Raw genomic sequence first — 230,686 nt, 5'->3', positions numbered from 1 at the left:
AACTGCCAACATGGGTGAGCACATCACGCATGATTGGATCAGTAAGACCTTCCATCGGGGCGAGTACAAGTTTCACGATTTTTACCTAAATAAGCGAAAACAGCGTTATACGCATTTTTTGGTAAGATGTCTATAAAATGATATTGTGTTCTACACAGGCTGATGTTGAGGGTTTACTGAGAAGTTAATCCATAAGTTTTCATCATCAAAGTTTTGCACATACAGTTTAATTTTTTGTTGAGGATAAATATTGTCTGTTCCTAAAATGGATTCGCAGTCTTTGTAGTTCACTAAACCCAAAAAAATTTCTCCATATTTAACAATAACACCTTGTGGATAGAAACAAACAATCTCTGTATCAATATTTTGATTGATGTGAAGTTTGCTTTTTAAGCTATCCCATGCATCTACATGTTGCGATATAGATTTATTCCAAAAACTTAAAAATTCTTCCTTTGTAATAAGAGATAATTCTTCTAAATGTTCTTCGAAGCTTCCTTCAGGTAGAAAAAAATTAGATTGTTCATTTATAAAAGCTGTATTCAAGATTATTGATGATGTGCTACAGATTGCTCTTAAACAGTAATGTTCCTGATCTAGTTCATACAGGATTATTGTCTTATCTATATCTGTATATTTATAGTAAGAATACATTATGATTCCATTTTAGAACGTTTCTATTAACGTCCTAATATCATTTCTAAAACAAATTTACTGCCGATAAATCCAATCGCGAGCAAGATAAAACCCGTTATGGTAAAGCGAATTGCCTTGCGCCCACGCCAACCGAATTTGTAGTGACCAATCAATAGAGCACCATATAAAAACCACGAAATAATACTGAATGCAGTTTTATGTGCGAGGTGTTGGGCGAAGAAATTATCGATGGTAAAGAAGCCAAATAGCAAGGCAACAGTTAAAAGTCCAAAACCTGTAATGATTAAGTCAAATAGCAGGGATTCCATCACTTGAAATGGAGGGAGTAAATTGACCCAAATTCTTCTTTTTTGTTTTTTCTTGAGTTCACGATCTTGAAACCATAGTAAGACAGCTTGAATCGTCGCCATTAATAAAACGGCATAAGCAGAAAGTGATAAAATAATATGAAAATCAAGACCAATGCTATGCTGCTCAATCACTTGATTGGCTTGGCTAAACGCATAACCTAAAATTAAACCAATTGCGGCTACAGGTGTACCAATTAAATTTAACGGTAGAATCGGGCGAATCAAACTTAGAATTAAACTTAAGGCAAGCATTAAGCCAGACGTGAAAGAAATTAGATTAAACACATCATAATTGACGCCAATAGGGGTCACCATATCTTGGTAAAGAACTACCCCGTGAAGAGCAAGCCCCAAGACGACGATAAGACCATAGCACCAAATATTTGGAGTACGTTTTGACATTAAATGGATAAACAGATACCAAAAAGAACTGGTATATGCGACCAGTGCCAAAATTGTGTAAACCAAGGGGAGACTGATCATGTCAAACCTTTTTTAGGAGGATGAATAATATTCACCATATAAGATATAAATTCGCTTCGAACTACAGTATCCTATAGCATTCTATGCATAAATTTTCTATTTTAAGAAAGATTTTTTTGCAACTAGCCATTTTAAGCGGATTTCGCAATGTTTGATACCTTAACAGAACGACTCACACAGAGTTTAAGAAATGTTACTGGCTCAGGGCAGCTGACCGAAGACAATATTAAAGATACCTTACGTGAAGTACGTATGGCACTTCTTGAAGCCGATGTGGCGTTACCTGTAACTCGTGAATTTATCGCGAAGGTTAAGGAAGAAGCACTCGGTCAGGAAGTTATGACTCAGCTTTCTCCTGGTCAGGCATTTGTAAAAATTGTCTATGATGAACTCACCAAGATGATGGGTGAGGCAAATGAGACCTTAGATTTAAGTGCAAAACCTCCTGTTGTTGTATTACTTGCTGGTTTACAGGGTGCTGGTAAGACGACAACTGCCGCAAAATTAGCGCGTTTCTTAAAAGAACGTCAAAAGAAAAAAGTGATGACCGTTTCTGCTGACGTGTATCGTCCAGCGGCAATTAAGCAGTTAGAAACAGTTTCAAATGATGTTGGTGTTGGTTTTATCCCATCTGAGGCTTCTGAAAAGCCGATTGATATTGTGAATCGTGCCATTGAGCAAGCGAAAATTCAGTTTGCTGATGTCTTGATTGTCGATACAGCAGGTCGTTTACATGTCGATGAAGACATGATGGACGAAATTAAAGAGTTACACGCAGCGGTTAAACCAACAGAAACATTGTTTGTTGTCGATGCGATGACAGGTCAAGATGCTGCCAATACCGCAAAAGCATTTAATGATGCTTTGGCTTTAACTGGTGTAATTCTCACTAAAACTGATGGTGATGCCCGTGGTGGTGCAGCACTTTCTGTTCGTGCAATCACAGGTAAACCAATCAAATTCTTGGGTATTGGTGAAAAACTTGATGCATTAGAGCCATTCCATCCTGATCGCGTAGCGCAACGTATCTTAGGGATGGGTGACGTACTTTCTTTGGTCGAAGAAGTTGAACGTAAAATCGACAAAGAAAAAGCCGAAAAAATGGCGAAAAAATTGCAAAAAGGCGGTACCTTCAACTTTGAAGATATGCTGATGCAATTTGAGCAAATGAGCAAAATGGGCGGCATGATGGGCTTCTTGGACAAGTTGCCTGGTATGAGTAATGCGGGTATTCAGGACGCGATTGAAAAAGCAAATCCTGAAAAGCAAGTTAAGCGTATGGAAGCGATTATTCAATCCATGACGGTTAAAGAGCGCCGTAACCCAGATTTAATGAATCCAAGTCGTAAAAAGCGTATTGCTGCGGGTTGTGGTATGGATGTTGCTGAAGTCAATAAGCTGATCAAGCAACAAGCACAAATGGCGAAAATGATGAAGAAGTTTGCGAATCCATCTGGTATGAGCAAGATGTTGAAATCATTAGGTAATATGCAAAAACAATTTGGTGGCGGAAATATGGGACCTCTATTTGGTAATAATGACCAAAAGAAATAATCTCTGTTTTGTTAAAAAAAGGTGCTTTAAAGCACCTTTTTTTATTTGGATAATAAAGTGTATTTGTATAAAAATAATACAAAATATCTACATTAAAGTTGAATAAAAAGAATGAAAATTAAATTTAAATATATGTTTTATATTAATAAATAGTGTTGAATATGTCACATAATTTAAGCGGTAAAGTATTTATTATGCATTCTGAGAATGCTGATCCTGAACAGCACTGGTATCTATGGTTGGATCATCAGTTAAAACGCTTAGATGTTGACGTAGAGCGTATTTTTTTGGCAGATGCAAATCATCCTGATGCTGAGGTTTGGCAGACTTGTCTTGAAGCACAATGCAATAATTTAAATGATCAGAGTATTGTGATTGCACATGGTCTTTCATGTCTCGCAACGGTGCGGTTTCTAGCAAAAAAGTTGCAGCAGACAAATATAAAAGCAGGCTTATTTTTAGCAGGATTTAACGAGCGAGTGCCTCAACATCCCGAATTTGATGCATTTGTTCAAGCGTCAAGTTTTGAGAGTGGAATATTAAGAGCCAACATCTTGCGACGTATTGTATTTTTTTCGAGTAATGACCCAGTTGTTCCAGTGCCATTAACTTTTAAATTTTCACATATGTTAAATGCCCAGTTGATTGAGGTTGCTCAAGCAGGGCATTTTCGTGCTGAGGATGGCTATGCTGAATTTCCTCAATTATTGGATATTCTTCAGACCTTACTCAAAGCTGAATTAAACTGAACATAGTGCTTCAGTCCTTTAAGTAATAGATCTGACTCTACTTGAGGTTGATAATGACTCAGGAATTTGGCAAATAAATGAGCATCACCACCTGTGAGAATAAGATGCTTAGGTGATTGCTGCATAATTTGATCAATCGTACTAATCAAACCCAATAAAATTCCATGATGAACGGCATCAACCGTATTATGGCCTGGATTTAAATTATCGAAGGCAGAATCTGGAATTTTAATTCCTTTAGTATTCTGAATCAGGGAGTCTCGTTGTAAGTATAAATTTGGCAGAATATAACCACCTAAATGCTGAAAGCCTTCAACTAAATCAATTGTTAAAGCCGTACCGCACCCGATAATACAAAAGTTTTGATCAACTTTCGCCATCGCGAGTACTTGTAACCAGCGATCAATCCCCAATTGGCTCGGCACATCATAGCCACATTTCAGACCTGCATATTCAGCATGTACTTTGGCAAAGATCACAGGAATATTTAGAATATCTAAGATCAATTGAATACGTTGATTATTTTCAGGATCTAAAACAGAGGAAATACCCACGCGACTGAGATTTTGATGTCGGAAGTGTTGTATGAGTCCAAGCAATAAGTCAGCTGGAGATTGTAGATGTAACTCAGCAGCATGCTCAATCACTTGATCTTGTTCAGTGATCCAGTATTTTAAGCGTGTATTTCCAATATCGAGCCATAAGCTTTTCATAATGGACTGCTTTCCTTATAGTGAAACCAAGCGTAGACGCCCTTGATAAAATTGCTGTGCCTGATCAGTGTGGATAATCACAGCGCCGTCATTGGATATTCCTTGAAAAATACCCCGAACTTTACCTTTGGCATGTTCAAATTCGACTTCTTGATTTAACCAAATTGCATGATGATTAAAACGTTCTGCCAAATTATAGCTGCCATGTTCAAACCATTGTGCTGCTTGTTGAATAGCCGTGTAAAGTTCAGCAATCAATGTTAAACGATCAATCTGATGTAAACCTAACATTGCTAGAGAGGTGATCGGTTGATCAGCATTTTCAACTGGAGGAGTGTTGAGATTTAAGCCAACTCCGATGATTGCCTGATGAGCAGAGAGTGGTTCGACGAGAATTCCGCCCCATTTCCCTTGTGGACTATATAAATCGTTTGGCCATTTAACCTGCAACGTTAAACCGTGTAAGCTAGGCATTTGTAAAATATTCAGTGCAATTTCAAGTGCAAGGCGACCGTCGAGTGCTGTTTTAGTTTGAATCAGTGTGCTGAAATAAATATTCCCTTCAGGAGATGACCATTGACGATGGTGTTGACCACGTCCTTGCGTTTGTTGTGCACTGCACACCAGTCCTGTCGTAATGCCTTTTTGTGCAATTTCACGCATATCATCATTGGTCGATGTGGTGGTGGTTTTAAGTAACACCACTTCTGGAAATTGATTTTTTGCGTTTAATAATTGCTGTAACTGGCGAGTTGCGAAATCATCCATCATTTTTTACGAGTAGCGTGGTCATGAGTTTATGGAGTTAATCATATATTTGCTGATTGGTGCAATTGCTGGATTTACAGCGGGGCTATTTGGTGTCGGTGGTGGTCTAATTATTGTTCCAATTTTGTATGTCGTTTTTTCTCAAATGAATTATGACTCGAATGTGATTATGCATATTGCTGTTGGAACATCATTAGCAACAATCATAGTAACTTCAATTAGCTCTGTGATGGCTCATCATAAAAAAGGGGCTGTGTTATGGCATGTTTTTCGTAATTTAGCGCCTGGATTAGTGATAGGTTCATTTCTGGGTGCGGGCGTGGCTGACTTAATGTCAGGTCAACACTTACAACTTTTAATCGGTGTGTTCGCTGTAGCAATGGCATTTAAAATGTTTAGAGGCGCACATGCTGTAGTTGCTCCCAATCGACATTTACCTTCTGCACCTTGGCAGTTTGCTGCTGGTGGAGGAATAGGTGTTGCTTCTGCAATTTTCGGGATTGGCGGTGGGAGCTTAACCGTACCTTATCTGAATCGTCATGGCGTGGTGATGCAGAAAGCCGTTGCAACCTCTGCGGCGTGCGGATTGCCTATTGCTGCTGCTGGTGCTATTGGTTTCATGTGGTTTGGGGCTCAAGAAAAAATCGATGTGCCAAACACGATTGGTTATGTGCATGTTTATGCCTTTTTAGGTATTAGTGCGATGAGTTTTATCACTGCAAAATTAGGTGCGAAGGTTGCACATCGTTTATCACCCGCAATGTTGAAAAAATGTTTTGCAGGTTTATTAGTTTTTGTGGGCAGTTATTTTATTTATAAAGGGCTATTTTAAGCCCTTTAATTGATCAAACCATAGTGTACTTCGATGGTTGCAATTAATGTTTCGACCAATAGTAGAACATCATCCTGTTGGCGAGCGTCAATAAAAAACAATGGATAACTCAATGCTTTTTCACGCAGCCATTCTCTATACATAGAGAGGGTACGCTCTGGCTTTCGATCTATATGGCTAATGGCAATCACGATATTATTGCCGAAAGGTTGGAATGCTTGGATAAACTGATCTAAATCAAAGAGTGGATTTTCCGCAGCATGGTCAATCATTACAATCGTTCCAATCGCACCTTTGCAAATGACTGACCAAATAAAATCAAAACGATCTTGTCCTGGTGTCCCATATAGACCAACTTTTACACCATCATCTAAAGTGATTTCTCCGTAATCAATTCCTACAGTGGTAAGTAGCTTCTCATGTGATTCAATATCTGTATTCAGTGCTTCAGTACCGAGCACTTCGATTTCTGATAGAGCTTTAATCGCCGTGGACTTACCTGAACCCATCGTTCCACCAAAGACAATTTTATATTGATGTAAAATCATAAGTTTGTCCTTAATTAAAAACCCAAACGATGACGTAAGCGACCAAATAGCTTCTTCATAAAGTGTTGCTCAGTCTCGTTATGTTGTTTTTTTGGTTGATAACTCGTTTGATGGTCTTTAATGACTTTGCCGTAGTTGGTTGCTAAACATGCGCCAATAAAAAGTCTAACGTATTGTTCTGACAGATTGAGTTGAGTAGCAACCGTTGTAATTTGTGCTCCTTGTGCGAAACAAGCAGACATTCTTAAAATATTTTGGCGATCAATTTTATTTTTTGGTTGTGGCCAAATTTCGAGATAAAAACTTGAGGTGGATGCAGGGCACAACTCAATAAAATCAGGTGATGACCAGATTAAATTCCATAGCCATTGTTTTAAATCTTGTTGTTGTGAATCCGTGATCCAAGATAAGTTATTTTGCGTCGCATAGGTGTAGTTAAGGCTTAGATCGGTCGATTTGGACTGATAATCTGGACTTTGCCATAACCACTCATTGCGAGGGTCCGCAATTGCAAGCAAACCATCATTATTAAAGATCTGTATTTTACCGTTCTTAGGATTCTGAATTTCGTCTAATACATCTTTGATGTGTTTGTGTTGAATAGGCTTAGCGTTTTCAATAGCATCGAATTGCGGTTGATCTTTAAGCATAGGTGCACCAGAGAGCTTCTCATTGAGCCAATGATGCAGTGAATGAATGTGATTAATGGGTAAATAGAGGATATCATTTTCTATCAAACTGCTTTTTTCTATATTATTGATGAGTCTCAATACTTTGATATTACTATTTTTAATCAGGTTTTGAATATTGGGTGAATCCACAAAGATATGGTTAATCATCAGAATATCGAGTTGTGGTTCAGCAATATTGCTCCAATTTACTTGGATATGATTGGGAACTGCACTGATAACGCGTTCTTTCAACTCGTTCAATACTCTGAGACTCATCCCAAAAATTGCAATATTAACAGCTTGCTGAACACCCATGATGAGACTCATATTGAAGAACTGAATAATTCAGTAAAGATAAAATGTGTTTATTTTAATAAAAATATTATTTTATGTGATTTATATCAATAAAATTTTGGTGAGTGGTTCTATCTTTCAGATATTCGGTTAATCAGACTTTACAGACTTAACTTTTTGATCTTATTCGTAGAAAAATAAAGCTTCTGTTCAACTTTTTTAGAAAAAGCATGCTTTTTCATCGCGATTGGCTTAAAAAGCAATAAAATTGTCAGACAATGATATAGAATTTATGAGGCGAGATCAGTTAAAACAAAAAAGCGCAAACAGCATTGGACAATGCGTATAACAAAGATAGCGAGGGGATCATGAATCTCGATGAGGCTGATAGTCTTTCTGAACAGATTGCAAAATATATAAGTGAACAGATCATTAGTGGAGAATTGGTCGAAGGAGAGCGTATTCAAGAATTACGCATCGCTAAAGAGTTAGATGTAAGCCGTGGCTCAGTCCGAGAAGCATTGTTGATTTTGGAACGAACTTATTTGATTGAGATTTTTCCACGTCGTGGTGCAATTGTCTCTGAAATGTCAGCGCAACAAGTCAAAGCATTATTTGATACCAATGTCATGGTGTTGGGTCATATCGTGCAGAGAATTAGTGAGACTTGGCGAGTCAACGAAGCAGAGCAATTGCAGGTTCTTCTTGATCAGTTGGTGGAGTTTGTCAGAGCTGGGGATATTGAAAAGTTCTACGATGCGATTTTTAAATATTTAGCTGAACAACATGAAATGGTGGCAAACCCATATCTCATGAAGTTCTATAAAGAACTGTTGCCATCGTTACGCCGTAGCTATTTTTTAACGTTAAATACTTCTCGTCGAGAACTTCAAGAATCATTTACCCTGTTTAAGCTTGTGATTGATGCTATTTTAATCCGAAAATCACAACAAGCTGCTTTATTTATGGAAGATTTTTGTCGACACTTGCGTAACCTTGTGTTGGAATCTCTGACACGTATGAAACAGATTGAATTGGCTTGGGCTAGACGCTCACGCCGCTAGTTAGGGCAGTATGCGTTTAAGCAGTTTAAAACTTTCAGGCTTTAAATCTTTTGCCGATAGTACAACATTACATTTTAAGGCAAACCGTACTGCGGTTGTTGGGCCAAACGGTTGCGGTAAATCGAATGTTATTGATGCGATTCGCTGGGTTATGGGCGAGTCTAATGCACGCCAGCTGCGTGGCGGCAGTATGCAGGATGTCATTTTTACGGGGACAGCCAAGCGTAAACCTGTTGGTGTAGCAAGTGTAGAGCTTCGCTTTGATAATACTTATGGCAAGTTAGGTGGTGCTTATAACGCCTATAATGAGCTTGCCGTTCGCCGGCAAGTGACTCGTGAAGGCAAGTCAGAATACTTCTTAAATGGTACGCGTTGTCGTCGTCGTGATATTACCGATATTTTCTTGGGGACGGGGTTAGGCCCACGTTCTTATGCAGTAATTGAGCAGGGCATGATTAACCGTCTTGTCGATGCTAAACCAGAAGAAATGCGAGTGTTTATTGAGGAGGCGGCTGGCGTTTCTCGTTATCAAGCACGTCGCCGTGAAACGCTACAACACTTAGAACACACTGAACAAAATCTCGCACGGCTAGACGATATTGCAGCAGAGCTAAAATCCCAACTGAGAACACTCAAGCGTCAGTCGGAAGCAGCGATTCAATACAAAACTTTAGAAGGTCAAATCAGAACGCTAAAAGTTGAGATTCTTTCTTTTCAGGCAAATCAGAGTCAGAAGCTACAACAAGAATATACTGTGGAAATGACGGAACTTGGCGAGGGTTTTAAGCTTGTTCGTTCTGAGTCCAGTACGATTGAACATGACTTAGAGGCGACCAGTGCTTTATTTCAACGTTTAATTCAGCAGTCATCACCTTTACAACTAGAATGGCAACAAGCAGAGAAAAAGTTAGCTGAATTGAAAATGACGCTGGAGCAGAAGCAAAGCTTATTTCAGCAAAATAGTAGTAGTTTGGTACAGCTAGAACAGCAAAAAGTACAAACCAAAGAACGTTTACAGTTATCTGAACTACAAGTTGAAACCTTAACCACTCAATTTGATGAGCAAAATGAGCAATTACTTGAGTTGGAACAACAGACTCAATCTGCTGAACAAAATGTAAGTGATGTTCAGGTACAGCAAAAGCAAGCTCAACAACAATTTGAACAACTGAAAGCACAAGTCGATCAGCAACAACAAAAAACGTTGCAGATGGCAGCGCAAATTGAACAGTTAGGCAAAAATGTGCTGCGGATTGAACAGCAAAAGCAAACTGTGCAGACTCAAGCGAGTCAAATTCGTGCACAAGTTCAAGATGATGAGCAGGAACAGCTTGAGCAATTACAACAACAACTTCAACAAGAAATTATTGCATTAGAAACTGCAATTGAGCAGTTACAGCAGGATGTTCAGAAAGAGCAAGATCAACAACAGATTTATAAGACCGATGTACAGAACCTAAAAACAGAGATTCAGGTTTTATTGGCAGAACAAAAGAACTTAAATCAATTGGTCGCAAAGCAAAGTCCCAAGCATGATCAAAATGTGGTTCGATTGATGCAAAGCTTGCGTTTAACTGCGCAAGGTAAAATGCATGCTGCTATTATTGAAAAGTTCTTGGCCAAATGGTTACAAGCGCAAGTGTTGCATGATGAGCAGTCATTTCAGGGAGGAGTTGCTCGCCAACTTAAATCTTCAAAGCAGCAATCTGTTCGAGTTGCCAATTTCACTTGTTTGAGTGACTACATTGAAGCACCACAGTCTTCACTTTGGGCAAATGTAACCGTTGCAGATGATTTAGCGATAGCATTAGATCATCAAGCCGAACTCCATCAGTCTCAATCGATTGTAACGCTAGATGGTTATCATGTCGGTGCAGATTGGGTGATTGGTTTACACTACGACGAAGACAGCCAAAGTGCGCAGGGGATGTTGAGTCATCAAGTCCGTTTAGAGGAGATTCAACAGCAACTCGAAGAAAAGCAGCCGCAGTTAATTGATTTAGAAAATCAATTTGCAGAATATCAGCAAGATTTACAGCGACAGCAACAAAATCTGCAACAGCAGCAGCTCACACTAAAACAAAAGCAAAAAGAGCTGCAACAGTTAGATGTACAGGTTGCTAAATTGCAAAGCACAGCTCAGGCTTTTGTATTACAACAGCAACAATTGGCAGATCAACTTAAACAGCTCGATGTACAGCTTGAGGAAGATGCCATGCAGCGTGATGATCTTGAGATTGATCTACATGCACTGGCATTGAAATTAGAAGCCGTATTGCCGAATTATAAGACCTTACAATTTCAAGTCGAAAATTTGAATGAACAATTGGATGAGCAACAGCAACAACTCACGCAACAGCAACAACAACGTGAAGCATTGCGCCGTCAGACGTCTCAAGCCAATCAGCAAATTGAGTTATTAGAGAAAGATATTTCATTTCTAAAAACTCAATATCGACAAATTATTGAACAAATTGAACAGGCGAAGAAATTTGTAGATCCAATTCAACTCGAGTTACCAAATTTAGAGTCTCAATTCCAAGAGCAGTTCCAACAAACTGAAAAGTTGCAAAAAAATTGGAATGAATGGCAGCTCGAATTGAATCAGGTACAAGAGAAGCAACAACAATTAACGGAACAGCGTCATCTAGCACAACAGAAAGATGAGCAAGTACGTGAATTGCTTGAGCAAAAACGTTTGGCGTGGCAAGCAGCAAAATCAGATCGAGAACACTATTTAGAGCAGTTGAAAGAATTAAATACTGAAGCTTTAAATGATGTTTCGATTGAAATTAAAGAACATCAGCAAAAACTCGAAAAAGCTCAACAGCAATTTGAAAAAATTGGTGCTGTAAATTTAGCTGCCTCACAAGAGTATGAGGAGGTTTTGCAGCGTTTTGATGAGCTTAGTCACCAAATGCAAGATTTGGAAAATACCGTCGAGCAGCTTAAAGGTGCGATGAAGAGTATTGACCAAGAAACGCGTAAGTTGTTTATGACCACTTTTGATCAAGTCAATCAAGAGTTACAACTGCTATTTCCAAAAGTGTTTGGTGGTGGTGAAGCGACTTTAAGCCTTGAAGATGATTGGCAATCTGGCGTGAAGTTGATGGCACGTCCACCCGGCAAGCGGAATAGTTCTTTAGCATTGCTTTCAGGTGGTGAAAAGACGTTAACGGCTTTGGCTTTGGTCTTTGCGATCTTTAGATTAAACCCAGCGCCATTCTGTGTTTTGGATGAAGTTGATGCACCACTTGATGATGCCAACGTACAGCGGTATTGTAATTTGGTAAAAGAGCTTTCTGAACAAGTGCAATTCATTTACATTACACATAATAAATTGGCAATGACAATGGCAACTGATTTACTGGGAGTGACCATGCCAGAGCCAGGCACATCAAAATTAGTGACTGTCGATTTAGAACAGGCAAAAGAATACGGGTTAGTTGCGGAGTCTTAGTATGGAAATGAATACAATAATAGGCATTGTTATCGCCGTTGTGATTATGCTCGTTGGTTTAGTGATGATTTTAAGAAAACCAAAACCAGTTGAGCCGTCACTAGAAGCTGATTTACATATTAATCCAGAAAGTCAGCAGCCAGTGATCCCGCGCCATGTTCGTGATCAACTTCAAACTGAGGCAGTCACCGCTGCAACTGCACGAGTAGAACCAAGTTTTAAAGTGGAGTCAGCAGAAGCACAAGTAGAAACTCCTGAGCCTGTCGTAATTGTTGAAGAAAAAGTAGATGTTGTTGCTGAACAAGAAGATACAAAAACAAGAACTGAAGCTGTGGCTGAACAGATTGAAGAAAAACAAATCAATGCTGAGGTCGAAATTGAGGCTGAAGCGGTTGATAAAGTTGCAACTTTAGAGACGTCAGAAAAGTCAGACGAAGAAAAATCAGAAGCTGAGCTTAGTTTAAATCCAAATATTGAAACTGTTGCTATTGAAGAGTTTGATGGTGAAAGCAATATCTTGGATGTACATTTACATGAACAACAACGTTATGATGATGAAAGTGCTTTAGCAACCGCTGAACAGATTATTGCCTTGAATGTATATCCGAATCCACGCCGTGCATTGTCAGGTGATAAAGCCTTAAAAGTACTGTTGAAATATGGCTTACGTTTCGGTGAAATGTCATGCTTCCATCGCTATGAAAATACTGATGAACCAAGTGCTTTGATGTTCTCTGTATTACGCATGACGGATAATGGCCCAGCAGGTTTCGATTTAGAAACTTTATCGGGTGAGCAGGTACAAGGCTTAGCGTTCTTCCTTGCGTTGCCAAATAGTAAAGCGGTTACAGGTTATGACATGATGACCAGTATTGCAGGCTTAATTGCGCGTGAAGTGGATGGTAAGGTCTACGACGAAAACAATTTAGAGTTTACACCGCAGTTGAAAGAACATTGGCGTCATCATGTGATTGATTATCGTCCAAATCAAGCAACAGCTTAATGAATCTTTTATAATAAATTCAGTGAAAAGTTATAGGGCGGTTTTTCCGCCCTTTTATATGGTGAAATTTAAATGGAACACAACTCAGTTATTGAGCAAATGCGTCAGTTGATTCAACTGATTGCAAAACATAATCATGCTTACTATGTGATGGATCAACCTTCCATTTCAGATAGTGAATATGACCATTTATTTCATCAGCTTAAAGCCTTAGAACAACAATATCCAGAATGTATTCAGGCTGATACACCAACCAATAAGGTGGGTGGTCAAGCACTATCAAAATTTGAAAGCGTGACCCATGCAGTCCCAATGTTGTCATTGGGTAATGTCTTTAATCAAGAAGACTTGTTTGCTTTTGCTCGTCGTATTGATGAGCGTCTACCGAATCAAAAAGTTCAATACGATGTTGAACTTAAACTCGATGGTTTAGCGATTTCACTGTGGTATGAAAATGGTGTGTTGGTTCGTGGTGTAACTCGTGGTGATGGTGAAACAGGTGAAGACATTACTCAGAATGTAAAAACCATTCGGAATCTACCTAAAGTATTATCAAGTCAGCATCAAGCCATTCCAGATTTCTTGGAAGTTCGTGGTGAAGTCTTAATGCCTAAATCGGGTTTTGAAAAGCTCAATGCTGACCAAGAGGCGAAAGGAGAAAAAACCTTTGCCAATCCGCGTAATGCTGCGGCAGGGAGTTTAAGACAGCTTGATCCAAATGTTGCTGCTTCGCGCCCATTGGCGTTCTATGCGTATGGCATCGCACAGTGTGTCCCAAATCATGGTTTGGCTACGATGCACGATAGTTTGCATTGGCTGACCAAATTTGGTTTTGAAATTGCCGAACGTCAATTCCTGTGTGCTTCGATTGAGGAAGTACAACAGCGTTATGAACAAATTCAACAGGAGCGCCCAAATCTTAAAGTCGAAATTGATGGCATGGTGATTAAGGTGGACAGCCTTAAACAGCAACAACAACTCGGCTTCCTAAGTCGCGAACCGCGTTGGGCAACGGCATATAAATTCCCAGCACAAGCCGCTTTAACCAAAGTTGAGAATATTGACTGGCAAGTGGGCAGAACAGGAACTTTAACGCCTGTTGCACGTTTAGCACCTGTTTTCGTAGGTGGTGTGACTGTATCGAATGTGACCTTACATAACATTGGTGAAATCCACCGTTTAGATGTACGTGTAGGTGATACTGTGAGCGTCTACCGTACTGGCGATGTGATTCCAAAAGTGGAAAAAGTTTGGGCTGAGTTTCGACCTGCCGATGCTGAAATTGTGCATCTTCCTAGCAATTGTCCAGTCTGTGATTCACCTGTGGTCATGCCAGAGGGGGAAGCGTTGGCACGTTGTTCGGGTGGTTTGTATTGTGCAGCGCAGCGTATTGAGGCTATTCGACACTTTGTTTCACGTAAAGCGATGGATATTGAGGGCTTAGGTGATCGTTGGGTAGAATCACTATTACATCTCGACTTACTTAAAGACGTGGCCGATATTTATCACCTACATGAACATCGCGACACACTTTTAACCATTGAAAAAATGGGTGAGAAGTCTGTTCAAAACCTGATTGATGCAATTGAAGCCAGCAAGAAAACGACCTTGGCACGTTTTATTTATGGTCTAGGTATTCGCGGGGTTGGTGAGACAACAGCGCGTATGTTGGCGAATACTTTCCAGACATTTGAAGCATTGAAAGCAGCTGATATCGAAGCACTCAAGAAAACTCCTGATGTCGGTGATATTACTGCGGAATGGATTGCAGACTTTTTCCAAGCTCCACATAACATTGAGGTGTTAGATCGATTGCTTGCAGCAGGAATTCATTGGGATGCGCCGACAGCACCAACACGCCAGCCTTTAAATGGCGAGAGTTGGGTGGTGACTGGAACCTTAGAAAGTATGGGACGTGATGAAGCAACACAGAAATTGCAGGCATTAGGTGCACGCGTGAGTGGCAGTGTTTCGAGTAAAACAAAATGTGTGGTTGCGGGTGAAAAAGCGGGAAGTAAGCTAGACAAGGCGCAGAAGTTAGAAATTCGAGTAATGAATGAACAAGAGTTTCTGGAGTTTTTAGCTCAGTATGAGTCTTAACTTTTATGACTTGAGTTGTGCTATGGAGTTTAGAATGAAAAAGGCGGCATAAATGCCGCCTTTTTCATTTATTAAATATATTTTTTCACGATCCCATCATCTAGCAATTGCTGAAAATGCTCACAAACGCTCTCACGAATATCGCGGTATTGAATTCCCAACTCATTTACACTGCGTTCAGCATTAAAGTAAATCGGATAGCCCATATTGAGTTTTACAAACTGACGAGAATGTCCGAGCATTGGTGCAATCAGTGAGAATGCTGTTTTTGGTACAGTAAAATGTGGGAAAGGATATTTATAACCAAACTTTTGCGTTAATGCTTTACCCATTTCAAGTAAGCTTAATGTTCCACCACAGATGATATAGCGGCCTTTGGCTTGTGGATCTAAAGCGGCTTTCACATGTGCATCAGCAACATCTCGTACATCAACAATGCCATTCCACATTGGCGGCACACCGAATAGAGTCGTACCATTGCCGAACTGTTGCAATACTTCAATACTACCTGATTGGCTTGCATCGGTCAGTGACGGCCCCATAACCAGTGCTGGATTAATACAAACTAAACTCCAACGACTTTGCTGATCTGCAATCTCCCATGCTTTGCGTTCAGCAGCCACTTTTGAATATGAGTAGGGTTGATGCGTTTCGTTGCTGGTGTTATTCCAGTCATTTTCATCAAACTCATTATTTGAAGTATCTAGAATTTCAATTGCATCACCATAGGTCGAAGCAATGCTTGAAGTGAGTACCACACGTTTAACGGATTCAGTACGGTTGACACTATTGAGGACGTTTTCAGTACCTTTGACTGCAGGCTCAATAATGTCTTTTACCGCATCTTTATAATTAGTCACAACGAAAGGTGATGCGGTATGAATCACCACCTCACAGCCTTGCATTGCATCATCAAAAGAATTTGGATCAAGTAAATCTGCTTTGAAAAATTGGATTTGTCCAGATGACTTCTCGGCGATGTCATAAAGATGTTGGATTTTATTGGTTTTAGATGGATCACGAACCGTCGCATTCACCTTATATCCTTGATTTAATAGCCGTTCAATAATCCAGCCAGCGATATAACCCGTTGCTCCAGTGACCAAGATTGGTGTGCTTTTATTCATTTCTTTTCCACATTGTATTTTTGTGATTGCTCTTATTTAGCGAATTTTGCTTAAAGAAACAACAGCTGGCCAGTCATTTTTTTAAGTTTATTGATTAAAACGAAGGGTTAAATAAGAAGCATTGTGAATGGTTACAAAAATGAAAATAAACGTTTTCTTCATAAATTATGGGTTTAGGATCAAGATGTTCGTTTGCAAGCGCTTATTTTACTTCAATAATTTTACTTAATTAAAACTGTAAATGCGTATGTTTCTCATTTTAATTTTATAAAAATCATAAACTTACACAAATTTAACTTTGCAATTATATTTTAACTTGCACATAATAGTGGCATTCGATAGGAGTAAGTATTATGCGTGGCAATCCAGAAGTCATCGACTATTTAAATATGCTCATTGGCGGTGAGTTGGCTGCTCGTGATCAATATTTAATTCATTCAAGAATGTACGAAGATTGGGGCTTAGGTAAGATTTACGAACGTATTGATCATGAGATGCAGGAAGAAGCTTCTCATGCTGATGCAATCATTCGTCGTGTTTTGTTTTTAGGTGCTCAACCGAATATGAATCGTGAAGACATTAATGTTGGAAACGATGTTGTAAGCTGTTTAAAAGCTGATTTAGCGCTTGAATATCATGTTCGTGAGAAACTGGCGACAGGAATTAAGCTTTGTGAAGAGAAAGGCGATTATATTAGCCGTGATATGCTTCGTCAGCAGCTTTCTGATACAGAAGAAGACCATACTTATTGGTTAGAAAAACAATTACGTTTAATTGAGTTAATTGGTTTACAGAACTATATTCAATCGCAGATCTAATATTCTAAATCAATAAAAAAACTCAGCTTAGTGCTGAGTTTTTTATTTCCGCATTTACTTTTTCGTTTGAGCGTCTTTCAAGTCTTTAAGTACCTGATCCGCATGGGTTTGTGTGTTGACACTGGTGTAGTGATACATAATCGCACCCTGAGGATTAATTAGAAAACTCTCTCTTTTAGCAATTTTTGCAATCCCAAAATTTCTTACAATCCCAAACTTTCCGGCAAGTTCACCTTTGTCATCAGCCAGAATAGGAAATGGCAAGCCAAGTTTTTCTGAAAACTTTTGGTGTGAAGCGACATCATCTAAACTTACCCCTAAAACGACAGCATTTGATTTTATAAATTGAGGGTAGAGTGACTTGAACTGATTGGCCTCTTGTGTACAGCCTGCTGTGTTGTCTTTAGGATAAAAATAGAGCACGATCCATTTACCTTTATACTGATTCAAAGTATGCCATTTACCACTTTGATCCTGTAGTTTAAAGTCAGGTGCGGATTGTCCAACCCATTCTTTCTGCGCGGTATTTTTTGAGGAAAATAAGTTACTTTGTGCTACGGTTAGACTTGGATAAGTCATTAAAAATAGTGAGCTACAAAGAATAAGAACTTTGGATTTTATCGTATTCATCATTTTGATCTCAAAGTGTAATCGCACATATTTTAGCAAATTGAAGTGGGGTGGCTAGGAAAAATAACGAATATATGCGATGTTTTATACAAAATGATTGTTCAATCAAAAGGTATGCGTTTGTCTAAGAAGATTTTACTGATCACAGGATGGGGTGGTGGAGCCGAATTATTACAACCTTTGCATGAAGCATTGCAACAGCAAGGACATTGTGTAGATCGAATTAATATTTTCAATGCCTTAGATGAGCAAGTCTTGCAACAACAAGTTGAATATGCAAGAGCGTTTGATGTAATTCTTGGATGGTCGCTGGGTGGACAACTTGCAACATTATTAGTCCATCAAATGGAAAAACAATATGAAGAAGAGAAGATTTTAATTACTTTAGCTTCAAATCCTTGTTTTGTAGTGCAAGAAAACTGGTCGACTGCAATGCCTATTGAAACATTCCAACAGTTCAAACAATCATTTGAGCAGGATGCGATTACAACTTTAAAACGCTTTGGTTTACTTGTTTGCCAAGGTGCGGATACTGCAAGAAAAGATTTTTTAGCAATGCAAAAGTTGATTCGTCCACAGCCGATTGCGTTATTGAAGCAAGGCTTACTGATGTTGGAACAAATCAATTTGGTTGAGATGTATGAAAACTATCAAGGTGATCAGCTTCATGTGATTGCGGAGCATGATGCTTTAGTTCCTTACCAAGTTGTGCAAAATATTCAGAATTTAGCTGCAAAGAATCTATATGTTGTTTCGATTTATGGTGCTTCACATGGTTTTCCATGCTTCATGGTTGAACAGACTGTGCAAATAATTAAGGATTTTATTCAATAGACGGTTTAATCTTGCTTGAATTGAAAGTTCTCGCAATTTATTTTAGGTTTTGACACGTTTAAGATAGTTGGCCTTTGTCGGTTATGGCAACGTTATTGTATTGTGCAAATATATGACCTTACTTTTGAAGGATCAAAAGTAAGCAAAAATCCTTTGTTGAGCTGACGGCACATCCTTGATGCCGCAGCTCAACGGGCGGCATCCATGCCGCCTCTGCGATTGTAGATATTTTCGTGCATTTAATTGGCTTAGGATAAAATGAGGAGTGAATAAAGGATGACCGATTTATTTGATTTAGAACATATATGGCATCCCTATACTTCGATGTTAAATCCACTACCAACCTTTAAAGTGAAACGTGCTTATGGTGCAACGATTGAACTAGAAGATGGTCGAACTTTAGTTGATGGCATGTCGTCATGGTGGTGTGCGATTCACGGTTATAACCATCCTGAGCTGAATCAAGCGGTTGCAGATCAATTACAGAACATGGCGCATATCATGTTTGGCGGTCTAACCCATGAACCTGCGATTGAATTGGGCAAATTATTATTAAAAATTACGCCGCCGAACTTAGATAAGATTTTCTATGCAGATTCAGGTTCTGTTGCTGTAGAAGTGGCTTTAAAAATGGCAGTTCAATATTGGGCTGCATTGAATCAGCCTAAGAAAACAAATTTTATTACTACACGTTCTGGCTATCATGGTGATACATGGAATGCGATGTCTGTCTGTGATCCAGTCACGGGGATGCATCAGATTTTTGGTAGTAGTTTACCGAGTCGAATTTTTGTTCCTGCGCCACAAAGCCGTTTTGATGGTGAGTGGAATCCACAAGATATTCAAGAGCTCAAACACCAGATCGAACAGCATCATCACAGCATTGCTGCACTAATTATTGAGCCAATTGTGCAAGGTGCAGGTGGGATGCGTTTTTATCATCCTGAATATTTGCGCCAAGCCAAAGCTTTGTGTGAGCAGTACAATTTATTGTTCATCTTTGATGAAATTGCCACTGGTTTTGGGCGTACAGGCAAAATGTTTGCTTGGGAGCATGCACAAGTTGAACCCGATATCATGTGTATCGGTAAAGGTTTGACTGGAGGCTATATGACATTATCTGCAACATTAACGACTAAACAAGTGGCTGAAACCATTAGTCGTGGCGAAGCGGGCGTGTTCATGCATGGTCCAACCTTTATGGCGAATCCTCTGGCTTGTGCTGTTGCTTTGAGAAGCACTCAATTATTGGTTGAGCAAGATTGGCAGAGCAATATTCAACGTATTGAAAAGATCCTTGTTGAGCAATTAAGTGATTTAGTACAGCTTGATCACGTTGCCGATGTACGGGTTCTAGGTGCGATTGGTGTAGTTGAATTAACATCTAATGTCGACATGAAAACCTTTCAGCAACAGTTTGTGGAACGTGGCATTTGGGTACGACCATTTGGAAAGTTGGTTTATGTGATGCCGCCATATGTGATTAGTGATGATGAACTGAACTATTTATTAACACATTTGACTGAAGTGGTGAAAAGTATGCAAGGAGCAGATGTCAATGTCCTTGCTTAATCATTATGCCGAGCAGCTTGATCAACTCAAGCAACAAGGTAATTTTCGACAATTTACTTCAAATCAACAGCATGGACGATTTATTACCATTCAAGATCGAACCATGTTGAATTTAGCTTCCAACGATTATTTGGGCTTAGCTGCTGATCTAAAGTTGAGAGAAGAATTTCTTGATACTTTAAAAATCGAACGGATATTATTTAGTTCATCATCATCGCGCTTACTGACAGGTAATTTTGCAGAATATGAACAATTTGAGAATAGCCTAAGCAAAACTTTTGGTCGTGCTGCATTACTTTTCAATAGTGGCTACCACATGAATATTGGTATTTTGCCTGCGCTTGCTGATAGCAAAACCATTATTTTGGCGGATAAACTTGTACATGCCAGTATGATTGATGGTATCAGATTGTCTACGGCGCAATATGTGCGTTATCGACATAATGATTTGCAGCATTTGGAACAGTTATTGCAAAAGTATCATCACGATGAGCAGATTGAACGCGTTATTGTAGTGACTGAAAGTATTTTTAGTATGGATGGCGATGAGACTGATTTAGCAGCCTTAGTTCAGTTAAAACAGCGTTTCCATAAAACCATGTTATATGTGGATGAAGCACATGGCATTGGTGTGAGAGGCAAGCAGGGTTTAGGTTGTGCTGAGCAATATGCAGTATTGGATCAGATCGATTTCTTGGTTGGGGCACTTGGTAAAGCGATGGCTTCGGTTGGGGGATATATCATTTGTGATTCAATCATTCGTGATTATCTGATCAATAAAATGCGACCTTTGATTTTTAGTACTGCATTACCGCCAATTTCGATGGCTTGGTCTGACTTTATTTTTAATAAAATGTTGAGCATGCAGCAGCAACGTCAGCATTTGGCTGAAATGAGTCAATATTTACAACACGCTGTGATTGAGAAAGGTTTTTATAGTCCATCCAGTAGTCATATTATTCCGATTATTGTCGGTGAGAGCCAAGCTGCAATCGAAAAGGCGAAGTATGTGCAGCAACAGGGCTTTTATGCCATGCCTGTCCGTCCGCCAACCGTGCCGCAAAATAGTTCACGTTTAAGAATATCTTTAACTTCTTTGGTGCAAAAAAAGGAGTTAGAACAATTGGTGGAGTGTTTGTGAGCGTCAATAAAGCACTGGTTGCCCAAAGATTTGCTAAAGCAGGGCAAAGTTATGTTGAACATGCCGTGACGCAAAAGCAGATCAGTAAAGAACTATTTGAATATCTCAAAACTTATTGTCCGAAAAACTTGGATTCAGTCCTTGAGATCGGTTGTGGTTCGGGAAATTTAACCCGCTTATTTCAATCTTATTTTCAAACGAAGAATCTTTATTTAAATGATCTATATAAAGATGTGGATCAACATTTTTCTGATCTGGAAAAGATACACTGGCTGATCGGTGATATTGAGCAACTTCAACTCCCTCATTCACTTGACGCAGTAATTTCAAGTTCTGCTTTACAATGGATGGTTGATCTACCTGCATTATTACAACGAATTCATAATGCTTTAAAACCGAAAAGCTATTTTGGTTTCTCAACATTTGGTGAAAATAATTTAATCGAAATAAAAAAGCTGACTGGGCAAGGTTTAAATTATTATTCTAGTGAAGTATTGAAACAGAAACTTGAAGAAAATGGCTTTGAGATTGTGTTTATACAAGAAGAACAGAAAAATCTATATTTTGATGATCCTAAATTAGTGCTGCATCATCTAAAAGCGACGGGGGTGACTGCAACAGCAAAGTCACATCGTTGGACCAAGCAATCTTTACAGCAGTTTTATTCTGATTATCAACAGTTCTATGATGAGCATGGTTTTCGCCTAACTTATCATCCGATTTACGTGATTGTAAGAAAAAAATAAGTATAAGAGGTATATATTAAAAGTGCTTAAAGACGAGTTAACTTCAGAAAATATGATCAAGTATGCTGGTTATTCAATTATAGTTAGCCTGTTTTTGCTTATATTTTATGAGTTTGAATTTGGAGTAATGATACTGGTAACTGGTATTTCATTAGGTATATTTGGTTTTTTTACAAAAAAGTATAGTAATAAGTTATTTATTTTTTTATTAAAAATTATATTGATGATTTTTGTTGGTTACTCTATATATTTTTCATTTGAGATTTCATCATATATGCAACTAAAAGCACCAATTCAAAAAATATGTGGTCTTGTTAAAAATATAAATATCTCAAACAGTAGACATACACCAAATACATTTGAGCTAGTAGGTGAACAAAAAGTAGTCACTTTTTTATATTATCAAGAGAATAAAGAGCTGCTTTCATCATCAAATATTTGTATTGAATATGCTTTTGATGATCGATGGGAAAGTTATCCTCGTGTTTTTAAAATTGAACCTGAATCGATCCATTAAATGTAAAGTGAAAGAAAAGAGATGAAAGGTATTTATTTTGTCAGCGGTATTGATACAGAAATTGGGAAAACTTATGCCACAGGTTATCTCGCCAAACTTTGGACTGAACAAGGGCAGCGAGTTATTACCCAAAAATTAGTTCAAACGGGTAATATAGATATCTCTGAAGATATTGAAAAACACCGTGAAATTATGGGTAGTGGCTGGTTTCAGGAAGATCATGAAAAATTGACCATGCCTGAAATTTTTACTTATCCTGCCTCGCCGCATTTAGCCACACGTTTAGATGGACGAGACTTAGATTTCGCGAAAATTGAAGTTGCGACTAAAAAATTGGCTCAGCGGTTTGAGGTGGTGTTGTTAGAAGGTGCTGGCGGTTTGATGGTGCCTTTAACCACAGAATTGTTGACTATTGATTATATCGCTCAGCATCAATTTCCTGTGATTTTAGTGACTTCTGGGCGTTTGGGAAGCATTAATCATACTTTACTCAGTTTAGAGGCTTTAAAAAATCGTGGTTTGAAATTGCATGCTTTGGTATATAACTTAAAGGATGAATCGAAAGATCCACTTATTTCTAAAGATACAGCGGATTATTTAAAAAGTTATTTAGCGAAGCATTTTCCTGATGCTCAATGGATTGAGTTAGAAAAGTTTTAAAATGGAAAACTTATTTAAAGAACTGATTAATGAAATAAAAAAAGATTGGACAATTCCAAAACATATAGATGCCATCTCTCGCGACCTACTTTTCAGGTGCCGATTTTTTCATGGTTTTATCGGGATAGATGAGCTTCTTATTGATTTACCAATAGAGTTTGTTGAGTTCTACAAATTAGCAAATGGAGCTTATCTATTTGAAGATATTGTTTATGGTCAATGGGGATTGCAATTGTTTGATGCTTTTTTAATTCAAGAGAAAACACGAGATTTCATAGAAGGGAATAGTGATTATTTAAAAGGAGATTTAATTGTTGGCGAGTTTTTGGGTGACAGTGATCTTTTATTATTAAGAACTGATCCATCAAAAAATGATTATGGTTCTATGATGATTGTAACGCCATTAGATAGTAGAAATAATTGGAATAATCTTGAATTAAATTTCTATAATTTTATTACAGAGTATGTGAGTGAATTAGGGCAAAAATTTTGGGAATAAGAGAGGGAGATTATTTGTGGATATTAAATACTATCTAGCCAGTTCAGTATTTTTATTGAGTTCATTGCTTTCAGTAGTGCATGCTGCTGTCCCGACAGATAAAACCATCATTAGTTGGATTACCAACCTTCAAGACTCAAATGCTAATCCACCACAAGCCATTCAGATTGATCATACTGAAAAAGTGAAATTAGTTTCGGGTGAAGAAGCTTATTTATCTGGTGTGAGTTTTGAAAATGCAGGTCGTAACTTTTGGGCAGGTTATGTGCTGACTCGACCCAAGCTTAAACAAGCTCAAATATTAAAAGAGTTTGGTGGGCAATCGAATACATTTAAAGTTCATTCAACTGTGTACAAGGGTAAATCGATTGAATTAGTTGAAATCGAAAGTGCTGGCTCAGGACAGGGTGCAGTCGAATCTACAAAAAGTTTAGTTTATCTCAACCAATGGAATGCAAAGTTAATAACAGAAGTTCAAGAGTCATCTTATGCTGGACGTTTTGATGAAAAACTTGAAAGCGAAGATTGTCGTACTGGTGCTGATAATACTGGCTATTTAAATGTGATGCCTTATTCTTCGTTTGTTGTTAAAACGACAGTCATGGGCGATGCATGTGATGACAAACCGAAAGGCTATAAGGTGAATAGCACCATCATCCCTATTGTGGTGAATGAAATAAAATAAAAAAAGCTAACAAGCGAGCTTGTTAGCATAGGAGCAACTTAGAGTTGTGAAGCTTAGTTGATTGTTTTTATTTTTCTAGTTATTACTGACAATTCCTATTTTAGTGACATTACTTTGCTGAGCTAAAGCCATCACCATCGCAATATTTTTATATTCTGCTTGGGCATCAGGTTTAAATTTAATTTGATCCTGATCTGCCTTTTGAGCCACATTTTCAAACAGTGCTTTTAGTGCTTGGCGATCCGCGACCACCTGATCATTCCAAAAAATTTGACCTTGAGCATCGACACGTAAATTGATCACTTCAGGCGGTTTTTGGTCAGTCGGCGGCGGAGGCGTACCGTTTGGCAAGTTGATATTAATGGCATTATTTGGAATTGGGATGGTAATGATGAACATGATTAACAATACCAACATGACATCAATTAAAGGTGTCATGTTGACATCAAGCATGACATCATCTTCACTACTTTTTGGACCGACATTCATACCCATGAGTGACTCCTTAATCTGACCTTATGGTGAACTAGGTGGTGTAGTGACAAATGCGATTTTGCCAATACCAGCTTGTTGAGTTGTACTTATAACCTGATCAATCGCCTCATAATGTGTAAGTTGGTCACCACGAATATGAACCTCAGGTTGAGGGCGTTTTTGCGCCTCAACTTGAAGACGTGCAAGCAAGGTTTCTTTATTTGCAACGTGTTGTTCATTCCAGAAAATATCGCCAGTTTTATTGACTGAGAGCTGAATATTTTGTGGCGTGGTGGCATAAGGCGTATTTTTTTCTTCAGGAAGTTTGACTGGAATGGTATGCGTGACGACTGGAACAGTAATTAAAAAGATAATTAGCAATACCAACATGATGTCCACAAGCGGAGTCGTATTTATCGTTCCGATTACATCATCGTCACTTTGATCTGAATTAATCATCATGCCCATAATCGTATTCCTTATTTAGAATTACGGTTTGGGTGATTGCTGTTTAGGTCACCACTGAGAAGTACAGCATGTAGGTCTGAGCCGAAAGAGCGAACATTGTCCATCACGGCTTTGTTACGGCGAGTGAGCCAGTTATAACCAAGTACAGCTGGTACTGCGACAGCAAGGCCAATTGCAGTCATGATAAGTGCTTCACCAACAGGTCCAGCAACTTTATCGATAGATGCTTGCCCTGAAATGCCAATTGCAGTTAATGCGTGGTAGATGCCCCAGACTGTGCCAAATAATCCAACGAAAGGCGCAGTTGAACCGACGGTAGCGAGGAAAGCTAAACCATTGCCAAGATGACTTTGGACTTTTTCAATTGCACGTTGAATTGAGATCGTCACCCAAGTGTTGAAATCGATACGTTCTAATAATGTGCCGTCATGATGCTTTGTTGAGTGAATGCCTTTTTCAGCAATATACCGATAGGTACTGCTAGGATCTAAACTTTCTTTTGCACTATTTAATGTATCTGCTTCCCAGAAATTGCGTTCAGCTTCAGTGCCGTGACGCTTGATTTTACTTTGTTGAAATACTTTAGAAAAAATGATGTACCACGTTCCAATTGACATCAGAACTAAAATAAAAAGTGTGGTTTTTGCGACGAGATCACCTTCACGCCATAATGCTTCTAAGCCATAAGGGTTATGTACTTTTTCTTCTGTAGCGGGTAACGGTGGCGGAGTTGGTGTGGCTTGGGTAACGGCTTCAGTATTCGTTGTTGTGACAGCTGTTGCTTGCGTAGTTTCATCAGCCCATACCGTGTGAAATGGTAATAATGTACTGGTAGAAATGAGACCGATTGCTGCGAAGCGTACGATATGTTTTGCTGTTTTATTCATCTTAAATTCTCCAAAAATTTGTTTCATTTATTCAATTAATTAAGAAATTGTGAAAGAGTATTCAACTTCATACCAATCTTGTTGAGGAACGCCATCTTTCATTGCAGGAGTAAATGTACATAGACTAAATGCTTTCGAAGCGGCTTTATCTAAGGCTCTAACTCCACTGGATTTCTTAACTTTTGCATCTATCACTTTTCCTGAACCATCTACTAGAAGACGCATTCGAACAGTACCTTCTTCACCTGCCATTTCTTGTTCACGTGGATAGTCTGGTTTTTTACAGCCAGCTTCACCTTCGGAAACACCACGTGAAATGCCTGCTGGTTTAGCTGGAGCGGCAGGTGCGGCTGCAACGGTTGGAGCTGCAACTGGACTTGGACTTGCTGCAACAGGTGATGGTGTAGGAGTTGCATCCGTAACCTTTGTCGTCTGAGTCGGTGCAGGCTTTTGAACAGGTTTCACAGCTTCAACTGGTTTCGGCGGTGGATCAGGCATTTTTGCCACTTTCTCTACCATTTTGGGTGGTTCTGGCGGCTTTTCCTCTGGTTTTGGTGGTGGAGGAGGAGGTGGTGGTTCAATATCTTGAATAATCTGAAGTTCTACAGGCTTCTCGACTGGTTTAGTAAAATCAGTGGTTAAACTTGTTACTAAAATATAGGCGATCACAAGATGTAAAAATAAAACTAGACCAAGCCCGACGAGACGTTTGGCAGATTGATTTTCACTTTCAGCAAAGGGTATGCCCATAATTGCTCCTGAAAATGTAATCGCTGAGTTATATAAAAGTATTTAGGCTAGATTGAAAATCTTGATAGCAATTTTTATCTTATATAGACATCAGGATTACGTTGAACCACTACAAGACAAAAAGGAACGTCTTGCAGTGGTTAGAGTTTTAGAATTTATAAGTGCCTCTGAGGAAATATGCACGTCCCGTTACGTCGCTATAGCGAGGGTCATAACCATATTGGAAGTTATCGAGCACATTCGAAGCAGAAGGTTCAGCATCAAATAGATTTTTGATACCAGCAGTCAATTCTAGATTTTTAAAGCCTTTATACGTTCCTGAAAAGTTGTACAGGGTATAGTCACTTACGCGGTGATTATCATATTTCTCATCACCAATTTGGTTTTGATCTTTATAGCCACGGTAGAACTCTTGCTCGAAGACCATTTTCCAGTTTTCGTAGCTCCAGTTAAGATTGGCAACATGTTTCCAACGTAAGATTGCTGGATCATCGTATTTACCAACATAACCTTCCCATGCACCACCTTTCTCTTCTTGACGGTCGTATTTGATAACATATGTGCCATCAATGCCGAAGCCAAAACGACCAGTAGAAGTCATCGGTGAAAGATAATTTAGGGCTAAATCAATACCTTCAGTTTTAACTCCTCCCATATTTGTTAATGCGCTGTTGATATATTCCAATCGACCATCAGCACCACGAATGAAGCGATCTGCATATTTTTCAGGATCACCGAAAATCATTGCTTCACCGATGCTGTTAATTAGCCCATCAATTTTGATGTTGTAATAATCAGCAGAGAACACTAAATTTTTGATCGGTTCTACAACAAAACCTGCTGTAATTGAGGTTGATTCTTCAGGTTGTAAGTCTTTTGTACCACCTTGGGTACGATAGAATTGGGTATTACATTCAGTTTGGTATTCAGGTGATATAGCCTTGCCATTTGGACATAGCACAGGGTCATCGTAGCGAGCACCCGTATAAGTTTTACTTTGAGGGGCATTGATGTCATATAAGCTTGGTGCTCGGAAACCAGTACTGTATGAGGTACGGAACATTAATTGTTTAATCGGCTCCCAGCGGAATGCGATTTTAGGATTAAATGTATCACCAAAATCACTATAGTCATCATAACGAGCAGCGAGTTGTGCTTCTAAGGTTTTGGTAATTGGAACATGTAACTCTGCAAAAGCTGCGGTGATATCTCTCTTACCTTTACTTTCAGGTTTACTAGGATCAATACCGCTACCAGGAACTTGGCTGACGATTTCTGAGTTCACATTGGCTTTCCAGTCCTGTTTACTAAAACTACCTCCCAAAGCAAAGCCTACGTCACCAGCAGGCAAAGTGTAAATTGGACGACTAATAGTAAAGTCAAATGTGGTGGCTGTGAGCGTACCAGTGTTGGTATCGCCTTTCACTTCAAAGGACTTCCAAAGCTCCTGATTTTCACTAGGGCCAAAAGGATTAATGGTTCCATTGTTTAATGCATCTTGGAGTTTACTTTTGTTTAAATACCCTCCAGCAAAACCGTCTGTCGCTTCGCTACGTGCATAAGATAAACCTGTATTGATATCCCAACCGTAAGCTTCACCCTCTAAAGAGATTAATGCCCGATGTGATTCATTCACTGGATTCGACATACGGTTTCCAGCTTGTGATCTTAAATAGAGTTCTAGAGGTTCACCACTTAAACCAGCGACAGCAGGAGTTATGCCATTACCAGGATAGTATGGACTAGTAGAGGGAAGGGTAACGGAGCGGCTGTAAACATCAGGTGCAATAGATGTAGTCACTTCATTTCGTGAGTAAACATATTCAGCGATAGCATTGAAATTATCATTTAATTTGAACGTACCACGCCCTAAAGCAGATATCGTTTCTGTTTTGGGTACAATTCCTATCAATGCTTGTGTGTTGAGATAGCAGAGCCCACCATCAGCGATAGTATTCGGTGCATTATTACAGTTTAGATCGCCATAAGGATTACCAAGAGCTCCTGTAACTGGATCACGAAAATTTGCTGGGAAACCATTTGCAGAGGTTCCATCAATACCAAGCTCAGGTATTAAACCACCGCGTTGGCTAATTTTACGGTCTTTCGCCATAATGTCATTTGAACGACGATAGTCAATAACTCCCATGAGGTTAAAGCCTTGTTCATCAAGATCACCATAGCCCCCAAAAATTGAAATGTCTTGTTTATCACCACCACTTTGTTCTGGTTGAATAAAGCCAGCACTAATATTTAAACCTTCAAAAGACTTCTTAGTGATAAAGTTGATTACCCCAGCAATTGCATCCGCACCATAAATTGCCGAAGCACCATCACGTAAAATCTCGATACGATCAACCATTGCCATTGGAATAATATTTAGGTTTGTGGTTGAAGTACTAAATGGACTGTATGCTAAACGTCGACCATTTAATAAGATTAATGTTTTATCAGTACCTAATGCTCGAAGATTCGCAGAAGAACCCTCAGTATTACTTGCACCAACATTTTGAGCTGTAGAAAATCCTGCTTGATTGGCACTAACCTTGGTTAAAGCTTCTTCGACTGTCGTTACACCTTGCTTTACAAGGTCATCTGCTCTAATCACCGTGATCGGTGATGCACTTTGTGCAGCAACGCCCTTGATCGATGAACCTGTAACTGCAACTTTTACGACTTTCGTCGGTTTCTCATCGGTAGATGATTCTGTTTCAGCAGCATGGGTCATAGTTAAACACAACATACTTAGGCTCAGGGTACTGAGTTTTAGTATGCATTTGCTCGCTTTTGGCATAGCACTTGATTGAACGAAATTGGTATTTTTCATTGAATTTATAACCCCTAAATAGATGGTCACTCTAAAAGAATGAACAAAAGCGTTTTAGCAAGACATGTGCCAAATACGATTTTTAAGGGGAATTTAAACTAGATTTTAAAGTGTAAAAGTGTTCTACTTTTAAAAATAAGTTTTTCATATTTTTACTAATTATTAAAAAAATATGAAATTAAAAAATTTTTTCAAATTGTCATTTTTTTACAAAAACCATAATTTTTTTATGAGCATTAAAATGAATCATGCTATTTTTATGATGCGTTAAATTGGTGCGAATTAATTTTATTTTAGTTATTTTAGGTGTTTAGATCTAGGTATTTATTTGGCTAAAAAACTATATAAGAAAATATGATTTGGCATAAAGTTACTCTTCATTAAGGTGAGAAAAAATAATATTTTAGACTATGTGTTAAAAGTTTTTTAATTGATAAAACTATTTTATTTGAAAAGTGGCATGAAAATAGCAAATGTTTTCTGGTCTTAAAGTAGATTTTTCCACTTTTATTATTTTTGCGAAAGGTAAAAAATAATTAAATTTATGATTTTGCTAAGAAAGGTCATTTAATTAAATGAAGGTGGTTAAGTCTTTGTGTGGTTGAATGCTATTCGAAAGTCTAGTATTTATTAAAAAACGATAATGTGAGCATTGAGTTGAAGTCTAAATTTTTTACGGTCACGTTGTTTTCAACCGTTGTTGCATTTGCGCCGATGGGATATACCAAAACCCCAGCACAAGCTGACAAAGTTCTTCGAATCGCTTTTGAAGCGCCAGATGATGGTTTTGATATGGTGAAAACCTTCAATTTTTATAGTGGCAATGTTGCGGATGTCATTTTTGAAAGACTTGTCCAATACGATTATTTAGCCAATCCAGTAAAACTAGTTCCATCTACGGCTGAAAGTATGCCGACCATTCAGGACAATGGGAAAGTTTATATTTTTAAAATAAAACCAGGTATTTATTTTACAGACGATCCCGCTTTCAAAGGTAAACGGCGAGAGCTAGTTGCTGAAGATTATATTTATTCAATTAAACGTATTTTAGATCCGAAAAACCACTCCTCATCTTTTGCTTTTATCGATCATAAAATTGTCGGCGCAAATGCACTTGTCGATCAAGCGAAGAAGTCAGGAAAATTTAATTATGATGCTTCTATTCAGGGTCTAAAAGCTTTAGATCGATACACGATTCAATTTACTTTGACCCAGCCTGATTATAATTTTCCATATATTTTGGCATATAGCACATTTGGTGCGACAGCTCGCGAAGTAGTTGAATACTATAAAGACCGTTTAGGTATGCATCCTGTAGGTACAGGACCTTACATGCTAAGTAAATACGTACCACGAAGCAAAATTGAATTGGTTGCAAATCCTGATTATCGCGGCTTTGTTTGGAATTTTAAGTCCACTGGAACAGCTTGGGATAATCAACTGGTTAAAGAAATGAGTGGTAAGCAAATGCCGCAAATTGGTAAGGTCAACATTAGTATTATCGAAGAAGAGCAATCTCGTTGGTTGGCATTTCAATCGAAACAACTCGATTTTGATAAAGTCACTGCGAATGCTATTCCCAAAGTCCTCGATCAAAATAATCATTTAAAACCTGAGATGAAAAACAAAGGTGTTCAGCTTTATCGCAATAAAGAGGCTGAGATTACCTATTCTATGTTGAATATGCGAGATCCGATTGTCGGTGGCTCATCTTTAGATAAAGTTGCACTGAGACGAGCAATTGCACTGTCATTTGATGTAAATGAATATATTCGTATTTTAAGAAAAGGACAGGCTGTAAAAGCTGAAATGCTTGTGCCAGCTGGGGTGAATGGTCATAACCCAAATTATCGCAGCAGTATCGGATACAACCCTGTTTTAGCCAATAAACTACTTGATCGATTTGGCTATAAAAAAGGGGATGATGGCTATCGCACATTGCCTGATGGTAAAGCACTGACTTTGAAAATAAATACTGAAAGTGGCTCGGCTTCTGTCATGTATTCAGAGTTGTGGAAGAAGAGTTTAGATGCGATTGGGATTCGGTCTGATTTTAGAGTCAGCAACTTTGCCGATAATTTAAAAGCAGCAACGCAATGTCAATACATGATGTGGAGTGGTGCTTGGCATGCGGATTACCCTGAGGGAGAGAATTTTACTCAACTTCTTTATGGGCCTAATGTTGGACGCGGTAATCAGTCATGTTATCAGTCAGATGCTTATGACAATTTATATCGACAAGCGATGCAACAACCGCCTGAAAAACGAATGCCGTTTTACGAAAAAATGAGTCGACAAATAGAAGCAGATACGACTTGGATTTTACAAGATACACGAATTAGAAACTGGCTGATTCAACCCGAAGTTCAAGGTTTTAAAGCCCATCCAATTATGAATTCCAATTGGCAATATTTAGATATTGCTTCACCACGTCAAAATAAGTGATGAGTTTATGATGAAGCAAAAGTTTAAGCTTTCTTTACCTCGCTATGCCTTAGCGCTTTTGATTGGTAGCTCTATCAGCTTAAGTGCAGCATGGACTGAGGCTAAAAGCCCAGCAGATCCGAATAAGGTTTTGCGCTATGTATTTCCTGTTGCCGAAACAGGGTTTGACCCAGCTGGTGTGCATGATCTGTATTCGGCACATGTCAATGGTTCGATTTTTGAAACGCTATTTACTTATGATTATTTGGCTTCACCTGCAAAATTAGTACCTCGAACGGCAGTGGCTTTACCTGAAGTCAGTGCAGATGGTTTGACCTATACCATTCGTGTGAAAAAGGGTATTTATTTTGCCGATGATCCCGCGTTCAAAGGTAAAAAACGAGAGCTGACAGCTGCAGATTATGCTTACACATTCAAACGTTTGCTTGATCCAACATTGCGTTCACCAAATAGTTGGTTGTTGGATGGGCGGATCGTTGGGATGGAAGCCTTACAGAAGAAAGCGCAAAAAACAGGGAAGTTTGATTACGATCAGCCTGTTGCTGGTTTGCAAATGCCTGATCGGTACACTTTGGTGATTCGCCTAACTAGCCCTGATCAAAACTTTCCGATGTTATTGGCACATCAGCCTGCTGGTGCTGTTGCACGAGTAGTGATTGAAAAATATCGAAACAAAGCTGGCTTTGCGATGGGACATCCTATAGGCACAGGGCCTTATATGCTGTCGAGCTGGACGCCGGGTTCACGGATTATTTTAAAAGCCAATCCCGACTTTAGAAGTTTTGTGTGGAACTTTAAAGCAAGCTCAGCGGATGATGAAAAGATCGTTAAAGCCATGCAAGGCAAGCAAATGCCACAAATTGGTGTGATTGATATACAAGTGATGGAAGAGGGGCAGTCTCGTTGGTTGTCGTTTAGCAAAGATGAAGTCGATCTATTTCAATTAGAGGGCGAGCTTGTTTCCCAAGCCATAAAGGAAGGAAAGCTTAAACCTGAATTAGTTAAAAAAGGCGTGCAACTGTCTCGGATTGTTGATCCTTCAATTGATTATCACTATTGGAATATGCAAAACCCTGTTGTCGGTGGAATGAGTAAAGAGAAAATTGCACTTCGCCGTGCGATGTCGATGGCTTTTTCCGCGGATAACTATATCAATATCTTGCAAAAAGGCGATGCAAAAAAACTACAAGCCCTGATCCCAGAAGGAATTGTGGGGTATGACCCAAATTATAGAAGTAGTATTCCTTATTCAGTCAAAGCCGCGAATTTATTGTTAGATCGCTATCACTATAAAGTGGGGGCAAATGGTTGGCGAACTTTGCCGAATGGTAAGCCCTTAGTCATTGAAATGACGGTGAGTGGAAATAGTTTGCGTAGTCAACAACAAGCTGAGTACTGGAAGAAAATCTTGGATAGTCTAAAGATCCAAATGACGACACAATCTTTACCTTTTTCAGAAGCATTAAAGTTAGAAAAACAGTGTAAAACCATGTTTAAAACATCTGCTTGGATCGCTGATTATCCTGATGCTGATAATTTTATGCAGCTGTTCTATAGCAAAAATATTCATGCCAGTAATAACAGTTGTACCAGTATTCCTGAGTTTGATCGTTTATATGAGCAGACACAGAAAATGGCACCTGGACCTGAGCGTGATGCTTTATATCGCAAGATGTCACGGGTACTAGAAGTGTATATGCCTGTACAGGTCATTGGCGCTCGTTATCGAAATATTCTGGCGCAACCTCGCGTAATTGGATTTAAAAAGCATCCCATTCTGCCTGCTGAATGGATGTACATCGATATTGACATGAAGAAATAGAAATTAAAAAACTGGAGTAGTGATGAAAAATCAAACATTCAAATTGACCACATTATGTCTATGTGCAATCGGAGCAAGCCAAATTGCTGTTGCTGAAACGGCTGTTCGTCAGACCTTACCTCAATTTCAAGCCAAAGACATTCCAGTGCTCTGTGATGAGAAAATTAATGAAGTCAAAAATCAGTTGAAGAACTTGGAGACATTAAAATTAAAGCAAGATGCTCCTGCTGCACCTGTGCTTGCTGAATGGGATCGTATTTTTGCATCTTTTGAAGACTTCTATGGCCCGATTGGCTTATATAGCAATGTTTCTCCCGATGAGGCCGTGCGCAAAGCATCTGATGACTGTGAAATTAAAATCAGCCAGTTCCAAACCGATATTTTGCAAAACCCAAAACTATATCAGCAATTTAAAAAGCTAAAAGCATCGGATGCAATTGATACTAAATTCCGCGATGACATTCTCTATGACTTTGAAAAAACGGGCATTCAGTTACCAGCGGCTAAGCAAAAACGCTTAAAAGCGATCTTGGATGAACTCACAAAAATTGAGCAAGAATATGCCCGTAATGTCCGTGATAATCAGGAAAAACTTGAATTCACCCCAGATGAACTCAAAGGATTACCGCAAAGTTATATTGACGGTTTAAAGAAAAATGATAAAGGTAACTATTTACTCGGTTTCGAATATCCTGAATATCGCCCATTTATGGAATTGGCGGACAATGATGATGCGCGTAAACGTTATCAAATAGCATTCACTCGTCGTGGTGGAGAAAAGAATTTAGCCTTACTCAAGCAAGCGATGGATTTGCGATATGAACTTGCGCAATTGTTTGGCAAGGCAAACTATGCTGAGTGGGTATTACAAAAACGTATGGCAAAAACACCAGAAGCTGTTAACAAGTTTCTAGCCGATGTTCACGCCACAGTTGCACCTTTAGAACAAAAAGAAGTCGATACTTTACGTGCGTTCAAAGCCAAAACTTTAAATATCCCACTTGAGCAAGCCACAATTGAACGATGGAGCGAAGCGTATTGGAGTGAAAAATTACGCAAAGCTGAGTATCAAGTTGATCAAGAACAGTTACGTGATTATTTTCCAACTCAAGCTGCACAAGATTGGTTATTTGCAATTTCATCTAATTTATATGGCATCGAATTTAAACCCGTGAAAGTGGCTGCTTGGCAAGATGAAGTTGAATATTACGACGTCACTGATGCCAAAACAGGGAAGCTTTTGGGTGGACTTTATATGGATAAATTTCCACGCGAAGGAAAGTATGGACACGCTGCGGTATGGGGCGTTTATGGCGGCAGCACACTCACACAACGTAAACCGATTTCTGCTTTAGTCACTAACTTTAACCGTAAAGGGTTAAATAGCGATGAGTTAGAAACCTTTGTACATGAGTTTGGACATGCCTTGCATGGCATTTTATCCAACACACGCTATTCCTCTCAATCAGGCACTTCAGTGGAACGCGACTTTGTTGAAGCACCTTCGCAGATGTATGAAGAGTGGGCGAGACGTAAAGAAACACTGTCTAAAGTTGCTGATTACTGTAAACCCGCTTGCCCTCGTGTAGATGATGCTTTAATTACGAAGTTAAATGCAGTGCACAATTATGGTCGTGGTTTACGTTATGCACGTCAGGCACTCTATGCACAATATGATATGGCGTTACATGGCAGCGATGCTTTAAAAGTACAGCCTTTAGATGTTTGGAAAAAAATGGAAAGTGCAACAGCACTGGGTTATGTACCAACGACAGAGTTTCCGGGGCAGTTTGGTCACATCATGGGTGGCTATCAAGTTGGCTACTATGGCTATATGTGGTCTGAAGTGATGGCTTTAGATATGTTGTCAGCTTTTGGAAATAACCTAAATAATCCAGAAGTAGGGCAACGCTACCGACAAACGATTTTATCTCAAGGTAGTCAAAAACCAGCACAAGCACTCGTTGAAGATTTTCTTGGGCGAAAACCTGATAACAAAGCTTTCTTTGATGAAATTACAGGTCAACGAGTGAAATAAGGGAGCATCTTTATGCTGGCATATATCATACGACGTATATGGCAGATGATCCCGACCATGCTTGGGGTTGTACTGCTGATTTTCTTCCTGTTTAACTGGGTTGGGGGCGATCCAGCCTATATCTTGGCAGGGAAAATGTCGAATCCAGAACAGATCGAAAATATCCGACAGCAGCTCGGTATTGATCAACCTTATTACGTTCAGCTATGGATTTTCATTAAGCAGATATTGACCTTTGATTATGGGGTGAGTTGGAGTACAGGTGAATCTGTATCTCAAATCATTATGACGCGTTTAGGACCATCACTGACCTTATTGATCCCGTTGGTGGTGCTTCAAACCGTGATCTCAATCATTCTTGCGCTGGCTGTTTCTGCGGTTCGTGGCAGCTTGACTGATCGTATGGTGATGATGATGTGCACGATAGGCATGTCGATCAGTATCTTAGTTTATATCATTGTTTTTCAATATTTCTTTGCTTATCAGTTGAGTTGGTTTCCAGTTCAAGGGTGGAGTGATCGTTTTACTGAAAATTTATTCAAATATTCACTATTACCTATTCTGATTATGTTGGTGGTGAGTATTGCTCCAACTCTACGTTTATACCGCAGTTTTGTATTAGATGAAGTCAATCAGGACTATGTTCGTACCGCGCGTGCTAAAGGGGTGAGTGAGCGCCGTGTATTTGGTGTACACGTGCTGCGTAATGCATCTATTCCAATCGTGACAGATGTGATGGCAACTTTGCCAGCATTATTGATCGGTGCATTTTTGATTGAGCGTTTCTTTGGGATTCCGGGAATTGGGCGGGAAGTGATTATTGCGGTTGAGCGTAGTGATTTCCCTGTGATTAAAGCGATTACCGTGTATGTCGCCGCAGCAACGATGATTTTTAATCTCATCGCAGATCTGGTCTATAAATTGATTGATCCACGTGTGCAGTTGAAGTAGGTGGGAATATGCTGAGTATATTATTGAAAAAAAAGGCAGCTACTTCATCTGACACAGCTTCGTCAGGATTATGGCAGTTAGCAATGCGACGTTTAAAAGCAGATCGTATTGCGATGGCTTCTTTATTCGTGGTGTTGTGCTATTTCTTGGTGTTGATTTTGTCTGTGACGGGTGTGATTGCTTCAGACTGGAATAAAGAGGTTGCGGTAAGTTACGCACCCCCGAGTTTCATCGGTGCAGATAAGAGCGATAATCAGGCTGAGCAAAAAACTGAGGTGATTGAAGCTTTACCAGAGAATCCTGTTGATCCTTTAAAAGATGTGATTCATGAATTAAATGCTGAAATTGCTAAAGAGCAAAAAACAGGTTCACCAGTTGATTATTATGGTGTGGTCGATCCACTCGCAGAAGATATGCAAGCGATTGATCAGCAACTTGATGGACATTTACTTGATCAACAAGTCGAACTTAAACAAACCTTGCCATTTGGGGCTGATAAATGGGGACAAGATGTTCTATTGAAAACCATTAAAGGTGCAGAAACTTCTATTCTTGTAGGATTGTTATCGGCTTTGCTTGCTGTTGTCATCGGTACATTTTTGGGGGCAATTGCGGGTTACTTTGGTGGTTGGGTGGATGATGTCTTGAACTGGTTCTACAACATTTTCACCTCCATTCCTTATTTACTCTTGGTTCTTGCAATTGCTGCAGTACTTCAACAAAAAGGAATTTTGTCAATTGTCCTGATCTTAGGTTTGACAGGCTGGACAGGTGTATTTCGTCTCATCAGGGCAGAATACATGAAACATAAGTCACGTGAATATGTCCTTGCTGCCAAAGCGATTGGTGTGAGTCATTTACGTCGTATGTTTGTACATATCTTTCCAAACGTTAGCCATATTGCCTTAGTGCAGATTTCAATTTTAGTTGTCGCATTTATCAAATCAGAAGTGATCTTGAGTTTCTTGGGTTTTGGTGTCCCTGTTGGCGTGGTGTCATGGGGCAGTATGTTGAATGAAGCGCAAAGTGAGTTGATCTTAGGGAAATGGTGGCAATTGGCAGCTGCATCGATTGCAATGGCAGTATTGGTGACAGCATTTTCAATGTTCACTGATGCATTACGTGATGCATTAGACCCTAAACTGAAATAGCGGAGTGAAATAAGATGAATCATCATGATCAAGAAACGCTATTAAATGTCGAAAATCTTCATGTCAGTTTTAAGGGTGAAAATAAACAGTGGATTGAAACGGTCAAAGGCATTTCATTTTCGATTCCTAAAAATAAAACAGTCGCTTTGGTCGGAGAGTCGGGAAGTGGTAAATCCGTAACCTCGCTTGCAATCATGGGCTTGTTACCCAAAGGTCAGAGTCAAATTGCGACGCAAAGCCGAATTACATTTGAAGACAAAGACTTGTTAAATCTTTCTATGAGTGAAATTCGGAATATTTGTGGTAAAGAAATTGCCATGATTTTCCAAGAGCCGATGTCTTCTTTGAATCCTGTTTTTACGGTTGGCGATCAAATTGCTGAAGTGTTACGAATTCATCTTGGCATGGGGCGTAAACAAGCACGAGCGCGCGTACTTGAGTTGTTAAAAGAGGTGGGGATTCCGTCACCTGAGACCAAGATAGATGCTTATCCAAGCCAGCTATCAGGTGGTCAACAGCAGCGGATTATGATCGCAATGGCGATTGCTTGTGAACCGAAATTGTTGATTGCCGATGAACCGACCACTGCACTCGACGTGACCATTCAAAAGCAAATTATTGATTTATTAGAGTCACTACGCCAACGCCGTCAAATGTCGATGCTGTTCATCACTCATGATTTGGCATTGGTCGGTGAAATTGCCGATCAAGTGATTGTAATGCGTCACGGTGAAATTCGTGAATGTGGCGAAGCCAAGCAGGTGCTCGAACAACCAAATGACGTTTATACACGCGCTTTATTGCATTGTCGTCCTCAGTTATCAGCTCGTCCTTATCGTTTACCTGTGACCAGTGACTTTATGAAACAGGAAAATGGTGAATTGGTTGAGGCGATTAATTTATCGACCTTCCACTTGCAAGAGCGCACACGCGGTGTGACAGGTGAAGAACCGATTGTGTTGGATGTAAAAAATTTGAAAAAGTCTTTTTATAGTCGTAAAGGGCTATGGGGACGTGATGAGTTTCAAGCAGTTAAAGGCGTGTCTTTTCAACTGGCAAAGGGTAAAACCTTAGGGCTAGTCGGGGAGTCGGGTTCAGGTAAAACCACCATAGGTCTATTGTTAATGCGTTTGCATGAAGCAACTAGTGGTCAAGTCTTAATCGATGGAAAAGATATTTTGGCAATGTCTGAGAAAGAGTTTGCTCAGTATCAACGGAAAATACAGATCATTTTTCAAAATCCTTATGCATCGCTTAATCCACGTTTTACGATTGGGCAGATTCTACTTGAGCCGATGCGTATTCATGGCATTGGTCAAGACGATACGGAACGTAAGAAAATTGCTTTAGAGTTATTAGAGCGCGTCAGTTTACCTGCTCAAGCTTTTGATCGTTATCCACATGAATTTTCGGGTGGTCAGCGTCAGCGTATTGCGATTGCACGATGCTTAACTTTAAAGCCTGAGATTCTGATTTGTGATGAATCCGTTTCAGCGTTGGATGTATCGGTACAAGCTCAGGTGTTGAACTTACTGCAAGATTTACAGGATGAATTCGGTTTGAGCTATATCTTTATTTCACATGATTTATCCGTTGTGAAATATATTTCGGATCAAGTGATGGTAATGAATCATGGCGAATTGGTTGAGATTGCCAATTCAGATGAGTTATATCTACATCCACAGCATGAATATACGAAGAAGTTACTCAATGCGATTCCTCAAGGGGTGACTTCAACGCATTAACAGCAATAAAAAACGCTCTAATAAGAGCGTTTTTTATATCAGTACAAAGGATTAAAACTTCTTAAAACCTTTATTGAAACCAATCGTTTTACGACCGTTACTATTATTGCCATTACCACTTGAACGTTGTTGTGGTTGATCTTGTTCATCATCACGACGTTGTTGGCGTAAATAACCACCACGACGAGCTGCCATTGGCTTATCTGTCATACGTTCAGTACGACGTTTTGCCATACCAAATAAACCTGTACCTTGACGCGGTTTTAACTCAACTGATTTCGCTAAGTTATCAATATCCGTTTTATCCAGCTCCATCCAACGACCAGTACGCAGTTCGCGTGGCAGAATCACTGTACCGTAACGGGTACGTAATAGACGGCTTACTTTTAAGCTTTGTGATTCAAAGATACGACGTACTTCACGGTTACGACCTTCTTTTACAACCACTTGATACCAGCGGTTGATACCGTCACCACCAATTTCAGAGAATGACTCAAATTTTGCTGGCCCATCTTCAAGTTCCACGCCTTTCAGCATGTTGTTGCGAATTTGCGGAGTGACTTCACCCATAACACGTACAGCGTATTCACGCTCAACTTCATTTGAAGGGTGCATTAAACGGTTTGCAAGTTCACCATCATTTGTGAATAGCAAAAGACCTGTACTGTTAATATCGAGACGACCAACCATCACCCAACGATCATTGGCAATTTGAGGTAAATGATCAAATACAGTTGGACGCTTTTCAGGATCGTTGCGTGAGCAAATTTCACCTTCAGGCTTATAGTAAATTAAAACGCGTCGACGAATTTCGTCTTCAACTTGGAATTGTACTTTACGACCATCGATACGAAGTTCATCTGTTGGTTCGATACGTTCGCCGACTTGCGCAATTTTACCATTGATGCTGACACGACCAGCAGCAATGACTTCCTCCATATAGCGACGCGAGCCAAGACCGACTCTCGCTAACACCTTTTGTAATTTTTCACTCATGACAGCACAACCTTAGACATAATGATCAACAGTTCACCTTTCTCAGGACTTCGGCGCATGCGCGTCAAGTGCCATGAATGCTTCCTTGGCGTTCTGTAGGGGAGGCAATTGACCTAGCGAGGCTAAACCAAAAGCATTTAAAAATTGGGGCGTTGTCACTAACAACGCAGGTCTTCCAGGCAAATCTCTAAAACCAGACTCTTTGATCCAGTTCCAGTCAAATAACGTTCTTAAATTTTGACTATTATTTGATACACCACGAATTTGTTCAATATCTGCACGAGTTACAGGCTGATGATAAGCAATCACAGCAACTGTTTCGAGTAACGATGGTGATAGTTTCGTTGGGCGTTCAGGCCACACTTGAGCAATAATATTTCGATATTTTGCTCGAACCTGAAAGCGAAAGCCTTGTGCAGTTTCAATCAGTTCAATTGAACGGCCATGTTGCAACATCGCAAGTTGCTGCAAAAATGTACGTAATTGCTGTTTATTATATTGGTTTTGAAAAGCTTCTTTTAGTCTTGCAAGAGAAACTGGTGAGTCACTGGCAAATAAAATCGCTTCAATTTGTAGCAATACATCATGATGAATATCTTCTAAAGACATTCCTTCATTGGCATCAAATTGATCTAAACTCATGCAGCAACTCCTTGAATGGTTAAAGGAGCTTCAATACCTGTATGAATAATTTGGATTCTTTGTTGACGGGTGAGTTCAAGAACCGCCATAAATGTCACAACCATTCCCATACGACCTTGCTTGGGATTTAATAGTTCAATAAAACTGAGTGCTTCGCCTGATGCCAATTGGCTTTCAATAAATGCAATTCGTTCTTCAAGTAAAACTGGCTCTTGTGCAACAACATGCGTAACAGGTTCTGGACGATTAAAAACACAAAATAATGCATCATGCAAAGCTTCGACATCATAACCTTCATAAATTGGAGCAATATGACCGATACTGACATTGGTACTAAAGGTATCCCGCTCAAAAATTGGCATTTGACCGAGTCTTTCAGCAGCTTGTTTGATGCGTAAATAGGTTTCTAGACGATCAATCAGTTCTTGTTTGGGGTCTTTTTCAAATTGATCGATTGCTGTTGGTTTCGGTAATAGCAGACGAGATTTTAGATCAGCCAATAAAGCCGCCATCACCATATAATCTGCGGTCAACTCGATATTGAGTGACTTCATACTATCCATGTATGAAAGATATTGAGTCGCAATCGGAGAAATATCTAACTGTAGTAAATCAAAGCCATTCTTTTGGATCAAATAAATCAAGAAGTCTAAAGGCCCTTCAAATTGTTCAAGTAAAATTTCGAACGCAGCAGGGGGAATGTACAAATCTTCAGGTATGACTTCTTGCCACTCGTCGAGCACGCGAATGGAAGGAGTTAACTCCGATGTAGAGGGAAGAATTTGGTTCATTACCGTTATAAGCCACGCGAATTTTCAAAAGCATGAAAGAGATTTTTTGTGTGCTTGAGATGACACAAGCCGCAAAGAGCTACGCTATTCTAATCGAAATGCCTCATTTAATAAATTACTCACTTACAAAAACCTTAAGCTTCTTAGGGTATTTTTTGTGTTTATGCACTATCGCATAGGTCATAGATATAATTTATGGTTAAATTAAATACTGAAATGATGCTAAACCATAAATTCCAATGAAAAATTACTTAAAAACGCAGCAAAATTTACTTGGTCAGGAAGTCGGCTATTCCATTGATAACCCTATTGTATGTCAGCAACTACAAACCAATTTGTTTGGGCATAGTGTAAGGTTGTTGAACACTTTAAATGATCTGACTGAGCTTGCAATAGATCAAATTTGGGAGTGTGTAGCCACTGAACCAAATGATGGGTGTTGGACTTATCTTCCATATCAACCTCCTTCTGATCGAGAGATGCTAAAACAGTCTTTAGTCAATCTTTTTGGATTTAAAGATTCAACGCATTTTTTGCTTGAAGTGAACGGAGAAGTTCATGGATGGATTGCGTTGTTAAATCCTAGGCTTGAGCATGGCGTTATTGAAATAGGTAATGTTTATTTTTCACATAAAATGAAACAATCAAAAGCTGCAACAGAAGTTATCTTTTTATTATTACAACAATGTTTTAAGCAAGGATTTCGACGTGTTGAATGGAAATGTGATGACACGAATCAACCATCTAAAGCAGCGGCCTGGCGCTTTGGTTTTCAATACGAAGGACTATTTAGACAAGATCGTATCGTCAAAGGGCGTAATAGAAACACCGCATGGTTTTCAATCATTGATGAAGAATGGTCTGATTTAGAGCAAGCTTATCAACATTGGCTAAATTCAGAAAATTTTGATGCAAATGGTATTCAGAAAAAGCGTTTATCTGATTTCATGTCAGTATTTGAAAGTTTATGATCGAAATAATAGCCTTTTTGTTGTCTGTCGGAAATATAAAATGGTTTTAAAATTTTAATATGATTTTTATTGTCTTTCGACATAATTTATTAATAATGCAGCTATAAATAATTTTTAATTTCATTACTATAAGTTAAATCATTTGGGGTCGTATGAATATCAAATTTATTACAATTGGTTTGGTAATTATTGGTGCATTATATTTTGGTACAGAAAAATATTGGCAGCATGAATTTGAGGAACAGCAGCGTAACGAACTTAAAAGCCTTGTATTTGATGAAAAAATGCAAGAAGAAATTAGAGGTTTGCCAATCAAAGGAGATATTTTGAATCAATATCCAAATATTTTCTTATATATGAGTTTTACTGCTGATTTACCGAAGAATATAGAAACTCAAATTAAGTCAAAGTTAGCAGAGAATAGCCAAAAATTGATATGTCGTTATTTTTCTGAGGTATCCGATCAAGATGATAAATATAAAGATCGCGCTAAAGCAATCGTTAATGTTATTGAGGAAGATAATATAACAATGACATATATTGCAAAAAATCGTTTAGGTGACATTTTGCTTGAACATAAGCAAGTCTTGTCACAGTGCCCTGAATTTATAAATTTAAAGCAAAGTATTTCATAGCATATTAGTCTTTAATCTATTAAAAATAATTAAAAAATCTTTTTAACTTATTTTAGCAGTTTAAAACGCTTTTAGTTTTAGGCTGCTAACCTCAATATTGTTATTCAAACGCACTGACATCACCGACGCCACGACGAACGATTTCTGGGTTTTCACCCGATAAATCTACGATACTGGTAGTTGATAAAGTGCCAAAACCACCATCAATAAATACATCAATACGTTTGCCTAACTGATTTTCAATATCGTAAGGATCATCAAGTGGATCTTTTTGATCAGGTAAAATTAATGTACTGGTCAATAACGGTTCCCCGAGTTCTTGCAGTAACGCTTGAGCAATTGGATTACTTGGAATACGTAAACCTATGGTTTTTTTCTTTGGATGCATCAATCGCTTAGGAACTTCACTTGTTGCAGGCAGGATAAAAGTGGTTACGGCAGGGGTGTTGTTCTTGAGGAGTCGATACATCGCATTGTCGACTTTGGCATATGTGGCAATATCAGACAAGTCACAACACATAATTGCATATTGATGCTTTGGGCCTAAGCCACGAATTTGTGCAATTCGCTCCATTGCATTCTTATTTCCGATTTGGCAACCAATCGCATAGGCTGCATCTGTTGGATAGACAACGACATCACCAGCACGAATACGGTCAACGGCTTGAGTAATCAGACGAGCTTGTGGATTCTCAGGATGAATATGTAGATGTAACATGATTAAACTCCCTGATTGATATACCGTTAAATTGAGTATGAAACTTGTTGCTGCTGAGATGCAAGTGTTTGCTGTGGTAATTTTGTCATTTAATTCAGCGATTCACGTTTAAATTCATCAAGTTGTAATGGCTTTCCATTGCGAGTACAGATACAGATGTAATGAATAAAATGTGCCGCATCAAGAGGCAATTTTGCTTCACCAGAAAAATAACGTTGAACTTGCATAAAAACATTGTCTTTAAAATGCTGTCCATTTCCGCCATCACCTGTCAGATTGTCGAGAGACACGCGAAATTTACGACCAAATGCAATCGCAAATAACCATTCTATCGCTTGTGGTTTAATTTCCACCTGTTCAAATAACGCTTGTTGTTCTGCACTTCGACCATCTGGTGCGTACCAATAACCAAGGTCTGGTAATAGTCGACGTTGTGCTCCAGAAATCGTCCAATGACTGATTTCATGCAGAGCGCTATTAAAAAAACCATGCGCAAATTGGATTCTTGCGGGATGTTCTAAAGTTGCTGGGAAATATTCTGGTTCAAAATCACCTTTAACAAGCGTGACATTATGGTGGGAAAACCAGTGATTAAAGTGTAAAATAAGCCAATCAACTTGTTCTGCTTCTGTTGTTAACTTTTGCCAAGATGAACGTTGCACTTGATCGGGCGTTAATGCAGGAACAGATGTTGAATGGGTGCTAACAAGTAATGAAGTTGTTACTTCAAGTTGCGGCTGCAACAGGTGCATTGCTTAATTTACCCCGAGTTCTGTCTAAAGAAGTGCAAAATTGTATCTTAATCTTTGACAGAGTACCGATGAATTTGTAGAATTGCCGCCTTAATTATGTCAGCAAATACCTTTCCGGCACAGATTGAGCCGTTTAAATGGGCTGAACAGGGCTTTACATGGTCAGGCACACTGCCATTGTCTCGCTTTGCTCGTATCGCTCGTGAAGCTGTTGGATCAATTAATGATCAATTGATCAACATAGACTGTAAGCTATCAATGGATGCCTATCATCGCATTGTATGGTTAGATGCACATGTTGAAACAAAAGTTCCGATGGAATGCCAACGTTGCTTGGATACTGTTGAGACTCCGCTTGTTTTAGATGTTCGTTTAGCTTTGATTGATGATGAGTCACTGATAGAGCGCTTGGATGAGGATGCTGATTTCATCGTTTTAGGTGAAAGTGAATCTTCGAAAAAAGGTGATTTTGATACACCTGCTTCGATTGATTTACTCGCATTGCTAGAAGATGAATTGTTATTGTTGATGCCTCTATCTCCCAAACATGATGTTTGTGAGCATAAACATCAACCTGTCGTTCAGGAAGTTGTCGAAGAAAAGCGGGATAACCCGTTTGATGTTTTGGCAAGTTTGAAAGGCAAACTTAACTCATAACACAATTTGTGTTATTATGTTGAGTTAAGACAACTGAATTTTTTCTGATCCATTTTTCGATCTTTGTAAGGAGCCATCATGGCCGTTCAGCAAAACCGTAAAAGTCGCTCTCGCCGTGACATGCGCCGTTCACATGACGCTTTAACCGAGAATGCATTATCTGTAGACCAAACTACTGGTGAAACTCATCGTCGTCACCACGTGACTAAAGACGGTATTTACCGTGGTCGTCAATTATTCGCTAAAGCAGCTGATGCTGAATAATTGAGTCATATGCATTAAGCGTTAGCTTAAAGTATAAAAAAAATGGGAGCGAAAGCTCCCTTTTTTGTTGTTTTTCGCAATTATAAAACGATTTAATCAATGGTAAATTGCCGCATCGGGAAAGAGTCTGTTGTCATTCTCATGTAAAATCATGAGTGTTGATGAAATTGGCGATAGACCATTTGAAGGATTTTTATATGTCGACTAAACGACTTGAGCAGGCTGCTCAAGCAACAAAAACTGCATTTGTTTTTCCTGGTCAGGGTTCACAAAAAGTAGGTATGTTAGCTGAACTTGCTGAGCAATTTAGTGTGGTTCAAGAAACTTTTGCTGAGGCGTCTGAAGCGCTTGGTTTTGATCTTTGGCATATCGCACAAAGTGGAGAAGGTCTAGATCAAACTGAGAATACTCAGCCTGTATTACTTACAGCAAGCATTGCATTGTGGCGAGTTTGGTTAGAGCTTGGGGGGGTCGCACCAAAATACTTGGCTGGTCACTCTCTTGGCGAATACAGTGCGTTGGTTGCGGCAGAAGCGATGACGCTTGCAGATGCAGTTAAGTTGGTTAATTTACGTGGTAAGTTAATGCAAAGTGCTGTTCCTCAAGGTGAAGGTGCAATGGCTGCGATTCTTGGTTTGGCAGATGAAAAAGTGATAGAGCTTTGCCAAAAAGCGTCTGCTACAGGACAAGGTTCAGTTGAGGCGGCCAATTACAATGCTCAAGGTCAAGTTGTGATTGCTGGAAGTGCAGCTTTGGTTCAACAAGTGATGGCTGAAGCAAAAGAGCAATCAGGTAAAGCAATCGCATTACCAGTTTCAGTACCGTCTCATTGCACATTGATGAAGCCAGCAGCAGAAAAGTTTGCTGAAGCTTTGGAACAAACTGCCATTGAGCTACCACACCTTCCTGTAATACAAAATGTCAACGCGGAAATCGCGACAGATGTTGCTCAGTTGCGTCAAGCTTTAACGGCTCAATTGTACGAATCAGTACAATGGACCAAGACGATGCAATATCTACAAGATCAAGGTATTCAGTATGTGGTTGAGTGTGGGCCAGGGACTGTACTTAGCAATCTTGCAAAGCGATTACCGAACATAGAAAAAGCTTTTGCCATTGATAGCAAAGCTCGTATGGAAGATGCCCTAAACGCAGTGTTAGTGGCAGAAGGAAAAATTGCATGACACAACAACGAAAAGTTGCGTTAGTGACAGGAGCAAGCCGAGGAATTGGCGCAGCAATTGCACAGCAACTCATTCAAGACGGTTTTTTTGTAGTTGGTACAGCCACTTCTGAATCAGGCGCGCAAAAACTCACAGAGAGCTTTGCCGATAATGGTGCAGGTGAAGTATTAGATGTTCGTGATGGCGAGGCGATTGATGCACTTGTTTCAGATATTGAACAAAAATACGGTTCGGTTTTGGTTCTCGTAAACAATGCGGGTATTACCAAAGACAATTTATTATTGCGTATGTCTGAAGATGACTGGGATGACATTCTCAATATCCATCTCAAAGCAGTCTATCGCTTATCTAAGCGTGTGCTGAAAGGCATGACCAAAGCTCGTTTTGGGCGCATTATTAATATCAGTTCTGTTGTTGCGCACTTTGCTAACCCTGGTCAAGCAAATTACTCAGCTGCCAAAGCTGGTATTGAAGCGTTTAGCCGTAGCTTAGCAAAAGAGATGGGTAGTCGTCAGATTACAGTAAATAGTGTTGCACCAGGCTTTATTGCAACTGAAATGACTGATCAGTTAAGCGAAGAGATTCGTAAAAAAATGACTGATCAAGTCGCTTTAAATCGTCTAGGTGAACCTCAAGATATTGCTGATGCAGTGAGTTTCCTTGCTAGCGATAAGGCAAGTTACATTACTGGTACAGTTTTACACGTAAATGGTGGTTTATACATGGCCTAAGTGGTGATGTATAAACTTTTAAAAATTTTTATATTCAATTAAACTAGTGGCAAATTAAAACGCCACAAGCAATGAGGAGAATTCCTGTGAGCGATATCGAACAACGCATCAAACAAGCAGTAGCTGAACAATTAGGTATGCGTGCTGAAGAGATTAAAAACGAAGCATCTTTCATGGATGACTTAGGTGCTGACTCTTTAGATTTGGTTGAACTTGTAATGTCTTTTGAAAATGATTTTGACATCACGATTCCAGATGAAGATTCAAACGAAATCACAACTGTTCAATCTGCAATTGATTACGTAACCAAAAAACTTGGTTAATCATATTGCATGATCAAAAGCCACCGGAAGGTGGCTTTTTTATTTGTTCAACTTTTTAACTGGGTAGATATATAAATATCTTTACAAGAAAAAATAAACGATCAATATGAAAAGGATTTATTTGGGTGTATAAAATTTATTCAATTTAAAATAACAGACTAAATCATAAGAACAAAAGGTAACTTTATGAGTATCGAAATACGAGTGAAACAAATCATCGTTGAGCAGCTTGGTGTAGATGAGGAAGAGGTTGTGTCTAATGCATCATTTCTTGATGATTTAGGCGCTGATTCCTTGGACATCGTTGAACTGATTATGGCTTTTGAAGAAGAGTTTGGATTTGAAATTCCTGATGAGGATGCAGAGAAAATTACAACCGTGCAATCTGCTATTAATTATATAGTGGCTAATGTCGGAGAAGATACGTAAATTGCATAATCCGTTGAATAGATTGAAAGCTACCAAAGGTTGCTTTTTATATGTTTAATTTTTATTTGAGTAAATATAAATTTTTTTACAAGAAAAAATAAATGATAAATATGCAAAGAATTTATTTGAGTGTATAAAGTTTATGCTATTTAAAAATAATTGATTAAACCATAACAACAAAAGGGAATTTTATGAATATAGCAGAGCGTATTAAAGAGATCATCATTGAGCAACTTCGTGTAGATGCAGATGAGGTTGTGCCTAGTGCATCTTTTACAGATGATTTAGGTGCTGATTCGTTGGCTGTTGTTGAGCTGATTATGGCTTTGGAAGGGGAGTTTAGTATCCAAATTCCTTATGAAGAAGCAGAAAAAATCATCACGGTTCAATCTGCAATTGATTATATGACCAATATTGTGGGAGAAAATGCTTAAATTACACCGTATTTTGAGCAGGTTAAAAGCTACCGTTAGGTGGCTTTTTTGTATTTAAAAATACGTGAATCTGCGAGTTTTATATAAGTTTTGGTGAGTATACATATATTTACAAGACCTCGTTAAATTGAAACTCGCATGCTTCTTTTTTTCGGTATAACTAATTGTGAGTCTGTTTCGACTATGCTTAATCAATAATTACAGAGGAAATAACAATGGGTCTTTTTGATTTTGTGAAAGGTATTGGTAAGAAAAATACAGCGCCAGCAGAACCACAAGCTGCACCAGCAACTCCAGCTGAACCTTCTGCTCAGGAAGTCGCAAATAAATTATTAGGTTTGATTAAAAGTTTAGGCTTAGGTGTTGAAGGCCTATCAGTTACTTATAATGGAAATACTGATACAGCCGTAATTAAAGGTCAGGTGAAAAGCCAAGCCGATAAAGAAAAAATTATTCTTGCTGTAGGAAATATTGATCATGTTGCACAAGTCGATGATCAAATGACGGTAGAAACGCCTGAGCCTGAAAGTAAGTTTTATACAGTGAAATCTGGGGATAATTTATCTAAGATTTCAAAAGAAATGTATGGTGATGCAAATCAGTATCCGAAAATTTTTGAAGCAAACAAACCAATGCTCAAAAGTCCTGATGAAATTTTCCCAGGTCAGGTGTTGCGTATTCCGCAATAATTTCAAAGTAATAGAAAAGGCGCATTTAGCGCCTTTTTCATAATTTTAAAAAGAAGCATAGTATGAAACTTTATAATACGACCATATCGGGAAACTGCTATAAAATTAGATTGTTGCTTTCATTCTTGCGTTTAGACTATGAAAAGGTCAACATTAATTTAAAAGCAAAGGATCAAAAGAAAGTTGAGTTTCTTGCGCTTAATCCTTTAGGGCAAGTGCCTGTGCTAGAAGATCATGGTATTTATTTACGTGATTCTCAGGCAATCCTGTGTTACATCGCCCGTGAGTATGATGTGGAACAGTTATGGTTTCCATTAGAACCGATGTTAATGGCACATGTTTTAGAGTGGTTGTTTTTTGCAAATCAAAATATTGCTTCTAGTTTAGCTGCCGCAAGAGCTTTTTATTTAGTAAATAAACCACATGTACAGATTGAGCATGCAACTGAACAGGCTTATGCAGTATTAGAGATGATGAATCAACATTTATCTGAACAAGATTGGTTGGTAGGGCGTCGAGCAACACTTGCAGATATTGCTTGTTATCCTTATGTGGCGATGGCTCATCAAGGTAAGATTGAGTTAGACCAATATCCATATGTTCAAGCTTGGTTGAGACGTTTTGAACAACTCCCCAACTTTATCGAGCTGAATAGTTAGAACGGAAAGAATAGAAACAACTCGGGTTTCTATTCTTTTTTTATTTTTAAAAGCGTTTTGGAATTTTTTGTCCATTTGGAACAGGTGTTTCAGCATTCTTTAATACACCGAATAACCATGTTTCAGCATACTGAACGGCTATTTTCAATGAATCACCCAATGCTAAACGTCCAGCAATAAAGCTTGCTAAAGAACAACCTGAACCATGATATTGACCCTCCAAGCGAGGACAGCGACTTTCAGCAATCATTTTTCCATTTGCATACAGTACATTTCGAATATGATCAGGTGTATCTTCATGCCCACCTTTAACTAGGACGGCTTGAGCACCCATTTCAAATAATTTCTGAGTTGCTTGTTCGATATCATCTAAACCAGTAAGTGCACGCAGTTCAACGGTATTTGGTGTGATGACTGTTGCTAAAGGGATTAATTCAACAAACGCCTTAACTAAGGTTGCTTGATCGCCGAGTGAACCACCGCTATTAGCAACAAGTACAGGATCAAGCACATACAAGTAGTCAAGATGCTCACGTAAGAACGTTGCGAGTGCTGCAATATTGTCAGTTGTCCCTAACATGCCCGATTTGATACATTTAATCGGAAGATCGCCGACGACGGCATTTGCTTGGGCGAGTAGGAGTGCTTTAGATGTTGCTTCAAAGCCAAACACTTGTTGTGAGTTTTGCACGGTCAACGCAGTACAGGCAATTGCTGCATGTGCACCACTTTGTCCAATCGCCTCAATATCAGCTTGTAAGCCAGCACCACCTGATGGATCTAAACCTGAAAAACAAAGTACGGTAGGTCGCACTGCAATTTCCTTTTATTCTTCAATATGCGCTAGTATAAGGAAGTTTCGAGAAACTCTCGACACTGTTGTGTAAGGCGATAAGAGATTGAACGAATGACGATCAAAAATATTTTGATAGATTTAGATGGGACATTAACAGATCCTAAAGAAGGGATTCATCGTTCAATTCGGTTTGCGCTAGCAAAATTGGGCCAGCCAATTGCAGATGATGTTGATTTAGATTGGACGATTGGCCCACCGTTAAAAGCATCGTTAGCAAAATTATTAAATACACAAGATGATGTTCTCGCTGAACAGGCATTAGCAGCTTATCGTGAGCGGTTTTCTGTCACAGGCTTATTTGAAAATGCAGTCTATCCAAAAGTTGCTGCAACTTTGCAACAATTGCAAGCGCAAGGTTTTTCTTTATTTTTGGCAACAGCTAAGCCAACAATTTACGCCAAACAAATTTTAGTTCATTTTGACTTGGCTCAATACTTTACCGAAATGTATGGTAGCGAATTGACTGGAGAGCGTACCAATAAAGCTGATCTAATTGCTTATATTCTTGATCAAGAAAAGTTAAATGCTCAAGAATGTATCATGGTTGGTGATCGTCAATATGATATTATTGGCGCGCGTGCGAATGGAATTGAAACGATTGCTGTAGATTATGGTTATGGTGCGGCTGAAGAGTTGTTGCAGGCACAACCTGTGATGCAAATTGCAGAGTTTAATCAATTGATTGCATGTGTGGATCAGATTAACGCAGAACGAAAAGTTTCATAATAAAAGATGGAAAAAGCCTCAAATGATCGAGGCTTTTTTGTTTAATTAAACATTATGTTTTAAGCGATATTGCACCAGTTCATCAATACTGATCACAGTCAAACCATGTGTTTGAGCATAAGCTAAGACTTGAATACCAGAAGCCATAGAACCATCTGGATTTGTTAATTCACACAGAACACCAGAAGGTTTCAGACCTGCTAAACGTGCTAAATCAATAGTTCCTTCAGTATGACCACGACGGCTTAATACGCCGCCATCACGCGCACGTAATGGAAAAACATGACCTGGACGGCTGAGATCACTTGCGATAGCACCATCTTTAGTTGCGGCTAAAACAGTTGTTACGCGATCTTTGGCAGAAACACCTGTTGTCACACCTTGAGCAGCTTCAATTGTGACCGTAAACGCTGTTTTGAATTGGCTAGAATTATCCATAACCATAGGTGGAAGTTCTAAGTGATCTGCGAGTTCTTCTGTTAAGCACAAGCACACAATACCAGAGCCATCACGGATCATTTGTGCCATGGTTGCAACGGTTAAAGTCTCGGCTGCAATTATTAAATCAGCTTCGTTTTCACGGTCAAAGTCATCCATCACCAATACGGGTTTACCTTGGCGGATGTCTTCTAAAGCTTGTTGAATACGTTGTTCAGCAGGGGAAAGGGCTGAAAAGAAAAGTTCGGGTTGGATTAAACTTGACATAATGAAACGCTCTCGTAAATAGGATACGGTTGAACATTTCAGGACTGATGTAAAAATAAGCGGACACCAAAACAACGTTGTTTCGGGGGTTTCGTCTTCTTTCATCCGGACTATACCGTCGGCTTTGGTTTTTCACCAAATCTGCGTGTATATAAAATATATACAGGCTCGTGGGCTGATTAGGTCATGCCTAACTTACCACCGGTGGGGAATTTCGCCCCGCCCTGAAGCGATGTTTTGATTATAGCCATAATTATTATGTGAAAGGGAACTTTTTTGTAGAATGAATCGTTCTATGAAAGACGATAATGTTGCGAACCAAATCGATTTTTTAATTTAATCTGTGAAACTAGTAATCAGTTAATAATGGGAATAAACTCATTAGATAAAACAACAATAACATGGAGTAATGGTTCATGGATCAAAACAATAAGACTGAAATAGAATGTTTGGCACAACAATTACATCGGCCGATAATGAGCCTAAAAGCATTCTCTCAAATGTCAGATCGTGATTTAGCATGGCTCAATCAGAAGTTATCTGAAGCAATGCAAAATGAAGAAAAGAAAATGAATCAAAGTTTGTACCAGACACCTTTCTTTTTACGTTGGTTATTCAAACAAAAATAACATGGATAGATGCGATGACTCGATTAGCAGTACAGGCAGAAATCATTAAGCTCGCAAGAATTTTAAATGTATCAGAGCAAGAGTTGGCTTTCATGCAGCAGACTGCACCAGAGAGCTTGAGACAATTTCGTTTTGCAATATTAGACAGATTACAAAATCAACAAAAATTGCGTTTTAAGCATTTGGCTGGATGGGTAAATTGGCTGCCATTGGGAATTAGTGTTTTTATGGTTAAACACTTTTTACAGCCTTATATCGTGGCACAAATTGCTGTGTATTTATCCACCGAGCGTTCTTATCGGATTGTAAAGCATTTACCCCCGAAAACCGTAGCGGCAATTTCTGTTCATCTTGATCCTCGATTAGCCAGAGAGTTATTGGGTTATTTAACCACGCATCAAATTACTGATATTACCAAGGTGTTATTGGCGCAACGTGATTTTGTCACGATGGGGCGATTTGTCAGCATGTTATCTGATTCGGTTTTACAAGATGTCGCTCAGATCGTTGAAAGTGAAAGTGACCTCTTGGAAATTGCATTCTATATTGAATCGAGAGAGCAAATCGATCATTTGGTTCATGTCTTACCGAAGCAAAGGATTGAACAGGCTTTACTGATTATTGGTGATCCTGAGCAACGGCTGATATGGCCAAAGGTTTTGGCACTGATGAGTTATATCAGTTATGGACTAAAACAGGAGCTTGGGGATTTAGCTGTGCAGCAGGGGGAGCTTGTGATTAATGCGATTATCCAAGCTACCCAAGAAGATCAGCTTTGGGAGGATATGTTGCCAGTGGTTGCATGTTTATCTGCACATGCACAAAATTTTGTCGCTAATTTACCTGCTTTAAGAAAAGTGGAAATTATTCAAAGTATTGTTGAGGCCGCTGATCGATGTGATCTCTGGGCTGATATGTTGGTGATCGTAAGTTATATGCATGATGAAGCACGGCAGGCTGTCGCGACTGCAATTGCGCAGATTGATGAGTTCGTACTGCATCATATTGCTTATGCGTCTTTGTTACGCTCACAATGGGAGGTGACGTTTGATATTATGAGACGTATGCCTATTCCTAAACAACAACAGTGCCACAAAATTTTGGACGTCTACATGAGACAATTAGATATTGAAACCTATCAATATTTAGATGAATTACTAAATCGATTTCAGATTCATACTTCAGTTTAACTGGTTGGGAGTGTATTTCTAATCGGTAATAGGGTCTCTAAAGCATGTTCATAACCACGTTCAACGAGTTCGTCTAGTTTATGCCAGTCAAACATACCAATACCTTCAATTGGCATCCGAATATGTAAATTGGCACGTTCGATTGCAGCAGTTTGAATCATGGTGTCGCTGGCAAGTGTTGCGGTTCGCATTAGGATTTCAGCGAGTCTTGGTGCATGTAGTAGTTTATCTTTAATGATTTTATTCCAATTTAATAAAGCACTTTGATCGGGTTTGTCTAAACCAATACCGGGAACGCGGATATCATCATGTAAGCTCACATTACTGGCAATCACCGTTCCTCTCTCAAGATTTTGCATGACATCCGTCGGTAAATTATTAATTACGCCTCCATCACAAAGTAAATTTTCATGCCAAGCCACAGGAGGAGCGACACCGGGGACACTCATACTGGTTCCAACCCACGTTGCAAGCTCTCCTTGATCATGAATCATGGCTTGACCTGTCGTCAGATTCGTAGAGATACAGTAAAAGGTCTGTTTTAACTCCTCTATCTTTCGCTGTCCAAAGATTGCCTGCAATCTTTCATGAAAGCGTTGTCCTCGAATTAATGAAACTCTCGGCATGGTGTAATCATTTAAATAATTTCTGGCTACAAAGGTTTCATAAGCAATATGCGTCATTTCTACACTATCAAATCCACAGGCAACGAGAGCTGCAACGAATGCGCCCATACTGGTTCCGCCAACGATATCAATAGGAATATGCAGTTGTTCAAGTGCGCGAATTAAACCGATATGCGCAAAACCTCGTGCACCACCGCCGCCGAGCACTAAACCTAAGCCTTGGCTTGAAATTTGTCGAGCGACGGCACAAATATCTGCTTGAGCCCAAGGATGAATAAAATAATGTGCTCGAGCGTGGTAAAGCTTTTTCCAAATAAGCGTATGAGGAGAGGGGTCACCTTCAGAGCGTAATAACACTAATTCAATTGGACTTTGCCAATTATGCTGATTAAGTACACCAACCAGTTTGGTATGAGTTGGTGTTTGATTGGCTTCTGCGAGGATTAGAATACGATCTGCTTGATGTAAACAGCGTTTTGTCCATTCATCTTCATTGTTATGTGCTGTATATAGAACATAACAATGTTTTTCCTCTAAGCTTGCTAACCATTGTCGGAGCTTAAGATCATCTACGCTATAGTCCAATGGTGTTTGGCTAAAGCCCTCACCAAATAACGCATCAACATGTGCAGCGGTGACTAGACGAACATGTGGCCACCGTTGCAAATGTTCAGTCAGCTTTTCAGCTAGGTGTGTGGCAGGTATTTGAGATGAAACAGGAATTACTGAAAGTGTGCGGCTATGACTCATCGCATGAATATGCTGTAGTTCAGGTTGTGAGCGACTAATAATCAAGCGAGAGAGAGTAAATAAGATATTGGCATGTTGGGTAATGAACTCAATGAATTGTTGCTTAGGAATAACCACTAAAGCGGTATCTCTTAATGCGTTAACAGTTCCATGATGCGGTTGATTTGAGATCACGCCCATTTCACCAACAATTTCATTACGCCCAAGATAGGTAACTAAACCTGAGGGTGTCGCTAATTTTACTCTGCCATAAGCAATAATGTAGATGTAGTTAGCTTGATCATTAACCTTATAGAGTTCTTGTCCAGTTTGTAGGTGACGGATATGACAGTGCATCGCCAATGTCGACAAAATAGATTGATCTAGTTCAGCAAAAAGCGTTGCTTTTCTTAGAGTCGTTATAATATCCATATTCTTCGAGTTATCTTTATTGTCTTTTTATTTAATAAAGCATATGCCTGTTTTACAAGTCAGATTACGTAAACAGATAAAAGCTAATTTCATGCAATATTTATAAGTTTGCTTTTATTTAGACATAAAAAAGCCAGTTCATCGTGACTGGCTTTTTAAATTTTATCTTTTGCTTATGCAATTTGTACAGGAATACAGTTTGCTGTGTGATTCACTGTATTGTCTGGATTTGCATACACGAGGCGTGGTTTGTGAAGATTCGCTTCAACTTCAGTGAAATCACCAAAAGTTGCGATAATCACTAAATCACCAACGTCAGCTTGATGTGCTGCACCACCATTAACTGAAATAATACCTGAATCATCTTCACCACGGATTGCGTAAGTTGTGAAGCGTTTGCCGTTAGTTACGTTCCATACGTGGATTTCTTCGTATTCACGAATCCCTGCTAAGTCCATTAACACACCATCAATTGCACAAGAACCTTCATAATGAAGCTCTGCATGTGTCACAACTGCACGGTGAATTTTACATTTTAATAAACGAGATAGCATGGCTAGCGTCTCCTGAGTAAGACCTAAGATGGAAATCTTATGGTTGACTTGTCACGTTTTCCGCAGGGTGTAGGCGGTTTGATGCGCATTTTGCGCTTAAAAGTGCAATATAGCAAGCGTGATTGATCAACAATTCAGTTTAAGTTTAAGCGGGTTTGTAAGCATTAATTTGATTCATGGCTTGTGAAACTTGTCCGTCAACAAGCATTTTCACTTTTGAAAGAGCATGATCAATTGCTGCATCCATTAAATCTTGTTCACTGCTTGGAGCTTTGCCTAGCACATGACCAGAAACACGTTCTTTTGAACCTGGATGACCAATTCCAATACGTAAACGATGGAAATTAGCGCCAATATGGGGAACGATATCGCGAAGACCATTGTGTCCGCCGTGTCCACCACCTGTTTTTAAACGAATAACGCCTGGATCCATATCAAGTTCATCATGAGCAATAAGAATTGCTTCCGGTGCTATTTGATAGAATTTAGCGTAAGGGGCAACACTTTGACCAGAACGGTTCATAAAAGTGGTTGGTAATAATAATCGAACGTCATGGCCTTCTACTTGACCACGACCACTGTATCCGTGAAATTTCGGATCAGCTTTTAAATTAATACCATAACGATCTGCAAGCTGTTCAACGAACCAAAAGCCTGCATTATGGCGGGTTTGGGCATATTCCTTTCCAGGATTACCCAAACCAACAATTAGCGAAATATTTGACACTAATTTACGCCTTTAACACTTATGCGCGTTTGAAGTCAGCGTGCATAGGAGTGTTTTTAGCTGGGTGACGTTGTAATGCTTGGATTTTAACGTTTTCAACTTTGTCACCGATTTTGATTTCGATAACTTCTTCGAAGAAAGCGTTGTTTTCTAAAGCTTTAACGATTTCACGAAGCTCTAAAGTGATTGCTACAGGCTCAGCGCTGCCACCGTAGATGATAGCTGGAATTAAAGAAGCGTGACGAAGGCGGCGGCTCGAACCTTTCCCTTGTTGTGCTTCTTCACGTGCTTGAGCGTTTAATACGAAGTTTGCCATGGGCATATCCTCAGAGAGTTAAGTAACTAAACTTGCGACCAGTTTAGTGATAGAAAAACCCTAGCGAGCTAGGGTTTAAGAAAAAAGCTGGGCTATTATAGATAACTATCGAACATTGCGCTAATAGATTCTTCGTTATTGATACGACGAATTGTTTCAGCAACCATGCTAGCAACAGAAACTTGGCGAACTTTACCGAGTTTTGAAGCTTCATCTGAAAGAGGAATCGTGTCTGTTACAACAAGTTCATCAATGACAGAGTTACGAAGGTTTTCTAGTGCTTTGCCTGATAAAACAGGGTGAGTTGCATAAGCAATAACGCGACGAGCACCAAATTGTTTTAGTGCATCAGCAGCTTTGCAAAGCGTACCTGCAGTATCTACCATGTCATCAACAATGACACAGTCGCGATCTTTCACATCACCAATCAAATGCATCACTTGAGATTCATTTGCTTTTTGGCGACGTTTATCGATGATAGCTAAATCGATATCACCCAATTGTTTTGCAACAGCACGCGCACGAACAACACCACCTACGTCAGGTGAAACAACCATCAAGTTGTCATGTTGTTGTTGACGTAAGTCAGCTAATAGCGCTGGCGTACCATAAATGTTGTCAACTGGAATATCGAAGAAACCTTGAATTTGGTCTGCGTGTAAGTCGATCATTACCACACGGTCGATCCCAACAGTTGTTAGCATATCTGCAACAACTTTAGCAGTAATTGGAACACGAGCAGAACGTGGACGACGATCTTGACGTGCATAACCGAAATACGGAATTACTGCTGTGATACGACCAGCACTTGCGCGACGCAAAGCATCAGCCATAACCAAGATTTCCATCAGGTTATCGTTGGTAGGCGCACAAGTAGATTGAACGATAAAAACGTCTTTACCACGAACATTTTCAGTAATTTCAACTGAAATTTCACCATCAGAAAACTTGCTTACAGAAGCAGCACCGAGTGGAATATGTAAATGGCTTACGACTTTTTGGGCGAACTGTGGATGAGCACTTCCACTGAAAACGACAAGATTGGGCATGAAGCACCTGAGCGAGGGTTAAGCGAAGCATTGCTTCGACCGAGCGCAAGGGAAAAACTTTAAGTTTTTCCAACGGGTAATTTAGAAACAATCTATTATATGGCAGGGGCGGCTGGATTCGAACCAACGGATGCCGAGATCAAAACCCGGTGCCTTACCACTTGGCGACGCCCCTAATGCGGCAGAACTTTAATAGTTTTACAAGATAATGTCAATATATTTGAGCAAATATCGATGTAAAACAAGTCTGTCTTAAAGATATGGCAGGGGCGGCTGGATTCGAACCAACGGATGGCGAGATCAAAACCCGCTGCCTTACCACTTGGCGACGCCCCTAGATTGATGATATGTAATGGCAGGGGCGGCTGGATTCGAACCAACGGATGCCGAGATCAAAACCCGGTGCCTTACCACTTGGCGACGCCCCTATTATTACATACATCTACAGGTGAAAATTGGCAGGGGCGGCTGGATTCGAACCAACGGATGCCGAGATCAAAACCCGGTGCCTTACCACTTGGCGACGCCCCTATTATTACATACATCTACAGGTGAAAATTGGCAGGGGCGGCTGGATTCGAACCAACGGATGCCGAGATCAAAACCCGGTGCCTTACCACTTGGCGACGCCCCTATTATTACATACATCTACAGGTGAAAATTGGCAGGGGCGGCTGGATTCGAACCAACGGATGCCGAGATCAAAACCCGGTGCCTTACCACTTGGCGACGCCCCTAACGTGTAACTTTAAAATGTCTGAGAGGTGATTCTGCTAAACTGTTAACCAAGTAAGCTTTACAAGGCGCATTTTGCAAAATCTGTTCTACATTCATTTCATTGGTTACTTCAGAAAAAACACAAGCACCTGTACCTGTAAGCTTTGCTAGACCAAACTGATCTAAATATCGCATTGCTTCATCTACTTCTGAGTATAACTGTCGAGCCAAAGGTTCAAAGTTATTTCCAAAACTAGAAGGTTGTAACTGATAGGCGCAAAATGTAGTGATCTTAGAATCTCTTGTCAATGTTTTTTGCGAAAAAAGCTGTTGAGTGCTGATAAAACAGTCAGGTTTTAAGATTATGAATTTTTTTTGAGCTAAGTCTATGAATGATAAATGTTCACCGATGCCTTCAGCCCATGCATTTCGACCTAAAACAAAGATCGGAACATCAGCACCGAGCTTGACACCGTAATCGGCAAGTTGCTGTTCACTAAGCTCACATTCCCATAGTTGATTAAGTACGATCAAAGTCGTGGCTGCATTCGATGAACCGCCACCAAGTCCAGCTCCCATTGGGATATTTTTTTCAATACGAATATTTAATCCACATGGTTTTTTTGCATGCGGTTTAAGTAACTGTGCAGCTCGATAAATTAAATTTTGTTCAAGTTGAACGTCATCTAATCCTTCGATTTGAATGTCTTCACCGTCAATTGCTTTAAAATTCATCCAGTCATATAAATCAATAAGTTGGAAGATGGTTTGTAATTCATGATACCCATTTTCACGACGACCAGTGATGTGAAGAAATAAATTCAATTTGGCAGGGGAAGGCACTCTAATCATAAAAAGAATCTAAATTATCGGTTTTGAATAACCATTGTAATACGGTTTTCTTTACCTTCTGCAAGTGATTGTTTGAGCAAGAGCTTGTTGGGTAATGTTTGAGCATCGTTATAGCTAAAATCCACCGTCCAGCCATCTTCTATGAGTTGTTTTAGACGGTTTTGCTCATCACTTGTTACTTGAGCATTTGGTGTTGCTGGCTTTGCTTGAACCCAGTAAGCCAAATGCATAATTGGAGCTTGCCAGCCCGTCGCTTTTTCTAGTAACTCTTCAGGGGTTGTCGCTGTGATTAAGCCTGTTTTTGCGCTATTTAGAGTGACTTCGCCTGGTTTGCCTTGAATCTGAGTTTTGCCAACACCCAAAATACCAGTGAGTTCAATATCAAACTGATCTTGCTGCTGTAACCAAGTAAAAAATGCACTGCCAGATTGTTGCGGTGTACGAACACCAATTTTGCCTTGCAGACTAAAGTTATTTTCATTTTGTAATTGCGGTGCAATCTGGATTTGTTTGGGTTGGCTGAAATGCTGACAACCTGAAAGGAATAGAACGCTGCTACTACATACTGCAACGCATAATTTTGAAAACAAACGCATGGATTTAACTCTTTTTTACGGTTACAGGTAAGATTAAGCTATCAAGTTGTTGTAATTGTGGGGCATTCGCATGATTTTGTTTCAGTTGCTGTAACACATCGCTAAACTGCGTTAATGCACCTTGCATATACAAAGCTTTTGCATATCGGATGCCGATATTTACATTTTGGCTCAATGCGTAAGCTTGTCCGAGCACTTTAACTGCGGTGTCAAAATCATTTTGTAGAAAGGCAATATAGCCTAATGTATCTAAAATTGATGCTTGTTCAGGAGCATATTCCAGTGCAAGTTCTGCATATTTACGAGCTTCTTTAAGCCTGCGGTTTTGCAGAGCTAAGGTGTATGCATAAGCGTTCAGATAAGTTGGGCTATTAGGTTCTATAACTAAAAGCTGTTTAAGTGTTTTATCTAGTTTGTCTCGATCGGTGAATGGATCGAGTAATAAAACCTCTGCATAAATCAGTTCAGGGTCATCTGGTAGATTCTTAATCGCCTCATCAAGCAAGGCCAGTGCTGCTTTTTTATTATTCATTTTTTTCAAAATATCAGCTTGGGCCTGATATAAGAAACTGGCATGTTGTGGGTAATTGACACGCTCTTGAGTTAGAAAACGAAGCGCATCATTAAGTTGATCTTGCTTATCAAAAATCGCAATCATATTGCGTCGGGAGGTGATATAGAGACTGCCATCGACAAGTCGATAATATGCCTTGGCTGTTTCATAATGCTGTTTACGCTGGGCATTGATCGCCAAATAATAATAAGCTTCGTTTTGATATTTAGCAGATGTGCGTAGATCAACTAAATATTGTTCAGCTTTCTCATATTGCTTCAAATCAATACTGGTTAAGCCTGCAATAAAAAGTGCTTCTTGGGCATCAGGATGGTCTTTAATGATGCTTTCAAGTTTACTTAATGCTTCTTTCTGCTCATTAATCTGAATGTAATAACGCGCTTCGGCTAAGCGAATATTTAAATTATCTTTATTACGACGGCTTGCTTTAGCAAACCAATCTTTAGTTGCCTCATCATCTTGTAAAGCAATTAATAGATTGGCTTTCATTAAAATGAAACTGGTCGATTTGGAGCGTTTGCGAAGTGCACGATTGATATTGTTCAATGCCTGCTCGTACAAGCCATTTTGGGCTTCCAAACCTGCGATTAATGCCAAAATAGACGGATTGTTTTTCTCTTTACTTGCTCGTAAAGCATTAAGCAAAATATCTCGATCTTGAGGCTGTTCTGGTGCGATCCCCGCTAAAATTTCTTCTAAATCTGCAGTTGGATCAATATTTAAAATTTTATCGAGTGTTTCTGCAGCGAGTTCATACTCATGGGTTTTTAATGCAATATGAGATAAATAGAATAAGGCTGGAACATCAGTCGGCTCTTGTTCAACCCAATGTGTTGCGATATCTAGTGCTGATTGCAAGTCGTTATATTCTAATGCGATATCTAAAGCACGTTGTTTAATGGTTGTGGAATTACTGCGGATAGCTAGCACAGTATAATTGTGTAGAGCAGTTGCAATATCGTCATAAGCAAGAGAAAATTCAGCTACCATGCTTTGTTGCAGTGCATTTTCAAAGCTTTTGTCTGCATACATCTCGTGTATTGCTTGAGCAGAGGCATAAGAGCTCATGCTACCTAACAACAAGATTGTGGTAGAATACCGTCTAATCGTCTTGCCGCTAAAATGTTTACGGCGATATAGCTGACGCAATTTTTATTGATCCAAAGTAATGCTTTTTATGACACCGATGTTGCACAATAACATAAATTTAGCGAAATGATGATCTGATATGTCTTTCTTTGCATTGGGTGTCAACCATCAAACAGCTTCTGTCGAACTTCGAGAAAAAATCGCTTTTAATGCAGAGCGATTAGCTGAGCTATTGCTTGAACAACGACAAAATCCTGCTTTAAAAGACATGGTTGTCGTTTCTACATGCAACCGCACCGAAGTTTACGCCATGACTGAAGATGCTGATTGCATTCTCAGTTGGCTAGCCCAAGTGAATAATATTGATGTAAAACAGTTAATTCATCATGTTTATCGTTACGAAAATGCGCAGGCTATTACGCACTTGATGCGAGTAGCGAGTGGTTTAGACTCATTGATGCTGGGTGAACCGCAAATTTTAGGGCAGGTCAAAAGCGCTCTTGCTTTATCAAAAGATGCTGAAACTGTATCTGCTGAACTCAACAGTGTTTTTGAATATGCTTTTTATGCAGCAAAAAGAGTACGCTCAGAGACTTCGGTTGGAAGCCATGCTGTTTCAATGGGTTATGCTGTTGCTCAATTGGCATCACAGGTATTTAGCCATCCTGAAAAATTGACAGTTATGATGGTTGCTGCTGGTGAGATGAATACACTTGTTGCCAAGCATTTAGCTGAGATGGGTGTTGCTAAGATTATGATTTGTAATCGTAGTCGTGAACGTGCAGATCTTCTTGCCCAAGAAATTGGACATCAAGTCGAAGTTGAAATCATTCCGTTTAATGAGCTAGCAAAAAATCTTTATCGTGCTGATGTCGTCTCTAGTTGTACGGGGAGCTTGCATCAAGTCATTGGATATAGTGATGTCAAATATGCCCTTAAAAAGCGTCGCTATCAACAAATGTTGATGGTTGATTTGGCTGTGCCGCGCGATATTGATCCAAAAGTTGAGTCATTAGATAACGTTTATTTATACGGTGTTGATGATTTACAAAGTGTGATTGATGAGAATCTTGCGCAACGTCGTCAAGCGGCGGTTGAAGCAGAGGTAATGGTCAATCAGCTTGCGACACAGTTACTTACACAGCAAAAGGTTAAAGAGGCGAGTGGTGCGATTCAAGCATACCGTCAGCACAGTGAAGAAATGAGTCAATTGGAACTCAATCATGCCCTAGAGTCTTTACAGCATGGTCATACAGCTGAACAGGTTTTACATGAGTTCGCACATCGTTTGACTCAAAAATTGATGCATCCAACTTCCATTCTTTTAAGAGAAGCTGCGAAATCTGAAAACCCAGATTACTTTGAATGGTTGCAACAACATTTGCACGATGTGTTTGAGCACGAACGTAAACCAAGACAATAGCAACAATTAAGACAATAAGCGTAAACTGATTTGCTTGGTCAATTCATTGAGTTGTTGACGCAGATTTCTTGATTCAATCAGTGTAATCGGTGATTTAAGTTTTAATCTTAAATACTTCTCTTGTAAACCGAGTGCATATTCTTTAGCCAGTTTATCTGCAACTTCTGGTGCTTGCGTGAGCGATTGAATATTGGTTCGTTGCATAATGTCTGCAATTTCATGGCTATAGCTGCTACATGCACCCAGCACATAATAAGTTGCCAATTCCTGATCATCGGGCAAGTCATCAAATACTATATTTAATGAAGCCAAAATTTTGGCTAATAGTTCAGTTTGATCGATGACGGCTCGTAACTCTTCAAAATGAATATATAAAAATGGGTGGTGCATTAAGATCGCAATTGCAAAATCTTCATCTTTGGTATGAATATTAAAAGATAAAGAAGCATCATGACTGATTTGCGGTGTAAAGCGTTTACCTAAGCCTAATTTTTCTCTAAAGGATTGTATGAGTAGGTAACGGAATGAGCCTTGTTTAGGCAGTAATTCAGTTAGCTCACGTAATTCACCCATAACTAAGCTTTTGCCTTCAGGGGAGCTTACATCATGCTGTCCCGTTAAATGTGCAAATACAAAATCAGATAACAAGGGAGCTTGTTGCAATAGTTTTTGGAAGTTTTCTAAACCTTCACGGCGAATTAAAGAATCAGGATCATGTTCATTAGGAAGGACAAAAAACTTTAATTCTCGACCATCATTGAGTAAGGGCAGTGCAATTTCTAAGGTACGACGTGCTGCTTTTTGTCCAGCAGCATCACCATCAAAAGCGATAGTGATCCGTGAGTTTTGCTTAAATAGTGTGGTTAAGTGATCTGCATTACTTGCTGTTCCTAGTGTCGCAACAGCGCCATTAATGCCATACTGCTGCAAGGCGATGACATCCATATAGCCTTCCACCATCAACCAGTCATTGGCTTTAAGTTTACGCCCTTCATACAAGCCATACAGTAATTGGTTCTTGTGGAAGACTTCTGAATCAGGAGAGTTAATATATTTGGGTTTGATTTCATCATTGAGTGCACGACCACCAAATCCGACAACTCGGCCTTTATGATCACGAATAGGGAAAATAACGCGGTCACGTAATAAATCAAAATCTCGACCACTATCACTTGATCGAATCAAACCAATTTGCTTTAAACCTTCAATATCTTGAGGAAAGGCTTTTTCTAAGTGTTGCCAGTCTTCTGGGGCATAACCTAAACGCCAGAATTGAATTGTTTGTGCTGATAGACCACGTTGTTTGAAATAATTCTGTCCTTTTTGACTATTGGGCAGTTGGCGTTCATAAAATTGCGCAACATTTTCCAGTAAATCATATAGGTTTCCTTCCTGTACATTTTCATCCACCATAAATGATGGATCGAACTGGGCAAAAGGATCATCCATAAAACGATCCATGTCGATGAAATGATCATCCATCGGCGTTTGAATTGGAGGATTAAGCTCAGTTGTCTTATCTTGTGTTACAGGTAGCTGTGCTGCTGGAGTTGGTTGTGGACTACGTTTATACGAGAGTTTTTTATTGTCGTGATTGTCTTTCGGCAGATCGATGCCTGTCTTATTCGACAGTTCTTTCATCACATCAACGAAGTTACGTCCATCAATATCCATTAAGAAGCGAATGGCATTACCATTGGCCTGACAGCCGAAGCAATGAAAATACTGTTTATCTCGATAAACATGAAAAGATGGTGTTTTTTCTTGATGAAATGGGCAACAACCAGAATAAGTTCGTCCAGTCTTTTTTAACTTCACACGTTGACCAATCAAATCGACAATGTCGGTTCGATCTAATATTTGATCAATCGTATGCTGTGGAATTGCCATGTGCGTTAAACCATTTCAGACAGGAGTAAGACTAAGACATTATTACAGTGCAAAAATGTCAGGAACCATTGTTGCATAAAATAAAAAACAGGCAAGGGAGACTTGCCTGTTTGCTGTATCAGATGATTGCAAATTAGTTTGCAGCATCTTCCTCAGTTGTATTTTGTTGTTCAGGTTTATCTAATAATCCAAAGCTTAGACGATTCGTCCAGCTCTTTTCCTGAGTCGGTGTTTCTGGTGCTGCAACTGGCTCTGGCGCTGTTTTCTCAGATTCAGGTTTGTCGAATAAGCCTAAAGTGAGGCGATTGGTTAAGCTACGCTGTTCAGTTTCACTCGTTGTTTCGACATTTTTAGCATCAACAGTTTTAGACTCGCGTCCTAATAAACCTAATGTTGCGCGATTAATCCAGCTACCTTCTTTACGTGCAGCGCGTAAATTCACTTCACCATTTGATTTAACCAAATGTGGGTAATTGAGTTTTAAAATCTCGATATATTGTTGAGAAGTCGCTTGATCACCAAGTTTTTGATAGCTGTAAGCTAAAGTTGCTAACGCTTCTGGTGTTTGTGGTGTTTGAGGGTAATGTTCAATCACCCATTGCGCACGCTCAGCAGCAGCTAACCATGCTTTACGCTGAATATTGAATCGTGCGGCATTCATTTCATTTTCAGCAAGTTCTTGGCCAATAAATTTCATGCGTTGCGCTGCGTCAACAGAATATTGGCTACTTGGGAAACGACGAATGAGGTCAACAAAGTTTTGATAGGCAACTTTGATATAACTGACATCACGATGTGATTGTTGTAAAGATGTGTAGCGAATTAGGCTGTCGTAGTTCATTTCCATGTTCGCAACGCCGCGAACATAGTAAGCATAGTCAACATTTGGATGTTGCGGATTTAAGCGAATGAAACGATCAGCTAGTGCAATTGCACCTTCATAATCTTTTTGTTTGAATTTAGCGTAGAGAAGTTCAAGTTGCGCTTGTTGCGTATATTGTCCAGTAGGATAGTAAGTATCTAAAGCTTCTAGCGATTTCACGGCATCAGTATATTGATTACGATCAAGCGATTTTTGTGCTTTATCAAAATAAACCTGTTCGCTTGATTGCGGTCCTTTATCAACCACTTCTTTTTTGCTTGGATTGCTGCTACAGCCCACAAATGCAGATGCTACACCTAAAGAAAGCGCAAGCATCGTAATTTTATAACGTGGTAGCGACATAAAAACTCCTCTGTTATTCTGGGCAATGAGCTACAATGGTGCTATTAAACCACTTTTGTACCGATCATCAAATGACTTCAGCACAATCTTCCAATTCAAACATCTCTGAAACAGATTTCTTACTTGAAGATTCTGTCGATGCAGATAATCATAATTCTGACTCAACTGCAACACGTTTATCGTTGCAAATTCAACTTGATGAAGACTATTTAGGTCAACGTATTGATCAGGTCGCAGCACTCGTCTGGAGTGAGTTTTCTCGTGAGAAACTTAAACAGTGGATGAAAGACGGTCATCTGTTGGTAAATGGTAACACGGTTAAGCCAAAGTACCGTTGTGAAGGTAATGAAGTATTAACCCTAGATGTTGAGCTTGAAGCACAAACATCGAGTCAGCCTGAAAATATCCCGCTCAATATTGTCTATGAAGACGACGATATTATTGTGATCAATAAAGAAGTAGGGATGGTTGTTCATCCAGGTGCCGGCAATCCAACGGGAACTTTAGTGAACGCCCTACTTTATCACGCGCCAAAACTGGCTGAGCTATCACGAGCTGGACTTGTTCATCGTATTGATAAAGATACCAGTGGCTTATTGGTCGTTGCTAAAAATCTGGAAGCTCAATTTTCATTGAGTAAACAATTGGCAAAGAAAACGGTTTATCGCGTTTATGATTTGATTGCCTACGGTAATATCATTGCAGGCGGAACGATTGATGAACCAATCAAACGTCATCCAGTTGACCGCGTTAAAATGGCGATTTTACCGGGTGGGCGTGATGCGGTAACACACTATAATGTCAAAGAACGCTTCCGTGACTTTACCCGTATTCAAGCGCAGCTTGAAACTGGCCGTACGCACCAGATTCGTGTGCATTTTAGTTATTTAGGTCATGGTTTAGTTGGTGATCCTGTTTATGTGAATCGCGTTCGTTTTCCAGCAGGCGCTTCAGAAAAACTAACCGATATGCTGCGTAGCTTTAAACGTCAAGCACTACATGCCGCTAAGCTTGGTCTAGTACATCCACGCACTGGTGAAGAAATGATGTTTGAAGCACCGTGGCCAGAGGATTTCATTCAATTGGTTGAAGTTCTTCGTAGTGAAAATGAAGCGTATTAAGTAACCCCCCTTTTTAATAAAGGGTGATTTATTTAGCCTCTCCCTTTGAAAAAGGTGAGGAATAGATTCCGCAAGGGGAGGGATTTTATGGAATTTGTACAAGGTTTACCCAAAGGTATTTTCGTTGGGCAAACACGTATTGAAAATGCGCAAACGATTGCAACATCCGATAATCATTTAGCTGGTTTTAATTTGGCACTACATGTCAATGATGATGCACAGCGTGTGCAACAGCATCGGATGATCTTATTAAATCAGCTATCAGAATTTGGTGTTGATAAAATAACGTGGATGATGCAAACACACAGCACTATTTGTCATACGATCAATGAGCAAATTCCATTTATCGCACTTGAAGGTGATGGTCTGGTGACTCAGCGCCAAGGTCATGCATTAATGATGATGACAGCGGACTGTCTTCCTGTTGTACTCGGCAATTCTGAAGGGACAGAGGTTGCGAACCTACATGCAGGCTGGCGTGGTTTGGCCAATGGTATTATTGAAAATACTGTGACTGAAATGCAATCACAACCAACGTGGGCATGGTTGGGTGCGGCGATTAGTCAGTCTTGTTTTGAAGTTGGCGCTGAGGTAAAAGCTGCTTTTTGCGAAAAATATCCTGAATTGGAAAGCGCTTTTATTGCTGGTCAATTTGAAGGTAAATACCAAGCCGATTTATATGCGATTGCACGATTTATTTTAAATCGTTTCGGTGTGGGAACTGTTTTAGGTGGGAATCAGTGCTCTTATCAGCAAGGTAAAGATTATTTTTCTTACCGCCGTGATCCTAAAACAGGACGAATGGCGACATTTGTTTTTATGCGATAAATATATCTTGCATTGCTGATTCGCCTTGAGTGGTTTAAAAATGTTAAACTTGATCTAATTCATTGGTTTTTAAATTTTCCATGTCTGTTATTGAGCAAATTACTCCCCAAGTCAACGTTTGTGTGATTTATCATAGTCCTTATGGGCATACGGCAAAAGTTGCACAATATATTGCTCAAGGCGCAGAGCAAGCAGGTGCAGATGTGCATCTTATTTCTGTCGCTGCACCACAGTGGGATTTAATAGATCAAGCAGATGTCATCGTGATGGGTTGCCCAACTTATATGGGCAGTCTAACGTCTGCATTGAAACAATTTATGGAAGACTCTTCTAAACGTTGGTTAGCGCGTACATGGCAAGGAAAAATTGCTGCAGGCTTTACCAATGGCGGTGGTTTAAGTGGTGATAAATTAGCGGTATTACAGCAAATTAATTTATTTGCGATGCAACATGGCATGTTATGGGCTGGGTTACCATTTATGCCGACAGGGCGTAGTCCACTAGACATTAACCGTATGTCGAGTTTTCTTGGTCTAATGACACAATCTGATAATGCCAGTGTGGAAATTACACCGCCAGAAGGTGATTTGGAAACCGCTCGAAAGTTTGGTAAATATTTGGCTGAATTAAGATTAAAGCATTCTTCTAGTTAATTAGAAGATTAAAAAAAACCTCCATGAGTTGGAGGTTTTTTATTACTTATGCAACATACGTGCTTTATCACGTTGCCAATCACGGTCTTTTTCAGTCGCTCGCTTATCGTGCATTTGCTTACCTTTTACCAATGCAATTTCAAGTTTAACTAAATGACCTTTCCAGTAACATGCCAAAGGCACGCATGAATAACCTTTTTGATTCACTGCACCCATGAGTTGTTCAAGCTCACGACGTGATAGTAATAATTTACGTGTACGTGTAGCTTCTGGAACCACATGTGTTGAAGCTGATAACAACGGTTGAATTTGCGAACCAAATAAAAATGCTTCGCCATTTTTGAAAATGACATAACTTTCAGTCAAGCTCATACGACCAGCGCGAAGAGATTTAACCTCCCAACCCTGTAATGACATACCTGCTTCAAATTTTTCTTCGATAAAGTAATCGTGACGAGCTCTTTTATTTTGAGCAATCGTGCCACCATTATGTTTTTTTACTACTGTTGCTTTCGCCATAATTTAAACTTCCACAATTGCGCTTATTGTGCCGTAAAACGCAATCTTTTTCCATCATTTAGGAATTTAGCGTTTATGCTTAACTTTTGTTAAAATATGCACCTTATCTCATAGACGCAGAGTACAACGCATGTCTAAAACACGTGTGATTTATCCGGGGACATTTGATCCAATTACCAATGGTCATGTTGATTTGGTTGCTAGAGCATCAAAAATGTTTGATGAGGTCGTTGTAGCAATTGCGATTGGACACCATAAAAATCCAGTGTTTAGCTTAGAAGAGCGTGTAGAGTTAGCAAAAGCATCATTGAGCCATCTATCCAATGTGGAATTTGTGGGCTTTGATGGTTTGTTAGTAAATTTCTTTCGTGAACAACGTGCAACAGCAGTATTACGCGGTTTAAGAGCAATTTCTGATTTTGAATATGAGTTTCAGTTGGCAAACATGAACCGTCAACTTGATCCACAGTTTGAATCTGTATTTTTAACTCCATCGGAGCAATTTTCTTTTATTTCATCAACGTTAGTAAGAGAAATTGCGCGATTGAAAGGTGATGTGACTAAATTTGTTCCAGCCATTGTGGTTGAAGCATTTGAACGTAAGCATCAACAAGGCTGGTAAAGTGTCATTATATATTACAGATGAATGCATTAACTGTGATGTCTGTGAGCCTGTGTGCCCTAATGAAGCTATTTATATGGGGGAGCTGATCTATGAAATAAATCCTGCGCTTTGTACAGAGTGCGTAGGACATCATGATCAGCCTCAGTGTCAGTTGTTTTGCCCGGTAGATTGTATTCCTCTTGATCCTCAGCATGTGGAATCACAAGATGAATTGATGGCAAAGTATAAAAAGCTCACGGCACAAAAAAATGCGAGCAATTAATTTTAATTTTTGATAAGATGCGCCTCGAAGTGGGCTGGACGGTCGCTGCTGTGGAGGTCTCCGTGACTGAAGCAGGGGAGGAAAGTCCGGGCTTCATAGGGCAAGGTGCCAGGTAACGCCTGGGCGGCGAAAGCCGACGGCAAGTGCAGCAGAGAGTAGACCGCCTCATTCGTGAGGTAAGGGTGAAAGGGTGCGGTAAGAGCGCACCGCGTGTCTGGTAACAGTTCACGGCAAGGTAAACCCCACCAGAAGCAAGACCAAATAGGAATCCTGAGGCACGGCCCGTGCTGGATTCGGGTAGGTCGCTTGAGCGTATGAGTGATTGTACGCCTAGAGGAATGATCGTCCTCGACAGAACCCGGCTTATAGGCTCACTTCTAAGATTTTTTGAAAATTGTGCTTGACGTGTGTAGCGAAAGTTAAGATAATGCGCCCACAGTTTTCGGCTATGTAGCTCAGTTGGTTAGAGCACCGCACTCATAATGCGGGGGTCACAAGTTCAAGTCTCGTCATAGCCACCATTTTATAGACCACGCTCCTGCGTGGTCTCTTTTTATCTGCGGTTTTTTAAAAACAACTTTTTTTATTTTTCTGATTGAATTTTTAACAAATCATTTTGACATTTTCATTAAATTTTTAATTTAGCTGTAAATTAGTTGAAAAATGATCAAATGCAATTTAAAAGAATAAAAACTGTTCATATGTCCTATATTTTCAATGTCATAGGCTTGACCTGTAGGGTGGAACACTACATAATGCGCGCACAGTTTACGGCTATGTAGCTCAGTTGGTTAGAGCACCGCACTCATAATGCGGGGGTCACAAGTTCAAGTCTCGTCATAGCCACCATTTTAAAAACCACGCTCCTGCGTGGTTTCTTTTTATCTATAATTCTTATAAAAAATAAGCCAAAGGTTACTTTGGCTTAAGAACAGATTTTATAAATGTTTTTCTATCGTCGCTAACGTTTGGCTGTTTTCATAGAACGGCTTTAAAATTAACGTGATGATGGGCTCTAATACTTCATGTTCATCTAAAGCGACTACCACTTTAGGGTAGAACCGAACAGCCTCATTTTGAAGATCACTTTCTTCTAGTCCAATTGCAGCAAAAACATCTGCTAAGCTTTCATCTTTGTAGAAATCATAAAAGACTTTAACGCCGTATAAAATTAAGTCCTGAATATAAGAAGATTCGCGTAGTTCTTTCCAGTATTCGTAGATCATCACGAAAAATTCTTCAACATCAAGCGGGGTTACTTGCTTGGTGTATTCAGAGAGTGGTTTCGATTTATTATCATCCCAAACATTTCGAGCAAGTGTCTCTAAATCATCATTCGAAAGTAAGCTGAGATCTACGAGCTGCTCTTGAATGAAGCGAGCAATACTATCTTCAATTTTTTGTTCGATACGTTGTTGTTGGCGATGAGAGAATGTTTTTAGTTTCTGTTGCCATTCATATTTACTAGAAGAAACTCTGTCTTCATCAGATTGCGAGAATAATTTTGGTAATTTATTCTGTAATGTTGTTGTTGCAATATATTGGCACAACTGCTGAATAGATGGGCTTTCTCTCAAGAAGTGATTCAAATAGTGGCGAATATTTTCTAGTTCTAGAAACTTCGATAACCACATTTCAAACTGTTGGTCTGAAAATAAGTCTTGTAACTCTGCTGATGACTGTAAAGAAAAAACATGCAATCGTTGAGCGATTTCACCAATAAATTCTAATAGCCCTGCACCCAACTGCATTTCAAATGCATAGCGTTTGACGACTGCTTGAATTTGTTCGAGTTCGACAACTTCATTCAGTTGAATATTGGGTGCGTGCTGCAAAAAAAGTTGAATGAACTGCTGAAAAAATTCAGCGGAAAGTTCAGTTGTAAGTTGTTTTTTATAAAATGCAACTTGCTCAAGCATAAGTGCTTGAGCAAGTAATTGTGACTTTTCAGAAACAATTTTTTCAGTCATTCGCTGTCCATCCATTGACGATAGGGTAGCGTCGTTCACGACTGAACGCACGCGAACTAATGCGTGGCCCAATTGCGCCCTGACGACGCTTGTATTCATTGCGATCAACCAAACGAATCACTTTCTCTACGACTGCCGCTTCGTAGCCTTTAGCAATAATGTCTGCTTGACTCAGGTCTTCTTCAATATATGCATATAAGATTGCGTCTAATACGTCATATGCAGGTAAAGAGTCTTGGTCTTTTTGATCTGGACGTAATTCCGCTGAAGGTGGGCGAGTAATCACACGCTCAGGAATAACAGGAGTTTCGTCTAAAGTGTTGCGATATTTCGCTAATTCAAACACGATAGTTTTGTAGACATCTTTTAATACAGAGAAACCACCAACCATATCGCCATATAAAGTACAGTAACCAACTGAAATTTCAGATTTGTTTCCTGTAGAGAGCACAAGATTACCGAATTTATTTGATAATCCCATCAGTAATGTGCCGCGTGTACGGGCTTGTAAGTTTTCTTCTGTTGCATCAGCTGGGCTATTTCCAAAGAATGGATAAAGTGTTTGCATGAAGCTATTTACAATCGGATGAATTTCGGCGATGCCAAACGTCACACCCATGCGACGTGCCTGTTCAGTTGCATCTTCGACACTCATTTGTGATGTGTAAGTGTACGGCATCATCACAGCCTGAACTTTATCCGCGCCAATCGCATCGACTGCAATTGCAAGCGTTAATGCTGAGTCAATACCGCCAGATAGACCTAAGATTACCCCTGGAAATCCAGAGCGTTGAACATAATCACGAGTCGCTAGAACTAGTGCTTGATAAATTTCAGCGAAAGTTTCTAAAGCAGGGGCTGTGTCAGACGTTTTAAATTGTTTTTGTTCTGCATCGTACTCTGCAATATAAAGGTCTTCTTTAAAGCTTGGTGCTTGTAAAGCTGCTTGACCATTGTTATTGCAAACAAAACTCGATCCATCAAAAATCAAGTCATCTTGTCCGCCAACTTGGTTAACGTAAATAACATTAAGACTTAATTGTTTAGCAAGCTCATTTAATGTTTGAACTCGATGTTGTGGCTTACCAACTTCATATGGTGATGCATTTAAAACTAATACGGTTTCTACGTTCAGCTGGCTTAATTGTTTAACTGTATTAAGTGACCACACATCTTCGCAAATAAGTACGCCAAATTTATGTCCAAGATACTCAAAAATTAAATGCTGATGACCATCTTGGAAATAACGTTTTTCATCAAAAACGCTATAGTTTGGCAAGTTGTGTTTATTGTAAATACCTAAAACTTGTCCATCTTTCATGACGGCAGCAGAGTTGTAGCGATGACCATCTTCAGTTTGGTGTACAAAACCAAACACCATTAAAATATCTTTTACTTCACTTAATTGGGCGAACGCTTTTTGGGTGCGTTTTTGTAAATTAGGGCGGAGTAATAAATCTTCTGCTGGGTAACCGATGGTAGAAAGTTCAGGGAAGATGACCAAATCAGCCTTTTGTTGTTTCGCTAGATTTGCTTGTTCAACCATCTTTTGAGTATTTGCGTCAATATTGCCAATATGCGGAGAGAACTGAGCAAGGGCAACTTTAAAATTTTTCATTCAAACCTAATCCTGAGTTTTAACTGGTGCTGATATACAAGGTTTTGATTTATATAGGTATAGTTTTAAAAACGCTTGTATATCATGGTGTCAAACATTCTATATCTTAAAGAAAAATGACAAGTTTACTAATATATACTAAATGCACATTTTTCTGCGTAAAAATAACAAGTTTTTCTGTATAAAACAGCAACATTTCTCAATGTTTGCGTTGTTATGGTGCATGATTGTGAAGAAATTTAATATAGCTATAAAAAGATTTTTTTCATGTCAATTTCGCATATAGAAATGACAGCTAAATGACATCATAGAAATCATTCTTTCGTATGATTTCTATCTTGATTTGAAAAAAATGCGAAAATTTAGAGTTTCTCTAAAATATAAATGATTCAAATATATAATTTTATTGAGTTGTACCTTTTTTGACCGTTCGTCGGGAATCTATTTGCTACACTTGAGTGTACATTTGTGCACTGCTATTATCCTAATCAATGTGAACATATGTACACTGTGATTTAAATTAAGTATGTAGCGATACATGCTCAGAAAAACAAAGAGGTATTCACTATGTCAGTTGTATTATTTCCAGTTATCGCATTTGGTTTAGCTGTAGTTGTTGGTCGTGTGGGCACGATTATTTTAAATGATGGCGATCAGCAAGCTTAAGCTAGCAGATCACATCTACTATCCAGTTACAAGTGAGGTGAAATATATGTCTATTTTATTAATATTAGCTGTTGCATCTGGCTTAGCCATTACTGTTGGTCGTGTAGGTACAGTAATGCTTCGTGAGAATGAGAACTAAGTTTTATTCACTCAATAAGTATTTTGAAGAGAGGTTGATGATATGACTTTGATGCTTGTGTATTTTGTAATTGCTTTAGGATTAGCAATTGGTGCGGGACGTATGAGCACAATCGTTATGGATGCAATGCGTGTAGATTTTACGACTGAAATGGATGATAGTCATGAACTCAACTCTGAAACTCAAAAAAGTACTGCTATGTAATACATGTTGTAGTTCTTTTACTTAAAAGCTCTGTAAATTAAATTTATAGAGCTTTTTTATTTCCCAAGAATAATGTTTGGAATCTTATTTAAAAAAATGTCTCGGGCAACGTCTCCTTGTTGTTCAATATTGTAGTCTGAGAAAGCTTTTCCTTGAATAAAATGATAATGGTAGGGATTGTATTTTTTAAAACTCAAATAATAGCCTAATTGTAAGATTGCACCCTTTAGAATGACATTCGTCTGTTGCTGAAACTGTAAGATATGTGCCATTTCATGAATAAAAATTCCTTGTAAGTTGGTTGAGCAACTTGAGTAGTCAGAACGGAAATACTTGGGATGAACAAATAGATTTCCATTTGGGGCAATAAAAATGTTTTCTGGTTGCCAAGGTAGGTACGGGATGTTAAAAATTTTGACTTCTTTGTAGTTAATTAAATGACCAAAGACTGAATGTGCCATTTCGATTTCACCTGTAGTCAATTGACGATATTGAAATTGATCTATTTTCAGATAAATGATTAAGCTGGAAATGAATCGAGCATTTAATCTGTTTAAATAGTGCTGAGATGGTTTGATCATCAGAATTTGATATATGAAAAAACTTAAATATCTATTCTAAAATAGAATATTTGTTAGATAGTTGTTTTTTGGTATTTCGGCAATTTAATGGTTTTTGGATATTTGAAAACAAGAAAATGGCCTAGTTTGAGCTAAGAGTGTATTAATTATTTGTAATATTTAGTATGAATACGAAAAATGCTGTACAAGCATATAAGCAAAGTACAGCATCCGAGAAGATTCGCTCATTTAAAACTGAGGTTTTACGACCACAAGAATGACCACTGCAAATAGGATCAGTGTTGGCATTTCATTAAAGAAGCGCCAAAACTTATGTGATTTGTAGTGAGCATTACCAATCAGCTTTTTACGGTAATAACCACATACTAAATGGTAGATCACTAGTAAGCCAACCAAGCCTACTTTGAGATAAAACCATAATGCATCGTGGTAATGTCGAGTTGCATCACCCCAATCAACTAGAAAGTGAGCAGTAATTAATGTGGCAATCATGGATGGCCACATAATCCCTCGATATAACTTGCGTTCCATCACTTCAAAGCGTTGATGGCTTAGAGCATCTTCACTCATGGCGTGGTAAACAAAAAGACGTGGTAAGTAGAACAACGCAGCGAACCAACAAACCACGGCAATAATATGTAATGCTTTTACCCACAAGAAAGCATCAGAAGGTGCATCCATCGATAATCCTAGGTGGGATTATGCATCCCACTTCTTGAAAATAAGGCAAGCGTTAACACCGCCAAAGCCAAAACTGTTACTCATCACAGTATTCAGTTTTGCATCACGTTTTTCAAGTACAATATCGAAACCTTGAGCACCTTCATCAAGTTCAGTCACATTGATGTTTGGAGCGATAAAGTCATTTTGCATCATTAATACAGAATAAATCGCTTCTTGAACGCCTGCTGCACCTAAGCTATGACCTGTCATTGATTTTGTTGAACTTAATGCAGGAACTTTGCCTTCACCAAATGCGCGCTCCATTGCTTTTAATTCAGTTACATCGCCAGCAGGGGTAGATGTACCATGCGTATTTACATAATCAACTTTTTCTACACCATGTTGTTTCGCTTCGTCTAATGCCATAAGGATACAACGTGTAGCACCTTCACCTGATGGTGCAACCATATCGGCACCATCACTATTCGCAGCATAAGCAACGACTTCAGCTAAGATATTTGCACCACGTGCTTGAGCATGTTCTAGTGATTCTAAAACCACAAAACCACCGCCGCCTGCGATGACAAATCCATCACGGTCTGCTGAGTATGGGCGAGATGCGGTTTCAGGAGAGTCATTATATTTAGAACATAAAGCACCCATCGCATCAAATAGTAAGCTTTGAGACCAATGGTCTTCTTCACCACCACCTGCAAGCATTAAATCTTGCTTACCAAGTTGAATGAGGTTAAAAGCGTATCCAATAGCATCTGCTGAAGTTGCGCATGCACTGGTAATAGAGTGCGCGATCCCTTGAAGTTTTAAAGCGACGCCAACGTTTGCAGTAATCGTATTACTCATATTACGTGGAACGAAGAAAGGACCGACTTTACGTGCGCCTTTTTCCTCAAGAAGCTTTACCATTTCAGTCACTGATGCAGTTGAGTTACCACCAGAACCGCCAGCAATACCATAACGTGGATTATGGGCTAAATCTTCTTGTTTAAGACCTGCGTTTTCCACTGCTGCGATAGCTGCATTATATGCATACATCGCGCATACGCCCATAAAGCGCTTAAGTTTACGATCAATACCGTCAAAGTCTTGTACTGCTGCAGCACTTACATGGCTTTTGAAGTTAAGTTCTGCATAAGTTGGGTTAAAACGTGTTCCAGAGATTCCATTTTTTAGAGAATGAGTAACCTCTTCTAAAGAGTTACCGATACATGAGTTAATGCCCATACCAGTGATTACAACACGTTTCATTTACAGTTCCCTTTTATGGTAATACGAAGCCTTTGTAGTTATCGCTATGAATACAACTCAGGAGAATATAACGATTAAAATGGCTTTTGAGTGAATGACACCATGATAGCAGAAAGGTTTTTTATTTCTTATGGCAAATTTTATGCCTATTTCCAGTTGTGTAAATATTGGTAAACATAAGTGATGTTGTGACGAAACGTAATGAAAGAATACAGATAAAAGTTGAGATAAATCTGCATTCAACCTAGTATTTACCTAGAAATGCACAGATTACAGAGCAGAGGTTCTTGATGGCAAAATCTAAAAACAAGCAAACTTCAGGTTTATTTGCACAAGCCTTTGGAGTGGCTAAAAAGCTCAGTTCCGAATTACAAAAACTTCAAGTAGCTCCAACCACATCTGGTGCTGAACTTGCGAATGCATCACAGATTGTTGAGGGAAAAGCTCGTTTTAAAAGCCCATTTGAGGTGGAGAGTTATGAAAGTCCACAACATATGCTTCGTCAACAGTTACCTAAATTGTCCCATCAATTACTTGGTCGTCATTACGGTCGAGTAAATAATGTAGCGACCTTTGTTTCACCAGATCTTGGTGAAAAAGTTTCTGACTATTTATTTCAATGGTTAAACGAGTTCAGTTCAAACAGCTCTTTAACTGAGAAAATTCTTGAAGAAGCTGGAGTAAAAGACATTGCTGAGTTGACGCGTGACACAGGTCGCTCACAACGTTTAAGTCAAGCATTGATTGAACAAAATAAATTATTAGCTGCTGCTCAAGGTTTAATAACAGGTGCAACAGGTGTATGGGGTGCTGCTGTTGATATTCCTGCATCTATCGTTTTAGCGCTGAGAACAATCTACCAAACGGGGCGCTCTCATGGCTTTGACTTGTCAGAAGATGCAGACCAAGAGATTGTTGCTTTTATTTTTAAAGAAATTGATTTGGGTCTTGTTGCTGAAAAGCAAACATTATTACTCGCACTGAAAGCATTAAAATCAATGTTAGAAACACATGACTTACAGCAATTTCAGCAATTATTGGGTTCAAATAATGATATTGAACTTATTAAGAAATGGCTGGTCGATGAAGAAGGGCAGTTTAAGTGGGGGTGGCTCAATCATATTCCACAAGTTTCTGTTATAGGCCGGTTAACACCAGTTGCAGGAGCTGCCTTAGGTGGTTTTTATAGTTGGAAGCTTCTAGAAGATGTTGGACATAAATCGCAGTCTATTTTTGGTGCTGCACGTTTCTATTTAAATGAGCATCCAGATGAAAATATTTCTCCATTAGAGGCTTATTTAAAGGCTGAAGCTTTATTGAAAAAAGCAAGTCCAAGACTTTTAAATGCGGAGAATGTAAACAATGCATCGCAAAGTAACGCTCAGAATGAAGTGATCACTCAGGTAGAGGTTCAGGCGAAAAAACAGGCTGAGACTAATGAATCTAAGCTTGATGAGGTAGAGTTAGGGATTGAACAACTCGCTGAAAAGCATGTGGTTGAACATGAACATACGAAACAGCAGCCTGCTTTAAGCGATGCAGAAGAGCAACAAGTTTTTACTGAAAAAGCAGAACTTGTCACTGAACAAAAGACGATAGATATTGAGCCAGCGTCGAACAAACACAGCTAATTTATTTCAGGATGTGTAATACATATTGAAAATTAACAAAACTCTAGGAATGGTCAGCATTTGCTATGCATCGCAATGTTGACCATTTTTACTTCTTGACTTACAATTATGTGCCCTTGAAAAGAGGTGTTTTTCTTTTTGAGGTTGTTTAATAACGGGAGAATTGCCAAATGGCAACAACAAATCAGTTGATCCGTAAGGGTCGTACAACTTTGATTGAAAAATCAAAAGTTCCTGCGTTGAAGGCTTGTCCACAACGTCGTGGTGTATGTACACGTGTATATACGACTACACCTAAAAAACCTAACTCAGCAATGCGTAAAGTTTGCCGTGTTCGCTTAACTTCAGGTTTTGAAGTATCTAGCTACATCGGTGGTGAAGGTCATAACTTACAAGAGCACAGTGTTGTTCTTATCCGTGGTGGTCGTGTTAAAGACTTACCAGGTGTACGTTACCATACCGTTCGTGGTTCTTTAGACTGTGCTGGCGTGAAAGATCGTAACCAGTCACGTTCTAAATACGGTGCTAAACGTCCTAAGAAGTAATTCTAGGAAACTAGCCCAAGCAACCCTTTAGCGTTTCGCTTGTTTGAATTCTTCATAGATTTGTAATTCAAGCGACGTATAGTAAGGCCAGCGTCATGTACATGACACTTAGTACAACTGCTGGATCATCCTGAAGTGTCATATTATTAGGTGTATTAAAATGCCAAGACGTCGCGTAGTCGCTGCTCGTGAGATCCTTCCAGATCCAAAATTTAGCAGTCAAACAATCGCTAAATTCATGAACCACGTAATGCAAGATGGTAAAAAATCTGTTGCTGAAGGTATCGTTTACGGTGCTTTAGAACGTGTTCAAGAAAAAAACAAAGTAGACCCAGTTGAATTTTTCGAGACTACTCTTGAAAAAGTTCGTCCTATGGTTGAAGTAAAAGCACGCCGTGTTGGTGGTGCTACTTATCAAGTACCTATGGAAGTACGCCCATCCCGTCGTACTGCTTTAGCTATGCGTTGGTTAGTAGATGCTGCTGCTAAGCGTTCTGAAAAAACGATGGCTTTACGTCTTGCTGGTGAGTTGCTTGATGCAGCTGAAGGTAAAGGTGCAGCGATCAAAAAACGTGAAGACGTGCATCGTATGGCTGAAGCCAATAAAGCCTTCTCTCACTACCGTTTCTAAGCGGATAAAACAGTCCCTAATCAGGAGAATATTCATGCGTACAGCAGCTCGATTCAACATCGCTCTTTATCAAAGTGGGAGCTTTGCGGGTATTTAAGTTGCCAGCTTGGATATTCGTGCGCATCAATTTAATTGGTGCGTCCTGTTTTAAATATAACATTTAGGAATGTAGACATCATGGCTCGCCAAACCCCTATTACTCGTTACCGTAACATCGGTATTTCTGCGCACATTGACGCAGGTAAAACAACTACAACTGAACGTATCTTGTTCTACACAGGTGTATCTCACAAAATTGGTGAAGTACACGACGGTGCAGCAACAATGGACTGGATGGAACAAGAACAAGAGCGTGGTATTACAATTACCTCTGCTGCGACAACTTGTTTCTGGTCTGGTATGGCTAACCAATTCCAACAACATCGTATCAACGTAATTGATACACCGGGACACGTTGACTTCACAATCGAAGTTGAACGTTCAATGCGTGTTCTTGACGGTGCGTGCATGGTTTACTGTGCAGTTGGTGGTGTACAGCCTCAGTCTGAAACTGTATGGCGTCAAGCGAACAAATATAAAGTGCCTCGTTTAGCATTCGTGAACAAGATGGACCGTACAGGTGCAAACTTCTTCCGTGCTGTTGAACAAGTTAAAACTCGTTTAGGTGGTAACCCTGTTCCTATCGTTGTGCCAATTGGTGCAGAAGATACGTTTGCAGGTGTTGTTGACCTTATCGAGATGAAAGCGATTATCTGGGATGAAGCATCTCAAGGTATGAAGTTTGAATACGGCGATATTCCAGCTGACCTCGTTGATACGGCTAACGAATGGCGTACTAAGATGGTTGAAGCTGCTGCTGAAGCTTCAGAAGAGTTGATGGACAAGTACCTTGAAGAAGGTGATCTTTCTAAAGAAGAGATCATTGCTGGTTTACGTGCTCGTACATTAGCATCTGAAATTCAAGTAATGCTTTGTGGTTCTGCGTTCAAAAACAAAGGTGTTCAACGTATGTTGGATGCTGTAATTGAATTCTTACCATCACCTACAGAAGTTAAAGCAATCGAAGGTATCCTTGACGACAAAGACGAAACTAAAGCGTCTCGTGAAGCATCTGACGAAGCTCCGTTCTCTGCGCTTGCGTTCAAAATTATGAACGACAAATTCGTAGGTAACTTAACATTCGTACGTGTTTACTCTGGTGTTCTTAAACAAGGTGATCCAGTTTATAACCCAGTTAAATCTAAGCGTGAGCGTATCGGTCGTATCGTGCAAATGCATGCGAACGAACGTCAAGATCTTGATGAAATCCGTGCAGGTGATATTGCAGCGTGTGTAGGTCTTAAAGACGTTACTACTGGTGATACATTATGTGATGAGAAAAACATCATTACACTTGAACGTATGGAATTCCCAGAGCCAGTAATTTCATTGGCTGTTGAACCAAAAACTAAAGCTGACCAAGAAAAAATGTCAATTGCTTTAGGTCGTTTGGCGAAAGAAGATCCATCGTTCCGCGTTCGTACAGATGAAGAATCTGGTCAAACGATTATTGCTGGTATGGGTGAACTTCACCTTGACATTATCGTTGACCGTATGAAGCGTGAATTCGGTGTTGAAGCGAACATTGGTAAACCAATGGTTGCTTACCGTGAGACGATCAAAAAATCTGTTGAGCAAGAAGGTAAGTTCGTACGTCAAACTGGTGGTAAAGGTAAGTTTGGTCACGTATATGTACGTCTTGAACCGCTTGATGTTGAAGAAGCTGGTAAAGAATACCAATTCGTTGAAGAAGTTGTTGGTGGTGTAGTACCAAAAGAATTCTTTGGCGCAGTTGACAAAGGTATTCAAGAACGTATGAAGAATGGTGTATTGGCTGGTTACCCTGTTGTGGGTATCAAAGCGACATTATTCGATGGTTCTTACCATGATGTCGACTCTGATGAATTGTCGTTCAAAATGGCTGGTTCATACGCTTTCCGTGACGGTTTCATGAAAGCTGATCCTATCCTTCTAGAACCAATCATGAAAGTTGAAGTGGAAACTCCAGAAGACTATATGGGCGATATCATGGGTGACTTAAACCGTCGTCGTGGTATGGTTCAAGGTATGGACGATCTTCCTGGTGGAACGAAAGCAATTAAAGCTGAAGTACCACTTGCTGAGATGTTTGGTTACGCAACTCAAATGCGTTCTATGTCTCAAGGTCGTGCGACTTATTCTATGGAATTCGCTAAATACGCTGAAACTCCACGTAACGTGGCTGAAGGCATCATCGCTAAGTTCCAAGCTGGCGGTAAAAAAGGTGACGACGAGTAATCTTTCGATTACTATATTACCCAACTAAAATTTAGTTAAAAAACCAAGTGCTCATGGGCGACCCTCATGAGCAGTTTATAAAGGAAGATCATCATGGCTAAAGCCAAGTTTGAACGTAATAAACCACACGTAAACGTGGGTACAATTGGTCACGTTGACCATGGTAAAACAACTTTAACTGCTGCGATTGCAACTATCTGTGCAAAAACTTACGGCGGTGAAGCTAAAGATTACGCAGCTATCGACTCTGCACCAGAAGAAAAAGCACGTGGTATTACAATTAATACTTCACACGTAGAATACGATTCTCCAACTCGTCACTACGCTCACGTAGACTGCCCGGGCCACGCCGATTATGTTAAAAACATGATTACTGGTGCTGCTCAGATGGACGGCGCGATCCTAGTATGTGCTGCGACTGATGGTCCAATGCCACAAACTCGTGAACACATCCTTCTTTCTCGTCAGGTTGGTGTACCTTACATTCTTGTATTCCTTAACAAGTGTGACCTTGTTGATGATGAAGAATTACTTGAATTAGTAGAAATGGAAGTTCGTGAACTTCTTTCTACTTACGACTTCCCAGGTGATGACACTCCAGTTATCCGTGGTTCTGCTCTTGCTGCGCTTAATGGCGACGCTGGTCAGTATGGTGAGTCTTCAGTTCTTGCTCTTGTTGAAGCGCTTGACTCTTACATCCCAGAACCAGAACGTGCTATCGACAAAGCATTCTTAATGCCAATCGAAGACGTATTCTCAATCTCTGGTCGTGGTACTGTAGTAACAGGCCGTGTAGAGTCTGGTATCGTTAAAGTAGGCGAAGAAGTTGAAATCGTTGGTATCAAAGATACAGTTAAAACAACTGTAACTGGCGTAGAAATGTTCCGTAAACTTCTTGACGAAGGTCGTGCGGGCGAGAACTGTGGTGTTCTTCTACGTGGTACTAAGCGTGAAGACGTACAACGTGGTCAAGTACTTGCTAAACCAGGTTCAATCAAGCCACACACTAAATTCGACGCAGAAGTATATGTACTTTCTAAAGAAGAAGGTGGTCGTCATACTCCATTCCTTAACGGTTACCGTCCACAGTTCTACTTCCGTACAACTGACGTAACTGGCGCAATCAAGTTACAAGACGGCGTTGAAATGGTAATGCCAGGTGACAACGTTGAAATGTCAGTAGAATTAATCCACCCAATCGCAATGGACCCAGGTCTACGTTTTGCGATCCGTGAAGGTGGTCGTACTGTAGGTGCTGGTGTTGTTGCTAAAGTAACTGCATAAGCCTCTAAGGTAATAAAAAAACACCCCATCGGGGTGTTTTTTTATATCGATTGTTTGACAATTTGTCTGTAAGAGTGTCCTAAACTGATACTTAGCTGTCCTAAACTGCACTTAATTGATACGCATAAAACCGTAATATAAAACTTAAGAAAATGAACAAAAGTATCTAAGTGGAGAGATTCCACAGAAGGAGTGGGCAGCATGAATGCTAAAGTAAATATTTCAAATCGTGCAGGTGCGAGTTTTCCAGTACGTCGTATGAACTTTGATTTCGATCAAGTACCAGAGTACTGGATGGATGGTTCAGCTGGTCTTACACACTTTATGACAGCATTGTCAGCATTATTCCCTGACGGTGAAAAATTATTTATCGATGCTGTACGTGCAGTACGTTATTACCCAGCAATTAAAGACAATGAAGAACTACAAAAAGAAATTAGTGCATTTATTGGTCAAGAAGCAATGCACACCCAAGAGCATGTAAATTTCAATGCTTCTGCGCAAAAATATGGTCATGATGTACGTTCTTTGGAACAGATTACGGGACGCTATATTCAATTTGCATTAAATAATTTTTCAAAAATCGTAAAACCTTTTGGTATGACGCGTGAAATGGTCGATCTAACAGCAACGACAGCATTAGAGCATTTTACTGCGACGATTGCCTCAGAATTATTGCGCAATAAGCATATCCAAGATTTAATGACAGATGATACGATGTCGTATATGTGGTTCTGGCATGCGGTTGAAGAAAATGAGCATAAAGCAGTTGCTTATGATGTATACGAGGGCGTATTTGGAACTGGGCTTAAGGCATATAGCTTAAGAACGACTGCACTTATATTCGCGATGGCTCTAATTTTTATCCTACAATCTTATTTTACTTTGCGCTTGTTACAACAAGATAAAAAGCTAAATCTAAAAGAGCTAGGGATGATCTATAAATATGGTTATAGTCCTTCTAAAGGGATCATTACAGGTATGGCAGGTGAAATGTTGGCATATTTTAAACCGCGCTTTCATCCAAATGATTTAGATACAGTTCAACTATTAAAAGACTGGAAAGCTAAACTTGGTTTTTAAGTTGTGAACGCGTTTAAAAACTAATTGTTAAAAAAGGAGCAAGCATGTGCTCCTTTTTTTATGCTTTAAAACAACGCTTTTTACAATAATTAGATGTCCTAAGATGATGCTTTTATGACCTTATTTGCACTTATTTCACGCATGCAAAAGGGCGTATAAATAGAAGATAGATGAATTTTTAAAATAAATAAGTATCTTTAAGGAGAAGAAGGTATGAATGCTAAAGTCAATATTTCAAACCGAGCTGGTGCTAGTTTCCCTGTACGACGAATGGATTTTGAGTTTGGTGAAGTACCTCGCTACTGGGCAAATGGTGATGCTGCTTTAACGCATTTTATGACCGCTTTGTCAGCATTATTTCCTGAAGGGGAACAATTCTTCGTAAATAGTACGAGAGCTGTGCGAAATGATCCAAAACTTGCCGATCCAAGATTACAAAGAGAAATCAGCGCCTTTATTGGTCAAGAAGCAATGCATTCAAAAGAGCATTTGGCGTTTAATGCCTCAGCTGAAGCTTATGGATATGGTGTGCGCAAAATGGAAGATCAGACAGGACGACTAATTAATCGTGCTGTGGGTATTACCTCTAAGCTTTTAAAACCATTTGGCTTTACCAAAGAGATGATTGGTTTAACTGGCACATGTGCACTAGAACATTTTACTTCTACGATTGCCGAGGAATTACTGAGTAATCCAGATATTCAGTCGATGTTCATGGATGAAACCATGTATCACTTATGGATGTGGCATGCAGTTGAGGAAAATGAGCATAAAGCAGTCGCTTTTGATGTGTACGAAGCCATGTATGGACAAGGAGCGAAAGCTTATTTCATGCGGTCATTGGCACTTGTCATTGCAATGGGTTTAATCTTTATTACTCAGTCGTACTTCACTGCGAAATTATTGCAAACTGATGGCAAACTTACATGGCGTGACACGAAGTATATGATTAATTTTATGTATGGTTATAAAGGCTTTATGACACGTCAAATCCCAACATTACTTTCATTTTTGAGGCCGAAGTTTCATCCAAATGATGATGACACTACAGCACTTTTGAATAAGTGGCGTGCTGAACTGGGTTTTAATGCAAATTAATACAGGTGGGCAATGAAAGTTGCCCATTTTTTTGTTCTCATTTTGCTTTAAATTGCAGATAATCTGCATCAATCATTTATAGGTGCGATATTGTGATTCGATTGATGCTGGAAAAAGATTTAGATAGTGTGGCGGCAATTGAGCGTCTTGTGCAAACGCATCCTTGGTCTAAACAACAGTTTCAAGAATCTTTAGAATCTTATCAATGCACTGTGTATGAGTATAATCATCAGGTTGTCGGGTTTTGTATTTTGCAGCCTGTGCTTGATGAAGCAAATCTATTATTGATGGCGATTCATCCTAATCAGCAAGGAAAGGGTTTGGGTTATGAATTACTGGATTATTCAATTCAACAATTAAAAAATAATCCGATTCAAATTTTTTTAGAAGTACGCGAAAGTAATATTGCTGCGATTCATTTATACGAAAAAGCAGGATTTCATCAAATTGATTTACGCAAAAACTATTATCCAAACTCAGATGGCACAAAAGAGCATGCTGTGATTATGGTCAAAACATGCACTGATGATTTTGCAGCGTTATTTAATAATTAAATTATTCCACTCAGAGGGCAATGTGCTCATCAAAGAGTTTCCGAGTTGATGGATTTCTTTTTCTGAAAGTGGACGATTGAGTCTTCGCCATTGTCCATCAAGTAATAACTCAAGTGGCGTATATTGCGATTTATAATTCATTTTGGATGAATGTGGCACCCAATAGCCCAGATATAAATACTCTAGATTTAGCGTTTTAACATATTCAATTTGCTTGAGAATTGCAAAAACACCTAAAGAACGACGTTGTTCATCTGGATCAAAGAAAGTATAAACAGCTGAAAGCCCATCATCCATCAAATCACACGTTGAAACTGCAATTAATTTTTCATTTTCCCAAAGTTCAATGAAGAAACTTTCAGTACAACTGTGGACTAAGAATTTCTCAAATTGGTCGAGACTTGCAGGATACATATCACCATCGGCATGGCGTTCATTGATATAGCGTTCATACAAATCATAATGTTCTTGAGTAGCCTTTGATGTTGGCAAGATACTCATTTTTAAATCTTGATTACGTCGCCAAGCTTTTTTTTGGCTACTATTCATCTGGAATTCTTGTACAGGTACTCGGCACGATAAACATTGACGACATAGATGACATTCGGGGCGATAAACAAAGTCTCCACTACGTCGGAAACCAACACGCGATAGCTCAGATAATGTCACCACATCAATGCGATGAATCGGGTCTAAAAATACCATTCGCGCAGACTTGTTTTCGAGATAGCTACAGTCATGTGGTGGCGTAATATAATACTGTAAGTCATTTAAAAGGGACTTGGGTTGGTATGATTTCATTAATCTGTCCCTCCAAGGCGTTAATCCATTAACCGTTTAATTTTGCACAAAGTGCTATTGTTTTACTTGAAAATACACGTTCTTGATAATTTTTCCAATTGATAGAGGGGGCAATAATTACATCTTGTAACGATTTTAGGTAGGCTTGGCGAGAAAGTGTACTAGCACCAAGGCTTATCAGATGCTCATTCACTAATTGACAGTCGATCCAAGGGAGCTGATTTTCTTGGCCTATTAACATTAGAGTATAAAATGCCATTTTAGAGACATCGGTTTCGGTGCTAAACATGGATTCACCAAAACAGCCTTTGCCGATGGTGACACCATATAGGCCACCTACCAGTTTATCTTGCTGCCAGACTTCGACACTATATGCATAGCCTGCTGCAAATAAGGCGGTATAACCTTCAATAATATCCTCACTAATCCATGTTTCATCTGCATAACTACGGGGCAAAGAACAGGATCGTATGACATCCTCAAATGCATGATTAATCGTAATGCGATAGTCATATTTCTTCATGTTACGAATTAGAGACTTGCTTGGTTTATAAGCTTTAGGGTCAATAATGCAGCGTGGTTCAGGGCTCCACCAACAAATCGGTTCATCTTGGTTAAACCATGGAAAAAGTCCATGTGTATAGGCTTCAAATAGTGTTGAAGGGGAGAGGTCTGCACCGATGCAAATAAAACCATGTCCTTCAGGATCTGCTTCAATAGGATCTGGAAAAATATATTGTGAGGGAGGAAGTTGTTGCATAGTGCGAAAATTCAATAGGACTGATTCTAAGCTAACTGAACTAACATAGAATGGCAATCAACCTCGATCGCCATTTCAGCATCGAATTATTCAAATAGACGAAGTTGTTTGGCGATGTGCAACTTCTTGCTGTCTATAAAGTATTGCGCCTTTTCTTGGATAATGGTGAGGCTTTCATTTTTGTCAGCGACTGCATTTCCTTTTTTGTCTAATACCAACCATCCAAGTTGATGAATGACATCTTGAACGTAATAAGCAAAATCTGTAGCAGTATTCAGCCCATCAATGAAATGTGCACGATAAAATAATTGATGGAAATGTTCGGTCGGAATACCGATACCCGTTAATGGACTAATGAGAGCACCATAATTTTGATGGAAGCTTGCTTGACTGAGTAAATAATGGTTTAGCTTATGGCAACGCTGCAAAACTTGATCATTAGGTGCTAAGTTTTGGCAAGGTTGAGCTAAGCCTAAATGACAGAGAATGACGAGAGCATTTAAGATTTGAGCATAATTTAATTGCTTAAGGCCTTGTTCTAGTTCAGCAATCGTAATTGCTTCATAGTTTCTTTCAGCAAACATTTCACCTATAGGAAGATAAATTTCTTCGATTAAATTAAAGGTTCCTAATAAACCATTAATGTTGGTGGGAAGTTGCTCTTTAGCTGTTAATAAAACAAAAGCAGTGTTACGAAGTTTTTCTTGGGCTTGTAGTGGTGTTAAGTTGTTTTTTCCTCGAATAAACAGGTCGCGGCGAAATTGAGTATTGGCGAAGTAATCACGACATTGTTCTTTAAAAATAGGGTGCTCAATTGCATTTAAGAATGCTTGATGTTGCTCTGAAAGGTTAATGTTGTCTAAATGCGTATTCAAGTCCGTAGAACCAGCATAAGAAAGTTTGATTTCATCTAAAATCCTGACCACTTGCTGAAAAGAAAAGCATTGCCAATCTTGGTTTAAATATTCATGGATAAGATAATTCGGATTTTGTTGTTTTAGATCTGCGACTTTTTGTACGGCATTTGGATTGCGCTGGGCGAAAATAGGATTTTGCTGTAATAGATTTTCGCTGAAATTAAGTGCTTCATTGACCTTTTGCAGAGGGTTGGTACTTTTACTATTAAATTTAAAATGGCTATGAAATAGTTCTCGAATAGGCATATTCGCGGCCCATCCAGTAACGCAGTTATAGCTGATATAAACGATGCCGTTCGGCTTTAGAAATTTACGAATAAATTTCAAAATGATGTGCTGGTTTTCATAGCTAATCCAACTCCAGATACCATGCAAACTGATTGAGTCAAACATAGGTAAGTCATGTCGGTTAAGCAGTTCTTCAAAGCTATCATCATAAAAATAATGTTCGGTCTTGCTCTGTTCCGCTAGTTGATTGGCATGTGCTGCATGTGCTGGATTAAAGTCCGTACCATAAAAGTTTGCAATGTTACTAGCAGCATGAATATTAATACTGACTCCTTGTCCAAAGCCTAACTCACAATGTGTTTGATTCTCTTGGAAATCTGGGCTTTCAATTCCATTGAGTAATAAACAGAACTTTTGAAAATTGGGGCTGAGATCTCGATAATATCCGTAGGTATAATTAACTTCAGTTTGATAACCATTGGTCCAAGTTGTTGTCATTTATGTGTTCCAATTTTTTGTTTAAAAATACGTCATTTTTTTGATTATGCTTTATTTAATAAAAAAAGCCACCGATATGGTGGCTTTTTTACTTTTAGATAATTAATTTAAATTATCAAGATATTTCTCAGCATCTAGTGCTGCCATACAGCCTGAACCTGCTGATGTGATCGCTTGGCGGTAAACGCTATCGGCAACATCACCTGCTGCAAATACACCTTCAATAGAAGCTGCTGTAGCATTGCCCGCTGTTCCGCTATGGACTTGAATATATCCATCACGTAAGTTCAGCTGACCATCAAACATACTTGTATTTGGTTTATGGCCAATTGCAACAAATAAACCTTGTACCTGAACATCTTGTGTACTAGCATCTTGAGTTGATTTGATGCGCACAGAAGTTACACCTGTTTTATCACCCAGAACTTCATCAACTTGATGATTCCAAATAATACTGATCTTGCCTTCTTTCTCTTTAGCAAAGAGATGGTCTTGTAAGATTTTCTCAGAACGTAATGTATCGCGACGGTGAACTAAAGTCACATGTGCAGCGATATTCGAAAGGTAAAGTGCTTCTTCAACAGCCGTGTTACCACCACCGACAACCATTACATTTTGGTTTTTGTAGAAGAAACCATCACATGTTGCACAAGCACTTACACCTTGACCCATAAAGGCAGCTTCAGATTCAAGACCTAAATATTGTGCAGTTGCACCTGTTGCAATAATCAACGCATCACATGTGTACTCTTCCATATCACCTTTTAAGACAAATGGGCGAGTTTTTAAGTCTACTTCATTGATATGATCGTAAACGATTTCTGTACCGAAACGTTCTGCATGAGCTTGCATACGTTCCATAAGCACAGGACCAGTTAATCCTTCAGGGTCGCCTGGCCAGTTATCAACTTCAGTCGTCGTTGTTAATTGACCACCAAGTTGTAAACCTGCAATCAGTGTAGGCTTTAAATTTGCACGAGCAGCATATACCGCCGCGCTGTAGCCTGCAGGTCCAGAGCCCAAAATAATTAACCGTGAGTGACGAGCGCTCATTAAAGAACATCCTTTTTATATTGAAACTGGTAAAATTATACGTGAAACCACAGGGGAGTGGGTTAAATCCATCAGGATAATATTGATTAACTCAATCGAATTGGGCTATATCAAGGCTGGATGTTAACAACAACAGTAAACAATCGTGCATCTTTTTTGTAAGAACGAGTGCATAATATTAAACTTATTGATTAAGGTGGCTTAGACCTTAAAAAATAGACAAACAAATAACGAATTGGGTTACAGGACAGTATATGACTGCGGTGTCAAGTGTTTATGCACAACGCTTTTTAATGACATTATTTTTGATTTCTTTTGGCATTTATCTATTTCTTGCCACAGTAACCTACACACCTTTTGATCCGGGTTGGATGCATATATCAAGTGATACACAACAGGTATCAAATGCAAGTGGTGTGGCAGGGGCGTGGATCGCAGATTTATTGTTTGGCTTTTTGGGATGGGCAAGTTTACTAATTCCACTATTTCTGTTTATCGAAGCAGTACAAGTGTGGTGGCCAAGAAGTTTTCTAAATCGTCCATTTCGTTATGCAGCTCAATTTTTCTTAATTCTGTCTTTGTCTAGCTTGTTCTACTTACATTGGAGTATGCCGGCCGATACTTTAGAAAATGCTGCAGGTGGGATCATTGGTTTTGAACTTGGTCAAAGCCTTAGCCAATTATTGACAATTTACGGTGCAACGCTGTTCTTATTAGCATTTAGTATTTTATTAGTCACTTTGGCATTTGGAATTCAATGGAATAAAACATGGGGAACGTTGAAAAATACACCCGCTTACCTGCAAGATTTATTTTATAAAAATATTCCTCAGCAAGAATCTGCTTATGACTTGACTGAGCAATTAACAGCAGCAGATACACTCGCAATAAAAAATAAGCAGCAAGCCCAAGAACAAACTGCTGGTGTAGCCAACGATCAATTTGAAGCGGTTGAAGAACCTGTTAAGGCATCAAAACATGATCATCATCAACAATTAGCTGAAAAGTTGTTTGCTGATGTTATTGCGAAAGAGCAGCAAAGTAATCAACCTCAAGAAACTCAGTTAACAGAAGATTTTGAAGAGACATTACAGCGTGCTCATCAGTTTGAGACTGAAAGCCAGCGTCTGATTCAAACAGGCGAAGTTTGGCGTGCACTTCAACACGATGATGCGAGTCATAAACAGGAAATTGATGCTTTGCTACGTGCTGCGGATGATTCTGTAAATCCATCAACGCAATATGCTCATCCTTCTCAAACTGAATCTAAAGCAGAGCAAGCTGCTCATAGTCATTTAGATTGGAATGATGATCAGATTTTTGATGAGTTACTTGCAGCAGTTCCAAATAGTAAAACTGCGACAGATGTACATACGCCTTTTACTCAAGAAGTACAACCAAGCACAAATATTGTCAGTGAAGTTGAAGCATTACATTTAGAATCCTTTAATGAAGTGCCTCAACAACCTGCATCTGAGTTTACACATACAGTTGAGACTCAACCCCAAGTCAATTCACCTAAAAACTCTGCATCAGATGAATTAGCTAGCTTTGATGACTTTAATGATCTCTTGGTTGATGATGAGCCGCAAAAAGTTAGTCCTCAAACCACTAGCTATGCTCAAACTTCTGCATTTGTAAAAGCACCAATCGAAGTCGCTGCACCAAAAGAAGCTTTATCTAAAGAAGCATTTATCGAAGCTTGGCAAGAGACTGCTGGTAAAGCTGAACCTGATCTGGATATTGAGGAAGACTTTGATTTAGATGCTCCGTTAACAGATGCATTTGGTCGTCCAATGTCGCGTGCAATGCAAGTTGCACAAAAACGTCGTGATCTACCAACTTTACCGGGTTTAGAGTTGCTGGATGAAGTTGATCCAAACAAGAAAGTGAATTTTACGGCTGAGCAATTAGCACGGTTGTCTGAACTTTTAGAAATTAAATTACAGGAATTTAATGTTAAAGCTCAAGTTGTAGAGGCTCAACCGGGACCAGTTGTAACACGTTTTGAACTAGACCTAGCGCCGGGTGTAAAAGCATCTAAAGTGACGAATATTTCTCGTGATTTAGCTCGCTCAATGTCAATGGCATCTGTACGTGTGGTTGAGGTTATCGCTGGTAAACCGTATATCGGTATCGAAGTACCGAATAGTAGCCGTGAAATGGTTCGGTTGATTGAGTTACTCAAAACACCTGCATTTGAAGATCCCGCAGGTTTGCTCTCAATGGCGATGGGCAAAGATATTTCAGGCAATCCTGTGATTACAGATCTCGGCAAAGCACCGCATATGTTGGTTGCTGGTACGACAGGTTCGGGTAAATCAGTTGCAGTCAACTCGATGATTTTATCGATGTTATTGAAATATACCCCAGATCAATTACGTCTCATTTTAATTGATCCTAAGCAACTTGAATTAGCAAACTATAACGATATTCCACATTTATTAACGCCAGTTGTAACTGATATGAAAGATGCAGTGAGTGCATTGAACTGGTGTGTCAATGAGATGGAGCGTCGTTATAAGCTGATGTCATTCTTAAAAATTCGTAAGCTTAGTGACTATAACCGCAAGGTAGAAGAAGCGATTGCGAATGGCGAGGATTTGATTGATCCAACATGGAAAGCAAGTGATTCAGTAGTGGGTGAGCGTGCACCGCGATTAACGCCACTGCCTTCAATTGTGATTGTGGCAGATGAGTTTGCAGATATGATCATGCAAGTTGGTAAGAAAGCTGAAGAAATGATCACGCGATTAGCACAGAAATCTCGTGCTGCTGGGATTCACTTATTACTTGCAACACAACGTCCATCGGTTGATGTAATTACTGGTCTAATTAAAGCCAATATTCCTACACGTGTAGCTTTACGTGTGAATAGTAAAATTGACTCTCGTACTATCTTAGATGCGGGTGGAGCAGAAGACTTGCTTGGTCATGGTGATATGTTATTCCTTGGGCCAGGAAAAATTGAACCTGAACGTGTACATGGTGCTTTTATCAGTGACGACGAAGTCAACCGTATTTGTGATGCGTGGCGTGAGCGTGGTGAACCTAACTATGTTGATGAAATCTTAACGCCGTATGATGAAGAACCAACTTCTCGTGGTTTTGAGGATGGGGATGGTGATCCAAGTCGTGATGCGCTGTATGATCAGTGCGTAGCATTTGTGCTCGAAACCCGTAAAGCATCGACATCCTCTTTACAGCGTAAATTTAGCTTAGGATATAACCGTGCTGCACGTATCATTGATCAGATGGAAGAGAATGGTATCGTGAGTTCCATGGGGGCGAACGGTAAACGCGAGATTCTCGTTTAATAAGAATAGTGTATGAATAAAGCCTCTATTTAGAGGCTTTATTGCTATATATTTATCAATTTTATATGGTAATAATCACGCTTTTTATTTAAGCTTATCATTCAAAAACTCAAGTTGAAGGGTGAGCCATGTTAGTCGCATTATGTACACTAATTTTTATTCATTTTTGTGCGCTCATCACCCCCGGTCCAGATTTCTTTTTAGTTTCTCAAACTGCAATCAGCCGTTCACGTAAAGATGCTGTACTTGTTGCACTTGGCATTTGTTTAGGCGCAATGGTGTGGTCACTTCTAGCATTAATGGGTCTTAATATTATTTTTGAAAAAATGGCTTGGTTGAAGCAGGGGCTTTTAATTGCAGGTGGTCTCTATCTATGTTGGTTAGGTTATCAGATGCTCCGTTCGGCATTTTCAAAAGGTGAGCAGACTGTAAAACAAATGGTATTACCACAGTCGCCTTATTTGTTTTTTATGAAAGGTTTATTGACGAACTTATCAAATCCAAAAGCGGTCATTTATTTTGGCAGTGTATTCTCATTATTCCTTGCAAACCCACTGTTTGATCAACATCATTCATTACTCTTTATTATCATCGCTGTAGAAACCTTGTTATGGTTTTTGGTGGTTGCTTTTGTATTTTCATTACCTACATTTAGAGCTGCTTATCAAAACTTTGCAAAATGGATTGATGGCGTCTCTGGCGGGATATTTACTTTATTGGGTGTATATCTAATCGGTAGCCGATAATTTAAACAAAAAAGCCTGCACGATGCAGGCTTTTTTGATGGAATTAAATTAAGCAAATTTTGCTAAAACTTCTAAGAATCCATCTTTTTGACGAGGGAACTGTGCAATAACATCATGGATGCGTTGACCTTCAGGATTCGTTGCATTCAGATCACGGCCAGCAGCTAAGAACTGTGTTAATAAACGTTCATAGTCATTTGGACGCATATGTTTGAATGCATGATATAGCACATGAAAGTCAGCATTGACGCCAGTTGGAGGAAGCTGGTTGAGGTAGGCAAACACACGCTCATCTGACCATTCTTCGTTGAAAGTTGCTGGCTGTGATAATGCCATGACAATCTCCTCTGTCTTATAAAATAATAAAGGCAAAATATGAGGCAGGACTAGAAAAGCATCGCTTTTCCCTGCCGCAAGACGAGAAGCTAGGCTTCAAGTAGGGAGGGATTAGAAAAGTAATACTTTTAAAATTCTGCTGTATATTCTGCCTTTATTTACAAAAGTTCGCTAATGAAAAAACTTCTATCGATCTTCAGGTAAATTGATATTCATTTCTAACATTTCGATATTTGCTTCTGAACGAACTTGCATTTGAATATGCTGTTCATCAACACCGCGTACATAACGGCTTACGACCTGCATGATTTCTTTCTTCATTTGGTCAATTTTATCTTGGCTTAGGCGACGACCTAAACCTTGTTCAGATGCAACAATAACTTTTAAGCGATCTTTGGCAGTTTGTGCACTTGATGGTTTTTCATCACTGCTAAAAAGTTTACTCCAGAATCCTGCCATAATTACGCTCCAAATAGTCTAGCTAACCAACCTTTTGGCTGTACTTCAATGTGTCGATATGGGCGGTCTTCACCAAGGAAGCGAGCCACTAAGTCATCATAGGCTTGTCCAGCTTTAGTCTCTGAATAAAGAATAACTGGCTTACCTTCGTTAGATGCTTGAAGTACGCTCGGACATTCTGGAATAACACCCAATGTCGGCACTCGTAAAATATCTTTCGAAATATCATCAATCGTGAGCATTTCTTGTTTATCAGCACGTTCTGGGTTGAAACGTGTAATACACAAATGCTTACGGATACGACCTTCGTTTTGTTCAACTTTTTTAGTTTTGCTGTCTAGCATACCGATAATACGGTCAGAGTCACGAACTGATGAAATCTCAGGGTTCGTTACAATGATTGCTTCATCAGCATGATACATGGCTAAAATAGCACCACGTTCAATACCCGCAGGTGAGTCACAGATGATGTAATCAAATTCTTGAGAAAGTTCGTCGATTACGCGTGCCACACCATCATCACTTAACGCATCTTTATCGCGTGTTTGAGAAGCAGGGAGGATGTATAAGTTTTCAATATCTTTATCACGGATCAACGCTTGCTGTAAGCGTGCTTCATTATTAATGACATTTACAAAGTCATAAACTACGCGGCGTTCGCAGCCCATGATTAAATCAAGATTTCGTAAACCTACATCGAAGTCAATCACAACAGTCTTATGACCACGTAGGGCTAATCCTGTTGCAAAAGATGCGCTTGTTGTAGTTTTACCTACACCACCTTTGCCTGACGTTACGACAACAATTTTGGCCACCGAATCCACTCCTATTTATGGTCATACGCCCCTAAAAGGGCTTTTTTGGTGTTTAATCTGATAAATTAAAACTGTAAAGCTTCAAATTCAAGCTCTTGCTTGTTATTTAAATAAATATGTACAGACTTTTTGATCATATCTTTTGGAATATCATCTGCTACGCAATAAGTCCCTGCAATAGAGACAAGTTCAGCTTCCAGCGAGTGGCAAAAAATACGCGCTGAGGTATGTCCACCTGCACCTGCAATGACTCTACCACGAGCATTACCATAAATGTGAATATTTCCAGACGCAATCACTTCTGAACCACTATTCATGCCAGCATTTAAGATGATATCGCCTTGATCTTGGACCAAACATTGGCCTGTACGCAAAATCTCATCATGATAAGAGGTGATATGCGTATTCGATGTATTTTTTTGTGGTGTTTGTATTGCAGAACTCTCTGAAGGTTTCTCTGCTACGTGCTCAACGACTTGCTCTTTAGATGCTTTGATTCTTTGTAGCGGTTGGTCTGCTGGAAGTACAGGGAATTGAATCGCGCGTGCTTGTTCGCCCAAAATACCATCAATCACAGCCATTGGCTGTAAGCCCAAATCAATTAATAGCTGAATTAAGGCAATCAGTTCTTGCTCAACTGTACTATCAATAATAACTAAAGTTCCTAAATAAGAAGCTTCGCTGAGTGTGTTGCTAAGTTGCTGGCGGATTGCAGTATGGTCATTTGTGTCGAAAATCAGTCGACTAAAATTCACCATTCTGCCCGTAATCCGTATATCAGCCATAATTTATCCTTCAGGGCTTTTTAAGCGCTCTATTGTGTTAAAGCATGTTGTAAATAAAAGCAAATGCTAGAACAAATTACACGAATTCTCTAGCACGATTGGTAATTTTTCTTGTAATCATTCTGCTTTTTTATCCAATTGATCATGTTCTTCTAACATTTGCTGCCATTGTTTTACTTTTACTTGTTTTCGAATAGCTTCAAGGCTTTCATATACGACGGATTCAACCAATTCTTCTAAGTAATGATTATCGATATTTAACTCACTCACTTTCTCTGCAATCAGCTGATAACTTTCATTTGGTTTTTGTAGTGAACCTGCGGTAAATGGTTCGATTAAACCAGCGCTAATATTTTCACCTAAGCGTTGTCCTATACTTTGAATTTGTTGTTCGATGCGCCCACCAACAATCGGAATTAGACGCAATAATTGGGTAAGTTCAGGCGTATCCTCAATGGCTTGATTCACAATCAGGCCGACTTTTTGCTTAATTGCAGGTTCTTGTTGTTGTAATGCGACAGCAAGCGACTCTTGCAACATCGAAGCGAGTGTTATTGTGAATAATTGTCGATGATGATCTACTAAGTCATGAATAATCTTTTTATGACTTGAACTTGTATCCAGCTCATGTCGAATACCATCAATCACGGTAATCACAACACGATCGGAAAGCTCTTCCATTACGACACGATAGTAAAAGAGTGCTTTGATTCGAAGATTGTCAGGAACAACTTTATAACCCAGCTCGTGTAGTCGATAAGCAATAATACCAGCGCGGAATAAACGTAAAAAACGGAAATGCGGAATAATCGCAATGATCTCGTACCAGTGAATAAAAGGGAAGAACCACCAACGCGCATGATGCTTTTGGACAATTGCAAGAAACCAACGTACGGCAAGCTCAGCAATTAAAAAGATAATAAACCACGCTTCTGTGATGATGACCCACGGATGTAAGTGTGTACGATAAAACTCAAGAACACTTGGGAGCTGGATGGTATTAAAAAACCACGCTCCAATATTGCTCATGAGAAAGAAGTTCATGCCCAAACAGAACAGGTTAAAAACAATAATAAAGACCATGAAAATGTCATAGACAAGGAACAGTTTAAAAAACTTACTGCTCGGATTTACATAGTTATATTTAGAGTTTTGATCAGAGTCCTGCTGGGCCATACTTCTATTTAATCCCTTAATAAATTACTGGTTGTATCTGGATTTCATACGAGTAATGAGTTGATCTTTTTCAGTCCAGATTTGATCTACCCACTTTTGGAACCGTTCACGATAAACTGGATCGTCTTCGTAATTACCACCGAGAACCCAATCTGGAATATCAATTTTACGTAAATCGACCGCAATATCTGATACGCCACCTAACCAAAAATCACCATAACCTGGTGCACCATTTGGATAAACAATGGTCATATCAACGAGGGAATCGATTTTATCTCCCAAGATATTCAATGCCAAGGCCAATCCACCTGCTTTAGGCTTTAATAAGTTTTGATAAGGAGATTGTTGTTGAGCATGCTTTTCAGGTGTAAAGCGTGTTCCTTCTAAATAGTTTAATAAAGTAAAAGGTTGACTTAATAGCTGTTCACAAGCTTTGCGTGCTTCGAGCATATCACGATGCTTAAGTTCTGGATTCTTTGCAATTTGAGCCTTGGTATGACGTTTCATCATTGGGAAGCCCAAAATCTTGAAGGCTTGCCCTACAAAAGGAATAAAAATAAGTTCCCATTTGGTGAAGAAACGGGTGAGTGGCATACGTTTTAAACCAAAATATTGATTAACCGTCGTATCGACCCAGCTCTGATGATTACAAATCATCAAATAGCGACCTTGTAAATTCAGGTCGAGTTTTTCATCAATCGTAATGTCCCAATTTAGATTTGGTAAGACGTGTTCAATCAATTGATTGTTAATGCCAATCCAGCTATTTGCTAATTGGATATTAGTTTCATCGACTTTTTTTGATTTTTTAAAGAATTTAGTGAAGCCCAAAGCTAGAACTGGAGGACCATGCAAAAATGTACTTCCAGTGATCACTGAACTGACGGTGAGTCCTTTGCTTACTTTTTGCAATAAGGACGCTTTTTTATTTGCGTTAGTCATAAATCGAGCCTTGAGTGCAGATGTTTTAATAAAGATGCTCCAACTATAAACAACAGAGATTGAAATACAACTGTATATTTAGAGATGTTGACATTTTTTATATATTTAAATCATTTAAGCGAGTTTTTCTGTGCAAAATAGGTGAAAACTCAATATATGAATCAGATCTATTATCAGATGATTTGTTTTGTGATACGAGTCTCGAAATTCATTTTTAGTTCATAATTGGTCAAACATGGAGGAAGTGTGATGATACCTTCAAGTAAAGTGCATCAAAATATTACAAAAATATAAATAAAGTGTTTATTATTAACAAAATATCAATGGTCTAGCGCAAAGTTCTACTTCATTATTTACCAAGACAACAAAATACATAGACAGGAGCTACGCAATGCGTGCATTAGTAATTTCAACACTCGTAGGGGCTGGATTGGTACTTTCTGGTTGCCAAACAATGAGCGGTCAGGGTAATGATATTGGTGGTGTTTCTTACGACAAATCTGCTTTAGGTGCATTAATTGGTGCGGCGGCAGGTTACGGTGTTTCTAAGGGTATTAACAACGGTAGCAGCAGCCAAAACAACCGTGCGATTGCAATTGGTGCGATTCTTGGTGGTGCGAGTGGTTTATATCTCGATAACAAAGAGAAAAAATTACGTGAGCAAATGGCAGGTACTGGCGTTGATGTAGGCCGTAATCCAGATGGTTCTGTTCAATTGATTATGCCTGGTAGCATTACATTTGATACTAACAAATCAAATATCAAACCTAACTTCTACGGCACTTTAAACAAAGTTGCACAAGTTTTAGCTGAAGATAACAAGAGCGCGATTCTTGTAACAGGTTATACAGATAATACTGGTAATGACTCAATCAACATTCCATTATCTCAAGCGCGTGCTCAGTCAGTTAAAACATATTTAGCTGGTCAAGGCATTTCGAGCAGCCGTATTGATGCGCAAGGTATGGGTTCTTCTAACCCGATCGCTTCTAACGCGACTGCTGCTGGTAAAGAGCAAAACCGCCGTGTTGAAATCAGCATTTATGCAAAACAGTAATTTTTACTGATTTCTAAAAACCACCTTCGGGTGGTTTTTTTATGGCTTTTAGAATCTCGCGACAAACTGTGGCGTAGCAATTGCATAAGACATCATAATTTATACATATCCCAAGATTTACTATTGGGATTCTAAAAAAGAGATGTCTATAATTGTGCTCGAAAAATAAGGCTCGGAAACGAGAGAGGTATTATTAATGTCATCTGCCAGTCAACTCAATGACAAGCAACTTGAAGCCATGAAATATGTTCAGGGGCCATTGTTGGTGCTTGCAGGTGCAGGTTCAGGTAAAACTTCTGTTATTACCCGAAAGATTGCTTTTTTAGTGCAACAGTGTGGTATTCCAGCACATCGTATTACAGCAATGACATTTACGAACAAAGCAGCACGTGAGATGAAAGAGCGTGTTGGTAAATTACTTTCTCGTGAAGAAGCAAAAGGTTTGTCGGTTTCTACTTTCCATACCTTTGGTCTGAATTTATTACGTATAGAACTAAAACATTTACCGCTTAAAAATAATTTTTCGATTCTAGATGCGGATGACTGTAAACGAATCCTGATGGATTTGATGCAACGTGACAATATGTCCGGGGCAGAGAGTAAAGAGCTTATTGCGAAAGCAATGAAGAAAATCTCAGATTGGAAAAATGACTTGGTTTTGCCAGAACAGGCACACTCAACTTGTGAAACTGTTGAAGACGTACAACTTGCACATTTATACCAACTCTATGAGCGCAACTTACGTGCATATAACGCTGTAGACTTTGATGATCTGATCGTGATGCCAACACGTTTACTCCAAGAAAATGCTGAAGTGCGTGATAAGTGGCAGAATCGTGTGCGTTATTTACTGGTCGATGAATATCAAGATACCAACACGGCACAATATACCTTAGTGAAGCTGTTGGTTGGTGTGATGGGACAGTTTACTGCCGTTGGTGATGATGACCAATCCATTTATGCGTGGCGTGGTGCAAAACCTGAAAATATGGCGTTGTTGAAAGATGATTTCCATAACTTAAAAGTGATTAAGCTTGAACAAAACTATCGTTCAACTAGCCGTATTCTAAAAGCAGCCAATGCTGTTATTGAAAATAATCCACATATTTTTGATAAGAAGCTGTGGAGTGATAAAGGGCATGGCGAGACCATCCGTATTATTACTTGTTTAAATGATGATGATGAGGCCGAGCGTGTTGTTAAGGATCTCATCACACATAAATTGATGAATGGGAAAAATTGGAAAGATTATGCGATTTTATATCGTGGTAACTTCCAAGCACGTGTTTTAGAAACACAACTTCGCCAAATGCAAATTCCTTATAAACTTTCTGGCGGGCAATCTTTCTTCGCACGCGCAGAAATTAAAGATGTGATGAGCTATTTACGCTTGATCATCAACCCCGAAGATGACAGCGCATTTTTACGTATTATTAATACGCCAAAACGTGCGATTGGCCCTGTAACGCTTGAAAAGTTGGGGTTATTTGCCCAAGAAAATACTTTGTCGTTATTAACAGCATCTTCGGATCAACGTTTATCGATGGTTTTACCGAAGAAAGCTGCCACACAATTGCATGAGTTTGCAGACTTTATTGCAACATTTACGCGCGAGTTATTAGATGATGATGAACCCGTTCCAAAAGTCCGTCAGATGATCAATGAAGCAGGCTATATCGATTACGTTCGAGAACAAGCTGCAACGCCTGCACAAGAAAAAACTAAAATAGACAATATCGAAAGTTTATATACCAGCATTCAAAACTTATTGAATCGTACAGACGATGTTGATGAGAAGAATATTGAAAGTGTCATTCGTAAACTTGTGTTGTTAGATATGCTTGAGCAGCAACAGGAAGAGGAAGATACTGATAAAGTTAACTTATTAACTTTACATGCTGCGAAAGGGTTGGAATTTCCTTATGTGTATATGATCGGTTTAGAAGAAGAGTTATTACCACATAAAAATTCAATCGCCTCAGAAACCATCGAGGAAGAGCGTCGATTGATGTATGTGGGGATTACACGTGCGCGACAAGGTTTGACAATTACTTTAGCTGAACAGCGTAAGAATGGTGGTCAAATGCGTCAAATGACACCAAGTCGATTCTTGGATGAGTTGCCACAAGATGAGTTGGAATGGCATGGACGTAAAAAGAAACTTGCGTCAAATGTTGATCCAAAAGAACAGGCGCAGCAGTATCTTGCCAATTTAAAAGCATTGTTGAAACGATAGTTTTTGTGAAGCGATATATTTTTATTACTTTTCTATCATTGCTGTTTTTTAGCCAAACCGTAACAGCAGAAGAAACCTATTTTACTGCAAAAGGTTTTGAAAATGGCAAAGTTCTAGTATTTCGTGGCAAATATGCAGAAGGTATAGTCAAGTCGAATTATCCATATTTATTGAGAATTTATTGGCATTACTCAGATATTAATAAGAGTGGAATGCCTGATTCTCCAACAATGGGTGCACAATTTGATTTTGAAGAAGATATTTCTAAATTAGATACCAAAGATCTAGGCCAACTAGTTTTAGTTGTAACTGGAAACTCTAGAAAAGAGTGGGTCTGGTATGTAAAAAATCCGATTGTTTGGAAAAAGAAATTCAATCAAGTTTTAAAGGGTAAGAAAATTTATCCAATAAAAATTGTTGAAACTTATCAACCAGATTGGGATTTGTATTCAGATTTTATGAGAAATTTAAAAGATTAGTTGATTACATATCTTCTAGTCTTTGGAAGTAGAAGTTTTATATTCGAAAGGTTAGCTTTATGAAAGTCCAAGTAAAAGTATTAGACAAGCGTTTAGGCCAAGAGTGGGCGATGCCTTCTTATGCAACAAATGGTTCAGCTGGTTTGGATCTACGTGCATGTTTGGAAGAAGCGATTGAAATTGCTGCGGGTGAAACGGTTTTAGTTAAAACTGGTTTAGCAATTTATATTGAAGATCCAAATTTTGCTGGTTTAATTTTACCTCGCTCAGGTCTTGGTCATAAACATGGTATTGTGTTAGGTAACTTAGTTGGTTTAATTGACTCTGATTATCAAGGAGAGCTTATGGTTTCTGTTTGGAATCGTGGGCAAAATACCTTCCGTTTAGAACCAGGTGAGCGTTTGGCACAATATGTACTCGTTCCTGTAGTACAAGCTGAGTTTGAACAAGTGAATGAGTTTGTTGCGACTGAGCGTGGTGCTGGTGGTTTCGGTCACACAGGAAAACAATAAGTTTATTTAGCTGTTATCTATATCAATGCAATATCTTCCTATGAGATATTGCATTTCTCATATTGATTGTTAACCAAATATATATTAAAAAGCAGCAGATTAATTATTTTAATTTAACTGAATAAGGGTTAATTAATTTCTAAACAATTTTGGTTTTTGAATCATCTATGATTATAAGAAATAGGGGCTTGCTGTGAATATAAAACATACATTTCCTCTGAATATTTTTCGTGCTTATGATATCCGTGGAAAACTTAGCAATTTAACACCTCAAGTGATTTGCTCAATTGCTTATGCATTAGCAGATCAATATAAAAAAAGTGAGCAAGATCATATAGTCATTGGTTATGATGCTCGTCTAACCAGTCCAACGTATGCAAATATCATTCAACAGATATTTGAACAACAAGGAATAGCTGTAACCAATATAGGATGCTGTTCCTCACCGATGATGTATTACATTGCCCGAGATTTTGGTGGTAATGGAATCATGGTGACGGCAAGTCACAATCCAAAATCTGATAATGGGATTAAATGGATTCTAAAAGGAGAGCCACCTTGTCCTGAAATGATTCAACATGTCGGACATCTTGCTCAAATATCTAAGAATCAACTCGATAGTCCTTTAGTTGATGGTTTGCTCCATAAAATCATTCCGCAGTATTGCTTGCAATATCAACATTCTTTACTCAGAGATATTCACCTAACAAGACCATTAAAAGTTGTTTTAGATGGTTTGAATGGCTCTGCTGGGCGATGTGCAAAGCTTGTTTTGGAAAAGTTAGGTTGCGAAGTGATCGCGCTGCGTTGTGAGGCAAATGGGCACTTTCCAGATCATGCACCTGATCCTTCACATGCAGAACATTTATCACAATTACAAGCAGCTATTCTTTCAGAGAAAGCCGATCTTGGTATTGCCTTAGATGGTGATGGAGATCGAGTGGTTTTATTGGATGAGCTAGCACATATCATTAGTCCTGATCGTTTATTGTCTTTATTTGCCCAGATGTGTTTGCAACAACATCCACATAAAGAAATCGTATTTGATGTGAAATGCTCTCGTATGGTCGCTGATACAGTTCAGCAGCTTGAGGGACAAGCGAAAATGATCCGAACAGGTAGTAGTTTTTTACGCGCGTATTTATCGCAGTCGCAAGGTGAAGCTGTATTTGGCGGTGAATATGCAGGGCATTATGTGTTTAACGATGGGCGCGGTTATGGCTATGACGATGGATTATATGCTGCGTTACGTGTTATGGAGTATTTGACTCAATCTGATGCTAAAAGCTTAGCCGAGTTACTCTCAGTTTACCCGGAAAGATACTGTACCGAAGACACATATATTAGCACGCATCATATCAATCCAAAGCAAGTTTTGAGTGACGTTGAAATTTTAAGTCATCGTTTAGGTGCTCGTATCAGTAAAATCGATGGTGTAAGACTTGATTTTGATGATGGTTTTGGCATTATTCGAGCATCTAATACTGGCGAGTATTTTACTGTTCGTTTTGATGCAGATCATCCTGACCGCTTAGTTGAAATCCGCCAGAAATTTGTTTCTATGTTGCAACCACAGTATCCATTGATTGCACAAGAACTCGCACAGGCTTAATGAAGGAGAGTCACATGCCACACGAGCATATCGGCATTGATAAAGCAAAAATTTTGATTGAAGCTTTGCCGTATATCCAACGTTTTTCAGGTAAAACGCTGGTTGTAAAATATGGTGGCAACGCAATGACTGATCCTGAGTTAGAAAGCTCTTTTGCTCGTGACATCGTGCTGTTAAAAACAGTGGGCTTAAATCCAATCGTAGTACATGGTGGTGGCCCACAAGTCGATTCATTACTTAAGCGTCTAGGTCAAGAGTCTGACCGTATTGATGGTATGCGTGTTACAGATCAAGCCACGATGGAAGTAGTTGAAATGGTGTTGGGCGGTAGTGTCAATAAATCAATCGTGAATTTGATCAATAAACATGGTGGTCGTGCAATTGGTTTAACGGGTAAGGATGGTAATTTACTTCGTGCGCGTAAACTGTTAATGGAAAAACAGGAAGCTGATGGTTCAATTTCGCAAATTGATCTAGGTATGGTGGGTGAGGTTACAGGTGTAAAAACTGATGTATTAGAAATGTTTACTCAAGGTGATTTTATCCCTGTGATCGCACCATTAGGTGTCGATGAGGACGGTAATACCTATAACATCAATGCTGACCTTGTCGCGGGTAAAGTTGCTGAAGCATTAGGTGCTGAGAAGCTTATTCTACTTACCAATATCACTGGCGTTTTAGACGAAAATAAAAACCTATTAACAGGTTTAACAACTCAAGAAGTTGATCGTCTAATCGATACAGGTGTGATTTATGGTGGCATGATTCCTAAAGTCGGTTGTGCGCTTGATGCTGTGAAAGGTGGTGTTGTGAGTGCACATATTGTTGATGGTCGTGTGCCACATGCAAGTTTATTAGAGATATTCACTGATCATGGTGTGGGTACATTGATTACCAATCGAGTGAAACATTAATTCACTATATTGATTTCAAAAGAGACCTCTAGTAGGTCTTTTTTTGTCATGACCTGTTCATGTTTTAGTCATTGCACTGTCATTTAAGGGATTTAAGGTAAATCTAGCCATAAGGAGCTTTCATTATGCTAGAAAAACTAAATCAATATCGTCAGACATTGACTTTACCTTTACGCCACAAACCAGCTCAAAATCAATTCCGTTTTGAATGGGTGGACAACTTAAAAGAATTACAAGAAGTACAACGTTTTAGAGCAACGCAATTTGCTCATCAATTTGGTATGTCATTTGAAGATGGTTTAGATCAGGATCTTTACGATTTTGGTTGTGAACACGCTGTGTTACGTGAGAAGTGGACTGGTGAGATTGTTGCTTATACACGCCTTAAATTATTCCAAGGTCATGAAATTAGCCAGAGCTACAGTGCAAAAGAGTTTGAAATCGTTCCTCAGTTATCACATTTACCGAATGTTCTCGAAATTGGGCGTACCTGCGTACATCCACGTTTTCGCTCTGGTAAAGCATTGTCGATGTTATGGTTGAATTTAGCACCAAAAGTACTTTGGTCAATGCGTGCAAAATACTTGATGGGTTGCGTCAGCATTCATCTAGAAGACAATTTGGCTCGTACTTATTACACTCATCGCCAGATTCAACAGTTGGCAGATCATCAAACCATCGATATTCGTTCAAAGCATGCGTTTGAGCCAGTACGTCCTGATTTCAGTTTCCCTCAAGATGAGCGTATGCCGAAATTGTTCCAAACTTATTTGGGGATGCAGTCAAAACTATCTAAAGAAGCATTCTATGATGAGCATTTTAAATGTTTAGATTATTTTGTTTTTTTAGAAGTAAATAAGATTGCTACTTCTTTTGTAATGAATAAGATGGTGCAACGATAAGCATATATCGTTCTCAATCCTATAGTGAGCACATATTGAGATTTACAATACATCGAAACCTCATGCACAATAGGCGAAGATGTTAAAAAGATTATAGATATGTGCCAGCTATTAGGAATGAATTGCGCTACTCCAACAGATATTACCTTCTCTTTTCGTGGTTTTTCTCAACGAGCTGGTGTGACGTCTGATCACTGTGATGGGTTCGGGATTGCATTCTTTGAAGATAAAGCTTGTCGCTTATTTGTCGATAATCAATCAGCTGTTGAATCCCCAATTGCAGACTTAGTGCGTAATTATCCAATCAAGTCTCGTAATGTCATCGCACATATCCGAAAAGCGACGCAGGGTAAGATTACTTTAGAAAATTCTCATCCATTTCTGCGAGAGTTATGGGGGAGACATTGGATTTTCGCACATAATGGTGATTTACATAATTTTGATCCAAAATTAAGTGGTCGCTTTGAACCTGTTGGTAATACTGATAGTGAACTCGCTTTTTGCTTTTTGCTTGATCAATTGGTTGAGGAGTTTGGCTACACTGAGCCGAGCTTGGAGCAAATATTTTCTTTATTAGAACGTATCTCACCGCAAGTAGCTGAGCATGGAACTTTTAACTTCTGTTTGTCAAATGGCAAAGCTTTATTTAGTTATGCAACAACGAAGCTACATTGGCTAGTAAGGGAATACCCTTTTCAGCATGCACATCTCATTGATTTAGACGTTGAGGTCGACTTTAGTGAAGTGACAACACCTGAAGACAGAGTTGCTGTCATCACGACAGAACCTTTAACGCATAATGAAGCATGGACAGCGTATCAGCCTGGTGAAATGATTTTATTTCAAGATGGTAAATCAATAAAACACGCATTAACTCATATTGAGCGACTTGTAAGAGAAGCTGAAAACCCATCATTAAAAAGAGTAACCAAAGCTGATCAATATTAATTTCAATATAACTCTAATTAATAGTCTGCATATTATTTTCTTATGCTACTAAAGTTGTATTTTTTATACATATTTCAATAAAATTAAAGAGATAATTTTTCTTGTTGGTTAAAAAATACTTGAGTGTTTTGATTGGTGAAAATATTTAAATAAATATAAAACAATAGGTTAATTTATTTTAATTGGAAATACTTAAAATCTGACAAAAACGCTGTGTTTTTATTTACTCACTTTGTAGATATTATGCTCTTATTCAATAAAAAGTGTTGGTTTGGGGTTCGATATGGGTATGAAGTGGTCTGTCGAATATAATACAGGAATCGAGGTTATTGATGATCAACATCGACGTATTCTAGATTATATTAATGAAATTGCTGATTTAAAGCACTCCAATGATCGTATGAAAATGAAAAGTGTTTTAGACAATATTATTGACTATACTCAGTCTCATTTTACTTTTGAAGAAAGTCTTCAAGAAGAGGCGAACTACAAATATCGCGTTCCACATAAACGTGTTCATGACTTATTTATCAAGAAGATAGAGACATATCGTGAGCGTTTTGAATTAGGACATAACATTGATACTGAATTGCATGAAGTACTATCAAAATGGCTGATTAATCATATCCGTCATGATGATGCTGATTATGTGGGTGCAGTTAAAGAAAATATGATGGGTATTATTAAAGAAAATGAAAAGAAAAAAGGGAAGAATTGGTTTTCTAGATTTTTCTCATAATAATAAGAGAATAAAAAAATAATAAAAAAGACCCTCTATTAAATAAAAATAATACGATAGGCATGAGTGAGAAATAGAGGGTCGAATAAACATTATAATAATTAGTGCGCGGCAAACCATCTGAAATGATGGTTTGCCTTTTTATTTCGACATCTTTTGTTTTGATTTTCATGCTTGAGAAAGGCAAAATACATTGAATATTTCATTGCAAACACCATATAGCGCAATGAGTTCAAAGATTTTTCAAGGAATGCATTATGCAGGACACAACTCTGTCACGCTGGCTCACTCCAGTGATGGCATTTTGCTTATCATTTGTCATGATCACTACACTAGCACCGACAGTAGGGATTCAAATTGATCGTCAGTTTGATTTTTGGTTGCTTTGGTTAGGTACGATGATTTTATTGGCACTGCCAATTGGATATTTAGAAATTGCATTAGCAAAACGCTCGAAGGTAACGGCTTTACAAGCATTATCGAGTCTGACACGAGATGCTGATGCTTCACCTAAATGGCGTATTGTTGGGTGGTTGGCAGTTGTGTTTGTTCCTTTTTTTGCTGGTAGTGTTTTAACGACCGCTGCGCATTTGATCGGACAACAGTTCTCTTTAGATATTACGAGCCAAATTATTTTTGCAGTTTTAGCTGTTATTGCTGTGGGATTATCTTTTATTCCTCGTCAGTTTTTAATTGCTTTATCTGCACTTGGGGTACTTGCTGCGTTCGTTCTCGTAAATGTTATGGGAACACATCTACAAGCATGGCACTGGACTGGTGTTGAGTTTAAAGAGTGGGGCAATGCGACTGTTCTTGCGCTTGTAGCGACAGGTTTAGGTCTAGGGCTGTATTGGCAGACAAGCCTTGCTGATATTCAAAAACAAGATGCTGCGACATCTACAGCCTTACCTGTCTGGATTGCACAATTATTGGCTGTCATTGCTTTTGGATTCTTCTCTTTACATGCACAAATTCCAGCACTTGTTTGGATATTTGCAGCTGTGTCGTCAGCAGCTTTATTGATTCAGTTTGCTAAAGAGCAATTGGCTCAGCGTCAATTGGCGATGGCTGTGCAATGGTTGATCATTCTCGCTGCAATTGCAGTTTGGGCTGTACCACAAGTTGAATCACTTTTTAATATTGCGCTTATGTTATGGGGACTTGTGATTTGTTTAATCTATGCCATTTTTGCTGGTTGGATTATGAAAATCAGTCATTTGCGTAAAGCGATGAATTTTAGTAATGAGTTGTTCTATAACTTATGGCGTATTGCGGTTCGTTTAGTATTGCCATTATCAATCGTTGTCGCAATTGTGGCAGTTATTGGACAGATCTTCTAATGGAACACAAACAGCAGCATGTATCGGTTGCATTCGCAACTGAACAGCAGCAATTTCATATTACTGTTGATTTCATGAATGGAATGACAGCATTAGATGCTATTCATAAAAGTGGAATCGCTGAGCAGGTCGCATTACCTGAGCCCTTACAGTTGGGTATTTTTGGAAGCAAGATCGACGTGGATACTGTTCTCAATGCAGGTGATCGTGTTGAAATCTATCGTGCATTAACAATTAATCCCAAAGATATTCGGCGAAAACGTGCCGCAAAGAATCCTGTAGGAAGATTTGCCAAGGGCAATCGCTTTAGACCATCAAATTCATAAATAAAACCCCTCATGATCAATTCAATGAGGGGTTTCTTTTTATGTGAAAGTGGTTATAGTGGGGGCGCAGTCAAAATGGCTTCTTTTGATGCTGGTAAACCAGGTTGTGATTCTGGAATAGTATCTAAACCTTCGATGCGTTCTACGATGCCATTTCCATCAAAATAAACTTTTAAATGTTGACCATGTGCTGCTGGTATTTTTGCTTTTTTAGCATAAGTACCTGGAATGTAGTTATAAATGTAGTCCCAACGCAGTGGATTCAAAGGATCTGTTACAGTTGGACTACCAAGTAAGAAACGTACTTGTTGAAAGCTCATGCCTACTTGTACTTGAGATGCTTGTGCTTTGGTTAATGGAGTTCCCTGTGGAATATCGACTTTATACACACCAAAGACTGAACAACCGCTAAGTACTGAAGTGACGAATAACGTCAGCATGATTTTTTGCATTTTGCTACACTATCCTGATAAATGATGATGCATTTGGTTCAAGGATAGATCATACTGCATCTAAACTCTATTGCCTATTCCAACTTAAGATTTGTTGAGAGACCTTTTTTCATGCCTATTTCCAATCAAGACTTACGCAAAGCTGGACTTAAAGTTACCCTTCCTCGTATTAAGATTTTGGAATTATTAGAAAATTCAAAACAACATCATTTAAGTGCAGAAGATATTTATAAAACTTTGCTTGAGCAAGGTGAAGATGTTGGCTTAGCTACGGTTTATCGTGTTTTAACACAATTTGAAGCTGCAGGTATTATTCAGCGCCATCACTTTGAAAATAATCACTCTGTATTTGAGATCATGCAAGAAGATCATCACGATCATTTAGTTTGCTTGAATTGTAATAAAGTTGTTGAATTTACTAATGATATTATCGAGAAAGAGCAACATGCTGTAGCAGATCAACATGGATTTGCACTCACTGGACACTCTTTAAATTTATATGGCTACTGTAATGATGCAGAATGCCAAGAAGCTTATCGTAAAAAATAAGTGCGAATTATGCTTTATTTTCTTGTTCACTAAAAATGAACAAATAAAAAAGGAAGGTTACAAAAAACCTTCCTTTTTTTATGGGCTTAGCGCTAATTATTGGCCATCAAATGTAATGTTTTTACTTGCGCTCAATAATTGGTCTGAACCTTCTTCAGATAACTTAATGGTTAAACGTAAGTCATTTGGAGAGTCTGCATGTTTAAGCGCATCTTTATAGGTAATTTCACCTGCTTTATAAAGATCAAACAACGCTTGGTCGAAGGTTTGCATACCTAGCTCACGCGAGCGTTTCATTAGATCCTTAATCTCATGAATTTCACCTTTGCGGATATAATCTGCAAGGAGTGGAGTATTAATTAAAATTTCAATTGCAGCGCGACGTGAATTACCATCAGGCGTTGGGATAAGTTGCTGCGCAACTAACGCGCGTAGGTTTAGAGACAAGTCCATGTAAAGTTGGCTATGACGGTCTGCTTCAAAGAAGTGAATAATACGATCTAATGCTTGGTTGGCATTGTTCGCATGTAGTGTTGCAAGCACTAAGTGTCCCGTTTCTGCGAAAGCAATAGCATAGTCCATGGTCTCACGAGAACGAATCTCACCAATTAGAATCACATCTGGTGCTTGACGTAAGGTGTTCTTCAGTGCGACTTCAAATGAATCTGTGTCGATACCGACTTCACGCTGTGTGATGATACAGCCTGCATGTTGGTGTACAAATTCAATTGGATCTTCGATGGTAATGATATGGCCTTTCGAATTATGGTTACGGAAGCCAATCATTGATGCTAAAGAAGTTGATTTACCAGTACCTGTTGCGCCAACAAAAATAATGATACCGCGTTTGGTCATTGCAAGTTCTTTAAGAACTTCGGGTAATTTTAAATCTTCCATGCTTGGAATGTGCGTTTCAATTTTACGCAAAATCATGCCAGGCATATCACGTTGCTGAAATGCACTCACACGGAAACGTGCAGTTTTTTCACGGTTGGTAATCGCAAAGTTACATTCACGAGTTTCTGCAAACTCTTTACGTTGCTTATCAGTCATTACTGACTGAATAAGTTGACCAACAATTTCCCCAGACAATTTAGTTTTTGATACAGGTACGATCTGACCATTAATTTTCATTGATGGTTCAACATCAGCAGTGACAAATAAGTCAGATGCATTTTGCTGAATCATCAAATTGAGTAAATCATTAAAGTCCATGATATTTCTCTAATCCATTTATTTTTATAGGAATGATTCAGGCTGTTTAGCAACGGTACGGGCTGTTTGAGGGCTAATTAATCCCTTAGAAACTAAGGTTTTCAGGCTTTGATCTAGCGTTGTCATACCATAGTTAGCACCCGTCTGAATCGCTGAGTACATTTGTGCAACTTTGTTTTCACGAACAAGGTTACGAATCGCAGGAATACCAATCATAATCTCATGTGCAGCGACACGACCACCACCATTTTTCTTCAGTAGTGTTTGAGAAATAACGGCTTGTAATGACTCTGATAACATGGCACGCACCATGTCTTTTTCTTCAGCAGGGAATACGTCGATCACACGGTCAATGGTTTTTGCTGCAGAGGTGGTATGTAGCGTTCCAAATACTAAGTGACCTGTTTCTGCTGCAGTTAAAGCGAGGCGGATGGTCTCTAAGTCACGCATCTCACCGACCAAGATAATATCAGGGTCTTCACGGAGCGCTGAACGAAGTGCTTCGTTGAATCCATGTGTATCTCGATGGACTTCACGTTGGTTAATCAAACATTTTTTTGATTGGTGTACAAATTCGATTGGGTCTTCGACAGTTAAGATATGGTCATAGCGATTTTCATTAATATAGTCGATCATCGCAGCCAAAGTGGTTGATTTACCTGAACCTGTTGGACCTGTTACAAGTACAATTCCACGTGGATAATCACAAATTTCTTTGAAAATTGAGCCCAGACCTAAATCTTCCATCGTTAAAACTTTTGAAGGAATGGTACGGAAGACCGCACCAGCGCCGCGGTTTTGGTTGAATGCATTCACACGGAAACGAGCGATATTAGGTACTTCAAATGAAAAGTCTGTTTCTAGATCTTCTTCAAAATCACGACGTTGTTTGTCATTCATAATGTCATACACCAAACGGTGTACATCTTTATGTTCTAATGCAGGTAAGTTAATACGACGAACTTCACCATCTACACGAATCATAGGCGGCATACCCGCAGAAAGGTGTAAATCTGAAGCACCGTTTTTTACTGAAAAGGCGAGTAATTCTGTAATATCCATAATTTCCCCGAAACAATCAAAAATGTCTCATTATTTTGTAGAATAATATACGGCTTTCATTCTAGCTTACCAACACCTTATAGAATGCGAACGCAAAAAAAGATTTCATAAATGAGAACTGTGTCAATGAATCAATCGGAACAATCCCGCCAATCTGTTTTAAGTCAAATTGAACAAGCTTGTCAGCAAGCCCAACGTGATCCTGCAACAGTGCAATTGTTAGCCGTGTCAAAGACACATCCAAGTTTAGCGCTTAGAGAAATGTATGCCGTTGGACAGCGTAGTTTTGGTGAGAACTATTTACAAGAAGCACTGACCAAAATAGAAGAGTTACAAGATTTAGAGATCGAATGGCATTTTATTGGACATGTGCAGCGCAATAAAACCAAACATTTAGCTGAAAAATTTGACTGGGTACATGGGGTTGATCGTTTGATTATTGCGGAGCGTTTATCGAGTCAGCGCTTAGAATCTCAAAAAACTTTGAATATTTGTTTGCAAGTGAATATTGATGGGCAAGATTCCAAAGATGGTTGTCAGCCAGAAGAAGTTAGTGAGTTAGTTAAACAAATTAGCCGACTTCCAAATATCCGTTTACGTGGTTTGATGGTGATTCCTGCGCCTGAAAATCATGCTGCATTTGCAGATGCCAAAGTCCTATTTGAGCAAGTAAAATCTCAACATGCACAGCCACAAGACTGGGATACTTTAAGTATGGGGATGTCTGCTGATTTAGATGCTGCAATTGCAGCTGATTCAACGATGGTAAGAGTAGGGACGGCGTTGTTTGGAAAAAGAAGTTAATTAATACTTAGAATTAAATTGTAGATAATAATTAAATATGTAGAATGTCTAGTTTAAAAATGAGTTGCAATAATTTTTAATGCAATCTTTTTTAACTATATTAAAATTATTTTAAAATAAGATTGATTTTGAGTTACTCAATCTTATTTTTTAAATCATTTTTCAATTCATTTAGTATTAGAAAACTTATAGAGTTATATCATGAATAGAATTTTAATGGCATCTTTGTTGATGTTAGTTGTTGTCCTTTCTGGTTGTGTTACGACAAGAGGATTAGTAACCCTAGCAGATCCTAAAGTAACAGCTCAACCAGAGAATCTAAATAAAACAGCTATTATCAAAATTGTAGAAGATGATCGAGTGTTTGAGGAAAAACCAAAAACGCCAAATATTCCTTCATTAAAAGGTGGATTAGAGAAAGCAACAGCAGACGATAAAGCAAAGGCTATAGCAAGAAAAAGAAATGGTTATGGTAAAGCGCTTGGAGATATTATGCTGCGTGATGGTACTGTAGCTTCTACAGTCGAAAAGCGAGTCGTCAGTGCTTTAAATCAATCAGGATATCGAGTTGTACCTGCATCAGAAGCAAACTACCAAAATGCAGATTTAGTGATCTCAGTGAAAATTGATAAATTTTGGTCGTGGGTTGAGCTTGGATTCTGGGCTGCTAAATTAAATACTGAAATAGAAACTACTATTTTAAACGACAAAGAACCAGCAAAAAAAATTGTGGTTGAAACAAAAATAACGAAATCGCTTCAAGCTGTGACAGGGGCTATGTGGATTAAAAATACTAATCTTGCTTTAGATGATTATGAAGCTAAATTAGTGAATAAGCTAAAAGAGAATAATTAAAATAAATAATGCTCTACTTTCGAGCGTTAAATTTAATCTATTCGATTAAAAATTTGAGATAAAGACTTTTAACTTCTAGCTATATTAAACTAAAGTTAAGAAAAGCCTCGGTAGAATATCGAGGCTTTTTAATATTATCCAATTACCTCAACCCGACTTGAACCTGAACCAATGGGTTGTACCTGAATCTGTACAGGAATCCGTTCATGCATTTCTTGAATATGGGAAATTAAAATCACTTTTCGTCCCTGACTTTGTAGTTGATCAAGCGCATTCATGACCATATGAAGCGAAGATGCATCGAGAGTCCCAAAGCCTTCATCAATAAATAAAGATTCGATTTTCATTGAACCAGAAGCCATATTGGCAATCGCTAAAGAAATTGCCAAGGCAGTCAGGAACGATTCACCACCAGACAATGAAGCCACAGAACGAGTTTCACCATCCATATCATGGTCGATAATGGCGAGACTCAGCGAATTATCCAAGCGCTTTAATGTATAGCGTTGAGACAACATCGCTAATTGTTGGTTGGCATATTCGAGCAAAATATCCAAGTTATATTGCTGTGCTAAATCTCGGAATTCTTTACCCTTAGAATCGCCAATCAGACTAGAGATTTTATTCCAGCGATGTTCTTGCTGTTGAACCTGCTGGATTTGCTCGGCAAATTGTTTTTGTTTCTCAATGCTACGCTGATGTAACTCAAGTTGAACTTTTAATTGATCTCGCTGATCTGTTGCTTGCTGCAAAACTTCTTGATTGGTATTTATCAATTCAGTGAGTTGTTCAACCTGAATATTCGGTTCTGATTGAAGATGTGTATTCAACTGTTCTTGGATAGTTCTTAGTGCAGAATTTACTTCACTGAGCGTACGATCTGCTTGCTGTATTGCACTCCGAATCTGCTGTTCTTGAGCTGATGAAATCGCAACTAATTCGTTGAGTTGATCTTCTGCAAAATTTTGATATTGAGCTAACCAACTGTTAATTTCAGTTTTACATTGTTCCGAAGACGCATGATTCTGTTGCTGTTGTGATTTGAGTTGATCGAGTACGTTTTTCTGTTGTTCAAAATTTTGACGAGCCTGTTCAAAACTCTGCTTTAACTGCTGATATTGGTTTTGTAAGTGCTGACGTTGTTGATCATGCTGTTGTAACCATTCATTGGCTTTGATTTTAGTTGAACCTGTCATGGTCAAGATTAGTTGATTGGCAGCATCAGTATTTTGTTTGCCTTTAATTTCGATGTCTTTTAGCTGTTGTGCACATTCAACTTGTTGAGTGGTAAGTCCTACCAAATTGCTCTTTAATAAAATTAGCTGCTGATCGAATTGGTCTTTCTGTTTGGTGAGTGATTCCGCATGTTCTATTTGTTGGCTGCGTTGTTGCAATGCGTGTAAGACTTGTTGTGAGAATGACACGCCTTGCTTAGACCAAGAGGTTTTATCGTCTGTCTTGAGACAGTCCACGATATGATGAATCTGTTGTTGTAAGTGTTGTACGGTCTCAAGTTGATGACGGGTATTCTGAATATTTTGATTGAGCGTATGCTGATCTTTATTGGCTTGGTTAAGTTGTTGTAATTCCTTTTCAAGCTGTTGTTGAGCCTGCGTCGACTCTAAAATGAATGTTTGCATCTTATTCGTGATGTCATGCTCACTGAGATTGAAATCGAGTTGAATATTCGTCTGTGATACATGCTGTTGTAACACTTGATCATGTGTTTTTAATTTTTCATTCAACTGCTGTAACTGTTGTTGCAATTGAGTTTGTTCAGTATGGCTTTGGGTGAAGTGTTGTTGTGTATTTTGCCAAAGCTGGAAAAGCTGTTGTTCTTGTTGAATTGCTTGTTGTTCTTGTTGTTGCTGTAATTCATATAGCGCTTTAGAGATTTGACTCTCATCATCACGATAAGGATGCTCGGTACTGCCACAGACTAGACAGGCTTCGCCGTGTTTGAGTTCAGCACGTAGATGTTCAATATTTTCAGCATGCAGTAGACGTTGTTGTTGCAAAACCTGTTGTAGTTTCTCGCGTTCAGTTTTAGCAGCGTGATAATCTTGTTCAGTTTTTTTGCTGCGTTGTTCTAGCTGTTGAGATTGATTTTGCGCAGCGTCAAATTTGTTTTGAGAAGAAACAACTTCATTTTTTAATTCAAAATACTGCTGAAGTTTTTGTTGAATTACATCCAATTGATTAAGGCGAAGCTGTTGAGCTTCTTTTGATTTCAATTGCTGCTCAATACGCTGTTCAATGTGTTGGGTTGTGCCAAATTTCGCGATTAAACTGTCGAATGTATTTTGATCTTGCTCAAGTTTCGCTTGTGCTTGTTGAATAGAACCGAGCGCATTTTCTACTTTTTGATATTGCTGAATAAATTGCTTGAGTTGTTGAATATGGGCATTTAAACCTTTATCTAAAGGCGCGTATTGAGCACTGTGTTCTAACTGTTCTAAACAGGTCGTATGTTGCGTAATTAAATTTTTAATGCGTTGTTCAAGCTGTTGTTGTTGCTCAATGAGTGGTTGCTGCTGGCTTTCCAGTTGAGTCAGTCGATTTTTAGTGTTGTTATAGTTTTCTTTAATATGTTCACGTTTTTGCAAATATACTCTTAAATCGACAAGTTCTGGTTGATACTTTTGTTCGAAATCTTGAAATTGATTGAGTGTAGTGTCGGCTTGTGTATACAGCGATTTCTGTTGCTCAAATTGAGTCGTTAAGGCACTAAACTCATGATGCTTTTGTTGAATCTGTGGTGTGAGTTGTTGCAATGTTTTTTGCAACTGTTGCTCTTGAAATACAACAGGGCGTATCTCAGCAAACTGTTCTAATTGACCCAGTAATTGGCGATCTTTGGTAATGGTTTCTTGTGCTTTAAGTTGCTGATCATACTGTTGTTGTTTTAATCCAATTTCATTGTTGATTTTATCTCGTTGCTCAAACCATTGCTGTTGTTGTTTGAGGTGATTTTTTTCAATTTCAAGCTGTTGAACCTGCTGTTGTTTTTGTTGAAAATGGTTCTGTAATTCAGCAACTTCTTCATCTGAACGGATGTCGATATGACCCAGTATATTTTCCAGTTGTTTGCGTTGATTGCTGATATCACGGGTTTTTTCAAAAGCCAATTGTCCAATCTTGGCGAAAATACTAGAGTTGGTGAGATATTCTAATAATTCACCACGTTCATTATCACGTGCTTTTAAAAATGCGGTCACTTCGGATTGCGCGAGTAACACGGCACGGGTGAATTGTTCAAAACTGAGTTGGGTAATGTGTTGAATATGATTTTCTACGGCTTTGGTTTTATCTGCAATCACCACACCATCAGTCAGGCATTTTAATGACCGTTGTACACTTTGTAGTTTGCCATTTGGGTTTTCACGGGCGCGTTTAATTTCCCAACGTGCTTGATAATGTTTTTGATCCTGAGCAACAAAACACAGTTCAGCAAAACCATGTCCCGTCCCACGACGTAATACTGTCAAAGGGGAATTAGTCAGCAGCTCTGAACCATCAACATCGACCAGTTTGCCATCGCTCGATTTAAGACGAGGAATTTGATTGAACAAAGCTAAACACATCGCATCAAGTAGTGTAGATTTACCTGCGCCTGTTTTGCCGACAATGGCAATTAAACCAGCACTTGCCAGTGGTTCGCTTTCAAAATCAATAAAATGTTCACCTGCAAGAGATGCCAAATTTTTAAGTCGAATCGATAAAATTTTCACGGCAAATCCTTAAACAGTCTGATCATCTTCAAGTTGTTTTTGTGCTTCAGCAACGAGGCTCATAAAGTCTTTGATAACTTCACTATCGTTGTCATATCCTTTTTTCTCCCAAATTTGTTCGAAAAGCTTTTCAGGTGTTGGCGGTTCTAAATTGATACTTTGCTTAGTTTCAGTTGAGTTTTCAGTAGACAAATACTGTCTTGAAATGCGTACCAAGCGATAACGATCTTTAGGTAGCGCATCTTCAAATTGTTGTCTTAAATTGGGTTGTGGTGGTGTGGCAGTGTGGTATTCGATATCGACATATTCTCGGTGATCAATGTTTTCGATGGGTTCATTGGGTAAATTTTTAAGACGCTGCATGACTTCATTCAATTCGCCTTTGATTTTATGCAACTGAATTGATCGTGGAATCGCAATGGCATCAAAAGAAAATTTATTTTCAACATTTGCTGAGTCAATTGTGACATCGACCACTTGATGTTTGTAGTTAATTTCACTAAAGGAAAGTGGGATTGGTGAGCCGCTATAGCGAATATGAGGATGTTGAACTTTCTGCGGTTTATGCAAATGCCCAAGTGCCACATAATCAATACTGTCGTCGAATAAAGTAGTCGAAAGTGCTTCTTCATTGCCAATAATAATTGGTCGTTCTGAATCGGAAGTTTCTCCACCTTGCATATGTGCATGTGACATTAAAATCAGTGCTTGGTCATCTGTTTTACGATGTTTAGCTTCTTCAATTAATTGTTGATGTAAATAAGCAATCGCATTTTGGCTGTTGGTGGTGTGTTCATTAAACCCAGTGATTTCTGCTGAACGCAAGAAAGGTAGGGCAATACACCATGCCACAATCTGTTTTTGCTCATCATAAATCGGTAAAATTAAACGCTCCAAGTCGAGGCTTTTGTCTTGATTCCAACGAATCACGCCGACGGTTTTGGCATTATATTTTTCTAATAAAGGCTCAACTTGTTCGATACGATAACCTGAGTCATGATTACCTGCAATCATTAAGGTTTGCATCTGTGGCGCAAGATCATGCGCATCTGCAAGGAATTGATAAAGTTGTTTTTGTGCTTGTGAACTTGGATTGATGACATCAAAAATATCACCCGCGATCAGTAGCGCATGCGGTTGTTTTATTTTGATCTGTTCCAGTAACCATGCAAGAAATTGTTCATGTTCATATTGGCGTGAGTGGTTATAAAAAAACTGTCCCAAATGCCAGTCAGACGTATGAAAAAAACGCACAGTCATGAAATAGAAAATCCCTATTTTTGAATAAGGATAAGGTAGCATAAATTGGTACTTAAAATAGGATCGTGTTATCTGAATGTATGAGGGAAGATCAAAGCCATAAAATAAAAGCCCCAAATTATTTACATAATTTAGGGCATTTTGCTGTCAGATTAATGATGCATATCACTTTCCATTTTCCACGGTAATGTGCTTGGTGAAATATGCAAGAAGTGAAGATATTTCTCAAACTGATTTAAAATATCATTGATAAGAGAACTTTGATCGAAACCATACACATCATACGCTCGACCACCACGAAGTAAGAAAACCTCAGCGCGATAATATTTTTCTTGATCAGCGTATTCTTTACGCTTCAAGTCTTTCATGTAGCTTGGAATCGTATATTCACACATCCTAACCTCGTAGATAAATTCAACATTATCGAGTTCGGATAGTCTGAGTTGTACTCGCGTATTGACTTCATCGTAAATCACTTCAAAGGGCCAATCTTTATCTTGGAAACCTTGTTTTACTGCTTCCATACTTTGATAAGCCGTTGTTGCGATAAATTGGCTCACTTGTTGCTGAGTTGGGAACGTTACAAGACAGTGTAGACGACGTTGAATTAAGGATTCTGTATCATCACTTTTTTCAGGGGCGTGTTGGGTCGGTTGATGGTGAGTTAAGCTTGCATTGCGATGTTGTTCAATCACCAAGGCTCGGCACATTCCAATAATTGCAATCAACATAATGATGGTAAAGGGCAGCGCACTGACAATAGAGGCCGTTTGTAAAGCCGTTAAACCACCAGCAAGTAGTAATGCTGAAGCAATTAATCCTTGTGTGGTCGACCAGAAGATACGTTGCCAAATCGGAGTATCTGTTACTCCGCCAGAGGCAAGGGAATCAATCACTAATGAGCCTGAATCTGCTGAGGTTACGAAGAACGTAATAATTAAAATAACACTGAGAAAGGATAATAAAGACGTGAGTGGCAAATGTTCATAGAGCTTAAATAAGGCAATTGCTTTATCTTGTTGAACATCTTGCACCAGTGAGCGATAACCCTCGACCATAATCATATGCAGAGCGGTATCACCGAAGACTGAAAACCATAAGAACGTGAAAAAGGTTGGAATGAGCATAATACCGACAATAAACTGTCGAATGGTTCGTCCACGACTAATTTTCGCAATAAAGATACCAACAAATGGTGCCCATGAAATCGTCCAGCCAAAGATGAATAAAGTCCAGTTTCCGATCCAGTCATTTGATGTATAGGCTTGTAAACTAAAAGTTCGTTCAACTAAATTACTGAGATAGCTTCCTGTATTTTCAACAAATGTTTGTAAAATAAATAAGGTTGGGCCAACAATAAATACAAACAACATGAGCGCAACAGCAAGTCCAATATTAATAATGGAGAGTCGCTTAATGCCTTTATCCATACCTGCAACAACGGAAAAAGTTGCCAACAGTGTGATAATTAAAATGGTTGCAATCTGCACAGGCGTGCTAATTGGGATAGAAGGGAATAAGTAATTCATCCCCGTATTAATTTGCGTTACAGATAATCCTAAGGTCGTGGCAATCCCGAATAAAGTTCCTAGAATTGCAAAGGTATCAACGGTATGTCCCATCCAGCCATTAATGTGATTTCCAATTAAGGGGAATAATGTCGAACGCATTGCCAGTGGTAGGCCATGACGAAAAGTGAAATAGGCAAGTGATAAGCCAACTACGCCATAGATGGCCCAGATATGGAAACCCCAATGGAAATAGGCGATTTGCATGGCTTGTTTTGCGGCATCTACGCTTTCTGGTGTCCCTTGAGGTGGCTGACTAAAATGCAAAACAGGTTCGGCCACCCCAAAGAATAAAAGCGCAATACCATAACCTGCTGAAAATAGCATCGCGAACCATGATAAAAAACTATATTCTGGCTCAGCGTGATCAGGGCCTAATCTGATATTTCCCCAGCTACTCATTGCGATCCCAACAATAAAAATAAGAAATGTTGCGACGGCTAACATGTAGAACCAACCAAAAGTATGGGTTACATAGTTAAGAACTTCTGAGAAAAATTGACCTGCTAATTCTGGATTACTGATTGTTCCAAATAGCACGAAGACAATGACGATAACGGCTGGAATAAAAACAGGAAGTAAGATTGCTGTTTTAAAAAATCCTTTTGTTTCTGTAGTGGAAGTCATACAAAACCTTTCCTTTCGATATTTTTCTTAAATTTTTTAAGTCGATAGAGGGTTCGTATAACATCATTGATAGATGATAATGCGTTTGAATCTATAAGAATAAGTGTGTGCTTTGCTCGACATCATTTTCTTCATATTGACTATAATAACGTCAAAATGATGATGCGACAAATCAGTGCACATGGTTGAAATGGTCAGGCGAAGTTAAAAGTTGATCCGTTTAGTTTGAGAATTCAGACATATTTTTATATTGATTTTATCGAGCTAAATTTTGAAAAACTAAATTAAATCAGTATTTAATGAAGTTTGTATTAAAAAAAATCACTGTTTATTCATTTTCCTAATCAATGCAAAAATACCTAAAATATGATGATTGAAATACTTTTAATTAAATCAAAAAAAGAGTTGTGTTGAAGCCAAAAAATCTACAAGACATACATTGAAGATATTTAAACCATCAATTAGTTTGTTACCGAGATGATGATTACAAAGAGGAAAATAAAATGAGCTTAGGAAAAGTAAGCCGAGAAATAATGGGACATATTATGTTGATCGGCTTAGATCGGGTCGCAAAGCGTAATGCTTTTGACAGTCATATGATTGCCGATTTATCCCTAGCCTTAACTGAATATGAAAATAATCCTGAATTGCGTTGCGCCGTGATTTTTGCACATGGTGATCATTTCACTGCGGGTTTAGATCTGGTCGAATTACAACCGAAAATTCCACAAGGAATTTTTAATTTTGAGGAAGGTCAAGTAAATCCTTGGGGTGTGAGTGGACGACATAGAACGAAACCTATTGTTGTCGCCGTACAAGGCTTTTGTTATACCGCAGGCGTTGAGTTAATGCTCAATGCGGATGTAGTGATTGCAAGTGAAGACACCATATTTGGACAGCTTGAAGTATTACGTGGAATTATGCCATTTGGTGGCGCGACAGTAAGATTTGTACAAGCAGCAGGTTGGCAAAAAGCGATGCCATATTTGTTAACGGGTAAAACCTTTGATACCCAAACAGCAGATAAACTTAATTTGCTTTCGGAGATCGTTGAAAAAGGTAAACAGCTAGATCGCGCTATCGAGGTAGCTCAAGAAATTTGTATTGCCGCACCTTTGGCAGTACAGGCCTTATTGGCATCAGCAACCGATGCTGTAACCGAAGGACAGATGTTTGCATTTCAGAAAATGGATAGTTATCTCAAACCGTTATTTTCATCTCAAGATGCCCAAGAGGGTGTAAGGGCTATGCTTGAAAGACGACTACCTGATTTTAAAGGAAAATGAAGTTTAAGTTTTTCTGATTGTTTATATAACATATTGGGATGACCGGTTTATTTGGCATTTTCATCGACCTCGCAAATCCCAAATACATTGTGATCCAAATCGACAAAATAGCCTTGCCAGCAACGATTTGGTATCGCAAATTTTGGCATAGCAACAGTACCGCCTAAATTTAAGATTTTATTTGCCGTTTCATCAAAGTTTTCAACTTGAATGGAGCAAGTAAAAGCATTGGTACCACATTCCATAGGTGGTATAGCAACAGGCCGTTGTAATAGACCATCGTGGATTCCATCTGTTTCGATACGATAATATTCAATTGGAAGCCCCTCGATTTTTTCGAAATGCCAATCAAACACAGATTGATAAAAATGGATGTCACGCTTTGGATCTGAAGACTGAATTTCAAAATAAATAAGATGATTCATATTTTTATCCTTGTTATTTTTGTTGGTGATAAAAAATAAAAACCGACGATTCGAGTGATGAGAAATCGTCGGTCAAAATCTTTATTAAAGGTTTTGGCTGCTAACAAAACCTTTGCCAAAGATGGAGAGTCATAATGAAAGGTCACCGAAAAATATTGCGGATGCCGTGCAATGAACATTCGGTTGCTGCGACCTTGTACCCTATATAACGCTGCTCGATGAGGATTGGTTGACATAAAAATGAAAAAAAAGAGAAAAAAATTTATAATTATTTTTCAAAGCCGATTCTATTAGGTTTATCTTTATGATTTCATTGCGTTTGTACTATATTTGGTTTTTTATTATTTGTCTGCTTGCAACTTTGATAGCTGGTATCTTGGCTGCAATTTTACCGAATAGTGTAGGCGGTGTGTTAACAGCGATTCCTTATTTGATCGCGATAATTTTTGTTTTATTCAGATTTCTAAAAAAACAGCGTCGTGCGCCAACACCTCAAGAGAAAAAACGATTAACACTGGGCTTTACTTTGATCTTTTGGGGGTATAACGCTTGTGGTTTATTGCTTGGTTTATTTATCTTTGCACGTAAAGACCCTGAAATTTGGCAGAACTTTTTATTGTATTTAAAACAACCTGCATTTTTATTGACAGTTTTAGCCATGTGGTTCGTCATTGCCGTTCCATTATTTTTGATTACTTTTTGGTTTTATGGCCCACAAGCTCAACGAATGGCGAACAAGATGTTTAATACGCACTAAAAAAGTTCACTTGTAATTCACTTTTATTTTGCTAAGACTACAAATACACATAATTTTTGATAGGTCGTGAGATGCAAAAATTGACTGTATTGGTAACGGGAGCAAGTGGTTTCATAGGTTCCCATCTTTTAGCTTATTTATTGGAAAGACAATATAAAGTCATCGCATTGACGCGGCAAAGGAATAAATCATCGGATCATCCTGATCTGTATTGGGTGAATCATTTTGAGCAAATAGAGACGACACAAATTGATTATGTTGTAAATCTGGCAGGGGAGAATATTGGCGCTAAGCGTTGGACTGAAAGTCGTAAACAACAGCTGATTGAAAGCCGTGTTGCAATGACGCAAAAACTGTATGAATGGCTAGATGTACATCAAATCTTCCCCAAGTGCATTATTTCTGGTTCTGCAATTGGTTATTACGGCATTGATCCAAATGAACAATGGGCGGTAAGTTGCGATGAAAATACACCGCCCCAAGCTATATTTATGTCTGAACTTTGCCAAAAATGGGAGCAAATGGCGCTCAAATTCACTGCACAAAACACCAAAATCATTCGTTTGGGGGTTGTGTTTGGTCATGGTGGAATTCTGCCGCAAATGTTACTGCCCATTCGTTTAAATACCGTGGGGCGAATTGCATCTGGAAGACAGCCGATTGTATGGATTCATATCCAAGATGTGCTTAGCGCAATCGAATTTTTATTCACATCTGATCAAGCACAAAAAGTCTATAATTTGGTTGCACCTGAGCAATCAAATCAGCAGCAATTTGTAAAAGTTGCGGCAAAAATTTTAAAGCGTAAGCCGCTACTGCCAATGCCTAAATGTATTTTTGAATTGATGTTAGGTGAACAGTCTCAATTGATTTTAAATGGTCAATTTGTTGAACCCAAAGCTTTGGTTGAGTATGGTTTTCAATTCCAATATCCAACACTTGAATCAGCCCTCAAAGACATTTTAACTCGTCATCAATAATGTTTTTTCTAAGCGGCTAGGTGAATAGGTGCTGGGATTGACAATGGTATTTTGTTCTAAAATCAATTGGCGTAGTAAAAGGGCAGAGCCAGAACCCATACATAGTCCGTTGCGAAAATGTCCAAAGTTTGCCCAAAGGTTTTCGATATCAGGCATTTGACCAATATAAGGAATACCTTTAGGCGAGCTTGGGCGTAGACCAGCCCAACGCTTTACAATTGGAAACTGCGCAAGTTCGGGCACCATTTCTAAGCAAGCATCTAAAATATTCTGTTGTGTTTGCCTATCGGTACTTGTATTGAAACCAACTTCCGCCATGCTTGAGCCACATACGATATGCCCATCTTGGCGAGGAATCAGATACATCACACGATTCATGCACATGGTAGGTAACCAGTTTTCGGGTGTTTTGAATAATAGCATTTGCCCTTGAACTGGATGAACTGGAATTTCTCGTTGCAGTTGTTCTAGCCAATGCTGACTCCATGCGCCTGAAGCCAGTACCACATGGTCTGCATAAAAACGCTGTCCGTCATTGAGTTGTATGCCTTGTGCTTTATGATTTTGAATCAGTAGCTTTTCAATTGGACAATGTTCAAAAAATTGAACGAGGGGATGTTGTTTTAAATAGCGAATCAGTGATTGCAATAGTCGTGGATTACGCACATTGGATAATTGTGGGAAATAAATCGCTTGTTGAAATTGTGCCGAAATATGCGGATTAACATGTTCTAATTTTTCTCTATTTAATAAATGAGCCTGTTGCATAGGTTCATTAAATTGAGTTGCATAATCGAGACCAACTTTAAAATCTTCCTGATCAAAAATCAGCATGCCTGTATCGTGGATTTGAAAGTCGATTCCTGTAATCGGCAGCAGCTTTTCATTCCATATTTGGTACAGAGATTTACCATGTTGAGCAAGTTGATTGACCTCTGGTGCATATCGCCAAGGGTACATCGGAGAAAGGATTCCTCCACCTGCCCAAGAAGCAGCTTGCCCCGCTTGCTGTTGATCAAAAATGTCGACTGAACAGCCTTGTTCAACAAGTTCTAATGCGGTCATTAATCCGCTGATACCCGCACCAATGATGGCAATATGCATGTTAACCAGTTTTATTTGCTTAATTTGGGTGAGCGCCCAAATTTGATCTAAATTAATAAGAATAAATACGGCGGAGTCTTGCCGAGTTCTCAATCTATTCTATGCTTAGCCTTCAGCTAGACTTACTTTGGTTTGCCCTGAGAAGCGTTTGAAGCTTCGTAAGAGCAAAGGCATTGTCATCCGCAAAACTCGTTGTTTACCATCAACTCGTTTAGTTAATCGCAGAAACATCATTCTTTTAATGTTGTCCTGTCTCAAACAATTGCGGATGACGTTTCCGAGTATCCAATTTCAGTATAAGGTTTTATACCAAAATCAGATCAATCATTTCATCTCTTTCAGTTTACGCGCTGCATCTTCAGCGAAATACGTCCAAATCCCATCAGCACCAGCACGACGGCAGCACATTAACGACTCTAGAATGACACTTTCAGATAACCAGCCATTTTGAATCGCACCCGCAAGCATGGCGTACTCACCACTGACTTGATAGATAAAAGTTGGCACACCAAACGTATCTTTTACTTCACGGACAATATCTAAATAAGGCATACCTGGTTTGACGATCACCATGTCTGCACCTTCTTGAATATCAAGGGCGATTTCATGCAGTGCCTCTGCACGGTTGCTGACATCCATTTGGTAATTATATTTATTGCCGCCTTTTAGATTGCTGGCAGAACCAACTGCATCACGGAATGGACCGTAGAAACTTGAGGCATATTTAGCCGAATACGCCATGATATTGGTATAAATAAAACTATTTTGTTCAAGCGCTTGGCGAATTGCACCAATACGACCGTCCATCATATCACTTGGTGCAACGACATCTGCACCCGCAGCTGCATGGCTAAGTGCTTGCTTCACGAGGCATTCAACTGTTTCGTCATTGAGCACATAACCTGTCTCATCAATGATACCGTCCTGACCATGTGTTGTATAAGGATCAAGTGCACCATCAGTAATGAGTACCATTTCTGGCAATTCTTTTTTTAGTAAGCGACAGGTTGTTTGTACTAAACCATTTTCATCCCATGCCGCTTCCGCTGTTAGGCTTTTGTCTTCTTGTGGCGTGACTGGAAATAATGCAAGCTTTGATACACCCAGTTCCAGTAAGCTTTCTGCTTTTTTTAACAGCAAGTCAGCTGATAAGCGTTGCACATTTGGCATGCTTGGAATGTCTTGCGTTTGTTGCTGTCCTGGTAATACAAATACTGGATAAATCAGGTGATTTGCTGTGAGTTGTGTTTCGCTGACCATGGCACGAAGTTGGTCATTTTTACGGATACGGCGCATGCGCGTCGCTGGGAAAGCTGGGCGATTGAACGTATAAGTCATAACAATCTCGATGTTCAGTATTACACTATAGGAATTATTGAATCATTTAAGTCATGCTAGGGGAGAAAACTTAGCGGCTTAGATCAATTGAAAAACCTAGCTATTGTAGCCCCATATTTTAAAGTTTGTGCAAAATAATGGGGCATTTATCGTTCCCTTGGATGTTAGCAGCGTATGAATGATGTAAAGAGAAACTGGACTGGAAATATTCAATTAGGTGCAAAGGCAGATCATGACATGGTCTTGAAGCAGCTTTGTAAAGCATTTAATGCCTGTCCTTTTTTTAAGTACAGTGGCATGGTCATGCGTGTCGTTGATGATCAGATTGAAGGATATTTTGAAATGCAGCCTGAGTTGGTAGGAAATGTCGCATTTCAAATTTTACATGGTGGAGTTGCTGCAACAATGTTAGATAGCATTGGTGGTGTTGTTGCAATGGAACAGCTCTATCGCCGTGCAACGCCTGAGGATTTACCCGATACCATCAAAAAAGTGTCGCGTTTGGCGACAGTTGATATGCGTGTGGATTATCTTGCGCCGGGTCGTGGAAAATATTTTATTGCTCGAGCAGAAACTTTACGTTTAGGACGTAAAGGTTGCACTATGAGAATGACGATGGTCAATGATGAAGGGAAACCGATTGCAACAGCAATTGCTTCATATGCATTTTAAAAAATAGACCAATAATTAAAGCGTCTCAGACGCTTTTTTTATATTTGTATATAAGTTTTACCGAAAATAATTATCAAAATATAAGAATTGAACGCACCAGTTATTTTTTTTATTCTCGCTATGTGATTTTTTGTCGTTAGAATGCTTTTAAATTTTTTGCTCGAATTTTGACCTGTTGTTTTAACATTCGGTTAAGTTTTTAAAAATAGACTGATCGGCTGATTAAACCAAAAGTTAAAATTTTCTTTAATTTTCAGGAATAACTTATGAGTGACGCCCAAGCGAATCAACAAGATGCTGCTTTAAATTCGGCATCAGATGATGCAATGAAAGCAAAACGTAAAAAGTTTTTAGGATTTTTTGCAATCATTCTTATTCTTGCAGCAATTTTGTATGGCATTTGGGCGATTTTCTTCAATCATTCTGTGACTACAGATAACGCTTATGTAGGGGCGGAAACTGCACAAATCACTTCGATGGTGAATGGTCAAGTTGCCGATGTTTTGGTTAAAGATACGCAACAAGTGAAACAGGGTGATGTACTGGTTCGCATTGACGAGCGTGATGCAAAAATTCAATTGGCACAAGCTCAAGCTGAATTGGCAAAAGCGCAACGTCAATATAAACAGAGTCAGGCAAACAGCAGCTCACTTAACTCGCAAGTTGTGGTTCGTAATGATGAAATTACCAGTGCTCAAGCGCAGGTAACCAAAGCACAAGCAGATTTTGATCGTGCTACGCTAGAATTAAAGCGCCGTAATGAACTGGCAGCTTCTGGTGCAATTTCAAAAGAAGAATTGAGTAAAGCACAAAGTGCTGTATCAACAGCAAAAGCAAGTTTGGATTTAGCTCAGGCTGGATTGGCTCAAGCAACGTCAAGCCGTAAAGCAGCTGAAAGTACTTTGGCCGCAAATGAAGCATTGATTCAAGGAGTCAATGAATCATCTACACCTGATGTTTTGGTTGCTCAAGCCCATGTTGAACAAGCTAAATTGGACTTAGATCGTACTGTGATAAGAGCACCAGTCGATGGTGTTGTAACACGTAAAAATATCCAGATTGGACAGCGTGTAGCACCCGGTACAGTGATGATGTCAGTGGTTCCTATTGCTGCGCTTTATGTTGATGCGAACTATAAAGAAAGCCAACTTGCGAAAGTAAAAGCAGGGCAGAAAGTTACACTCAAATCTGATTTATACGGTGATGATGTTGTTTACCACGGTGTAGTTCAAGGCTTCTCTGGCGGTACAGGCGCCGCATTTGCTTTGATTCCGGCTCAGAACGCAACAGGTAACTGGATTAAAGTCGTACAGCGTTTACCTGTACGTATTTCTCTAGATCCAAAAGAGCTTGCTGAACATCCACTGCGTGTCGGCTTGTCGATGGAAGCGGATATTGACCTTACATCGAAGTAATTAGCCATGAAAACGCAAACACCTTTTGCAGAACTGAGTGGCGGACGATTACTACTTGCAGCATTTGTTATCGCACTCTCAAACTTTATGGTGGTCTTAGATACCACCATTGCCAATGTATCTGTACCCCACATCACAGGGAACTTAGCTGTTTCAAGTTCACAAGGGACTTGGGTTATTACGTCCTATGCTGTTGCCGAAGCAATTTGTGTTCCTTTAACTGGTTGGTTGGCTGGACGCTTTGGGACGGTTCGGGTCTTTGTCTTTGGACTGATTGGTTTCACTATTTTTTCATTCCTCTGTGGTTTAGCGACGTCACTGGAAACGTTGGTATTTTTCCGTATAGGTCAAGGGCTTTGTGGTGGTCCACTGATGCCACTCAGCCAAACCTTACTCATGCGTATTTTCCCTCCAGAAAAACATTCACAAGCCATGGGAATGTGGGCAATGACCACTGTCGTTGGCCCAATTTTAGGTCCGATTTTGGGCGGCTTAATCAGTGATAATTTGTCGTGGCACTGGATTTTCTTTATCAACATTCCTGTCGGTATTTTCTGTGTCTTAGCTGCGATACGCTTGCTTTCTGTTGCTGAAACCAAAACTGAAAAATTACGTATTGATGCCATTGGCTTGGGCTTATTGGTGTTGTGGATTGGCGCATTGCAACTCATGCTTGATCTTGGGCATGAGCGGGATTGGTTCAATAGCAGCAGCATTATTATGCTTGCTCTGATCGCTGTTGTTGGCTTTATCGTGTTTATGATATGGGAGCTGACTGAGAAGCATCCTGTGGTCAATCTCTATGTATTTAGGCATCGGGGATTTGCAGTTTCTGTGCTCGCACTGGCTTTTGGCTTTGGCTCATTCTTTGGCAGTATTGTCTTGATCCCGCAATGGTTACAGATCAATTTGGGTTATACCGCAACATGGGCAGGTTATCTCACCGCCACGATGGGATTTGGTAGTTTAACCATGTCGCCTATCGTTGCGAAACTGGCAACGAAATACGATCCACGAGCATTGGCAAGTTTTGGTTTAGCTTTGCTCGGTGTTGTTACCGTCATGCGTATGTTTTGGGTGACCGATGCAGACTTTATGGCCTTGGCATGGCCGCAGATTTTGCAGGGCTTTGCTGTACCGTTTTTCTTTATTCCACTGTCGAATATTGCAATGGGATCGGTATTACCATCAGAAATGGCTTCTGCCGCAGGTTTGATGAACTTTTTAAGGACTATGGCAGGGGCAATCGGTGCATCGATTGCAGTGACGATTTGGGATGATCATACCAAAGTGGCGCGCAGTGAAATGGTTAATATTTTACATCCGCAAGAAGTACAAAATAGCTTGCTTCAAAATGGATTCTCTCCAGATGCAACACTGGGTGTGATTGCGAATTTAGTCGATAAAGAGGCAATTACCATATCAGCCAACCATGTATTTATGCTTTTGGCACTGGTGTTTATATTTGCGAGTGCATTCATTTGGATGAGTCCAAAACCGAAACCGATCTCAGGTGGCCCTGCACCACATTAACTTAGATGAAAATAGATCATTGACTGTAGAAAACTCGGATACTTAATCCGGGTTTTTTATTTTTCTACTTTTTATTTTCATTGTAATTTTTTTATCAAAAAGTACTTTTTGAGAGAGGAAAATCAAAAGACTTGGAAAGTGTTTCTTAGCGTCAATTTAAAGGTTTTGGGTGTAAAATATACTAAATTTGCATTTTTTTAGTGAAAAGCTTGATTAATCGAAATTATAGGCGTATAAAGCATAACCTCTGGTGCGGGATGGAGCAGTCTGGTAGCTCGTCGGGCTCATAACCCGAAGGTCGTTGGTTCAAATCCAGCTCCCGCTACCAATTTATTTATTTGAATTTTGCTCTGTGATGTTTTAAATATTGCTGATGGTCATAATCGCTTTGGCAATGAAATTAGCTTAAATAACCCTAAATAAAGCTAAAATTATTAGATTCTAGAAATGTTGTTATCCTCTCTCATTTGTCTAATCTTGTAGTAAATCAAAATCGATCACTTGAGCTCAGTAATGAGTGATTCTGTCGTGAAAATTATCAATGAATGGCGTATAGCCAAAGCCGTGAATGGCAATGAAATATCTGTACAAATTATCCCACTTAAACGTCAACAAAATACGTTGGAAGGTTTTAAATGGGTTGAAGTTGGGAAAAAAGTTCTACTAGAGTCTGGTCAAGAAATTGACTTTAATTTAGATGGAAATAGCTTCTATACTTCGGTGAATCAGCTTTATCGATTGACATAAAAATTTCACATAGCTGTAGTACTTATTAAATGAAAATAGGCTGATTGAAAGCATCACGGTCTAATTTTATTTATATTCAAACAAGATATTTGAAGGTACAGCAGGCATGAGTGAAACAATCAATGGTACAGTAAAATGGTTCAATGAAAAGAAAGGATTTGGATTTATTCAATCTGATTCTGGCCAAGAAGTGTTTGCCCATTTTAGTGAAATCCAAAGTAAAGGCTTTCGAGCACTACAAGAAGGGCAACGCGTAACATTTACGTTAGGTGAGGGGCAGAAAGGGCCAGTAGCTAAAACGATTACTGTGATCTAAGGCATTAGATCACAATAAAAAAGCTCACATTAGGTGGGCTTTTTTATCGTCTATAGTTTAAATATTTAGTCAATTTGGCGATTATTAAGTTGTGATACGAAGATAGCTGATCAAAATAAAATATTTTTTCCAACTGATCATTGAGGTGTTCAATAGATTTAAGCTTTACATAGTAAACAATTAAATCTAATGAACTGTGAATATTAAAATTATGGCATTAGCTCTTAGTCTTATATTCCCAAGCCTTTAAAAATGTTTCGCAGATTTCTTGGTTAAGTTGCTGAAACTCTTGTTGGGGTGGTGTTTTACCACCTATTAGTGTTGCTGGATATGAGTATCCCATAACAGCACCCAAAAATACTTTTGCTGCTGCTTCAGGATTTAATACTTTGATGATCCCAGCATTGTTTGCTTTTTCGAGAATATTGATTAGAGATTTTTTAACACTTCCATGAGTCCGTTGTTGGACTTGCTCAAGAATTTCAGGCATTTCTACTAAAGCAATAATTAGAAGTCTTTGAATTCGAATTACATCGTGATCATAAAAGTGTTTTTGAACAGATTGGCAAATTTCTAACAATAACTTATCTAAATGATTGATCTTATCTAGGTTTTTATTATCAATAAAAGGAGCATCCATTTCAGCTTTGAAATCTTCAAATATTTCAATAAGTAGTGCTGTCTTTGTTGGGAAATGGTTATATAGCGTTTGTCTTGTAGTTCCTGCCTTAATTGCAATGTTATCTAAACTTACATCTAAACCATGCTCAAGAAATTGCTCACGTGCGGCTAAGATGATTTTTGGGCGAATATTTGAAGGCCTTCCTCTAGGTTTTTTTAATTTCAACATAATTACAATTTCTAACGGATTAATATTTATTTTACAGTAAAGTAAATAAATTATCTATAGGTCTAGGATTCTAGATATGTCTGATTTGAGATTTTCAAGTTATAAAATTTTTTTTTACTTTCTTTTACTCCCTTTTTTAAATGGATGTGATTCAGATCAACCTATAAAAAAAGCTATTCAACAGGTGAGCGTGATGACTATGACACCTGAAACTATTGAAACTAACAACCTATTAGCTGGAAGAACAGTTGCATCAGAAATTTCACAAGTCAGGCCTCAAGTAAATGGGGTAGTCATTGCACAGCTTTTTCAGGAAGGTTCATATGTAAAAAAGGGCCAACCACTTTATAAAATTGATTCAACACTTTATCGAGATAGTTTTGAGGAAGCGCGAGGAAATCTCGAATTGGCTCAAGCAACAGTAAACTCTACTCGTCTTCAAGCTGAACGTTACGAACAATTAATTAGTGTCAATGGTGTTAGTCGTCAGGAATTAGATGATGCACGGGCTGCTTATGCACAAGCAAAGGCTGCTGTAAATGTTAATAGAGCATTACTAAAAACTGCACAAACCAATCTTAATTACACTCAAATTACGGCTCCAATTTCGGGGCGAATTGGTCGATCAACGATTACACGTGGCGCTCTTGTAACGTCTAGTCAAGTAGATGCTCTAGTAACAATTCAGAATTTAGATCCTATGTATGTGGACTTAACACAATCCAGTGATGAGTTTATGGCACTTCGGAAACAACTCACAGAGGATGGAATACAGCCTGAAGAGTTAAGTGTTGATTTGCAGATGAATAATGGAATGAACTATCCAGAAAAGGGCACTTTTAAGTTTAGCGATATTACAGTAGATGAAGCGACTGGTAGTGTTACGTTACGTTCTTCATTTGCTAATCCCAATCAATCTTTATTGCCAGGAATGTATGTGCGGGCACAACTTGGTACAGGACCACATCCAAACAGTTTATTAATTCCCCAAGGGATTGAAATGAGAAATGCTGATGGTGAAGCATTTGTGTGGGTTGTTGTACAGGGGAATAAAGTTGAACAAAGAGCGATTACTTTAGGCGAAGCCATAGATAATCGGTGGTTAGTATTATCTGGTTTGCGTTCTGGAGACAAAGTTGTTGTTGAAGGTCTGCAAGGGTTAAGTGCTGGTCTGGTCGTTGAACCTACACCAATTCGCTGAGGAATTTTCGTATGCTATCTAGTTTCTTTATCGCGCGTCCGATATTCGCTTGGGTATTGTCCATATGCATTATGGCGCTGGGTGCAATTTCTATTTTCACTTTATCTGTTGAGCAATATCCTGATATTGCACCTCCCGGTGTAAATGTAACAGCAAATTATCCTGGTGCTTCAGCCAGTACAGTTGAAGATAGTGTTACTCAAATATTAGAGCAACAAATTAAGGGTATTGATGGTCTACTTTATTTTTCTTCTACAAGTAGTTCAGCTGGTCAGGCTCGTATTAGTTTGAGTTTTGATCAAAATACGAATCCAGATACAGCTCAAGTTCAGGTACAGAATGCAGTAAATCAAGCCTTGAGCCGTTTACCACAAGAAGTTCAACAACAGGGCATAACCGTTACAAAGTCTCAAGGAGACAGTCTGTTAGTTTTTGCTCTTTATGATGAAAGTGGTGCAAGATCAGATGTTGATATATCTGATTACATGGTAAGTACACTTCAAGACCCACTAAGTCGGGTAGATGGAGTTGGTGAGATCACAGTATTTGGTGCGCAATATGCGATGCGAATATGGCTTGACCCGCATAAATTAAATAGTTATAGCTTGATGCCATCCGATGTTAGAGCTGCTATTGAAGCTCAAAATACTCAAATCACAGCAGGTGAGCTTGGAGCTTTACCAACTAAGGAAAACCAAGCTTTAAATGCAACAGTAACTGCTTTGTCTCGATTGCAAACGGTAAGTCAATTTGAAAATATCATTTTGCGGACTGAGCCAAATGGTAGTGTGGTGTTATTGAAAGATGTTGCCCGAGTCGAACGAGGTGCAGAAAGTTATCAGACTACGACAAGATTGAATGGTAAATATGCTTCAGGTATGTCAATTCAGTTGGCTTCAGGTGCAAACGCTCTTGAAACAGCTGAACGTGTTAAAGCTGAAGTTTCCAGATTAACAGCATCCATGCCAGCAGGTCTAAAGGTGGCATATCCACGTGATAGTACTCCATTTGTAGAAGCATCTGTTCAAGGCGTGATTAAGACTTTAGCCGAAGCAATTGCACTTGTTATTATTGTGATGTTTGTGTTTTTACAAAGTTGGCGTGCAACATTAATTCCAGCGATTGCTGTTCCAGTGGTTTTGTTAGGTACCTTTGGAATTCTAAGTGTATTGGGTTATACCATCAATACGTTAACATTATTCGCGATGGTATTGGCGATTGGACTCTTAGTTGATGATGCAATTGTCGTTGTAGAAAATGTTGAGCGTGTAATGCATGAACAAGGTCTAAATCCAAGAGAAGCTACGCTTATCTCTATGAAAGAAATTTCAGGTGCATTAGTTGGTATCGCAATGGTCTTGTCTGCTGTATTCCTACCAATGGCGTTTTTTGGTGGCTCCGTCGGTATGATTTATCGGCAATTTTCTGTGACATTAGTCTCAGCGATGGTGCTTTCTGCTGTGGTTGCCCTAACTTTATCTCCAGCCTTATGTGCAACTTTACTTAGACCTACCAATCATCAGCATAAAAAGAGACGTTTCTTTACTTGGTTTAATCAAAAAGTAGATCAAAGTCAGTCTAAATACCGTAATTTACTCGCTAAGATCATCACTAAACCTAGAATATTCATGGTTTTATTTATTGTGATTACTGCTTTATTAGGATGGCAATATACGCGTATGAATACTGGTTTCCTTCCGCAAGAAGATCAGGGTTCCGTCATGGTTCAATTTAGTACACCTGTGGGCTCAACCTTAGCTGAAACTAAAGAAATAGGTAACCAAATTTCAGAGTACTTCATGACGAATGAGAAAGATAACTTGAACGTTATTTTTATGGTTATGGGACGAAATAATGCTGGTAGCGGTCAGAATGTAGGTATGGCATTTGCCAGTCTAAAACATTGGGATGATCGTAAGGGAGAGGATAATACTGCCGAGGCAATTATTTCTCGTGCAAATGCACATTTTCGCTCAATGAAACAAGCGCGAGTTCAAGTACTTTCTCCATCAGCGGTACGTGGATTAGGTCAATCTAGTGGTTTTGAATTATGGATGCAAGATGCGGAGGGTAAAGGGCGAGATGCTTTGTTAGCTGCGCAAAATACAGTTTTAAAAGAGGCAACCGCAGATCCTAGCCTTGCTGCCGTGCGATTAAATGGACTTGAAGATAAGTCTCAACTACAGGTTAATATTGATCAACGTAAGGCAAGTGCTTTTGGTTTAGCGCAGACAGATATTAGCAGTACTTTATCTACTGCATGGGGTGGCTCTTATATCAATGACTTCATTGATAGAGGACGTGTCAAACGCGTTTATTTACAAGGTGATGCAGCGTATCGGTCATTACCACAAGATATTGGCCAGTGGTATGTGAGAGGAACGACAGGAGAAATGACGCCATTTGCTAGTTTCTCATCTGTTAACTGGCAAATGGGACCTCAGATGTTGCAGCGTTTCAATGGCCTTTCATCTGTTCAGCTTCAGGGTTCTGCCGCAACTGGTGAAAGTTCAGGTGCTGCAATGAGTAAAATGCAACAGTTAATTGATCAACAACAAGGCTTTAGCCTCCAATGGAGTGGCTTGTCTTATCAAGAAAAGTTAGCGAGTGGCCAGACGATCTGGTTATATCTGGCATCTATCATATTTATCTTTTTATGTTTAGCTGCATTATATGAAAGTTGGTCAATTCCATTTTCCGTTTTACTTGTTATTCCTCTGGGATTAATTGGTGCTGTTATTGCTGCAAGTATTGCAGGATATGTTAATGACATTTATTTTCAAGTTGCGATGCTCACGACTATTGGTCTTTCAGCTAAAAATGCGATTCTTATCGTAGAGTTTGCCGCAGCAAAACTAGCTGAAGGTCAGTCATTAATAGAGGCTGTTATTGAGGGTGCAGGTCAAAGGTTAAGGCCCATTATCATGACCTCATTGGCATTTGTTGCTGGTGTTTTACCTCTGGCAGTTTCAACAGGAGCAGGTGCTGCGAGTAGAAGAGAAATTGGTATCGCTGTGACAGGAGGGATGATATCTGGAACGTTGCTTTCAATTTTCTTTGTTCCATTATTTTTCTTTTTGGTTCGCCATATATCTACCAGAAGAAAGACGATACCTAAGACATAAGTTAAATAGTATTCTCTAATCGAAATATCTAGGCCGATTTCGATTAGAGATTTTTGCTTATGATGTTCATTAAAACTACATAGGGCTTATTGGTATATTGCTATGAAGTTTAAAAGAGAATTAGATTAACGTTGCCAATTTATTCTAAACAGCAAAGATTAATGACGATTTCATTAGAATGAATGGCATAAGATCTATTTTTTCATTTGAAATACGGCGCATCTTTTTCTGTAAGTGGACTGTTACATTCCATACTTGTAAATTATATATGTTTATTATAAATAATCGTCTTCGCTAGATTTTTATTGATCTTATCTACGTGAAGTAATAAAAATGTCAAATAATATTGTACAAAATGAGTCAAATAAAAAAGCCTTTAAGTATTGAACTTAAAGGCTTTTTATATTTCATCGGATTGCTCCGAATCGAATTTTGGTGGAGATGGCGGGAGTTGAACCCGCGTCCGCCAGCACTACACTCGAGAATACTACATGCTTAGATATCGTCTATTGTTTTAACACCAAGTGACCCGACGAACAGGGTACAAAGTGCGATCCTCTAAGTTTGGTATAAAGCCCCGAGGCTTGACTCTATACGGACTTGTGTGCGTGCGCTTCGGTCGGGTTCCTAGACCACAAGTATTCTAGGAAGCGGACAAGCTGCCCTTAGGCAGCTAGAGCGTAAGTTTCGTCGTTTGCGACTATTTAAATGCAAATTTTATTTACGAGAGAAAATGCGCTCTCGGCATGCATCTATGAGCTTCATCACCAGCGTCGAAGCCAATAACATCCCCATATATGAACGAGCATCATAACACAAATATAGGAAATTTAAATCTAAATCTCTAATGGAATGTATTTGTGATTGAAAAGTAGGCATTCCAAACATACGGTAGTTAAATACAGAATAATTTACAGAAAATTTACAGAAAATTTACGCCTTACTCTTATTTCAATATAGAGAATTTACGCAGTCAATTTCCATACTAGTACTGACTTATTTTTTTAAATGGCATGTGCTATGTGGGAATTTATTTCCGTATTTATCCTTGCATTGGTTTTAGCCTACCCATTAGGACGCTATCTTGCAGATGTGATGCAAGCCCAACCAATGAAAAGTGATCGTTTGTTTAAATGGATCGAACAACCAATTTACGCCATTTTGAATGTGAAACAAGTGGGTATGAATTGGCGGCAATATCTTGCTGCTTTTGTCCTCAGTAATCTTTTTTTATTGGGTATAAGTATAGCGATCTTGATGACGCAAGCTTGGTTACCGTTGAATCCTGATCGTATTCCAAATATGAATTGGGATTTGGCAGTACACACAACGATTTCATTTCTAACCAATACCAATCAGCAGCATTATTCAGGACAAGCTCAATTGTCTTATCTGTCGCAAATGACAGTGATTGTTGGTTTGCAATATTTATCTCCGATTATGGGCTTGGCTTTGTTAACAGCCATGTTAAGAGCATTATTTTTACAGCCTAAAGATCAAGCTTTGGAAAATATTGAACCCAAAAATGCGTCACAAATTAATCTTGGAAATTATTGGATGGATATGATCCGACCATTATTCCGATTCTTTATTCCTTTGGGTTTGGTTTTTTCTCTATTACTGACTTTTCAAGGTGTGCCATCAACACTTTCTGCTGGTCCAACTGCGCAAGTTTTAGATCGAAGTACTGAAGTTCAGACCCAGCATATTCCTCTTGGACCTGTTGCACCGATGGTAGCGATCAAGCAATTAGGCAGTAATGGTGGTGGCTGGTATGGTCCAAACAGTAGTGTGCCTTTAGAAAATCCAACGCCATTATCCAATGTTTTGGAGATGCTTGCGATCTTGCTGATCCCAATGTCGGTTGTATTTATGCTTGGGCGTTTTGTGCAACGCAAAAAATTAATGTGGATGATTTTGGGTACGATGTTGTTGATGTCATTGGCTTCCACTGTATTCACATTATGGACTGAAAAATCTTCATTGGTTCCAAATACGGTGCTAATGGAAGGTAAAGAAGTCCGTTTTGGTGCTGAAGCTTCTGCTTTATGGGGAAGTTTAACCACACAAGTGAATAATGGTTCGGTCAATATGATGCATGACTCAGCTTCACCATTAACGGGTTTGGTTGAGCTATGTAATATGCTGATTAATGCCATTTGGGGCGGAATCGGTTGTGGTTTATTACAGTTCTTTATTTATCTATTTTTAGCTGTATTTATTGCAGGTTTGATGACTGGTCGCACGCCTGAATTATTTGGACGAAAAATTGAAGTCACTGAAATTAAGTTATTGGCATTGGTCATTCTCTTACAACCAGTGGTAATTCTTGGTTTAACTGCAATCGCCATCGCTTTCCCACCTTTAACAGGAAATTCAAACCCTGCATCGCATGCTATTAGCCAAGTCTTTTATGAATATGTGTCTGCGTTTGCCAATAATGGTTCTGGTTTTGAAGGTTTAGCCGACAACACTGTATGGTGGAATTTAAGTACCAGTGTTGCGTTATTAGCAGGTCGTTATAGCGTACTGATCATTCCCGTTTTAATTGCAGTCAGTCTAGAAACCAAACCTAAAGCAGATGAGACCAAGGGTTCTTTACAGATTGAGTCGCCTACATTTGCGCTCACCTTAATTGGAATTGTACTGATTTTAACGCTTTTGCAATTTATGCCAGTGTTGGTGATTGGACCAATTGCTGATTATTTATCTGTAAAGATCTAGTGGAGCAAGCACTATGAATCACTCTAATGCGACACAAATGGATATCTTGAATAAAGAAATTATTCAGCAAACCTTTTATAAATTATTGCCACAGCATGCCTTTAAAAATCCTGTAATGGCATGTGTATGGATTGGAACTGTCTTAACCATCGTGGCAACGTTGATGGGTAGCACCAGTTTTGGATTTGGTATTTTACTGAGCTTGATCTTACTGGTAACCGTTTTGTTTGCCAATTATGCCGAAGCAGTAGCAGAAGCCAAAGGACGTGGACAGGCATCTTCTTTACGCCAAGCTCGTGAAAACTTAACGGCAAATAAAATTGCTGATCTAAATGCTACTCCAATGGTGATTTCTGCAAATTTATTAAAAAAAGATGATTTGGTGATCATCAAAGCTGGTGAAATCGTGCCTGCAGATGGTGAAATCATTCAAGGTTTTGCCACCATTAATGAGTCGGCGGTGACAGGTGAGTCTGCACCTGTATTACGTGAAGCCAATACGGATCGGTCAGGTGTGATTGGGGGTACCAAAGTTTTATCAGATCAAATTATTGTTCGTGTAAGTAATGAGGCAGGCAATAGTTTCTTAGATCGCATGATTGCTTTGGTTGAAGGTGCAAACCGTCAAAAAACACCGAATGAAATTGCACTGAGTATCTTACTCAATATCATGACCATTACTTTTATTGTTGTGGTTGCCACATTACCGTTTATTGGTTCTATGGTGGGAATCAAAATCAGTCTAGTGATGTTGATTGCATTATTGGTCTGTCTTATTCCAACAACAATTGGTGGTTTGTTGCCTGCGATTGGGATTGCAGGGATGAACAGAGCCTTAAAAGCTAATGTGTTGGCGAAGTCAGGTAAGGCAGTTGAGGTTGCTGGTGATATTGATGTATTGCTGTTGGATAAAACAGGCACGATCACCTATGGTGATCGCCAAGCGACCGCTTTTTACCCATTGGCTGGTGTGAGTCCAAGTGAATTACGCCAAGCAGCAATGCTCACGTCTTTTGCTGACCCAACGCCTGAAGGTAAATCAGTCGTGAGTTTAGGGAAAGAAATGGGTGAAAGTATCCGTGAACCTAAAGATGCAGAATTTATTCAGTTTAGTGCTTCAACACGTTTATCTGGGGTTGATTTAGCGAGAGGGCAAAAAATTCGCAAAGGCGCAGTGAATGCGATTCTAAAATTTACCCAGCAAGAGATTAAAGACAATATTGAGCTGAAAGCCCGGGTAGAACAAGTCGCGTCTAAAGGCGCAACACCATTGGTTGTTGCATCGAATCATACAATTTTAGGTGTGATTGAACTTTCAGATGTGATTAAACAAGGGATTAAAGAACGTTTTGCATTGTTACGAGAAATGGGGATTAAAACCATCATGGTAACAGGGGATAATCCTTTGACCGCTGCTGCAATTGCCGCTGAAGCAGGTGTCGATGATTATATTGCTGAAGCTCGACCAGAAGATAAGTTAGCCTGTATTCGTAAAGAACAAGCCGCAGGAAAATTAGTCGCGATGGTCGGTGATGGAACCAATGATGCACCCGCTTTGGCACAAGCAGATATTGGTTTGGCAATGAACTCAGGTACGCAAGCTGCAAAAGAAGCTGGAAATATGGTCGATCTAGATTCTGATCCAACCAAATTGCTTGATGTTGTAGAAATTGGTAAGCAGCAGTTAATCACCCGCGGTGCTTTAACCACATTTTCTTTAGCAAATGATGTGTCTAAATACTTTGTGATTTTGCCTGCATTGTTCGCCGTTGCGATTCCTCAGCTTGATGTCTTGAATATTTTACAGTTGAGTAGTCCAAGTAGTGCGGTGATTTCTGCATTGATTTTTAATGCACTGATCATTCCGATGTTGATTCCTTTAGCGCTGAAAGGGGTGCAATTTAAACCGGCCAGTGCCTTACAGCTATTGCGTCGTAATATGCTGATCTATGGTCTAGGTGGTGTGGTTTTCCCTTTTATTGCGATCAAATTGATTGACTTTGTTGTGTCGTTGTGGATTTAGGAGTACATCATGAATACATTAGAAAATCTTCCCTTATCGACTGAAGCACAATCCATTTTTCGATCTAGTCTAGGTTTAGTGCTGGTTGGTTTCTTGATCGCAGGCGTATTGTATTGCAGTGTGAGTGTATCTTTGGCTCAATTGTTATTTCCTAAACAGGCCAATGGTAGTGTCATCGAGTTAAATGGAAAAATTGTCGGGTCAAGCTTGGTAGGACAAAATTTTGTGAGTGAACAATATTTCCATAGTCGTCCGAGTACTGGGAATTATAATGTGGATGGTGTAGCTGGAAGTAACTTGGCAGTGTCTAATCCTGAATTGCAAAAGCAAATTAAAGAAAGAACCTTGCAGTTTGCTCAAAGCAATCAAATCCTTGAGCAACACGTACCACCAGAGATGATTACTGCATCAGGTAGTGGGATTGATCCCGACATTTCACCTGAAAGTGCGTTATTACAAGTGAAACGTGTGGCACAACAACGTGCTTTAGCCGAGCAGAAAGTGAGAGATTTAGTGCAACAACAGATTCAACCTGTTCAATTGGGCTTGTATGGGCAGGCGCGAGTCAATGTGCTTCAGCTCAACATCGCTTTAGATCAACTATCATCAACTTCACGTTGATAGAGCTTAGCCTATGCAGATCGACCGAAATAACAAAGCAGATGCATGGTTGGCACATAGCCAACGTGAACAATCTGGACGTTTAACCATTTTCTTGGGCGCAGCACCTGGTGTAGGCAAAACCTTTGCCATGTTGTCGAGAGCACATGAGTTGATGCGACAAGGTCATCATGTGCTGGTAGGCGTGGTCGAAACGCATGGTCGAGCTGATACCGAAGCTTTGATTCAAGGTCTGAATGTTGTTCCTAAAAAGACTGTTGAATATCAAGATCGATTTTTAGATGAAATGGATCTTGATCAAATTCTGAAGTTAAAACCTGAAATTGTTTTGGTTGATGAACTCGCACATCGAAATGTGCCCAATAGCCGTCATGAATATCGTTGGCAAGATGTGAATGAGTTATTAGATGCGGGTATTGATGTGTATAGCACATTGAATATTCAGCATCTCGAAAGTTTAAATGATGTGGTCTATCAAATTACGGGCATTCGGGTAACAGAAACCGTGCCAGACGCATTATTAAAAAGATTAAAAGATATTCGCTTGGTTGATCTGCCTGTACCTGAACTATTGGAGCGTATGAATCATGGCAAAATTTATTTAGCGGATGTTGCCCCACATGCCTTGCAAGGCTTTTTTAAGCCAGCCAATCTCACAGCTTTACGAGACCTTGCGATTCAAACGGTTGCAGGACAGGTGGATATTGATTATCGGGAGAAATTTGTAGCTCAAGGACAAATTATTCCGATTCAAAATCATGTGATGTTAGCCATTGATGGAACTGAGTTTTCAGAGGATTTAGTCAGACGAGCACATCGAATTGCCGAAAGGAGAAATGCGACTTGGAGTGTGATTTCAATTCAAAAAAGCAAAATTGAAAACAGGCAAACTTTTGCTGTTACTAAAGCATTTAATTTGGCACGTAAGTTAGGTGCAGATACCTATTTATTGTATAGCAATCAAATTGCAGCAACGATTTTACAGGCTGCTTATGATTATGGCGCATCTAATATTTTATTGGGCAAGAGCGCTAAAAAATCATTATGGCAACGCTTATCTTCAGATCATATTGCTGATCAGCTTTTAGAAAAACAACATCCTTTTGAGATTACTTTTGTTCAGCCGTTAAAAGCCAAAAATAATGAATCTAAAACGCGAATAGAAAACACAACCTCTGATTGGTTAACGCAAGGTTTTGGTTTCAATCCGCGTGAGATCACGGAAAGTATTTTAATTGTATTACTCGGTTTTCTTGTTGCACTGGTGAGTGATCACTTTATTGGTTATAGCGAACTGGCTTTGATTTTTGTGGTGACAGTGCTGATTGTTGCGATGCGGACAAGAATGCTGATTACGATTATGAGTGTCTTGATTTGCTTTCTACTTTATAATTATTTCTTTATTGAACCACGATTTACCTTTCGAATCAGTGCCGAGCGTGGCGTGATGACGATTATTATGTTTATCGTTTCTGCTTTATTAGTAGGACGATTGGCCAATCAACTACGCGCTCAAGTGCTGAGTTTGCGCGCTGCAAATTCGATGTCACTCCAATTGCAAGAGTTAGAGCGAAAGTTATCTACTTGTGTTGATGTTGAGCAAGTTTTAAACATATCCAAGCAGCATTTGGAAAGTTCGCTCAATGCTACTGTGTGGTTGAGAGTGAGTGGACAATCAGTAGGCGATACACTAATTTTGAATGAAAAAGATCAAATAGCAGCAGATTGGACACAAAAGAATGCTAAACCATGTGGGCGTTTTACCAATACTTTGACCAATTCAGAATGGTGGTTTAACCCAGTAAATTTAGTGGCAGATTTTGGTGTGGTTGCCATTCGATTTAACCGTAATTTGCAAAGTATTCACTTCGAGCAGCAACGTTTGGCTGAGTTAATGATTGATGATATTGCACAAACGCTTTCTAGGGTGCAGCTATCGTTGCAGTTGGAAAATTCTAGAGTCGTTGCTGAAACTGAAAAGCTTCGTTCTGCTTTATTGTCATCTGTATCACATGATTTGCGTTCGCCGTTGGCGGCAATGATTGGTTCAGCAGATACGCTGAAATATTATGGCGAGCAAATGCCTGAGACCGATCGACATGAATTATTAGATACCATTCATATAGAAGGTGAGCGCTTAGATCGCTATATTCAAAATCTTTTGGATATGACGCGTTTGGGTCATCAAGGATTAACACTCAGTCGTGCGTGGATTGGCGTTGATGAGTTAATTGGTTCTGCAAGTGAACGTTTAAAACGATATCAACCGCATGTGAGCATTAAGATTTCATTTGCTGAAGAGCTGCCTGCGTTATATGTACATCCCGCTTTAATTGAACAAGCTGTTTTTAATGTTTTAGAAAATGCAGCCAAATTTTCTCCAGAAAATGTGCCTATAGAAGTGAATATTCAGCAGATCGAAAGCTATTTACAGATCGAGATTGAAGATCAAGGTGTTGGTATTCCTGAAGATGAGCGTGAGCAGATTTTTGATATGTTCTATACCATGCAAAGGGGAGATCGAGGTAAAACAGGAACAGGGTTGGGTCTTTCAATTGTAAAAGCGATTATTGGCGCGCACATGGGGAGTATTGAAGCTTTTAGTGGGAAACATGGTCAAGGCACTTTAATTAGAATACGATTACCTTTACATCAGGATTAAATACAGTTTTTATGCCGCAATTATTCAACTCAGACATGGCGATTCTCATTATTGATGATGAACCACAAATTCGAAAATTTTTGGACATTGCTTTGCGCGCGCAAGGCTATAAAGTGTATGTGGCTGAGAATGGTATGAAAGGACTTGAGACTTTGGCGAGTCGAGGTGCAGATTTATTGATTCTTGATTTGGGTTTACCTGATATGGATGGTCAAGAGGTTTTGACTGAGTTAAGACAGTGGTCTGACATTCCTGTGATCGTACTTTCTGCGCGTCCTGATGAAAATCAAAAAATTAAATTGCTTGATGCTGGCGCGAATGATTATGTCACGAAACCATTTAGCATTCAGGAACTGTGTGCACGCATTCGAGTGATGTTTCGCAATAAACCGCAACAGGTTGAACAGAAAATTGTCTTTGATGATGGTCAATTATCTGTGAACGTGGCTGAACATATGGTTAAGTTAGCGAATGAAGAAATTGTTCTCACCAAAAAGGAATTCCAGCTTTTAGCACTACTGATTCGCCATCAGGGTAAGATTGTTACGCAGAAACAAATTATGACCGAGTTATGGGGTGTTAGCCATGAAGAAGATACCCATTATCTGCGAATTCTCGTCAAAAAACTTCGAACCAAAATCGGAGATTCAGCACTCACTCCCGCTTATATTTTTACGATCGCAGGCGTTGGATTACGCTTTAAGGAAAGCTAAATAAGAACTCATAATATTTTAGAATAATAAAAAATTAGTCAAAGATAAAATAAATGAATTTCACGTATCTAATTAAATATTTATTCCAATAAAACTCTTTTCAGATCATTTTTATTGCCTAATTTTTTAAATTTATTTTTTTCATTTTTGCTGAATAAAAATTAACTAAAGAGAAAATTTGAGGAATCAGTAACCTCAAGCACAGGAATAGCCAATTCGGATTTTTACTAAATAACATTAACCTGAAGTTAATGAACTGCAATTGGGGTTGATTGATTGGAAACTTGAAAAAGCTTTTTATAAGAGAAGATCAAGACATAACCAAGGAAATACACATGGAAGGTTCTGTTCAGCATAAAGAACGACTTTGGACAAAGCGTCGACATAGTAAACAACTAAAATTGGAAATGGCAAGCAAATACACAGATGGTGTGGTCATTCCAACAGAAGATATTATCAAAGTGTTAGAAACGCTGATTGCTCCTGGAGATCGAGTTGTTTTAGAAGGGAATAATCAAAAACAAGCCGACTTTTTATCTCGTTCTTTGGCAAAAGCCAATCCTGACGTTTTACATGACTTGCACATGATTATGCCAAGTGTGGGGCGTGCCGAACATTTAGATTTATTTGAAAATGGAATTGCTCGAAAACTCGATTTTTCTTTTGCAGGCACACAAAGTTTACGTATTAGTCAGTTGCTAGAGGATGGACTGCTTGAGATCGGGGCGATCCATACATATATCGAACTGTATTCACGTTTATTGGTTGATTTAATTCCGAATGTCGTGCTATCGGCAGGTTTTATGGCAGATCGACAAGGAAATATTTACACAGGTCCAAGTACGGAAGATTCACCAGCGCTAATTGAACCTGCGGCTTTTAGTGATGGCATTGTAATCGTGCAGGTTAATGAACTTGTAGATGATGTGACTGATTTGCCAAGAGTAGATATTCCAGCATCTTGGGTCGATTTTGTCGTGGTTTCTGATAAACCTTTTTATATCGAACCATTATTTACACGTGATCCTAAACACATTAAACCAGTGCATGTCTTAATGGCAATGATGGCAATTCGAGGTATTTATGAAAAGCATCAAGTACAGTCATTGAATCATGGTATTGGTTTTAATACCGCTGCGATTGAGCTGATTCTGCCGACTTATGGCGAGTCATTAGGCCTAAAAGGAAAAATCTGCCGAAACTGGACGCTCAATCCACATCCAACCTTAATTCCAGCAATCGAAACAGGCTGGGTTGAAAGTGTGCACTGCTTTGGTACGGAACTCGGTATGGAGAAATATGTCGCTGCGCGCCCAGATATTTTCTTTACTGGTCGAGATGGCTCTTTACGTTCTAATCGGATGATGTGTCAGCTTGCAGGTCAGTATGCTGTTGATTTATTTATTGGTGCAACTTTGCAAGTAGATGGTGATGGGCATTCATCAACTGTAACGAAAGGGCGCTTAGCGGGATTCGGTGGAGCACCGAATATGGGACATGATCCTCGTGGGCGTCGTCATGCAACACCTGCTTGGATTGATATGCGAGTCGCAGGAAATACGGATACAGAAACGTATTTAGCCCGCGGTAAAAAGTTAGTTGTTCAAATGGTTGAAACTTATCAAGAAGGTGGTAAGCCAACATTTGTTAAGACTTTGGATGCTGTGGATGTGGCTAAGAAATCAGGAATGGATTTAGCGCCAATTATGATCTATGGCGATGACGTTACACATTTATTAACAGAAGAAGGTATTGCCTATTTATACAAGGCGCGCAGCTTAGAAGAGCGTCGAGACATGATCGCTGCGGTTGCTGGTGTGACTGAAATTGGACTAAGCCAAGATCCTAAAAAGACACAAAAACTACGCCAAGAAGGGCTAGTCGTGTTCCCTGAGGATTTAGGAATTCGACGAACAGATGCGACACGCGAGTTGTTAGCCGCAAAAAATATTGCTGATTTGGTGACTTGGTCAGATGGACTATATGAGCCTCCTGCAAAATTCAGGAGCTGGTAATGAATGCAATCCTAAAAACAACCAGTTTCTTCAGTACCTCAGAGCATCTTGCTGATATGGCAGTTGCGGCATTGTTAGATGAAGTGAATCTAACCCCAAAACCAGCACTGGTTGATCAACGTGGATGTGGTGCTCACGATGACCTTACGCTTGAACTAATGGAGCGATCTGCACGCAGTCTAGCACCGATGTTCAAAGCAATGGCAGAAGCAGCAGAGCATCATGGACAGGTTTGTCAGGCGTTAAGAGAAGACATCGGGCAATTGGGGCGACAAGGTGAGCAACGCATGTTGCAAGTCACACAAGGTGTAAATACTCATCGAGGGGCGATTTGGTCGATTGGACTTGTGGTGACTGCTACAGCACTCAGAGTTTTTAATAAACAACCATTTTTTATTAAAAATATTTGCACGACAGCGAGTGAAATTGCACTGATCGAAGATCGTTTCGTTCCTCAACAAAAGACGAGTCACGGTGAGAAAGTTAGACAGCAATTTGGTGTAAATGGCGCTAAACAACAGGCTCAACTTGGTTTTCCAATGATCACGCAACATGGTTTACCTCAGTTAAGACATAGTCGCGATCAGGGGGGGACAGAGTCGGAAGCACGCTTAAATGCCCTCATTTCGATGATGGCACAGCTTACGGATACCTGTGTGATTCATCGTGCTGGACTGGATGGTTTGAACAAAATGCAATTAGGTGCTCAACAGGTTTTGGCGTTAGGTGGTTGTTCAACTGCTCAAGGAAAACAAAGGCTTGAAGAACTAGAGCGCGACTTATTAGCCATTCGGGCATCAGCGGGCGGAGCGGCAGATTTATTGGCCACGCTTTTGTTTCTCGATGAAGTTGAACAATACAACTGAGTTCGATAACAGGGAATATATCAATGGAAATACTTAATTTTGAATTTACAGCGAGTCATTCGCCAGACAAATCAGCTTTAGTGGGCTGTGTTGGCTCTGGTGATTTAGAAGTTTTGATGGAACCAAGTCATTCAGGAAAAACCACCATTCAAGTGATGACATCGGTTGATGGCAGTGAGCAACGGTGGAAAAATTTATTCGATCGCATTTTTTTAGAATCAAATACACCCGCAGTTCATATTGATATTCATGATTTTGGTGCGACGCCTGGTGTGGTGAGATTACGTTTAGAGCAGGCTTTTGAGGAGGTGCAACGTGGTTGATATTGATTACTTACTCAGCAAGCAAAGCTTTATTGAGCTAGATGCGCGTGAACGGGCTAAATCTTTGTTTGATCAAGGCAGCTTCAAAGAGTTACTTGATCCTTTTAGTCGTATGATGTCGCCGTGGCTACCGAAGCAAAATATTGTTCCTCAAGCCGACGATGGTGTAGTTGTTATTAAAGGAACGATTCAGCAAAAAACTGTGGTAGTGATTTCTATTGAAGGAATGTTCCAAGGCGGCAGTTTAGGTGAAGTTGGTGGTGCTAAGATCGCTGGTGCTTTGGAATTGGCGATAGAAGATAACCAAAATAATATTCCTACTACTGCGATTTTGTTACTTGAAACAGGTGGCGTTCGTTTGCAAGAAGCGAATTTAGGACTCGCCGCGATTGCTGAAATTCAATCCGCGATTGTGGAACTCAGACAATATCAACCTGTGATAGGTGTGGTGGCTGGCAGTGTGGGATGTTTCGGCGGAATGTCGATTGCCGCAGGTTTATGTAGTTACTTGATCATCACGCAAGAAGGTCGTTTAGGGTTGAATGGCCCCCAAGTAATTGAACAAGAAGCTGGTAGCAATGAGTATAACGCCAAAGATCGGCCATTTATTTGGAGTATCACGGGTGGTGAACAACGTTTTGCGAGTGGGCTTGTTGATGCATTTGTTGAAGATGATCGTGAGCAAATTAAGCAACAAATTATTGGTTTTATAGCGCAAGGTATTCCAGCTGTGCAACGCAGTTCACAAGCTGAATTTTATCTATCTAAGCTTACTCAAGTGGATACCTCTCAACAGATTTCACCGACTGAAGTCCAAGAATTATATCGAGGAGAAAAAGCATGAACATGGATGTAAATGCAATTAAGAACTCATCAAGAGGACGACACTGGTTTGGTGCTTTAACAAATCAGTTTCAGGCAGTTGATAGCGGAATAGCATCGTTGCTTATTGCCGATGGACAATTAAATGGTAAACCGACTCGTGTTTTTTGTGTCGTGAATAATGAACAGAACCTATATCCAAGAGCACGTCAAGGTGAGGTTGGATTATTAGAAGGATGGTCATTAGCTCGTGCGGTTGATCAGGTCATTGAAGCTGATCGAGATCGTGCAGAAAAACGCGGAATCCTATGTATTGTTGATGTACCAAGTCAGGCCTATGGTCGTAGAGAGGAAGTACTCGGTATTCATCAAGCGCTTGCAGGAGCTGTAGATAGCTATGCGCGTGCCCGTTTAGCAGGTCATCCGATTGTTAGTTTGCTGGTTGGAAAATCAATGTCAGGTGCATTTTTAGCACATGGTTATCAAGCAAATCGTATTCTCGCCTTTAAAGATCAAGGTGTGATGGTACATGCGATGGGCAAAGAATCTGCGGCACGCGTGACTTTACGGACCGTTGAGGAGTTAGAACGATTAGCAGCCAATATTCCACCAATGGCGTATGACATCGAGAGTTATAACTCTTTAGGATTGTTATCAGACATTTTGGAAGTGAGTAATGCGGATCAACCTTCTGTTTTAGATATTCAGCAAATACAACAGGCATTAACAGCAGCCTTTGAGGATATTAAACAGCAAGGAACCCATGACCTAAAACATCGCTTGAATGCTGAAAACCGTAGTGCGTCCAAACGCGTGCGTGAACTGTTACGTGAGCAATGGTCATGACCACGTTCCAACCTCACGATTTGTTGTGGGGAATGACTACAGAACTTTTGCCAGATGATGTGTCGCAATGGGTGGTTGAAGCTGTGTCTGAACAAAGACCCGTGGTGGTTAGACGTGCAGTGACCAATCCTAGAAATATTGCGGTTGGGATACGCGGTAAGCAGCGGAGCCATCGGTTGGCATTAGAAATGCCAGTAAACGCCATAAGCAAATGCGTGAAACCTGAAAGTTTAATTGATACAGATTTGAGCCAATTTCCACATCTTCAGGGGAAATTAGCCGCTGTTTATAACTTGATGCAAGGTTTAAATTTGTCATGGGGATATACGGGAAGCGTGGGGTTTGAACTGGCAACTGGGCTGAAAACGGTGAATGAAAATAGTGATATTGATTTATTAATTCGCGCTCATGAACCAGTTTCAAAGTTGGATGCTCAAAATATCTTAGGGCTATTAGATCAATTGAACTTGAAGCTCGATGTGCAGTTACAAACTCCACAAGGTGGTGTTGCCTTGAGAGAATGGGCAGGGACAACAGGGAATGTCTTACTAAAACGCAATGATAAGGCTGTTTTGGTAGACAATCCTTGGGGCTAAGGGAATAGCAAAAATGAGCTCGATATGGGTATATCCAGGGCAAGGTGCTCAAAAGGCCAATATGTTGCACGATCTTCCGCAACATCCTTTGGTTAATCAGTACCTTGAACAGGCCTCTGATGTTTTAAAAGAAAACGTCATGTTATTAGATCAAGCTGAGGCTTTAAAGTCTACTTATTCAGTTCAACTTTGCTTATATATCGCGGGTGTTGTGAGTTCTGCATTGTTACAAGAACAAGGATTTCAACCCAAGTTTGTCGCTGGTTTATCCATTGGCGCTTGGGCAGCTGCAACAGTAGCCAATGTCATTCAGTTTGAAGATGGTGTGCGCTTAGTTGCGAAACGTGGTCAATTGATGCAGCAAGCTTATCCAAGTGGATATGGAATGACGGCCATCATTGGCGCTGATCGCTCTCAGGTTGAAAACTGGGTTTCAGAGGTTCATGAGCAAGATGCAGAAGTTTTTATCGCAAATCTAAATGCCGAAAATCAAATCGTAATTTCGGGATCATTGGATGCTATGCAACGGGTTGCATTATTGGCAAATCAACAAGGTGCAATGACGAAAAAAGTAGAGATCAGTGTGCCATCACATTGTGTGTTATTGGAAAAACAAGCACAGCAGCTCGCTTGCTTCGTGGAGGGAGTCAATTCACAGCAACCTACAATTCAATATTTAAGTGGTACATCTGCACGGCTACTGAGAACAGATACTCAGATTATTGATGATCTTGTTTTTAATATGAGTCGGATGATTGATTGGCACAACACTGTTCAAGCAGCTTGGGAACGAGGTGCGCGCTTACAGATTGAGGCTTTACCAGGAACGGTTTTAACAGGTTTAGCACGTAAAGTATTTAAAGAAGGAACACTATTATCCTTTCAAAATACACAACTTGAAAGTCTGATTATGGCAATGCAAAAGGACAACGATTTTGTATAAAGCCTAATCAAAAAAATGATGTCACTCAAAGGATAGAGGAAATTTAAAATGATTATATACGGAACAGCTATTTTAGCGATTTGTCATTTATTAGGTGATTACTTTGGGAATACGTTGGGTATGTTACTCGGCGTAAAAGCCAATGTTGGTGGTGTGGCGATTTCCATGCTTTTACTGATATTGGCCAAAGAACTATTGGCAAAAAAAGGTTATTTACCACAAGTCACTCAATTCGGAATTTTATATTGGTCTGGTATGTACATTCCAATCGTAGTGGCAATGTCAGCAGGTCAAAATGTCGTTGCGGCACTATCTGGTGGTTTACTCGGCATCATTGTGTCTGTTGCCTCACTAATCGGAACAGTGCTTGTAATTCGATATTTAAATCGTATTAGTGGCGACTATGAAACTTATGAATGGTCTATCGAAACAACGGAAAAAACAGCTTAAAACGATAAAATCATAAAGGAATTATGAGATGGAAACTTTAATAGCGGTTCTCAGTAAAAATGCACTTGTAACAGCACTTGCGGTAACTGGGCTGATGATGTTTGTTTCACACTTACTGTCTAAATATTTAACCAAAGGAAAATTGCAGAGTTCAGCGATTGCGATCACTTTGGGATTGGTGGTTGCCTATTTTGCAGGTGTTTATACGAACGGGACCAAGGGTATATCTGATATTGCAATTTTCTCGGGATTTGCATTATTGGGCGGGGCAATGATTCGTGATCTCGCGATTGCTTCAACAGCTTTCGAAGTTGATGTTAAAGAGGTAAAAAAGGCGGGTAAAGTTGGATTAGTTGCCTTGCTTTTAGGCTGTGTAGTGCCCTTTGTAATCGGCGTTGTAGTTGCTTGGTTCTTGGGATACAAAGATCCTGTGTCTATGACGACGATTGGTGCAGGTGCGATGACCTATATCGTTGGGCCAATTACGGGTTCGGCTATTGGTGCAAGTTCAGATGTGATTGCTTTGTCTATCGCAATCGGTCTGATTAAATCGGTATTTTTTATGATTGGCACACCCTTGTTTGCAAAGTTTATGTATCTCAAAAGTCCGCGTTCTGCGATGGTATTTGGTGGTTTGGCAGGTACAACCAGTGGTACAGCGGCAGGATTGGCGGGTACAGACGTTAGATTAGTTCCTTATGGTGCATTGGTTGCGACATTTTATACAGGCCTTGGATGCTTGTTAGCACCGTCTATATTTTTCTTAACGGTAAATGCGATTTTCAGTTAAATATATTTTGCTTTAACAGATGAGGGGGAGGTGGTTCAGACAGAATCATTTCCCCTCAATATTTATAGATACTGTCGCGCAAACATTCTGCATTCAGCAATTAATGCTAAGAGGTTCGGATCTCGCTCCTTACTCTTTAGAAAGACTAAGCCAATTTCTTGTTTGATTTGATAAGGCGATTGCAGAGGAATCAACTTGACTGAGCTTTCATAAATGGTTGAGATACGACCGGGCAATAAGGCTAAACCCACTCCTGTACTCACCATACTGATTAAAGTAAAAATATCGCTAACCTGTAAAAAGACTTTAGGATCTATGCCTGCTTTTTCAAATACGACGTCACTGTCATGACGTGTTGCAAAGCCTTTGGATAGGGTTAAAAACGTTTCATCTTTTAATGTACTTAAGTCGATTTCTTCGAGACTCGCAAGCGGAGAGTTCTTATTCACAGCTAAATAAATATCATCTTGAAACATTGCTAAACTTTCAAAATCAGCATCAGATGTTGTTTCATTTAAAGCAACGATAATGGCATCTAATTCAGTCGTTTTTAATTTTTTAACTAAATCGAGATTAGAGCTGAGCAAGAGTTGAATATCCAACTCACCACGCCTCAACTTCAGACCACTAATCACGTTGGGAATGGTATTGACCGTAAGTGAATATAACGAACCTAAATGCAATACTTTTGCCGCGAAACCTGCTGCTTCTCTGGTTTTATTTACAGCGGTAACAATATCTTGAATAATTTTCTGCGAGTTCTCTTGTAAAACATATGCGCTTTTTAGGGGAATTAAATTCCGTCCTTCATTTTTGAATAGAGGACATCGCAAGCTATTTTCTAAAGAGTGCAATGCTTTATGTACGCTAACATTACTGATTTGCATTTCGGCGGCTGTTTTTGAAAGGTTGCCATAACGCATAAATGAGAGGAATATTTGAATTTTCCGTAAAGTTAAATCTTCATCGATTTCCATATCAATAATGCCTGTACCAGATGAGGTATGAATTGAAAAATAGTTCGGTTTATTTAAACGTTTCTAAGCTTCAGTTCATATTAAGGGTAAAATTTAACTCAATGTCCAATGTTAGACTAAAATCTGTCAAAAAATTAGATGCCTTAATATTCAGGGTTTTAGCGTGCATTGACGATTAATCAGTAGTTTGATGATGGCATATAAATGGGTTAAACCGCCCATTAAAATCAAAAAGTTTAAAAATTCAGATTTCTTTAAGTTTCGTACATTAATTTAAAGATACGGCAAACACCGTAGCAAGCAAAGCAATACCCTTGGCCACATTCTCCAGATGTGGCTTTTTTTATATTTATCACTTAATCTCAGTCTTACTATTGTGAACATCTAAAAAGTGATTGAGATACTTTTAGCCACTATGATCAGATAAAAATTTAAAAAATCTATAAGTTTTTAGAATGAAAAACAGAGACATATAATTGAAAAATTTATATTAATATGTGATCTAGTATGCATTTTAAAAAAGGTTGACGTCATGTGTTGAACTCATGAGTTCTTATTTAAGATTTTGTTTTTAATATATAAATTATTTTTAATATTTTTTGTTACAACCATTTTGTCGACAAGTTTAGCTGTAATTTGCCATATTTTCTTTGCAAAATTTAGCACAAGACTCCTTTATGGAATCAACTTAACCTTACATCGCACAGCTGCTTTTATTTTCACTTTGTTGTCACTTTTTTCATTTAAACCTTAGTTCAGCTGTGTTTTTCAAATTTTTAAAATGGAAGTTTTTTCAATGAAAAATATACAAATCAAAGTAAAGGATCAGTTTGAAACCGAAAATGTTGCAATTGCTTTAATTAGCAAGGTAAATGATCTAGAGATTCCTTTATTTAAACGCATTGAGCATATTGAAATTGAAGGTGAAATTTTGCGACCGAATATGGAATTGCTCTATGAAAATCCAAAAGATGGCCGTATTTATCGTTTTATTGATATCGTTCATTCAAATTAATTTGAATGTGAAGAACTGACTTTTGGGTTTATTGTCGGTTTCGCATAATCGATTTGATGCATTTATTTTGAGTAATTTAAAAGAAATTCCATAACTATAATTGTTGTGGGGTTTTCGTCGTTGAAGTAGGACGCTTTATAAAAAAGCACTAGACAAGTCCAAAACTTATCTAGTGCCATCGATCAAAAGATTATAACGCTGTTTTAGCAGATACAGATTCCCAACCACCGCCTAAAGCACGGATTAAATCTACGCTTGCAAGCATACGATCTCCATTCAGTTGTGCAGCGCGTTGTTGCTGTTGTAATAGATTTCGATCGGAATCAATCACATCTAAATAGCTCACAGCACCTTCACGATAACGTAAATGTGCCAGTTGATTGGCATGCTTACTCGATTTTAGTGCTAAATGTTGAGCCTGTATTTGTTGATCTAGGATGCGTTGATCAGACAAGCCATTTTCAACTTCACGAAATGCATTTAAGACGGTTTGCCGATAACCAGCGGCGCTTTCTTCATAAGCTGCACGCGCTTGAGCAACGCCAGCCTTACGTTGTCCACCATCAAACAAAGGCAAAGATAAAATCGTGCCCGCAACAGGACCTAATAAAAAGGTTCGGCTTGACCAGTTCCCTAAGCTCCCTAAACTTGCTGACTCGTATCCGAGTGCACCTGTGAGATCTAATTTGGGGAAAAATGCAGCGCGGGCTATACCAATGCGTGCATTATTTGCTGCCATAGCTCGTTCTGCCGCAGCGATGTCAGGACGACGTTCAAGCAGAGAGGATGGAAGTCCAGCAGGCAAAACAACGAGATCCGAATTCACAGGTTGAGTTGTTAAACTGAATTCCGCTGGCGTTTTACCCAACAATACTGCGAGTGCATGTTCAACTGTCGCTCGACTACGCGCAATATTTAATGCGTCACTTTGCGCAGTTGATAATTCGGTTTGGGAACGAGAAAAGTCCAATTCACTGACTAAGCCATTGCGATAACGAAGTTGCATTAAATCGCGTGTTTCAGTGAGCAGTTGGATATTCTGGTGATAAATCACTTGCTCGGTATCCAATTGTCGAATCAAAAAATAGGTTTGAGCAACATCTGCTTGAAGTGCAAGTAGAGCAGAGTGATACAACGCTTCTTGTTGCTGAACATCTGCTGTTGCAGCATTCACACTACTTGCGATCCGTCCGAATAAATCTAATTCGTATGAAACGTTTGCTTGTGCTCGCCATAGAGTACGTGCTGAGGTTGGTGCATCCGCATCCAGTCCTAATGATGCAGGAGATGGTTTCTGGCGCGTCGGTCCAAAACCTGCACCAATACTCGGTAAGCGCTCGGCTTGTGCTGCTGATCTTAGTGCACGCGATGATTGAATATTTGCTGCCGCTCTTTTTAGATTCTGATTACCTGAAATAGCTTGCTGTTCAAGTCCATTCAGTTGAGGATCATTAAAGACACGCCACCATTCACCTCGAATGTGTTCATCGGCGGGTTGAGCAATCTTCCATTGTTCGTTTTCAAGTGCTGAATTTGCTTCTTTAAATTTGATAGGAATAATCATTTGTGCTGGTTGGTATTCAGGCGCAAGGGAGCAGCCTGCGAGCAGCAGGCTTCCTATCAGTGAGGACAATAACCATTTTGGCGTAGATGCTTTCATCAAATGTCCTCCTTATTGATGATTCGGATTATGTAAAGGTGCTTCGTGTACCGCAGCAGAATGCAATTTATGTTTGCTATTCAATGTACGAATCAGGACATAAAATGCTGGGGTGAGGAATAGACCGAATAATGTTACCCCGATCATGCCAAAGAACACCGCTACACCCATGGCATGGCGCATTTCTGAACCAGCACCTGTCGATGTTACGAGTGGAATTACACCCATAATAAAGGCAATCGAGGTCATCAAAATTGGGCGTAAACGTAAACGACTTGCTTCAACAGCTGCTCTAAATGCCGTAGCACCTTGCATTTCGAGTTCACGGGCAAACTCGACAATTAATATGGCATTTTTACAGGCCAGTCCGACGAGTACCATGAGTCCAATTTGGGTAAAGATGTTGTTATCGCCACCCGTGAACCAGACTCCAGCCAGTGCTGCCAAGATACCCATTGGAACAATCAAAATAACAGCCAAAGGAAGCGTAAGGCTTTCGTATTGTGCAGCTAAAACCAAAAACACGAGTAAGACGCTGATTGGAAATACCCACAATCCTGCATTACCCGCTAAGATTTTTTGATAGGTTAAATCTGTCCATTCAAATTTTACCCCACGCGGCAAGGTTTCTGCTGCAATGCGTTCAACAGCGGCCTCTGCTTGGCTTGAAGAATATCCCGGCGCAGGACCGCCGTTAATATCTGCCGCAGTGTAGCCGTTATATCGCACGACCATTTCTGGACCGTAGGTTTGTGTGACTTTCACCAATGAAGAGAGTGGAACCATTTGCCCAGCATCATTTCGTGTTTTGAGCTGTGAAATGTCTTCTGGATTGGCACGGAACGGTGCATCCGCTTGAGCACGCACTTGATAGACACGACCAAAACGGTTGAAATCATTGACGTATTGCGAACCCAAGTAGATTTGCATGGTATTAAATACATCGGTAATGGCAACACCTTGTTGTTTGGCTTTAACACGATCTAAATCTACATTTAATTGTGGGACATTGATCTGATAACTCGAGAACATTGGCCCTAATTCGGGTGCGGATTGTGCTGCTTTCATAAAGGATTGCGCTGCATCATTTAGGGCCGAGTAACCTAATGCACCACGATCCTCAAGTTGTAGTTTAAAGCCACCCATCGTACCTAAGCCCATCACAGGTGGTGGTGGGAATACCGCGATATAAGCATCTTGAATCGCAGCATATTTTTGATTTAATGCACCAGCAATCGCATTGGCTGAAAGATCAGCGCCTTTACGTTCATCAAATGGTTTTAAGGTGACAAAGACGATCCCTGCACTTGAGCTGTTGGTAAAGCCATTGATGGATAAACCGGGGAATGCTACGGCACTTTCGACGCCGGGTTGTTTGAGCGCGGCATCACTCATTTTTCGAATCACAGTTTCAGTGCGGTCGAGTGAAGCACCATTTGGTAATTGGGCAAAACTAATCAGGTATTGTTTATCTTGAGCAGGAACAAATCCTCCGGGAACGATATATGAAATCCCAATGGTCAGACCAAGTAATGCAGCATAGACACCCATTGCTGAAGCTTTATGGGAAATGACGCGGTTCACGCCTCGACCGTATTTGTCCGAAGCACGAGAGAATACACGATTGAATAATGCAAAGAAGCGTCCAAAGACACGATTCATAAAACGCGTCAGTACATCAGGTTTCGCGTCATGACCCTTCAGTAACATTGCAGCTAAGGCAGGCGAAAGGGTAAGAGAGTTGAATGCTGAAATGACAGTTGAAATAGCAATCGTCATTGCGAATTGCTTATAAAACTGACCTGTTAAACCTGTCATGAATGCAAGAGGGACGAACACGGCAACAAGAGTCAGGGCAATCGCAATAATCGGGCCGCTCACTTCACGCATGGCACGATAAGTCGCATCTCTTGGGCTTAAACCTGCTTCAATATTCCTCTCAACATTTTCCACCACGACGATCGCATCATCGACTACGATTCCGATAGCGAGAACCATCCCGAATAGCGAAAGTGCATTGATGGAATAACCAAACGCCAGCATCAGTGCAAATGTACCAATTATCGAAACAGGTACAGCGAGTAAAGGAATGATGGATGCTCGCCATGTTTGTAGAAATAGGATTACAACCACGACAACTAGAGCAATCGCTTCAAGTAAGGTATGAATAACAGCCTTGATACTGGCACGTACGAACTGAGTTGGATCGTAAACAATGTCGTATTTAATCGAGGATGGAAAATCTTTAGAAAGTTCCTGCATGGTGCTACGCACTTGATCAGAAACTTGTAAGGCATTAGCACCCGGGGCTTGGAAAATTGGTATTGCGACAGCTTGTTTATTATCAAGTAATGAACGTAAGCCATATTGTGATGCTGCAAGTTCAACGCGCGCGACATCGCCGAGTTTGGTCACAGCACCATCAGCAGCCGTTTTTAAAATAATATCGGAGAACTCTTGTTCAGTACTTAAACGACCTTGAGCATTCACAGAAAGTTGCAAGGGTGAATCATTTGGTGCAGCCCCGATAGTTCCCGCTGCAACTTGAATGTTTTGTTCACGAATTGCATTGACGACTTCAGTGGCGGTGAGATTTCGTTGAGCGACTTTCTGTGGATCTAGCCAAACTCGCATCGCATAATCGCCAGAACCAAACAGCCCAACTTCGCCAACACCCTGCAAACGAGCCAAACGATCTTTGACGTTGAGGACTGCATAGTTCCTCAGATAAGTCATATCGTAGCGGTTATCTGGAGATGTTAGATGCACAACCATGGTTAAAGTGGGCGAGCTTTTTAGTGTTGTAACACCTAAACGTTGTACGTCTTCTGGGAGGCGGGGCAACGCTTGCGAAACACGGTTCTGTACCAGTTGTTGTGCTTTATCAGGATCAACACCTAGTTTGAAGTTCACTGTAATCGTTAGATTGCCGTCACTGTTTGCTTGAGACTGCATGTACAGCATGTCTTCAACGCCGTTAATAGATTCTTCTAACGGAGAAGCCACGGTCTCTGCAATCACTTTAGGGTTTGCCCCTGGATATTGGGCACGTACCACAACTGAGGGCGGCACAACTTCGGGATATTCGGAAATTGGAAGCTTAAAGACAGAAAGTAGACCCGCCAGCAAAATCAATACTGACAGCACGCCAGCAAAGATCGGCCGATCAATGAAAAACTTAGATATATTCATATTGGATTAACCTTTGGCCGAAGTTGAGTTTTTGTCTGTAGGCTGAGGTTGTGAGGAGCTATTCTCTGCAATGATTTGCGCGTTTGGCATAGCAACAAGGTGTGGTGTAATTGGATCTCCGGGACGAATTCGTTGTAGACCATTGACCACGATACGTTCACCAGCTTTTAAACCACCATCAACGATTTGTAAGCCATCTTGTTGAGCACCCAGTTTAACTTCACGATATGCAGTTTGATTTTTGGCATCTACCACAACCACAAAGCGCTTGTCTTGATCTACGCCAATTGCAGTCGGATTGATGAGAATGGCTGAGCGAGGTTGTCCTCCACCAAGACGAATACGAGCGTAAAGTCCTGGGAGCATAACGCCTGTAGGATTTTCAAAAGTAGCGCGAACACGGATAGTGCCTGAAGTACTATCGAGGTTATTGTCGATGGAGCTGATATAACCTTGGCGAGAAAAGCCAGACTCATTTGCAAGTCCCATATACACTGGCACTTGAGCTGAGTTTCTTTGGTTACTGATATATTTTAAGTAGGTTTGTTCATCTACATCAAAAGAGGCATATAAGCGCGAAACAGAGACCAGTCGAGTCAACACTTGTGCACCATTTCCAGCTGAAACTACGTTTCCAACCGTCACTTCTGCCCTAGAAATTCGACCACTGACAGGCGCAGTAATTCGGGTATATTCCAGATTTAATCGAGCAGATTCTACGGCTGCTCTGGCCGCTTGTAAGTTCGCATTTGCTGAGCGAGCTTCATTTTGAGCTTGATCAAGCTCTTGACGAGCAATGGCATTGCTTTCAATTAAGCGTTGGTTACGGCTGAGGTTTGCGGAGCTATACGTTACTTGTGCCTCGGCAGAGGCAAGTTGAGCTTTGGCGCGGTTGAGTTCTGCTTCAAATGGTCGAGGATCAATGCTAAATAGCAAATCGCCTTTATTAACCAAGCTGCCATCTTTGAAGTGGACAGCAATCAGTTTACCTGAAATTTGTGGGCGTATATCGACTTGATCAATCGCCTCTAAACGTCCTGAGTATTCTTGCCAATCGGTAATGGTTTTATTGACAACTGTGGCTACATCTACTGTGGTTGCGGGTTGAGAATTCGCTGCTGGGGTAGCTTTTGCATCTGCATTTTCTTGAAAGAGAAGAAAACTGCCACCTGTAGCAAAAATGGCAATAATGACAGCAGACAGCGTCAGCTGTTTGCGAGAAAGTGACATGAGGTGCTCCTAGTTATTTGGATCCCTGTTTTCAGACTTTTAGTTATGGTCTGTATGGGAGAAACAGGATTTATGGAATGAAAGGAGCATAAAAGTTTGTCAATAATGAATAAATACATTAAATTTGATAACACTATTCGTATTTTTATAATAATCGTTAGGTAATTGTTTAGATTATTCGATTGGGAGTGGGCTTGTGGATTTATTTCATGCGATGAAAGTTTTTAATAAAGTTGTTGAAACCAACAGCTTTAGTTTGGCTGCCGATACGCTGGGTTTGCCACGAGCTTCTGTGACCACAACGATTCAATCTTTAGAAAAACATTTACAAGTTCGCTTGCTTAATCGAACAACGCGTAAGCTGAGTTTAACCCCAGATGGTGCTGTGTATTATGACCGTACCGTGAGAATCTTAGCCGATGTTGAAGATGTTGAATCTTCTTTTAATGATGCTGAGAGAGGGCCACGCGGACGATTAAGGATTGATGTTCCTGTCTCGATTGGACGGCTGATCTTGATTCCTCGACTACGTGAGTTCCATGCACGTTATCCTGACATTGATCTTGTGATTGGGTTGAATGATCGTCCAGTTGATTTGGTCGGCGAAGCTGTCGATTGCGCAATTCGAGTCGGTGAGTTGCAAGACTCTAGTTTAATCGCAAGACGTATTGGGACTTTCCAATGTGCGACAGCTGCATCACCTTGTTATTTAAATAAAAAGGGTGTACCAACTTCTATTGAGGATTTACAGAAAAATCATCAAGCGATTCATTTCTTTTCAAGTCGTACAGGTCGTAATTTTGACTGGGACTTTATGGTTGATGATTTGATTAAAAGTGTCAGTGTCAATGGGAACGTATCGGTTAATGATGGAGATGCCTATATTGATTTGGCGTTACAAGGATTTGGAGTGATTCAGGGGCCTCGTTATATGCTTACTGATCATTTAGAGTCTGGAGCATTAACAGAAGTACTCCCGCAGTGGACACCTGCGCCGATGCCGATTTCAGCGGTATATTTACAAAGCCGCCATTTATCACACAAGGTTAGAGTCTTTGTTGATTGGGTTGCAGAGTTATTTGCTGCCTGTCCGTTATTGGGCGGCAGTGCGATGCCACTCGATCAGAAATGTAAATTTGCATGTGATCAAAAGACTAATCATGAATATACGATTCGTACTTTAGTAGAGCAGCATAATATTGCAGAAGCGAGAGCATTGAAAACTTAATTAAACAAACAATGTCGCATTGTTTTTTATCGATATTATTCTAAAGCTCAATAATTATATTGATCAATTTCTTCATTTATCTTTTAGGGGTAAATGCTGTCATTTCAGGACAACTTTAGATTTAAGCTTAGTCAATTGGTTGACAGTTTTCTGATTCATCGCTACCTTGCTTAAGTTAGTTCTTTTTTGAGACTGACTAGCTTCCCATCATTTAAGATGTAAAGCATTTATGGGAAATAGTGAGGAGATGGAGTGAGTTGATTATGGTTAATCAAAATTTCATCAAATTTATTATTTAAATAGATATAAAAGAGAAACAAGAAATGAGTTCAGTTGTTCTTCATCAATGGGAAATTTCGCCGTTTTGCCAAAAAGCAGCGAGAATGCTTCGCTTCAAAGGAATTGATTTTGAGACCATAAACTACAATGGAATTTTAGGGACAAAAGTGCCATTGCTGAGTAAGGTTGGCAAAGTTCCTGTGGTGGATATTCATCAGCAACGCATCCAAGATAGTACTCGGATTGCGCGCTACTTAGATGAGGCTTTTCCCGACCAAGCTTTACTTTATCCCAAAGATCCGACACAAAGAGCTTTTGTTGAATTATGGGAAGATTGGGCTGATGAATCCTTGTATTTTTATGAGGTCTATTTACGTGTCAATGATTCAGAGGCTTTGGCGGAAGCTATTCGGATCAGTAGCGAAGGTCGTCCAGCTTATGAACGAGTGATGGTTAAAGGCTTTATTTTAGCTGAACTCAAAACGCAATTGTTTTTTCAGGGCACTGGTCGAATGAAAGCTGAAGATGTTCATGCAGAATTTAGACGACACTTAGATCGAATCGAACAGGTGCTTTCAGCGACAGGTTGGTTAGTTGGGGATAGTCAAACAATCGCAGATATTGCTGTGGTCTCACAGTTAGGTGAAGTGATTCGCACGAGTCGTCAGTTTGGTAAAGAAATATTAAGTCGACCTGTAATTAAAGCTTGGTATGACAAGCAAGCTGAGTAATCGCTATGACCATTTCCCTTTCAGAAAGACAGCAATGTGTTGTAGTGGTTGGTGTGGGTGCATCGCAAGGTATTGGAGCTGCAGTGAGCCGCCGTTTTGCTCAAGAAGGTTTAAAAGTCTATGTTGTGGGTCGCACACTGGAGAAAGCAGAGCAGATAGCAACCAAGATCAAAAACAATCATGGTGACGCAGTTGGATACTGTTTAGATGCTGAAGATCCAATACAAGTACAACAACTGTTTCAATCGATTTCGCTTAGCCAAGAGCAGTTGGTCGCAGTGATTCATAATGTGGGTGGAAATGTACCTTCAATTTTCTTGCAGTCATCATTGAAATTTTTTAGCAAAATGTGGCATTCAACTTTTTTATCAGCATTTTGGGTTTCGCAGAACTGTTTAAAAATTTTTCAGCAACAAAAAGCGGGCACATTAATCTTTACAGGTGCAAGTGCCTCGTTGCGTGGTAAGCCTTTTTTTGCTGCATTTACTATGGGTAAATCTGCTTTGAGAGCTTATGCTTTGAACCTAGCCCAGCAGTATAAAGCTCAAAATATTCATATTGCTCATGTGGTGATTGATGGCATGGTGGATGGGGATCGGGTCAATAAAGCATTGTTCGGTTTAGGTCGTTTGGCTCGAATGACACGTGGGACTGGTGGTTTGAATATTGATGCAATTGCTGAAAATTATTGGATGCTGTATCAACAGACGGCTGATCTATGGACGCATGAGTTGGATCTTAGGCCACATCAAGAAAAATTTTAGGGTGATCATCATGAGCAATAAACTATTTCGATGGGGCAAGAAAGCAACAGGTTGTATGCTAGTTGTTGGCAGTGACATTCAACAGCTCAGCCAAAGTTTTGCTGAGACAAATCTGATCGATGCTTTGCATGTTTATCACGTTGTGAATGATTTAAATCAAGAAAAAATTCATATTGAAAAATTGCACAATCAATTGACCGTAGTCCGCATAAATTTGATTGATTCGCATGCATTAAAGAAACTGCTTTCGCATATCACAAGTTCAAAGCATCAAATTGAATTGTGTATTTTCCAAGCTTACTTTAGTCATGCTCGTGAAATGGATACTTTGTTATCTCAAGAAGCTGAGCATGAATGGAATAATAATGGCTTGAGTGCTGTCAGTTTATCTCAGGTGATGATCCGTGAAATGTTGATGCGACAAAGCGGAACTATGATTTTTCTAGGTTCTCAACCTCAGAGTTCAGCATATTATGATCCTCTCAGCCAGAGTTCATTTGCTGCAATTCGAGCATTGTCTCAGTCATTAGCAAGAGAGTTTCATCCCAAGGGAATTCATGTGTGTTATTGCATGCTAGAGCGTTGGCAAGGAAATCGCGAAGATTTCGTGAATTCGGTTAAAAAAGCTTGTTTGCATTTGCATCAGCAACCGAATTCAACGTGGAGTCAGGAATTGAGTTTAGGGATATAGCATCTTAGAGCTAAAATATTTTAAGCTTTAAATCACTTTGTTTTTGCTACATTCGCTTGATTTACTGCTGTTGTTTAATTGCTTCTAAACCTGCTAAGGAAAAGGTCATCAGATGCTTAACCAATTGTTGAGCATTCATTTTTGAAATATCTTGTATGGGTGCAGGTAGATTACTCCCGACGATCAGTAGCATCATACATGGCGCAACGACACTCAGAACACAAGGTAATAGCGCTGGGTGATTTTCATCTAGTCCTGAAACCTGACTAATAATTTTTCGGACGGCTTGAAACTTTCTAGCACCATCACTCTGCATAAATGCTTGCAGATGCGATGTAGGGGAAAATAATTCGCGAATAAAAACTTTACTATGCCAGACATCTTTTTCAACGAGCTTACTCACCAGCGTTGCAAAAAATGTTTCAAGTTTTTGTGTCGGAGGGAGAGGGCTATCCACGAGCGCCAATAACTGTTGTTCGTTGAGATAATGTGTATGTGCTTCAGCCAACACAGCGCTATATAAACCATCACGACCATCAAAATGATAGTTAATCGCAGCTAAATCGACCTCTGCCAATTTGGCAATTTCTTTGTTTGTTGTCTGAGCAAAACCATTTTGGGCAATCAATTGACCTGCTGCCTCAAGAATTTTTGATTTGGTAATATCACCATCACTGCGCCTAGCTCTAGACATTTTTTACTCTGAATCAAACTTTAATTTTAAGTATATCTTTTTTCCTTAAATTGATATAGTTTAAATTTAAATTGAATTTAAACTTTAATAAAAAAGGTCTGATTCCATGAACAAGAAAGTCATTGCTGTTGCTGTGGTCAGTATCATTGTTCTTTTAGCAGTTGTGCTTTGGTTCTTTAATAAAGATAAAAAGACCGAACAGGAACTCACACTCTATGGAAATGTCGATATTCGCCAGATTTCACTCGCTTTTGAACAAACAGGAAGAATCCAGTCTTTATCAGTGCAAGAGGGGGATAAAGTTAAAAAAGGGCAGGTATTGGCAGAATTAAAAACAGATGCTTTGAAGATTCAAGAACAGCAAGCGGAAGCGCAGTTGAATGTACAAAAGCAGGCAATGATTGAGCAAGAAGTAGGAACTCGACCTGAACAAATTACTCAGGCAAAAGCACAGCTGGTATCAGCCCAAGCCCAACTAGACAAAGCAAATAAAGATTATCAGCGCTTACAGATTTTGAATAAAAGTACCTCTGGCCAAGCGATTAGCAAACAAGAACTAGATTTTGCACAGAGTAATCAAGCTACAGCAGCAGCTTCAGTGAAAGAGCGTGAAGCGAATTTAGCATTACTAAAAAAAGGAGCGCGTGCTGAAGATCGTGCTGCGACTAAGGCTCAATATCAGGCAACACAAGCAAATTTAGATTTAATCAAATACCAACTTACACAAAGTGAGTTGCGTTCACCAGTAGATGCAGTGGTGCGTGCTAGGTTGCAAGAAGCGGGAGATATGACCAACCCTCAGAAAGCAGTTTATACCTTGGCGCTGACTAATCCGAAATGGGTGAGAGTATATGCAAATGAAAAAGATTTAGACTGGATTAAAATGGGATCAGTTGCCCAAATCATTCGAGATACTAAGCCTGATCAACCCATCCAAGGAAAAGTTGGTTATATCTCATCTGTTGCAGAATTTACCCCTAAAACAGTGCAAACAGAAGATATTCGAACAACCTTGGTGTATGAGGTTCGTGTTTATGTAAATGATCCAAATGATCAATTAAAAATGGGGCAGCCTGTCACCGTTAAAATTGCCAAGGACAAGTGAGTGAACGCTGATGAATACTTTGTCTCAAGTGGTGGTGGCGCGTGACTTAACCCAAGTCTTTCCGTGTGAAAATAAAAAAGGGAAAGACATAAATGCACTCCAAGATTTAAATATTACAGTCAAAGCAGGACAGCTTACGGCATTGGTTGGACCCGATGGTGCGGGTAAAACAACTTTTTTGCGCTTGATTGCAGGCTTGTATCAGCCAAGTTCAGGTTCTTTGGAAGTACTTGGAATTGATGTTGCTAAAGATCCTCAATCAGTACAAGACCGAATCAGCTATATGCCACAACGGTTTGGTTTATATGAAGATTTAAGTATTCAAGAAAATTTGGATTTGTATGCAGATTTGCATGGCGTACCTCATGCTGTGCGGAAACAACGATTTGCTCGCCTATTAGAAATTACTGATTTAACCCATTTTACTGAACGTCCAGCAGGGAAACTTTCAGGTGGAATGAAACAAAAATTAGGTTTGGCTTGCACCTTAGTTCGCTCACCAGAACTGCTCTTACTCGATGAGCCGAGTGTCGGTGTTGATCCTTTATCGAGAAGGGATTTATGGATCATTATCAAACAATTGGTTCTGGAAGAAAATTTAAGTGTCATCATTAGCACGGCATATATGGATGAAGCAGAACGTTGTTCAGAAGTGTATGTGATGTATGAAGGTAAAATTTTACAACAAGGTACACCATCTGAGCTTAGTGAAAAAGTAAGAGGCCAAACTTGGCAGGTTGAACCACCAAAACAAATGAAGGCAAGGGTTTTACAAGCCCAGTTATTAGATAATCATAAATATATTGTAGATGCCGTTCCTAAAGGCGATGTTGTCCGTTTTATTACTCAACCTACATATCCTGAATTGCCAATAGAATATTTACCTTCAAATGCAGTGGTTACACCTAGAAAACCTGAGTTAGAAGATGCATTTATGAGTTTTTTACATCAAGCTCAACAACAAAAAATTGAAGTTGAAAATAGCAATGACAATACTTTTCTTGAATCTCAAAAGCAGTTAGCTGAAACACCGCAATCAGCAATTATCGTCAAAGACTTAGTACGAAAATTTGGTGATTTTACCGCAGTTGCAAATACATCCTTTGATGTGCAACGCGGTGAAATTTTTGGGTTGTTAGGGCCAAATGGCGCAGGGAAGACAACAACTTTTAGAATGCTGTGTGGTTTATTGCCTGCAAGTAGTGGCACTTTAGAAGTTGCTGGAATGAACTTGCGCACAGCACGCGCACAGGCGAGAGCAAAAATTGGTTATGTCTCTCAGAAATTCGCTTTATATAGCAATTTAACGGTACTTGATAATTTAAAATTTTTTGGTGGTGCTTATGGTTTATCTGGAAAGAAGCTTAACCAACAAATAGATAAAGCACTGCATCAATTTCAATTACAGCCACATGCTAAAAGTGGTGATTTACCGAATGGATTTAAACAGCGTTTGTCGATGGCTGCGGCTTTATTGCATCAGCCTGAGATTATCTTTTTAGATGAGCCTACTAGTGGGATTGATCCTTTGGCGAGGCGTTCTTTTTGGTACAGCATAGGAGAGCTCGCCAATCAAGGGATTACCATTATTATTACTACGCATTTTATGGAAGAGGCTGAATATTGTGATCGAATTGCGATTCAAGATGCTGGAAAATTATTAGCACTTGGTTCACCAAAACAAGTTCGGCAAATGGCAGGTGAAACGAGCCATAGTGATATGAATCGTGCATTTATGTCTATTGTGGAACAAGCACGTTCTCGTAAGCAGGAGCATACATAATGAGTATCTCTGTAGCTCGCTTGATGGCATTAATCAAAAAAGAAACACATCAATTATTACGAGATAAAAGTAGTTTAGCGATAGGACTGATTTTACCAATTATCCTGATTTTACTGTTCGGTTATGGCTTATCTTTCGATTTAAATAACGGACGTGTCGGTGTGGTCGTCCAAAACGCAACGCTACAGAGTAATCAGTTAATTTCAGGCTTGAATGGAACGCGATATATAACAGCAGTGCCTTATACAAGTTTTGCCCAAGCTGAACAAGCGATGGGACAGGCTGATATTGATGCGATTGTAAATGTTCCTGCTGACTTTGCGCAAGCCAGTACCAATCAAGCTGCGACCATTCAAATCATTACTAATGGGCGATCGACCAGTATTGCTTCAACTTTGCAAGGTTATATTTCTGGTGCCCTAACAACAGCCCAAGCGATCCAGTCTGATCGTCAAAATATGCAGGTTTCAAATGGAGTGATCAGTGTTGAACAAAGGATTTGGTTTAATGAATCTGCAAATAGCACGTGGTTTTTAGTTCCAGGCTTGATTGTTCTGATCCTCACTTTAATTGGTGCTTTTTTAACAGGTTTATTAATCGCAAGAGAAAGAGATCGGGGAACGTTAGAGGCATTATTTGTCACACCAGTACGACCACTAGAAATTGTACTTGCCAAATTAACGCCTTATATCGTGATTGGCATGATAGATATTGGCGTGTGTTTATTGGCAGCGGCATTTATTTTTGATGTGCCGATTCGAGCTTCATTGACGTCAATTATCAGTGCTTCATTTTTATATTTATTGGTTTCGTTGTTAATGGGACTGACGATTTCAGGCGCTTCTAAAAGCCAATTTCAAGCCAGCCAAATTGCTTTGTTGGCGAGTTTTATGCCTGCCATGATGCTCTCAGGATTTGTATTTGATACGCGAAATTTACCTTTTGTGGTACAGCTCATTAGTCAAATTATTCCTGCAACGCATTTTATGACCTTGATCAAAACGTTGTTTTTAGGTGGCGATGATTGGCATTTATGGATGAAAGAATGTGCAATTTTAATGCTCTATGTTGTGCTATTCACCTTTGCATCGTGTTTATCATTAAAAAAGAGATTGAGGTAATAACATGATTGAAAAAATAGTCGTGTGGTTAAATTATCTCTTGGTTTTAGTGAAGAAAGAATTCCTCACTATTTTTAGTGATCCTGCAAATCGAATTATTTTATTTGTGCCAGCGCTGATGCAGGCGTTATTGTTTGGCTATGCTGCAAGTTATGATGTCAATCATGTGGACTATGCCGTCTTAGATCAAAGCAAAGGACAAGTTTCACAGCAATTATTATCTCATCTTGATGGTTCGGGTATTTTTAATCGAACGGCCACGCTCAATAATGCCACTCAGATCAAAACTGTGGTCGATGATCGTACTGCTTTGGCCGTCATTAGTATTCCTTCAGATTTTGAAGATAAACTGGCTCAAGGCGAAGTTTCTCCGATACAGGTTATTTTAGACGGTCGAAATTCATCAACGGCAGGTATGGCTGGGTCTTATATCAATAGTGTCGTTGCAAAAGTAAATCAGGAGCGCCTAGGGCAAGCATCAGTCAACTTAGAGGTACGAACTTGGTATAACCCAAATCAGGAATCACGATGGGGGATCATGCCATCGTTAATTGCCGCATTAAGTATGATGCAAACATTATTGCTATCCTCACTTTCGGTAGCAAGAGAAAGAGAACAAGGAACTTTTGATCAATTATTGGTAACGCCTTATACACCGATTCATATCATGATCGGTAAGGCTTTGCCGCCTATTTTTGTCGGTTTGATGCAATCGACTATTATTCTTTGCATCATTTTATTTTGGTTTCAAATTCCAATGAATGGCTCCTTAACTCTGCTTTATTTTGGCTTATTGTTTTTTAATATTGCTGTTGTTGGAGTTGGACTGTCCATTTCAGCAATTTCTCTCAATATGCAACAAGCAATGTTATTTACATTCTTTATTATCATGCCATTAATGTTGTTATCTGGTTTGTTGACACCAGTTCAGAATATGCCGCATGCGCTAGAGGTTGCGACTTACGCGAACCCACTTCGTTTTGGAATTGATCTTGTACAGCGAGTGTATTTAGAGGGGGCAACGTTTTCACAAGTGAAGTGGGATTTTGTACCGATGTTTGTACTCGCGATAATCACATTACCTTTAGCTGCATGGCTGTTTAGAAATCGTCTGTCTTAGGTCTTTTGAAAAATGATCAGCTGTCTGTTATAGCTTTTTAATCAGATTCTGTACCTACTGGTTGGATATTGAAATGGGCACAATAAACATAAGCTAGTTTTATGTTGAGGTGTGAAGGTGAGCTTTTTAAGAAAGAAAAATAATGCGAGCTTTGTTTTTTTTATTATTACACTCTATGCCTTTTTGGGTTTTGGTTTGGGCTATATCATTTGGGAGTATTTTCTCTGATTTATAATGGTTAGTTTCTCATTGAAAAATCGTAGGCGGCTTTAAAAAGCGTAAGATATTAAACGTGTCGTTAACAAATGTGTGCGAAAAGACAGTGAGCTTGAGTGCTAAAAATATCGTGTCGATATTCTGAACATTGGATAAATTGAGTATAGATTCCAATACACAGATTGACTAAAGTATCACTCGAAAATATCTTTATCGAGTGATTTATGCGCGGTCTTTATCTCATCACCAATGATGATCCAATACAATTATTATTAGAAAAATTAGATGTTGCGTTATCGACTGGGCAGGTTGCCATTTTACAGTATCGCCGTAAAAAAATAGCAAAACTAGATCAGCCATTAGAAGTACAACAGATCAAAGCACTTTGTGAAAAGCATCAAGTCCCGTTTGTCATTAATGATGATTTGGCACTGGCTGAACAGTTTGGTTTAGGTGTACATCTTGGACAATCTGATGGTGAAATAAGTGATGCTGCTGCGCGTTTACCGAAAGGTGTGATTATTGGTCGTACCTGCTTAAACTCACTGGAGTTGGCTGAAAAGGCGATTGCTGATGGTGCAACTTATGTAGCCTTTGGTGCGGTTTATGCCACCTCAACCAAACCAGAAGCAGGTAATGTCGGCATCGAAGTCATTAAACAAGCCAAACAAAAATTCGCTGTACCAATTTGTGCGATTGGCGGTTTGACCGTTGAAAATTCTCAAGTGGTGATTGAGGCAGGTGCAAGCCTTTGTGCGGTAATTAGTGATATATTAGGGCGATCAACAGCTGAAATTCCTGCTCGTGTAAATGCATGGGCAACGTTATTTGACTAATTATATGTATCCGTTTTGCGGAACTTTTATTGTTTCTCGGAACGACAACGTTCCTCGTCCTCGATTTTAGGTTGAGTCTTTTATGAGCTTATCTCCAAAGCAAGAACAGCTATTTAAACAAGCAAATAAACATATTCCAGGTGGTGTAAATTCACCTGTACGTGCATTTAACGGTGTTGGTGGTACGCCTGTCTTTATTGAAAAGGCAAAAGGGGCGTATTTATGGGATGTTGATGGTAAGCGCTATGTGGACTATGTCGGTTCATGGGGGCCAATGATTTTGGGTCACGCGCATCCAGATATTATTCAAGCAGTACAAACTGCTGCGGAAGATGGCTTAAGCTTTGGTGCGCCAACGGTATACGAAACCACTTTAGCAGATACCATCTGCGAGATCATGCCTTCAATCGAATTGGTGCGTATGACCAGTTCGGGTACAGAAGCGACCATGACGGCGATTCGTTTGGCTCGTGGTTACACAGGTCGTGACAAGATTGTAAAGTTTGAAGGCTGCTACCACGGTCATTCGGATTCATTATTAGTGAAAGCAGGTTCAGGCTTATTGACTTTAGGGGAAGGAGAACCAACCTCAAAAGGTGTACCTGCTGATTTTGCAAAACATACCTTAACGCTGCCATATAACAACATCGAAGCATTGAAAGAATGCTTTAGTAAATTTGGTCATGAAATTGCAGGCGTGATCATTGAGCCTGTTGCAGGCAACATGAACTTGGTAACGCCAATCGACGGTTTCTTGCAAGCGATCCGTGATGTTTGTGATGAATATAAATCAGTCTTTATCATTGATGAAGTAATGACCGGTTTCCGTGTCGCTTTAGGTGGTGCTCAATCGGTCTATGACGTTAAACCTGACTTGACCACGTTGGGTAAAATCATTGGTGCGGGCTTACCAGTCGGCGCTTTTGGTGGTAAACGTGAAATTATGGAATGCATCGCCCCTTTAGGTGGTGTTTATCAAGCAGGTACATTGTCAGGCAACCCATTGGCTATGCGCGCGGGTATTGCAATGTTTAAACATTTACGTGAACCAGAGTTTTATGAAAAGCTCGCTGCTCAGTTAGCAAAATTACTTGCAGGTTTGCAGACGGCCGCAGACGAAGCAGGGATTCCATTCAAGACCCAGCAAGTGGGTGGCATGTTTGGTTTGTATTTCACAGATCAAGATGACATTACTAGCTTTGATTCAATGTTGGCTTGTGATGTTGAAGCATTTAAGAAATTCTTCCATGGCATGTTAAAGCGTGGTGTCTATCTTGCGCCATCAGCATTTGAAGCTGGATTTATTTCATCTATGCATTCAGATCAAGATATTGCAGACACTATTCAGGCAGCAAAAGAAACTTTTGCAGAAATGAAATAATGCTATGATGCATACAGAAGCCCGATTTATTCGGGCTTTTTTTATGGATGCATTTTAATTGAGCTGAATATAGAGCTTAACAGGTTTAAAAATAATGCTTGATCGCAACGGAATCTTACTGAAGTCTCATTTATTTGTACGATAAAACTAAGCTAAGAATAGCAATAAATATAAAGAATCTTTACTGTACCATTGAGTAAAATATGCTTGAATAATCCACTATCTTTGTGTTTGTCTTTAGCTGCTCCAAAGCGTGGATATATGGGCTTAGGCAGGCTGTAAGATAGTGCTGATAATATAATTTTAAACAAACTTTTTATAAGAAACTCATAGGAATGGAGTAACGGATGAAAACTAAACATTATTTAACTGCTGCGGATGTAGAAATTCTGGTTGATGCAGCATCACAATATGCAACAGAACATAGCTTTAATGTCAGTATTGCAGTGGTTGATGAAGGTGGAACGCTGCTGATGATGAAGCGTATGGATGGTGCATCCGTATTATCGACCGAAATTTGTCAAGAAAAAGCAAAATCAGCTGCTGTTAGCCGTAGAGCAACCAAAGTATCAGAAGATATGATCCGTGATGGGAAAATCGGCTTTTTAACCATAAATGCTGCAAAAGGCATGTTAGAAGGTGGTGAGCCGATTGTTTATCAAGGACAGGTTGTAGGGGCTGTTGGTATTTCGGGTGTACAATCTTTTCAAGATGCAGAAATTGCTCAGCATGCGATTCAACAATTCCTAGAGCAACAGACCTAAATCATCATTTAAATTCAATTCTGGATGAAATATCGAGAGAAACACGAAAAAAAAGAGTAAAAATACGTGTCATGCATTGTAATTCAGCGCCAAGCTTTTTATGATTGCCCGCTTGTTTTCATCCAGTCGTTGGAAGGCTACCTTGAGTGATTTTCTAAGTGAACATTTGATTCATCGTGATGAAGATTTTATGGTCATCCATAAACCAGCAGGCTTACTGACCGTGCCAGGGAAAACACCTGATTTACAAGATTGTTTAATCAATCGTCTATTAGAACTAGAACAAAAAACTTTACTGATTCATCGTTTAGATCGTGATACCTCTGGCATCTTAGTGTTTGGTTTGTCTAAATTTGGACAGAGTAATATTTCACGCCAATTCCAAGATCGTCAAACCTCAAAAATTTATCAAGCTTTGGTTGCAGGACATTTAGAAGGTCAGGGCACCGTCGATATTCCTGTGATTTATGATCCAAGTCGCCCGCCATTACATATCGTTGATACTAATCATCACAAACCTGCATTAACCGAATGGCAAGTGATCGAACATCTAGAAATTCAAGGACAAGCTGTAACTCGAGTCAAATTGATTCCGATTACAGGACGTTCACATCAGCTTCGTGTGCATATGCAATATCTTGGTCATCCGATTCTCGGTGATACCCTATATGCCACACCTGAACAGCAGCAGCTTTACGATCGATTGTGTTTACATGCAACACAATTGAGTTTCGCTCATCCTAAAACTGGTGCACAACTTAGCTTTAATTGTGCCGTGCCGTTTTAGTCTAAAACTTTTTTATGAAACACGATGTGATGCACGCTATTTGATCGTGCTTTGTGTCAAAATACATTGTTGAAAACTACATAAAATGCCTTAAATTTAATCTGATTTAAGGAATACAATATGTGGGCTAACTTGAGATAAAGGTGGAAAAATTGCAGCAGTTTGCTATTGGTCAACGTTGGTTATCAGATACAGAAACTGAACTTGGTTTAGGTGTTCTTATTGATGTCGATGAGCGTTCTATCAGCATTTTATTCCCAAAAAGTGATGAAACTCGTGTCTATGCACGAAACAATGCGCCTTTATCTCGCATCATCTTTAACGTTAATGATGAAGTGCAAGACCAAGAAGGCGTCAAGTGGACTGTTGAGTCGATTGAAGACCGTCATGGTGTCCTTCGTTACGATGTGGTTCGTACGCTGGAAAATGGCGAACAAGAACGCAAGTCACTGAACGAAACCCGTATTGGTGCGCAAATCCAGCTGTCAAAACCCTTAGAACGTCTTTTGGCAAGCCAAGTCGATTATAAAGAGTGGTATGACCTCCGCATTGAAGCAATGTTGTTGCAAGCGCAAATGCACACTAGTCCTTTACGTGGTTTTCTTGGCGCGCGTGTCGGTTTAATTCCGCATCAGCTTTATATTGCGCATGAAGTCGGCAAGCGTTTTGCGCCGCGTGTTTTACTGGCTGACGAAGTTGGCTTGGGTAAAACCATTGAAGCGGGTTTGATCATTCATCAACAACTGAAAACAGGACGTTCAGAACGTATTCTGATTTTAGTGCCTGATTCACTGCAATATCAGTGGATGATTGAAATGCGTCGCCGTTTCAATCTGCAATTCTCTCTATTTGATTTAACTCGTACTGCATCGATCAAAGAACATGATCCTGATTTAAATCCGTTCTTGACTGAACAATGCATTATTGCCAGCGTTGACCTGATGGTTGACCATGATGACTTGCGTGAGCAGGCGATGGAAGCTGGTTTTGATCTATTGGTTGTCGATGAAGCACATCATTTGATGTGGAGTGAAGAAGAAGGTGGCAATGATCGTTATGATCTAGTCGAAGAACTTGCAGAACAAACTGCAGGTGTGTTGCTGCTCACTGCAACACCTGAACAGTTAGGTGTAGAAAGTCATTTTGCACGTTTACGGTTACTCGATCCGCAACGTTTTAGTAGCTTAGATCGCTTCCTTGATGAAGAGGAACAATATCAACAAACAGCAAAAGTTGCTGAAGTGTTGATGTCTGATGATCCATTAACAGAAGAGCATCTTACTGCATTGGATGGCTTATTGGGTCATCGTATTGATGATCAGCCTGAACAACGTATGCGTGCGATTCACGAATTATTGGATCGTCATGGTACAGGTCGTATTTTGTTCCGTAATACCCGTGAAGCGATTCAAGGCTTCCCTGGTCGTGATTGCCAACCTGCACCTTTAGCTGCACCAGATGACTGGTCGTTTGATGGCAAAATGCGTGAGCAAATGTGGCCAGAAGAAGGTCAACTTGATGGCGCGTGGATGGAAAATGATCCGCGTGTGCCTTGGTTGATGGAAGTTTTGCGTAAAGATTTAAAACATAAAAAAGTGTTGTTGATTGCGCGTAGTGGGCCAGTGGTTGAAGCATTGGAAAATGTTTTGCGTTTACATGCGGGCATTCGTACCGCGATGTTCCACGAAGGCATGAGCTTATTAGAGCGTGACCAAGCTGCAGCATATTTTGCAGAAGACAGCTATGGCGCACAGATTCTTCTTTGTTCGGAAATTGGTTCGGAAGGACGTAACTTCCAGTTTGCCAGTGACCTGATCTTATTTGATTTACCCGCAAACCCTGACGTACTTGAACAGCGTATTGGTCGTTTGGATCGTATCGGTCAAGAAAACCGTATTCAAATTCATGTGCCTTATCTCATGGGTACAGCGCAAGAGCGTATGTTCCGTTGGTATAATGAAGCACTGAATATTTTCAGCAATATTTCTCCAACGGCACAAACGCTACAAGAGAATTTTATTGTTGAGCTGAAAGATTGCTTACTCGCAGATCAAGGTCAGACCTTTGAAGATTTACTTGAAGAAGTGAATGTACAACGTCAAGCATTGGAAGCTGAATTACAAGCAGGTCGTGATCGTTTGCTTGAGTACAACTCTTGCCGTCCTGTTGTAGCGCAAGGCATTGTTCAAGCGCTTGAAGATTATGATGACAACACCACTTTGCCGATGTTTGTGAAGCGTTTCATGTCATCAACCAATATTGATTTTGATGAGCAAAGTAACGGTACAGTGATCATCAAACCAACGGATCAAATGCAAGTTCAAGGTTTGACTTTGGATGAAGAAGGTATGACGGCGACCTTCTATCGTGATCAGGCACAAATTCGTGAAGATGCTCAGTATTTGACGTTGGAACACCCATTTATTGAAAGTGTAATGGAAATGATCCGTACACAGTCATTTGGTAGTACCAATGTTGCATTGCTGAAATCAAATGCATTGAAGCAGGGTTCAGTCTTACTTGAAGTGTGGTTTAAGGTTGATGTAGTTGCACCAAAAGCTTTGAATTTACCAGCAAGTTTGCCAAAGCAATTGATCCGTGTATTGCTCAGTGAAAATGGCCAAGACTTGTCTGCGAAGATTGATCCAAGCATTTTGCGTCCATACTTGCATCATTTAGATGGCAATAGCTGTCGTCAAGTGGTGAAAGCGCGTCGTGAAATAATTGAGTCGCGTTATGCACAGGCTTTGGATATTGCAAAAGAATCATTGCCAGAATTAATGCAACAAGCGAAAGAGCATTACAGTGGAAAATGGCAATATGAAATTGACCGTTTAGCTTACCTCAAGCAATTTAACCCAAGTATTCGCCAAGATGAAATCGAGCGTTTACAGAAGTTCCAAAAAGAAGGGCTAGGCTTACTCGATAGTTTGTCTGTGACACCAGAAGCGATTCAGGTCTTGGTTGTTGTTAAACCTTAACTGAGATAGAAACAAAAAAAAGAGGACAATTGAGTCCTCTTTTTTATTAGCTGAAATAATTAGCTTTGCTCAATATTGGCTTCCAAGAACCATAAATATTGATCAAGGTCTTCTAAAGCTGCATGAATAATATCTTCCGAAATTGGATCTTTAATTTCATCAATCGTATCGCGCAAATGATTCGCAACGACACCATAACGATCAGCAAGCTCTTTTAGATGATCTTGAACTGCATGAATCGCCACAGGATATGGCTTTAAATGCGACGTTTCAGAAACTGTCTGAGTTGTACCCAAAGCTGTACCACCGATTTGTACTGCACGTTCAGCGACATTATCTAAGTGAGTAATAATCGAAGTACGGAACATATCTAACATTTCATGCACTGCGATGAAATTACTACCACGCATGTTCCAATGTGCTTGCTTGGTTAATAATGATAAATCGATAAGATTGGCAAGAATTTGATTTAATATTTTTACAGTCGCTTCTTTAATCGAATCATCTAAATTATTACGTGTATAAACTTTTAAATTTTTCGCTGCTGAAGAATTCATAGTTACCTCATTCAGTTATCGTTTGTGAAACACAGTGAATAAAAACTATTTATTTCATATTTAGAGTAAGCCTTGAGTGGCCAGATGAGTGTTCGAATTGTTAAGCCTTTTGTAAATTATAGTGAGTTTAAATACCTTTTTTGAAGTGATTACAGCATCTTAGGTTAAAGTAGACTGATCTAAGATAAATGTTAAATAGCACCGATAAAATGGTAGCTAATTTGACTTTCAAATGAAGAGATAGAACAAATGGAAAATGAAAAAGATAAAGCAACCATTGTTATTAATGATCATCCAGAACAAGAGAAGATTGAGGTTTTAAAAGAAAAGTTACGCTATAAGCAAGCATTACGTGAAAATTCTAAAAAGATAGATCATAAGCTCGTACGTCTCAATATTCAGGCAGATGCATTACCCACCAAAACATTTTTCATTATGAATGCTTTGGCTGCTGTGATCGCAGGTTATGGTCTACTCGCAGATTCTTCTGCTGTGGTGATTGGTGCGATGCTTGTAGCAATGATGCTTGGTCCAATTTCGGGGATTGCACTATCTTTCATTGATAATCGTTGGATCTTATTCGTCACGGCATTGAAGACCTTAGCACTTGGCGTGGCAATGATTTTTGGGATTGGGGTGATATTGGGCCTTATTAATTTTAATATGCCACTGACACATGAAATCCTATCCCGTACCCAACCGAATGTGATTGATCTAATGATTGCACTGGCTGGGGGAGCTGCTGGGGCATTCGCATCAGTTTCACCACGATTATCGGTTGCCGTGGTTGGGGTCGCAGTTGCTACAGCACTTGTTCCGCCTTTGGTTGCAAGTGGTATTTTGCTTGCACATTGGGATTTACGTCTCTCTGCGAATGCTATGTTATTGGCATTTACCAATATTATTGCGATTCAAATTAGTTCTTCCTTGGTGTTATGGATTGCAGGTTTTAGACGTGGATCAGATGAGGAGGTACAAAGTAATGTAATAGAATTTATTAAACGAAACTTTGTGAGCTTATTATTTCTGCTGGTTCTCGGTGTGTATTTAACTGCAAATTTTTTGCATATGATTCAAAAGCAAATTTACGAAACCAAAGCACGCACCGCAATTATTTCAACACTAAATAAAAATAATAATATTATCGATAAAATACAGTTTGATGCTCAAAGTGAATATACCTTAGCCCGTGTGGTGGTCGAGGGCGATACGGTGCCAAGTTCGGTTGAAATTCAAAAATTAAATGATGTTTTGCCTAAAGACACTAAAAAGAAACCCACTATTGTTCAGGTTCGATTTATACCGATACACATTATTCAGGTGGGGGATAAGCAAGCATTAAATTTGAGTGATCAAGCGGCAAAGCGCTTAATCACACAGTAAGTATATTAAAAGAGTGAAGAAATTAGCGAATGCTCGCCTCGTCTAAATGACGAGCACCTTCCAAGATCATTCGAATCATGATCATGGTTTGTTCTGCAACTTCCATGCGTTGCTCAGAAGGAATATCAATAACGCGTGCGCCCATGTTGAATACGAGTTGCGTAATTGCTTTGGCAACAAGGTCAGCATGGCTGATTTTGCTATCATTCATTTGTTCTAAACGAATTAAATCTTCTTGGAGTTCTTGTTGAAAGAAATTAAGCTGACGATCAACCGCAGCTTTGTACGAGGTCGAACCTGTGTAGCCTTCACGAAGCAATAAACTTAAATTTCCTTCATCCGCATCAAGTTGTTGAATAAATACTTCAACTGAGCTGCGGATAATACTTTGCTGCATTGATGCCTGTAAGCGTGCTTCACGAATGATTTTACGTAGCACTAAACCAGAACGATCAATCAAAGCAATAGCTAGTTCATCAATATCTTTGAAATGACGATAAAAGCTATTTGGGGCAATACCAGCTTCACGCGCAATTTCACGTAAGCTCAATGAAGCAATGCTTTTCTGCGGGCCAATTAGATTCAAAGTTGCTTGGAATAACTCTTCTTTCGTAATTGTTGCTTTTCTGCCAACTGAACGTACAGGTGTTTTCATCGCGATGACATCTTGTTCATTTAATGTGTCTGAGCCGAGCGGTAAAAAAGAAGAATGAACCATTGTTTTCAAAATATAAGTAAGCTAGTCGGGATTATAGCTGTAGTCGATGAACTTGTGAAATGTAAATTTTTATACGAGTGTATATACAAATATATATACATATGTATAATAATTAAAAAACGATCAGAGTTATCGCTCATGCAAGCAGTCGAAAAGAGAATTTCTCTATTCAATTCATTAGCTCAAAGCGTAATGAATAGTCATGACACCAATTTTTGGTTACAGAAAATTAATCCTTTGTGGTCTGTAAATCAGCCACTTGCCAAAATCGTAAAAAAACAAATTGTGGCAAAAGATACGGTTAGTCTTATTTTGCAATGCAATCGTCATGTTAAACATGGTGTAGCAGGGCAACATCATCCTGTCACTGTAGAGATTGCTGGTCGCCATTATGAGCGCACCTATAGCATGATGCAGTTAGATCATGATCATTTGTGTTTAACTGTGAAAAAAGTAGACCAAGGTGTGGTCAGTTCATGGTTGGTCGAGCAGAGTCAAGTTGGAAATATTTTACGTTTGGGTCAACCTTACGGGGATATGCAACAACATATTCAAACCCCTCATTTGTTATTGCTTGCAGCGGGAAGTGGTATTACGCCGATGTTGAGTTTAGTTGAAGGTTTGAGTCAGTCAAAGCAACTTCAAACAACAACGGTCAAACTCATGTACTGGGTTAAAACCAATGAAGATGCTGCTTATGTCGATTATTTGACTGAAATTACAGAAAATTTTCCTAATTTTAGCTATCAGGTTTTTTATACTCAAGCCCAAGATCAACGTTTGAATCAAGCGCATATAGATCAACTTGAAAACTTAGATAACACAACTGTTTATGCATGTGGCCCATCAGGGTTTGCGGCGACAGCTGAAGCGTTATTGAGCCATGCTGCTGCGATTCAAACAGAAGCCTTTAGTTTGAGCCAATTCGATGCAGATTTAACCGATACAGGCTTCATTAATGTCACATTGACGAAATCGAATAAAACAGTTGCGATTCCGAAAGGACAGTCGATTTTATCAAGTTTAGAACAGCAAGGTATCAAGCCAAATCATGGTTGTCGTATGGGTATTTGTAATAAATGTGCATGTAATAAAGCTCAAGGTGCGACACGAAATTTATTGAACGGTGCTGCCAATCAAGAACCCACTCAGTTATTAAAAATTTGTGTGAATTCAGCTCAATCAGATCTTGTGATTGATCTATAAGAGAGAAATTAACGATGAATATGCCTGTTAAAATTGAATTTTTTAAAAATCCAAAAAATCGTGATTTAACTGCCGCAGAGTTAGATGCATTCGCTCGTGAATTAGATCAGATCAAGCAAGATGTTTTAGATGACTTGGGTGAAAAAGATGCAAAATACATCCGCCGTGTCTACTCTATGATCCGTTATAGCAGCTTTTTAGGCCGTGCTTTGCTATTTGCTGGATGGTTCCCACCAGCATGGTTATTAGGTACGGGGTTATTAGGTTTCGCCAAAATCATGGAAAACATGGAGTTAGGTCATAATGTCATGCACGGTCAGTATGATTGGATGAATGATCCAAAGTTTAATGGTCAAACTTATGAATGGGATACCGTCGGAACTTCTGACAACTGGAGACAAACGCATAACTTTAAGCATCATACTTATACCAATGTAAAGGGTATGGATGATGATGTGGGCTATGGGGTATTTCGTCTATTTCCAGAACAACGTTGGAACAAATTTACTTTAATCCAACCGATGTATATCGTACCATTCAGCTTGCTCTTCCAATGGGGCGTTGCCATTCAAAATCTTGAATTGGGTAAAGTACTGTATAAACGCAAAACGATGGCACAGTTTAAACGTGAATGGCAACCAGCCCAAAAGAAAATAGCGAAGCAACTTTTTAAAGATTATGTATTTTTCCCATTGATCGCTGGACCTTCGGCACTTCCTGTATTTACAGGTAATTTAGTGGCGAATGGCATTCGTAATGTATGGACTTTCAGCATTATTTTCTGTGGTCACTTTACCAAAGAAGTTGAAGTATTCCCGAAATCGGTAATACAAGATGAAAGCCGTGGACATTGGTATATGCGTCAAATTCGCGGTTCATCAAATCTGACGGGTTCGGAAGCGTTTCATATTTTGACAGGGCATTTAAGTCATCAAATTGAACATCATTTATTTCCTGATATTCCTGCACGTCGTTATCGCCAAGTTGCACCTAAAGTGCAAGCTGTCTGTGAGAAATATGGTTTGCATTATAATAACGCCAGTTTTGTAAAACAGTTCGGTGAAGTGGTCGGGCGTATTTTTAAATATGCATTACCATTTAAAAAGTAAAGACAGAATAGTGAAAAGCCCCGACTTAATGTTCGGGGCTTTTTATTATTTTTTCTTAGAAATCCACATTGTGATTGTTGCGTGGAAAACCTTTTCATTGTGTTGATCAAGTACATCGACATTTACCAGATATTCTCCAGCTTTATCCCAGTCATAATGACTTTCAACAGGTGTTGCTACTGCAATTAAGTCTGTTTCTGCTTTCTTTAAATATTCAACGGTCATCCCTTTCGGAATCCAGCGATGAGTTGCAGGCACAGTCACTTCTGTCATTGTTCCACCTGCGAGTTCTGCCATATTGCACATTGCAATCGCATGAACTGTGCCGATGTGATTGAGCACTGAGCGCTTTTTCTTAATCGATATTTTACAAGAGTTTGGTTTTAGCTCTTCAAATAATGGGGAAATGCTACTGAAATAAGGTGCTTTTAAGCAGAGCATTCGAGTGAATGTCCACTTTCCAGCAGGTAATGCTGATACTTTATTCCATAATTCTAAAGTTGAAGCCATTGAATTTCTCACTAACAGAATTAAATTCTAATACAGAATATAATTCTGTTTACAAATAATGGTCAAGTCATACACAATAGTTCCGACGGTTGGCTATTTAAAATTTACTATGCATATGGCTCAGCAATTATTAGAACGTTTATATCCTCAACGCAGATCATTGCTCAAAAGGCAAATTTTGTCAGATGCATTGTCATGTTTTCTTGAGTTCGGTTTCGATACCACCAGTATTGAGATGATACGGGACAAATCGGAAAGTAGTGTAGGTGCGATTTATCATCATTTTAAAAATAAAGAAGGCATCATTGCAGCATTGGTATTCGCTGCCTTAGATGATCAAGCTTGCTTACGCGAGCAATATTTAGATGAGGCAAAATCATTACAAGATGTGATTTCCGCATTGATTTATAGCTATGTCGATTGGGTATCTGATCAACCGCAATTCGCAAAGTTTTTATTATTAGCTCATTTCAGTGTCATGCAAAATGAGTATAAACAGGTATTAAGCGAAAAAAACAAAACAAGAAATCAAAAAATTATGGCTCACGTTTCACGCTATTCAGATTTTGAATCATTTAAAAATATACCGATCGAGCTGATCATGTCATTGGTGATTGGTGCATCTGAGAGTTATTGTCGCGCTTGGTTGTCTAAAAAAGTGGTTGCTGATCCGAAAGCGTATCGGGAAATGTTGGCACAAGCAGCGTGGAATTCTTTGCAGGGTTTAAGCAATCAATATAAAACGATTGACAAACGTCATTCGGGTGAAATGTTATGACAGCATTAGAGCAAGAGCAAAAATTTAATGGCGTTTGTCTATGTGGGGCAATCAAATTTCAATTTTATACTTCAAAAATTAAAACGATCTATCGTTGTTACTGTAGTTTATGTCGTAAGCAGAGTGGGACTGCATCGAATACGGCGACATTAATTTTGTCAGAACAGTTTGGTTGGCAACAAGGTCAGCAATTCATTCGGACGTATGTCAAAGCAACAGGCTTTACCAGTTCGTTTTGTACAGAATGTGGTTCGCCTGTACCTAATGCGTTAGGCAGTAATCCAAAAATTATGTGGATTCCTTTAGGTTTGATTGAACAAGATTTTGTCCCTGAGAAAGAATTGAATTTTTGCATGAACTCACAAGCCAATTGGTCTAAAAACCATACCGTACCGTTTGAATTTGATGAACTGCCAACGGGTGCGGAGTTCCAAGATTACTTTGAGTTGAATAAATAAAAAGCAGAACACAACCGTTTTCTGCTTTTTATGTAAGCTATTGTATTTATTTGAATTGAATAGAACCATTCGCATTCACAGTGATTTTTGATTCACCAGCTGCCATATCTTGTGCAGGTGCTGCCTCAGCCATTGCAAATTTAGCGACACCACCACGCATCATGGGTTGTGGGAAATAATTATTCGTATTTAAATTAAGGCTGACCAAATTGTATTGTGCTTTATTCCAAGCCTGAGTAATGGCTTGCGCGCGTTGTTGAAAGTTTTTTGAAGCTTCAATCATCAATTCATTTTCAACTTTCTTTCGCTGTTCATCAGATACAGTAAAGTTGATGGATTGGGTCTGAAAGTTTTGTTGCAATTCGCTTACCAATTGGCTTGCAGCTTTGAAATCTTTACTTTCAAGTTGAATCTCTGCACGAGCACGCCATTCTTTTAGCTTTCTACTGTCATTATCATAAATTGGATATGTGCTTTGAGCACCTGTTTCCACCTTAACTTGCGGATATTTACGAGCAATCGCTTGCGCTTGATTCATCAGCTGATTGATCTGATTAGAAAGTTCAGCAGGTTGTTTATTACTTTTCTCAATATATAAAACAGCTTGCATTTCATCGTTGGCAACTTGGCGCGAAGCATCTGCCTGAATATTTACAACGTTATAGTTCAAATCGTTGGTCTCTTGAGCAAAAAGTTTTGGGCTAAGGGTCGCGCCAATCATCAACGTCGCGAGTGCTAAATTACGCATAAAATTTTCCTTAGAATTTCTATTAAAAAATTATTTTTACAGCTTTGATCCTAAAATGAACTGATGGGGAACTTCTGCATATTTTGTGGTTTCTTTGTAAGAGATTATCTATGTTTTGCAACATAAAATTAAAATAAAAAACATTAATAATTATATGGTTATATTTGTTTATTTGACCATTTATCTAAAAACCAAGACCCAGATAAAAAAAGCTTACTTTCTTAAGCTTGTCACATAGTATGATGATAATTCATCATAGTTCATTGAAAGAAACATTTTTTCAATAATATTAGATGAATGTGGGGCATAAAAAGTGTTTATTTTCTTTAAAAATTAGGTATCATCTCGCACCTAGTTAAAAGATATAAAACATTGTGTCTGTACTAGAATCTAAAAAGCACCGAGTCAAACGACCACAAGTCACCAGACTTATTTCTTTTACCCATATCAGAGATGGTAATTCGATATGAGCGTTACTTCCGTAAACCCTGCCGCAAATGCAACTAACGAATATTATTTGACTCGCCAAAGTCAGATGGAATCAAATGTTCGTAGTTATCCACGTAAATTACCGTTAGCGATAGCGAAAGCACAAGGCTGCTGGGTTACTGATGTTGAAGGTACACAGTACCTAGATTGTTTAGCTGGGGCAGGGACATTGGCTTTAGGTCATAATCATCCTGCGGTGATTCAAAGTATTCAAGATACATTGGCAAGTGGTTTGCCTCTACATACTTTAGACTTAACGACACCTTTAAAAGATGCGTTTACTGAAGCGCTTTTGGCTTATTTGCCAGGCGGTAAAGAAGAGTATTGCTTACAATTCTGTGGCCCAACAGGTGCAGATGGTACAGAAGCAGCAATTAAACTTGCAAAAACATATACTGGACGTAGTTCAGTAATCAGTTTTTCTGGTGGTTACCATGGTATGACCCATGGCGCTTTGTCTATGACAGGCAACCTTAACGCAAAAAATGCGGTAAATGGCTTAATGCCAGGCGTACAGTTTATGCCTTACCCGCATGAATACCGTTGCCCACTTGGTTTAGGTGGTGAAGCTGGTGTTGATGCTTTAACTTACTTCTTTGAAAACTTCATTGAAGATGTTGAAAGCGGTGTAACAAAACCTGCTGCTGTAATCCTTGAGGCAATTCAAGGTGAAGGTGGTGTTGTTACTGCGCCTGTTAAATGGTTGAAGAAAATCCGTGAAGTGACTGAAAAGCACAACATCGTTTTAATTTTGGACGAAGTTCAAGCTGGTTTTGCACGTTCAGGTAAAATGTTTGCCTTTGAACATGCAGGAATCGAGCCTGATGTTGTAGTGATGTCAAAAGCGGTTGGCGGTAGCTTACCATTGGCAGTATTAGGTATTAAACGTAAGTTTGATGCATGGCAGCCAGGTACACATTCAGGTACATTCCGCGGTAACCAACTCGCAATGGGTACAGGCTTAGCTTCATTGCAAGTGATCAAAGAACAAAACCTTGCTCAAAATGCACAAGAGCGTGGTGATTTCTTACAAGCAGAGTTGAAAAAACTTGCTCAAGAATTCCCATGCATTGGTAATGTTCGTGGTCGCGGTTTAATGATCGGTATTGAGATCATTGATGAGCGTAAACCTGCTGATCATATGGGTTCTCATCCTGCTGATGCTCAGTTAGCAGCAGCAATTCAGGCAGCATGTTTCAACAACAAATTATTGCTTGAGAAAGGTGGTCGTAACGGTACAGTAATTCGTTTACTTTGCCCGTTAATCATCAATCAAGACGAATGTGTTGAAGTCATTGCTCGCTTTAAGAAAGCGATTGCTGAAGCATTAAAAGCAGTACGAGGCTAAACCATGGTTGATTTTGCAGAACATCGTAAAGCGTTACTCTGCAATGATGCTCAATCTATTGCTGACTATCAGTCAGCAATGGGCGAGGCGGTAAATGCCGTTTCAGCATGGTTGCAAAATGACAAAATGTACACGGGCGGAAGCATTAAAGATTTGCGAGCAGCAATTTCTTTTAATCCTTCAAAAGAAGGTTTGGGTGTACAGCAATCATTACAACGTATGGTTGAGCTTTTTCTCAATAAAAGCTTAAAAGTACATCATCCACATTCACTCGCACATTTACACTGCCCAACTATGGTGATGAGCCAAATCGCGGAAGTGTTAATTAATGCGACGAACCAATCAATGGATTCTTGGGACCAAAGTCCTGCTGGATCATTGATGGAAGTTCAACTCATCGATTGGCTTCGCCAAAAAGTGGGTTATGGTGCAGGTCAAGCAGGTGTATTCACCTCTGGCGGTACGCAGTCGAACTTAATGGGTGTGTTACTTGCTCGTGACTGGTGTATCTCGAAAAACTGGAAAGACGAAAATGGTAAGCCATGGTCTGTTCAGCGTGATGGTGTTCCAGCTGAAGCAATGAGAAACGTCAAAGTCATTTGTTCTGAAAATGCACATTTCTCTGTGCAAAAGAACATGGCGATGATGGGCATGGGCTTCCAGTCAGTAGTTACAGTACCTGTAAACGAAAATGCTCAAATGGATGCAGATGCGTTAGAAAAAACTATGGCTCATCTTCAATCTGAAGGCAAAATTGTTGCTTGTGTCGTTGCGACCGCAGGTACAACAGATGCTGGCGCGATTGATCCACTCAAGAAAATCCGTGAAATTACCAATAAATATGGTTCATGGATGCACATTGATGCAGCTTGGGGCGGTGCACTGATTCTTTCAAATGATCATCGTGCAATGTTAGATGGTATCGAGTTATCTGATTCGATCACACTAGATTTCCATAAGCATTATTTCCAAAGCATTAGCTGTGGCGCTTTCTTATTGAAAGATGAGGCAAACTATCGCTTTATGCATTACGAAGCAGAATATTTGAACTCTGCTTATGATGAAGAACATGGGGTTCCAAACCTAGTTTCTAAATCATTGCAAACGACTCGTCGTTTTGATGCATTGAAATTGTGGATGACTGTAGAAGCATTAGGCGAAGAGCTTTATGGTTCAATGATCGATCATGGTGTGAAGTTAACGCGTGAAGTTGCTGATTATATCAAAGCAACTGCGGGTCTCGAATTGTTGATCGAACCACAATTCGCTTCAGTGTTGTTCCGTGTGGTGCCAGAAGGTTATCCTACAGAGTTTATTGATAGCTTGAACCAAAACGTTGCAGATGAATTATTTGCACGTGGTGAAGCAAATATTGGTGTAACAAAAGTGGGTAATGTTCAGTCATTGAAGATGACCACTTTAAGCCCAGTTGCGACACTTGAAAACGTTCAAAACTTGCTTGCGCTTGTGCTTGCAGAAGCAGATCGTATTAAAGATGCAATTGTTGCTGGTACTTATGTTCCTGCGATTGATTAATTGCAATTTAATTTGATATGCCAATAAAAAAGAGGTCTTTGAAAGACCTCTTTTTTATTTATAAGTTTTTAGAAAATTATATTAGGCTGCAAAAATTGGACTGAATCCCATTTTTCGCAATAGTTTTCGATACATGCTTGAACTGCGATCTGCTGGAAAATGAGCTTCCATGGATAAGTCTAATGGTAAATATTCAGGTTTTTGTGTTTCAACAATCAGTCGGTCTTCTTCAAAAATTTCTAGGTTAAATTTATAAGCATCCTCAATTGGTAAATCCTTATCATAATTACGACAGATAGGCGCAAACAGACGTGTTTGTCGGGCAGATACTGGCGACGCGGCATTCATAATTACTTGTTTAGACTCGTTAGGAAAATGAATTGTCAGCGTGGCTGTAAAAGGTAGGCTGATTTCGAAATGTCTCAACCATTGAAAGCCGTCTTTGCCACGTTGATCTGTACCTATTGGATAACGCCCGACGCTACTAATGTAATCAGCCTCAAAACCATATGTTGTTTCAGTTGTCATGTAATCAGGAACTTCGACATTCTCTGGATCCCCAAAAGTATCAGGATGTACCCATGCAAAATGTGCGACATCAATGAATCCTTCAAGTTGTCGACCTGCAAAACAATTTAGATCAACAGACGGACAAACCAATTGTTGAAAATCAGTATGTTCCCAGTAAGGCATTTCGGGAATATTTGCTACAGCATCAGATGTAGCTGTGAGATTGCACCAGATCAGCCCATATTTTTCTAGCGCAGCATAAGTTTTTAAATGAAAGCGTTCAGAGATCTTGTGTTGAGGGTGGGCTGGAATACGGTTGCATTTTCCATTTTCACCAAAACGTAAACCATGATAGCGACAAACAATACCATTACCATCATTATGGCCTAAACTCAAAGGAACTCCGCGATGCGGACACGCATCTTTGGCGACAACCAGTTGATCGGCCATTTTATAGATGACCAGAGGCATATCGAGCAACATTGTGGCAGTAGGTTGTTCTGAAATATCACGGGCTAAGGCAATTGGATACCAATGTTGAGCGAGCAAGTGCCAATCATGCTCTGAAAATGTCATGTGAACGGGCAAATCTGGATTAAATGTTGCGATGGTTTTTGTGTTCATGATCTGATCTTTCTATCTATTTAAATCAAATATAGATCAATCATCTGTTCTAAGAAATTTCAATAAACTGAATGAAGTATCGATATTTTTAGAACACAATTCCAAAAACTTAAGTGATATATCGTTGATAAAAAGCTAGGTTTTCATACTCTTATATTCTTCTTTCAACTACCCAAATCACCTAAAAAAGTTGTTACCTGAGTATGGATGTTCATTTTAATAAATATGTCATACTATGTATTGATGGAAAAATCATCAGTATTCCACTCACTATAATTTTTTATCATCAAAGATGAGTTTTTCTGTAAAAAATCAAATGTAAGCTGTAATAATTCAAATAAATATTGCAATTTCAAAGGTGATTGCAGGATTTTGAAGAATATTTTCATTCATCTTACATATTGATATTTAATAATATTTAATTAAATTTGATGCAATATATCAATTATCATCAAAGCGTCACAAAGTTGTAACTTATTTGTCATATTATCTAATCAAAATGCAGTTAACCAAAGTACAACACTTGAATTTAAAAGAGTTGTAAATCAAATTGTATAAATGAGAGAAAACAGAATGCGCTTAAATCCACGTAATCTCGCAATTGCATTAGCTGTAACTGGGGCAACTGTAGCTACGACTGCAAACGCAGCTCGTGATACGATCCAAATTGCTGGTTCTTCAACTGTATTACCATACGCAAGTATTGTTGCAGAAGAGTTTGGTAATACTTTCCCACAATTCAAAGCACCAGTTGTTGGTTCTGGCGGTTCTTCAGGTGGTTTGAAGCAATTCTGTCAAGGTGTTGGCGATAACACAATCGATATCGCAAACGCATCTCGTCCAATTAAATCAACAGAAATTGATGCTTGTAAAAAAGCTGGCGTAAACCAAATCCAAGAAATCAAAATTGGTTACGACGGTATCGTTTTCGCATCTAACGTGAAAAAAGCTGCTTATAAATTAAAGCCATATCACGTATTTACAGCTTTAGCTGCTGAATTACCATCAAACGGTAAAATGGTTCCAAACCCATATACAACTTGGAACCAAATTGACAAAGCTTTACCAAACGAACCAATTACTTTAGTAATTCCTGCTTCTAACCATGGTACTCGTGAAGTATTCCAAGAGAAAATGGTTGATGCTGGTTGTGAAGCTTATGACTACATCAAAGGTTTAGACAAAGATGCTCAGAAAAAAGCATGTTCTAACTTCCGTAAAGATGGTCGTGTAATTGAAATCGCTGGTGACTATACTGAAACACTTGCTCGTTTAAAAACATCTCCAAGTGCAGTTGGCGTATTCGGTCTAGGTTTCTATGATGTTAACCGTGACAAATTACGTGTTGCGACTGTAAACGGTGTAGTACCTTCTGAAAAGACTATCTTGAGCGGTCAATACCCAGTTTCTCGTCCATTGTTCTTCTACGTGAAAGGCGAGCACTTAAAATCAATTAAAGGTTTACCACAATACGTAGAATACTTCTTGAACAAGAAAGTATCTGGTAAAGGTTCTAAATTAGAAAAAGCTGGTTTGATTGCAATGAACGACAAAGAGCGTGCAAAAATCCTAGCTGATTTCAAAGCTGGTAAATCAGTTAAATAAGTTTATTTGAAAACGGAGGCTGGTGAGACGTGTGTTCATCAGCCTTTTTGTCTAGCTAAGTTTTTTCAAATGATGAAAATTGAGAAAACAGTGGAGATTACATGAATCTGCTACTTATCGGTGTGTTGTTAGCCCTTGTGGCAATTGCATATCAAATCGGGCTGAGTAAAAGCCGTAACCTAGCAGGTAAGGGAAATAACTCAGTAACACTACATTCGCGTCCAGTGTATTACGGGGCGTTAGTTGCTTTGTGGTGTGGTATTCCTGCTTTTTTAATTTTGATGATTTGGAACTTGGTTGAACCGAGTGTTTTACACCATATTATTTTTAACAATATCCCTGCATCAATCAGTGCAAATTTAGATGAAGCTGGTCGTGATGTTTTAATTGATCGTGTTCAAGCGATTGCTTCTGGATTTGGGGTGACTGATCAACCAGCAGCGTATGAAGTTGCGGCAGCTCAGCAACTTGCAAAATTCCAAACGATTGGGTCATTTGCAAAATTTGCAGTGGTTGTGAGTGTTGCTTTAGCTGGTTTGGTTTGGGCAAAACGTCATGTGAGCCAGCAATATCGCGCACGTAATCAAGTAGAAAAAGCAATTAATGTAGGTCTGATTCTTTGTTCAGGCGTTGCGATCCTTACAACGATCGGTATTGTCCTTTCAATGTTGAGCGAAGCATTACATTTTTTCAAATTTGTAAGTCCAGTTGACTTCTTCTTTGGAACTGAATGGGATCCAGGTTTTAGTACGACAGGAAGTGCAGAGGGAAGCTACGGCATCCTACCATTAATTTGGGGGACTTTAATGGTAAGTGGTATCGCGCTACTTGTAGCTGTACCAGTTGGATTAATGATTGCAATTTATTTAGCAGAATATGCATCTCCTCGTTTGCGCTCTTGGGCGAAACCAACAATTGAAGTACTCGCGGGTATTCCTACAATCGTTTATGGTGTTTTTGCCTTAATGATCATCGGGCCATTCTTTAAAATGGTGGGTGAAACGGTTGGTGTAAATATCAATGCAACCAGTGCATTAACTGCTGGTTTCGTGATGGGTATTATGATTATCCCATTCGTATCTTCATTATCAGATGACATCATTACACAGGTTCCGCGTGCTTTACGTGATGGTTCATTAGGTTTAGGTGCAACAAAATCTGAAACGATTCGTCAGGTTGTCATTCCAGCAGCGTTACCGGGGATTGTTGGTGCATTCTTATTGGCGGCTTCTCGTGCGATCGGTGAGACGATGATCGTGGTACTCGCAGCGGGTAACAGTCCATTACTCCACGCAAATCCATTAGAAGCTGTGTCAACTGTGACAGTAACGATCGTTAAGCAATTAACAGGTGATACTGACTTTGCCAGCCCTCAAGCGTTGGTTGCATTTGCCCTAGGTTTAACGCTGTTTGTCATTACTTTGGGTTTAAACATTATTGCACTGTACATCGTGCGCAAATATCGTGAGCAATACGAATGAGTTCATCAAAGACATCTCCTTTGGATCCAAATTCATTTGATCCTCAAGTTGCTGCTGAACAACGTGAACAGCGCAAAAGTAAGATTCAAAGTTCTTTGGCAAAGCGTCATCGCAAAGAAAAGGCATTCCGTTTTGCTGGCTTTTCAGCAGTCATGATTGGCCTTGCGTTTGTAGCATTGTTGTTTGGAAGTATTTTATCAAAAGGCTTGCCAGCTTTTTGGCAGAGCAGTATCACGGTTCCAGTTTATTTCGATCCAACAATTATTGATGTAGGCGCGAAACCTAAACAAACCGCAGGTGAGACTCCAGCACATTTTGAAGAGCGTATGATCGCTTGGCAAACTGAAATGGGTATGGTTGATTGGGATGCGTTGATCGTAAATGGCATTGTTTCAAAAGACAAAGCATTAGAGTCTCAACGTGACTATCTCAGTGGCTTATATACTAGCTCAGAATCATATCGTCTACGTGATATGGTGTTGGCTGATCCATCTCTGATTGGAACTAAGAAAGACATTAAATTCTTAGCAGATGCAAATGTTGATGTATGGTTAGCGGGCAATATTGATCGCTCATTACCTGATGATCAACAGCAGTTAGATCCAGAAGTTCGTCAGATTGCAGATCAATTGAAAGCAGAAGGCATTATCAAGAATACCTTCAATACCAACTTATTCGTAAGTCCAGACTCTCGTAGTTCACCTGCGATTAGTGGTTTGGCTGGTGCTTTCATGGGTTCATTGTTCATGATGCTCATCGTGATCATCATTTCGATTCCAATCGGTGTTGCAAGTGCGATTTATCTTGAAGAATTTGCAGCAAAGAATGTGATGACGGATATTATTGAAGTCAATATTAACAACTTGGCTGCTGTTCCTTCGATTGTATTTGGTTTGTTGGGTGCGGCGATCTTTATTGGTTGGATGCAGTTACCACTTTCAGCACCTTTAGTTGGTGGTCTGGTATTAAGCTTAATGACTTTACCAACTGTGATTATTACGACACGTGCTGCATTAAAAGCTGTACCACCTTCGATTCGTCAGGCTGCTTTAGGTCTTGGTGCATCAAAAGTACAAACAGTTTTCCACCATGTTTTACCTTTAGCTTTACCGGGTATTTTAACGGGTGCGATTATTGGCGTTGCTCAAGCATTAGGTGAAACTGCACCATTGCTTTTGATTGGTATGAGTGCTTTCGTTGCAAGTGTTCCAACGACACCACTTGATCAAGCAACTGCATTACCTGTACAAGTGTATTTATGGCAAGGTAATGAATTGCGTAACTTCTTTGAAGGGCGTACCGCAGCTGCGATTATTGTGTTACTTGCGTTAATGATTGGTTTAAACAGCCTTGCAATTTGGCTTCGTAAGAAATTTGAAGTGCGTTGGTAATAGAGGAGAGTACAATGAATACGATTGATATTATGAACGCCGTAGAAAAGGATAAGTCAGTGAATCCACAGCAAACAGAATTTACCTCATCTGAAGCGCAAGTTCAGCAATCTAATACTGCATTTGTCTCTCAGTTTGAAACGGCTTCATCAAACAAAAAGCCAAAAACAAATGAAGTAAAAATTAGCACTCAAGATGTTCATGTTTACTACGGTGAAACTGAGGCAATCAAAGGGATTGACCTTGATATTTACCAGAATGAAGTTATTGCATTTATCGGGCCATCAGGTTGTGGTAAATCAACATTCTTGCGTACCTTGAACCGTATGAATGACACGATTGATATTTGTCGTGTCACGGGTAAAGTAACTTTAGATAATCAAGACATCTATGATCCAAGCCTAGACGTTGTATTGTTACGTGCTCAAGTGGGCATGGTGTTCCAAAAGCCAAACCCATTCCCTAAATCAATTTTTGATAACGTTGCGTATGGCCCTAAACTTCATGGTCTAGCACGTGACAAATATGATTTAGAAGAAATCGTAGAAAACAGTCTGCGTAAAGCTGGGCTTTGGGAAGAAGTGAAAGATCGTCTAAGTCAGCCGGGTACAGGTCTTTCAGGTGGTCAACAGCAACGTTTGTGTATTGCGCGTACCATCGCTGTAAGTCCTGAAGTGATTTTGATGGATGAGCCATGTTCAGCGCTTGATCCAATTGCAACAGCTAAGATTGAAGAGTTAATTTCTGAACTATCTGAGCAATATACGATTGCAATCGTCACGCACTCAATGCAACAAGCAGCTCGTGTATCTGATCGTACCGCTTATTTCCATTTAGGTGATTTGATCGAAGTGAACTCAACTGAGAAAGTATTTACTCAGCCAGATCATCAGTTAACTGAAGCGTATATTACAGGTCGTTTTGGCTAAGATTATTTCAGTGATAAGAAGAGCCTTCGGGCTCTTTTTTTATTGTATAAATGAAAATGAATCTATTTTTCAAAATCTCTATTGAATTTTTCTTGAGCAGACCACATCTTAGACGAATAAAGCCGAACTTATAGAGCACTTACTTTATGTTATTCCATTTACCTAAATTTCCTGCTGAGATTCGTATTAGCCATTTAAATGCGCGTGTGAATGAACAAAGAAAAAGAATCGCGCAAACAACAGCATCTCGTTTGGAACTATTACAGCTTGTTCAGCAGCTTGCGAAAGAAGCAAAAATTCGTAAAAAAAATGATCAAAAAATCTATGTTCTCGATTTTAAAGGTGATGTTCAAGCTTCCGCTGTAGATACGATTCGTGAGGAAATTACCTTAATTTTAGCGACAGCAAAAGCAGGGCATGACCGGGTTGTGGTTCGTTTAGAAAGTCCTGGTGGAATGGTACATGGTTATGGTCTTGCAGCTGCTCAGTTAGTTCGTCTACGCGATGCAGGCTTTAATGTCACGATCTGCGTAGACAAAGTTGCTGCAAGCGGTGGCTATATGATGGCTTGTATTGCAAATGAAATCATTTCTGCGCCATTTGCTGTTGTTGGTTCGATTGGCGTCGTGGCTCAGGTTCCAAATTTCAATCGTTTATTGAAACAGCATAATGTTGACTTTGAACTTTATACTGCTGGCGAATATAAGCGTACAGTCACCATGTTTGGTGAAAATACACCTGAAGGTAAAGCGAAATTTGAAGAAGAGTTACAACAAACGCATTCTTTATTTAAGCACTTCGTTGAAAAATACCGTCCACAGTTAGAAGTAGCAAAAGTTGCAACTGGTGAGCATTGGTATGGTGAAGATGCACGCGAACTCAACTTGGTTGATAAATTACAAACTTCGGATGAATACATACTTAGCTTGCTACCAAAACATGATGTTTATGTGATTAATACGCGTAAGCGTCCGACATTTGGTGAGAAATTAGGTTTACAAGCTGCGCAAATGGCTGAGAATTTAATTCCAGCAGTGTTGGGGAAAATTACAGATGGATTGACCAAAGCAAATAGCAGTTTGGTTCAGCTACGTGATCCAAAACTATAATTCATCGTATGTTATTTAAAACCAGTCATATGACTGGTTTTTTTATTTTGATAATTAAATTATTTGAACAAATAGTAAATTAAATAAAGCTAACAAAATTGCGATGAACTGGATTGTCGTCTTATCTATCATTTGTTATTTTAATTGCGAGATTAAATACTTATATTTTCCATTAATTGAAAAATATCTAAAACTATAATTGATATGCGAGCATAATAATGACAAGAGTTGTCGTTTCATCGAAGAAAAATTTTACTGTTTTACAAGATGGACAAATGCAAGGTGTGATGCTGAATCAACCATCGATTGTTCAAATTGGAGTTGCACAAGGCGATATAAAATCGATCATCAAGCAAGGTAATGATCTTGTCATTACGCTTAAAAATGGTGAGAAAATTATTATTAATGATTTCTTTAATGAAATGAATAATACAGAACATACGCTTGCGATTCCCCGAGAAGATGGTTCTTATGCAATTGCTGAATTTGACGCTGCAGGAAAATTTGTTCGCTATTCTCCTGCCACAGAATTAACGCAATTTGCTTCAGCCGAAGTTCCACCTCAAGCTGCTGAGCATTCAGATAGCAGTGATGATTTTGGTGTGAGTAAATCGCAGTTAGTAAAAGCAGGTTTGGTTGCTTTAGCTGCTGAAGGTATTTATCTCTGGGCAGTGAAGGATGATGATAACGATAAAAATAATAATGAAAAATCGACAGATATTACTGCACCTGCAACCCCGACCGCTGTATTAGATGCCGATACACAAATCATTACAGGTAAAACAGAAGCTAAAGCTAAAGTAGAGATCAAAGATACCACAGGGAAAGTGATTGCGAGTGGTTACGCGGATAATGAGGGCAACTATAGTATTAAACTAGATAGCCCTTTGGTGAATGGAAATAAAGTCGCAGTTATCGCGATTGATAGTGCAGGTAATACATCTAAAGCAACAGTAGTTACGGGAACAAAAGATACGATAGCGCCCGATGCACCAAGTGCACAATTAAATGCAGATGGTACGATTGTCTCAGGTAAGGCCGAAGCGAATGCTAAAATATCAGTTTACGATGCAGATGGAAAATTATTAGGCTCTGTTAATGCAAATAGTTCGGGACTTTATTCAATTAAGGTATCACCGCCATTAACGAGCGATAAAGGTGGAACAGTAGTAGCGGAAGATGCGGCGGGTAATAAATCTGATCCGTCCAAAGTTTTTGCTGGGAAAGATACGTTAGCCCCTGATCAGCCATTGATTGAAGTAAACCAAGCAGGTACATCAGTTTTAGGTAAAGCTGAGGCAAATGCAAAAGTGCAAATCAAAGATGCTGATGGCAATATTATTGGAAGTGGTGTTGCAGATGCACAAGGGAAATTTCAAATCACGATTTCACCTGCATTAACGGGTGATCACAAAGGTTCTATCATTCTTGAGGATGCAGCAGGTAACCAGTCTAAACCATTAGAAATTACGGCAGGTAAAGACACGATTGCACCAGAAAAAGCTGTAGCGCAGTTAAATGCGGATGGAGATTCGATCACTGGAACAGCCGAAGCAAATAGTAAAATTGAAATTCGCTCAGCAGATGGAAAAACTGTGCTTGGTTCAGGAACAGCAGGCGCAGATGGAAAATTTACAATCGACTTATCTACTGCATTAACGGATAAGACCATTGGGAAAGTATATGTGATTGATGCATCAGGTAACCGTTCTGAATCTACGGATGTGTTAGGAACGAAAGATACCATTGCACCGAACAAGCCTATTTTGCAGACGGTAACTGATGATGTTGGAGATGTTAAAGGAAATATCTCGGCAGGCGGATCAACAGATGATAGTAAACCTAGCTTGACTGGTCTAGGAGAGGCGAAAGCAACACTAACAATTTATGACAATGGACAGCCAATCGGAACAGTCACGGTGGGTGACAATGGAAAATGGAGTTTTAATATCACCCATGATTTAGCATTAGGCAGTCATACGTTGACTTTTACTCAGACTGATTTATCAGGAAATACCAGTGAGATCAGTAACTCATTTAGTTTTAATGTGATTGCACCGACGACAATGAGTTCATTGCTGAGTAATGAAATGGATGCTGGAACTGAAAGTGCACAACAAATGAGTTTGGTTGATCATGTAGATCTCAATGCATTGCTGAGTCCACAACATGAAGCTACGCCGACACAGACAACTCAAGCAGTTAGTGTCGATGAGTTATTAACTTCTTCGACTTCTAATACGAATGAAATCGAAGACTTACTTAATCAGTTGGTTTCTATTGAACCCTCGACTCCTCAAACTGATGGTAATATAAATACTAATTTGATGAATTTCGAGCCAACTCAAGTGGTGCAATCAGATCCTTGGGATGACCTTATGCTGCTACAGCATTCAATTGTTTAACTAAGTCAAAACGCTTATTTCTGAATAAGCGTTTTTTCTTTGCTGAGTTGGATGAAACCAATCAGGACTGCCCCAACTGTTGCAAGGAACATATCTTTGTGGGCATCCCACATGTCGCCTTGTTGACCATTATAATTTTCCGCATCTTCAGGCGATAATCCCATCGCAATCCACCATTCAATGAACTCATATATTAAGCTTGTTGCCATAACAAATTGTATGACCAAGAACAATAAAGCTGCTGGTTTAGCCGGGGGAAACCAAACTTGAAAACAACGATAGAATAAGGGATAGAGTAAAAATCCATATGCAAAATGGACAAAACGATCATACATATTTCTAGTCCATCCCATACTTTGATTTAAGTCAAAATGAAAAAGGGAATTGAACCATTCATTGTAGGGAACATAAGAGTAGAGGTAGTGTGCGCCAACAATATGAATAAACAAAAAGAGCAGGTATAAGCAAAAGCTATAAAAGTTAATGCCAATTTTTCGCATGATGACAAGCAAAGCAATCAGCATGAAAACTGTACCTGCTTGATGCAATAAATATGAATCGAATTCTAAAGGATTAATACTTGCGATTATTGCAGTAACTAAAATGAGCATAAGAGCAATATAATGTTTTAAGCCCAATTTTTTTCTATCATTTGATGTCCTAGATAGAGTTTGTCACTCTATTTATTCTCGTCAGACGCACCTATAACAATTTGTTCTTTAGCAGAAGATACTCCGCCAAGTGCCTGACAAGCTTGTTTATATAATTGATATTTTTGTTGTACTACTTCATCTAATGGGATGTCAAAGAGATCTTCACCATTTTTATATTGCTCAATATATGTCGTGGCCTTTTCTTTATTCACAGCAAGGGCTTGTTGGTGAAAATTGGTGATCGAAGACGTGGCTAACTGATTTGATTCGATATTGTTGCACTGAAAATTTTGTAAAATTTTCTCTGCACGTTTGACCTCACTAGATTGACCAAAAATACATGCTGTTAGGCTGAGGCATGTGACCAATAGGAGTAAAACTTTCATGGGGAATTATGTTGAGTTTGTAGATCGGCTCATTGTATCTAAAATTCTGCTATAAATTAAGCATTTATGTCTAACAGAACAACAGTTGAAAACTTAATAGTACGTTAAGCTATATGCCAAAAATCTAAACAGTGTTTGTCAAGGGATAAAAATAGCGTCTTTATTAGATTATGATCTTCTATTAGTGTTTGAAATATATCATTAATTTATTGATGCAAAATGAGTTTTAGAGTTATGCTAATCGTCAAGATTGTCAATAAACGCCATTATGCGATTTAAACACATTTTCTTTTTTTGTTTACTGTCCTGTCTAACAACGTTTGCAAATGCGGAGAACTATAATTTCTTTGCTGGATTTGAAGATGATTCTGAGGAAATGTTTGATGCTGCATATCCTGAAATGAAAACAGATTATTCAGTTTTGCATAATCAGCTTTTTCAAGATGAGAGGTGGCGTGTATACAACTATACTGCGTACCAGACCAATCAATTCAACCATAAGATGTTAACAGGTGATACTTCAAATCTGAGTTTGGATGATTTCTCGATCTCACTGGGCTACGGTATTGTCTATCAGCTTAACTCAAGCAACCGAATCGGCTATGAGTATTTGTCGAGCTTTCCGTTTGATCGAGGGCAACTCATTAGACTGTTTTGGCTAAGAATTTTCTAAGTAATTTTTTGGTATAAGCCTGCTCGAACTACACCTGCTTTCGTTTCTTTAATTTTTTGCCAAGATGCTGGTAGTTTGAGCTGAGATAATTCTCGATCTGCTTCAACGTAAATGAAGGCTTGGTTTGCAATCATCGGATCTGATAACTCAGCAAGTTCTTGCCATAAGTCTAAACTATAGGGTGGATCAAGAAAGACAACGTCGAAACTAAGATTCAGTTTCTTGAGCGCTTGTTGTGCTGTTGTTATGTGTAGCTGACAATTCTCTGCTTTTAATAAAGCAATATTCTCTTTTAAAAATTTTGCTTGAGTCGTATTGGGTTCAATCATTATAACTTTGGCAGCTCCACGAGAAAGTGCTTCGAAACCTAATGCACCTGAGCCAGTGCAAAGGTCTAAAACCTGTGCATTTTGAATATCCCACATGAGCCAATTAAATAATGTCTCACGTACACGGTCAGGCGTAGGACGTAAACCGTCTACATTCGCAAAAGGTAAAGTACGACGCTTCAATTCCCCGCCAATGATCCGTAATTGATTTTTCATTATTCAGTGACCTCATCAGCAGGTAAAGGAGCTGTGGTTGTTGATTGTGCTTGCACTGTCGATGCTGCTCCACCACTTGGTAGTTCACCCGGCTTAATCCCTGCGGTCATCAGGCCGCCACTGACTTGATGATTTGCTGGACGAATCGGATTTTTCTTACGAGTAACAAGCCAGTAATCAAAAATTGGACGTGCGAGTTGAGCTGCTGAACCACCATGTTTACCATTTTCCCATACGACTGCGATTGCAATTTCTGGGTTATCTGCTGGAGCAAATCCAACAAATAGACCATGATCCCATTGTCTTGAAGAAAGTGCTGCTTCGTTATAGCGTTTTCCTTGGGCAATACTTTTAACTTGTGCCGTACCAGTTTTACCAGCAATTGAATATTGCAAACCGCCTTTAATTCCACGACCTGTACCAGATTGAATGACATCAACCATGGCATCGTGCATATTCATCCAATCTTGTGCGGTTCCATTAAATTGGATTTTTCCATCTGGTGCATTATGCACAGTGAATTGTTTTGCACCTTTGGTATCTCGTAATACATGCGGTGTGACATGTGATCCTTTGTTCGCGGTGATTGCAGTTGCCATAGCGAGCTGTAATGGTGTTGCTGTAAATGCACCCTGTCCAATACTGACGGAAATGGTTTCACCTTTTAGCCATTTGCTTTTACGAGTACGCATTTTCCATTGTGGACTTGGGTATAAGCCTGAACTTTCACTAGGTAGATCGACCCCTGTTTTCTCACCGAAACCAAATTGGCGCATCCACTCATTCATTTTTTCTATGCCCATACGATAGGACAAGATATAGAAATAAGTATCGCAAGAGACGACTTGAGCTTTATGTAAGTTGACTGAACCATGTCCTGATTTTTTCCAGTCACGGAATTTATGTGAATCCCCAGGAAGAGAGAAATAGCCGGGATCAGAAATGGCGGTGTTCCAATCGACGAGTCCATAGTGAATCCCTCCTAGACCGAACATTGGCTTAATCGTAGAACCTGGCGGATAAGAACCTTGAACTGCTCGGTTATAAAGCGGCTGATCTAAGTTATCACGCAGAGCGCTATAGTCTTTGGTACTGATCCCCGTTACGAACAAATTGGGATTAAAACTTGGACTAGAGACCAGTGCTAAAATTTCTCCAGTGCGGGGATCTATCGCAACAATCGCGCCGCGACGATCAGCTAATTGTTTAGCCGCAATGGTTTGTAAGCCATAATCTATCGATAAATAGAGATCATTACCGCGAACAGGATCTTGACGTCCTAAGTTTCTGAGCACATTACCATGTGCGTCGGCTTCGACAGATTCATAGCCCGGTGTGCCGTGCAGTAAATCCTCATAGCTTTTTTCTGCACCAATTTTGCCGATAAGGTTAGTTCCAGCATATAAGTCCTTATCGATCTTTTTAAGTTCTCTATCGTTAATTCGACCAACATAACCGATGACATGCGCAAATAACTCACCGTGAGGGTAGTAGCGAGTCATCTGTGTTTCGATTTTGACTCCAGGAAAGGCATATTTAACTTCACTGAACTTTGCGATGTCATTTTCAGTCAGGTTGAGCTTGATCGCGATACGCTCAGTTTTTCGAGCAGTTTTAACACGGCTTTTAAAACGATCAACGTCTTCTTGTGTCAGACTTAATACTGGAATTAGACGAGAAAGTGTTCCATCAATATCGGTGACATCTGCACGGCTTAATGTTGCACTAAAAACAGGATAATTATCTGCAAGTAAAATACCATTACGATCGTAAATATAACCACGGGCAGGCGGAAGAGGTTGTAAGCGAATTCTGTTCTTATCTGATGCCGTTGTAAAATCATCGTAATGAACAATCTGTAAATATGCATAACGACAGATCAATAAAAGAAGAAACGTCATCACTAGAAAAATTGCAAAAAAGATTCGACCCCTATAAATGCGCTTTTCTTGTTGCATGTTTTTTAAAGGAAAGTGCTGTTTCATACGGTGTCGACTTAAATTACAAGATTGAAAGAGGGTATGGGTGACTTATTTTAACGTAAGTTGCATGATCATACTGTAGATTTTTCAATACTTCATATAAATGAAGCTGCGACAGTTTTTGACTTTGCAGACATTAAATTTGTAGGGTCTTGTATATTAGAAGCAAAATAATTCTGTTAAAGTCACAAACTGTTTGAAATAGGATTGTCCAATACGCACTCTTAAGGAAAATGGAGAGAATAATGAGAAAACTTTACCTTTTGCTAGCGGTTTTAACATGTAATGGTTTGGTACATGCGGATGAAAATCCATATATGCCAGAGCCAAAATTAAAAGATGCTAATGTTTCGACTTGGAATATTGGTGCAGGTTTTACAAAAAAATTACTACATGCCAATTTAGAATGGGTTAATCCTTATGGTATTGCTTATGCAAAAGCTGGTGCATTTTTGAATGATGATAATGAACCAGGTGCACAAGTTGGATTTCGCTATCCATATTATTTAACAGGCACCGATAAAAATGGTTATTACGTTGGTGTCTACGCGGGACATTTAGACAGTAAAAACTTTGGCGGTAAACAAAAAGGCAATCTCGGTGTAGGTGCTGATCTTTCTTATGTTTGGCTGAATAGTGAACGTATCAGCACATTCAGTGTAGGTGCTGGTATACGAGAAAAAATTGAAGATGGAAGTGGCAATACTGTGAAAAAATCAGAACCAGTCTTTCAGTTTTCTTACACTTTAAGTTTTGGTCTATAGGAGATATTTGCTCTTTGTCCTGTTAGCCATAATGTATTAATAATTTTGAGAGTCATGCATGTTTGATTACGTCAATGAATTGTGGCAGATTTTTTTAAATCGACCAGACCATCTGGCGGTCTTAAGTATTATTCCTGTGACAGCCTTTGTAACTTGGGCTCACGTGTGGATGGCTTTAAAAATGGTGTTTTACCCAATTAACTTTTGGGGATTCCATTTAGGACCATTACCTGTAGGTTGGCAAGGGATTGTTCCACGTAAAGCTGGACGTATTTCAGGCATCATTACTGATAATACATTAACTAAACTTGGTTCATTGCGTGAGTTCTTAGAAGCAATGGACCCAGAAGATATGGCCATGATCATTGGTGAACAAGTTGGTTTTGAACTTGAACACTTAATTGATGAAGTCATGATCGATCGTAATGCTGTGTTATGGGAAAATTTACCTTATTCGATTAAACGCCGTATTTATGCTCAAGCACATAAACAGCTCCCAAATACATTAAGAGAACTTGTGACTGAGCTGACTATGAACGTCGAGTCACTTGTTGATATGCGTGAAATGGTTGTTCGCCAAATGGAAGGTGATCGCCGTTTGATGGTACGAATGTTCCTCAAAGTTGGGCAAAAAGAAATTAACTTTATTTGGCATATCAGTGCATTGATTGGGATGTTCTTTGGTGTTTTCCAAATGATTGTATGGTTTGTAGTGCCTTGGCATTGGACCGTTCCATTTTGGGCATCCATTTGGGGTTTCTTGACCAACTGGATTGCAATTTGGATGGTATTTAACCCAATCGAGCCGCATTATATCCGTTATCCACAAATATTCCGCTTAACCAAAGACCGTAAATTCCCTTGGATTGTACCTGTTCTAAAGATCGGTACTTACAATGTACAAGGCGCTTTTATGAAGCGTCAGGAAGAGGTTTCAGATGTATTCGCGAGTGTGGTAACAGAGGACTTAATCACATTGAAGTCGATTATGACTGAGATGATGTACGGCAGCAAAAAAGATAAAACCCGTCGTATTGTCAAGCGCCATATTAATGAAATTATGGAAACTCCACTGGTTAGAACATCATTGCAGCTATCATTGGGTCCTAGAGAATATGCTAGACTCAAGACCGACTTGATTGATCGTTCAATTGAAATTACTATGGGGCCAGTATGTGACCCAGCCTTGAATGCTAGTCGTGCGCAAAAGATCTTTCAAATGTTTAGAGACCGTATCCGTGAACTAACACCGAAAGAGTTCCAAAACCTATTACGACCAGCGTTCCAAGAGGATGAGTGGATTTTAATTGTACTGGGTGGGGTAACTGGCTTTTTTGCAGGTTTAATCCACTTATTTGTAGCTTTCTTATAATTAATTTGATGTTGGTTGGGCAATAAGTCTGTATGATATTGCTCAATTAAAGATTTATTGTTTTTAAATGAGGATGTTCTTTATGCGCATTATTTTACTCGGACCACCTGGGGCAGGCAAAGGTACTCAAGCTCAGTTGATCTGTAAGCGCTACAATATCCCACAAATTTCAACCGGTGATATGCTCCGTGCTGCAATTCGTGAAGGTACTGATCTTGGCTTAAAAGCGAAAAGCGTCATGGAGTCAGGTGGTTTAGTATCAGACGAATTAATTATCGGTTTGGTAAAAGAGCGTATCGCTCAACCAGACTGCGTAAACGGTTGTATCTTTGACGGTTTCCCTCGTACGATTCCACAAGCTGAAGCATTAGAATCAGCTGGTATTTCAATTGATCACGTGATTGAAATTGATGTTCCTGATGAAGAGATTGTTCAACGTTTGTCTGGTCGTCGTCAACACCCAGCATCTGGTCGCGTATATCACATCGTTTATAATCCACCAAAAGTGGAAGGTAAAGATGACGAGACTGGTGAAGAGCTTGTACAACGTCCTGATGATCAAGAAGAAACAATCCGTAAGCGTTTAGGCTCTTATCATAGCGAAACTGAGCAACTTGTTGGATTCTACCAAGGTCGTGCTGCTTCTGGTGAAAATGCACCAACTTACGATAAGTTAAATGGCTTACGTGCGATTGATGAAGTTCAAAAAGATTTATTTGCAATTTTAGATAAATAATCTATTGCTGTAAAAAGAAACCGCCGAGTATTTAGCAGGCGGTTTTTTTATAGCTGTAATTTCATGCGACAAAATCTGTCGCTTATACTAATTGATGTATATGCAGATAAAATAAAAAACGTTATAGTTTGTCATGCTCATACTTCAAGATATTGAAAATAAAAAATTATTTTAAAGGGTTGCTTATGTTGTTGACGATTCAGTTCGATCAAGTAGAGCAGATTACTCCTGATGCAAGTTCGGCAAAATCTGCAAAAAAACTGGCAAAGTTCGAAGCTTGGAATAATATTTCAGGTTCTACTGATCAATGGATTTGGGGAGAAATTCAGGGAAGTGCGACTTATCAAAGTGCGATTTTTTTACCTGAATTGAAATGTGAGTGCAGTTGTCCGAGTTTTAAACGCCCATGTAAGCATGCCTTAGCGTTGCTAATGGTCTATACCGAATATCAGGATAAATTTAGTATTCAGCAAGATGATCAAGCCATTCCTGATCGAGTACAAAAATGGCGCGATAAAAAAAGTAAAGCCACTGAGAAAAAAGAAAAAGCAATAGATAAACCTGTTGATGAAGCCGCACGCGCCAAACGACAATTGGCGCGTGAGAAAAAAATGGATGCGGGTATTGAGACTTTACAAACATGGTTGAATGATATTGTCAGCATGGGTTTAGGACGATTACGACAACAACAGCATGAAATGTTTCGTGATATGCAAAGCCGTTTGGTCGATGCACAACTCAATGGCTTAGTTAGTTATTTAGAAGAATTTTCCAGTGCGTTATACCAAACCGATTGGCAACAACAATGTTCATTTTGGTTGGCAAAATTGAGTTTGGCGGTGCAATTATGGCAACATCGTCAGCAACTTGATCCAATGTTGCTGGAGGAAATGAAACAATTGTTTGGGGTGAATTTACCCAGTGATGCGTGGGATCATATTGCCGTACAAACGATCAATATCCATGCTGTGGGGCAAGTGACGCATGAGTTACTCAATACCCGTGGGCGTTATCGCCGTCAATGGTTATGGGATAGTCAAAAGCAATGTGATTATTTATTGATCGACTTTGAAATTCCACCCTATTCCATTTTTGGCTTGACCTTACCCCAGCAACAGCAACTGTCTGTGACGGCGAAATTTTATCCCGTGATCAGTCAACAACGAATACGTTTAGAAGAACAATTGGCAACTTTGCAACAAGGTAAGGTGGTGACCATCGCTCCTCAAGGTTTAACTGATTTTGAGCAGCTCTTTCAACACTATGCACATGGTTTAAAACAGAATCCATTACAACTGATTCGTTTCTTTTGGTTGAATCAATTGCGTTTGGTTAAGCATGAGAAAAGAGTTTATTTAGTCGATCAAAATCAACACATGTGTGCCATCGAAGTGAAGCAATTTGTAGAGCTATGGTTTTTGGTTGGAGATGAACCCTTTAGTGCGGGGCTAGAGTGGAATGGTCTGCAATTGACCTTGGTCAGTATTTGGCAAGGAGAACATTTTCAATGTCTTTAACCCCATCTTATAATGCTTTTGAGCAACAATTGCGCTTAAAGTTGACCTTAGGGCAGCAGTTTAAACAAGTGATTCAATTACCCGAAGCATTAAAGAAATATGTGCCTGAGCAAATAGAATCATCGCAAGATTTATTGCAACTCAATCAGTATTGGGTATTGATGAAACAGGCAGGGCATCAGGCCATGCCTATTTCTGATGCTGTTGAGAAAAGTCTTGCGGCCGAGAAGCCGCAACTTGAGATACAGGAAAATGCTTTAGATGCGTCATTGCTACAGGTACTGCAATGGATTGTGGCACAAGAAGCTCCATATGATTATGCACTTTGGTTAGATCAAATTTTAAAATTGGCTTTACAGCAGCAACAGGTCATTCCTCGTTATTTGGTGCTACCCGTGCTATCGGTATGTCGCAATTCTGTGTTATTGGCACAGACCTTACCGCAGTTTGCCTTTCAGGGTGATGTGACCACACGAATTGATGAGGTCAAACGGGTATGGAAATATCTAAAGCACAATGATGCTGCACCCCTAATTCGGCATTTACTCAAGTTAAGGAGTAGCGATTGGTCACGGATGATGAGTCTGTTATGTACGCACTTGCCTGATTTTGTCAATCAGCATATCGCTGAGTTTTGGACACAATCCATTCAGAAAAATAGCTTGCAACGACATGCTGAGAGTGTTGTCTCAATGCATATGCCCGTGACCAAATTTCCTCACTTATATGAATGTTTGAAAAGCTTAGCGCCACAAAATGCAGCGACAGTACGACATAATGCAGCACTCAGCTTTTATTTATATGCGCAAGATAATGCCTTGTATCCAAACATGATGGTACTGATTGATTCATGTTTCAGTTATGAGGCAACAACCAGAAAAATTAATGTTCATATCAGCTTAGATCAAGATGATGCTTTGAACGATTATGGATTTTTTCATGGTGATGCAGATGTTGAAGAAAGTCGTCGAATTTTAAAAACCGCCTATCAAAGTGCTCAGGTGGAGCAAGCCTATCAAGCATTTATGCAAAGTGGTCACGGTGTTCGTTATGTACAGCAAATTTTAAAACAGTTGCCATTGCAGTATTGGTTCACTCTTTTGGGTGATTGGGATACTTTGCTGAATTTGCATAAATCACAAAAAGAAGCGATTTGGGCTGCTTTTATTGATTGCTGTTATCGGGAACAACGCGGTGATTTGGCGCGTTGGTTTTATCAACAGCAGGGGCAATGGTGTGATACTCACATTGCATGCAAGCAGCATGGTCAGTATGTGCGGATTTTTAGTTTGCTCAATCAAGATGAGATTGGATTGGCATTAATTAGACAACAATTGCAAAACCATGCCCAAAGCAAAGATTGGCTGCACTTTGAATGCGTTTGGCAACTGAGCCCAGCGTTGCACTTTGATCAAGTACTTACGACACATGCCTATGCTTTATTACAACAGGCATATGCAGCATTGAATTTGCAGCAAGATCAAAAACAATTTGCAGCGTTAAAAGCACAAGCAGAGTGGCTGATTTTGCATGGCTATCCAATCCATATTCAGGCTTTACAAGGCTTGTTTTCGACTTCGGAGTGGAAGCAGCTTGAGCGATTGAATCAATATAAACACACTTTGATTTAGCATTAAACAATAAATAATTGAGTCATATACATGAGGACAATGATCATGACACAACAAGTTTTACGTGCCAGAGCAGAACAACAATTTTCACATGAGCTAGACGCATTGAAAGCACAGGATAGCTTGGCAAAACCACCTCAGTGGCAACTTTCACCGAAAGCCGTAGTAGATTATTTATTGGGGACAACTTTAGCTGACGGCACTGAAATTTCAGCCAAATATATTGGTAATCGCCGTTTGATGGAAATTGCCGTGGCGACCTTAGCCACAGATCGTGCCTTATTATTATTAGGCGTGCCAGGCACCGCAAAATCATGGGTGTCTGAACATTTAGCTGCCGCGATTTCGGGCAACAGTGATTTACTGATTCAGGGAACGGCGGGCACTAGTGAAGATACATTACGTTATAGTTGGAACTATGCGCAACTGCTGTCTAAAGGGCCAAGTGAGGCAGCTTTAGTAAAAAGTCCCATGTTACGTGCTATGCAAGAGGGCAAAATTGCCCGTGTTGAGGAGTTGACCCGTATTCCAGCAGATGTACAAGATACGCTCATTACGCTGTTGTCTGAAAAGAACTTACCTGTGCCTGAGTTGGGACTGGAATATCAAGCGGTGCAAGGCTTTAGCGTGATTGCCACCGCCAATAATCGGGATAAAGGTGTGAATGAATTGTCTTCAGCCTTAAAGCGCCGTTTTAATACTGTGATTTTACCACCGCCAGCGACGATTGCTGAGGAAGTCGAAATTGTGCAGAAACGTGTACAATCTTTGGGTAAAAGCTTGCAATTGCCAGAGGTTCTACCTTTGGACGCACAAATTCAAAAATTAGTGACGATTTTTAGAGAGTTGCGCCATGGGCAAACCTTAGATGGCAAGCAAAAACTTAAAACTACCACAGGAACATTGTCGACTGCTGAAGCCATTTCCGTGATGAGTCATGGTTGGGCAATGGCAGGGCATTTTGGTGTAGGTGATATAACTGATTACGATCTGGCAGCAGGTTTACAAGGGGCGATTTTAAAAGACCCTGTGCAAGATGTCGTGCCATGGAAAGAATATGTGGAAACGGTCATGAAGCAGCGTGAGGGATGGCAAGACTTATACCGTGCTTGCCGTGATTTAGAATAATTCAATAACAATATTATCGGTTTATCTTAGCCTTTCTGATGGTTGAGAAAGGCTTGATTAAAATAAGGATCATATCATGCTGCACATTTTGGGGATTCGACATCATGGGCCAGGTTCAGCCCGTAGTGTCTGTAATGCTATGGCACAGATCAAACCTGATTGTATTTTGATTGAAGGGCCACCTGATGCCAATGCCTTGATTGAACAGTTACATCATGCCGATTTTCGTCCGCCTGTGGCGTTGTTGTTGAATACCCCAGCACAGAAAGAAGTACGGTCACAGGCGGTGTTTTATCCTTTTGCTGAATTTTCGCCTGAGTGGCAAGCCTTGCAATACGCCGTGCAGCAGCAAGTCGCGGTAGAATTTATGGATTTGCCTTTGCAGCATAGTTTTGCTTTGCAACAACAGTGGCAAGCTGAAATTCAACAGGGTTTAGATGCCCAGCAAAATGAAGGTGATGACTGCACGGAAGATGATGAGGAAATTGAACCTGATGTCGCAGAGAATGCATTGCCGAATGTGTTCGCCATTCGCCATGATCCGATTCAATTATTGGCACAACAAGCAGGTTATCAAGACAGTGAGCGTTTTTGGGAACATTTGGTTGAACAGCAACCGCATGCAGGTCAAATGTTTGTCGCCATTAACGATGCCATGGCAGCATTACGTAACTATATCACGGAACAAACTGAGCAATTCCCAGTAGAGCAAGATACCGCAACAAGAATCGAGCAGTATCGTGAAGCCTATATGCGCAAAATTATTCGCCAAGCCGAAAAGCAAGGCTATGAAAATATTGTGGTGATTTGTGGCGCATGGCATGCACCTGTTTTGAATGATTTAAAAGCGACACGAAAGGATGATACAGAATTACTAAAAGGTTTGCCGAAAACCAAAATCGAATCTGCGTGGATTGCATGGACACACGGGCGATTAAGTCGGGACAGTGGTTATGGCGCAGGGGTTCAGGCCGTCGGTTGGTATGCACATTTATGGAAGCATTATCAGCAGGCAGTTGATGGGCAGGTCGATGCAGAAAAAATCAGTATTGATTGGCTCAGTCAGTTTGCTCATGCCTTGCGTCAAGCAGGGCAGGATGCCTCAAGTGCACAGATTATTGATGCGGTGCAATTGATTCAATCTTTATTGCAACTGCGTGGGCGGTGTATTCCTGATTTAGAAGATTTGTTTGAAGTGATTCAAACGGTACTGAATCATGGTTTAGAGATTCCACAACCTGTACTTAATAAACTGTTGCAAGATGAGAAACTAGGTCAAGTGCCTGAAGCTTTGATTGAATTGCCGATCCAGAAGGATTTTTTGCAGCAGGTGAAGCACTTTCGTTTGAAGCTAGAAGCACCACATCGTGAAATTACTTTAGATTTGCGCAATGCTTTTGATTTGGAAAAAAGTCAATTTTTACATTGTGTGACCTTGTTGGGGGTGGCTTGGGCAGATTTGGCAGGCACAGGTTCAGGTCAGGGCAGTTTTAAAGAGGTCTGGCAATTGTCTTGGCAACCTGAAAGCAGTTTGTATTTGAACGAAATGTCATTGTGGGGCAATAGTATTGAGCTTGCCAGTCAAAACTATGTCGAACATCAACTCAGACAATCGGATGATGTCGCGCAAGTGGCACGTTGGATTGAGCACATTTTATTGTCAGGTTTGGATCAAAGTTTAGATGTTGCCTTAACCAAGTTAGATGAACTATCCACGCAGCATCAAGACCCGAGTGTGATTTTGGCGACGCTCAAACCGCTGATTACGGCATTACGTTATGGTAGCGTGCGCCAGTTATCCACAGTGCATTTGCAGCAAGTGGTCGAGCATTTAGCCATTCGTTTGATGCTGAGTTTGCCGAGTTACTGCCTACAACTCAATGCAGAATCCGCACAACAGTTTGCACAACAACTGCAAAGCTTATATGAGCTGTTAGGACAATTGCAACAAGATGAACTGCTACAGCTATGGCAAGAGACCTTGCAGAAATTGTTGCAACAAGAGCAGATGCAAGGCTATTTACATGGCTATTGTGTACGTTTAGCGCGTCAGCAACAGGTGTTGGATATCCCACAAACCCAAGCCTATTTGTCTCGTGCGCTGTCAGTCGGACAAACAGCAGATTACAGTGCAGCATGGTTTGAAGGCTTTTTAACGCATCAAGCCCTGTTACTGATTCATGAACCTAGTTTGTGGATGATTGTACATCAATGGGTGGCTGGACTAGAAGAATCACAATTTATTGAATTATTGCCAATTTTAGCCAGAACGGCAGCCAGTTTTAGCCCTGCTGAGGCACAGCAACTGGTGCAAAAAGTGGCACAGAAACAGGTGGAACACGTCGCGCAAACCACAGCATTGGATGTAGCGCGTGCACAAGCGGTTTTAGATGAAATTTATGCGTATTTACAGCCTGTTGCGGTGGAGAGTTAAATGGACATGAATCATGAATTAGCCACCGATATTGCGGAACAAGAACGCCGTTGGCGTTTAATTTTGGGGCAAGTGCCTAATGCCAATCAGCAGCCCGTCGGTTGGTCGGAACAAGACAGTCAAATGCAAGCCTGTTTGAATCAACTTTATCAAGCAGAGCAAGCGACTCAGCGTGGTGGCTTAGGGCGCTCCAGTCCCAAAGTGGCGCAATGGCTGGGGGATATTCGGCAATACTTTCCATCCTCTGTGGTCAAAGTCATTCAAAAAGATGCATTGGAACGTTTGAATTTACAGCAAATGCTGTTAGAACCAGAGTTATTGGCAAGTGTTGAAGTGGATATCAGTTTGGTCTCAACGCTGATTTCGTTGAATCATTTGATGCCAGAAAAAACCAAAGAAACTGCCCGTATTGTGGTACGGCAATTGGTGGAGGAGTTGGAAAATCGATTAAAACAACCCTTACAACAAGCGATACGCGGCAGCATCAATCGTTCAGCGCATACGCGTCGTCCGAAGCGCGTACAAGATATTAATTGGCAGCGTACCATTCAAGCCAATCTTAAACATTGGCAAGAAGAATTTCAGACCATTATTCCGCATGAGTTATATGGCCATCCACGCCAACAAACTGCTTTGAAAGATATAGTCCTCTGTGTCGACCAAAGTGGTTCAATGGCACCCTCGGTCATTTATTCCAGTGTCTTTGCAGCAGTGATGGCAAGCATTCGGGCAGTCAATACTCAAATGATTGTGTTTGATACCGAAATTGCTGATCTAACCCCGTTGTTGGAAGATCCTGTGGATGTGCTGTTTGGTACACAATTGGGTGGCGGTACTGATATTGCCAAAGCGATTAAATATTGTCGTGGCAAGATTACTCGTCCAGAAGATACGATTTTTATTCTGATTAGTGACTTGTGTGAAGGCGGAGATGCCAAGCAAATGTTAAAACAGGTGGCAGAAATGCTCGAGAGTGGCGTGCAAGTGATTGCGCTGTTGGCATTGTCAGATGATGGCGCGCCGTGGTATGACACGCAACATGCACAGATTTTTGCGGATATGGGCATTCCAACTTTTGCTTGTACGCCTGATCAATTTCCTGAGTTGATGGCGACTGCGATTGAGAAGCGTGATGTACATGCATGGTACGCAACACAGCAAGAAAATCTGTCATAATGCTCGTTTGGGCGGTGGTCAAATCATTGATGGCGCCAAATGTTGTGGTAAATTGAGGATGTGGATGTGTTAAAAATCGTATTGATCGTAACGGTAATTTTAAGCTTGATTTTGCTGTTATTTTTATTATACCAAAGCCAAAAAATGCTGCGTCATGTGCAAAAACAGCAAGTATTAGAAAATAAGAAGTATGGTAAAGCTCGCCAACTCCATCCTAAGTTACAACAGCAAAAAAAACCTCAGGACTAACTGAGGTTTTTTGTTTTAATCATTTTAGCCGCACCAAACTCAAAACGATCTGGCCAATTACAGACATCTGAGACAATACATTCGCCACATTTTGGTTTACGTGCGATACAGCAATAGCGTCCATGCAAGATTAGCCAATGATGTGAATCAATAATAAATTCTTTGGGAATCACTTTAACTAAACGATGTTCAACTTCGAGAACATTTTTTCCTACTGCTAAACCTGTGCGATTACCAACACGGAAAATATGCGTATCCACTGCCATGGTCGGCTGGCCAAATGCAGTATTGAGCACAACATTGGCAGTTTTTCGCCCCACACCCGGCAATGCTTCAAGTTCTTTACGTGTTTCAGGCACTTGTCCTTGATACTGTTCAACCAAGATACGGCAAGTCTTAATCACATTTTCCGCTTTGGAGTTATATAAACCAATGGTTTTTATATATTCTTTTAAGCCATCTACACCCAAATTGAGAATACTTTGTGCTGTATTGGCAATTGGATAAAGTTTGTCTGTGGCTTTATTAACACTGACATCTGTTGCCTGAGCAGAAAGCATCACTGCGATGAGTAATTCAAATGGAGATGTGTAGTTTAATTCTGTTTGAGGATTTGGTCGTTGTTCACGCAACCGTTCAAAAAAGATTTGAATTTGCTTTTTGGTCATATTTTTAGTTGACATGTTAACCCTCCAGCAATTCGTTTAAGCGTTGTTGTAATTCACTTAGTTGCAGCTGTTTTTTCTCATCTGCACGTAAGCTGAGCTGCTTTTCCAACTTTTTGATCTGTGTACGTAGTTTTGCTAACTCAATCGTGGTCTTTGCATCCAAAGCAGGCGATTCAGCAACTTTTTCAGTCAAGGTAATTGCTGGGACATTATTGAGTTCTTGGGAGAATTTCGCAAAAAATGCAGCATCAATTTCAGCACGTACAATCGGGCCTTTACGATGAATTCGATATTTTTCTTCACGTTGAATATGTGCATAGTAGCGATGTCTGAGATCATCTTGTACTTTGATCCGCTGCTCGTCGTTAGCAACTGGAGCTGTATCCTCAACTAGATCAATACAGTCAACAGGACATGGTGGAATACAAAGCTCACAACCTGTGCACAGGTCGGTTAAAATGGTATGCATGAGCTTACCACTGCCAATAATTGCATCAACAGGGCAGGCACTAATACATTTAGTACAGCCAATGCATTCATCTTCACGGATTACCGCTTTCATTTGCTGCGGACGTCCATCTGATTGAATATCCCAAACACTTGGTTCAGCGATCAATACAGGGCGTTTTAAAAGTGTTGCCAATGCGTCAGCCACAGGTTGTCCACCCGGAACACATTTATTCGCTTCCTCGCCTTCAGCAATCGATTTTGCATACGGCAAGCATCCATCACGGTGCCCGCACAAACCACATTGTGTTTGCGGAAGTAATGCATCAATTTCACGAATGAGTGCGATAGAGGCGTCCATAGAACCAACAACTTGTTAAAACGACAGCGATGATGAAGAAAAAACAGCATAGGGTCAAGATAACTTTCTCAGTTGATTAGATTTGATTTCTATACAGCTTTAAGATTTCTTGATTAGAATGGAGTTGAATAATATTAAAGTGTCGTAAAGCGTATTTTTATGCCAATCGTAACAATAATTTGGGGTGTATTAGCCATACTTATAGTATGGGTGTTGTCTCATCCAAAAATAAGAAATAAACCTGTGTGGCGTGCAACAGTAACGCCATTGGCATCAATCATTGGTAGTGGTTTTCTGATCGCAGCACCTTTATTGAATGATTTAAGTGGTCATTATGCGATTTATGTGATGGTGACTTTATGCGTATTTGCGTACTCAATTGGTCAAATTATTCGTTGGAATATTCAGCACGTTGAACCTAACTTGGCTGCTCAACAAGATCGTCATTTATTGCAGATTGAGCGTTTAAGCGACATTGCGTTAACCGCAGCGTATGTACTTTCAGTCACCTATTATTTGTATTTGTTTTCATCATTTATTGTCAGAATTTTTTCCATTCAATTTTCAGGAACAACACAGATCATCACGACAGTGGTTCTACTATTAATGGCATTCTTTGGTTATTTCCGAGGATTTAAAATACTCGAAAAAATTGAGATCTTTGCTGTAAATATTAAGTTGAGCATCATTACTGTTTTTCTGTGTGCTTTGTTGTTTTTCAATTTAGATCATCAAGCTCCCAGTCATGTACCTTCTAGCTTTGATATGAAGCATATTCCAATCATTATGGGCTTACTCATTATGATTCAGGGCTTTGAAACCAGTCGTTATTTAGGAAAAGAGTATTCAGCAGAAATTAGAGTGAAAAGTATGTGCAATGCTCAATTATTGAGTACAGGCATTTATATCATTTTCATTCTATTGTTTAGTCTGGTTTTTCAATTACATCCGCTTAGTGGCGAAATCTCAGATACATCTGTGATTGATATTGCAAAGTATGTGTTTTGGGGTGCACCTATTTTCCTATTTATTGCTGCGGTAACGAGTCAACTCAGTGCTGCATTAGCAGATTTTGCTGGAAATGGGGGGGCTAGTTAATGAAGTCTCGCAACAAAGAGTATCTGTAAAAGTTGCTTATGTTTTCATTGCTGCCGCGTGCATTGTTTTAGTTTGGTCATTCGATATTTTTGAAATTATTAGCTTTGCATCTAAAGGTTTTGCACTGTATTACTTTTTTCAATGTTTGAGTTCAATGTGGGTACATTTCCGAATAGCTAAAGCTAAGTTTGTGTTTTCACTGTGCGTTGGAATCCTGTGTTTATTGGTTGTATTGTTTGGACAGCCTTTTGAAAGCTAAAGTGAGACGTAATTAAAAACAGAGACATTGTTTTGAAAATGCTAGGCAAAACTCCTCAAGCTATTGAGCCTAGAATTGTCATTCATTCATTCTTTTTTGATTAATAATAGTGCCATTTTTGGTTGTTTTTGGTGCTATTTAATAATTTTATTTGAATTTTATAGTTTTTAATTTGGTATTTATAATATAAATAATGAATATTTATTTAAATATTTTGTTGATAAATATAAATAAATTTTAAAAATTAGAAAAACTATACTCATACCTAATAGCAAAGTATCTCTAATTTGTGAGATATTCTTTTTGGTGCATTTTTAGCACCATAATGAATCATTGTGTCGGGGGTGAGTGTTGAAATACAGCAATTTAAGTGACTTCTTAGCTTATGTTGAAGCAAGAGATCCACATCAACCTGAGTTTCTACAAGCTGTTGAAGAAGTAATGACAAGCTTGTGGCCATTTATACAGAAAAATCCAAAATATGCTGAACATGGTCTTTTAGAACGACTGATTGAACCCGAACGAGTGATTCAGTTCCGTGTATCTTGGATGGATGATCGAGGGCAAGTGCATGTCAATCGTGGATTCCGCGTGCAATATAACTCAGCAATTGGCCCATATAAAGGTGGTATGCGTTTTCATCCATCTGTGAATTTATCAATTTTAAAATTTTTAGGTTTTGAGCAAACCTTTAAAAATGCGTTAACTACTTTGCCTATGGGTGGTGGTAAAGGCGGTTCTGACTTTGATCCAAAGGGTAAGTCTGAAGCTGAGATCATGCGTTTTTGCCAAGCATTGATGTTCGAGTTATATCGTCATTTGGGTTCAAATACGGATATTCCAGCAGGAGATATTGGTGTTGGTGGACGCGAAGTCGGTTATATGACGGGCATGATGAAAAAACTAAGCAATGACACTTCGTGTGTGTTTACAGGTAAAGGTATTTCATTTGGTGGTTCTCTCGCTCGTCCTGAAGCAACGGGTTATGGTACGGTTTATTTCGCTGAAGAAATGTTGAAAACGCGTGGTGATAATTTCGTAGGTAAAATAGTTTCAGTTTCTGGCTCAGGAAATGTGGCGCAGTTCGCAGCAGAAAAAGCGATGTTCCTCGGTGCAAAAGTTGTGACTCTCTCTGACTCAAATGGTACTGTGTATTTGAAAAATGGCTTCAGTAAAGAACTTTTAGATGAGGTGATGGAGCTGAAAAATGTCAAACGTGGACGTATTTCAGAGTTTGCTTCGAAACACGGATTTGAATATTTCGAAGGACAAACACCGTGGCATATTCCTGTTGATATTGCTTTGCCATGTGCCACTCAGAATGAATTAAATGGTGAGGATGCAGCAGCATTACTTGCTAATGGTGTGATCTGCGTAGCTGAAGGAGCAAACATGCCATCTACACTTGAAGCCGTTGAAAAATTCGTTGAGGCGAAGATTTTATATGCACCAGGTAAAGCATCAAATGCAGGCGGTGTCGCGACATCTGGTTTAGAGATGTCCCAAAATGCGAATCGCTTAGGTTGGTCTTTCGAGCAGGTCGATGAGCGTTTACATGCGATTATGAAAGAGATTCATCGAAACTGTGTCAAGTATGGTACGCAAGAAGATGGCACAATCAATTATGTTGATGGTGCGAACATTGCTGGTTTTGTTAAAGTTGCAGATGCGATACTGGGGCAGGGCATTTATTAAGTCCCCCTCTAAAACCCTGTTTAATAAATAAGGCTTTCCATAAAAAATCCGATGCTAAAGCATCGGATTTTTTATTACTAGAATACGATTATGGTTTTTTCACAATTTCTTGTTCAACAACCATATCTAATACATCTGCAATGCTAGATTGATCAGCAGCAGGATTTTTAATATCAAAACGTTTAACACGAACGATTACACGTTGATTTGGATTGTGCTCAAAACCTTCGATTTGGCCGTAATACAATGACCAGTTTTTATCTGCATAAGTTTTGATGCCTTTGTCATCATATTTTACTTCACGTACTTGCATACAAGTTTGTGGAGCAACACCTACACATGATTTAGTTTCTGGTGCGATTTCCAAGAAAACAGTTTTACCTTCAGATTGGTATTTTGTTTCAGGGGTCATTTTACCAACAAAAGTATATTTTTGACCTTTTGCATCCGTCAGTGCCAAGCTTGGTGCGTGTAAATCAGTTGTATTCACTTCGAAAGGAATTTTTCCTTTTGTTAATAATTCACCAGCAAATTGCTCTTGTTTCATTAATGCAGGATCACATGCCATTAATGTTGATGCACCATCACCAGTAATGATTTGACCATTTTCAACTTTCCAAGAGGTATTAAGGCGGTTACAACCTGTATCTACAGAGAGACGGTCATTTGCCAAGAAACTCAATACGATTGGACGTTTTGTCTCAGCTGGCTGATATGACCAAGTGTAATTTGTTAATACGTTATTACTTTCCACTTTAGTACCTGCAAATACGTGTTTTTGACCTTTACTATCAGTTACAGTCAAGATCGCTTCACCATTTAAAGTGCTGATTGCAAATGGTACTTTTTTCTCGCTGAAAATATCAGAAGATAAGCGTTCTTGTTGCATTAAGTCATCTGCACAAGCCATCATTGTCGATACAAGTGGCGAAACAACAATGCTGTTGCCTTCAACTTTCCACGTACCACCTTGATTATTACAGCCAGTTTGGATTGAAAGTTTTTGATCTTGGCTAAAAGATAGCACTAAAGGTTTAGATGCTTTAGAACCTTGATATGTCCAATTATATTCAGTTAAGTTTTTCGCAGCATTCGTGTTAATTTGATTAATTACGTTATCACTAACGTTTTGTACTGTTTGACAAGCCATTAATGAAAGCGGAAGCAAAGCGAGAACTAAATATTTAATTTTCATATTTAAAAAACAACAGTTAAAAATAAACAGTAATAAGCTTAAATCATTCTTAAAAAAAGAAAATGCAATCCATTTATGGATTAAGTGTGTTAAATGTATTTATTTGTAAGTTTAAGATAAATAAAGGAGATTTGTAGGTTTGCTCTATTTAAAGCAAACCTAGTTTAGATTGGTTGATAAAATACTCAATTTAATCGAAACGATAAATATCCATACCCAAAGAACCCATCGAAAAGCTGCTATGTACAATACTAAATCGAACACCTGTCCCCATAGCAAAGAACAATGGCGCAAAGTGTTCAAGCGTTGGATGATTGCGTTGAACATAGGGCAGCTCTGGCCAATTAAGTACTGCATCATAATCTTGATGGCTGAGTTTACTCACCACAGTATTACGGAAATTACTTGCCCAAAAAGGAACGTCTGCATCTGCATGCCATGAGAGTTCTGCTAAGTTGTGTGTGATACTGCCTGAACCAATTAATAGAATTTGTTGTTCTCTTAATGGTGATAATACTTGCCCAATTTTGTAAATCTCGTCTGCCGTCATTTTGATTGGAAGAGAGATTTCAATGACAGGAATATCTGCATCAGGGTACATATGCAGTAATGGCATCCATACACCATGATCGCGTGGTCGTGTGCTGTTAGCATGTGCAGCAATACCAGCATCAGCAAATAAACTCAGTATTTCTTCTGCCAAAGTCGGTGAACCAGCCGCAGGATAACGAATTTCATATAACTCAGGTGGGAAGCCACGGAAATCATGCCACGTTTGTGGTCTGGAAGAAGTACTGACTTCCAATGCCTGACTTTCCCAATGCGCTGACATCACAATAATGGCTTGAGGTTTTGGTAGGTTGATGCTTAAGCGATATAAAGCAGGACCTACTTGTTCTGGATCAAGTGCAAGCATGGGTGAACCATGAGAAATAAATAATCCGGGTAAAGTCTGGAAATTCATAAATAAGCACCTGATTGGAATTACATCACTATCGTGACAAAATCAGCGGGTGAATGACAGCCGTTAAACTTCAACAGATTGTTCTATAATCAGAACAATTTTGCTTAAGTCATGCACGGTGATAAGGGTGATTATGGTTAATACTCATTGCCCGATAAAGTTGCTCAATCAATAAAATACGCACCATTGGGTGAGGCATGGTTAGTTTTGATAAAGACCAATGCCAAGCCGCAGCTTTACGAACGGCCTCTGAATGACCATCAGGTCCGCCGATTGCAAGCGCAACGTCATTGCCTTCAAGCATCCATTGTTTCATGGTGTCGGCGAGTTTTTCCGTACTCAGCTCGCGTCCACCGACTTCAAGTGCAATGAGTGTTTCATTAGGTTTCAGTGCATTTAAGATACTTTCACCTTCGATTTGGCAGTATTTTAAAATATCTGCTTCAGAATCATTTTTACCTCGTTTAGCCATCGGCAATTCAATGACCTGTGTTTGTACAAAAGGTTGGATACGTTTGAAGTAATCTTCAAATCCAGTAAGTACCCATGCAGGCATTTTTTGACCAATGGTGAGAATTCGAATTTTCATAAAAAAAGTAATGTGGAAAATATAGAGACATTATAAACATTCAACTTATTACATGGCGGTTTAATTGAATGTTTACTTGTCATAAAAACTTCAGAATGATGGTTTATGCTTCTACATAAAAAACGCAGCTCAAAATGTGTATGAGCTGCGATTAAAGTGTTATCCGTCTGGAGTTCAGATAACACTAAAATTAGTTTAAGAGTCAGAATTTAGCCTTTCTTTTTATTGACTCTATTTTATTATGCAATAAATTGATCATTTTTCAACCTGATTATGTAACAAAAAAAGAGAGCCTAAGCTCTCTTTTTTTTATGGTACTTATTTTTAGTGACGCGCTGCTTTTGCATCTTCTACTGGTTTTACAATAGGTGTTTTTGGCAAAGGCTTTGGCGTGTCTGTTAATGCTAAAGGTAAGATTTCATCAATGCTCTTCACAGCTTTGATTTCTAAGCCTTCTTTGACATTGTCAGGAATTTCAGCCAAATCACGTACGTTATCTTGCGGGATAAATACGAGCTTAATGCCACCACGGTGTGCTGCAAGAAGTTTCTCTTTTAAGCCACCGATACGCATTGCACGACCGCCAAGACTTGTTTCACCTGTCATTGCAATATCTGGACGAATTGGAATGCCAGTAAATGCTGATACAAGGGCAGTGGTCAGAGCTAAACCAGCAGATGGACCATCTTTTGGTGTCGCACCTTCAGGTAAATGCACATGTACATCGGTCTCATCAAAACGAGAAGCCTCGATACCTAGATCATCAGCGCGGGTACGTACCACAGTCATTGCAGCAGTAATTGATTCTTTCATTACATCACCGAGCGAACCCGTCGTAATGAATTTACCTTTACCTTTTACCGCAGCAACTTCAATCGTAAGTAATTCACCACCGACCGAAGTCCAAGCTAAACCATTTACACGACCAACTTGTGCTTCATCTTCTGCCATACCAAAGTCAAACTTGTGTGGACCTAGGTATTCAGGAAGATTTGCAGAAGTCACATCAATTTGTAAGTTTTTAGACTTCTTGCTCACCGCTTCTTTAACTACTTTACGTGCAATTTTCGATACTTCACGCTCTAGGCTACGAACACCTGCTTCGCGTGTATAACGTTGTACGATGTCACGAATTGCTTCTTCATGAACAGTCAATTCTTTGGCACGTAGACCATTATTCTTGATTGCTTTTGGAACAAGATAGCGCTCAGCAATATTTACTTTTTCATCTTCGGTATAACCCGGTAGACGAATCACTTCCATACGGTCCAATAAAGCTTCAGGAATATTCATACTGTTTGCAGTACAGATGAACATCACTTCTGACAGATCAAGATCAAGGTCTAAATAGTGATCATTGAATTTATTGTTCTGTGATGGATCGAGCACTTCAAGTAATGCAGAAGCAGGATCACCACGGTAGTCTTGCGCCATCTTGTCGATTTCATCGAGTAAGAACAGTGGGTTCTTTACACCAACTTTTGTCAAAGATTGCACAATTTTACCCGGCATCGCACCGATATAGGTACGACGATGACCACGGATTTCAGCTTCATCACGGACACCACCAAGTGCCATACGAACAAACTCACGGCCTGTTGCTTTGGCAACTGACTCACCAAGTGATGTTTTACCCACGCCTGGAGGACCAACTAAGCAAAGGATAGGACCTTTCAGTTTCTTCACGCGAGACTGAACTGCAAGATATTCAACAATACGATCTTTAACGTCATCTAAGCCGTAATGATCCGTATCTAGAATTTCTTGAGCTTTCGCCAAGTTGATACTGACTTTGCTCGCCTTATTCCAAGGAGTATCTAGAATGACTTCTAAATAGTTGCGAACAACAGCGGCTTCACTTGAAGCCGGTTGCATCGCTTTGAGCTTACGGAATTCAGCATCAGCTTTTTTGCGTACATGCTCAGGGAGATCAGCTTCTGCAAGACGTTTTTCAATCTCAGCTACATCATCCTCAGCGCCGCCATTCATATCGGAAAGTTCACGTTGAATGACTTTCATTTTCTCATTTAGAAAGTATTCACGTTGGTTCTTTTCCATTTGACGTTTTACGCTGTCATGTAACGTTTGTTCAATTTGCTGTTCAGCAGATTGATTCATCAAATAATTCATCAACTCTTGTAGATGAGCTTCAAATTCGTCGTGTTCTAAAAACTTTTGTTTCACTTCAATATTTAAAGGCACACGAGTCGCCACGAAGAACATAAGTTGTAATAAGTCTTCGATTTTATTTGCAGCTGCAACAAGTTCACGCGCATTACGTAATTTTGCTTCTGCATATTGAGCAAATAGAGTACGTAATTCATTTAAGCGAGTCTCTTGTGCTTCTTTATCCAATGGAACATTCATTGGGCTTAAATGATGCTCTGCTGTCAGATATTCTTCGCCATCGATAATGCGCTCTAACTTAGAACGGTGTAAGCCTTCGATCAGCACTTTAATACAGTTTTCATCATTTTCATGATTCACAACTTGTACGATTTTAGCCACGGTTCCATATTGATAGAGATTATCGTGATCAATTTCTTCTGTAAGCGAATCTTTTTGCGCAACTACAAATACTAAATTGTCACTGTTACGAGCCACATCCACTGCATTGATCGATTTTTCACGACCCACGAATAGCGCGATTTGCATGTGTGGATACACCACAACATCACGTAACGCTAATAGTGGTAATACACTTGGAACCTGCGGCTCTAAGCTTGTTTCATTATTCATAATATATTCAGACATGGGCACTCCTAATGAGTGACAACGGTGTTGCCATGTTTTTTATAGTGATGTGCATTTCAAAAATTACAAGGGTTTTACAAGAGAAATTATAAAAAAAAGACTAAATTGGTCGACTTTCGCCTACAAATTCATAGAAATTAGAGACTAAGACTTGAAGTAATAAATTTTTTCAGGAGTCAGTAAGGCATTTAGCGGCTGATCCCATTTCTGTCTAAATAAAGGTTCATTTATATATTGAAATGAATGCGCGAGACCCAATCGAAAAGGCTGATGTGGTGCTGTTACCAAAGTACGATCATAAAAGCCACCTCCCATACCGACTCTTGTTCCGAAATGATCACACGCTAATAATGGCATCACTAGTAAATCTAATTTAGATACATGTTGTCCACGCGTTGCCATAGGCTCTTTCATACCAAGCGGATGATGAGAGAAACGCTTATTGAGATATTGATTTGCACTGATTTTTACCCAAACAAGGTTTTGGTTCATCGAGCAAATCATCGGTAAATATACTTGCTTCTTTTGTTTAAAGCAGAGCTCAATTATTTTTCGTGTATGTACTTCACCGAAAGCGTGTAAATACAATCCGATTTTTTTAGATGATTTAAATTGAGGACAGTATCTCAATTGATTTAATACTTGTTGTTCGATTTGTTTATGTTGAACAGGGCTAATTAGTTTTCTTTTTAAGCGAAGTTGTTTTCTTAGTAATTTTAAACTGCTGTTCATACGGGTTCAAACATCATTTACTCACCTAAATCATACTCGATTTGTTCCAAAATATTGAAAACAAAATGATGATTTTGATGATTGATATTCAACTTGATTATTGTGATGCATTGTTAAAATTTTTTACCATTTGGTTTATTTAATGATCTGTTTTATATATAAAAATTATTAATTTATTAGAGTTATTGTTCTATTTATTGTGTCATTCATGAAATAAAAACAAAAGAAAACAATTTGAAACATTTTGGTTTTTTATCAATTTAAATCAATTATTTGTATTTTTATTTATTTTTGACATATGAGAAATGCGTCTCACATTTAAATTATATACATTTGTATATTCTTTACCAAATTACTCGGTTTGATTAGCATCCGCCGCTCTTTTTTTTAGCGGCGACACTAAAAATGCAGTTTCGCATTTTTAGACCATCAATAACTGTAGTAATTATCTGAGAATTTTTATGAATAAAGTATATAAAGTGGTTTGGAATGCTTCTCTTGGGGCGTGGGTTGCAACTTCTGAACTTGCAAAAAGTAAAACAAAAACCAAAACAAAAATTCTCAATTTATCAGCTGCGGTTTTGGTTGGTGCAATTAGTTTTTCTCCTACTGCATTTGCTGCTACAAATATTGGAGGCGGCTCAGGTTCAGGAACATCAATTTCTGGAGACAGATGTGGTGAGGGTACAGCGAATACTTCTGGTAGCAGAGATATTGCAATTGGTTGTGGGGCGCAGACTCAAGGAACTGGTATCTCAAATATCGCAAATCGTCAAAACCCATATAACAATTCAACTGGTGCATTTGCAGGTGCACAAAAACAAGGTGGTTCAATTAGTTTAGGCACTGGCGCGACCACTCAAAATAATTTTGGTACAGCGATTGGTTCTTATGCCACTACGACTGATATTGCAGGTGTAGCAATCGGTACGGCAGCTTTGTCAAAAGGAAATACGTCTCTTGCGATTGGTCGTCAGTCGGCAGCTACGGCTGATTTTGCTCAAGCGATTGGTAACGTAGCCGCTGCTACTGGTAAAGGTTCTTTGGCAATTGGTCACTCAGCAACGGCTGAAGGCTATCGTTCAATTGCAATCGGTTCTCCTGATATTGAAAATGCTGGTTCTGTTGCTGGACAAGCAGGTGCTTCATATCAACCTAACATGGCAACGAAAGCAACGGGTAAAGACTCGATTGCATTTGGTGGCGGTGCGGTTGCAACTCAAGAAAATTCATTAGCGATTGGGGCATTTTCAGCTTCTACGGGGAAAAAGTCAGTTGCGATTGGTACTGGTGCAAAAGCAAACAAAGACAATGCCGTTGTGATTGGTGATCAAGCTGAAGCAGCTCACGAAGGTGGTGTTGCAATTGGTAAGGGTGCGCGTTCAGATGCTGAGAATAGTATTGCACTTGGTAAAGACTCAAAAGCAACTCAAGCAACAGGTGAAAGCTTTTTAACAAAGCAAGCAGCGCCAACGGGTGTTTTATCAGTAGGTGGTGTTGGTGCGGAACGTCGTATCCAAAATGTTGCAGATGGTGCTGCTGATTCTGATGCCGCTACAGTGGGGCAATTGAAAGCTGCACGTTCTCATTATGTCAGTATCAATGACAGTGGTACCCAAGGTGGTAACTTTGAAAATGATGGTGCGACAGGGCGCAATGCGATTGCGGTTGGAGTAAATGCAACTGCGGCAGGGCGTGATGCAACAGCGATCGGAAGTGCAGCGAATGCGACGGACTGGAATTCGGTTGCACTTGGTGCAAATGCTAAAGCAGCTGGAACTGGTGCTATTTCAATGGGTGCAAGTTCAAATACTGTTGGTCAAGGCGATATTGCAATAGGTCGTAATGCGTCAACACAAGGCGCTTCAGGCTTGCGTCCAGGATATAGCAACCAATCAATTGCAATTGGTGATCAAACAAAAGCAATTGGTGATCAATCTATTGCAATTGGCGCTGATGTTATTGCACGTGGTAATTCTTCTGTTGCGATTGGTGGCGATGATGTTGATAAAATTGCACAAGATGCAGAACTCAGCAAAACCTATACTGATATTACAGGTGGCGTATTAAAAGCGGGTCGTTATCCAACAACTGAAGCAAATCATGGTTCAACTGCAGTCGGCACTCAGGCGGTAGCTACTGGTGCATTTTCATCTGCATTTGGTATGACTTCAAAAGCAACAGGTGATGCTTCATCAGCTTTCGGCGTAATGGCTAATGCATCTGGTAAAGGCGCTGCTGCATTTGGTGCAGTTTCACAAGCAACAGGTGATGGTGCTGCTGCAATGGGGATTAACTCATTGGCATCAGGTACAAACGCCACTGCGATAGGTTCAGGTAATAAACCAGGTGAAGGTGCGAAAGCGACTGGAAATGGTGCAGCTGCGATTGGTAGTGGTGCTCAGGCAACTGGTGATAATGCGGCTGCAATTGGTAAAGATGCGGAAGCAAGTAATGAAAATGCAGCAGCCGTGGGCGGTGGTGCGAAAGCAACAGGTAAAAATTCAGCGGCGATTGGCGGGGGAGCAATTGCTGATCAAGAAAATGCGGTTGCTGTAGGTCAAGGTGCTCAATCACTGGTTGTAGGTGGTGTGGCTTTAGGCGCGCGTAGCCGTGTTGACGCAGAAAATAGTGTGGCATTAGGACAAGATGCTATCGCAACAGAAGCAACAGGAAGCTCTTTCCTAACTAATCGTGATGCTTCAATGTCAAATGGTGTTATCTCAGTTGGTTCTGCTGGTAAAGAGCGCCGTATTACGAATGTTGAAGATGGTTCTGCTGATTCTGATGCGGTTACTGTACGTCAGCTTAAAAATGTTGATACGCGTGTCATTCAAAATGCGAAAAACATTATGAACTTGGATCAGAAAATTGATAGCACCAAAACAGATCTAGGTAATCAAATTATAGATACCAATAAAAAATTGGATGACACAAAGCAAGACTTTGGTAACCAAATCACGGATACCAACAACAAGTTGAATGATACTAAAGA

General features: G+C 39.4%; 210 protein-coding genes, 9 tRNA genes, 2 other RNA genes and 1 riboswitch (1 of these 222 running past the window's edge). Of the genes, 136 read left to right on the top strand and 85 right to left on the bottom strand.

The annotated features are described in order from the left end of the window. From F959_RS14015 to F959_RS14005, 3 genes are all read right to left on the bottom strand, one after another. On the bottom strand, positions 1-76 hold the beginning of the coding sequence (locus F959_RS14015) for a tRNA dihydrouridine synthase (protein WP_004881233.1). The gene continues 848 nt to the left of window position 1, outside the view; only the first 76 of its 924 coding nucleotides appear in the window; it begins with the start codon at positions 74-76; the stop codon falls past the left edge of the window. Between the two features lie 74 nt (positions 77-150). Further along, positions 151-654 (bottom strand): hypothetical protein, encoded by a 504-nt coding sequence (locus F959_RS14010; protein WP_004881231.1) that lies wholly within the window; start codon positions 652-654, stop codon positions 151-153. A gap of 26 nt (positions 655-680) precedes the next feature. Beyond that, entirely contained in the window at positions 681-1,490 is an 810-nt protein-coding gene (locus F959_RS14005; RefSeq protein WP_004881229.1) for a cytochrome C assembly family protein, read from the bottom strand. Between the two features lie 147 nt (positions 1,491-1,637). Here F959_RS14005 and ffh point away from each other — a divergent pair, with 147 nt between their 5' ends. Then, positions 1,638-3,044 carry a signal recognition particle protein gene (gene ffh, locus F959_RS14000; RefSeq protein ID WP_004881228.1) on the top strand — a complete coding sequence of 469 codons (1,407 nt, stop codon included), beginning with the start codon at positions 1,638-1,640 and terminating at the stop codon, positions 3,042-3,044. 161 nt (positions 3,045-3,205) lie between these two features. Continuing rightward, a complete protein-coding gene (locus tag F959_RS13995; RefSeq protein WP_004881226.1) occupies positions 3,206-3,793 on the top strand; it encodes an RBBP9/YdeN family alpha/beta hydrolase in 588 nt (195 codons plus the stop codon). Here F959_RS13995 and F959_RS13990 read toward each other — a convergent pair. Together F959_RS13990 and F959_RS13985 are read right to left on the bottom strand one after the other, a co-directional pair. Continuing rightward, positions 3,763-4,506 carry a pantothenate kinase gene (locus F959_RS13990; RefSeq protein ID WP_004881224.1) on the bottom strand — a complete coding sequence of 248 codons (744 nt, stop codon included), beginning with the start codon at positions 4,504-4,506 and terminating at the stop codon, positions 3,763-3,765. The genes F959_RS13995 and F959_RS13990 overlap by 31 nt on opposite strands. 15 nt (positions 4,507-4,521) lie before the next feature. Continuing rightward, positions 4,522-5,274 carry a biotin--[acetyl-CoA-carboxylase] ligase gene (locus F959_RS13985; protein WP_017196620.1) on the bottom strand — a complete coding sequence of 251 codons (753 nt, stop codon included), beginning with the start codon at positions 5,272-5,274 and terminating at the stop codon, positions 4,522-4,524. 31 nt (positions 5,275-5,305) lie between these two features. Between F959_RS13985 and F959_RS13980 the strand changes: the two genes are divergently transcribed. After that, positions 5,306-6,106, top strand: coding sequence for a sulfite exporter TauE/SafE family protein (locus tag F959_RS13980; protein ID WP_004881221.1), 801 nt, complete (start codon positions 5,306-5,308; stop codon positions 6,104-6,106). Between the two features lie 5 nt (positions 6,107-6,111). On the opposite strand, the gene F959_RS13975 is transcribed toward F959_RS13980, so the two are convergent. Further along, positions 6,112-6,654, bottom strand: a complete 543-nt coding sequence (locus F959_RS13975; RefSeq protein WP_004881219.1) for a GTP-binding protein — start codon at positions 6,652-6,654, stop codon at positions 6,112-6,114. Positions 6,655-6,668: 14 nt separating this feature from the next. Then, a complete protein-coding gene (locus F959_RS13970) occupies positions 6,669-7,640 on the bottom strand; it encodes a hypothetical protein (RefSeq protein ID WP_004881218.1) in 972 nt (323 codons plus the stop codon). 347 nt (positions 7,641-7,987) lie between these two features. Between F959_RS13970 and F959_RS13965 the strand changes: the two genes are divergently transcribed. The 4 genes from F959_RS13965 (at position 7,988) to ligA (ending at position 15,246) form a co-directional block, all read left to right on the top strand. Beyond that, positions 7,988-8,683, top strand: coding sequence for a GntR family transcriptional regulator (locus F959_RS13965; protein WP_004881216.1), 696 nt, complete (start codon positions 7,988-7,990; stop codon positions 8,681-8,683). 10 nt (positions 8,684-8,693) lie between these two features. Continuing rightward, entirely contained in the window at positions 8,694-12,143 is a 3,450-nt protein-coding gene (smc, locus tag F959_RS13960; protein ID WP_004881214.1) for a chromosome segregation protein SMC, read from the top strand. 1 nt (position 12,144) lies between these two features. Continuing rightward, positions 12,145-13,146, top strand: a complete 1,002-nt coding sequence (locus F959_RS13955) for a cell division protein ZipA C-terminal FtsZ-binding domain-containing protein (protein ID WP_004881212.1) — start codon at positions 12,145-12,147, stop codon at positions 13,144-13,146. Positions 13,147-13,218: 72 nt separating this feature from the next. Beyond that, positions 13,219-15,246, top strand: coding sequence for an NAD-dependent DNA ligase LigA (ligA, locus tag F959_RS13950; protein ID WP_004881211.1), 2,028 nt, complete (start codon positions 13,219-13,221; stop codon positions 15,244-15,246). A gap of 71 nt (positions 15,247-15,317) precedes the next feature. Here ligA and F959_RS13945 read toward each other — a convergent pair whose 3' ends face one another. Beyond that, positions 15,318-16,373: an SDR family oxidoreductase gene (locus F959_RS13945; RefSeq protein WP_004881209.1), complete on the bottom strand. Its 1,056-nt coding sequence runs from the start codon at positions 16,371-16,373 to the stop codon at positions 15,318-15,320. Positions 16,374-16,726: 353 nt separating this feature from the next. On the opposite strand from F959_RS13945, the gene ftn reads away from it, so the two are divergent. Then, a complete protein-coding gene (gene ftn / locus F959_RS13940; RefSeq protein ID WP_004881207.1) occupies positions 16,727-17,191 on the top strand; it encodes a heteropolymeric bacterioferritin subunit Ftn in 465 nt (154 codons plus the stop codon). A gap of 54 nt (positions 17,192-17,245) precedes the next feature. Here ftn and F959_RS13935 read toward each other — a convergent pair whose 3' ends face one another. Next, positions 17,246-17,824 carry a peroxiredoxin gene (locus F959_RS13935; protein ID WP_004881206.1) on the bottom strand — a complete coding sequence of 193 codons (579 nt, stop codon included), beginning with the start codon at positions 17,822-17,824 and terminating at the stop codon, positions 17,246-17,248. Positions 17,825-17,914: 90 nt separating this feature from the next. On the opposite strand from F959_RS13935, the gene F959_RS13930 reads away from it, so the two are divergent. From F959_RS13930 to F959_RS13895, 8 genes are all read left to right on the top strand, one after another. Further along, the gene (locus F959_RS13930; RefSeq protein WP_004881205.1) at positions 17,915-18,655 is read left to right on the top strand and encodes an alpha/beta hydrolase family protein; all 741 of its coding nucleotides are present in this window, start codon (positions 17,915-17,917) and stop codon (positions 18,653-18,655) included. 276 nt (positions 18,656-18,931) lie between these two features. Next, entirely contained in the window at positions 18,932-20,227 is a 1,296-nt protein-coding gene (gene bioA / locus F959_RS13925) for an adenosylmethionine--8-amino-7-oxononanoate transaminase (RefSeq protein ID WP_004881204.1), read from the top strand. Further along, positions 20,214-21,368: an 8-amino-7-oxononanoate synthase gene (locus tag F959_RS13920; RefSeq protein WP_004881203.1), complete on the top strand. Its 1,155-nt coding sequence runs from the start codon at positions 20,214-20,216 to the stop codon at positions 21,366-21,368. Before bioA ends, F959_RS13920 begins: the two co-directional genes overlap by 14 nt. Further along, positions 21,359-22,114 (top strand): malonyl-ACP O-methyltransferase BioC, encoded by a 756-nt coding sequence (gene bioC, locus F959_RS13915; RefSeq protein WP_017196622.1) that lies wholly within the window; start codon positions 21,359-21,361, stop codon positions 22,112-22,114. Before F959_RS13920 ends, bioC begins: the two co-directional genes overlap by 10 nt. 22 nt (positions 22,115-22,136) lie before the next feature. Continuing rightward, on the top strand, positions 22,137-22,631 hold the full coding sequence (locus F959_RS13910) for a hypothetical protein (RefSeq protein ID WP_004881200.1): 495 nt from the start codon (positions 22,137-22,139) through the stop codon (positions 22,629-22,631). Between the two features lie 21 nt (positions 22,632-22,652). Beyond that, positions 22,653-23,291, top strand: coding sequence for a dethiobiotin synthase (gene bioD / locus F959_RS13905; protein WP_004881198.1), 639 nt, complete (start codon positions 22,653-22,655; stop codon positions 23,289-23,291). A gap of 1 nt (position 23,292) precedes the next feature. Continuing rightward, on the top strand, positions 23,293-23,790 hold the full coding sequence (locus F959_RS13900) for an SMI1/KNR4 family protein (protein ID WP_004881196.1): 498 nt from the start codon (positions 23,293-23,295) through the stop codon (positions 23,788-23,790). A gap of 16 nt (positions 23,791-23,806) precedes the next feature. Next, positions 23,807-24,475: a hypothetical protein gene (locus F959_RS13895; RefSeq protein WP_004881195.1), complete on the top strand. Its 669-nt coding sequence runs from the start codon at positions 23,807-23,809 to the stop codon at positions 24,473-24,475. 75 nt (positions 24,476-24,550) lie between these two features. Here the strand turns inward: F959_RS13895 and F959_RS13890 are convergent, their stop codons facing one another. The 5 genes from F959_RS13890 to F959_RS13870 form a co-directional block, all read right to left on the bottom strand. Next, complete coding sequence (locus F959_RS13890) at positions 24,551-24,970, bottom strand: ExbD/TolR family protein (protein WP_004881193.1); 420 nt, start codon at positions 24,968-24,970, stop codon at positions 24,551-24,553. Positions 24,971-24,991: 21 nt separating this feature from the next. Continuing rightward, complete coding sequence (locus F959_RS13885; RefSeq protein ID WP_004881191.1) at positions 24,992-25,417, bottom strand: ExbD/TolR family protein; 426 nt, start codon at positions 25,415-25,417, stop codon at positions 24,992-24,994. Between the two features lie 11 nt (positions 25,418-25,428). Next, on the bottom strand, positions 25,429-26,304 hold the full coding sequence (locus F959_RS13880; protein WP_004881190.1) for a MotA/TolQ/ExbB proton channel family protein: 876 nt from the start codon (positions 26,302-26,304) through the stop codon (positions 25,429-25,431). Between the two features lie 39 nt (positions 26,305-26,343). Continuing rightward, complete coding sequence (locus F959_RS13875; RefSeq protein ID WP_004881187.1) at positions 26,344-27,054, bottom strand: energy transducer TonB; 711 nt, start codon at positions 27,052-27,054, stop codon at positions 26,344-26,346. A gap of 148 nt (positions 27,055-27,202) precedes the next feature. Further along, positions 27,203-29,881, bottom strand: coding sequence for a TonB-dependent receptor (locus F959_RS13870; RefSeq protein WP_029424865.1), 2,679 nt, complete (start codon positions 29,879-29,881; stop codon positions 27,203-27,205). Between the two features lie 657 nt (positions 29,882-30,538). On the opposite strand from F959_RS13870, the gene F959_RS13865 reads away from it, so the two are divergent. The 6 genes from F959_RS13865 to F959_RS13840 are packed head-to-tail and all read left to right on the top strand — an operon-like array spanning position 30,539 to position 40,033. Beyond that, a complete protein-coding gene (locus F959_RS13865; RefSeq protein ID WP_004881183.1) occupies positions 30,539-32,326 on the top strand; it encodes an ABC transporter substrate-binding protein in 1,788 nt (595 codons plus the stop codon). Positions 32,327-32,336: 10 nt separating this feature from the next. Next, positions 32,337-34,148, top strand: a complete 1,812-nt coding sequence (locus tag F959_RS13860; protein WP_004881181.1) for an ABC transporter substrate-binding protein — start codon at positions 32,337-32,339, stop codon at positions 34,146-34,148. 22 nt (positions 34,149-34,170) lie between these two features. Further along, complete coding sequence (locus F959_RS13855; protein ID WP_004881180.1) at positions 34,171-36,186, top strand: M3 family metallopeptidase; 2,016 nt, start codon at positions 34,171-34,173, stop codon at positions 36,184-36,186. A gap of 12 nt (positions 36,187-36,198) precedes the next feature. After that, on the top strand, positions 36,199-37,137 hold the full coding sequence (locus tag F959_RS13850) for an ABC transporter permease (RefSeq protein WP_004881178.1): 939 nt from the start codon (positions 36,199-36,201) through the stop codon (positions 37,135-37,137). 8 nt (positions 37,138-37,145) lie between these two features. Continuing rightward, complete coding sequence (locus F959_RS13845; protein WP_004881176.1) at positions 37,146-38,288, top strand: ABC transporter permease; 1,143 nt, start codon at positions 37,146-37,148, stop codon at positions 38,286-38,288. 14 nt (positions 38,289-38,302) lie between these two features. Then, on the top strand, positions 38,303-40,033 hold the full coding sequence (locus tag F959_RS13840; protein ID WP_004881175.1) for an ABC transporter ATP-binding protein: 1,731 nt from the start codon (positions 38,303-38,305) through the stop codon (positions 40,031-40,033). Between the two features lie 51 nt (positions 40,034-40,084). Here F959_RS13840 and rluB read toward each other — a convergent pair whose 3' ends face one another. The 3 genes from rluB to F959_RS13825 are packed head-to-tail and all read right to left on the bottom strand — an operon-like array spanning position 40,085 to position 42,462. Next, positions 40,085-41,029: a 23S rRNA pseudouridine(2605) synthase RluB gene (rluB, locus tag F959_RS13835; RefSeq protein WP_004881173.1), complete on the bottom strand. Its 945-nt coding sequence runs from the start codon at positions 41,027-41,029 to the stop codon at positions 40,085-40,087. A gap of 42 nt (positions 41,030-41,071) precedes the next feature. Next, entirely contained in the window at positions 41,072-41,671 is a 600-nt protein-coding gene (scpB, locus tag F959_RS13830) for an SMC-Scp complex subunit ScpB (RefSeq protein ID WP_004881171.1), read from the bottom strand. Further along, on the bottom strand, positions 41,668-42,462 hold the full coding sequence (locus F959_RS13825; RefSeq protein WP_004881170.1) for a segregation and condensation protein A: 795 nt from the start codon (positions 42,460-42,462) through the stop codon (positions 41,668-41,670). Before F959_RS13825 ends, scpB begins: the two co-directional genes overlap by 4 nt. Before the next feature lie 239 nt (positions 42,463-42,701). On the opposite strand from F959_RS13825, the gene F959_RS13820 reads away from it, so the two are divergent. Both F959_RS13820 and F959_RS13815 read left to right on the top strand, forming a co-directional pair. Then, the gene (locus F959_RS13820; RefSeq protein WP_004881168.1) at positions 42,702-43,433 is read left to right on the top strand and encodes a GNAT family N-acetyltransferase; all 732 of its coding nucleotides are present in this window, start codon (positions 42,702-42,704) and stop codon (positions 43,431-43,433) included. A 152-nt stretch (positions 43,434-43,585) separates the two neighbouring features. Continuing rightward, positions 43,586-44,068: a hypothetical protein gene (locus tag F959_RS13815; RefSeq protein WP_004881167.1), complete on the top strand. Its 483-nt coding sequence runs from the start codon at positions 43,586-43,588 to the stop codon at positions 44,066-44,068. 100 nt (positions 44,069-44,168) lie between these two features. Here F959_RS13815 and F959_RS13810 read toward each other — a convergent pair whose 3' ends face one another. Both F959_RS13810 and F959_RS13805 read right to left on the bottom strand, forming a co-directional pair. After that, positions 44,169-44,786 carry an L-threonylcarbamoyladenylate synthase gene (locus F959_RS13810; RefSeq protein WP_004881165.1) on the bottom strand — a complete coding sequence of 206 codons (618 nt, stop codon included), beginning with the start codon at positions 44,784-44,786 and terminating at the stop codon, positions 44,169-44,171. Between the two features lie 89 nt (positions 44,787-44,875). Next, on the bottom strand, positions 44,876-45,538 hold the full coding sequence (locus tag F959_RS13805; protein WP_004881164.1) for an elongation factor P hydroxylase: 663 nt from the start codon (positions 45,536-45,538) through the stop codon (positions 44,876-44,878). Between the two features lie 96 nt (positions 45,539-45,634). Here F959_RS13805 and F959_RS13800 point away from each other — a divergent pair, with 96 nt between their 5' ends. From F959_RS13800 to F959_RS13760, 9 genes are all read left to right on the top strand, one after another. Further along, complete coding sequence (locus tag F959_RS13800) at positions 45,635-46,195, top strand: YceD family protein (protein WP_004881163.1); 561 nt, start codon at positions 45,635-45,637, stop codon at positions 46,193-46,195. A 78-nt stretch (positions 46,196-46,273) separates the two neighbouring features. Beyond that, positions 46,274-46,459, top strand: coding sequence for a 50S ribosomal protein L32 (gene rpmF / locus F959_RS13795; protein WP_004638135.1), 186 nt, complete (start codon positions 46,274-46,276; stop codon positions 46,457-46,459). Between the two features lie 197 nt (positions 46,460-46,656). Beyond that, positions 46,657-47,643 carry an ACP S-malonyltransferase gene (gene fabD / locus F959_RS13790; protein ID WP_004881162.1) on the top strand — a complete coding sequence of 329 codons (987 nt, stop codon included), beginning with the start codon at positions 46,657-46,659 and terminating at the stop codon, positions 47,641-47,643. Beyond that, a complete protein-coding gene (gene fabG, locus F959_RS13785; RefSeq protein ID WP_004881160.1) occupies positions 47,640-48,374 on the top strand; it encodes a 3-oxoacyl-ACP reductase FabG in 735 nt (244 codons plus the stop codon). The genes fabD and fabG overlap by 4 nt, the downstream gene beginning before the upstream one ends. 86 nt (positions 48,375-48,460) lie before the next feature. After that, positions 48,461-48,697, top strand: a complete 237-nt coding sequence (gene acpP / locus F959_RS13780; protein WP_004655272.1) for an acyl carrier protein — start codon at positions 48,461-48,463, stop codon at positions 48,695-48,697. Positions 48,698-48,883: 186 nt separating this feature from the next. After that, a complete protein-coding gene (gene acpP / locus F959_RS13775; protein ID WP_004881158.1) occupies positions 48,884-49,126 on the top strand; it encodes an acyl carrier protein in 243 nt (80 codons plus the stop codon). 191 nt (positions 49,127-49,317) lie between these two features. Further along, positions 49,318-49,560, top strand: coding sequence for an acyl carrier protein (gene acpP / locus F959_RS13770; protein WP_004881157.1), 243 nt, complete (start codon positions 49,318-49,320; stop codon positions 49,558-49,560). A gap of 215 nt (positions 49,561-49,775) precedes the next feature. Beyond that, positions 49,776-50,249, top strand: a complete 474-nt coding sequence (gene lysM, locus F959_RS13765) for a peptidoglycan-binding protein LysM (protein WP_004881155.1) — start codon at positions 49,776-49,778, stop codon at positions 50,247-50,249. A 62-nt stretch (positions 50,250-50,311) separates the two neighbouring features. Continuing rightward, entirely contained in the window at positions 50,312-50,908 is a 597-nt protein-coding gene (locus F959_RS13760; protein WP_004881153.1) for a glutathione S-transferase family protein, read from the top strand. A gap of 46 nt (positions 50,909-50,954) precedes the next feature. Here F959_RS13760 and F959_RS13755 read toward each other — a convergent pair whose 3' ends face one another. After that, positions 50,955-51,722: a hydroxymethylpyrimidine/phosphomethylpyrimidine kinase gene (locus F959_RS13755; protein WP_004881151.1), complete on the bottom strand. Its 768-nt coding sequence runs from the start codon at positions 51,720-51,722 to the stop codon at positions 50,955-50,957. Positions 51,723-51,815: 93 nt separating this feature from the next. On the opposite strand from F959_RS13755, the gene F959_RS13750 reads away from it, so the two are divergent. Then, positions 51,816-52,490 carry an HAD-IA family hydrolase gene (locus tag F959_RS13750; protein ID WP_004881150.1) on the top strand — a complete coding sequence of 225 codons (675 nt, stop codon included), beginning with the start codon at positions 51,816-51,818 and terminating at the stop codon, positions 52,488-52,490. Positions 52,491-52,535: 45 nt separating this feature from the next. On the opposite strand, the gene ribB is transcribed toward F959_RS13750, so the two are convergent. Further along, positions 52,536-53,195 (bottom strand): 3,4-dihydroxy-2-butanone-4-phosphate synthase, encoded by a 660-nt coding sequence (ribB, locus tag F959_RS13745; RefSeq protein WP_004881148.1) that lies wholly within the window; start codon positions 53,193-53,195, stop codon positions 52,536-52,538. Positions 53,196-53,284: 89 nt separating this feature from the next. Continuing rightward, a riboswitch (FMN riboswitch) is annotated at positions 53,285-53,430 on the bottom strand. Positions 53,431-53,611: 181 nt separating this feature from the next. On the opposite strand from ribB, the gene F959_RS13740 reads away from it, so the two are divergent. Next, on the top strand, positions 53,612-53,824 hold the full coding sequence (locus F959_RS13740) for a hypothetical protein (RefSeq protein ID WP_004881146.1): 213 nt from the start codon (positions 53,612-53,614) through the stop codon (positions 53,822-53,824). A 14-nt stretch (positions 53,825-53,838) separates the two neighbouring features. Then, the gene (locus F959_RS13735; protein WP_004881145.1) at positions 53,839-55,014 is read left to right on the top strand and encodes a hypothetical protein; all 1,176 of its coding nucleotides are present in this window, start codon (positions 53,839-53,841) and stop codon (positions 55,012-55,014) included. Here F959_RS13735 and F959_RS13730 read toward each other — a convergent pair. The 14 genes from F959_RS13730 to F959_RS13665 form a co-directional block, all read right to left on the bottom strand. Then, complete coding sequence (locus tag F959_RS13730) at positions 55,011-56,801, bottom strand: patatin-like phospholipase family protein (RefSeq protein WP_004881144.1); 1,791 nt, start codon at positions 56,799-56,801, stop codon at positions 55,011-55,013. The genes F959_RS13735 and F959_RS13730 overlap by 4 nt on opposite strands. Positions 56,802-56,974: 173 nt before the next feature. Further along, complete coding sequence (gene panD, locus F959_RS13725) at positions 56,975-57,355, bottom strand: aspartate 1-decarboxylase (RefSeq protein WP_004655255.1); 381 nt, start codon at positions 57,353-57,355, stop codon at positions 56,975-56,977. A 145-nt stretch (positions 57,356-57,500) separates the two neighbouring features. Then, positions 57,501-58,082 (bottom strand): aminoacyl-tRNA hydrolase, encoded by a 582-nt coding sequence (gene pth, locus F959_RS13720; RefSeq protein WP_004881143.1) that lies wholly within the window; start codon positions 58,080-58,082, stop codon positions 57,501-57,503. A 19-nt stretch (positions 58,083-58,101) separates the two neighbouring features. Beyond that, positions 58,102-58,398 (bottom strand): 50S ribosomal protein L25, encoded by a 297-nt coding sequence (gene rplY, locus F959_RS13715; protein ID WP_004881142.1) that lies wholly within the window; start codon positions 58,396-58,398, stop codon positions 58,102-58,104. 95 nt (positions 58,399-58,493) lie between these two features. After that, positions 58,494-59,447, bottom strand: coding sequence for a ribose-phosphate pyrophosphokinase (locus tag F959_RS13710; protein ID WP_004881140.1), 954 nt, complete (start codon positions 59,445-59,447; stop codon positions 58,494-58,496). Positions 59,448-59,547: 100 nt separating this feature from the next. Next, positions 59,548-59,622, bottom strand: a tRNA-Gln gene (locus F959_RS13705). A gap of 86 nt (positions 59,623-59,708) precedes the next feature. Further along, positions 59,709-59,783 (bottom strand) — tRNA-Gln (locus tag F959_RS13700). A gap of 17 nt (positions 59,784-59,800) precedes the next feature. Then, positions 59,801-59,875 (bottom strand) — tRNA-Gln (locus tag F959_RS13695). Between the two features lie 28 nt (positions 59,876-59,903). Next, positions 59,904-59,978 (bottom strand) — tRNA-Gln (locus F959_RS13690). A 28-nt stretch (positions 59,979-60,006) separates the two neighbouring features. Continuing rightward, positions 60,007-60,081: transfer RNA gene (locus F959_RS13685), tRNA-Gln, on the bottom strand. A 28-nt stretch (positions 60,082-60,109) separates the two neighbouring features. Further along, a tRNA-Gln gene (locus F959_RS13680) sits at positions 60,110-60,184 on the bottom strand. After that, a complete protein-coding gene (gene ispE, locus F959_RS13675) occupies positions 60,183-61,016 on the bottom strand; it encodes a 4-(cytidine 5'-diphospho)-2-C-methyl-D-erythritol kinase (protein WP_004881138.1) in 834 nt (277 codons plus the stop codon). Before ispE ends, F959_RS13680 begins: the two co-directional genes overlap by 2 nt. 14 nt (positions 61,017-61,030) lie before the next feature. After that, the gene (lolB, locus tag F959_RS13670; RefSeq protein ID WP_004881135.1) at positions 61,031-61,612 is read right to left on the bottom strand and encodes a lipoprotein insertase outer membrane protein LolB; all 582 of its coding nucleotides are present in this window, start codon (positions 61,610-61,612) and stop codon (positions 61,031-61,033) included. A gap of 4 nt (positions 61,613-61,616) precedes the next feature. Further along, positions 61,617-63,335: a tetratricopeptide repeat protein gene (locus F959_RS13665; RefSeq protein ID WP_004881134.1), complete on the bottom strand. Its 1,719-nt coding sequence runs from the start codon at positions 63,333-63,335 to the stop codon at positions 61,617-61,619. Between the two features lie 79 nt (positions 63,336-63,414). Between F959_RS13665 and hemA the strand changes: the two genes are divergently transcribed. After that, positions 63,415-64,698 (top strand): glutamyl-tRNA reductase, encoded by a 1,284-nt coding sequence (hemA, locus tag F959_RS13660; RefSeq protein WP_004881132.1) that lies wholly within the window; start codon positions 63,415-63,417, stop codon positions 64,696-64,698. A 6-nt stretch (positions 64,699-64,704) separates the two neighbouring features. Here the strand turns inward: hemA and F959_RS13655 are convergent, their stop codons facing one another. Together F959_RS13655 and F959_RS13650 are read right to left on the bottom strand one after the other, a co-directional pair. Continuing rightward, positions 64,705-66,588 (bottom strand): DNA primase, encoded by a 1,884-nt coding sequence (locus F959_RS13655; RefSeq protein WP_004881129.1) that lies wholly within the window; start codon positions 66,586-66,588, stop codon positions 64,705-64,707. A gap of 133 nt (positions 66,589-66,721) precedes the next feature. Next, a complete protein-coding gene (locus F959_RS13650; RefSeq protein WP_004881127.1) occupies positions 66,722-67,813 on the bottom strand; it encodes an outer membrane protein assembly factor BamD in 1,092 nt (363 codons plus the stop codon). 71 nt (positions 67,814-67,884) lie between these two features. Between F959_RS13650 and rluD the strand changes: the two genes are divergently transcribed. The 3 genes from rluD to F959_RS13635 all read left to right on the top strand — a co-directional run bounded on the left by rluD (position 67,885) and on the right by F959_RS13635 (position 70,415). Beyond that, entirely contained in the window at positions 67,885-68,934 is a 1,050-nt protein-coding gene (rluD, locus tag F959_RS13645) for a 23S rRNA pseudouridine(1911/1915/1917) synthase RluD (protein WP_029424849.1), read from the top strand. 87 nt (positions 68,935-69,021) lie between these two features. Further along, complete coding sequence (pgeF, locus tag F959_RS13640; protein WP_004881122.1) at positions 69,022-69,762, top strand: peptidoglycan editing factor PgeF; 741 nt, start codon at positions 69,022-69,024, stop codon at positions 69,760-69,762. Between the two features lie 80 nt (positions 69,763-69,842). Next, the gene (locus tag F959_RS13635; RefSeq protein ID WP_004881121.1) at positions 69,843-70,415 is read left to right on the top strand and encodes a flavodoxin family protein; all 573 of its coding nucleotides are present in this window, start codon (positions 69,843-69,845) and stop codon (positions 70,413-70,415) included. A 42-nt stretch (positions 70,416-70,457) separates the two neighbouring features. On the opposite strand, the gene smpB is transcribed toward F959_RS13635, so the two are convergent. Beyond that, positions 70,458-70,934 carry an SsrA-binding protein SmpB gene (gene smpB, locus F959_RS13630; protein ID WP_004881119.1) on the bottom strand — a complete coding sequence of 159 codons (477 nt, stop codon included), beginning with the start codon at positions 70,932-70,934 and terminating at the stop codon, positions 70,458-70,460. 130 nt (positions 70,935-71,064) lie between these two features. Here smpB and coaD point away from each other — a divergent pair, with 130 nt between their 5' ends. From coaD to F959_RS13610, 5 genes are all read left to right on the top strand, one after another. Then, complete coding sequence (coaD, locus tag F959_RS13625; RefSeq protein WP_004881118.1) at positions 71,065-71,556, top strand: pantetheine-phosphate adenylyltransferase; 492 nt, start codon at positions 71,065-71,067, stop codon at positions 71,554-71,556. A 1-nt stretch (position 71,557) separates the two neighbouring features. Next, positions 71,558-71,821: a YfhL family 4Fe-4S dicluster ferredoxin gene (locus F959_RS13620; RefSeq protein ID WP_004881115.1), complete on the top strand. Its 264-nt coding sequence runs from the start codon at positions 71,558-71,560 to the stop codon at positions 71,819-71,821. 26 nt (positions 71,822-71,847) lie between these two features. Continuing rightward, an RNA gene (rnpB, locus tag F959_RS16390) (RNase P RNA component class A) lies at positions 71,848-72,203 on the top strand. A 62-nt stretch (positions 72,204-72,265) separates the two neighbouring features. After that, positions 72,266-72,342, top strand: a tRNA-Met gene (locus tag F959_RS13615). A 251-nt stretch (positions 72,343-72,593) separates the two neighbouring features. Beyond that, a tRNA-Met gene (locus tag F959_RS13610) sits at positions 72,594-72,670 on the top strand. 89 nt (positions 72,671-72,759) lie between these two features. On the opposite strand, the gene F959_RS13605 is transcribed toward F959_RS13610, so the two are convergent. Then, entirely contained in the window at positions 72,760-73,791 is a 1,032-nt protein-coding gene (locus F959_RS13605; protein ID WP_004881114.1) for a hypothetical protein, read from the bottom strand. After that, a complete protein-coding gene (locus tag F959_RS13600) occupies positions 73,784-75,409 on the bottom strand; it encodes an NAD+ synthase (RefSeq protein ID WP_004881112.1) in 1,626 nt (541 codons plus the stop codon). Before F959_RS13600 ends, F959_RS13605 begins: the two co-directional genes overlap by 8 nt. Before the next feature lie 847 nt (positions 75,410-76,256). On the opposite strand from F959_RS13600, the gene F959_RS16775 reads away from it, so the two are divergent. Beyond that, positions 76,257-76,418 carry a hypothetical protein gene (locus F959_RS16775; protein ID WP_004881106.1) on the top strand — a complete coding sequence of 54 codons (162 nt, stop codon included), beginning with the start codon at positions 76,257-76,259 and terminating at the stop codon, positions 76,416-76,418. A 56-nt stretch (positions 76,419-76,474) separates the two neighbouring features. Here the strand turns inward: F959_RS16775 and F959_RS13595 are convergent, their stop codons facing one another. The 3 genes from F959_RS13595 to F959_RS13585 all read right to left on the bottom strand — a co-directional run bounded on the left by F959_RS13595 (position 76,475) and on the right by F959_RS13585 (position 78,928). Beyond that, positions 76,475-76,999 carry a hypothetical protein gene (locus tag F959_RS13595; protein WP_004881103.1) on the bottom strand — a complete coding sequence of 175 codons (525 nt, stop codon included), beginning with the start codon at positions 76,997-76,999 and terminating at the stop codon, positions 76,475-76,477. A gap of 228 nt (positions 77,000-77,227) precedes the next feature. Next, the gene (locus tag F959_RS13590; protein ID WP_004881102.1) at positions 77,228-77,680 is read right to left on the bottom strand and encodes a CopD family protein; all 453 of its coding nucleotides are present in this window, start codon (positions 77,678-77,680) and stop codon (positions 77,228-77,230) included. An 18-nt stretch (positions 77,681-77,698) separates the two neighbouring features. After that, the gene (locus F959_RS13585; protein ID WP_004881100.1) at positions 77,699-78,928 is read right to left on the bottom strand and encodes a beta-ketoacyl synthase N-terminal-like domain-containing protein; all 1,230 of its coding nucleotides are present in this window, start codon (positions 78,926-78,928) and stop codon (positions 77,699-77,701) included. A gap of 290 nt (positions 78,929-79,218) precedes the next feature. On the opposite strand from F959_RS13585, the gene F959_RS13580 reads away from it, so the two are divergent. The 8 genes from F959_RS13580 to rimI all read left to right on the top strand — a co-directional run bounded on the left by F959_RS13580 (position 79,219) and on the right by rimI (position 88,070). Further along, the gene (locus F959_RS13580) at positions 79,219-80,559 is read left to right on the top strand and encodes an EcsC family protein (protein WP_004881098.1); all 1,341 of its coding nucleotides are present in this window, start codon (positions 79,219-79,221) and stop codon (positions 80,557-80,559) included. A gap of 170 nt (positions 80,560-80,729) precedes the next feature. Beyond that, positions 80,730-81,104, top strand: a complete 375-nt coding sequence (gene rpsL, locus F959_RS13575; protein WP_004638184.1) for a 30S ribosomal protein S12 — start codon at positions 80,730-80,732, stop codon at positions 81,102-81,104. 160 nt (positions 81,105-81,264) lie between these two features. Continuing rightward, positions 81,265-81,735 carry a 30S ribosomal protein S7 gene (gene rpsG, locus F959_RS13570; RefSeq protein WP_004638185.1) on the top strand — a complete coding sequence of 157 codons (471 nt, stop codon included), beginning with the start codon at positions 81,265-81,267 and terminating at the stop codon, positions 81,733-81,735. Between the two features lie 177 nt (positions 81,736-81,912). Then, positions 81,913-84,051 carry an elongation factor G gene (gene fusA, locus F959_RS13565; RefSeq protein ID WP_004881096.1) on the top strand — a complete coding sequence of 713 codons (2,139 nt, stop codon included), beginning with the start codon at positions 81,913-81,915 and terminating at the stop codon, positions 84,049-84,051. A gap of 93 nt (positions 84,052-84,144) precedes the next feature. Then, positions 84,145-85,335: an elongation factor Tu gene (gene tuf, locus F959_RS13560; protein WP_004876408.1), complete on the top strand. Its 1,191-nt coding sequence runs from the start codon at positions 84,145-84,147 to the stop codon at positions 85,333-85,335. 201 nt (positions 85,336-85,536) lie between these two features. Continuing rightward, entirely contained in the window at positions 85,537-86,418 is an 882-nt protein-coding gene (locus tag F959_RS13555; protein WP_004881095.1) for a metal-dependent hydrolase, read from the top strand. A 213-nt stretch (positions 86,419-86,631) separates the two neighbouring features. Continuing rightward, positions 86,632-87,516, top strand: coding sequence for a metal-dependent hydrolase (locus F959_RS13550; protein ID WP_004881093.1), 885 nt, complete (start codon positions 86,632-86,634; stop codon positions 87,514-87,516). Between the two features lie 92 nt (positions 87,517-87,608). After that, positions 87,609-88,070, top strand: a complete 462-nt coding sequence (gene rimI, locus F959_RS13545; protein ID WP_004881092.1) for a ribosomal protein S18-alanine N-acetyltransferase — start codon at positions 87,609-87,611, stop codon at positions 88,068-88,070. Here rimI and F959_RS13540 read toward each other — a convergent pair. The 4 genes from F959_RS13540 to trxB form a co-directional block, all read right to left on the bottom strand. Next, entirely contained in the window at positions 88,056-88,871 is an 816-nt protein-coding gene (locus tag F959_RS13540) for an arginyltransferase (protein WP_004881090.1), read from the bottom strand. The genes rimI and F959_RS13540 overlap by 15 nt on opposite strands. A 28-nt stretch (positions 88,872-88,899) precedes the next feature. Continuing rightward, positions 88,900-89,631 carry a leucyl/phenylalanyl-tRNA--protein transferase gene (aat, locus tag F959_RS13535; RefSeq protein ID WP_004881088.1) on the bottom strand — a complete coding sequence of 244 codons (732 nt, stop codon included), beginning with the start codon at positions 89,629-89,631 and terminating at the stop codon, positions 88,900-88,902. An 86-nt stretch (positions 89,632-89,717) separates the two neighbouring features. After that, positions 89,718-91,274 carry a methyltransferase regulatory domain-containing protein gene (locus F959_RS13530; protein WP_004881087.1) on the bottom strand — a complete coding sequence of 519 codons (1,557 nt, stop codon included), beginning with the start codon at positions 91,272-91,274 and terminating at the stop codon, positions 89,718-89,720. 102 nt (positions 91,275-91,376) lie between these two features. Beyond that, positions 91,377-92,327, bottom strand: coding sequence for a thioredoxin-disulfide reductase (gene trxB / locus F959_RS13525; protein ID WP_004881084.1), 951 nt, complete (start codon positions 92,325-92,327; stop codon positions 91,377-91,379). 254 nt (positions 92,328-92,581) lie between these two features. On the opposite strand from trxB, the gene F959_RS13520 reads away from it, so the two are divergent. Both F959_RS13520 and rhtC read left to right on the top strand, forming a co-directional pair. Then, complete coding sequence (locus tag F959_RS13520; RefSeq protein ID WP_004881082.1) at positions 92,582-95,644, top strand: DNA translocase FtsK; 3,063 nt, start codon at positions 92,582-92,584, stop codon at positions 95,642-95,644. 128 nt (positions 95,645-95,772) lie between these two features. After that, entirely contained in the window at positions 95,773-96,390 is a 618-nt protein-coding gene (gene rhtC / locus F959_RS13515) for a threonine export protein RhtC (protein WP_004881080.1), read from the top strand. Between the two features lie 48 nt (positions 96,391-96,438). Here the strand turns inward: rhtC and F959_RS13510 are convergent, their stop codons facing one another. The 6 genes from F959_RS13510 to F959_RS13485 all read right to left on the bottom strand — a co-directional run bounded on the left by F959_RS13510 (position 96,439) and on the right by F959_RS13485 (position 100,903). Next, positions 96,439-96,726, bottom strand: coding sequence for a PA4642 family protein (locus tag F959_RS13510; RefSeq protein ID WP_004881078.1), 288 nt, complete (start codon positions 96,724-96,726; stop codon positions 96,439-96,441). A 186-nt stretch (positions 96,727-96,912) separates the two neighbouring features. Continuing rightward, positions 96,913-97,185 carry a cell division topological specificity factor MinE gene (minE, locus tag F959_RS13505; protein ID WP_004663449.1) on the bottom strand — a complete coding sequence of 91 codons (273 nt, stop codon included), beginning with the start codon at positions 97,183-97,185 and terminating at the stop codon, positions 96,913-96,915. 2 nt (positions 97,186-97,187) lie between these two features. After that, a complete protein-coding gene (gene minD / locus F959_RS13500) occupies positions 97,188-98,000 on the bottom strand; it encodes a septum site-determining protein MinD (protein ID WP_004881075.1) in 813 nt (270 codons plus the stop codon). Positions 98,001-98,065: 65 nt separating this feature from the next. Then, positions 98,066-98,785, bottom strand: a complete 720-nt coding sequence (gene minC, locus F959_RS13495; protein ID WP_004881074.1) for a septum site-determining protein MinC — start codon at positions 98,783-98,785, stop codon at positions 98,066-98,068. 117 nt (positions 98,786-98,902) lie between these two features. Next, complete coding sequence (locus F959_RS13490) at positions 98,903-99,961, bottom strand: hypothetical protein (protein WP_004881073.1); 1,059 nt, start codon at positions 99,959-99,961, stop codon at positions 98,903-98,905. A gap of 24 nt (positions 99,962-99,985) precedes the next feature. Continuing rightward, complete coding sequence (locus F959_RS13485) at positions 99,986-100,903, bottom strand: acyltransferase (protein ID WP_004881070.1); 918 nt, start codon at positions 100,901-100,903, stop codon at positions 99,986-99,988. 391 nt (positions 100,904-101,294) lie between these two features. Here F959_RS13485 and F959_RS13480 point away from each other — a divergent pair, with 391 nt between their 5' ends. From F959_RS13480 to F959_RS13430, 11 genes are all read left to right on the top strand, one after another. Continuing rightward, entirely contained in the window at positions 101,295-101,960 is a 666-nt protein-coding gene (locus F959_RS13480; RefSeq protein WP_004881069.1) for a YiaD family glycine zipper/OmpA-like lipoprotein, read from the top strand. Positions 101,961-102,156: 196 nt separating this feature from the next. Beyond that, a complete protein-coding gene (rep, locus tag F959_RS13475; RefSeq protein WP_004881067.1) occupies positions 102,157-104,196 on the top strand; it encodes a DNA helicase Rep in 2,040 nt (679 codons plus the stop codon). Positions 104,197-104,201: 5 nt separating this feature from the next. Continuing rightward, positions 104,202-104,675, top strand: a complete 474-nt coding sequence (locus tag F959_RS13470) for a DUF695 domain-containing protein (RefSeq protein ID WP_004881066.1) — start codon at positions 104,202-104,204, stop codon at positions 104,673-104,675. A 59-nt stretch (positions 104,676-104,734) separates the two neighbouring features. Continuing rightward, positions 104,735-105,187 carry a dUTP diphosphatase gene (gene dut, locus F959_RS13465; protein WP_004881065.1) on the top strand — a complete coding sequence of 151 codons (453 nt, stop codon included), beginning with the start codon at positions 104,735-104,737 and terminating at the stop codon, positions 105,185-105,187. A gap of 193 nt (positions 105,188-105,380) precedes the next feature. Continuing rightward, on the top strand, positions 105,381-106,799 hold the full coding sequence (locus F959_RS13460) for a phosphomannomutase/phosphoglucomutase (RefSeq protein ID WP_004881062.1): 1,419 nt from the start codon (positions 105,381-105,383) through the stop codon (positions 106,797-106,799). A 14-nt stretch (positions 106,800-106,813) separates the two neighbouring features. After that, a complete protein-coding gene (argB, locus tag F959_RS13455) occupies positions 106,814-107,713 on the top strand; it encodes an acetylglutamate kinase (protein ID WP_004881059.1) in 900 nt (299 codons plus the stop codon). A gap of 125 nt (positions 107,714-107,838) precedes the next feature. Next, positions 107,839-108,615 (top strand): GNAT family N-acetyltransferase, encoded by a 777-nt coding sequence (locus F959_RS13450; RefSeq protein WP_004881056.1) that lies wholly within the window; start codon positions 107,839-107,841, stop codon positions 108,613-108,615. 99 nt (positions 108,616-108,714) lie between these two features. Then, entirely contained in the window at positions 108,715-109,563 is an 849-nt protein-coding gene (locus tag F959_RS13445; RefSeq protein ID WP_007481247.1) for a class II glutamine amidotransferase, read from the top strand. 283 nt (positions 109,564-109,846) lie between these two features. Next, positions 109,847-110,302 (top strand): bacteriohemerythrin, encoded by a 456-nt coding sequence (locus F959_RS13440; protein ID WP_004881051.1) that lies wholly within the window; start codon positions 109,847-109,849, stop codon positions 110,300-110,302. A gap of 257 nt (positions 110,303-110,559) precedes the next feature. Beyond that, entirely contained in the window at positions 110,560-111,642 is a 1,083-nt protein-coding gene (locus F959_RS13435; RefSeq protein ID WP_004881050.1) for an SLC5/6 family protein, read from the top strand. Then, positions 111,642-111,968 (top strand): RnfH family protein, encoded by a 327-nt coding sequence (locus tag F959_RS13430; RefSeq protein WP_004881047.1) that lies wholly within the window; start codon positions 111,642-111,644, stop codon positions 111,966-111,968. Before F959_RS13435 ends, F959_RS13430 begins: the two co-directional genes overlap by 1 nt. 53 nt (positions 111,969-112,021) lie before the next feature. Here F959_RS13430 and F959_RS13425 read toward each other — a convergent pair whose 3' ends face one another. Then, positions 112,022-112,420, bottom strand: coding sequence for an outer membrane protein assembly factor BamE (locus F959_RS13425; protein ID WP_004881046.1), 399 nt, complete (start codon positions 112,418-112,420; stop codon positions 112,022-112,024). Positions 112,421-112,531: 111 nt separating this feature from the next. Between F959_RS13425 and fur the strand changes: the two genes are divergently transcribed. Further along, a complete protein-coding gene (gene fur / locus F959_RS13420) occupies positions 112,532-112,969 on the top strand; it encodes a ferric iron uptake transcriptional regulator (RefSeq protein WP_004881044.1) in 438 nt (145 codons plus the stop codon). A gap of 96 nt (positions 112,970-113,065) precedes the next feature. On the opposite strand, the gene F959_RS13415 is transcribed toward fur, so the two are convergent. After that, positions 113,066-114,184 (bottom strand): PilT/PilU family type 4a pilus ATPase, encoded by a 1,119-nt coding sequence (locus F959_RS13415; protein ID WP_004881042.1) that lies wholly within the window; start codon positions 114,182-114,184, stop codon positions 113,066-113,068. Between the two features lie 24 nt (positions 114,185-114,208). Continuing rightward, positions 114,209-115,246: a type IV pilus twitching motility protein PilT gene (locus F959_RS13410; protein ID WP_004881041.1), complete on the bottom strand. Its 1,038-nt coding sequence runs from the start codon at positions 115,244-115,246 to the stop codon at positions 114,209-114,211. 126 nt (positions 115,247-115,372) lie between these two features. Here F959_RS13410 and F959_RS13405 point away from each other — a divergent pair, with 126 nt between their 5' ends. Together F959_RS13405 and F959_RS13400 are read left to right on the top strand one after the other, a co-directional pair. Beyond that, a complete protein-coding gene (locus F959_RS13405) occupies positions 115,373-116,050 on the top strand; it encodes a YggS family pyridoxal phosphate-dependent enzyme (RefSeq protein ID WP_004881039.1) in 678 nt (225 codons plus the stop codon). Between the two features lie 201 nt (positions 116,051-116,251). Next, positions 116,252-116,905 carry a YajG family lipoprotein gene (locus F959_RS13400; protein WP_004881037.1) on the top strand — a complete coding sequence of 218 codons (654 nt, stop codon included), beginning with the start codon at positions 116,252-116,254 and terminating at the stop codon, positions 116,903-116,905. Between the two features lie 134 nt (positions 116,906-117,039). Here the strand turns inward: F959_RS13400 and F959_RS13395 are convergent, their stop codons facing one another. From F959_RS13395 to F959_RS13385, 3 genes are all read right to left on the bottom strand, one after another. Further along, on the bottom strand, positions 117,040-120,636 hold the full coding sequence (locus tag F959_RS13395; protein WP_004881034.1) for an AAA family ATPase: 3,597 nt from the start codon (positions 120,634-120,636) through the stop codon (positions 117,040-117,042). Positions 120,637-120,645: 9 nt separating this feature from the next. After that, a complete protein-coding gene (locus F959_RS13390; protein WP_017196917.1) occupies positions 120,646-121,896 on the bottom strand; it encodes an exonuclease SbcCD subunit D in 1,251 nt (416 codons plus the stop codon). A gap of 152 nt (positions 121,897-122,048) precedes the next feature. Continuing rightward, positions 122,049-124,091 (bottom strand): BCCT family transporter, encoded by a 2,043-nt coding sequence (locus tag F959_RS13385; protein ID WP_004881031.1) that lies wholly within the window; start codon positions 124,089-124,091, stop codon positions 122,049-122,051. Positions 124,092-124,594: 503 nt separating this feature from the next. Between F959_RS13385 and F959_RS13380 the strand changes: the two genes are divergently transcribed. Continuing rightward, positions 124,595-125,377, top strand: coding sequence for a crotonase/enoyl-CoA hydratase family protein (locus tag F959_RS13380; RefSeq protein ID WP_004881029.1), 783 nt, complete (start codon positions 124,595-124,597; stop codon positions 125,375-125,377). 47 nt (positions 125,378-125,424) lie between these two features. On the opposite strand, the gene F959_RS13375 is transcribed toward F959_RS13380, so the two are convergent. Next, positions 125,425-125,802 carry a VOC family protein gene (locus F959_RS13375; RefSeq protein WP_004881027.1) on the bottom strand — a complete coding sequence of 126 codons (378 nt, stop codon included), beginning with the start codon at positions 125,800-125,802 and terminating at the stop codon, positions 125,425-125,427. 304 nt (positions 125,803-126,106) lie between these two features. Between F959_RS13375 and F959_RS13370 the strand changes: the two genes are divergently transcribed. After that, complete coding sequence (locus F959_RS13370; RefSeq protein WP_004881025.1) at positions 126,107-126,559, top strand: ABZJ_00895 family protein; 453 nt, start codon at positions 126,107-126,109, stop codon at positions 126,557-126,559. 71 nt (positions 126,560-126,630) lie between these two features. Beyond that, a complete protein-coding gene (locus tag F959_RS13365; RefSeq protein WP_004881024.1) occupies positions 126,631-127,539 on the top strand; it encodes a TIGR01777 family oxidoreductase in 909 nt (302 codons plus the stop codon). Here the strand turns inward: F959_RS13365 and F959_RS13360 are convergent. Both F959_RS13360 and hemB read right to left on the bottom strand, forming a co-directional pair. After that, positions 127,522-128,643: an NAD(P)/FAD-dependent oxidoreductase gene (locus tag F959_RS13360; protein ID WP_004881022.1), complete on the bottom strand. Its 1,122-nt coding sequence runs from the start codon at positions 128,641-128,643 to the stop codon at positions 127,522-127,524. The two genes, F959_RS13365 and F959_RS13360, sit on opposite strands and share 18 nt — an antisense overlap. Before the next feature lie 324 nt (positions 128,644-128,967). Then, positions 128,968-129,981 (bottom strand): porphobilinogen synthase, encoded by a 1,014-nt coding sequence (gene hemB, locus F959_RS13355; RefSeq protein ID WP_004881021.1) that lies wholly within the window; start codon positions 129,979-129,981, stop codon positions 128,968-128,970. Between the two features lie 174 nt (positions 129,982-130,155). Between hemB and F959_RS13350 the strand changes: the two genes are divergently transcribed. The 6 genes from F959_RS13350 (at position 130,156) to F959_RS13325 (ending at position 134,664) form a co-directional block, all read left to right on the top strand. Beyond that, positions 130,156-130,653 (top strand): thioesterase family protein, encoded by a 498-nt coding sequence (locus F959_RS13350; RefSeq protein WP_004881020.1) that lies wholly within the window; start codon positions 130,156-130,158, stop codon positions 130,651-130,653. Between the two features lie 266 nt (positions 130,654-130,919). After that, entirely contained in the window at positions 130,920-132,068 is a 1,149-nt protein-coding gene (locus F959_RS13345) for an HlyD family secretion protein (protein WP_004881018.1), read from the top strand. Between the two features lie 6 nt (positions 132,069-132,074). After that, positions 132,075-133,601, top strand: coding sequence for a DHA2 family efflux MFS transporter permease subunit (locus F959_RS13340; RefSeq protein WP_004881017.1), 1,527 nt, complete (start codon positions 132,075-132,077; stop codon positions 133,599-133,601). Positions 133,602-133,852: 251 nt separating this feature from the next. After that, a tRNA-Met gene (locus F959_RS13335) sits at positions 133,853-133,929 on the top strand. 185 nt (positions 133,930-134,114) lie between these two features. Then, positions 134,115-134,348 (top strand): hypothetical protein, encoded by a 234-nt coding sequence (locus tag F959_RS13330; protein ID WP_004881015.1) that lies wholly within the window; start codon positions 134,115-134,117, stop codon positions 134,346-134,348. Positions 134,349-134,454: 106 nt separating this feature from the next. Next, the gene (locus tag F959_RS13325) at positions 134,455-134,664 is read left to right on the top strand and encodes a cold-shock protein (RefSeq protein WP_004881013.1); all 210 of its coding nucleotides are present in this window, start codon (positions 134,455-134,457) and stop codon (positions 134,662-134,664) included. A gap of 217 nt (positions 134,665-134,881) precedes the next feature. Here the strand turns inward: F959_RS13325 and F959_RS13320 are convergent, their stop codons facing one another. Continuing rightward, entirely contained in the window at positions 134,882-135,514 is a 633-nt protein-coding gene (locus tag F959_RS13320; protein WP_004881010.1) for a TetR/AcrR family transcriptional regulator, read from the bottom strand. A 76-nt stretch (positions 135,515-135,590) separates the two neighbouring features. Between F959_RS13320 and F959_RS13315 the strand changes: the two genes are divergently transcribed. After that, complete coding sequence (locus F959_RS13315) at positions 135,591-136,715, top strand: efflux RND transporter periplasmic adaptor subunit (RefSeq protein ID WP_004881008.1); 1,125 nt, start codon at positions 135,591-135,593, stop codon at positions 136,713-136,715. A gap of 11 nt (positions 136,716-136,726) precedes the next feature. Beyond that, positions 136,727-139,840: a multidrug efflux RND transporter permease subunit AdeE gene (adeE, locus tag F959_RS13310; protein ID WP_004881006.1), complete on the top strand. Its 3,114-nt coding sequence runs from the start codon at positions 136,727-136,729 to the stop codon at positions 139,838-139,840. Positions 139,841-140,273: 433 nt separating this feature from the next. Here adeE and ssrA read toward each other — a convergent pair. Beyond that, positions 140,274-140,633, bottom strand: a transfer-messenger RNA (tmRNA) gene (gene ssrA / locus F959_RS16585). A 227-nt stretch (positions 140,634-140,860) separates the two neighbouring features. Here ssrA and kdpA point away from each other — a divergent pair. The 14 genes from kdpA to madM all read left to right on the top strand — a co-directional run bounded on the left by kdpA (position 140,861) and on the right by madM (position 156,234). After that, positions 140,861-142,564 carry a potassium-transporting ATPase subunit KdpA gene (gene kdpA, locus F959_RS13305; RefSeq protein ID WP_004881003.1) on the top strand — a complete coding sequence of 568 codons (1,704 nt, stop codon included), beginning with the start codon at positions 140,861-140,863 and terminating at the stop codon, positions 142,562-142,564. 13 nt (positions 142,565-142,577) lie between these two features. Beyond that, complete coding sequence (gene kdpB, locus F959_RS13300; protein WP_004881001.1) at positions 142,578-144,587, top strand: potassium-transporting ATPase subunit KdpB; 2,010 nt, start codon at positions 142,578-142,580, stop codon at positions 144,585-144,587. 9 nt (positions 144,588-144,596) lie between these two features. After that, positions 144,597-145,208: a potassium-transporting ATPase subunit KdpC gene (gene kdpC / locus F959_RS13295; RefSeq protein WP_004880998.1), complete on the top strand. Its 612-nt coding sequence runs from the start codon at positions 144,597-144,599 to the stop codon at positions 145,206-145,208. A 13-nt stretch (positions 145,209-145,221) separates the two neighbouring features. Beyond that, complete coding sequence (locus tag F959_RS13290; protein WP_004880996.1) at positions 145,222-147,870, top strand: sensor histidine kinase; 2,649 nt, start codon at positions 145,222-145,224, stop codon at positions 147,868-147,870. An 11-nt stretch (positions 147,871-147,881) separates the two neighbouring features. Then, positions 147,882-148,583 (top strand): response regulator, encoded by a 702-nt coding sequence (locus tag F959_RS13285; protein ID WP_004880993.1) that lies wholly within the window; start codon positions 147,882-147,884, stop codon positions 148,581-148,583. 335 nt (positions 148,584-148,918) lie between these two features. Next, complete coding sequence (gene mdcA, locus F959_RS13280; RefSeq protein ID WP_004880991.1) at positions 148,919-150,598, top strand: malonate decarboxylase subunit alpha; 1,680 nt, start codon at positions 148,919-148,921, stop codon at positions 150,596-150,598. After that, positions 150,598-151,464 (top strand): triphosphoribosyl-dephospho-CoA synthase, encoded by an 867-nt coding sequence (locus tag F959_RS13275; RefSeq protein ID WP_004880988.1) that lies wholly within the window; start codon positions 150,598-150,600, stop codon positions 151,462-151,464. Before mdcA ends, F959_RS13275 begins: the two co-directional genes overlap by 1 nt. A 23-nt stretch (positions 151,465-151,487) precedes the next feature. Continuing rightward, positions 151,488-151,787 (top strand): malonate decarboxylase subunit delta, encoded by a 300-nt coding sequence (locus F959_RS13270; protein ID WP_004880986.1) that lies wholly within the window; start codon positions 151,488-151,490, stop codon positions 151,785-151,787. Then, positions 151,780-152,631, top strand: coding sequence for a biotin-independent malonate decarboxylase subunit beta (locus tag F959_RS13265; RefSeq protein ID WP_004880984.1), 852 nt, complete (start codon positions 151,780-151,782; stop codon positions 152,629-152,631). Before F959_RS13270 ends, F959_RS13265 begins: the two co-directional genes overlap by 8 nt. Continuing rightward, positions 152,628-153,455, top strand: a complete 828-nt coding sequence (gene mdcE, locus F959_RS13260; RefSeq protein ID WP_004880982.1) for a biotin-independent malonate decarboxylase subunit gamma — start codon at positions 152,628-152,630, stop codon at positions 153,453-153,455. The genes F959_RS13265 and mdcE overlap by 4 nt, the downstream gene beginning before the upstream one ends. Continuing rightward, positions 153,446-154,051 carry a malonate decarboxylase holo-ACP synthase gene (locus F959_RS13255; protein ID WP_029424898.1) on the top strand — a complete coding sequence of 202 codons (606 nt, stop codon included), beginning with the start codon at positions 153,446-153,448 and terminating at the stop codon, positions 154,049-154,051. The genes mdcE and F959_RS13255 overlap by 10 nt, the downstream gene beginning before the upstream one ends. A 13-nt stretch (positions 154,052-154,064) precedes the next feature. Further along, entirely contained in the window at positions 154,065-154,994 is a 930-nt protein-coding gene (gene mdcH / locus F959_RS13250; protein WP_004880980.1) for a malonate decarboxylase subunit epsilon, read from the top strand. Positions 154,995-155,042: 48 nt separating this feature from the next. Next, positions 155,043-155,444 (top strand): malonate transporter subunit MadL, encoded by a 402-nt coding sequence (gene madL, locus F959_RS13245; protein WP_004880978.1) that lies wholly within the window; start codon positions 155,043-155,045, stop codon positions 155,442-155,444. Positions 155,445-155,472: 28 nt separating this feature from the next. Next, positions 155,473-156,234 (top strand): malonate transporter subunit MadM, encoded by a 762-nt coding sequence (gene madM / locus F959_RS13240; protein WP_004880976.1) that lies wholly within the window; start codon positions 155,473-155,475, stop codon positions 156,232-156,234. Between the two features lie 62 nt (positions 156,235-156,296). On the opposite strand, the gene F959_RS13235 is transcribed toward madM, so the two are convergent. Beyond that, on the bottom strand, positions 156,297-157,211 hold the full coding sequence (locus F959_RS13235; protein ID WP_004880974.1) for a LysR family transcriptional regulator: 915 nt from the start codon (positions 157,209-157,211) through the stop codon (positions 156,297-156,299). A gap of 796 nt (positions 157,212-158,007) precedes the next feature. Between F959_RS13235 and F959_RS13230 the strand changes: the two genes are divergently transcribed. Next, positions 158,008-158,226: a hypothetical protein gene (locus F959_RS13230; RefSeq protein WP_004880972.1), complete on the top strand. Its 219-nt coding sequence runs from the start codon at positions 158,008-158,010 to the stop codon at positions 158,224-158,226. A 190-nt stretch (positions 158,227-158,416) separates the two neighbouring features. Here F959_RS13230 and F959_RS13225 read toward each other — a convergent pair whose 3' ends face one another. Genes F959_RS13225 through F959_RS13215 form a run of 3 tightly spaced genes read right to left on the bottom strand, consistent with a single transcriptional unit; the run spans position 158,417 to position 164,308 of the window. Beyond that, the gene (locus F959_RS13225) at positions 158,417-159,886 is read right to left on the bottom strand and encodes an efflux transporter outer membrane subunit (protein WP_004880970.1); all 1,470 of its coding nucleotides are present in this window, start codon (positions 159,884-159,886) and stop codon (positions 158,417-158,419) included. A gap of 12 nt (positions 159,887-159,898) precedes the next feature. Beyond that, the gene (adeG, locus tag F959_RS13220; protein WP_004880968.1) at positions 159,899-163,078 is read right to left on the bottom strand and encodes a multidrug efflux RND transporter permease subunit AdeG; all 3,180 of its coding nucleotides are present in this window, start codon (positions 163,076-163,078) and stop codon (positions 159,899-159,901) included. A gap of 6 nt (positions 163,079-163,084) precedes the next feature. Further along, positions 163,085-164,308, bottom strand: coding sequence for an efflux RND transporter periplasmic adaptor subunit (locus tag F959_RS13215; RefSeq protein WP_004880965.1), 1,224 nt, complete (start codon positions 164,306-164,308; stop codon positions 163,085-163,087). A gap of 196 nt (positions 164,309-164,504) precedes the next feature. Here F959_RS13215 and F959_RS13210 point away from each other — a divergent pair, with 196 nt between their 5' ends. The 4 genes from F959_RS13210 (at position 164,505) to F959_RS13195 (ending at position 168,001) form a co-directional block, all read left to right on the top strand. After that, the gene (locus F959_RS13210) at positions 164,505-165,536 is read left to right on the top strand and encodes a LysR family transcriptional regulator (protein WP_004880964.1); all 1,032 of its coding nucleotides are present in this window, start codon (positions 164,505-164,507) and stop codon (positions 165,534-165,536) included. Positions 165,537-165,859: 323 nt separating this feature from the next. After that, entirely contained in the window at positions 165,860-166,546 is a 687-nt protein-coding gene (locus tag F959_RS13205) for a glutathione S-transferase family protein (RefSeq protein WP_004880962.1), read from the top strand. Between the two features lie 5 nt (positions 166,547-166,551). Then, complete coding sequence (locus F959_RS13200; RefSeq protein WP_004880961.1) at positions 166,552-167,310, top strand: SDR family NAD(P)-dependent oxidoreductase; 759 nt, start codon at positions 166,552-166,554, stop codon at positions 167,308-167,310. Between the two features lie 10 nt (positions 167,311-167,320). Next, on the top strand, positions 167,321-168,001 hold the full coding sequence (locus F959_RS13195; RefSeq protein WP_004880960.1) for an SDR family NAD(P)-dependent oxidoreductase: 681 nt from the start codon (positions 167,321-167,323) through the stop codon (positions 167,999-168,001). A 61-nt stretch (positions 168,002-168,062) separates the two neighbouring features. Here the strand turns inward: F959_RS13195 and F959_RS13190 are convergent, their stop codons facing one another. Next, positions 168,063-168,695, bottom strand: coding sequence for a TetR/AcrR family transcriptional regulator (locus tag F959_RS13190; protein ID WP_004880959.1), 633 nt, complete (start codon positions 168,693-168,695; stop codon positions 168,063-168,065). 106 nt (positions 168,696-168,801) lie between these two features. Here F959_RS13190 and F959_RS13185 point away from each other — a divergent pair, with 106 nt between their 5' ends. From F959_RS13185 to rapA, 10 genes are all read left to right on the top strand, one after another. Then, entirely contained in the window at positions 168,802-169,800 is a 999-nt protein-coding gene (locus tag F959_RS13185) for an HlyD family secretion protein (protein WP_004880958.1), read from the top strand. 10 nt (positions 169,801-169,810) lie between these two features. Next, positions 169,811-171,583: an ATP-binding cassette domain-containing protein gene (locus F959_RS13180; RefSeq protein WP_004880957.1), complete on the top strand. Its 1,773-nt coding sequence runs from the start codon at positions 169,811-169,813 to the stop codon at positions 171,581-171,583. Next, positions 171,583-172,704 carry an ABC transporter permease gene (locus F959_RS13175; RefSeq protein ID WP_004880956.1) on the top strand — a complete coding sequence of 374 codons (1,122 nt, stop codon included), beginning with the start codon at positions 171,583-171,585 and terminating at the stop codon, positions 172,702-172,704. Before F959_RS13180 ends, F959_RS13175 begins: the two co-directional genes overlap by 1 nt. Before the next feature lie 4 nt (positions 172,705-172,708). Next, the gene (locus tag F959_RS13170; protein WP_004880955.1) at positions 172,709-173,824 is read left to right on the top strand and encodes an ABC transporter permease; all 1,116 of its coding nucleotides are present in this window, start codon (positions 172,709-172,711) and stop codon (positions 173,822-173,824) included. A gap of 117 nt (positions 173,825-173,941) precedes the next feature. Further along, on the top strand, positions 173,942-174,052 hold the full coding sequence (locus F959_RS16770; RefSeq protein WP_161626788.1) for a hypothetical protein: 111 nt from the start codon (positions 173,942-173,944) through the stop codon (positions 174,050-174,052). A gap of 212 nt (positions 174,053-174,264) precedes the next feature. Beyond that, positions 174,265-174,876 carry a thiamine phosphate synthase gene (thiE, locus tag F959_RS13165; protein WP_004880954.1) on the top strand — a complete coding sequence of 204 codons (612 nt, stop codon included), beginning with the start codon at positions 174,265-174,267 and terminating at the stop codon, positions 174,874-174,876. An 82-nt stretch (positions 174,877-174,958) separates the two neighbouring features. Beyond that, a complete protein-coding gene (hemL, locus tag F959_RS13160) occupies positions 174,959-176,257 on the top strand; it encodes a glutamate-1-semialdehyde 2,1-aminomutase (protein WP_004880953.1) in 1,299 nt (432 codons plus the stop codon). A gap of 347 nt (positions 176,258-176,604) precedes the next feature. Further along, positions 176,605-177,021, top strand: coding sequence for a GlcG/HbpS family heme-binding protein (locus F959_RS13155; protein ID WP_004880951.1), 417 nt, complete (start codon positions 176,605-176,607; stop codon positions 177,019-177,021). A gap of 142 nt (positions 177,022-177,163) precedes the next feature. Beyond that, the gene (locus F959_RS13150; RefSeq protein ID WP_171056564.1) at positions 177,164-177,808 is read left to right on the top strand and encodes an RluA family pseudouridine synthase; all 645 of its coding nucleotides are present in this window, start codon (positions 177,164-177,166) and stop codon (positions 177,806-177,808) included. Positions 177,809-177,951: 143 nt separating this feature from the next. Next, entirely contained in the window at positions 177,952-180,789 is a 2,838-nt protein-coding gene (gene rapA / locus F959_RS13145; protein WP_004880947.1) for an RNA polymerase-associated protein RapA, read from the top strand. Between the two features lie 59 nt (positions 180,790-180,848). Here rapA and dps read toward each other — a convergent pair whose 3' ends face one another. After that, on the bottom strand, positions 180,849-181,346 hold the full coding sequence (dps, locus tag F959_RS13140; protein WP_004880945.1) for a DNA starvation/stationary phase protection protein Dps: 498 nt from the start codon (positions 181,344-181,346) through the stop codon (positions 180,849-180,851). A gap of 249 nt (positions 181,347-181,595) precedes the next feature. Here dps and F959_RS13135 point away from each other — a divergent pair, with 249 nt between their 5' ends. Then, entirely contained in the window at positions 181,596-182,729 is a 1,134-nt protein-coding gene (locus tag F959_RS13135) for a DUF389 domain-containing protein (RefSeq protein ID WP_004880944.1), read from the top strand. A 22-nt stretch (positions 182,730-182,751) separates the two neighbouring features. On the opposite strand, the gene fabR is transcribed toward F959_RS13135, so the two are convergent. Beyond that, positions 182,752-183,447, bottom strand: coding sequence for an HTH-type transcriptional repressor FabR (gene fabR / locus F959_RS13130; protein ID WP_004880941.1), 696 nt, complete (start codon positions 183,445-183,447; stop codon positions 182,752-182,754). 138 nt (positions 183,448-183,585) lie between these two features. Between fabR and F959_RS13125 the strand changes: the two genes are divergently transcribed. Continuing rightward, positions 183,586-184,653 carry a ferredoxin reductase gene (locus F959_RS13125; RefSeq protein WP_004880939.1) on the top strand — a complete coding sequence of 356 codons (1,068 nt, stop codon included), beginning with the start codon at positions 183,586-183,588 and terminating at the stop codon, positions 184,651-184,653. Positions 184,654-184,667: 14 nt separating this feature from the next. Then, on the top strand, positions 184,668-185,762 hold the full coding sequence (locus F959_RS13120; protein WP_004880937.1) for a fatty acid desaturase family protein: 1,095 nt from the start codon (positions 184,668-184,670) through the stop codon (positions 185,760-185,762). Positions 185,763-185,807: 45 nt separating this feature from the next. On the opposite strand, the gene F959_RS13115 is transcribed toward F959_RS13120, so the two are convergent. Continuing rightward, the gene (locus tag F959_RS13115; protein WP_004880935.1) at positions 185,808-186,272 is read right to left on the bottom strand and encodes a hotdog fold domain-containing protein; all 465 of its coding nucleotides are present in this window, start codon (positions 186,270-186,272) and stop codon (positions 185,808-185,810) included. Between the two features lie 109 nt (positions 186,273-186,381). Between F959_RS13115 and F959_RS13110 the strand changes: the two genes are divergently transcribed. Both F959_RS13110 and F959_RS13105 read left to right on the top strand, forming a co-directional pair. Then, positions 186,382-187,050: a TetR/AcrR family transcriptional regulator gene (locus tag F959_RS13110; RefSeq protein WP_050977575.1), complete on the top strand. Its 669-nt coding sequence runs from the start codon at positions 186,382-186,384 to the stop codon at positions 187,048-187,050. Beyond that, on the top strand, positions 187,047-187,508 hold the full coding sequence (locus tag F959_RS13105; protein WP_004880932.1) for a GFA family protein: 462 nt from the start codon (positions 187,047-187,049) through the stop codon (positions 187,506-187,508). Before F959_RS13110 ends, F959_RS13105 begins: the two co-directional genes overlap by 4 nt. Before the next feature lie 46 nt (positions 187,509-187,554). On the opposite strand, the gene F959_RS13100 is transcribed toward F959_RS13105, so the two are convergent. Beyond that, the gene (locus F959_RS13100) at positions 187,555-188,256 is read right to left on the bottom strand and encodes an SIMPL domain-containing protein (protein ID WP_004880930.1); all 702 of its coding nucleotides are present in this window, start codon (positions 188,254-188,256) and stop codon (positions 187,555-187,557) included. Positions 188,257-188,722: 466 nt separating this feature from the next. On the opposite strand from F959_RS13100, the gene F959_RS13095 reads away from it, so the two are divergent. Further along, a complete protein-coding gene (locus F959_RS13095) occupies positions 188,723-190,093 on the top strand; it encodes a diaminobutyrate--2-oxoglutarate transaminase (protein ID WP_004880925.1) in 1,371 nt (456 codons plus the stop codon). Between the two features lie 3 nt (positions 190,094-190,096). After that, complete coding sequence (locus F959_RS13090) at positions 190,097-191,629, top strand: pyridoxal phosphate-dependent decarboxylase family protein (RefSeq protein ID WP_004880924.1); 1,533 nt, start codon at positions 190,097-190,099, stop codon at positions 191,627-191,629. Between the two features lie 81 nt (positions 191,630-191,710). On the opposite strand, the gene F959_RS13085 is transcribed toward F959_RS13090, so the two are convergent. Next, positions 191,711-192,763: an aromatic ring-hydroxylating oxygenase subunit alpha gene (locus tag F959_RS13085; RefSeq protein WP_004880922.1), complete on the bottom strand. Its 1,053-nt coding sequence runs from the start codon at positions 192,761-192,763 to the stop codon at positions 191,711-191,713. 573 nt (positions 192,764-193,336) lie between these two features. Here F959_RS13085 and F959_RS13080 point away from each other — a divergent pair. The 6 genes from F959_RS13080 to blp2 all read left to right on the top strand — a co-directional run bounded on the left by F959_RS13080 (position 193,337) and on the right by blp2 (position 201,683). After that, entirely contained in the window at positions 193,337-194,368 is a 1,032-nt protein-coding gene (locus F959_RS13080; RefSeq protein ID WP_004880919.1) for a substrate-binding domain-containing protein, read from the top strand. Between the two features lie 101 nt (positions 194,369-194,469). Then, the gene (pstC, locus tag F959_RS13075) at positions 194,470-195,849 is read left to right on the top strand and encodes a phosphate ABC transporter permease subunit PstC (RefSeq protein ID WP_004880917.1); all 1,380 of its coding nucleotides are present in this window, start codon (positions 194,470-194,472) and stop codon (positions 195,847-195,849) included. After that, the gene (gene pstA, locus F959_RS13070; RefSeq protein WP_004880915.1) at positions 195,846-197,240 is read left to right on the top strand and encodes a phosphate ABC transporter permease PstA; all 1,395 of its coding nucleotides are present in this window, start codon (positions 195,846-195,848) and stop codon (positions 197,238-197,240) included. The genes pstC and pstA overlap by 4 nt, the downstream gene beginning before the upstream one ends. Before the next feature lie 14 nt (positions 197,241-197,254). After that, positions 197,255-198,169, top strand: coding sequence for a phosphate ABC transporter ATP-binding protein PstB (pstB, locus tag F959_RS13065; RefSeq protein ID WP_004880914.1), 915 nt, complete (start codon positions 197,255-197,257; stop codon positions 198,167-198,169). A 146-nt stretch (positions 198,170-198,315) separates the two neighbouring features. Then, complete coding sequence (gene sohB, locus F959_RS13060) at positions 198,316-199,278, top strand: protease SohB (RefSeq protein WP_004880912.1); 963 nt, start codon at positions 198,316-198,318, stop codon at positions 199,276-199,278. Positions 199,279-199,496: 218 nt separating this feature from the next. After that, entirely contained in the window at positions 199,497-201,683 is a 2,187-nt protein-coding gene (gene blp2, locus F959_RS13055) for an Ig-like repeat protein Blp2 (RefSeq protein WP_004880910.1), read from the top strand. Positions 201,684-201,697: 14 nt separating this feature from the next. Here the strand turns inward: blp2 and F959_RS13050 are convergent, their stop codons facing one another. Together F959_RS13050 and F959_RS13045 are read right to left on the bottom strand one after the other, a co-directional pair. Next, positions 201,698-202,294: a DUF2238 domain-containing protein gene (locus F959_RS13050; protein ID WP_004880907.1), complete on the bottom strand. Its 597-nt coding sequence runs from the start codon at positions 202,292-202,294 to the stop codon at positions 201,698-201,700. Between the two features lie 68 nt (positions 202,295-202,362). Further along, complete coding sequence (locus tag F959_RS13045) at positions 202,363-202,722, bottom strand: hypothetical protein (RefSeq protein ID WP_004880905.1); 360 nt, start codon at positions 202,720-202,722, stop codon at positions 202,363-202,365. A gap of 268 nt (positions 202,723-202,990) precedes the next feature. Here F959_RS13045 and F959_RS13040 point away from each other — a divergent pair, with 268 nt between their 5' ends. Continuing rightward, positions 202,991-203,395, top strand: coding sequence for a hypothetical protein (locus tag F959_RS13040; protein ID WP_004880903.1), 405 nt, complete (start codon positions 202,991-202,993; stop codon positions 203,393-203,395). Here F959_RS13040 and rsmD read toward each other — a convergent pair. Beyond that, positions 203,392-203,940, bottom strand: coding sequence for a 16S rRNA (guanine(966)-N(2))-methyltransferase RsmD (rsmD, locus tag F959_RS13035; protein WP_004880901.1), 549 nt, complete (start codon positions 203,938-203,940; stop codon positions 203,392-203,394). The genes F959_RS13040 and rsmD overlap by 4 nt on opposite strands. Continuing rightward, the gene (gene mrdA / locus F959_RS13030; RefSeq protein ID WP_004880897.1) at positions 203,940-205,925 is read right to left on the bottom strand and encodes a penicillin-binding protein 2; all 1,986 of its coding nucleotides are present in this window, start codon (positions 205,923-205,925) and stop codon (positions 203,940-203,942) included. Before mrdA ends, rsmD begins: the two co-directional genes overlap by 1 nt. Before the next feature lie 242 nt (positions 205,926-206,167). On the opposite strand from mrdA, the gene F959_RS13025 reads away from it, so the two are divergent. From F959_RS13025 to F959_RS12985, 9 genes are all read left to right on the top strand, one after another. Beyond that, on the top strand, positions 206,168-206,686 hold the full coding sequence (locus tag F959_RS13025; protein ID WP_004880896.1) for a hypothetical protein: 519 nt from the start codon (positions 206,168-206,170) through the stop codon (positions 206,684-206,686). Between the two features lie 58 nt (positions 206,687-206,744). Next, a complete protein-coding gene (locus F959_RS13020; RefSeq protein WP_004880894.1) occupies positions 206,745-208,058 on the top strand; it encodes a DUF445 domain-containing protein in 1,314 nt (437 codons plus the stop codon). An 82-nt stretch (positions 208,059-208,140) separates the two neighbouring features. Continuing rightward, positions 208,141-208,794: an adenylate kinase gene (gene adk / locus F959_RS13015; protein ID WP_004880892.1), complete on the top strand. Its 654-nt coding sequence runs from the start codon at positions 208,141-208,143 to the stop codon at positions 208,792-208,794. Positions 208,795-208,979: 185 nt separating this feature from the next. Further along, the gene (locus F959_RS13010; protein ID WP_004880890.1) at positions 208,980-210,311 is read left to right on the top strand and encodes an SWIM zinc finger family protein; all 1,332 of its coding nucleotides are present in this window, start codon (positions 208,980-208,982) and stop codon (positions 210,309-210,311) included. Beyond that, on the top strand, positions 210,302-211,942 hold the full coding sequence (locus F959_RS13005) for a hypothetical protein (RefSeq protein ID WP_004880888.1): 1,641 nt from the start codon (positions 210,302-210,304) through the stop codon (positions 211,940-211,942). The genes F959_RS13010 and F959_RS13005 overlap by 10 nt, the downstream gene beginning before the upstream one ends. A 45-nt stretch (positions 211,943-211,987) precedes the next feature. Next, positions 211,988-213,070, top strand: a complete 1,083-nt coding sequence (locus tag F959_RS13000) for an ATP-binding protein (protein WP_004880886.1) — start codon at positions 211,988-211,990, stop codon at positions 213,068-213,070. Between the two features lie 76 nt (positions 213,071-213,146). Beyond that, the gene (locus F959_RS12995; protein WP_004880885.1) at positions 213,147-215,504 is read left to right on the top strand and encodes a DUF5682 family protein; all 2,358 of its coding nucleotides are present in this window, start codon (positions 213,147-213,149) and stop codon (positions 215,502-215,504) included. Then, entirely contained in the window at positions 215,505-216,680 is a 1,176-nt protein-coding gene (locus F959_RS12990; protein WP_004880883.1) for a VWA domain-containing protein, read from the top strand. It begins immediately after the preceding gene. 66 nt (positions 216,681-216,746) lie between these two features. After that, complete coding sequence (locus F959_RS12985; protein WP_004880881.1) at positions 216,747-216,929, top strand: hypothetical protein; 183 nt, start codon at positions 216,747-216,749, stop codon at positions 216,927-216,929. Here the strand turns inward: F959_RS12985 and nth are convergent. Both nth and F959_RS12975 read right to left on the bottom strand, forming a co-directional pair. Further along, on the bottom strand, positions 216,926-217,612 hold the full coding sequence (gene nth, locus F959_RS12980; RefSeq protein WP_004880878.1) for an endonuclease III: 687 nt from the start codon (positions 217,610-217,612) through the stop codon (positions 216,926-216,928). The genes F959_RS12985 and nth overlap by 4 nt on opposite strands. A 1-nt stretch (position 217,613) precedes the next feature. Beyond that, positions 217,614-218,405: an RnfABCDGE type electron transport complex subunit B gene (locus tag F959_RS12975; protein ID WP_004880876.1), complete on the bottom strand. Its 792-nt coding sequence runs from the start codon at positions 218,403-218,405 to the stop codon at positions 217,614-217,616. Between the two features lie 159 nt (positions 218,406-218,564). On the opposite strand from F959_RS12975, the gene F959_RS12970 reads away from it, so the two are divergent. Further along, the gene (locus tag F959_RS12970) at positions 218,565-219,503 is read left to right on the top strand and encodes an APC family permease (protein ID WP_004880873.1); all 939 of its coding nucleotides are present in this window, start codon (positions 218,565-218,567) and stop codon (positions 219,501-219,503) included. 607 nt (positions 219,504-220,110) lie between these two features. Then, entirely contained in the window at positions 220,111-221,457 is a 1,347-nt protein-coding gene (gene gdhA, locus F959_RS12965) for an NADP-specific glutamate dehydrogenase (RefSeq protein ID WP_004880869.1), read from the top strand. A gap of 88 nt (positions 221,458-221,545) precedes the next feature. On the opposite strand, the gene F959_RS12960 is transcribed toward gdhA, so the two are convergent. The 5 genes from F959_RS12960 to F959_RS12940 all read right to left on the bottom strand — a co-directional run bounded on the left by F959_RS12960 (position 221,546) and on the right by F959_RS12940 (position 227,691). Next, the gene (locus F959_RS12960; protein ID WP_004880867.1) at positions 221,546-222,652 is read right to left on the bottom strand and encodes an META and DUF4377 domain-containing protein; all 1,107 of its coding nucleotides are present in this window, start codon (positions 222,650-222,652) and stop codon (positions 221,546-221,548) included. Between the two features lie 190 nt (positions 222,653-222,842). After that, on the bottom strand, positions 222,843-223,616 hold the full coding sequence (locus F959_RS12955) for a DODA-type extradiol aromatic ring-opening family dioxygenase (RefSeq protein ID WP_004880866.1): 774 nt from the start codon (positions 223,614-223,616) through the stop codon (positions 222,843-222,845). 109 nt (positions 223,617-223,725) lie between these two features. Next, entirely contained in the window at positions 223,726-224,205 is a 480-nt protein-coding gene (gene rlmH / locus F959_RS12950) for a 23S rRNA (pseudouridine(1915)-N(3))-methyltransferase RlmH (RefSeq protein WP_004880864.1), read from the bottom strand. 324 nt (positions 224,206-224,529) lie between these two features. Then, the gene (lon, locus tag F959_RS12945) at positions 224,530-226,959 is read right to left on the bottom strand and encodes an endopeptidase La (protein WP_004880862.1); all 2,430 of its coding nucleotides are present in this window, start codon (positions 226,957-226,959) and stop codon (positions 224,530-224,532) included. Between the two features lie 144 nt (positions 226,960-227,103). Beyond that, positions 227,104-227,691: a 5-formyltetrahydrofolate cyclo-ligase gene (locus F959_RS12940; RefSeq protein WP_004880860.1), complete on the bottom strand. Its 588-nt coding sequence runs from the start codon at positions 227,689-227,691 to the stop codon at positions 227,104-227,106. 461 nt (positions 227,692-228,152) lie between these two features. On the opposite strand from F959_RS12940, the gene F959_RS12935 reads away from it, so the two are divergent. Next, on the top strand, positions 228,153-230,686 hold a 2,534-nt coding region (locus tag F959_RS12935), incomplete at its 3' end, for an ESPR-type extended signal peptide-containing protein (RefSeq protein WP_004880859.1).

This window comes from Acinetobacter venetianus RAG-1 = CIP 110063 (genome assembly GCF_000368585.1).
Taxonomy (GTDB): domain Bacteria; phylum Pseudomonadota; class Gammaproteobacteria; order Pseudomonadales; family Moraxellaceae; genus Acinetobacter; species Acinetobacter venetianus.
This window is presented reverse-complemented; position numbering and strand designations above follow the sequence as displayed.

What these genes read in the sequence shown, in the direction of transcription:
- rpsL (WP_004638184.1), top strand. Translation starts at nt 80,730, where the DNA reads ATGGCAACAACAAATCAGTTGATCCGTAAGGGTCGTACAACTTTGATT.
- F959_RS12990 (WP_004880883.1), top strand. Translation starts at nt 215,505, where the DNA reads ATGGACATGAATCATGAATTAGCCACCGATATTGCGGAACAAGAACGC.
- F959_RS13490 (WP_004881073.1), bottom strand. Translation starts at nt 99,961, where the DNA reads ATGGCCCAGCAGGACTCTGATCAAAACTCTAAATATAACTATGTAAAT.
- ftn (WP_004881207.1), top strand. Translation starts at nt 16,727, where the DNA reads ATGCGTGGCAATCCAGAAGTCATCGACTATTTAAATATGCTCATTGGC.
- F959_RS13885 (WP_004881191.1), bottom strand. Translation starts at nt 25,417, where the DNA reads ATGGGCATGATGATTAATTCAGATCAAAGTGACGATGATGTAATCGGA.
- madM (WP_004880976.1), top strand. Translation starts at nt 155,473, where the DNA reads ATGGAAACTTTAATAGCGGTTCTCAGTAAAAATGCACTTGTAACAGCA.
- rlmH (WP_004880864.1), bottom strand. Translation starts at nt 224,205, where the DNA reads ATGAAAATTCGAATTCTCACCATTGGTCAAAAAATGCCTGCATGGGTA.
- aat (WP_004881088.1), bottom strand. Translation starts at nt 89,631, where the DNA reads ATGCAACAACTTCCTCCCTCACAATATATTTTTCCAGATCCTATTGAA.
- F959_RS13900 (WP_004881196.1), top strand. Translation starts at nt 23,293, where the DNA reads ATGGAAAACTTATTTAAAGAACTGATTAATGAAATAAAAAAAGATTGG.
- F959_RS13235 (WP_004880974.1), bottom strand. Translation starts at nt 157,211, where the DNA reads ATGGAAATCGATGAAGATTTAACTTTACGGAAAATTCAAATATTCCTC.
- F959_RS13115 (WP_004880935.1), bottom strand. Translation starts at nt 186,272, where the DNA reads ATGGCTTCAACTTTAGAATTATGGAATAAAGTATCAGCATTACCTGCT.
- F959_RS13920 (WP_004881203.1), top strand. Translation starts at nt 20,214, where the DNA reads ATGTCCTTGCTTAATCATTATGCCGAGCAGCTTGATCAACTCAAGCAA.
- F959_RS13090 (WP_004880924.1), top strand. Translation starts at nt 190,097, where the DNA reads ATGGTTGATTTTGCAGAACATCGTAAAGCGTTACTCTGCAATGATGCT.
- F959_RS13585 (WP_004881100.1), bottom strand. Translation starts at nt 78,928, where the DNA reads ATGAAACGTGTTGTAATCACTGGTATGGGCATTAACTCATGTATCGGT.
- F959_RS13110 (WP_050977575.1), top strand. Translation starts at nt 186,382, where the DNA reads ATGCATATGGCTCAGCAATTATTAGAACGTTTATATCCTCAACGCAGA.
- minC (WP_004881074.1), bottom strand. Translation starts at nt 98,785, where the DNA reads ATGGCTGATATACGGATTACGGGCAGAATGGTGAATTTTAGTCGACTG.
- F959_RS13955 (WP_004881212.1), top strand. Translation starts at nt 12,145, where the DNA reads ATGGAAATGAATACAATAATAGGCATTGTTATCGCCGTTGTGATTATG.
- bioA (WP_004881204.1), top strand. Translation starts at nt 18,932, where the DNA reads ATGACCGATTTATTTGATTTAGAACATATATGGCATCCCTATACTTCG.
- F959_RS13880 (WP_004881190.1), bottom strand. Translation starts at nt 26,304, where the DNA reads ATGAATAAAACAGCAAAACATATCGTACGCTTCGCAGCAATCGGTCTC.
- F959_RS13530 (WP_004881087.1), bottom strand. Translation starts at nt 91,274, where the DNA reads ATGACAACAACTTGGACCAATGGTTATCAAACTGAAGTTAATTATACC.
- F959_RS13980 (WP_004881221.1), top strand. Translation starts at nt 5,306, where the DNA reads ATGGAGTTAATCATATATTTGCTGATTGGTGCAATTGCTGGATTTACA.
- fusA (WP_004881096.1), top strand. Translation starts at nt 81,913, where the DNA reads ATGGCTCGCCAAACCCCTATTACTCGTTACCGTAACATCGGTATTTCT.
- F959_RS13985 (WP_017196620.1), bottom strand. Translation starts at nt 5,274, where the DNA reads ATGGATGATTTCGCAACTCGCCAGTTACAGCAATTATTAAACGCAAAA.
- rluD (WP_029424849.1), top strand. Translation starts at nt 67,885, where the DNA reads ATGACTTCAGCACAATCTTCCAATTCAAACATCTCTGAAACAGATTTC.
- F959_RS13890 (WP_004881193.1), bottom strand. Translation starts at nt 24,970, where the DNA reads ATGGGTATGAATGTCGGTCCAAAAAGTAGTGAAGATGATGTCATGCTT.
- F959_RS13410 (WP_004881041.1), bottom strand. Translation starts at nt 115,246, where the DNA reads ATGGATATTACAGAATTACTCGCCTTTTCAGTAAAAAACGGTGCTTCA.
- F959_RS13735 (WP_004881145.1), top strand. Translation starts at nt 53,839, where the DNA reads ATGACTCGATTAGCAGTACAGGCAGAAATCATTAAGCTCGCAAGAATT.
- rplY (WP_004881142.1), bottom strand. Translation starts at nt 58,398, where the DNA reads ATGGCAAACTTCGTATTAAACGCTCAAGCACGTGAAGAAGCACAACAA.
- F959_RS13945 (WP_004881209.1), bottom strand. Translation starts at nt 16,373, where the DNA reads ATGAATAAAAGCACACCAATCTTGGTCACTGGAGCAACGGGTTATATC.
- F959_RS13375 (WP_004881027.1), bottom strand. Translation starts at nt 125,802, where the DNA reads ATGAATCATCTTATTTATTTTGAAATTCAGTCTTCAGATCCAAAGCGT.
- F959_RS13105 (WP_004880932.1), top strand. Translation starts at nt 187,047, where the DNA reads ATGACAGCATTAGAGCAAGAGCAAAAATTTAATGGCGTTTGTCTATGT.
- F959_RS13040 (WP_004880903.1), top strand. Translation starts at nt 202,991, where the DNA reads ATGCGATTTAAACACATTTTCTTTTTTTGTTTACTGTCCTGTCTAACA.
- smpB (WP_004881119.1), bottom strand. Translation starts at nt 70,934, where the DNA reads ATGGCGAAAGCAACAGTAGTAAAAAAACATAATGGTGGCACGATTGCT.
- F959_RS13975 (WP_004881219.1), bottom strand. Translation starts at nt 6,654, where the DNA reads ATGATTTTACATCAATATAAAATTGTCTTTGGTGGAACGATGGGTTCA.
- F959_RS13275 (WP_004880988.1), top strand. Translation starts at nt 150,598, where the DNA reads ATGAATGCAATCCTAAAAACAACCAGTTTCTTCAGTACCTCAGAGCAT.
- fabG (WP_004881160.1), top strand. Translation starts at nt 47,640, where the DNA reads ATGACACAACAACGAAAAGTTGCGTTAGTGACAGGAGCAAGCCGAGGA.
- argB (WP_004881059.1), top strand. Translation starts at nt 106,814, where the DNA reads ATGCCACACGAGCATATCGGCATTGATAAAGCAAAAATTTTGATTGAA.
- F959_RS13855 (WP_004881180.1), top strand. Translation starts at nt 34,171, where the DNA reads ATGAAAAATCAAACATTCAAATTGACCACATTATGTCTATGTGCAATC.
- ribB (WP_004881148.1), bottom strand. Translation starts at nt 53,195, where the DNA reads ATGTCAAGTTTAATCCAACCCGAACTTTTCTTTTCAGCCCTTTCCCCT.
- mdcA (WP_004880991.1), top strand. Translation starts at nt 148,919, where the DNA reads ATGGAAGGTTCTGTTCAGCATAAAGAACGACTTTGGACAAAGCGTCGA.
- F959_RS13445 (WP_007481247.1), top strand. Translation starts at nt 108,715, where the DNA reads ATGTGCCAGCTATTAGGAATGAATTGCGCTACTCCAACAGATATTACC.
- kdpC (WP_004880998.1), top strand. Translation starts at nt 144,597, where the DNA reads ATGAATACATTAGAAAATCTTCCCTTATCGACTGAAGCACAATCCATT.
- rsmD (WP_004880901.1), bottom strand. Translation starts at nt 203,940, where the DNA reads ATGAAAAATCAATTACGGATCATTGGCGGGGAATTGAAGCGTCGTACT.
- F959_RS13840 (WP_004881175.1), top strand. Translation starts at nt 38,303, where the DNA reads ATGAATCATCATGATCAAGAAACGCTATTAAATGTCGAAAATCTTCAT.
- F959_RS13190 (WP_004880959.1), bottom strand. Translation starts at nt 168,695, where the DNA reads ATGTCTAGAGCTAGGCGCAGTGATGGTGATATTACCAAATCAAAAATT.
- F959_RS13095 (WP_004880925.1), top strand. Translation starts at nt 188,723, where the DNA reads ATGAGCGTTACTTCCGTAAACCCTGCCGCAAATGCAACTAACGAATAT.
- adk (WP_004880892.1), top strand. Translation starts at nt 208,141, where the DNA reads ATGCGCATTATTTTACTCGGACCACCTGGGGCAGGCAAAGGTACTCAA.
- F959_RS13170 (WP_004880955.1), top strand. Translation starts at nt 172,709, where the DNA reads ATGATTGAAAAAATAGTCGTGTGGTTAAATTATCTCTTGGTTTTAGTG.
- pstA (WP_004880915.1), top strand. Translation starts at nt 195,846, where the DNA reads ATGAGTTCATCAAAGACATCTCCTTTGGATCCAAATTCATTTGATCCT.
- F959_RS13850 (WP_004881178.1), top strand. Translation starts at nt 36,199, where the DNA reads ATGCTGGCATATATCATACGACGTATATGGCAGATGATCCCGACCATG.
- mdcH (WP_004880980.1), top strand. Translation starts at nt 154,065, where the DNA reads ATGAGCTCGATATGGGTATATCCAGGGCAAGGTGCTCAAAAGGCCAAT.
- smc (WP_004881214.1), top strand. Translation starts at nt 8,694, where the DNA reads ATGCGTTTAAGCAGTTTAAAACTTTCAGGCTTTAAATCTTTTGCCGAT.
- F959_RS13480 (WP_004881069.1), top strand. Translation starts at nt 101,295, where the DNA reads ATGCGTGCATTAGTAATTTCAACACTCGTAGGGGCTGGATTGGTACTT.
- fabR (WP_004880941.1), bottom strand. Translation starts at nt 183,447, where the DNA reads ATGGTTCATTCTTCTTTTTTACCGCTCGGCTCAGACACATTAAATGAA.
- F959_RS13870 (WP_029424865.1), bottom strand. Translation starts at nt 29,881, where the DNA reads ATGAAAAATACCAATTTCGTTCAATCAAGTGCTATGCCAAAAGCGAGC.
- F959_RS13430 (WP_004881047.1), top strand. Translation starts at nt 111,642, where the DNA reads ATGGAACACAAACAGCAGCATGTATCGGTTGCATTCGCAACTGAACAG.
- F959_RS13935 (WP_004881206.1), bottom strand. Translation starts at nt 17,824, where the DNA reads ATGATGAATACGATAAAATCCAAAGTTCTTATTCTTTGTAGCTCACTA.
- F959_RS13520 (WP_004881082.1), top strand. Translation starts at nt 92,582, where the DNA reads ATGACTGCGGTGTCAAGTGTTTATGCACAACGCTTTTTAATGACATTA.
- F959_RS13175 (WP_004880956.1), top strand. Translation starts at nt 171,583, where the DNA reads ATGAGTATCTCTGTAGCTCGCTTGATGGCATTAATCAAAAAAGAAACA.
- F959_RS13135 (WP_004880944.1), top strand. Translation starts at nt 181,596, where the DNA reads ATGGAAAATGAAAAAGATAAAGCAACCATTGTTATTAATGATCATCCA.
- F959_RS13255 (WP_029424898.1), top strand. Translation starts at nt 153,446, where the DNA reads ATGGTCATGACCACGTTCCAACCTCACGATTTGTTGTGGGGAATGACT.
- F959_RS13800 (WP_004881163.1), top strand. Translation starts at nt 45,635, where the DNA reads ATGTCAGCAAATACCTTTCCGGCACAGATTGAGCCGTTTAAATGGGCT.
- F959_RS13045 (WP_004880905.1), bottom strand. Translation starts at nt 202,722, where the DNA reads ATGAAAGTTTTACTCCTATTGGTCACATGCCTCAGCCTAACAGCATGT.
- F959_RS12940 (WP_004880860.1), bottom strand. Translation starts at nt 227,691, where the DNA reads ATGAACAGCAGTTTAAAATTACTAAGAAAACAACTTCGCTTAAAAAGA.
- F959_RS13360 (WP_004881022.1), bottom strand. Translation starts at nt 128,643, where the DNA reads ATGCATATTGCCATCATTGGTGCGGGTATCAGCGGATTAATGACCGCA.
- F959_RS13415 (WP_004881042.1), bottom strand. Translation starts at nt 114,184, where the DNA reads ATGGACTTTAATGATTTACTCAATTTGATGATTCAGCAAAATGCATCT.
- F959_RS13930 (WP_004881205.1), top strand. Translation starts at nt 17,915, where the DNA reads ATGATTGTTCAATCAAAAGGTATGCGTTTGTCTAAGAAGATTTTACTG.
- trxB (WP_004881084.1), bottom strand. Translation starts at nt 92,327, where the DNA reads ATGAGCGCTCGTCACTCACGGTTAATTATTTTGGGCTCTGGACCTGCA.
- F959_RS13600 (WP_004881112.1), bottom strand. Translation starts at nt 75,409, where the DNA reads ATGAAAAATTTTAAAGTTGCCCTTGCTCAGTTCTCTCCGCATATTGGC.
- F959_RS13215 (WP_004880965.1), bottom strand. Translation starts at nt 164,308, where the DNA reads ATGTCACTTTCTCGCAAACAGCTGACGCTGTCTGCTGTCATTATTGCC.
- F959_RS13580 (WP_004881098.1), top strand. Translation starts at nt 79,219, where the DNA reads ATGGCAAAATCTAAAAACAAGCAAACTTCAGGTTTATTTGCACAAGCC.
- F959_RS13555 (WP_004881095.1), top strand. Translation starts at nt 85,537, where the DNA reads ATGAATGCTAAAGTAAATATTTCAAATCGTGCAGGTGCGAGTTTTCCA.
- F959_RS13340 (WP_004881017.1), top strand. Translation starts at nt 132,075, where the DNA reads ATGAAAACGCAAACACCTTTTGCAGAACTGAGTGGCGGACGATTACTA.
- F959_RS16775 (WP_004881106.1), top strand. Translation starts at nt 76,257, where the DNA reads ATGACTTTGATGCTTGTGTATTTTGTAATTGCTTTAGGATTAGCAATT.
- F959_RS13590 (WP_004881102.1), bottom strand. Translation starts at nt 77,680, where the DNA reads ATGGATGCACCTTCTGATGCTTTCTTGTGGGTAAAAGCATTACATATT.
- F959_RS13510 (WP_004881078.1), bottom strand. Translation starts at nt 96,726, where the DNA reads ATGGCATTATCACAGCCAGCAACTTTCAACGAAGAATGGTCAGATGAG.
- dps (WP_004880945.1), bottom strand. Translation starts at nt 181,346, where the DNA reads ATGAATTCTTCAGCAGCGAAAAATTTAAAAGTTTATACACGTAATAAT.
- F959_RS13485 (WP_004881070.1), bottom strand. Translation starts at nt 100,903, where the DNA reads ATGACTAACGCAAATAAAAAAGCGTCCTTATTGCAAAAAGTAAGCAAA.
- ligA (WP_004881211.1), top strand. Translation starts at nt 13,219, where the DNA reads ATGGAACACAACTCAGTTATTGAGCAAATGCGTCAGTTGATTCAACTG.
- rpsG (WP_004638185.1), top strand. Translation starts at nt 81,265, where the DNA reads ATGCCAAGACGTCGCGTAGTCGCTGCTCGTGAGATCCTTCCAGATCCA.
- minE (WP_004663449.1), bottom strand. Translation starts at nt 97,185, where the DNA reads ATGGCAGGATTCTGGAGTAAACTTTTTAGCAGTGATGAAAAACCATCA.
- adeG (WP_004880968.1), bottom strand. Translation starts at nt 163,078, where the DNA reads ATGAATATATCTAAGTTTTTCATTGATCGGCCGATCTTTGCTGGCGTG.
- F959_RS13970 (WP_004881218.1), bottom strand. Translation starts at nt 7,640, where the DNA reads ATGGGTGTTCAGCAAGCTGTTAATATTGCAATTTTTGGGATGAGTCTC.
- F959_RS13635 (WP_004881121.1), top strand. Translation starts at nt 69,843, where the DNA reads ATGTCTGTTATTGAGCAAATTACTCCCCAAGTCAACGTTTGTGTGATT.
- F959_RS13730 (WP_004881144.1), bottom strand. Translation starts at nt 56,801, where the DNA reads ATGGATATTATAACGACTCTAAGAAAAGCAACGCTTTTTGCTGAACTA.
- F959_RS13540 (WP_004881090.1), bottom strand. Translation starts at nt 88,871, where the DNA reads ATGAAATCATACCAACCCAAGTCCCTTTTAAATGACTTACAGTATTAT.
- hemA (WP_004881132.1), top strand. Translation starts at nt 63,415, where the DNA reads ATGTCTTTCTTTGCATTGGGTGTCAACCATCAAACAGCTTCTGTCGAA.
- F959_RS13330 (WP_004881015.1), top strand. Translation starts at nt 134,115, where the DNA reads ATGAGTGATTCTGTCGTGAAAATTATCAATGAATGGCGTATAGCCAAA.
- F959_RS13875 (WP_004881187.1), bottom strand. Translation starts at nt 27,054, where the DNA reads ATGGGCATACCCTTTGCTGAAAGTGAAAATCAATCTGCCAAACGTCTC.
- F959_RS12955 (WP_004880866.1), bottom strand. Translation starts at nt 223,616, where the DNA reads ATGAATTTCCAGACTTTACCCGGATTATTTATTTCTCATGGTTCACCC.
- pstB (WP_004880914.1), top strand. Translation starts at nt 197,255, where the DNA reads ATGAATACGATTGATATTATGAACGCCGTAGAAAAGGATAAGTCAGTG.
- F959_RS13155 (WP_004880951.1), top strand. Translation starts at nt 176,605, where the DNA reads ATGAAAACTAAACATTATTTAACTGCTGCGGATGTAGAAATTCTGGTT.
- fur (WP_004881044.1), top strand. Translation starts at nt 112,532, where the DNA reads ATGCCTATTTCCAATCAAGACTTACGCAAAGCTGGACTTAAAGTTACC.
- rpmF (WP_004638135.1), top strand. Translation starts at nt 46,274, where the DNA reads ATGGCCGTTCAGCAAAACCGTAAAAGTCGCTCTCGCCGTGACATGCGC.
- F959_RS14010 (WP_004881231.1), bottom strand. Translation starts at nt 654, where the DNA reads ATGTATTCTTACTATAAATATACAGATATAGATAAGACAATAATCCTG.
- F959_RS13860 (WP_004881181.1), top strand. Translation starts at nt 32,337, where the DNA reads ATGAAGCAAAAGTTTAAGCTTTCTTTACCTCGCTATGCCTTAGCGCTT.
- F959_RS13185 (WP_004880958.1), top strand. Translation starts at nt 168,802, where the DNA reads ATGAACAAGAAAGTCATTGCTGTTGCTGTGGTCAGTATCATTGTTCTT.
- F959_RS13100 (WP_004880930.1), bottom strand. Translation starts at nt 188,256, where the DNA reads ATGCGTAATTTAGCACTCGCGACGTTGATGATTGGCGCGACCCTTAGC.
- F959_RS13345 (WP_004881018.1), top strand. Translation starts at nt 130,920, where the DNA reads ATGAGTGACGCCCAAGCGAATCAACAAGATGCTGCTTTAAATTCGGCA.
- F959_RS13810 (WP_004881165.1), bottom strand. Translation starts at nt 44,786, where the DNA reads ATGTTACATCTACATATTCATCCTGAGAATCCACAAGCTCGTCTGATT.
- rluB (WP_004881173.1), bottom strand. Translation starts at nt 41,029, where the DNA reads ATGAGTGAAAAATTACAAAAGGTGTTAGCGAGAGTCGGTCTTGGCTCG.
- F959_RS13820 (WP_004881168.1), top strand. Translation starts at nt 42,702, where the DNA reads ATGAAAAATTACTTAAAAACGCAGCAAAATTTACTTGGTCAGGAAGTC.
- F959_RS13025 (WP_004880896.1), top strand. Translation starts at nt 206,168, where the DNA reads ATGAGAAAACTTTACCTTTTGCTAGCGGTTTTAACATGTAATGGTTTG.
- F959_RS13995 (WP_004881226.1), top strand. Translation starts at nt 3,206, where the DNA reads ATGTCACATAATTTAAGCGGTAAAGTATTTATTATGCATTCTGAGAAT.
- F959_RS13605 (WP_004881114.1), bottom strand. Translation starts at nt 73,791, where the DNA reads ATGACTGAAAAAATTGTTTCTGAAAAGTCACAATTACTTGCTCAAGCA.
- F959_RS13370 (WP_004881025.1), top strand. Translation starts at nt 126,107, where the DNA reads ATGATTTCATTGCGTTTGTACTATATTTGGTTTTTTATTATTTGTCTG.
- F959_RS12975 (WP_004880876.1), bottom strand. Translation starts at nt 218,405, where the DNA reads ATGGACGCCTCTATCGCACTCATTCGTGAAATTGATGCATTACTTCCG.
- sohB (WP_004880912.1), top strand. Translation starts at nt 198,316, where the DNA reads ATGTTATTCCATTTACCTAAATTTCCTGCTGAGATTCGTATTAGCCAT.
- F959_RS13965 (WP_004881216.1), top strand. Translation starts at nt 7,988, where the DNA reads ATGAATCTCGATGAGGCTGATAGTCTTTCTGAACAGATTGCAAAATAT.
- lysM (WP_004881155.1), top strand. Translation starts at nt 49,776, where the DNA reads ATGGGTCTTTTTGATTTTGTGAAAGGTATTGGTAAGAAAAATACAGCG.
- F959_RS13750 (WP_004881150.1), top strand. Translation starts at nt 51,816, where the DNA reads ATGACGATCAAAAATATTTTGATAGATTTAGATGGGACATTAACAGAT.
- F959_RS12970 (WP_004880873.1), top strand. Translation starts at nt 218,565, where the DNA reads ATGCCAATCGTAACAATAATTTGGGGTGTATTAGCCATACTTATAGTA.
- bioD (WP_004881198.1), top strand. Translation starts at nt 22,653, where the DNA reads ATGAAAGGTATTTATTTTGTCAGCGGTATTGATACAGAAATTGGGAAA.
- F959_RS13845 (WP_004881176.1), top strand. Translation starts at nt 37,146, where the DNA reads ATGCTGAGTATATTATTGAAAAAAAAGGCAGCTACTTCATCTGACACA.
- hemL (WP_004880953.1), top strand. Translation starts at nt 174,959, where the DNA reads ATGAGCTTATCTCCAAAGCAAGAACAGCTATTTAAACAAGCAAATAAA.
- F959_RS14005 (WP_004881229.1), bottom strand. Translation starts at nt 1,490, where the DNA reads ATGATCAGTCTCCCCTTGGTTTACACAATTTTGGCACTGGTCGCATAT.
- F959_RS13120 (WP_004880937.1), top strand. Translation starts at nt 184,668, where the DNA reads ATGAATATGCCTGTTAAAATTGAATTTTTTAAAAATCCAAAAAATCGT.
- F959_RS13085 (WP_004880922.1), bottom strand. Translation starts at nt 192,763, where the DNA reads ATGAACACAAAAACCATCGCAACATTTAATCCAGATTTGCCCGTTCAC.
- lon (WP_004880862.1), bottom strand. Translation starts at nt 226,959, where the DNA reads ATGTCTGAATATATTATGAATAATGAAACAAGCTTAGAGCCGCAGGTT.
- ffh (WP_004881228.1), top strand. Translation starts at nt 1,638, where the DNA reads ATGTTTGATACCTTAACAGAACGACTCACACAGAGTTTAAGAAATGTT.
- F959_RS13435 (WP_004881050.1), top strand. Translation starts at nt 110,560, where the DNA reads ATGCAGGACACAACTCTGTCACGCTGGCTCACTCCAGTGATGGCATTT.
- F959_RS13230 (WP_004880972.1), top strand. Translation starts at nt 158,008, where the DNA reads ATGAAAAATATACAAATCAAAGTAAAGGATCAGTTTGAAACCGAAAAT.
- F959_RS13760 (WP_004881153.1), top strand. Translation starts at nt 50,312, where the DNA reads ATGAAACTTTATAATACGACCATATCGGGAAACTGCTATAAAATTAGA.
- scpB (WP_004881171.1), bottom strand. Translation starts at nt 41,671, where the DNA reads ATGAGTTTAGATCAATTTGATGCCAATGAAGGAATGTCTTTAGAAGAT.
- F959_RS13710 (WP_004881140.1), bottom strand. Translation starts at nt 59,447, where the DNA reads ATGCCCAATCTTGTCGTTTTCAGTGGAAGTGCTCATCCACAGTTCGCC.
- acpP (WP_004881157.1), top strand. Translation starts at nt 49,318, where the DNA reads ATGAATATAGCAGAGCGTATTAAAGAGATCATCATTGAGCAACTTCGT.
- mdcE (WP_004880982.1), top strand. Translation starts at nt 152,628, where the DNA reads ATGAACATGGATGTAAATGCAATTAAGAACTCATCAAGAGGACGACAC.
- F959_RS13815 (WP_004881167.1), top strand. Translation starts at nt 43,586, where the DNA reads ATGAATATCAAATTTATTACAATTGGTTTGGTAATTATTGGTGCATTA.
- F959_RS13380 (WP_004881029.1), top strand. Translation starts at nt 124,595, where the DNA reads ATGAGCTTAGGAAAAGTAAGCCGAGAAATAATGGGACATATTATGTTG.
- F959_RS13195 (WP_004880960.1), top strand. Translation starts at nt 167,321, where the DNA reads ATGAGCAATAAACTATTTCGATGGGGCAAGAAAGCAACAGGTTGTATG.
- madL (WP_004880978.1), top strand. Translation starts at nt 155,043, where the DNA reads ATGATTATATACGGAACAGCTATTTTAGCGATTTGTCATTTATTAGGT.
- F959_RS13080 (WP_004880919.1), top strand. Translation starts at nt 193,337, where the DNA reads ATGCGCTTAAATCCACGTAATCTCGCAATTGCATTAGCTGTAACTGGG.
- F959_RS13805 (WP_004881164.1), bottom strand. Translation starts at nt 45,538, where the DNA reads ATGCACCTGTTGCAGCCGCAACTTGAAGTAACAACTTCATTACTTGTT.
- F959_RS13020 (WP_004880894.1), top strand. Translation starts at nt 206,745, where the DNA reads ATGTTTGATTACGTCAATGAATTGTGGCAGATTTTTTTAAATCGACCA.
- F959_RS13200 (WP_004880961.1), top strand. Translation starts at nt 166,552, where the DNA reads ATGACCATTTCCCTTTCAGAAAGACAGCAATGTGTTGTAGTGGTTGGT.
- F959_RS13825 (WP_004881170.1), bottom strand. Translation starts at nt 42,462, where the DNA reads ATGAACCAAATTCTTCCCTCTACATCGGAGTTAACTCCTTCCATTCGC.
- F959_RS13990 (WP_004881224.1), bottom strand. Translation starts at nt 4,506, where the DNA reads ATGAAAAGCTTATGGCTCGATATTGGAAATACACGCTTAAAATACTGG.
- F959_RS13650 (WP_004881127.1), bottom strand. Translation starts at nt 67,813, where the DNA reads ATGTCGCTACCACGTTATAAAATTACGATGCTTGCGCTTTCTTTAGGT.
- F959_RS13390 (WP_017196917.1), bottom strand. Translation starts at nt 121,896, where the DNA reads ATGACTGTGCGTTTTTTTCATACGTCTGACTGGCATTTGGGACAGTTT.
- F959_RS13350 (WP_004881020.1), top strand. Translation starts at nt 130,156, where the DNA reads ATGAATGATGTAAAGAGAAACTGGACTGGAAATATTCAATTAGGTGCA.
- dut (WP_004881065.1), top strand. Translation starts at nt 104,735, where the DNA reads ATGAAAGTCCAAGTAAAAGTATTAGACAAGCGTTTAGGCCAAGAGTGG.
- F959_RS13740 (WP_004881146.1), top strand. Translation starts at nt 53,612, where the DNA reads ATGGATCAAAACAATAAGACTGAAATAGAATGTTTGGCACAACAATTA.
- F959_RS13180 (WP_004880957.1), top strand. Translation starts at nt 169,811, where the DNA reads ATGAATACTTTGTCTCAAGTGGTGGTGGCGCGTGACTTAACCCAAGTC.
- F959_RS13285 (WP_004880993.1), top strand. Translation starts at nt 147,882, where the DNA reads ATGCCGCAATTATTCAACTCAGACATGGCGATTCTCATTATTGATGAT.
- hemB (WP_004881021.1), bottom strand. Translation starts at nt 129,981, where the DNA reads ATGACTTATACGTTCAATCGCCCAGCTTTCCCAGCGACGCGCATGCGC.
- mrdA (WP_004880897.1), bottom strand. Translation starts at nt 205,925, where the DNA reads ATGAAACAGCACTTTCCTTTAAAAAACATGCAACAAGAAAAGCGCATT.
- rep (WP_004881067.1), top strand. Translation starts at nt 102,157, where the DNA reads ATGTCATCTGCCAGTCAACTCAATGACAAGCAACTTGAAGCCATGAAA.
- F959_RS13315 (WP_004881008.1), top strand. Translation starts at nt 135,591, where the DNA reads ATGTCTGATTTGAGATTTTCAAGTTATAAAATTTTTTTTTACTTTCTT.
- blp2 (WP_004880910.1), top strand. Translation starts at nt 199,497, where the DNA reads ATGACAAGAGTTGTCGTTTCATCGAAGAAAAATTTTACTGTTTTACAA.
- tuf (WP_004876408.1), top strand. Translation starts at nt 84,145, where the DNA reads ATGGCTAAAGCCAAGTTTGAACGTAATAAACCACACGTAAACGTGGGT.
- coaD (WP_004881118.1), top strand. Translation starts at nt 71,065, where the DNA reads ATGTCTAAAACACGTGTGATTTATCCGGGGACATTTGATCCAATTACC.
- F959_RS13655 (WP_004881129.1), bottom strand. Translation starts at nt 66,588, where the DNA reads ATGGCAATTCCACAGCATACGATTGATCAAATATTAGATCGAACCGAC.
- acpP (WP_004881158.1), top strand. Translation starts at nt 48,884, where the DNA reads ATGAGTATCGAAATACGAGTGAAACAAATCATCGTTGAGCAGCTTGGT.
- thiE (WP_004880954.1), top strand. Translation starts at nt 174,265, where the DNA reads ATGCGCGGTCTTTATCTCATCACCAATGATGATCCAATACAATTATTA.
- F959_RS13205 (WP_004880962.1), top strand. Translation starts at nt 165,860, where the DNA reads ATGAGTTCAGTTGTTCTTCATCAATGGGAAATTTCGCCGTTTTGCCAA.
- pstC (WP_004880917.1), top strand. Translation starts at nt 194,470, where the DNA reads ATGAATCTGCTACTTATCGGTGTGTTGTTAGCCCTTGTGGCAATTGCA.
- pgeF (WP_004881122.1), top strand. Translation starts at nt 69,022, where the DNA reads ATGGAATTTGTACAAGGTTTACCCAAAGGTATTTTCGTTGGGCAAACA.
- F959_RS13270 (WP_004880986.1), top strand. Translation starts at nt 151,488, where the DNA reads ATGGAAATACTTAATTTTGAATTTACAGCGAGTCATTCGCCAGACAAA.
- F959_RS13320 (WP_004881010.1), bottom strand. Translation starts at nt 135,514, where the DNA reads ATGTTGAAATTAAAAAAACCTAGAGGAAGGCCTTCAAATATTCGCCCA.
- lolB (WP_004881135.1), bottom strand. Translation starts at nt 61,612, where the DNA reads ATGCGTTTGTTTTCAAAATTATGCGTTGCAGTATGTAGTAGCAGCGTT.
- F959_RS13385 (WP_004881031.1), bottom strand. Translation starts at nt 124,091, where the DNA reads ATGACTTCCACTACAGAAACAAAAGGATTTTTTAAAACAGCAATCTTA.
- F959_RS13450 (WP_004881056.1), top strand. Translation starts at nt 107,839, where the DNA reads ATGCTAGAAAAACTAAATCAATATCGTCAGACATTGACTTTACCTTTA.
- F959_RS12960 (WP_004880867.1), bottom strand. Translation starts at nt 222,652, where the DNA reads ATGAAAATTAAATATTTAGTTCTCGCTTTGCTTCCGCTTTCATTAATG.
- nth (WP_004880878.1), bottom strand. Translation starts at nt 217,612, where the DNA reads ATGTCAACTAAAAATATGACCAAAAAGCAAATTCAAATCTTTTTTGAA.
- kdpA (WP_004881003.1), top strand. Translation starts at nt 140,861, where the DNA reads ATGTGGGAATTTATTTCCGTATTTATCCTTGCATTGGTTTTAGCCTAC.
- adeE (WP_004881006.1), top strand. Translation starts at nt 136,727, where the DNA reads ATGCTATCTAGTTTCTTTATCGCGCGTCCGATATTCGCTTGGGTATTG.
- kdpB (WP_004881001.1), top strand. Translation starts at nt 142,578, where the DNA reads ATGAATCACTCTAATGCGACACAAATGGATATCTTGAATAAAGAAATT.
- F959_RS13005 (WP_004880888.1), top strand. Translation starts at nt 210,302, where the DNA reads ATGTCTTTAACCCCATCTTATAATGCTTTTGAGCAACAATTGCGCTTA.
- F959_RS13010 (WP_004880890.1), top strand. Translation starts at nt 208,980, where the DNA reads ATGTTGTTGACGATTCAGTTCGATCAAGTAGAGCAGATTACTCCTGAT.
- F959_RS13325 (WP_004881013.1), top strand. Translation starts at nt 134,455, where the DNA reads ATGAGTGAAACAATCAATGGTACAGTAAAATGGTTCAATGAAAAGAAA.
- F959_RS13595 (WP_004881103.1), bottom strand. Translation starts at nt 76,999, where the DNA reads ATGATCAAACCATCTCAGCACTATTTAAACAGATTAAATGCTCGATTC.
- F959_RS13550 (WP_004881093.1), top strand. Translation starts at nt 86,632, where the DNA reads ATGAATGCTAAAGTCAATATTTCAAACCGAGCTGGTGCTAGTTTCCCT.
- ispE (WP_004881138.1), bottom strand. Translation starts at nt 61,016, where the DNA reads ATGATTAGAGTGCCTTCCCCTGCCAAATTGAATTTATTTCTTCACATC.
- panD (WP_004655255.1), bottom strand. Translation starts at nt 57,355, where the DNA reads ATGCTATCTCGTTTATTAAAATGTAAAATTCACCGTGCAGTTGTGACA.
- F959_RS13125 (WP_004880939.1), top strand. Translation starts at nt 183,586, where the DNA reads ATGCAAGCAGTCGAAAAGAGAATTTCTCTATTCAATTCATTAGCTCAA.
- F959_RS13405 (WP_004881039.1), top strand. Translation starts at nt 115,373, where the DNA reads ATGAATCAATCGGAACAATCCCGCCAATCTGTTTTAAGTCAAATTGAA.
- rhtC (WP_004881080.1), top strand. Translation starts at nt 95,773, where the DNA reads ATGTTAGTCGCATTATGTACACTAATTTTTATTCATTTTTGTGCGCTC.
- F959_RS13050 (WP_004880907.1), bottom strand. Translation starts at nt 202,294, where the DNA reads ATGCTCATTTTAGTTACTGCAATAATCGCAAGTATTAATCCTTTAGAA.
- F959_RS13400 (WP_004881037.1), top strand. Translation starts at nt 116,252, where the DNA reads ATGAATAGAATTTTAATGGCATCTTTGTTGATGTTAGTTGTTGTCCTT.
- F959_RS13225 (WP_004880970.1), bottom strand. Translation starts at nt 159,886, where the DNA reads ATGAAAGCATCTACGCCAAAATGGTTATTGTCCTCACTGATAGGAAGC.
- F959_RS13290 (WP_004880996.1), top strand. Translation starts at nt 145,222, where the DNA reads ATGCAGATCGACCGAAATAACAAAGCAGATGCATGGTTGGCACATAGC.
- fabD (WP_004881162.1), top strand. Translation starts at nt 46,657, where the DNA reads ATGTCGACTAAACGACTTGAGCAGGCTGCTCAAGCAACAAAAACTGCA.
- F959_RS13440 (WP_004881051.1), top strand. Translation starts at nt 109,847, where the DNA reads ATGGGTATGAAGTGGTCTGTCGAATATAATACAGGAATCGAGGTTATT.
- F959_RS12995 (WP_004880885.1), top strand. Translation starts at nt 213,147, where the DNA reads ATGCTGCACATTTTGGGGATTCGACATCATGGGCCAGGTTCAGCCCGT.
- F959_RS13425 (WP_004881046.1), bottom strand. Translation starts at nt 112,420, where the DNA reads ATGCAAAAAATCATGCTGACGTTATTCGTCACTTCAGTACTTAGCGGT.
- F959_RS13365 (WP_004881024.1), top strand. Translation starts at nt 126,631, where the DNA reads ATGCAAAAATTGACTGTATTGGTAACGGGAGCAAGTGGTTTCATAGGT.
- F959_RS13000 (WP_004880886.1), top strand. Translation starts at nt 211,988, where the DNA reads ATGACACAACAAGTTTTACGTGCCAGAGCAGAACAACAATTTTCACAT.